The organism is Rhodococcus sp. OS5 (assembly GCF_056837585.1).
Window position 1 is genome coordinate 285,400 of sequence record NZ_CM166368.1, and the last position, 228,141, is coordinate 513,540.

The window sequence follows — 228,141 nt, forward strand, 5'->3', positions numbered from 1 at the left end:
GGATGAATTGTTCTGCGAGACAGTGGTGCTCGACCTGCGCGGCCGGTGCGAGGCGAATCAGCCGATCTCGGTGGACGCGCTGAAAGCTGCCCTGGCGGAAAACGGTGCGTCCGTTCCCCAGGGTGGTGCCGTGTTGCTCCGTACCGGACAAGAGAGCTTCACCTTGGCTGATCCAGGGTTCTTTCAGTATCCAGGGATGAGTCGCGAAGGCACGCTGTTTCTCGCCGAGCAAGGCGCGAAGGTGCTGGGCACCGACGCTGCCGGCTGGGACTTGAGCTTTGCAGTCATGGCGCAGAAATTTCGTGACACCGGGGACAACTCGGTTCTCTGGGACGGGCACCGGGCCGGACGCGAACGTGAAGTATTCATCGTTCAGCAACTGGCGAACCTCGCCGCGCTTCCGCCCTCGGGATTTCACGTGGCGTTTTTCCCGATCAAGCTTGCGCGAGCCAGCGCTGCCCCGGCTCGTGTGGTCGCGTTCGTCTGAGCAAAATTCCTGCCTCACCTAACGAACAATTCAGTGAAAGGTATTGACTCACAGTGAAACTTGCGACCGTCGAATACGAAAAGACTCAGCAGACGGCTCTGGTGACGGGCAGCGGCGAGCAACTGTTGTTACTCGAGCGAGCTCATCATGATGTGACGGGAAAACCGGCTCCAGAACTGGAAACCATGCAAACCATCATCGAAGGTGGTCCGGCGGCACGGGAGACCCTGGATCGGCTCGCAGACGAGACGCCGGCAAGTGCAATCGTCGACGCAGGTGATGTGCGCTGGATGTCGCCGCTTCCTCAGCCGGTCCAGATCCGAGACTTCGGCTGCTTCATGGATCACTTCCGCAACGCTCGCGCCCGAATTCAAGGGGTCGCACTCGAGGACGTCGAACTGCCGAAGATCCAGTTGGAGCGCCCGCTGTATTACATAGCGAACCGATTGGCGGTGACCGGACACAAATCTGACGTCGTGTGGCCCGAGTACTCGAGCCTGCGCGATTACGAACTCGAATTCGCCTGTGTGCTGGGGCGCGGTGGAACCGACATCTCACGCGCGGATGCCCCTGCGCATATCTTCGGTTACACCATCTTCAACGATTTCAGCGCCCGCGATACTCAGCTCGAGGAGATCTCCACCGGACTCGGTCTCAGTAAGAGCAAGGACTTTTCGAACGCGAATGTCCTCGGGCCCTGGATCGTGACGGCCGACGAAGTCGGTGACCCCTACCAACTCGAGATGACCGCGAGAATCAACGGAGACGAGGTGAGCCGAGGAACCAGCGCCGACATGGACCATCGTTTCGAGGACGTGATTTCGTTCGCTTCGACTTCCACGCGGCTGTACCCGGGTGAAGTCTTCTGTTCCGGCACCGTGCCGAGTGGATGCGGCTTGGAGCACGGGCGGTTCCTGGAACCGGGAGACGTAGTCGAACTCGAGGTCACCGGCCTCGGTGTATTGAGGAATCGAGTGGTGGCGTGAGCGGCGAAGTCATGGTTCTCGGTGTCGGCGCGACTCTCTTCGGGCGGCACGCGGATACCGCGGCCTCGGAATTGGCGGGGCGTGCGGCGATCGATGCCGTTGAAGACGCGGGCCTGACCCGCGGTGACGTCGGTGCGGTCTTCTACGCGACAGTCAGCCAGAAGGCGATCGACCGGCAGCACATGATCCCAGGCCAGATTGCCTTGAGGCCATACGGTTTCGGGGGAGTCCCGGTCGTCAATGTCGAAAATGCCTGCGCCGGCGGCGCGACTGCACTCTGGCTGGCGATCGCCCACGTTCGCGCCGGTCTGTCCGAGGTCGCGTTGGCGGTCGGGGTGGACAAGCTGGTGTGCTCGGATCCGGCTCGAAGTCTGGAGGTGTTCGACGGTGCACTCGACGTTGCGCATCGCGACGAGACGCTCGCGGGCCCTGCTTCGCTGTCCGCTCCGCTGCCGGATGCACTCGGATCGCAGGGTGAGCGGTCGGTGTTCATGGAGATCTACGCTTCTCTTGCCCGGGCGCACATGGAGAGATTCGGAACCACCGAGTTCGAGCTCGCGTCCGTAGCAGCCAAAAATCATGCGCATTCCGTGCACAATCCGCGGTCGCACTTTCGCAAACTCTTCAGCGTCGAAGAGGTGCTTGCCGCAAGGCGAGTCGCGTGGCCTCTGACAGTTCCGATGTGCTCGCCCGTCAGTGACGGTGCAGCGGCGGTCATTGTGACCAGTGCGGACTTTGCTCGAAGGCACGATTCCTCTCGGCGGGCGGCGCAGGTACTCGGTTGCAGCTTGGTGTCAGGCACGGATCGGACCGCAGATGACGTGGAGAGTCACATCGGTCGCCGTGCAGCAATGAGCGCATACGAGGAAGCCGGAGTCGGGCCAGGCGATGTGGATGTGGCAGAGGTCCACGACGCCACGGCCTTCGGTGAAGTGCAGCAGGTCGAGAATCTGGGGTTCTGCCCGATCGGTGAGGGCGGCGCGTGGTCGGCGTCCGGTGCGAGTTCGTTGGGTGGCGTGCGTCCGGTCAATCCGTCAGGTGGGCTCGAGTCCCGTGGTCATCCGGTCTCGGCAACGGGACTGGCGCAGGTCTTCGAACTTGTCACGCAGTTGCGTGGACAAGCAGGGCGGCGACAAGTTCCGGGTGCTCGAATCGCGGTCGCAGAGAACGGCGGAGGTCTCTACGGCATCGAGGAAGCCGTCGCCGCGGTCACGATCTTGGGAGGGCCACGATGAACGCGGACATCATGAACGATGAACCGATGGCGCCAGGCTTGCAGGTGCAAGCGGGATATGCGGATCTGATTCTGTCGGCGCTGCGACGCCGACCAGACCACATCGCGTTTCGATTCACGGATCGGAACGGTGATCGGGCCGAGCTGACATATTGGCAGACTGCGGAACAGATCGAGCGGATTGCAGGTGTCCTCAGTAGCTTCGCTCTGCCGGACGGAGCCGGGGTCGCCCTGCTTGCGGGGCCGTGTCCTGAAGCATTCACGGTCATGGCCGCGGCGTGTCTGGCGGGCGTGCGCTACACGGCACTCCATCCGCTCGCGACCGAAGAGAACGACAGGATGGTGCTGAAAGACAGTGGTACCGATCTCCTGTTGGTTGCCGACGGACAGTTCCAGGTACGCGCCGAAGCGGCACAGACTCGAGTGATGTCACTGTCAGCCCTCGAATCAGCGTGTGAATTGGGTACGGCGGGAATAGGTTCAGGCTTAGGCGGTCAGGGTCGAGCTTTGTATCTCTTCTACACCGGTGGAACCACCGGTGAGCCGAAAGGCGTCATGCTCAGGGACCGATCCTTGGTCGCCAATGCCTGGGCCTGCACCACGTGGGAGTGGCCGGCTGAAACCACCATGCTGCTCACTACGCCGATGTCTCATGCTGCCGGTCTGCTCGTCGCACCCGGTCTGCTGCGAGGTGCAAGCTTCGAGTTGCACAGGTCGTTCGACCCGGACAGAGTTGTCGACGCCATCGAAAATGGCGGAGTCACAGCTACATTCGTGGTTCCCACGATGCTCTATGCCTTACTCGACCATCCACGCCTGTCGGATGCGAATCTGTCTGGGCTGAACTGGATGCTTTACGGTGCTGCACCCATCGACCCCACCAGGCTCGAGCAGGCAGGGGCGGTGTTCGGGCCGATCCTGAGCCAGCATTACGGTCAGGCCGAAGCCCCGAATGCGTTGACGGTACTCGATACACGTGAGCACACGGACGATCCCGCAGTTTTGGGGAGTTGTGGGCGCGCGATGCCAGGTGTCGAAGTGGTGTTGCTTGACGAGCAGGGAAACGAGACGGCGACGGGCGTACCCGGCGAGCTTTGTGTGCGAGGTCCGCTCGTGATGGACGGCTATTGGAACAAACCTGAACAAACCGCTGCAGCGCTCGCGAATGGGTGGTTGCACACCGGCGACGTTGCTCGAATCGACGAAAGTGGGCTCATCTCGATCGTCGACCGCATCAAAGACACGATCATCAGTGGTGGATTCAACGTCTACCCGCGCGAAGTCGAGGACTCACTCGGACATCATCCCGCGGTGGCAGCATGTGCGGTATTCGGTGTCCCCGATTCTCAATGGGGAGAAGCTGTTACCGCCGCAGTCGTACTGAAGACGGGATGGTCGGTCACACCCGATCAACTCATAGCGCACGTGAGATCGCACAAGGGTCCGATCTGGGCGCCCAAGGAGATTTCGATTCTGGAAGCGCTGCCGCTCACTGCTTTGGGGAAGATCGACAAGAAGGCACTCCGTGGCGCGTCACCGACCTAGTGACGCGACAACTGCCCGTGCGAGGGCGTCGGCAGATCCAGGGGCGAATGGCAGAAAGAGTTCTGGCTCGATCAATTCCACTTCCATGAGCAGTGGTTGATCCACCGGGCCCACGACGTCCACACGTGCATAAAGCAATTCGCCGGGGCCGCATGGGGTCGCGGCCAGTGCTGCGTCGGCCACCGCGAGTTCGGCGGCGGACGGTTGGTGGAGGTGGTTGGTTCCGCCGTGAAATTCCTGCACGCGGAAGTCGTGGGCGGCCGGGATCTTCTGGACAGCGTGCGAGTAGCGTCCGCCGATGTGGATGATCGAGCGCTCACCGTCGACGACGTCCGAGACGAATGGCTGGACCAACGCGTCGTTGCCACTCTCGAGGATTGATCTGAGGTGAGCGTGGGCCTGCGCGGACCCGGCGGCAAACTTTCCCACTCCGACAGCGCCGGCGGAGACTGCCGGCTTGACGATGACGTCGGCACCCTCGAACGAAGGGAGGGTGAGTGTTTCGCTCTTTCCGGCAGCGATCACAGCGGTGGGGACGATAGGTACGCCGGCCGCGGCAAGTTCGGTGAGGTATCCCTTGTGTGCGTTCCACTTCACGATCGAGAGTGGATTGGCGATCGGAGCGGTCAGCTGATCGAGAACGGCAAGAAATTCGTCGAGGCGCTGGGTGTAGTCCCAGGTCGACCGGATCAGAACCAGGTCGGCGTCGATATCGAGGAGGGACGGGCTCGACCACGGCGCCATCGTCGACGCGATGCCGTAGGAGGTGAGAGCATCCATGACGAGTTTGCTTTCGACATCCGCCTCGCGGGCGGCGCCGTCACAGGTGAGCAGGAGAACCGTGGTCATGCCACGATGCTTTCACGGCTGGCGCCCTGTACGACTAGCGAGGTGGCCCCTCGTCGAGGACCAGCGAACCGGTCCCGGGTTGCCCGGTTGCGTCCACCCACGTCACCGCGACGGTGTCGCCGGGGCGGCGCGAGCTCATCGCCGCGTTGAGATCAGCGGACGACGCGATCCGGCTGCCACCGAACTCGGTGATGACCGCACCTTTGGTCAGCCCCACCCGCTCGGCCGGCGAATCGAAGCTCACGGCAACAACTTCGGCGCCGGCCGGCATGTCCGCGTGATCCTTCACCGCGACACCGAGTACGGGTGTCGGTCCCACACGCACGGTCTCGGAGGAGCGGCCACCGAGTACCTGCTCGACGATCGGTAGTGCGGTGTCGATCGGTATCGCGTAGGACTGAGGCGCCGGTGAGGTTTCGGTGCGGTCGGTGACGGCGTTGCCCGCGCTGCTGACGCCGATCAGCTCGCCAACGGCGTTGACCAGGGGGCCACCGGAATCGCCAGGCCGGATGTCCGCGTCGACCTCGATGAGGCCCTTCAACTGGTTTCGCGATCCGTCGGACACGTTGCGGGTGTTGACGGTGACACCGAGGTTGGTGATGACGCCGGGAGCAGGGACGGGTACTCCGCCGCCTTCCGCATTTCCGATTGCGGTGACGGAGTCCCCGCGAGCGGCTTCTGCTGATTTGCCGACCACAGCCACCGGCAGATCGTCAGCGCCCGCGAGTCGAAGGACGGCAAGATCGCTGACGCTGTCGTACCCGAGGATCTCGGCGTCGTAGATCAGCCCGTTGGACATGCTGACGGCAGTGACGTCCGAAGCTCCGCTGATGACGTGGTGATTCGTGAGCACCACTCCGTCAGGGGAGAGCACGATCCCGGTCCCAGCAGTGGTGGTGAATCCGGCCGGCGCCGTGATGGTGACGATGGTGGGGACCACCCGGGCCGAGAGCTCCTCCGGCGTGAGTGGAACAACCGGCGCGGGTGGGGTGGTCGTGATGACGGTGACCGGTGCGGACTCGATCGTTCCCGGAGTCAGGGGCGGTGCGACCAGCGCGATACCACCGAGGCCGGCTGCGAGAACGACGGCCGTCCACAGGCCGCGTCTGCTCGCACGTTTGGTCATCCAGCCGTCCGTCCCGCCGGTGTCATGCCATCGAGTCGTGAAAGGTGAAGATTACCGATTCGGCGAATCTTCGGCCACAAAACCGGGCAACATGCCGTCCGCGCGGAGCGTTGCCAGGGACGGCGCGGCAGCGTCCTTTGCGGAGAGCTCGTAGGTCAGAGGGTTGCCCTTACGGTCTGTTCTCGGCCATTCGATCGCGAGTTCCGGATCGAAGGGATCGAGGTCGCGGTCCAGGTGGGGCGAGTATTCGATGCTGCACAGGTACATCACTGTCGATCCGTCTTCGAGTGAAAGGATCGCGTGGCCGAGGCCTTCCTCCAGGAACACCGCTCGTCGATCGACGTCGTCGATCACCACTGCATCCCACTCGCCGAAGGTCGGTGATCCGACGCGCAGGTCTACGACAACGTCGAGGAAGGCACCTTTCACGCAGGTGATGTACTTCGCCTGTCCGGGCGGATTGTCGGTGAAGTGGATCCCGCGGAGGCTACCGGCTTCGGAGACCGAGCAGTTGGCCTGCGCGAGGTCGAGAGTGCGGCCCGTCGCGGCGGTGAAGGCGGAGCTTTTGAACCATTCGAGAAAGACACCGCGGTTGTCGCCGAACTGCTTCGGTGTAATTTCCCAAGCTCCGGCGATCTTCAGTGGACGGATTTCCACGTCACCATTCCTTGCCGTGCTCGAGCAGCTCGAGTAGGTAGTTGCCGTACCCGGATTTGCCCAATGCTTCTGCCTGAGTGCGTAATTGGTTGGAGCTGATGAATCCTTGACGCCACGCAACCTCTTCAGGGGAACCGATCTTGAGGCCTTGGCGGTGTTCGATGGTCCGCACGTAGTTCGCTGCCTCGAGCAGGGAATCGGGTGTGCCGGTGTCGAGCCACGCGGTTCCGCGGGGGAGGACATCGACAGAAAGTTTGCCAGCTTCGAGATAGTGCTGATTGATGTCGCTGATTTCGTATTCGCCACGCGCAGAGGGCTTCAGAGTGCGTGCGATGTCCACGACGTCGCTGTCGTAGAAATAGAGGCCGGGGACTGCGTAATTGGATTTCGGTGACGTCGGCTTTTCCTCGATGGACACGGCGCGACCCGAGTCGTCGAATTCGACGACGCCGTAGGCGGTCGGATTCGAGACCCAGTAAGCGAATACGGCTCCGCCGTCGATGTCGGAGAAACGCCTGAGTTGGGTTCCGAGGCCGGGGCCGTAGAAGATGTTGTCGCCGAGGACGAGCGCCACGGAGTCGGATCCGATGTGCTCTGCGCCGAGGGTGAATGCCGTTGCGAGGCCGTTCGGTTCGTGTTGCACTGCATAGGTGAGGTTGACGCCGAATTGTGAGCCGTCGCCGAGAACCCGGCGGAATTGTTCGGCGTCGTGTGGGGTCGTGATGATCAAGATGTCGCGAATGTCGGCGAGCATGAGAGTGGAGAGCGGGTAGTAGATCATCGGCTTGTCGTAGACAGGCAAGAGTTGCTTGCTCACTCCGAGGGTGATCGGGTGCAACCGCGACCCGGTGCCACCGGCCAGAATGATTCCGCGCATGCGTGCAGTGTCCTGCACTCCTGCCTGCCGACGCAAACGGACATGACACGCCCGGCCGCTAAAGTGGGGTTCGTCCGATGAGCCTGAGGAGATGACGTGCGACTACTGGTCACCGGGGGTGCCGGCTTCATCGGTGCCAATTTCGTTCATCAGACGGTGGCGACGCGTCCCGACGTGGAAGTCACGGTTCTCGACGCTCTGACCTACGCCGGAAATCGCCAGTCCCTGGCGTCCGTCGAGGACCGGATCACGTTTGTCCACGGCGACGTGGCCGACGAGTCGCTGGTCGACGATCTTGTCTCGCGCTCCGACGCAGTCGTGCACTTCGCGGCCGAAAGCCACAACGACAATTCCATCGCCGACCCCGAACCGTTTTTGCGCACCAACGTCATGGGAACCTTCTCGCTCCTGCAGGCTGTGCGTTCGCACGGGGTCCGTTATCACCACATTTCGACCGACGAGGTGTACGGCGACCTCGAACTGGATGATCCGGCGAAGTTCACGGAGACGACACCGTACAACCCGTCGAGCCCGTACTCCGCGTCCAAGGCGTCGAGTGATCTGTTCGTGCGCGCCTGGGTGCGCTCGTTCGGGATCGCGGCGACCATCTCGAACTGCTCCAACAATTACGGCCCGTACCAGCATGTGGAGAAGTTCATCCCACGCCAGATCACCAATCTGCTCGACGGAGTGCGTCCACGGTTGTACGGGGAAGGCCGCAACGTCCGCGACTGGATTCACGTCGAGGACCACAACCGCGCCGTCTGGGACATTCTGGACCGCGGAAAGTCCGGCGAGACTTATCTGATCGGCGCCGACGGTGAAACCGACAACCGGAGGGTGATTGCGGCTCTGCTCGAAATTTTCGGACGCAAGCCGGACGATTTCGACTTCGTCACCGACCGCCCTGGTCACGATCTGCGGTATGCGATCGATTCGACGCGACTACAGCAGGAACTTGGGTGGAAGCCGCAGTACCGCGATTTTCGAAGCGGACTGGAAGCCACCGTCGAGTGGTATCGCGACAACGAGCAGTGGTGGCGTCCGCAGAAGGCCGGCGTCGAGACGCAGTATTCAGCGGCCGAGAAAGTGATCTGACCGAACGTCAGGCTTTGGTGGGGTCCGGCACCCGCGAGCGCTCGTGCACGAGTGCATTGCGCAGGCCTCGTGATCCCGACAGTGCAGCCACGACGCCGGCAAAGACCTCACAGAGGGTGAACAGCAGCCTCGACGCCAGTGCGAGGCCGAGCGCGACGCCGGCATCCATGAACGGTGAAAGCGCTGCGACGATGACGGCTTCGCGGACACCGATTCCGGACGGGACGACGAACACGAGGACGCCCGCGCACATACCGAGGGCGAGAGCGCCGATGCACTGGACGAGCCCACGGATTTCGAAGCCCGCCGAACTGGACGCGAGCAACCACAACTGGATGCCGTAGAGCACCCAGCTTGCTGCGCACCAGCCCAATGCGAGCGCAATCTTGTGCATCGTGAGCGGCTTGTGCAGCGGCGTGCGGCGGAGCAGTTTCAGCGCAAGGTTCACCAGGCGTGTGAGCACCGGCGGGTAGGCGCAGACCAATGCGATCGGTACGAGGATGATCACGCCGACCGCTGCCGCCGTGCTGACCTCGAACAGGGCAGGTAGACCGAAGAGGCCGACGACCAGCGCCGAAGTTGTGCTCAACCCCACCGTGACCAGCACTGCGACAAAGCCTGCGGCACGGGACACACCGGCGCGCCTCACGAGTTCCGTTTGCAGAACGAAGGCCCAGACACTGCCGGGAAGGTACTTGCCGAGTTGGCCGACCAGATAAGCGCGAGCGGCGTCGAAGGCCGGAATCGGTTGTTCGAGGGCGCCGAGTGCGTGCTGCCAGGCCCGCACTGCGGCACCCATACCGAGGAAGATGAACACCGACGAGGCGGCAAGCGTCCACCAGTTCAGCTCGGTGATCGTGTTCTTGACCTCGGACCATTGGGACTTCACCGCGAAGATGATCGCGACGACGATCGCGAGGGTGACGAGGACCTTGAATCCGTTGACGAGAAGGCCGCGTACAGCGTTCGGCTCTGCGGCCGGTTCGACGTCTTCGACCGGTTGTTCAGATTCGGGAGAGGTACTCACGCGCCTGCATCCCGCCCGTTCGTCATTTCGCAGACGATACCAACCAGGATTTGTCTCGCTAAACCACGAGCGGTTTGTCGGCGCGTTCCCGCCACCAGGTGAAGGCCTCCGACAGCGAGTCCGGAATGGCCGGTGACGTGCCGAAGCTGCCGGCGGCGTAGAGGTCTTCGATTGCGGAAATGTCCGCGTCCGAGATACCCGATCGGCTCATTCCGATCCGGTTGACACCGTTCAACGACACCGGGTTGCCGAATGCCTTCGAGAAGGGTGGAACGTCCTTGACCACGACGGTTCCCATCCCGATCATGGATCCGGAGCCGATGATGCGGCGTTGGTGCGCGACAGTGTGCATGCCCAGGTTGACGCCGTCTCCGACGCTGACGTGCCCGGCAAGCGTCGTACCGGAGGACACGACGCAGCGGTCACCGATCTGCACGTCGTGCTCGATTCCCACTCTGTTCATCACGAAGCAGTCTTCGCCGATTTCGGTGCGGCGTTCGCTTCCCTGATGGACTGTGCTCAATTCGCGAATCGTCGTTCGAGCACCGATTCGAATTCCCAGACCGGCGCTGACGGACCAGGACGTCGGATGTAACGCGCCGAGGATCTCGGGGGGAGCTCCCAAGACCGCTCCCGAGCCGATCCAGCAGTCGTCGCCGATCTCGAGTGGGCCCGTGAGTACCGCGTTCGGTCCGATCGTGACTCCCGCCCCGATCAGTACGTCGGCGCCGATCACGGCGGTCGGATGGATGTGGCAGTCGGCTCGTTCAGACATGCAGGTTCCGGAATCCTCTCGAAGTATCGAATCGTGTTTCGATACGCTTCCTGGGTTGTCGGGGTATTTCGTTCCGACGACGGTCGGATGAATCTATCGGAGGTAACTCAGTGATCGCGATATCCAGTATCTCGTTCGGGGAAGAAGTCGAGCGCGAGGTGCTGGACACTCTGCGATCGGGAATCGTCGCGCAGGGACCCAAGGTGAAGCGGCTCGAGGACGAGTTCGCGGCGCTGGTCGGAACGCGACACGCGGTGGCGGTGAACAACGGCACGACCGCATTGATCGCGGCTCTTCAGGTCCAGGATCTTCAGCCAGGTGACGAGGTTCTGACCACGCCGTTCACGTTCGTGGCCACCCTCAATGCAATTCTCGAGGCAGGCGCGACCGCGAGGTTTGCCGATATCTCCGAGTCCGATTTCAACATCGACCCGGCAGTCGCTGCCGATCGAATCGGTGACCGCACGAAGGTTCTGATGCCGGTTCATCTGTACGGACAGTCGGCGGACATGGGCGCATTGATGCCGCTGGCATCGAAAAACGGTCTGACTGTCGTCGAGGACGCCGCTCAGGCCCACGGAGCGACGTACGACGGGCGAGGCGCCGGCAGTTTCGGTGTGGGTTGCTTCTCGTTCTATGCAACGAAGAACCTCACGACCGCCGAGGGCGGAATGATCACGACCGACGACGACGCGATCGCCGATCGACTTCGGGTCCTGCGCAACCAGGGCATGCGGGCGCGCTACCAGTACGAGATGGTCGGCCAGAACTACCGGATGACTGACCTCCAGGCGAGCTTGGCTCTGCCCCAGATGGCGACGTACATGCAGCAGGTCGAGGCGCGCCGCCGGAATGCGGAGGCCTTGCGTGTCGGCCTGAAGGACGTCGAAGGACTGATCCTGCCGAGCGAACTGTCCGGTCGTGGACATGTCTGGCATCAGTTCACCTTGCTGCTGGCCGAAGACGCACCGATCACTCGCGACCAGTTGAGTGAGCGTCTGGCCGCGAAGGACATCGGTAGCGGCATCTACTACCCGAAGGCCGTCTACGACTACGAGTGCTACCGCGAACATCCGCGCGTCGTCATCGACGAGACGCCGGTGGCCACTTCGGTTGCGTCCCGGTGCCTGAGCATCCCCGTCCACGCTGCGTTGTCCGCCGGCGACGTCGATCAGATCGTTGCCGCGGTACGCGGCGCCATGGAGGCCTGAAAAATGACTGCTAGCAAGCCACGTATCGCTCTTGTCGGATCCGGTCAGATGGGCTCGCTGCATGCGCGGGTCATCGCGCAGTCGGCGCTGTGCGAGTTGGATCTGCTGATCGAGCCGCGCGAGGAGCAGGGCAAAGCTGTTGCTGCGCGGTTCGATACGCGTTGGGCCGCCGATTTCGACTCCCTCGACGAGATCGATGCCGTCGTGATCGCTGCCGCTACGCCGGCGCACTACGAGTTGGCCGGGCGGGTTCTCGATCTGGGGAAGCCCGTCCTGGTGGAGAAGCCGTTGGCTGCGACGTACGAGCAGAGCGTCGACCTGGTCGATCGTTCGCGCGCGTCCGGTGTTCCCCTGATGTGTGGACTGCTCGAACGGTTCAATCCCGCTGTCCGCACCGCCCGTGAGTTCTCCGGCGATGTGTGGCAGGTGAACGGTATCCGCCACTCGCCGTTCGTTTCCCGCATTCCGACGGGTGTCGCGACGGACCTGCTGATTCACGATATCGACCTTGCCATCGGATTTGCCGGCTCGGAACCCAGTTTGGCAAAAGGGGAGTTCGGCTACTTCCACCCGACGTCCGTGCAGAACCGGTCGGAAGATTGCGCCGACGCCGTATTGCGCTTCGGATCAGGTGCTGTTGCAACGATTTCCGCGAGCCGGATCAGTCAGCGCAAGATTCGCCAGCTGTCGTTGCTCGAGGCCGATCGACTCATCGAGATCGATCTCCTGCGTCGCGACATCACGATCTACCGGCACATCGACGACAACATGCCCACCGATCGGGACGGCTACCAGCAGCAGACGGTCATCGAAATTCCGACGATCCGCTACAGCGAGGAACCGCTTGCCGCGCAGCTGACGCATTTCCTCGGATTGGTGCAGGGCACCGGTGACGCGGACGGTGAGCGAGCGTCGATTCTGCCCGCTCACCGCGCGGTTCACGAGGTGACGGAATCTGCGTTGGCTGCAGCGTTGTCGTCCTGACCGCTGCGTCGGCGTCGGAAGGCCCAGGCACCTTGAGACAGTGCCAGGAGTAATCCGACGCCGGCGACAGTCCAGCCGAAAGTGCTTCCGGGTGGACTGAATTCGATGGTGAGGGCGGATCCGGACGTGGCACTCGGCGGTAGATCGACCTGCAACAACCCGCCGGGGCTCGCCTTCGTCTCGACCGTCTGACCATCGACAGTCGCCGTCCAGCCCGGCCAGGCCAGTAGGGCGAATGTAACCGTGCCGGACCCGGTGTACTCGACGGTTTCCCTGGTGTCCGTAGCGGCGGCATCGCCACGTACGTCGAGACCAGGCGTCGCTGCGGATACGCGACCGTCGGGCCACTGATGCTCGGTGGTGCGATGGCCGACCGTGACCACCCGATCCGGCGATACGGTCCACTCGCCCTCGGGTAGGGCGTCGAGGGCGCGTTTTCCGCCGTACGGTCCGGAATTCTGAACGACGACCGTGTCGACTCGCATCGCGTCGAGCCAGGACACACCCGTTCCCGGCGATTCAGCGAGCAGTCGGTCGACGCCGTCCGGACACTGGACGCCGCCGTAGTAGTTCAAGCACAGTGCTTGAACGAAATCGTTGTAGCTGATTCCGGCGTAGCTGTTGACGGCATTGACTCCGGCAGGCTGCCAGGCGTTGCCGAACAGGAGGTCACCCCACTGCCCGGTTTCGTTGTCCGGCGGGATGTTGACGGGGTCGGCAATCGCGAAAGTGGTTCCCTGGTAACGGTCCTCGAACTTGGACTCCAGGAATGCCACCTGCCGGGGGAACTTCCACGGTGTCACGTTGTAGTTTCCGGTGAACCAGAAATTGGTCTGAGCACTGAGCACGACGACGATGCCGACAGCGAGTGCACCGGCGAGGTAGCGGGGCTTTCGGTAGGCCACGACCAACGCGAAGACGGTGAGAACCACGGTGATTATCAGTGATGCCGAGTGAATACCGATGTCTTCCGGGACATTCGACCAGGCAAGATAGAACTGAAGTGCCAACAATCCCGCGGTGATGATTGATCTTGTCCGGATTCGATCACGATGCAGTCCGGCAGAGAGGGCGACCGCCGTGACCACGATGGCGGGCAGTTGACCGTACTCGAGCAGTCGCGCGGGCCAACGGAAAAGCCACAGATTCGACGGTCCGAGAAGTAGTACGACGTAAATTCCGCCGAAGACGAACAGCGAGACGCTGTGGCGGCCCAACTTCTTCAGTGACTTCCACTGAATCCACGGTGCGAGCGGTATGAGGAACCAAGCCAGGTATACCAGCGGAATCGTCATGGCAGGCGAAGCGAAAGCGGTGACGTACGGCTGGTTCGACGGGCCGGAGAGGTTGAGCAGGTCACCGAGATCGGGTCGAAGCGAACCGTCGTTCGCGATTCCGGACTGAGTACGCACCGACACGCCGGTGGTGAAGAGCAACGGTAGATACACGATCAGCGACATCATGATGATCGCTGCCGCGTTGATCATCAGTGATTTGATGCTGCCTGCGCGTTTGATTGCGATGCATTCCGCTATGACAGCGAGGTAGACGACCGCGACACCGACAGCGCCGTACGGGTTTCCGGTGGTCATCGCAAGATAGCCGAAAACGATCGGTACCAGGGGGTTCACTCGGCCGAGGGCGCTGGCGCGGGTAGACCACCAGACGTGGGGGATCCAGGCGAAGGCGATCAGCCCGGACGCCCAACTGGAGGCGTCGAAATAGAGCGTGTATCCAGCGAACGGCATGGCAAATCCGGCGATGAAAGCCATCGACCGATTGGCGCCGTACTGGCGGGCCACCAGATAAACGCCTACCGCGAGAATCGCCATGAATTGCATCTTGACCAGGGTGATTCCGATTCCCAGGTTCGGAATGAGTGCAATGGCAACCGAATCCAGAAGGATCACGGGATTGTATGTCCCGTAAAGGGCTTCGGCTGTGACATTGCCGCCGGCCCACAATTCGGGAATGAGCGTCGGCCATGACCCGGACAGGATTCGCTGGCCGATCGTGTGCCAACCAGGCGTGAAAGCTGCTGCGCTGTCGTCCCAGTAGTAGAACCACCGATTGGAGATCAGTGGGATGGCGGCGACGATCGACACCAGAGCGGCGAGAAGAATTGGCGGCACCACGCGTTGTGCGAGCGGTAAGTCAGATTTCACGATGTGCTTTCGTCTTCGAGTCGATGGCTGTTGTTCGGAGCCTGGGTCGTGCTCTTTTTCTCGGAGCCTGGGCTGCGCCTTGTTTCTCGGAGCGTAGTATTCCGACGAGTTCGAACTGCAGTCGGGGAAGTAAGGAGATCGGGACGTGGCGACATCGCGAACGGAACCCGTTCGTGGGGAACCAGCTACGCCGGAACTCTCGGTGATCATCCCCGCATACAACTCAGGCGAGGTGCTGGAGTCGACGGTGCGTCAATTCGCCGAGTACTTCACCAGCCGCCCGGCCGAGAGCGCCGGTCAGGTCGAGATCATCGTCGTGGAGAACGGTTCGACGGACAACACTGCCGACGTGTGTGCTGCTCTGGCAGCTTCCTGGTCTTGGCCTGGAGTGACCTTCCTGCCGATGAGCAGCGACAAAGGGATGGGCGCAGCGCTTCGCGCCGGGACGCTTGCTTCGCGTGGACGACGCGTGTTGCTCACCGCGGACGACCTTCCGTTCGGTTTCGGTGACATCGAAGGCGCCGACCGCGTGATGGCGGATCTAGGGTCCGTCCCGCCGGTGGTCATCGGTTCAAAGGCTCATTCGGACTCAGAGGTGGAACGTGGCTTGCTGCGTTCGGTGATGACGGGTGGATTCGCGACGCTGCGACGGGTGGTGCTGGGTACCCGCACGGGCGATCCCCAGGGAACTTTCATCGTCGACGGTGTCTTGCTACGTCGAATCGCACCCTCGTTGACCGAGCGTGGCTTCCTTTTCACCACCGAATTGGACTACGCGCTCGAATTGGCTGGGGTGCGCCCGGTCGAGGTCCCGATCCGACTCAGCGACGATCATCTGGCGCACGCGAGCCGTATCTCGCCCAAGGACGTGGTCCAGATGGCGAAGGGTCTGTTGTCGCTTCGTCGGCGAAAGACCGAGCTGCGCTCCGCCGCTGCAGTGAGTAATCACGGGTAGACCTGGTGTGACTCGGTGCCCGGGGCGCCGAGGTGCGGATTCGCGATAACCTGCGGGGCGTGGATACCGTGAACACGACCGATGACCAGTCCGATTCCGGAGTCGAGTTGATCGAACGCAGCGCGACGTCGGATCGACTGCTGGCGCAGCGGACGTTGTTCACCGGAACTTCGCCCGTCGCCAGTGACGAACTGTATGCGGTGACCAAGGTCGGTATGTCGACGCGATCGCGGTTCGAGTTGCGGCTTCAGCCGGGCGCGGTCGCGCACACCAATACCTTCTTCGGTCGTTTTCCGGCCAGCTACTGGCAGCGCTGGACCAATGTCACCGAGGTCACCGTCACTGCACATGTCGTGGCCGATACCGCTTGCCGCATCCAGATCCAGGCCTCGGACATCGGTGGCCACCGTCGTATCGTGACGAACGTCGTCGTGACCGGCGACGAGCGAGTGTCCATGACCGCCCCGCTCGATACTTTCGTCGACGGCGGGGCACTGTGGCTGCAGTTCGAAGCGCAGGGTGGCGGCGCAGTGGTCGACGATGTGGAATGGACCGTCGTCTCGCCGGAGTCGATTCGCCCGGTAGCCGTGGCGATCTGCACGTTCAATCGTGCGGACGACTGTGCGCGCACGGTCGAGGCCCTCGCGTCCGACGAGCGTGTACTCGCGTTGCTCGACGCTCTGTACGTCGTCGATCAGGGAACGGATCCGGTAGAGAGCCGTGAGCTGTTCCAGGAAGTGTCGAAGAAGTTCGGTTCGCGGTTGCAATATCTGCGGCAGGCGAATCTGGGTGGTGCCGGCGGATTCACCCGGGGCCTGTACGAGGCTTCGGCGGCCGGGCCGCACGCCGACGTGATCTTGATGGACGACGACATTCTGTGCGAACCCGAATCGGTTCTTCGACTGAGTGCGTTCGCGAACATGACGACGGAGCCGGCGTTGATCGGTGCCCAGATGCTCTTCCTGTTCAACCCCGACTACCTGCTGGCTTCGGGTGAACGCGTGGATCTGGGCACGCTTCAGCGTGGTGTACCGACCGATGAGCACGGTGTTCGTAACCGGAGTGTGCTCGAGAAACTGCCGGAACGTCGCGTGGACGCCGAATACAACGGCTGGTGGTCTTGCCTGATTCCTGCTGAAGCCATCGAGCGGATCGGCTTGCCACTGCCGGTCTTCTTCCAGTGGGACGACGTCGAGTACAGCTTGCGGGCCGGGCGGGCCGGGATTCCCACCATCACGTTGCCGTCGGCTGCTGTGTGGCATGCGGACTTCTATTGGAAGGACGTCGACGGTTTCGCGCACTACTTCAGTACGCGCAACGGACTCATCACCGCTTCGCTCGACCCGGGGTTCGCGCCCAAAACGCTCGCGAAGCAACTCTCTCGCGACATTTCGCATTCGATCGTCGGGTTGCAGTACGGCCTTGCACACACGCAACTCCGGGCGATCGAGGGATTCCTCGAGGGGCCGGAAGGTTTGGCGGACGGTGGGCAGGAGGCGCTTGCCGCGATCAACCAGGAACGTAAGCGCTTCCCCGAGACGGTAACTCGCCCGGCGTCGGAGTTGCCGGGGAGGCTGCCGATCCGTCGCGTTGCGCCCAGCCCGAAACCCGGTTTGTGGACAGACCTCGTTTTGGCGAAACGCGCTGTGATGCAGGCGCGCAATCATCTGGAGCGGGGTCCGGTGGCGATCTCGTACGAAGATGCGCAGTGGTGGCACGTCGGACGTTTCGATCACGTCTTCGTCACCGATGCTTCGCAGGGAGGCGTGCGTGAACGCCGCTTCGACAGCGAGAAGGCCGCCGAGATGAGCGGTCGCCTCGCCGGCGTCATGAAGCGGTTCCTCGCCGAAGCGCCAAGTGTGGCTGAAGCATTCGCTCGTGAGTTCCCGCAGCTCACCAGCCGCGAGAACTGGGCTCGTCTGTACGAAAAGTGAGCCTCAACGCACTATCTTGGCGATGACCTGCTCGTTGTCGACGGTGTACCCGAGATATTCGAACGAGATGCCGGTGCGTGTGACGAACTCCGTCCACGCCCGGTACTCGTGCAGCTGCCACCCGGGATAGTTGAAGAACTCGTCGAAGACGACGATCGACCCGGGTACCAGTCGGTCGCCGAGCAGATCGAGCACGGTCTTGGTGGACGAGTAAAGGTCGGCGTCGAGGTGCAGGAACGCAACGGGGCCGGGTTCGTCGTTCAGGAACGAGGGCAAGGTGTCCTCGAAGAGGCCCGGAACAAGTTGCGCTCCAGGCACTTCGGGGATGGATTCCTGTGCGAACTCGCCGACCGGGAACCCGGTGCGCCAGGTCTCCGGAAGGCCGGAGAACACGTCGAAACCTGCGACGGTCCCCTCGCGTTCGGTGAAAGCCTCCGCGACGATCCTGAGTGTGGTTCCGCTGGCGACGCCGAATTCGAGTGCCATGCCGGGTATTTCGATCAAGCCCAATGCGTGGCGCAGCGTGTCGTGCGGGTGGCCGAATGTCTCCGCGACTCGAAGGTGTTCGAGGATGAACTCGGCAGTCGACGCTGTCGCTTCCAGATCCACGGCGTAGGCCAGATCCCGACGCTGGCGAAATTCCAGCTCGTCGATCCTGGACCGGAGGCCCGCGATGTCACCGCGGGCCTCGGCCAGTTCGTCACGTGAGAGTGCCAGCGCGTCGAGGATCTGTTGCGTGCGATCTGCGTTGCGCCGGTCGGCGGCCTCGACCACCTCGGATACCGCACGCTGAAGCTTGGTTCTGGCGCTGGAACGGAACTGCTCGAACATGGCAACCTCTCGTCGGGATCACCCCCATGCTGCCAGGCTTTGTTCGCTACCGGTCCCGACCGCGGTAGTGACTCTTGAGTTGTCGGGAGATCACCTTGATCTCCCGCGTCCTCTCTGCCTGCAGACGAGCATCGCTTCGCGCGGCGTTCCATGCATTCTCTCGCTGTAGTTTCCGGTAGCTCGCGAGCCTCCGCTCATCGATATCGCCACGCCCGAGTGCGCTCAGGACTGCGCATCCCGGCTCGGAGTTGTGTGCGCAATCGGAGAACCGGCACTCTGCAATCAGCTCCTCGATCTCGGGGAACGTCTTCTCGATCCCCTCCGCCGCGTTCCACATGCCGACCCCTCGCAGGCCGGGTGTGTCGATCAGTGTCCGGCCGCCGGAGAATGAGATCAACTCTCTGGTGACGGTGGTGTGGCGTCCCTTTCCGTCACCGGTCCGAACGCGACCGGTCTCGAGTCGATCGGCGTCTGTGGTGTCCGCGAGGAGGGCGTTCGCGAGCGTCGACTTACCGGCGCCTGATGGACCGAGTATCGCCACGGTGCCGTCCAGAACTGCATCGAGTACATCCATTCCTTCGTTGGTCTCGGCACTGACGGCCAGCACTGTTGCGCCGGGCGCAATGGCAGTGACCTCGGCGAGAGTGTCGGAGATATAGTGAGCTGCATCCGATTTGGTGAGTGCGACGACAGGGGTTGCACCACTTTCCCAGGCGAGTGCGAGTAGTCGCTCGATGCGCCCGAGATCGACGTCGCCGTCCGAAGCCGTGGCGATGACGACGGTGTCGACATTGGCCGCCAGAATCTGGCCTTCCGATTTTCCGGATGCCGAGGATCGAACGATGCTGCTTGATCGGGGGAGTATCGAAGTGACCGTGTGCATCTCGGGTTCGCGTGAGTCCCGTAACTCGGCCACGGCGACCCAGTCACCCGTACAGAGTGGATCGCTGCCGCTGAGTGCGCGAACTGTGCCTTCGGCGACGGCCACGTCACACCGCCCCCGGTCGACGCGAAGAACGCGCCCGGGTGCGGAGTCCGGTGGGGCCAGGGCAGTGAATGTGTTCGAGAGTGTTGCGTTCCAACCGTATTCGGTCAGGGGCGCGCTGTTTTCCGGCATGGTGAGTGTGTCCTCGAGTACGAAGAAGTGTGAATGTTGACGGTGCTGAAACTGCGGAACACGACAGTCATCAATACTCACTCCTCGAAAATCTCAGGACGCACCATGCGTCGGATCAGAATCGTCTCAGCCGCAGACGCGACTGTGCAACTGAATTAACTCGGGGCGGCCGACTTAACTCGGACGTTCGAACTTCTCTTCCCGGCCGAGCTTGCGCAATCGCATCCACTCGCGCAGTCCGGCCGGATCGCGGCGTGTGATCAGGAAGTACCAGCCGAACCGAACCCATTCCTGCGGAAGCAGTTTCCGCATTCCCGGTTGGGAGAGGATGTATCCACGGTTGCGGTACGTGAAGTAGCGCTTCGTGTCGTTGTCGGGGTACTGCGTGTGCATGCGTCCGCCGAGGATCGGCTTGAACTCGTCCGCGCCGTTGGGGTGGACATAAGCAGTTTGCAGGCAGGTACCGAACTTCAGGCCGGAGCGCACGAGGCGACGGTGTACCTCGACCTCGTCGCCGCGGACGAACAGGCGTAGATCCGGAACTCCGACGGCATCGATCGCGTCGGCGGTGAACAGTGCGCCGTTGAAGAGGGACGCGATGCCGGGCAGGAGATCCTCGTCGCCGAGCTCGGAACGCAACCGGCGCCACGACGTGCCGCGGCGAAGTGGGAAGGCAAGGCGGTCGGGGTCGTCGATGTCGCAGACGACGGGGGAGACCTCGGCCAGGTCGTTCCGAATTGCACAGTCGAGCAGTGTTTCCAGGACCTCAGGCCCCTCCGGGCGGCCGTCGTCGTCGGCGAGCCAGACGCGGTCGGCGCCGAGTGAAAGCGCGTAGAGAATGCCAAGAGCAAATCCTCCGGCACCGCCGAGGTTGTGCTGAGAACCGATGTAACTGGTCGGCAGTGGAGCGTTGTCGACGAGCTCTTTCACATCGGCTTCGTCGGCATTGTCGACGACGACCAGATGATCGAGCGGACGCGACTGGGTGCTGAGAACCTTCAAGGATTCGGCCAGCAGTTCACGACGTTTGTGAGTGACGACGACCCCGATGATTTTCTCGGGTGCGCTCACGGGGTGTTCTCCCGTTCCATTTCCTTGATCACGTGGCGCACATGTTCGGCGGCGTCGTCACCTTCGTAGGCGCGTACGACGTCTTCGATGTCGCCTTGCATGCGGATCTGGCCGTGGTCGATCCACATCGCACTGTTGCACAGCTGAGCGAGGAATTCGTTGGAGTGGCTGGCGAATACCAGGATGCCGGAGCGTTCCACCAGCTTCTGCAGCCGGATGCGGGCCTTCTTCATGAATTCCGCGTCGACGGCACCGATGCCCTCGTCGAGAAGCAAGATCTCGGGATCGATACTGGTCACGACGCCCATGGCAACGCGAACGCGCATACCGGTGGAGTAGGTACGCAGTGGCATGGAGAGGTATTCACCGAGTTCGGTGAATTCGGCGATCTCGTCCATCTTCGCGAGCATCTGCTTGCGGGTCTGACCAAGGAACAGGCCGCGGATGATGATGTTCTCGTACCCGGAGATTTCCGGGTCCATGCCGACACCGAGGTCGAAGACGGGTGCGACGCGTCCGCGAATGCTGGCGGATCCCCGGGTCGGTTCGTAGATTCCGGAGAGCAGGCGCAGCAGGGTGGATTTGCCGGCGCCGTTGTGGCCGACGAGCCCGATGCGGTCGCCTTCCTTGAGCGTCATCGTGATGTCGCGGAGCGCTTCGACGACGACGACATCGGAGTCGTTGCGGCCGATGGATCCTCCGGCCTTGCCGAGGAAGGCCTTCTTGAGCGAGCGGGATTTCGCGTCGAAGATCGGGAAGTCGACGCACGCGTTCTGCGTGTGGATGCTGACTGGCTGACTCATGTGTTTCCTCTAGACCCAGTAGGGCACGCGTGCCCGGTACTTGCGGAGTGCCAGAATCGCGACGGCCCAGCCGACGACGGTGAAGGCGATGACGATGTACCAGTGGTATGCCTGCTGGTCGGCCCCGATGAGTGGTGCTCGGATGATCTCGAGGTAGTGGTACAGCGGATTGAGTTCGGCGAGCCGGACCCGTTCCATGGCTTGCCCACCCTGGTCCTTGAGGGCCTGAGTTGTCCACATGATCGGCGTCAGCACGAACAGCAGCAGGGTGAGGCTGCCGAGGATGGGGGCGATGTCGCGGTACCGGGTGGAGAAGATACCGAAGACGATCGAGACCCACAGCGTGTTCGCGACGATCAGCACGAATGCCGGTATTGCCGCGAGCGCCGTCCAGCTCATGTTCTGCCAGATACTGAACGCGAACAGAAGAACTATGTAGATCGCGAAGTTGTGCGCGAAGAACAGCACCTGACGCCAAACCAGGCGATATACGTGCACACTCAACGCCGACGGCAACTGCTTGATCAGGCCCTCGTTGGCGATGAAGACCTCGGAACCTTCGAGAATGCTTGCACTGATCAGGTTCCACACGATCAGCCCGACCGTGACGTACGGCAGGAACTCCTTGAGCGGAATGTTCAGCAACGCGGAGTACAGAAGACCCATCGCGGCGGCCTGAACGCCGGTGGCGATCGTGATCCAGAACGGTCCGATCACCGACCGGCGGTAGCGCTGTTTGATGTCCTGCCAGCCGAGGCTGAGCCACAACTCACGCTGATTCAGACCGTCGCGAAGGTCTTTGAACGCACGACGGAACGTCTGGGAGTCGGACACGGGCGCAGGTGCGTCCGGCGTCTCGGATTCGATTGCGGATGCTGACACGGAGGTCGAGCCTACCGGCCTGGCGTCGGCGCCGGATTTCCCTCGGACCTAGTGGTGGTCCGAGTTACAGATACTGGCCGGTTCCCGGGCTCTGTTGGTCCGGATGCGCAGGCGAATGCGGAGCCCCGATGCTCATGCCGGGAGGCAGTGCACCCTGCCGCATTTGTTCGAGCTGAGCGCGCGCTGCCATCTGCTGCGCGAACAGTGCGGTTTGAATTCCGTGGAACAGTCCTTCGAGCCAGCCGACGAGTTGGGCCTGCGCGATTCGCAGTTCGGCGTCGGAGGGAATGGAGTCGTCGGTGAACGGGAGGCTCAATCGCTCGAGTTCTTCACGGAGTTCGGGTGCCAGGCCCTGTTCCAGTTCTCGGATGGACGAGGTGTGGATGTCCTTGAGGCGCTTGCGGCTGGCGTCGTCGAGCGGCGCGGCGCGCACTTCTTCCAACAGTTGTTTGATCATCGTGCCGATTCGCATGACCTTCGCCGGCTGCTCGACCATCTCGGCGACGGACTCGGCTTCGGATTCCGCGCCTTCGGTGGTGCCAGATGTGGAGGCCTCTGCCTCGGCCGCCGGCATCGCGACGGGTCGACCGTCGGGTCCGATAACGAGTACCTGCTCTTTGTCGGGGTTCGTCATGCTTCCATCTTGTCGTGTGTGGGCGACAAACGCCGCGTAACCCCCAAAAAGTTAGCTACCGAATAACTGTACTGACGGGTAATTGGGTGACTGCCTTCGACTAAGCGGGCGTCTGCACCTAGAGTGTCGAGCATGGCTTACGACGTTGCCCGCGTACGGGGGTTGATTCCCTCACTCGGTGACGGCTGGATCCACCTCGATCCGCAGGCCGGAATGCAGATCCCGGACGCCGTCTCGCGGACGGTCTCCACCGCGTTCCGTGCCTCTGCATCTTCTTCCTCCGGTCGCCACGTCTCGAACCGTCGTAGTGCTGCCATTCTCGAGAGTGCGCGCACCGCGGTCGCCGATCTGGTCGGCGGAGATCCTGCGGGAGTCGTTCTCGGATCAGACCGAGCAGTGTTGTTGGCTTGGCTCGCCGAGTCGCTCAGTTCGCGGTTGGGCCTCGGAACCGGTCTCGTGCTCTCGCGCCTCGACGAAGAGGCGAACGTCGCGCCCTGGCTTCGTGTGGCCAGTCGCTACGGCGCTCAGGTGCGATGGGCAGAGGTCGAAATCGAAACGTGTGAGCTCCCGAGTTGGCAGTTCAACGATCTCATCACCTCGACCACTCGATTGGTGGCCTTGACGGCCGCATCACCGGTCGTCGGTTCGGCTCCGAACGTCCGCGCCGCAGCTGATCGTCTGCACGAATTCGGCGGACTGATGGTGGTCGACGCCGTCGGTGCAGCGCCATATGCGCATGTGGACATGGCTGATCTCGGGGCGGACATCGTTGCCGTCAGCGCGCCGTCGTGGGGCGGTCCACAGGTGGGCGCACTCGTCTTCCGCGATCCCGGACTGCTCGACCGGATTCCGGCCGTGTCGCTCAACCCGTACGCGCGTGGCGCCGAGCGACTCGAGGTGGGCGGTCATCAGTTCGCGCTGCTGTCCGGTCTCACGTCGTCGATCGATTTCCTGGCGGGCTTGGACGAATCGGCAACGGGAACCAGGCGTGAGCGCCTCGAAACCTCGATCAGCTCGCTGCAGGACTACCAGGACGGTCTGTTCGATCACCTCATGCGTTCTCTCGCAGCCCTGCCCAACGTGATGGTGATCGGCGGCGCACCCACGCGGGTGCCGACGCTCAGCTTCACACTCGAGGGGATGGCGGCAGACAAGGTCGCGGCGCACCTGGCCGACAAGCGCATCGCGACGGTCAGCGGTACGCATGGTGGTTCCAGGCTGCTCGACGCCCTCGGTGTCAACGACGAAGGCGGCGCGGTCACCGTCGGCCTTGCGCCGTACACGACGCGGTACGAGATCAATCAGCTGGTCGCCGAACTCGGCGCCCTGGGCTGATCGACCCCGCTCGGCTCACTTCACGGTGAGGATGACCTTGCCTACGGTTTCCGGCGAATCCAGCAATTGATGGGCTAATGGCGCCTCGGTGATCGGAAGTTCGGTCGACACGATCGGTTGGACCGATCCGTCTGCGATCAGCGGCCACAGCTTCGCGCGGACGTCGGCGACGATGTCCGCTTTACCGCCCGGGCCGGTGAGCGGACGCCCGCGCAGGCCTGTGGACGTGATGTTTCCGCGCTTTCCCATCAGCTTGGCGATGTCGACTTCACCCTTGCGGCCACCCTGCATTCCGATGATCACGACGTGGCCGTCCATGGCGAGTGCGTCGACGTTGCGCCCGAGGTACGACGCTCCCATGTTGTCCAGAACCACGTCGGCGCCGTGGTTGTCGGTGGCTTCGGCGAGTGATGCTACGAAGTCGCTGTCGCGATAGTTGATGAGAATATCCGCGCCCAATTCGCGGCAGCGGTTCAATTTGTCCTCCGAACCCGCGGTAACTGCGACGCGGGCGCCGAGGGCTTTGCCGACCTGGATGGCGTGGGTGCCGATTCCGCCGCCACCGCCATGGACGAGGAGGACCTGTCCGCGTCGAAGACCTCCGCGCATCACGACGTTGGACCACACCGTGCACGCAACTTCCGGCAGGGACGCTGCGACCCGGAGATCGACGCCAGCGGGAACCGGGAGAAGTTGTGTTGCCGGGACCGCAACCTTCTCGGCGTAGCCGCCGCCGGCCAGCAATGCGCAGACTTCGTCGCCGACGGACCAACCGGTGACGTCTTCGCCGAGCTCGGTGATCACACCCGAGCATTCGAGGCCGAGAATGTCACTCGCGCCGGGCGGCGGCGGGTAGAAGCCTTGACGTTGGAGCAGGTCGGCGCGGTTGACCGCGGTTGCGGCGACCTCGACGAGTACGTGCCCGCGAGGTAGTTCAGGATCGGGCTGCTGCGCCCATTTCATGACCTCGGGACCGCCGGGCTGATCGATCGTTATGGCGTACATGGATACGACGCTAGCGAATCTCCCCGCTGACGGGTGTTTTGCCGCTACCGTCGCGGACGTGACTTACTTCGGGAACATGCAGAACGAGATCTATCTGACGGGACTGAGCGGCGCGAAGCCGGCTTTGCCGATGACTGCGGCGGGCTTGGAAGATGCCGCGCGCGAGCAACTCTCACCGGAGGCCTTCGGGTACATCGCCGGTAGCGCGTCGACCGAACGAACCGCGGAGTCGAATCTGCGTGCGTTCGACAAGCATGCGATCGTGCCGCGGATGTTGCGGGGGACTGCGGCGCCGGACGCACGCGATCTGAGCGTCGAGGTGTTGGGGACGCGGTTGGCTGCACCGATCCTGACGGCTCCGGTGGGCGTGCTCGGCTTGGTCCACGACGACGCCGAGGTTGCGGTCGGTTCGGTCACTGCCGAGTTGGGGATCGGATCGATTCTCTCGACGGCGGCATCCTCGACCATCGAAGACGTAGCGGCGGCCTCGGGCGATAACTGGTGGTACCAGCTGTACTGGCCGGCCGACGACGAGCTTGCCGAGTCGTTTGTCCGTCGAGCGGAGACGGCGGGCGCGAAGGCTATCGTCCTGACTGCCGACACTCCCGGTATGGGTTGGCGTCCAAGGGATCTCGAACTCGGTCACCTTCCGTTCCTGCAGGCGAAAGGTATTGCCAACTATCTGTCGGATCCGGTGTTCCGCGCCAAATTGGCGACGCCTCCCGAGGAGAGTGCAGAAGCCCTGCAGATCGCGGTTCTCACGTGGGTGTCGTTGTTCGGTAACCATGCGGTGCGGATCGCGGATATCGCGAAACTTCGCCAGTGGACGACACTTCCGATCGCAGTGAAGGGAATTGTCCATCCCGACGACGCACGTGAGGCCGTCGCGGCCGGCGCCAACGGCATCGTCGTGAGCAACCATGGTGGGCGTCAGGTCGACGGGTCGATTTCGGCACTCGATGCTCTCGGTCCCGTCGCTGATGCGGTGGGGGATGAGGTGGACATCCTGATGGACTCCGGAATTCGTTGTGGTGCAGACGTAATCAAGGCTCTGGCCTTGGGTGCCGATGCAGTGCTGTACGGGCGGCCGTGGGTGTACGGGTTGGGATTGGCCGGAGCGGACGGAGTGCGTCATGCGCTCCGGAGTCTCTTGGCCGACCTGGATCTCACCATGGGACTGGCGGGGCTGGCATCGGTCGCCGAAATCGATCGTTCGATCCTGATGTCCAATTCGTGACTTTAGGGTGAGTCTTACTGTGACGGGCGGACACAGGTCTAAACTTGGAACCTGTGACAGCTGAAGCGACAACCGAGGAGACATCGCAGGCGGCGCACGGTGAGACACCGTGGCTGACGCCGTGCGAGATGCGTGCATGGCGCGGCTACATGGACGGTAATCAGCGCCTCATGGAGGTTCTCAACCGCGAACTGCAGGATTCACACGACCTGTCGTTGGCCGATTACCGCATTTTGGTCATGCTCTCGGAGTCAGCTGACGGGTCGTTGCGGATGAGTGACCTGGCAGACGGCGTGCTGTCTTCGCGGAGCCGCCTGACGCACCAGATCAGGCGGATGGAATCTCAGGGCATCGTCGTGCGAGACACTTGCGTCGAAGATGGTCGCGGCGTGCTCGCTCGGATCACGGAAGAGGGTAGGCGTCGCCTCGCCGAGGCAGCGCCTACTCACGTGGCCGGAGTGCGGAACAATCTGGTCGATCTGCTGACTCCCCAGGAACTGGACGTGCTGGCAGACGTCTTCGAGAAGGTCGACAAAGCCATCGGCGAGCGCTGACTCCGGAGCCGTTTTCGCGGTCCGTGGGAACACCCGATAGGATCGCCCACGGAAGCGTGGCAGAGCGGCCGAATGCACTCGCCTTGAAAGCGAGCGTGGCGTTAAACCCACCGGGGGTTCAAATCCCTCCGCTTCCGCAGATGCCCCTCACTTGTTCATACAGGTGAGGGGCCTTTTCGTGTCCGATCGTGCCAAGATCGCCGTCGACGAGGTCCGCGTCGGCGTAGAGCGACGTCGCTGCAGTTCCTTCGAGAGCTGGATCCAGCCTTTGACAGCGGGATGATCGTTCTTGTCGGGGACTTCCCGCAATCTCGCAACCACCATCATGATGATCGCTGCCGCGTTGATCATCAGTGATTTGATGCTGCCTGCGCGTTTGATTGCGATGCATTCCGCTATGACAGCGAGGTAGACGACCGCGACACCGACAGCGCCGTACGGGTTTCCGGTGGTCATCGCAAGATAGCCGAAAACGATCGGTACCAGGGGGTTCACTCGGCCGAGGGCGCTGGCGCGGGTAGACCACCAGACGTGGGGGATCCAGGCGAAGGCGATCAGCCCGGACGCCCAACTGGAGGCGTCGAAATAGAGCGTGTATCCAGCGAACGGCATGGCAAATCCGGCGATGAAAGCCATCGACCGATTGGCGCCGTACTGGCGGGCCACCAGATAAACGCCTACCGCGAGAATCGCCATGAATTGCATCTTGACCAGGGTGATTCCGATTCCCAGGTTCGGAATGAGTGCAATGGCAACCGAATCCAGAAGGATCACGGGATTGTATGTCCCGTAAAGGGCTTCGGCTGTGACATTGCCGCCGGCCCACAATTCGGGAATGAGCGTCGGCCATGACCCGGACAGGATTCGCTGGCCGATCGTGTGCCAACCAGGCGTGAAAGCTGCTGCGCTGTCGTCCCAGTAGTAGAACCACCGATTGGAGATCAGTGGGATGGCGGCGACGATCGACACCAGAGCGGCGAGAAGAATTGGCGGCACCACGCGTTGTGCGAGCGGTAAGTCAGATTTCACGATGTGCTTTCGTCTTCGAGTCGATGGCTGTTGTTCGGAGCCTGGGTCGTGCTCTTTTTCTCGGAGCCTGGGCTGCGCCTTGTTTCTCGGAGCGTAGTATTCCGACGAGTTCGAACTGCAGTCGGGGAAGTAAGGAGATCGGGACGTGGCGACATCGCGAACGGAACCCGTTCGTGGGGAACCAGCTACGCCGGAACTCTCGGTGATCATCCCCGCATACAACTCAGGCGAGGTGCTGGAGTCGACGGTGCGTCAATTCGCCGAGTACTTCACCAGCCGCCCGGCCGAGAGCGCCGGTCAGGTCGAGATCATCGTCGTGGAGAACGGTTCGACGGACAACACTGCCGACGTGTGTGCTGCTCTGGCAGCTTCCTGGTCTTGGCCTGGAGTGACCTTCCTGCCGATGAGCAGCGACAAAGGGATGGGCGCAGCGCTTCGCGCCGGGACGCTTGCTTCGCGTGGACGACGCGTGTTGCTCACCGCGGACGACCTTCCGTTCGGTTTCGGTGACATCGAAGGCGCCGACCGCGTGATGGCGGATCTAGGGTCCGTCCCGCCGGTGGTCATCGGTTCAAAGGCTCATTCGGACTCAGAGGTGGAACGTGGCTTGCTGCGTTCGGTGATGACGGGTGGATTCGCGACGCTGCGACGGGTGGTGCTGGGTACCCGCACGGGCGATCCCCAGGGAACTTTCATCGTCGACGGTGTCTTGCTACGTCGAATCGCACCCTCGTTGACCGAGCGTGGCTTCCTTTTCACCACCGAATTGGACTACGCGCTCGAATTGGCTGGGGTGCGCCCGGTCGAGGTCCCGATCCGACTCAGCGACGATCATCTGGCGCACGCGAGCCGTATCTCGCCCAAGGACGTGGTCCAGATGGCGAAGGGTCTGTTGTCGCTTCGTCGGCGAAAGACCGAGCTGCGCTCCGCCGCTGCAGTGAGTAATCACGGGTAGACCTGGTGTGACTCGGTGCCCGGGGCGCCGAGGTGCGGATTCGCGATAACCTGCGGGGCGTGGATACCGTGAACACGACCGATGACCAGTCCGATTCCGGAGTCGAGTTGATCGAACGCAGCGCGACGTCGGATCGACTGCTGGCGCAGCGGACGTTGTTCACCGGAACTTCGCCCGTCGCCAGTGACGAACTGTATGCGGTGACCAAGGTCGGTATGTCGACGCGATCGCGGTTCGAGTTGCGGCTTCAGCCGGGCGCGGTCGCGCACACCAATACCTTCTTCGGTCGTTTTCCGGCCAGCTACTGGCAGCGCTGGACCAATGTCACCGAGGTCACCGTCACTGCACATGTCGTGGCCGATACCGCTTGCCGCATCCAGATCCAGGCCTCGGACATCGGTGGCCACCGTCGTATCGTGACGAACGTCGTCGTGACCGGCGACGAGCGAGTGTCCATGACCGCCCCGCTCGATACTTTCGTCGACGGCGGGGCACTGTGGCTGCAGTTCGAAGCGCAGGGTGGCGGCGCAGTGGTCGACGATGTGGAATGGACCGTCGTCTCGCCGGAGTCGATTCGCCCGGTAGCCGTGGCGATCTGCACGTTCAATCGTGCGGACGACTGTGCGCGCACGGTCGAGGCCCTCGCGTCCGACGAGCGTGTACTCGCGTTGCTCGACGCTCTGTACGTCGTCGATCAGGGAACGGATCCGGTAGAGAGCCGTGAGCTGTTCCAGGAAGTGTCGAAGAAGTTCGGTTCGCGGTTGCAATATCTGCGGCAGGCGAATCTGGGTGGTGCCGGCGGATTCACCCGGGGCCTGTACGAGGCTTCGGCGGCCGGGCCGCACGCCGACGTGATCTTGATGGACGACGACATTCTGTGCGAACCCGAATCGGTTCTTCGACTGAGTGCGTTCGCGAACATGACGACGGAGCCGGCGTTGATCGGTGCCCAGATGCTCTTCCTGTTCAACCCCGACTACCTGCTGGCTTCGGGTGAACGCGTGGATCTGGGCACGCTTCAGCGTGGTGTACCGACCGATGAGCACGGTGTTCGTAACCGGAGTGTGCTCGAGAAACTGCCGGAACGTCGCGTGGACGCCGAATACAACGGCTGGTGGTCTTGCCTGATTCCTGCTGAAGCCATCGAGCGGATCGGCTTGCCACTGCCGGTCTTCTTCCAGTGGGACGACGTCGAGTACAGCTTGCGGGCCGGGCGGGCCGGGATTCCCACCATCACGTTGCCGTCGGCTGCTGTGTGGCATGCGGACTTCTATTGGAAGGACGTCGACGGTTTCGCGCACTACTTCAGTACGCGCAACGGACTCATCACCGCTTCGCTCGACCCGGGGTTCGCGCCCAAAACGCTCGCGAAGCAACTCTCTCGCGACATTTCGCATTCGATCGTCGGGTTGCAGTACGGCCTTGCACACACGCAACTCCGGGCGATCGAGGGATTCCTCGAGGGGCCGGAAGGTTTGGCGGACGGTGGGCAGGAGGCGCTTGCCGCGATCAACCAGGAACGTAAGCGCTTCCCCGAGACGGTAACTCGCCCGGCGTCGGAGTTGCCGGGGAGGCTGCCGATCCGTCGCGTTGCGCCCAGCCCGAAACCCGGTTTGTGGACAGACCTCGTTTTGGCGAAACGCGCTGTGATGCAGGCGCGCAATCATCTGGAGCGGGGTCCGGTGGCGATCTCGTACGAAGATGCGCAGTGGTGGCACGTCGGACGTTTCGATCACGTCTTCGTCACCGATGCTTCGCAGGGAGGCGTGCGTGAACGCCGCTTCGACAGCGAGAAGGCCGCCGAGATGAGCGGTCGCCTCGCCGGCGTCATGAAGCGGTTCCTCGCCGAAGCGCCAAGTGTGGCTGAAGCATTCGCTCGTGAGTTCCCGCAGCTCACCAGCCGCGAGAACTGGGCTCGTCTGTACGAAAAGTGAGCCTCAACGCACTATCTTGGCGATGACCTGCTCGTTGTCGACGGTGTACCCGAGATATTCGAACGAGATGCCGGTGCGTGTGACGAACTCCGTCCACGCCCGGTACTCGTGCAGCTGCCACCCGGGATAGTTGAAGAACTCGTCGAAGACGACGATCGACCCGGGTACCAGTCGGTCGCCGAGCAGATCGAGCACGGTCTTGGTGGACGAGTAAAGGTCGGCGTCGAGGTGCAGGAACGCAACGGGGCCGGGTTCGTCGTTCAGGAACGAGGGCAAGGTGTCCTCGAAGAGGCCCGGAACAAGTTGCGCTCCAGGCACTTCGGGGATGGATTCCTGTGCGAACTCGCCGACCGGGAACCCGGTGCGCCAGGTCTCCGGAAGGCCGGAGAACACGTCGAAACCTGCGACGGTCCCCTCGCGTTCGGTGAAAGCCTCCGCGACGATCCTGAGTGTGGTTCCGCTGGCGACGCCGAATTCGAGTGCCATGCCGGGTATTTCGATCAAGCCCAATGCGTGGCGCAGCGTGTCGTGCGGGTGGCCGAATGTCTCCGCGACTCGAAGGTGTTCGAGGATGAACTCGGCAGTCGACGCTGTCGCTTCCAGATCCACGGCGTAGGCCAGATCCCGACGCTGGCGAAATTCCAGCTCGTCGATCCTGGACCGGAGGCCCGCGATGTCACCGCGGGCCTCGGCCAGTTCGTCACGTGAGAGTGCCAGCGCGTCGAGGATCTGTTGCGTGCGATCTGCGTTGCGCCGGTCGGCGGCCTCGACCACCTCGGATACCGCACGCTGAAGCTTGGTTCTGGCGCTGGAACGGAACTGCTCGAACATGGCAACCTCTCGTCGGGATCACCCCCATGCTGCCAGGCTTTGTTCGCTACCGGTCCCGACCGCGGTAGTGACTCTTGAGTTGTCGGGAGATCACCTTGATCTCCCGCGTCCTCTCTGCCTGCAGACGAGCATCGCTTCGCGCGGCGTTCCATGCATTCTCTCGCTGTAGTTTCCGGTAGCTCGCGAGCCTCCGCTCATCGATATCGCCACGCCCGAGTGCGCTCAGGACTGCGCATCCCGGCTCGGAGTTGTGTGCGCAATCGGAGAACCGGCACTCTGCAATCAGCTCCTCGATCTCGGGGAACGTCTTCTCGATCCCCTCCGCCGCGTTCCACATGCCGACCCCTCGCAGGCCGGGTGTGTCGATCAGTGTCCGGCCGCCGGAGAATGAGATCAACTCTCTGGTGACGGTGGTGTGGCGTCCCTTTCCGTCACCGGTCCGAACGCGACCGGTCTCGAGTCGATCGGCGTCTGTGGTGTCCGCGAGGAGGGCGTTCGCGAGCGTCGACTTACCGGCGCCTGATGGACCGAGTATCGCCACGGTGCCGTCCAGAACTGCATCGAGTACATCCATTCCTTCGTTGGTCTCGGCACTGACGGCCAGCACTGTTGCGCCGGGCGCAATGGCAGTGACCTCGGCGAGAGTGTCGGAGATATAGTGAGCTGCATCCGATTTGGTGAGTGCGACGACAGGGGTTGCACCACTTTCCCAGGCGAGTGCGAGTAGTCGCTCGATGCGCCCGAGATCGACGTCGCCGTCCGAAGCCGTGGCGATGACGACGGTGTCGACATTGGCCGCCAGAATCTGGCCTTCCGATTTTCCGGATGCCGAGGATCGAACGATGCTGCTTGATCGGGGGAGTATCGAAGTGACCGTGTGCATCTCGGGTTCGCGTGAGTCCCGTAACTCGGCCACGGCGACCCAGTCACCCGTACAGAGTGGATCGCTGCCGCTGAGTGCGCGAACTGTGCCTTCGGCGACGGCCACGTCACACCGCCCCCGGTCGACGCGAAGAACGCGCCCGGGTGCGGAGTCCGGTGGGGCCAGGGCAGTGAATGTGTTCGAGAGTGTTGCGTTCCAACCGTATTCGGTCAGGGGCGCGCTGTTTTCCGGCATGGTGAGTGTGTCCTCGAGTACGAAGAAGTGTGAATGTTGACGGTGCTGAAACTGCGGAACACGACAGTCATCAATACTCACTCCTCGAAAATCTCAGGACGCACCATGCGTCGGATCAGAATCGTCTCAGCCGCAGACGCGACTGTGCAACTGAATTAACTCGGGGCGGCCGACTTAACTCGGACGTTCGAACTTCTCTTCCCGGCCGAGCTTGCGCAATCGCATCCACTCGCGCAGTCCGGCCGGATCGCGGCGTGTGATCAGGAAGTACCAGCCGAACCGAACCCATTCCTGCGGAAGCAGTTTCCGCATTCCCGGTTGGGAGAGGATGTATCCACGGTTGCGGTACGTGAAGTAGCGCTTCGTGTCGTTGTCGGGGTACTGCGTGTGCATGCGTCCGCCGAGGATCGGCTTGAACTCGTCCGCGCCGTTGGGGTGGACATAAGCAGTTTGCAGGCAGGTACCGAACTTCAGGCCGGAGCGCACGAGGCGACGGTGTACCTCGACCTCGTCGCCGCGGACGAACAGGCGTAGATCCGGAACTCCGACGGCATCGATCGCGTCGGCGGTGAACAGTGCGCCGTTGAAGAGGGACGCGATGCCGGGCAGGAGATCCTCGTCGCCGAGCTCGGAACGCAACCGGCGCCACGACGTGCCGCGGCGAAGTGGGAAGGCAAGGCGGTCGGGGTCGTCGATGTCGCAGACGACGGGGGAGACCTCGGCCAGGTCGTTCCGAATTGCACAGTCGAGCAGTGTTTCCAGGACCTCAGGCCCCTCCGGGCGGCCGTCGTCGTCGGCGAGCCAGACGCGGTCGGCGCCGAGTGAAAGCGCGTAGAGAATGCCAAGAGCAAATCCTCCGGCACCGCCGAGGTTGTGCTGAGAACCGATGTAACTGGTCGGCAGTGGAGCGTTGTCGACGAGCTCTTTCACATCGGCTTCGTCGGCATTGTCGACGACGACCAGATGATCGAGCGGACGCGACTGGGTGCTGAGAACCTTCAAGGATTCGGCCAGCAGTTCACGACGTTTGTGAGTGACGACGACCCCGATGATTTTCTCGGGTGCGCTCACGGGGTGTTCTCCCGTTCCATTTCCTTGATCACGTGGCGCACATGTTCGGCGGCGTCGTCACCTTCGTAGGCGCGTACGACGTCTTCGATGTCGCCTTGCATGCGGATCTGGCCGTGGTCGATCCACATCGCACTGTTGCACAGCTGAGCGAGGAATTCGTTGGAGTGGCTGGCGAATACCAGGATGCCGGAGCGTTCCACCAGCTTCTGCAGCCGGATGCGGGCCTTCTTCATGAATTCCGCGTCGACGGCACCGATGCCCTCGTCGAGAAGCAAGATCTCGGGATCGATACTGGTCACGACGCCCATGGCAACGCGAACGCGCATACCGGTGGAGTAGGTACGCAGTGGCATGGAGAGGTATTCACCGAGTTCGGTGAATTCGGCGATCTCGTCCATCTTCGCGAGCATCTGCTTGCGGGTCTGACCAAGGAACAGGCCGCGGATGATGATGTTCTCGTACCCGGAGATTTCCGGGTCCATGCCGACACCGAGGTCGAAGACGGGTGCGACGCGTCCGCGAATGCTGGCGGATCCCCGGGTCGGTTCGTAGATTCCGGAGAGCAGGCGCAGCAGGGTGGATTTGCCGGCGCCGTTGTGGCCGACGAGCCCGATGCGGTCGCCTTCCTTGAGCGTCATCGTGATGTCGCGGAGCGCTTCGACGACGACGACATCGGAGTCGTTGCGGCCGATGGATCCTCCGGCCTTGCCGAGGAAGGCCTTCTTGAGCGAGCGGGATTTCGCGTCGAAGATCGGGAAGTCGACGCACGCGTTCTGCGTGTGGATGCTGACTGGCTGACTCATGTGTTTCCTCTAGACCCAGTAGGGCACGCGTGCCCGGTACTTGCGGAGTGCCAGAATCGCGACGGCCCAGCCGACGACGGTGAAGGCGATGACGATGTACCAGTGGTATGCCTGCTGGTCGGCCCCGATGAGTGGTGCTCGGATGATCTCGAGGTAGTGGTACAGCGGATTGAGTTCGGCGAGCCGGACCCGTTCCATGGCTTGCCCACCCTGGTCCTTGAGGGCCTGAGTTGTCCACATGATCGGCGTCAGCACGAACAGCAGCAGGGTGAGGCTGCCGAGGATGGGGGCGATGTCGCGGTACCGGGTGGAGAAGATACCGAAGACGATCGAGACCCACAGCGTGTTCGCGACGATCAGCACGAATGCCGGTATTGCCGCGAGCGCCGTCCAGCTCATGTTCTGCCAGATACTGAACGCGAACAGAAGAACTATGTAGATCGCGAAGTTGTGCGCGAAGAACAGCACCTGACGCCAAACCAGGCGATATACGTGCACACTCAACGCCGACGGCAACTGCTTGATCAGGCCCTCGTTGGCGATGAAGACCTCGGAACCTTCGAGAATGCTTGCACTGATCAGGTTCCACACGATCAGCCCGACCGTGACGTACGGCAGGAACTCCTTGAGCGGAATGTTCAGCAACGCGGAGTACAGAAGACCCATCGCGGCGGCCTGAACGCCGGTGGCGATCGTGATCCAGAACGGTCCGATCACCGACCGGCGGTAGCGCTGTTTGATGTCCTGCCAGCCGAGGCTGAGCCACAACTCACGCTGATTCAGACCGTCGCGAAGGTCTTTGAACGCACGACGGAACGTCTGGGAGTCGGACACGGGCGCAGGTGCGTCCGGCGTCTCGGATTCGATTGCGGATGCTGACACGGAGGTCGAGCCTACCGGCCTGGCGTCGGCGCCGGATTTCCCTCGGACCTAGTGGTGGTCCGAGTTACAGATACTGGCCGGTTCCCGGGCTCTGTTGGTCCGGATGCGCAGGCGAATGCGGAGCCCCGATGCTCATGCCGGGAGGCAGTGCACCCTGCCGCATTTGTTCGAGCTGAGCGCGCGCTGCCATCTGCTGCGCGAACAGTGCGGTTTGAATTCCGTGGAACAGTCCTTCGAGCCAGCCGACGAGTTGGGCCTGCGCGATTCGCAGTTCGGCGTCGGAGGGAATGGAGTCGTCGGTGAACGGGAGGCTCAATCGCTCGAGTTCTTCACGGAGTTCGGGTGCCAGGCCCTGTTCCAGTTCTCGGATGGACGAGGTGTGGATGTCCTTGAGGCGCTTGCGGCTGGCGTCGTCGAGCGGCGCGGCGCGCACTTCTTCCAACAGTTGTTTGATCATCGTGCCGATTCGCATGACCTTCGCCGGCTGCTCGACCATCTCGGCGACGGACTCGGCTTCGGATTCCGCGCCTTCGGTGGTGCCAGATGTGGAGGCCTCTGCCTCGGCCGCCGGCATCGCGACGGGTCGACCGTCGGGTCCGATAACGAGTACCTGCTCTTTGTCGGGGTTCGTCATGCTTCCATCTTGTCGTGTGTGGGCGACAAACGCCGCGTAACCCCCAAAAAGTTAGCTACCGAATAACTGTACTGACGGGTAATTGGGTGACTGCCTTCGACTAAGCGGGCGTCTGCACCTAGAGTGTCGAGCATGGCTTACGACGTTGCCCGCGTACGGGGGTTGATTCCCTCACTCGGTGACGGCTGGATCCACCTCGATCCGCAGGCCGGAATGCAGATCCCGGACGCCGTCTCGCGGACGGTCTCCACCGCGTTCCGTGCCTCTGCATCTTCTTCCTCCGGTCGCCACGTCTCGAACCGTCGTAGTGCTGCCATTCTCGAGAGTGCGCGCACCGCGGTCGCCGATCTGGTCGGCGGAGATCCTGCGGGAGTCGTTCTCGGATCAGACCGAGCAGTGTTGTTGGCTTGGCTCGCCGAGTCGCTCAGTTCGCGGTTGGGCCTCGGAACCGGTCTCGTGCTCTCGCGCCTCGACGAAGAGGCGAACGTCGCGCCCTGGCTTCGTGTGGCCAGTCGCTACGGCGCTCAGGTGCGATGGGCAGAGGTCGAAATCGAAACGTGTGAGCTCCCGAGTTGGCAGTTCAACGATCTCATCACCTCGACCACTCGATTGGTGGCCTTGACGGCCGCATCACCGGTCGTCGGTTCGGCTCCGAACGTCCGCGCCGCAGCTGATCGTCTGCACGAATTCGGCGGACTGATGGTGGTCGACGCCGTCGGTGCAGCGCCATATGCGCATGTGGACATGGCTGATCTCGGGGCGGACATCGTTGCCGTCAGCGCGCCGTCGTGGGGCGGTCCACAGGTGGGCGCACTCGTCTTCCGCGATCCCGGACTGCTCGACCGGATTCCGGCCGTGTCGCTCAACCCGTACGCGCGTGGCGCCGAGCGACTCGAGGTGGGCGGTCATCAGTTCGCGCTGCTGTCCGGTCTCACGTCGTCGATCGATTTCCTGGCGGGCTTGGACGAATCGGCAACGGGAACCAGGCGTGAGCGCCTCGAAACCTCGATCAGCTCGCTGCAGGACTACCAGGACGGTCTGTTCGATCACCTCATGCGTTCTCTCGCAGCCCTGCCCAACGTGATGGTGATCGGCGGCGCACCCACGCGGGTGCCGACGCTCAGCTTCACACTCGAGGGGATGGCGGCAGACAAGGTCGCGGCGCACCTGGCCGACAAGCGCATCGCGACGGTCAGCGGTACGCATGGTGGTTCCAGGCTGCTCGACGCCCTCGGTGTCAACGACGAAGGCGGCGCGGTCACCGTCGGCCTTGCGCCGTACACGACGCGGTACGAGATCAATCAGCTGGTCGCCGAACTCGGCGCCCTGGGCTGATCGACCCCGCTCGGCTCACTTCACGGTGAGGATGACCTTGCCTACGGTTTCCGGCGAATCCAGCAATTGATGGGCTAATGGCGCCTCGGTGATCGGAAGTTCGGTCGACACGATCGGTTGGACCGATCCGTCTGCGATCAGCGGCCACAGCTTCGCGCGGACGTCGGCGACGATGTCCGCTTTACCGCCCGGGCCGGTGAGCGGACGCCCGCGCAGGCCTGTGGACGTGATGTTTCCGCGCTTTCCCATCAGCTTGGCGATGTCGACTTCACCCTTGCGGCCACCCTGCATTCCGATGATCACGACGTGGCCGTCCATGGCGAGTGCGTCGACGTTGCGCCCGAGGTACGACGCTCCCATGTTGTCCAGAACCACGTCGGCGCCGTGGTTGTCGGTGGCTTCGGCGAGTGATGCTACGAAGTCGCTGTCGCGATAGTTGATGAGAATATCCGCGCCCAATTCGCGGCAGCGGTTCAATTTGTCCTCCGAACCCGCGGTAACTGCGACGCGGGCGCCGAGGGCTTTGCCGACCTGGATGGCGTGGGTGCCGATTCCGCCGCCACCGCCATGGACGAGGAGGACCTGTCCGCGTCGAAGACCTCCGCGCATCACGACGTTGGACCACACCGTGCACGCAACTTCCGGCAGGGACGCTGCGACCCGGAGATCGACGCCAGCGGGAACCGGGAGAAGTTGTGTTGCCGGGACCGCAACCTTCTCGGCGTAGCCGCCGCCGGCCAGCAATGCGCAGACTTCGTCGCCGACGGACCAACCGGTGACGTCTTCGCCGAGCTCGGTGATCACACCCGAGCATTCGAGGCCGAGAATGTCACTCGCGCCGGGCGGCGGCGGGTAGAAGCCTTGACGTTGGAGCAGGTCGGCGCGGTTGACCGCGGTTGCGGCGACCTCGACGAGTACGTGCCCGCGAGGTAGTTCAGGATCGGGCTGCTGCGCCCATTTCATGACCTCGGGACCGCCGGGCTGATCGATCGTTATGGCGTACATGGATACGACGCTAGCGAATCTCCCCGCTGACGGGTGTTTTGCCGCTACCGTCGCGGACGTGACTTACTTCGGGAACATGCAGAACGAGATCTATCTGACGGGACTGAGCGGCGCGAAGCCGGCTTTGCCGATGACTGCGGCGGGCTTGGAAGATGCCGCGCGCGAGCAACTCTCACCGGAGGCCTTCGGGTACATCGCCGGTAGCGCGTCGACCGAACGAACCGCGGAGTCGAATCTGCGTGCGTTCGACAAGCATGCGATCGTGCCGCGGATGTTGCGGGGGACTGCGGCGCCGGACGCACGCGATCTGAGCGTCGAGGTGTTGGGGACGCGGTTGGCTGCACCGATCCTGACGGCTCCGGTGGGCGTGCTCGGCTTGGTCCACGACGACGCCGAGGTTGCGGTCGGTTCGGTCACTGCCGAGTTGGGGATCGGATCGATTCTCTCGACGGCGGCATCCTCGACCATCGAAGACGTAGCGGCGGCCTCGGGCGATAACTGGTGGTACCAGCTGTACTGGCCGGCCGACGACGAGCTTGCCGAGTCGTTTGTCCGTCGAGCGGAGACGGCGGGCGCGAAGGCTATCGTCCTGACTGCCGACACTCCCGGTATGGGTTGGCGTCCAAGGGATCTCGAACTCGGTCACCTTCCGTTCCTGCAGGCGAAAGGTATTGCCAACTATCTGTCGGATCCGGTGTTCCGCGCCAAATTGGCGACGCCTCCCGAGGAGAGTGCAGAAGCCCTGCAGATCGCGGTTCTCACGTGGGTGTCGTTGTTCGGTAACCATGCGGTGCGGATCGCGGATATCGCGAAACTTCGCCAGTGGACGACACTTCCGATCGCAGTGAAGGGAATTGTCCATCCCGACGACGCACGTGAGGCCGTCGCGGCCGGCGCCAACGGCATCGTCGTGAGCAACCATGGTGGGCGTCAGGTCGACGGGTCGATTTCGGCACTCGATGCTCTCGGTCCCGTCGCTGATGCGGTGGGGGATGAGGTGGACATCCTGATGGACTCCGGAATTCGTTGTGGTGCAGACGTAATCAAGGCTCTGGCCTTGGGTGCCGATGCAGTGCTGTACGGGCGGCCGTGGGTGTACGGGTTGGGATTGGCCGGAGCGGACGGAGTGCGTCATGCGCTCCGGAGTCTCTTGGCCGACCTGGATCTCACCATGGGACTGGCGGGGCTGGCATCGGTCGCCGAAATCGATCGTTCGATCCTGATGTCCAATTCGTGACTTTAGGGTGAGTCTTACTGTGACGGGCGGACACAGGTCTAAACTTGGAACCTGTGACAGCTGAAGCGACAACCGAGGAGACATCGCAGGCGGCGCACGGTGAGACACCGTGGCTGACGCCGTGCGAGATGCGTGCATGGCGCGGCTACATGGACGGTAATCAGCGCCTCATGGAGGTTCTCAACCGCGAACTGCAGGATTCACACGACCTGTCGTTGGCCGATTACCGCATTTTGGTCATGCTCTCGGAGTCAGCTGACGGGTCGTTGCGGATGAGTGACCTGGCAGACGGCGTGCTGTCTTCGCGGAGCCGCCTGACGCACCAGATCAGGCGGATGGAATCTCAGGGCATCGTCGTGCGAGACACTTGCGTCGAAGATGGTCGCGGCGTGCTCGCTCGGATCACGGAAGAGGGTAGGCGTCGCCTCGCCGAGGCAGCGCCTACTCACGTGGCCGGAGTGCGGAACAATCTGGTCGATCTGCTGACTCCCCAGGAACTGGACGTGCTGGCAGACGTCTTCGAGAAGGTCGACAAAGCCATCGGCGAGCGCTGACTCCGGAGCCGTTTTCGCGGTCCGTGGGAACACCCGATAGGATCGCCCACGGAAGCGTGGCAGAGCGGCCGAATGCACTCGCCTTGAAAGCGAGCGTGGCGTTAAACCCACCGGGGGTTCAAATCCCTCCGCTTCCGCAGATGCCCCTCACTTGTTCATACAGGTGAGGGGCCTTTTCGTGTCCGATCGTGCCAAGATCGCCGTCGACGAGGTCCGCGTCGGCGTAGAGCGACGTCGCTGCAGTTCCTTCGAGAGCTGGATCCAGCCTTTGACAGCGGGATGATCGTTCTTGTCGGGGACTTCCCGCAATCTCGCAACCACTCCACCGCCCCAGTTCCGTCCGAAATGAATGACTAGCCATGCCCCCCCAAAAAAGGACTCAGGCGGCGTTACGCATTCATCGAATCTCTGATTCCGGTGCGTTCCACGCGTCGCAGGAGCTGAGTCCCTCCTGCATTCCTCGGTTGAACCACATTCTGTTGTTGGCCTGACTCGGGTGGGTGTCTTCGGGGTCTTCGCCGGGGATGTCGATGTCGTCTTCTTGTACTGACAGTTCGGCGAGGTAGGGCAGGATGTGATTGGCGCTGACGCCGGACAGGCATTCAGCTTGAGCTTCCAGGCGTTTGGTCATCAACATCACCTCGCGGTGATCGTTTTCCCGCGCGGCCAATGACGACAGCTGCGATTCGATCCCCATCGCCTCCTGAAGGTGATGTCCGTATTCGTGGGTGGCGACTCTGACGAGGTCGAGTTCGTTGAAACTGTCGTACGTCCAGATGCGGATGGTCTGGTTTCTGGGGCAGTAGAAACTGATCCCGTAGACGTCTGCGCCTTCTCCGCAGAGGATGGGTGCATCGTCGCCTTCGAGGCGCATGTCGACGTGAGGTGTCACGAGGTTGCCGCCTCTGAGTTCTCTGTCGACAGCGGGGCTCCACATCTCGTCCAGGCAGGCCATCACCCCTTCCGCATACCTCTTTTGACGGGTGATGTCGCCGCGCCAATCGACTGGCGTGCAGTCGATCTCCGGGAACTGCATATCCGTGTCGGTCAATCGTTGGCTGGTTTCGGCGACCGCTTCATATGACGGCAGCACCCGTTTCACCGCGGAGGCGGCGAGATTGACCCCGACCACCAGGACGACGACCAGCCCGACCGCGGTGGCGGTCACGATGATCGCTATCTCTTTTCGAGTCCAGCTCATTCGTTCGCCTCAGGGGTCGGTTGTGGATGCGTTATTACGCAGCGGCACAGGGAATTCCCGCACGCATCGGTGCCCGATTGCAGTCCTCGCAAAAGTCGTCCGGGATAACGTCGCCTGTTCAACACTCGGCGACGAACGTGGCCACGGGAAACGAAAAATACTCCGCCCCGCCACAGGAAGAGCGAAGCATCAATTCGACGGCGGAGGGTATTACCAGTTCTGAATGAAGAAGAACTGCTGTGAACCCCTCGCCGGGTTGAGTACGCCGAGAGAAATTTCTCCACCACGGGAGGCTGCTTCGTTGGCGAACTGGTCGAGACGTCCCCAGACGACGTTGGGGCCGCTCTCGAAGCGCGATCCTGGTGCGAGGCGCACGCCGATCTGGGTGGAGTTAGTGATGCTTTCGATCGCAGCGCCGGCATTGAGCTGGCCGAACAATGCCGTCTCACCCTGGTTCAGCTGCACGCCGATGCGCCCGTTGTCGGCGATCGGAGTAACAGCTGATGCTGCGCCCGCGCCGCTGAGTGCGATGGCTGCGATACCGGCAGGTATCAATGCGGCCGCGGTAATCATCCTGCGTAGGTGCGTCATTCGGCTTCTCCCTCGTCGGTGGCCCACTCGAGTTGGCGCCTCCACGGGCCGCTTTGTCTGATTCTTCCGGTAACAGTCAACGACATGTCGCAAACAATGAGCAATCCATTGGGTTGGTTTGAGATGCAGCTCACTACTGGAAATCCGTTGAAGAATAAACTGTTTCAGTGAAACTGCTGGTCAAGATCGTGAATGCCAGAGAGGCGCGCGGGCTGTCGTTACGTTTCCGTTACTGCTCGGTCTGGCTGCGAGAAGGACACGCACTCGGTCACCCAGAAACGCTGCGGCACAGGAATTGTCAGAGCAAGAACCCGCGCAGAGGGTCCTCCGCAGTTGAGCGCCACTGTCAAGCGGTCTTTCATTCTTCGAGGGCGCGCTGCTTCGGCAGTGGGCTCTCGACTGTCAGAACCGCACGGTGAATACCACGTGGCGATGCTCTCGGTCCGCGCGCTGGAAAAAGTCCGCCACTTCCTGAAGCCAGCCCCAGGCGTACCCGCGCTCGTCGGAGCCGTATTCCGGGTTGCGGTCGTCGAGCGGCATCGCGTCGTAGCGCACGCCGAACTCGGATTCGGTGATTTCCGCCAGGTACGAGGAGACTTCGGCGACCCGATCGGGTGCGAGGTAGGTGACGAGTTGGTCGTCGGTGTCGGTGTTGAGATCTTCGTCCCCCAAGATCACGCCGTAGGCCGGCCAGTTCTCGGACACGCGCTCGTACCCCGTGCTGGAGAGGGCGCACAGGATCGGATCCCACGCCTTGTCCGTGTCGCACGAGAACTCGGATCGGCCCGTCTCCTCGATGTCCTCGACCACAGCGCCGAGTTTGTCGTCGTCGCCGCGCGCGTCCAGAAGTTCCGCTGCCACGCTGTCTGACAGCGCGAAATGCACCCCAAGTTCCATGGCGTGATGCTAACGGCCGACCTTGCCGCCGTCCCGCCGTCACTACGGGACGAATCGCCTCAGGTAACGATCCTGCTCTAACTCCGACCGAAGTTACCCATGGTGGGCCGGCTGTCGTACATACTTCATCGGTGATTCCGACAAAACGGACCGGCCTTTCGGTTGTATCGCTGGTGATCCTCGTCGTCGCGGGGTTGCTGGTCGCAGCCCCTGCCAGCAGCGCCGCGCCGCCGCCTGACTGGAAATACACAATGGTGGCGTTCAGCAATGCCAGCGACCGTGACATGGATGTCTACGAGTCGGCTGACGGCACCGGCTTTCAACTCGTCCAGCAGTCGGCGTACAGGCCGCCATCTGGGCTCGTGCGTGATCCGAGCATCTTCCGGAACACGGACGGGTTGTACTACCTCACCTACACGACGGGTGGTGGGGCGAACATCGGGTTTGCACGCAGCAGCGACCGCATCAACTGGACGCCGCTGGGGAACTATCCGGTTCCGTTTTGCTGCGCCTTGATGCCTGGTACGGGAGATGGCACCGGTTCTGCGAGCCCCCCGGGCTTCTCGGGTTCGGCTGGTTTCAGCGACGGACCGTCGCTGTCACCATTCGTCACCAAGGCCTGGGCGCCTGAATGGTTTGTGGACGGCGATCGCGTCAACGTCATCCTGTCGATGTCGACCGGTGGAGGATTTGTGCCGTATCTGATGACGGCGTTGGAACCGTCGCTCCGGTTGTGGAGCCCGCCTGTTCCGCTCGCCGGGATCGGTGCGGACCACATCGACACCACCGTGGTCAAAGTTGGATCGACCTATCATGCGTTCACCAAGAACGAGACGAGGAAGGTCGTCGAGCATGCGGTCGCTCCTTCGGTGACGGGACCTTATTCGTTTGTCCCGCCCGGGAATTGGGGTTCGCTTGTCGAAGGTCCGGCCGTGGTTCAGTTGCCGAGCGGCGACTGGCGGATCTATCTCGACGCCTATACCGAAGGAAAGTATCTCTACTCCGACAGCACGGACGGGCTGAACACCTGGTCTCCTGTGCAAGAGGTTCCTGGGGTGTCCGGGACTGCACGGCATCTCGGCATCATGAGAGAACCGGCATAACTTTCGACCCCGAGTTGGTAAGGCTCTGATCAAGGACTCCGGTCTTGGTCAGAGCCTTTTCTCGTACTTGCGTACTACTTGTGTGCGTCGCCTGCGCTAATCAGTGATTGACAAGCTAACGATGCGATGCCAGTGGGTCCGACGAGTTCGCGCCGACCACGAAGTGAGTATCTCCGCGTGAGCTGTGCAGAGTTGCGCTCCCAGGCCCCGCTCGGGCGCCGTACTTCACGATTGATTGCCAAGTAATGCCTGTTAGTTTCATATTCAAGTACGCGCACTGGCTTGATGCCCGCACTTTCGGTCTCCAACTGCTCTGAGGCCCGCGAAATGCGGATTCAATTCGATTTGCCGCACTGTTTCTGAGGGATCTTCTCGTCCGTAACGGTGACCTTGCTCATAGTAGGACCTAGGTCCTTTTCGCTGCTGATAAGCCTGTCGATATATATCTGTTACCGAAAGTTCACCCTAAATCCAAGATGGGGGAGATGGCGCGCTGGCGGGCAAACAGGACGATTGGTACCGTCCGGTAACTAATTCAGTTAGTTGTCGGCTACCGCTCTGGTTGCTGTGTCACGTGGAGGAGCAGTTCATGTCGATCGAATCGCAAAACGGCGTATCCCACCGTCGATCGAGGGCCGCGGTAGGGCTCGCGGCGTGTGCGGTTGCCGCGCTGTCGTCGGGTGTGGTCTTCGCAGGGAGCGCATCGGCAACGCCGACGGCGTTGGCGGACAAATTCGCGAGCACGGTCACCGATGACGGCTGGTCGTTGGATCTTGCCGCCACGAAACTGTCGGCGAATCCGGTGCCGAATCTGGCGACGACGGCGTTCACTCGTGAGGGGTTCGTGTCGGCGAAGGTGACCGGCACGATCGGTGGTGCGGGCGATTCGGCGGTGAAGACCGGTTATGTCGAGCAGGGATTGCAGATCGGCTGCCAGATCGATGTCTCCTCCGGACTTGGCTTGGGGCTTGGCTTTTCGCTCGGCCCGTCTGTCGGTGTGAGTATTTCGGGTGTCCCGTCGGCGAACGTGGGTGTGAATGCGTCGGTGAATCCGAGTATTCAGTCGACGATTGCGCCGGGCACGATCACGACGATTCCGTTGGGGAAGAAGGATCTCGAGTCGTCGAAGGCGTCGATCACGGCAGAGAACGTGCACGTGAAGGTTGATGCGTGCATGGGGCCGGTGACGATCCGCTCGTACGCACAACTCTCGGTGTCGACGGCGACGTCCGACAACACGTTGTTCGTGTACTCCGATACCACCTGGCTCTAACCCACGCAGCCGTCGTCAGCGCTGCTGGCGACTATTCCCGATCCGCCCCGTCCAGGGGTGGTTACTCATCACGCCCACAAAGGAGAAATCATGAAGATTCGTACCTTGGCCACTGCCGGAACTCTCACCGCAGGTATCGCCCTGATCGGTGTTCTCTGCGCCGGCGTGGCATCTGCCGCAACTCCGATCGTCGAACCGGAACATGGCCGGATCGGTCTGTCGCTCTCGAATGCGGAAACCGCGGCATTGGCGGCGAGCCCGATTCCTGATGCGATTGCGAACATCGTTCCAGGTTCGCTGAGGGGGGTCTGGTTGGCGCCTGGTTCCGCGATAACTGTTACCGATGGCAAGGTCGACGCCCTCGAAGGAGCTGTGCTCGGTGAAGCAGCCGCGCGTGGTGGGCATGCCAATGTCTTTGTCTCCGACCCGAATCACCCCGCCAGTGAGGGGCACATAGTGCTGACGGAGCAGTACTGGAACTGATACCAGGCCGAACGTCGGCGACCCGTTGTCCCCGCTCTCCCTTCCCATTTGGAGTTCCAGTCATGACCGTCAACAACGCCGAACGCCGCAGTGTCCAACCGGAACCCGCTGCCGTCGATAGGAAAGACGTTGCAGACGTTGATGACTGGGATCCGGACAGTGAACTCAGTCCACTCTCCAAGGCTGTGATCGCTACGGCAGTTGGACTGGGGTTGCTGATCGCGGCATTCGCGGTGATCGGGAAGCTCGCCGGCTGGGCGAACGACTACGGGACGATCCTGGTTTACCTGGCGTTCTTCTTGTGGATGTCGATCTCCGGACGGTTGTTCTGTTGGGGCGCAGACAAACTCATCGCGCTACTCCGAACGAAGAAGAGTGACAATCGTGGTGCGCACCGGTGAAGTCCGGTAGACGATTTCGCCGGACTCTCGCGGGAGTGCTTGCCGCTGGGGCGCTGTTGACCGGAGCGGCCGGAGCGATCGGTGCGGGAATTGCACTCTCCGCCGCTCCGGCGAATGCGACGCCGGAAGAAGACTGCGCGGCGGTGCGGGCACGTGATCATCAGATCTACCTGAATCTCATTGCGTCGCTGCCACCTGGTGCACCCATCCCGCCAGAGATCATCAACCCGTGCCTGAGTGCGCCGTCCACGACGGCGACAGTTGCGCCGACGACCACGGTCGGGCTCCCCGGTGCGCAGGCTCCAGGCGGTGGCCCGGATGTCGGCGCGAATGCTCCGACGAACTTTCCCACCTACAACGGCACCCCCATCGTCCCTGTGCCGACGATCGAGGTTCCGCCCATTACTTCCGAGTCCCCGGCCTCGGAAACTGGTGTCGGTGCATTCCCCAATGCATCGGCATCAGCGGTTCCCTCACCCACACCCACCCCGGGTGAGGGAACCACCACCGATCGTGGTCCCGGACCGATCCCCGCGGATTCGGATTCGAATATCGCACCGGCCCAAACGGTTCCGGACCTGGCAGCGGATGTTTTCACCGCCGGGGAGGACTCGGGCCGTGACCGGTATCTCGAACTGGTCCTCGTCGGGGCCGCGGCGTTCACCGCTGCGGGTATGAGAGTGAGGGGGCGGCCGGGACCGTTCAGTGCGCGTGTGAGCGCGCGTCCGTGGGAGTCGGTTCTCTCCCAGGTAGTCGGTACGGTCGCGAAACCGTTCATGCCGTATTTCGTCGGCGGTCAGGACGTCGTGGTCATCCCCGACCCAGGTGGCGGACAACGCACCATCTTCCTCATTCACGACGAAACCTCCTCGCATGAAGCTCAAATGGTGGTCGACGTACCACCCGGCGGACACATGAGCATCAACGACGACGGGTCCGTCGGTGTCTACGACGCGAACGGAGACTTGCAGGGCACCGTTGCCGCTGCGTGGGCGTACGACGTCAACGGCGATCCGGTTCCCACCTACTACGAGATCCGTGACGGCAAGCTCTACCAAATCGTGGTCCCCACCCCGGGCGTCATCTACCCGGTCACTGCTGACGGCCCCTACGGCGGCAGCGACCCGGTCACCGGACGAGACGTCACCGCTACACCCCTTCAAGGCGGCGGTGAGGTCGTCAACCAGTCCGGCGGACCGGTCATGGTCAACGTCCCGACAGACTCCCCCTACAACGACGTCGGCGGGATCGACCCACTGGGCAATCTCGACATGGATCCGCCGACGCAGCCGGCACCGACAACGCCTCTGCCGTTCGATATCGGATCGCCGACCGACTCGGGCACCGATACGAGCGAGCCTCCGTGGAACCCACTCGACAACCTCGACATGGACGCCCCGACGCAGCCGGCACCGACAACACCACTGCCGTTCGATATCGGATCGCCGACCGACTCGGGCACCGATACACCCGGGGGTACAGCGAGCGAGCCTCCGTGGAACCCACTCGACAACCTCGACATGGAAACGCAGACGCAGCCAGATCCTCCAATGGAATTACCATTCGGGATCTTTGACTCTGATCCCAACAACGGTTTGATCGGCCCCGCGCAGAGGGCCGCGAACCAACGGGCGCTCGCCCATGGCGACGTACCTGCTGACTTCACTGGCAACGTCCCTCTGACCGCACAGCAACAACTTGACGACCTGCAATGGCAGGTGGATCAGATGCGAGACCGCGGCTATACAGATTCCGAGATCGCAACTGTCTTGAGTAAAGGCAGCACCGCGCTCGGTGGCCCCGCCTCGGGCTTGCAATCTGCGGGCGCCCTTGCGAACACCGGTGTGCATCATGCTGGTTCGCTCCCGAGCGCTGCGCAGGCCGCTCGGTCGGCGGCAGTGGGTACTGTTTTAAGCAGATTATCGGTGGCAGTTGAGGTTGCCTCGGGTGTCATCAAGTGGCGCGAAGGCGCGCCACGTGGCGAAACTGTGGGAAATTCCGGTGGCGCAATCGCATTGGGATGGGCAGGCGGCAAAGGTGGCGCCGCACTCGGCGGGTTTCTCGGCGGCCCGATAGGTGCCGCAGTCGGGGGCGGAATCGGTGCAATCGGAGGATCGCTACTCGGGGCATACTTGGGTACCCGGGCAGGCCGATCATTTGATTGAAGCCTTAGACAATGATCGATCGCTCCAAGAGAAGGGACTGAGACCGTGCATTACCTGCTGATCGCTGCCATTGCATTCTGCCTAGCCTCGGGGGTGCTGTCGGCGCTTGATGCCGCAGCAGGCAATCCGATGCGGGGCGCGATAACCTTGGCCGTTTCGTTGACGGCTGCGAGTGGGATGGTGTTCCTCGTGACTGACAATTCGACCACCCGGATCGGCGCTGTCGCGGGCACTGCGGCGGTCCTCGTTTTGCGTTTTCTCCCGAAGAGTTCCATATACCGACGACACACCGTTCCTCAAGCGGAACCGGCACCATGACCACCTTTTATGCGATTTGTGCGATTGCTGCAGGGGCTGTGGCGTTGATCGTATCTACGCCCTACGTGATGTACCGCAGTCATGCGAGAACGATTTACTGGAGTTCGTCGATCCTTACCATCGTTTTCGCTTGGCTCACCGCTCCACAGCGGTCGATTCTCGGACCTGTCCTCTTGTGCGGTTTCGCTGCTGTGTTCGTGGCGTGGTGGTGGACCCCCTTCCTCACGCGAAGGCATCCCACCGGATTCAACGATGTTTTCGGTGCTTGGCTGACACGGGCGCTCTACCGCGAGCAGAAGGATGCACCTCCGGTAAACAGGTACGACAAATTGCACTACAAAGACACTGACCGCCAAGCACGAGATACCGATTCTGACGGAAATCAGGTCAACACCTGAGCCGGCGCGTAGAGCGCTTTGTCCTTGATACCACCCTCGCGCGTACCCGAACAGCTTGTAGTGAGATGCCGTGGGAAACAGTACTTTCCACATGGCGGCGTACACCTGCCCGGTCTGCGTAAGCTGTACAGTAACCAGGATGATCGATGGCTCGAAGCTGCTCTTCGCGCAGCCCAATTCAGTAGCTGTCAGCGCCATCGCGAGCGGTAGTCCTCTTCCCCTAGTCCCTGCAGCTCATCCCATTTTTCGAGCATCCGCCTCGTCTGGATAGTTAATGATATCTAATATATTGAATGGAGTTCAGTAGTGGATCTGGTCAAGATTTCGCGGTGTGTCGACTCGCCCGTGCTTGCGGAGATTGACGACTTGACACCACTTGAACGTATGGCGCTTCCGAATTATTGGTTGGATGCACTAAATGGTGACGTTGCAGCTCGAATTTCTGGGATATTGGACCAATGGGACGTATTTGGGCGACCGATATTGGGCGACACTTACAGAAACATTAAAGATAATCTATCTGATGTGCGGTTGCTCAGGTCTGAAAATAGGTTCTTTCTTCTATATAAAATTAAAATGGCAGACGGGACCGATCTCTACTATTTGGGTACGCCACCGGTAGTGGATGGTGATGAACTTTCAGGGTATTGGAATAAATTCCCCTCCAGTCTAAAGAATTTCTATTCAAATTTGCACAACGGTTGGTACTATATTGCCGGTAAGACTGTCGGGCCACTGCCTCTTGAAGATATGTTTCGAATTGACAGCTTTGAATGGTCTATTCTGGACGGGCTGTCCCCTGAAGAGTACCCAGATCCGGCTCGTTGCATCGCGACATTCAGATCGGGCGGCGGCGGTTATCTTTGCTTGTACTTTGGTGAGGAATCGACAAGGGGTGTTGTGTGGTCATTGACGGAACCCCCTGAACTGGTCGATTACTCCACTTACCTTGATATCTGGACCAACGTCGGACTCGGTGCCTAGAGCCTGCGCCTTGGATAGCCAGACTGGAGACAGTCTAAGCAATTTGTGTGCGGTCTTGCCCCACGTGGCACGTGCCTCGGATCCAGTCTCCAAAGAGCAGATGATCAATTTGTCTGACCAAAAGGGATCTCGAGGTCATGATCGGTTTCGGGGGTACCTCACGCATCGACTCGTTTTCCTGCACCATTGCCGACGAATCGCTGATTGCGCTGGCGTTAAGGGTCGTACGGGGGCAGGCCGATATCTGGGCCTCTCGTGTCACCGTGCTCTACCACCGGACCGAATCATCGCCTCAGCGCAACGTACCCGGCGACGCGATCGTGGGCAGTTCGGGCTCGGTGGAGCATCGGCGACTACCGGCACCTTCAGAATCGGTCGAAAGGTGAGGTGGAGGTGGGATGGGAAACATACTTCCATTCAGGAGTTACGTTCGATCGCAGCAAACTCCCCCAATCTGCGGTGGTGGAGGAACTGCCCATTGGCACGTTGGTTCGGTTGGGGGACAAGCCAATGGAGGTCGCTGCCGCCGACATCGTGGCGGTGCGGGCGGCGTTGGGTTATCCGGTGTAGGCCACGCAACGGGTCCGGAGTTCACCATTGCATCAGACGGCGAGAAATGTGTTAACCGGATGGCCTGCTTCGCCTTTCGATAGTATTGCCAGATGGCATCCCGAATCGACTTGCTCGCGTGGCTCCTCGATTCGGATCCAGCGATTCGGTGGCAGGTGGAGCGCGACCTGGTGAACGAAGCGCCCACTGTGTGGGCGGCGACGCGCGCGTCGATCGCCACCGAAGGATTTGGTGCACGCCTGCTTTCATTGCAGGACCGAGACGGCCAATGGGCGGGTGGGGCGTTCTTCCCGGCTGAATTCGACTTTGCGGGACCCGAAGCAGCAGAACAAAGTTCGCAACCCTGGACGGCAACAACCTGGACGCTCAACTCATTGCGGGAGTGGGGCCTCGACGCCAGTGTTCTGCGGGAGCGTCGTACCGCAGAACTGCTCGCGGAGAACTGTCGCTGGGAGTACGAGGGCCGGCCGTACTGGGACGGTGAGGTCGATTGCTGCATCAACGCCTGGACGGTGGCAAACGGTGTGTGGCTCGACATGCGCGTTGATGAACTGGCTGATTGGTTTGTGCGGCATCAACTTCCGGATGGTGGTTGGAACTGCGAGTGGATCGAAGGTTCGACCCGATCGTCGTTCCATTCGACCCTCAATTCACTCAAAGGGCTTCTCGCGTACGAGATCGCGACCGGGGGAACAATTGAGACGCGCGCGGCTCGACGATCCGGTGAGGAATTCTTGCTGCAGCGCGGTCTGTTCCGGAGACTCTCGACCGGGGAACCGGTGGGGGACTGGATCGGCCGGTTCGCGTACCCGTTCCGGTGGCGTTACAACGTGCTCAACGCAGCCGACTACTTCCGCGAAGCGTCGTTGTCGGATGGAAATGAGCCTGATCCGCGAATGGCGGACGCGATCGAGATGATCCGGGCCGCTCGAGCCTCGGATGGGACGTGGCTCCAGGCCGGTCGCCAACCGGGGCGGGTGTGGTTCGAGGTCGACACAAAGGCGGGGGAGCCGTCGAAGTGGCTGACTTTGTCCGGCATCCGAGTGCTCGCCTGGTGGGATCAATCCTCCCCTCTAGGTTCTGCATAACAAAATAGTTACAGCGAAAATTATTTCACCTTTAAAGGTTATCGAAAGGTGATCTTCGACTTTCCGGTCGAAATATCCAGTACGGATGAAGAACATATTAACGACAGGATTGCCCTCAGTGCGGTGAAGGTTAATCATCTGAACAGGTGAGAAGATGTTCGGTGAAATTACCTACCCGATTGGATAGGCGGGTCACCGACGTTGGTAATCGCATAAGGTGCTCGCGATTGTCTTGGTTAGGGAGCTAAGTCCCGAGCTGGAAACGGCATTTCTGCTCCGAAAGTGGCGCTCACCTGCGGCTAAGTTCCCCATTTTGCAGGACTTAAACCACTTTCGGCGAGATTTAGTCTCGCAATTGTAGGTTGTGGAGCGTCCGCAATGTTTAGGCAAAGTCCCATCTTTTCCCAGAACAATGCTCTACTAAACGTGAAAACCGGATGTTCCCCCGATTTTGCTGAGAAGGTGCAACTATGGGGCGTAGCGTAACTGTCGCAGCGAACCGGAACATCGCGAATTGCTGCTCTAACCAATGACTTTGTTCAGGTCCGAATAATGCTCGGAGGTCGTCGATGTCGATGGAAATGGTGTTAGCCGAAGCAGTGATAGACAGTGGGGACACGGCGTGGGTGCTGATCTCCGCGGGTCTGGTTCTCTTCATGGTTCCCGGACTCGCCTTCTTCTACGCCGGTCTGGTGCGTGGTAGCAGTGCGCTCGTCATGTTGCAGCAGAACCTCGTCCCACTCGGACTCGTCTCGATTACCTGGGTCGTGTTCGGATACAGCTTCGCGTTCAGTGGAGACTGGGGTTCCGGCTTCCTCGGTGACCTCAAATTGTTCGGCTTGCAGGACATACACACTGCCGCCGCCCCGGGCTTCCACCTGATCGAAGGTGCAGTCGCGGTACCGACTCTGGCGTTCGTGGTCTATCAGATGATGTTCGCGATCATCACGCCTGCGCTGATCACCGGTGCGACCGCAAACCGGCTCAAGCCCTTGGGCTGGGCCGTTCTGCTCGTGCTGTGGTCGATCATCGTCTACCCCCCGATTGCGCACTGGCTCTTCAATCCCGAAGGCTGGTTGGCGCTCCGCGGAGCTCAGGACTGGGCCGGCGGAATTGTCGTCCACGCATCCGCCGGCGCCGCCGCCCTGGCAATCTTGCTGGTGGTCGGTAAACGTCCGGGATGGCCCAACGCCGAGGCAGTCCCGCACTCGGTGCCTCTGGCGTTGATCGGCGCAGGCATACTGTGGTTCGGCTGGTTCGGATTCAACGCAGGCGACGGATTGGCCGCCGATGGTGTTGCGGCACAAGCCTTGATGAACACTCACATCGCCGCAGCGGGCGGTATGGTCGTCTGGCTCGTCATCGAAAGGTACACCGAGGGCAAGGCCACGGCGATCGGCGGAATCACCGGCGCGGTAGCCGGTCTCGCGACCGTCACCCCTTGCGCCGGCTTCGTCAGCACCTTCTCCGCGTTGGCGATCGGCGCGCTTGCCGGACTGGTCTGCCACTTCGCGCTCGCGCTCAAGTCGATCTTCAAGTTCGACGACGCGCTCGACGTCATCGCGGTCCACTTCATCGGCGGCATCCTCGGTTCACTCCTTCTCGGTTTGTTCGGCGAAAAAGCCATCAATTCGATCGGCCGCGACGGACTCTTCTTCGGCGGCGGGGCAGGACTACTCGGCGAGCAGGCGCTGGCGTTGATCGTCGTCATCGCTTTCTCGTTCGTGGTGACCTGGCTGATCGCCACGGGCATCGAGAAGACCATCGGTCTCAAGCTGGCCCCGAAAGACCAGGTGGACATCGACCGTCGTCAGCAAGGCATGGACGCATACCGCTACAACGCCGCATTCGTGGACGCGGGTGGTGCGCCGCAGACCAGCGGGTTCGACTCGGGGGTCCTGGTCGAGGGGGCAAAACTCGTTCCGAACCTCGGCGCCCCGAAGCACGAACTCATCACCGCGGTATTGCAGACCATCGAGTCCGAGAAGCTACGGGAGGCGCTGCTGGCTGCCGGAGCGGAGTCGATAGTCGTATCGGAAGCGCATGTCTCCGCGAGTGACTCGGCCTCGCTCAAGTTCCGCGGACAACGCAACGACGTCGTGTTCACCGAGCGGTTGCGTGTCGAGGTGCTGGTCGCCTCGGAACATGCCCAGGCAGTTCTGGACGCGATCAACGAGTACTCGGGCGGCAGGAGGAGCGGTTTCGTCCAGCAAGCGGCCGAACCTCTCACCGAAGCGACGGAACAGGGGAGCTGACATGTATTCGACGACAGGGAGTTACCGCATGATCGACAAGGAGCGTTCAGAATGCATCTGACACCGCGAGAACTCGACAAGCTGACAATCCTCATGTTGGCGGATGTCGCACTGAGGCGAAAGGCAAAGGGGCTCAAGCTCAATCACCCGGAGTCCGTCGCAGTTATCACTGCAGCCGCCCTGGAGGGAGCTCGGGAGGGCAAGACTCTCGAGGAGGTCATGGCCGACGCATCGCACGCCTTGACGGTCGACGACGTGATGGACGGTGTGGCGGAGATGATTCCACGTGTGCAGGTCGAGGCGGTGTTCCTCGACGGTAGCCGGCTCGTCACCGTGCACTCTCCGATCCAGTAGCCCGACCGAGATGTCAGGAGCACTCCAAGATGGCAAGCAAATCGACGAAGAAGGATTCCGGCGGCGAGAAGAAAGTACCGGTCGGCGGATACGTGTTGCGGGACGAGCCGATCGAACTCAACGAGGGCCGTCCACGTTTGAAGTTGCGAGTCCGAAACACCGGTGACCGTCCCATCCAGGTGGGTTCGCACTACCACTTCATGGAAGTCAATCGCGCGTTGTCCTTCGATCGTGAACAGTCCTTCGGCTGGCGCCTCGACATTCCCGCGGGCACGGCGGTCAGGTTCGAGCCGGGCGACGAGAAGGAAGTGACGTTGGTGCCGTTCGGCGGCAAGCAACGAGTGCAAGGCTTCAACGGACTTGTCGACGGTTGGGCGCCGACCCACGCCGCCTACCGGCCGAGGCTCCCCGGAGCCGTCCAGCGTGCCGAAGAACTCGGCTTCCTGTCCGAACCTCAAACCGACTGATTCTCGTTCACGGCGGACGAAGGAGAGCAACACCCATGACAAGCATTTCGAGACAAGAGTATTCGGGTCTGTTCGGGGTCACCACGGGTGACCAGATCAGGCTGGGTAATACCGATCTGTACATCGAGGTCGAGGAAGATCTTCGAACGATCGGCGACGAGTCGATCTACGGCGGCGGCAAGACGCTGCGCGACGGCATGGGCCAGGATCCGGAGTCGTGCAGCATCGACGGTGCCCTCGACCTCGTGATCACCAACGTGGTCATCGTCGATGCAACCATCGGCGTCGTCAAGGCAGACGTGGGAATCAAGGACGGCAAGATCGTCGGCTGGGGTAAGGCGGGAAACTCCAGCACGATGGAAGGCGTCACCCCGGGGCTGACCACCGGTCCGGCGACCGACGCGATTTCCGGTGAGCAGATGATCCTCACTGCCGCCGGCATCGATCCGCACGTGCACCTCGTGTCACCACAGCAGGCGTACCACGCACTCAGTGGGGGAGTGACGACGCTGATCGGTGGTGGCATCGGCCCGACCGACGGAACGAACGGCACCACCATCACTTCCGGTATCTGGAACATGGAGATGATGCTCAAGGCCAACGAGGGTTTGCCGGTCAACGTCTGCATGTTGGGCAAGGGGAACTCGTCCGGGCATCAGTCGCTGGTCGAACAGATCAAGGCCGGTGCGGCCGGTCTGAAGGTCCACGAGGACTGGGGCGCGACACCGGCCACAATTCGTGAGTCTCTGCGGGTGGCAGACGAAATGGACGTTCAGGTCGCCATTCACACGGACACACTCAACGAGGCCGGATACGTCGAGGACACCATCGCGGCCTTCGAAGGCCGTACCATTCACACCTATCACAGCGAGGGCGCGGGTGGCGGTCACGCACCCGACATTCTGCGGGTGACGGGCGAGGACAACGTACTTCCGGCGTCGACCAATCCGACGTTGCCATACGGCATCAACACTCAGGCCGAACTCTTCGACATGATCATGGTCTGTCACAACCTCAATCCCAAAGTGCCCTCGGATGTTTCGTTTGCCGAGTCCCGCGTTCGCGCCGAGACGATCGGTGCCGAGAACGTACTGCAGGACATGGGCGTCATCTCGATGTTCTCGAGTGACTCACAGGCGATGGGCCGGGTTGGAGAAAACTGGCTACGCGCGATCCAAACAGCGGACTGCATGAAGCGGTCCCGCGGAAAGCTGCCCGAGGATTCACCGACGCACGACAACTTTCGCGTGTTGCGCTACGTCGCGAAGGTCACGATCAATCCAGCGTTGACGTTCGGTCTTTCGCATGTGGTCGGGTCGATCGGTGTCGGGAAGATGGCGGATCTTGTTCTCTGGGAGCCCGCATTCTTCGGCGCGAAGCCGAAGACGATCATCAAGAACGGGTTGATCAGCTGGCACGCCATGGGAGATCCGAATGCGTCGCTCCCGACACCACAACCGGTGATCTACCGGCCGATGTTCGGTGGATTCGGCAAGGCGTTGCCGCAGAGTTCGGTCTCGTTCGTCTCGCGAGCGGCGCTCGACGACGGCATCAAGGATCGACTCGGTCTCGAACGTCAGGTTGTCGCCGTCGAGGGCACGAGGACGGTCACCAAGCGTGATCTGGTTCGTAACTCGGCTACTCCGGAAATCAAGGTGGACCCGGAGACCTTCGCGGTGACTGCGGACGGTGTCCATGCGTACGTCGAACCCGCCGAATCCATTCGCTTGAACCAACTTTACTTCTTCAGTTAGGGGTCTCCAGTGTCGGGAACAATCACACACACGCACGGTGCCGATGCGACGCCACACACGCACGGCGAGATGACCGCGCCGAGCGGAAAGCCGACGCGAGTCGACGCGCTGCTCGGGAAGGAGACCGACGAGGAGTGGGCCGGTCGACTCGACAATGCGGTAGTCGACGTCTTGTCGCTCGATCAGTGGGAAGCGCAGAAGAGTCGGTTACGACGCACCACGATCGGTGGCCGTGAATTGGCCGTCTCGCTTGATCGTGGTATTCAGTTGCAGGACGGCGACATTCTGCTGTGGGACGAGCCGGCGAACACCGTGGTCGTGGCCAGGATCAACCTCAAGGACGTGTTGGAGATCGACCTGAGCGCGCTGGTCGACGTCACGCCCGAGAAGATGATTCAGACGTGCCTGGAGTTGGGACATGCCGTGGGTAACCAGCACTGGCCTGCGGTGGTGAAGGGAATGAAGGTCTACGTTCCGTTGACCGTCGACAAGGCGGTCATGGGCTCGGTGATGCGGACACATGCTTTCGAGGGCATCGAGTACACCTTCATCCCGGGCGCCGAGGTCATTCCCTACATCGCTCCACACGAGGCACGCCGTTTGTTCGGTGCGGCCGCGCGTGAGGGCGAGGGGCATACCCATGACCCTCTCGTCTGAGGGATCCGGGCTCAGCATCAACCGCGCGATGCGGATGATGCAGTTTTCCGATTCCATGTTCCCGGTCGGTTCCTTCTCGTTCTCCAACGGTTTGGAATCGGCCGTGGCGCAAGGAATTGTCACGGGTGGTCCGTCGCTGCGGGAGTTTGTGCTCTCGGCCGCCCATCAGGGCGCGACGTGCGACGGTATCGCCGTACTCGCAGCGCACCGGGGTGCGGCAGCCGGTGAATTCTCGGCGATCCTCGCCGCTGATCATGCAGTGATCGAACGCAAACTCAACGAAGAAGCACGCACGATGAGTACCCGCATGGGTAAGAAGTTGGCCGAACTCGGCGGGCGCTTGGCCGGTGAGACCCTGTTCAACAAGTGGTTGGCCGCGATCGCATCGGGGGAGACACCGGGTACCTACCCCGTCGGCCTCGGAATTGCTTTCGCGGAGATGGGTTCTCCGGAAGAGGACGCTTTCACGGTCAATCAGTACGGTGTCGCGATGACGTTGCTCGGCGCTGCCCTTCGTATCGTCCGAGTCGATCACCTCGCGACGCAAGAGATTCTGTTCGAGGTCAATCAGACTGCCGGCCATGAGTACGCCGCAGTGCGTGACTACGGACTCGACGACATGTCCAATTTCGCCCCGATGATCGACATTCTGGCTGCGGTTCACGTCAAGGCGCACGTCCGAATGTTCATGAACTAGAAGGAGAACGATGAAGAAGACAACGCGCATCGGAATCGGCGGACCCGTGGGTTCGGGTAAGACCGCACTCATCGAGGCGATCACGCCGGAGTTCATCAAGCGGGGCACCAGCGTTCTGATCATCACCAATGACGTGGTCACCACCGAAGATGCCAAGCATGTGCGCAAGGCTCTCAAAGGTGTTCTCGTGGAGGAACGTATCGTCGGCGTGGAGACGGGAGCCTGCCCACACACCGCCGTCCGCGAAGACCCGAGTATGAATCTCGCGGCGGTCGAGGACATGGAGAAAACGTTCCCGGACACCGACGTGGTGTTCATCGAAAGTGGTGGCGACAACCTCACACTGACGTTCAGTCCAGCTCTGGTCGACTACTTCATCTACGTCATCGACGTAGCCGCAGGCGACAAGATTCCGCGCAAGAACGGTCCGGGAATCTCGCAGTCCGACATCCTGGTCATCAACAAGACCGATCTCGCACCGTACGTCAACGCCGATCTCGGAGTCATGGATCGCGACTCCAAGGGGATGCGCGGCGACAAGCCGTTCGTCTTCACCAATTGCATGACCGGGGAAGGCATCAAGGAAGTGGTGGACCTCATCGTGCACGGAGTCCTCTTCGACGAAGAGGAAGTGGGAGCGAGCGCACCGTGAGCGCAACGTCCGTCCCGGGAGCATCGCGGTCGCTCCCGGGGCCGATCCCGACCATCCCGGAACTCGACCAGTACCAGGACCAGCCGAAGCAGGCCCCGGCCGGCAAGGTCGGGAAGACCGGCGTTCTCGAGATGCGATTTGTCGACCGTGGCGACAAGACGATTCTGCGGGACATGTACCGCAAGACACCGCTGCTCGTTCAGCAGGCGCTGTACTGGGACGAAGCGTTGCCGACCATGCCGTGCGTCTACATGATCTCGACGTCCGGCAGTGTGTTGCAAGGCGATCGACTGTTCCTGACCATCGAGATGGAACCGGGTTCCCTCGCGCACGTGACCACTCAGTCGGCCACCAAGGTTCACCGGATGGATGCCAATCACGCGTCGCAACTCCAGAAAGTGGTGCTCGCGGAGAATTCGTATCTCGAACTGATGCCCGGGGTGACGATCCCACACCGCAACGCGAGGTACTACGCGCGCACCGACATCACGGTGGATCCGACTGCAACGCTGTTGTTCTCGGAGATCGTGATGTCGGGTCGCAAGTACCACGACGGCGGAGAGATGTTCGTCTACGACCTGTACTCCACAATGATCAAGGCGGAGCGTCCGGACGGGAAGAACCTCTTCACCGAGAAATTGGTGATCGAACCGGCACGCTTCCCCGTGCGATACGGCGGAATCATGGGCGACCACGACGTGTTCGGCAATGTCATCCTGCTGACACCGAAGGAGCACGCCGACGCGATTCTCGAAGAGGTAGTTCCGGGCCGTGACGGCAAGGTCGTTTCCGGAGCGAGTCGGCTACCGAACGACGCCGGTCTCATCTTCAAAGTCCTCGGTCCGGAGAGCGAACCCGTCAAGGCGAAGGTTCGTGATTTCTGGGCTCTGGTGCGAAAGGCAGTTCTGGACACCACCATTCCGCCCGTCCCGCTGTGGGGATGACGCGGATCGTCGGAGAAGGATCGAGGGACGTGCGATGACCACCATCACCAAACCCTGGGACGACGTCGCGGACAAGAACGTCGTGCTCAGATTCATCGACACCAATCTCAAAGGCTCCGGGCAGGTGATGTTCCAGGGCAATGCGCTGACGGGCCTGCTGTTTCTGGTCGGTATCTTCTGGGGAGCGATAGCCGCGGACACGATCACCGTCGCAATTGGTGCCGTGGTGGGTCTGGTGGTATCCACCGTCACCGGCATGATGCTGCACTCCGACGACGATTCGATGCGTATCGGCCTGTACGGATACAACGGAGTTCTTGTGGGAGCTGCCTTTCCGACGTTCCTTGCCGGCGGTGTGATGCTGTGGATCTACCTCGTGGTGGGAGCTGCCGCGTCGACGATCGCGTTCCTGGCCGTTGCCAATGTCTTCAAGACGTGGGGCGTACCGGCGCTGACCTTTCCGTTCAACCTCGTCAACTGGTTCTTCCTTCTTGCGGCGTTCCAGTTCCTGCGGATCGAAACGTCAGACCTCAGCGCGGGTCAGTTTCCCCAGCACATCGGGGACGCGTCAGTTCATGCCGACATCACTTTCAGCTTCCTGTGGGACACGCTGTTCCGCAACGTCTCCCAGATCTTTCTGATCAACAACACCGTCACCGGCATTATCTTCGTGATCGCGCTGCTGGTCGCGTCGCGTTGGGCGGCGTTGTTCGCGCTCATCGGTTCCGCGATAGCGATGGGTTCGGTACTGGCGCTGGGCGCAAACACCGTCGACATCGGCAATGGTCTCTACGGGCTCAGTTCGGTGCTGACGGCAATTGCTCTCGGATCGGTGTTCTACAACCCGTCGTGGCGTGTGTTCGTCTACACCGTCTTCGGAGTACTGGTGACTGTTGTCATCCACGGCACGCTGGTGTCTGCCTTTGCTCCGATCAGCCTGCCGGCCGGAACGGGCCCGTTCGTCTTCGCGACGTGGCTGTTCCTGCTGCCGAAGAAGAAGTTCGTTCCCATCCAGCACGACACCATCGAGGGCGGAGCGGCCGAGGGCAAGGATTCGATCGCAAAGGCGAACGGATAGGGCTCGAACGCGCAGAAGTTCCTAGATCGTTCCGCTATGGCACCCTCGCGAACCGGTATCGCTCGAGTATTGTCTGGCCTCCGGTAGTCGGGCATGGTCGAAGCATGACCGTGCAGGTAGTTGTGATGGGTGTGGCCGGTGCGGGAAAGAGCACCGTGGCAGTGGGTCTCGCCACGTCTCTCGGAGCAGACTTCGTCGACGGTGACGATCTGCATCCCGAGTCCAATGTCGCCAAGATGCGTTCGGGGACACCGTTGACCGACGAAGATCGCGTGCCGTGGCTCGACGCGATCGCGGCCTGGTTGTCCGGGCGTGCCGATGCGGGACGAACAGGCGTCGTTGCCTGTTCGGCTCTGCGGAAGGACTATCGGGACCGGTTGCGCCCGGACGGTCTCGACGTGCAGTTCGTCCACCTGGCCGGTGATTTCGAGACTATCTCCGCACGTATGCGTTTCCGCGCCGGGCACTTCATGCCGGAGAGTCTGCTCATCTCCCAGTTCGAGGCTCTCGAACCGCTTACAGACGACGAGCGCGGCATCACGCTGAATGTCGTCTCCGAACCGAGCACACTGGTGGGCGAGGCAGTCGACTACATCCATACATCTCAGAGGAGCGTCACAGCGTGAGTAGCACCGCAAGCCCCGGCCCGTTCGACATTTCCGGGAAGGTCGCGCTGGTGACGGGTTCGAGCCGAGGCATCGGCTCGGCCCTCGCGACTGGTCTCGCCGAGGCGGGTGCGGTGGTGGTGCTCAACAGCCGAAATTCCGACGTGCTCGAAGCCGAGCGTCGACGCATCGCCGACGCGACCGGCGCAACGGTGCACGCATACGCGTTCGACGTCACCGATTCGGCCGCCGTCCGGGATGCGGCGACACGCATCGAGGCGGAGGTCGGCCCGGTCGAGATCGTTGTCAACAACACCGGCGTGCAGCACCGCGCCCCGCTTCTCGAGTTCGGCGACGACGACTTCCGGCGTGTCATGGACACCAACCTGACCAGTGCGTTCTACGTCGGACGTGAATTCGCCCGCGGCATGGTCGAGCGCGGACACGGGAAGATCGTCAACATCTGCTCGGTGCAGAGCGAGCTCGGCCGAGCGGGAATCGCACCGTACGCGGCCAGCAAGGGCGGGCTCAAGATGCTCACCCGCGGAATGTGCGCCGACTGGGCACCCTTCGGTTTGCAGATCAACGCGATCGCACCGGGATACTTCGACACCGAACTGACCTCTGCGCTGGTCAACGATCCGGAGTTCACCGCGTGGCTTGCCAAGCGGACACCCGCCGGACGTTGGGGCCGTACCGAGGAGCTGATCGGGTCGCTACTGTTCTTGGCCTCCCCGGCTTCGGATTTCGTCAACGGTCAGATCCTCTACGTCGACGGCGGAATGACGGCCGTCGTCTGATTGTCCGCTGTTAGATCGTCCGCTACTCGAACAGAAAGCACCCACATGACAGACGCCAGCGCCCCTCGCATCCACCTCGGTCCCGTCGAGGATCCTCACGTCGCCGACGGAATACGCCGAGCCGGTGGAGTTTTCGCTCCACTGGCAGACGCCGAGGGCGTCGTGTGGGTACACGGGCCGGAGACGTTCCCGTCGTCGCTACCCGATTCGGTTCGCTGGGTGCAGTTGCCGTTCGCCGGCATCGAGCCCTGGTTCGACGCCGGGGTGATCGACGACAAGCGGGTCTGGACGTCTGCTGCCGGAGCGTACGCGGGCAATGTTGCCGAACATACGATGATGCTTCTCCTCGCCGGAGTTCGTTCTCTCCCCGAACAATTGGCGGCGCAGTCGTGGCGCAAGGAAGAGTTCGACCCGCGGGTGGGCACTTTGCAGGGCTCGACAGTGGCGATCATCGGTTGCGGCGGAATCGGCCGTGCGTTGATCCCGTACCTCGCCGCGTCCAAAGTCAAGGTCATCGCGATCACCCGCTCCGGGACCCCTGTCGAGGGTGCTTCCGAAACGCTCTCGGCCGACCGCACCGGCGAAATCTGGTCCAAGGCAGATCACTTCGTGATCGCAGCACCGTCGACATCCGCGACGCGGCATCTGGTCGGCAAGGCCGAACTGGACCAGATGTCGGAGTCGAGCTGGATCGTGAACATCGCGCGTGGCACCCTCGTCGACACGGACGCATTGGTCGACGCACTGGAAGCCGGTTCGATCGGCGGGGCGGCACTGGACGTCACCGATCCCGAGCCGTTGCCGGACGGGCATCGGTTGTGGAAGCTGCCCAACGCGATCATCACTCCACACGTCGCCAACCCGGCTACGACGCTCACCCGCGTCCTGGCAGATCACGTTGCAGCCAACGTCGCCCGATTCGCCGCAGGTGAGGACCTCGCCGCCGTGATCGATCCGTCGGCGGGCTACTGACCGCTCGCGTTGGTTCCCTTCACGTAATCGGCAACGACGGTGCGCAGAACATCGCGCACCGCCTCGGCCGGTTTGGAGAGGGGCTGATTGGCCGGGGTGCCAAGGGAGACATGCACTTCGATGCCCGGCTCGATGCGTCGTAGCTCGAGCGCTTCGACGTCCATGACCCTGCGGGCCACCGACCACGGCAGAACCGTCGCGCCCAATCCGGTGCGTACGGCCTCGGACAGCGTCATCACCGATTCCACTTCGGCCACGACGTTCGGTTGCTGCTCTGCACGGTCGAAAGCCTGCTCCACCACCTTGCGGATGGTGTGCATCCGACCCGGAAGCAATAGTGGCAGTTCGGCGATCTCGGGCAGGGAGATGTCGGATCCCGATTCGCCTGCCAGTCCGGTACCGAACGGCGCAACCACCACCAGCTCCTCGGTGAGCAAGCGTTCGAACGTCACACCCTTGATCGGGCCGGCGTCGTACAACAACGCCAGATCCATGCGACCGGTCATCATCGCTTCGCTGAGCACGCCACCGAAGTTCTCGTTGATGTGCAACAAGATATTCGGGTGCTGCTCGCGCACACGGGCCAAGAGCGGCAAGGCGATTGCCGTCGCGGTGCTGTACGGGGCGAGGCCGACCGAGACGCCACCCGCCAGCGCCCGTCCGACCACGGACACCTCGGCCTGGGCACTCTCCACCTGACGCAGAATCACCTGAGCATGCCGATAGAGTGCGTGCCCCGCATCGGTCGGCTCGACACCCTGTTTGCTGCGGATCAGAAGTTGCTGACCGAACTGCGTTTCCAGCGACGTCATCTGTTGGCTCAGGGCGGGTTGTGCGATGTGCAGGATGTCGGCGGCTCGGGTGATGCTGCCGGCATCGACAATTCGTACGAACGAGTAGAGCCTTCTCGTGTCCATGCTGTGCAAACTACCAGCTCAACGGACATATCGAATTCCGATCACCCCAACGCGAAACGGTATTAACAACCCTTTGGCGTTCCTGAGTAGCGTCCCAGAAACACCGAAGTCGACACACAGAACTTCGACAGTCGGACCAACCACGGGCAACGGCGCCCGTACGAACAAGTAAACGAACCGGAAGGACCGAAATGGCAACCAGCATCGATCTTGTCGCCGATCTCGGCGAAGGTTTCGGCACGTGGACCATGGGCGCCGACGATGCTCTGCTCGACACGCTGACTTCGGCCAACATCGCTTGCGGATTCCATGCAGGCGATCCACGAACCATGGATGCGACCGTGCGGGGGTGCGTATCGCGCGGTATCGGCATCGGCGCGCATCCGAGTTTTCCGGACCTCGCCGGATTCGGACGTCGCGCGATGGATCTCAGTGAGAACGAGGTCCGAACCGACGTGCTGTTCCAACTCGGCGCCCTTCACGCCTTTGCGGTCGCGAGCGGAACGTCGTTGTCGCACATCGCTCCCCACGGCAAGCTCGGGAATCTTGTTGCCGTACGCCAGGATTACGCGCGCGCCGTCGTCGATGCGGTCGCGGCCTTCGATCCGTCGTTGATCGTGCTCGCCCAGGACGGGGCGTTGGCCGACGAGGCGACTGCCCGCGGATTGAGCGTCGGCATCGTCGGAATCGCGGATCGCGCATACAACTCCGACGGAACTCTCGTGCCCCGCAGCGAGCCGGGAGCGGTGATTCACGACGTCGACGTTCTGGTCGAGCGGACCGTTCGGATGGTGGTCGAGGAAGTCGTCGAAGCTGTGGACGGCACGTTGATCCCGGTTGTCGCCGATACGGTCCTCGTGCACGGTGACAACCCCGGTGCCGTCGCGAACGCGAAGGCGATTCGCGCCGCGCTCGAGGCCGCCGGTGTCACCATTGCGCCGCTGACCCGGGTCGTGGCGTCACGGCGGGCCCGTGATGTCGGGTGTTCCGCGTGAAGACCTACGTCGCCGACTGCGGTGACGCCGCCGTTCGCGTCAGTGTCAGCGGCGGGACCGCCGAGCAGAACTGGAACACCGTTCGATCGATCGCTGCACGTTTCGATCTCGGTGCCGACGGCATCGTCAGCGTCATCCCGACATACGACGCCCTGCTGGTCGAGTTCGACAACCTCCTCACCGACCACGACGCCGTCCGCGGCCTGGTTCGCGAAGCAACGACTATCCCCCGACCGCTGGAAGGTGAACCTAGGACGTTCGAGATCCCCGTCGTCTACGGGGGCGAACACGGCCCGGACCTGGGTGATACAGCGCGGTTTCTCGGCGTCACCGAAGCCGAAGTGGTGCGCCTTCACTCCGCAGCCCCGTTGGTCATGCGTTGCTACGGCTCACCCGGCGGCGCCCCGATGCTCGACGGCCCGGCGTTCGGCCTTCCCATCCCGCGCCGATCGAGCCCGCGACCGCACGTCGCGGCCGGTTCCGTTGCGGTGGCCGGACGTCAGGCAGTCGTTTCGGCCAGGCCTGCGCCCGGCGGTTGGGCAGTGATCGGCCGGACCCCGCTCATCTTGGTCGATCCGGCGTCGGAGCAGATTTCTGCCTACCGCCCGGGCGATCTGTTCGTCTTCCGTGCGATCGACGCCGATCGCTGGGACGACTTCGACGGACGCTCGCTCCTGCCCGTAGGGGGTGATCCCCATGGCTGAGACCGTCACCGTCCTGACTCCCGGAATCAGCTCCGTCCAGGATTTGGGGCGTGGATCGGCGTCACAGTTCGGTCAGGCGACGGGCGGCGCAGCCGACCAGATCAGCGCGGAGATCGCCAACGCGTTGGTGGGTAGTAGGCGCGAGGCCCCGCTACTGGAGTTGACGGCCCTCGACTTTTCAGCGTCGGCGTCCACGGATCTGCTGATCGCCGTCACGGGTGCACCCGCAACGGTGACGGTGGACGGACATCGGCAACCGCAGTGGGAACCGATCGTCTGGCGAGCCGGTCAGCGGCTTGCCGTCACCGGAATCCACGACGGATTGCGCGTCTACGTCGCCGTCCACGGAGAGCTGACGGCCGACTACCTCCTGGGCAGCTGCGCTCCCGACCAGGTCCTCGGATTCGGCCGTCACTTGACCGCGGGGGAGACGCTGGTCGTCGACACCGACTGCCCGCCGATCGACCACCCGGTCTTCCGGCTACCGCTGTTCCGGTTGTTGCCCGACCGACCGTCCTTCGGCAACGTGTGGACGCTCGACGTGACCGACGGCCCCGACATCGACGACTTCGGGGAGAGTGCAGCCGCGCTGTTCGGCACCGAATTCGTGGTGGGCGATCAGAGCAATCACATCGGGCTTCGGCTGGCATCTACCGATGAGCAGCCGCTCCCACAGCGCACCGGCACCGGCGAGGTCCTCTCGCGCGGCGTCCCCATCGGTGCCGTCGAAGTACCCGCTGGCAACGAACTTCTGGTCCTGCATCGAGGTAGAGGCGTCACCGCCGGTTATCCGGTGCTGGCAGTCGTCACCACCGTTTCACTCTCACAGCTGGGACAGGCCCGACCCGGGCACCGCGTCCGATTCCGGAACTGCAGCGTCGCAACGGCGGTTGCAGAGCACCGCGAACAGCAGCACCGCATCGCCTTGCTGAGGCGGCGTGTGGAGAACGTATTCACCACCCTCCGGATACCTCTTCACACCTCGGAAGCCCGAGTACCGAGCCACGTCGGCACCACACGCCCCGCGAGCGCTCCGCGCCGCGCGTCTATTTTGGAGACAGCATGACCAACACCATCGAAGCGGTAGACGGCCAGGTAGCCGACCCGCGCAAGGTCCGGAAAGTCGTCGCAGCGGGCTGCGTCGGCATCTTCGTCGAGCTCTACGACAACGGTGTCTTCGCGTTCATGGCGACAGCACTGGCCATCGTGTTCTTCGACGTATCAAAGTCGAGCGACGCGCTGATGCTGGTGTTCGCCGGCTACGCGGTCTCGTTCTTCGTTCGACCCCTCGGCGCGGTGGTCTGCGGCATCCTCGGCGACCGGATCGGTCGACAGAAGATGTTGGTGTTCGTCATCATGCTGATCAGCGTGGCGACCGCCGGTATCGGCTTGCTGCCCACCTACGCGGCCATCGGTATCGCGGCACCGGCACTGCTGATCTTTCTGCGGATCGTGCAGGGATTCTCCGTCGGTGGTGAAGCTGCCGGCGCCATGACGTTCCTCGCCGAACACGCCCCGGAAGGCAAGCGCGGCTTGATCACGAGCTACGCGCAGATCGCGTCGTTCCTCGCACTGCTGACCGGAACGATGATCGCGTTTGCCATGTCGCCGTGGCTCAACGCCGACGCGATCAACGGCGGCGGACTCGCATCGTGGGCGTGGCGCATCCCGTTCCTCATGGCCATTCCGATGGGAATCATCGGCTGGTACATCCGCCGCGCGATCTCCGATACCCCGAACTTCGAGCGGCTCAAGGAATCCGGCGGTTTGTCGCGCAATCCGCTCAAGGAAGCATTCTCCACTCCCGAACACCGTCGCGCCATGATCCTCGCCCTGTTCATCCCCTTGATGAATGGTTCCGGCTACTACGTTCTGTTCTCGTACATGCCCACGTTCCTCAAAGGCGATCAGATCGGATTCTCGACCGGGACAGCGCTTCTCGTCACCGCATCCAGCCTGGTCGCGATCTGCTTCGCGATTCCGTTCATGGGTGCTCTCTCCGACCGGATCGGTCGCAAGAAGGTCATCGCCGGTGCAGCTGCGGCAATGGCGATCGGAGCGATCCCCTGCTATGCCATGATCGTGACCGGCAACGTCGGCCTCGCCGTTCTCGGTGCCTGCCTCATGGCAGTGATCTTCGCCGGGCACACAGCCGTCATCCACATCCTGATCGTCGAACTGTTCCCCACGCGGGTTCGCTACTCCGCCTACGGTTTGGGTTACAACATCTCGTCCGCACTCTTCGGTGGTACCGCACCGTTGTTGATGACCTGGTTGATCCCCGAATTCGGTATCTACGTTCCCGCCTTCTACGCGGTCATCACTGCAATCGGCACGCTGATCGCGGTCAGCACCATCACCGATCGCGCCCACGTTCCGCTACGCGACACTCTGTGACTTCTCGCGTGAGTCACTCCTGATCCGGCCCGGTGGCCGCCTGCAGTCCGCGGCGGCCGCCGGGTCATACCAATTTCTTCCTGTAGGAGCACACAATGCCTTTCTCCGATTACCGCACAGCTCTCGTCACCGGCGCCAACACCGGAATGGGTGCCGCCGTCACCGAGATGTTCACCAAGCGCGGACTGACGGTCTACGGCGTCGCCCGCAATGCCGACAAGCTCGGTGAGGTTGCCGATCGCACCGGAATGATCCCTCTGCCCGTGGACATCACCGACACCGCCGCGCTCGCCGAAGCTGTCGGCGGACTGGAGATCGACATCCTCGTCAACAACGCGGGGGTGTCCGCAACCGGAAACATTCTCGACGCCGAAGAAGCATCGGTCGACGCGATGGTGGACGTGAATCTTCGTGCGGTGCTGCACCTGTGCCGCATTCTGCTGCCGGGAATGGTGGAGCGCGATCTAGGTCATGTCGTCAACATCAGCTCCATCGCCGGCCTGTACAACTTCTACGGCCACACTGCCTACCACGCGACCAAGGCTGCGGTGCACCAGATTTCGCGCCAGCTGCGAAACGACTGCATCGGCAAGCGGATTCGAGTGACCGAGATCTGCCCCGGCCGGGTCGAGACCGAGATCTTCGGTCGCAACCTCGGCGGCACGCCCGAAGCCATGAAGGAAGCGTGGGAGACCTTCTACGAAGGCTACGAATCCATCACTACCAAGGACATCGCGGATACCATCGAGTTCGCGATCGACGCCCCTGGTCACGTCAATCTTGGTCTCATCGAGGTGCTCCCCACCTTCCAGGTGCCCGGTGGCCTCGACTTCATCCGTCGCAACGACTGAGAGAGCGCATCATGAGTTTTGTACTACCGGAAACGACGCTCGGAGTGGTGGCCCATGCGGCAGGTGACCTGCGGGTCGAGCATGTTGCGTTGACTGCGCCGACCGCCGAGCAGGCAGTGATCGAGATCGCTTACGGCGGTGTGTGTGGATCAGATCTGCACTACTGGACGCACGGCGCGGCGGGGGAGTCGATTCTGAAGGCGCCGATGCTGCTCGGTCACGAGGTGGTCGGCACGGTCGTGACGGCCGCGGCGGACGGAACGGGGCCGGCAGTTGGAACTTCCGTGGCCGTACACCCCGCAACGCCCGGTGGGACCGCGCCTCGGTTCCCGAGCGATCGGCCCAACCTCTCGCCCTGCTGCACATACCTGGGAAGTGCAGCGCAGTACCCACACACCGAGGGCGCCTTCGTGAAATACGCAGTGCTCCCGACACGCATGCTCCGGGAACTGCCCGAGGGGTTGGACCTGCGGACTGCGTCGGTAGCCGAACCGGCAAGCGTTGCCTGGCACGCTGTTTCGCGAGCGGGAGACGTACGCGGGAAGAAGGCGCTGGTCGTCGGCTGCGGACCCATCGGCGCACTGGTCGTGGCTGTGCTCAAACGAGCAGGCGCGCAGTCGATCACCGCGGTCGACGTGCACGACGTTCCGCTGCAGATCGCGTCGACGCTCGGTGCGGATCGGGTTCTCGAGGCCACCGACGCCGAGGCAGTCGCCGCATCCGATGCCGACGTGGTCGTCGAGTGCACCGGCAATCATCGCGGGCTCGAATCCGCTATTCGCGGGGCGACGCGCGGTGGACGGGTGGTCATGCTCGGGCTTCTTCCGTCCGGACCTCAACCGGTACACATTTCGCTGGCGATCACGCGAGAGTTGGAGTTGGTGGGCTCATTCCGCTTCAACGACGAAATCGACGAGGTGCTGCTCGCCCTCGCCGACGGTTCGCTTGCTGTCGATGCTGTTCTCACACACGAATATCCGGTCGAGGAAGCTCTGGAAGCCTTCGCAGTCGCCAAGGATGCTTCGGTGTCGGGGAAGGTGCTGTTGCGGTTCTGAGTCCTTCGACCCTGTGCGCCTTTATTAACCGCGGGCGGTTAATAAAGGCGCACAGCAGGTTATTCGACCACCAGGCCCTTGGCTTCCAGCAGAGCAGTCAGATTGCTCACCTCGAGTGGGGTCTCTCCCCGCTTGTAACGCTCGATATACCCGGCTTCGGCTTCGTCACGGGCACGCGAGAGTTCGATTGCCTCGGCAACCTCCTCGCGGCGGACCACGACAACGCCGTCGCAGTCACCCTTGACGACGTCACCGGGATAAATGACCTGTTCTCCGAAGACCAGGGGATGGTTGATCGGGCCGAGAGATTCCTTGACGGTTCCCTCGATGTACACGTGCTTGGAGAAGACGGGGAATCCGAGTTCGCGGATCTCCCGGGTATCGCGCACTCCGCCGTCGGTGACCAGTGCGGTAATGCCGCGCGCAACACAGGCATTGGCGAGGACATCGCCGAACTGGCCGGCGGCTTGATCACCTGAAGAGACGATCAGGACGTCACCCGGCTGTGCGTAGCTGATCGCAACCTGCAGCATGAGGTTGTCACGGGGATGGCACTTGACTGTGAAGGCGGAGCCGCAGAACCTCATGTCGCGGTCGATCGGTTTGATCGCCGGATGCAGCGACCCCTTACGTCCCTGTGCCTCGTGAATCGTGGCCGCGGAGAACGTCCCCAGTTCGGCAATCAGGTCCTTGTCCGCGCGATCAATTTTCGTCTTGACGTGAATCATCTTGTACTCCAGAAAGTATGAAAGATCAGGAAAGGCGTTCGACTGCCGCGGCGATCTGTGCCGCGGCCTTTTCGAGGACGGCCTCGGAGGTGGCGAAGGAGATACGGAAGTACGGCGATGCGCCGTAAGCCGAACCCTGAATGGTGGCAACCGACGCCTCGTCGAGGAGATAGAGGACGAGATCCTGGTCGGACTCGATCACGGTGCCATCCGGGGTCTGCTTGCCGATCAAGCCGGCACAGTTGACGAACAGGTAGAACGCACCCTGCGGCACGACGGGCTCGAGCCCGGGGACAACACTGAGGAGGTGAGCCGAGAGGTCGCGTCGTCGTCGGTAACTTCGTACGGATTCGGTGAGGAAACTCTGGTCGCCGGTAAGGGCTTCCACGGCTGCGGCCTGGCTGATCGAGGACGGGCAGGAAGAACTCTGACCCTGCAGTTTGTTGACGGCGCCGATCAATCCGGAATTTCCGAGTCCGTATCCGAGTCGCCACCCGGTCATGGCATGAGACTTGGAGACTCCGTTGGTGACCAGTACCTGATCACGGAGGTGCGGAGCGACCTGCAGCAGACTCGGGATCGGAGCGTCGCCGAAGTTGATCTCGTCGTAGATCTCGTCGACCAACACACTGACATGGGGATTGGCCTCGATCACTTCGGCGAGGGCCTGCAGCTGCTCGCGGGTGTACACAGATCCGGTGGGGTTGCCCGGGGCATTGAGGATGACCCACTTGGTGTTCGAAGTGATTGCAGCGGATAGTGCTTCGGCTGTGAGAAGAAAGCTGTCGGACTCCTCGCACTGAACGATCACCGGAGTTCCGTCGTGAGCGAGGACCATATCCGGGTACGAAACCCAGTAAGGGGCGGGAACGATAACCTCGACGCCGGCTTCGACCGTCGCCATGAGAGCGAGGAAGATGACCTGTTTCGCGCCGCCGCCGACGGTGATCTGGTTGTCCGCGTACTGGATTCCGGTTCGCGAAGCCGCGCGTGCTGCGATTGCCTCGCGTAGAGCCGGGATGCCGTTGACTGCGGTGTACTTGGTCTGACCCGTGTTGATCGCAGTGATCGCCGCAGACTTGATGTTGTCGGGTGTGTCGAAATCGGGCTCCCCGACGGTCAGGTCGAGTATTTCACGGCCCTGGGCCTTCAGCTCGCGCACTCGTTGTGCGGCAGCCACACTCGGCGACTCCCTGATTCTGTCGACGCGCGCAGCCGGAACGAAAGTCGCCATGATGGTCTGCTCCTGGGTCCGGGGTGAGCGTGGATTCCCGTCGTCGACGAGCCACAGTTCTCACTCGGTGATCCGTTCGACCATAGGGTCCTACCAGGGAATCTGACCAAGACCGAACCGTTGTGGCCCGATAAGCAAACGTGATGGAGCGGTGACGGAATCAGACCGACAGAACGCGCAGATCCTCGAGACCGTCCACGACGGGAACTCGCCACGACGCAAGCTCTTCCGGTCCCTGCTCGTCCCACAGCTCGAACAGTTCCGAATCGGTCGATGCGATGGTGCGCTCCACCATTTCGATCAGCCAGGTGAGCCGTTCGCTGGTCAGGGCCGCGGTGAAGGAATCGAGATCGAGGTCTTCGGTGGCGGGGTCGCGCTTGTGATCGGCGCGCACGATCAGTACCAATTCGAGCAAGGCGACGGCGATTTGACCGCCGTCGACCTCGAGGTAGTCGTCTTCGAATGCCCACTTCACCGATTCGAAGGTGAAATCACCGTGCCCGATGGACGCGATCAAATCCCCTGCACCGTCGTTCTCGAACGGTCCCGATCCCCACGCGCCCACTGTCTACTCTTTTCCGATTGCCGTGTCAGCGCGCTTCGAGCGCGATCTTCGCTCCGAATCCTAGAAGAACTGTTCCGGTTATGCGCTCGAGTGCCTGTCGCACTCGGGGCTTCTCGAAGGTGCTACGCGCTCGCGAGAGAAGGACCACGTAGCCACTGAGCCACACGATGGTGATGGCTGCGTGGATGAGCACCAGCAATGCAAGCGACGGTCCCGTCGGCCACCCGGCCGGAACCAACTGCGGCAACAGTCCGGTGTAGAAGACGGCGATCTTGGGGTTGAGCAGGTTGGTGGTGAAGCCCGTCTTCCATGTCCCGGCCTTCTGCGATCGTGGAGCGTCGGCATTGTGTTGCATCCGCGACGTCCGGCTCTCCCACAGTGCTCGCACACCGAGATAGATCAGGTAAGCCGCGCCGGCGAGCTTGACGACGGTGTACGCCTCCGCCGACGCGGCGAGGATCGCCGAAAGCCCGAGGACGGTCAACAGACCCCACACCAGAAGGCCCGAGACGATGCCGGCAGCTACCCGGAAACCGGCGGATCTGCCCGCGCCGAGAGCAGCCTGAGTCACGACGGCCATGTCGGGCCCGGGGACCAGAGTCAGTAGGGCGAGCACAGCTGTGGCGGCGAGCAGAGCGGTCAGCATGCAACAAGTATGAAGTCGGGGTGGGGAGCATTGTCGGCCGGTGGTGTCGTGCCTGTGAACAAAGAGTGGCGCGGCGGTGTGAACTGCATGGACACGCCCGGAAACCGGCGTCTCGCGAGCCCTGTTCGACAAAGTTGTGCACACTGTGGGGAAACGAATCGTTGCAGGTAGGAGGAATAACTCTGTTGTAATTCATCCTTTTGTCCACAGGTTATGCACAACTGGGAAGTGGATGTGAATGAAGTTATCCACACCTGTGTGTGCATCGGTGGAGAACTGTCCAACTCCATTGGATACCCGCGAGTAATAAATCCCAACCAGTGGGTTGACCCCGGGACGTTCGTCCTGTCCAATCGAGGGTCAGCGGTAGTCGTGCGATGCTCAGGGGGCGCTTGACGGATGCGGAGATTTGGGTTTGTCGGGATTGTGTTGGTCGTGCTCGCGCTTGTCGTGGGCGGAGTGGCGTATGCCGAACCGGCACCTGAAAACCCACCAGGAGATTCGGCCGTTCAGGCCGGGGCTCACATCAATCGCATAGAGCAGTTGTCGCCCACACGCAGTGCCGTGTTCGTCGAGTCGCCGGCCATGCGACGCGAGGTACAAGTGCAGGTTCTGCATCCAGCGTCGAGCGCCGGTTCACGTCCGTCCTTCTACCTACTCGACGGAGTCAGTGCCGGTTCGGAATCCGGATACTCCGAGAGCACCTGGACCCAGAAGACCGACATCGAAACGTTTTTCGCCGACAAGAACGTCAACGTCGTTCTCCCCGTGGGTGGCACCGGCAGTTTCTACACCAACTGGAAGAACGACGATCCGAACCTCGGTGTGAACAAGTGGGAATCGTTTCTCGCAGAAGAACTTCCGACGTTGATAGATTCTGCGTTTTCCGGAAATGGGACGAACGTGGTCGGCGGGGTGTCCATGGGTGCGCTCGGCGCGGCCAACCTCATCACACATCACCCGAAGCTCTACACCGGATTGGCCTCGTACAGTGGCTGTCTCGACAACTCCGAATCGTCCTCGCAGGATTCCGTGCGGCTCACCGTGGCCAGCAAGGCGGGCGACGCCACCAACATGTGGGGTCCGGCGTCGGACCCCGACTGGCAAAAGCACGACCCGTCCACCAACGCGGAAACGCTGCGAGGGAAGACGATCTACGTGTCCTCCGGTACAGGTGCGCCCGGAGAATACGACAACGTCTTCACCCCGAGTGGACTGCAGACTGCCATCGAAGGCGGACCGCTCGAGGCGCTCGCTAATACGTGCACACAACTGTTCGAAGCGAGGTTGGGCGAGTTGTCGATTCCCGCAGTATTCGCGTATCGGAACGACGGCACCCATTCGTGGCCGTACTGGCAAGACGCGCTTCACGATTCCTGGCCGACGGTGAAGACGGCGCTGGGAATGTGAGCTGAGAACTACTCGGCCAGTGCCAGTTCGAGCAATTGGAGGGCGCCGTCACGGGTCTGCGCAGCCGCGATGAACCCGGCCTTGTGGCAGAAGACCGAACTGTCGACGCCCGTCTGGGCGGCAAGATCCGAGCCGTTCAGGCCGCGCCACGGCTCCGGCAACAGCTTTCGTGAACCGAACTTGGAGTCAGCAGGCTTGACCGTCTGAATCGACCAGCCGCCGTTGGTGTTCGGGAAGATGGTGAACAGCAGCTCCGGCTGGGCCGACGCGGCGCGGCCGTGGGGAACGAAGCGTTCCAGGACGACGAAGCGCGGATCCGTTGCTTTTTCGTAGGTCTCGGTGAACTCGCGCTCGGCGGCCGCGTCGCCGGCGTACTTGGCGCGCAGGCGAATCAAGACCTGGGTTGCGAGAACGACGGCCAGCTCGAACTGGGTGTCGAACTCCTCGTCGGTGGACGAGATCGGATTGAAAAGGTCCAGCACGGACGACAGATCAAAAGGCTTGGTGCCGTAGTCGTTGAGGGTGTAGATCTCTTGGCCGTTGTCGACGGCGTCGATGCCCTCGACCAGTCGGCTGTCGATACGGCGGAACACGGAGGCGTCGCCTTCACAGAACTGCAGGCCGTATTCCTGCCAGAGCAGACCGAAGGCGGAGTACAGGATGCCGTTGCTGCGCTCGCCGGCATCACGCTGGTGATGGTCGAAGCGCCCCTCGGCTGGGTTGTAGCGACCGCCGACGTCGAGCACGATGTCCGCGCTGTCGAGGACGGACTCGTCACGGCTGCGAACGACGGTGGCGTCGGGGTACAGCTGCTTGAGCAGCGATACGCCGAAGACGTCGTCTGCATGGAACTTGCCGTTATGGGTCGCGATGATCACCCGTCGAGACTAGGCAATCGAGCGCGGGGATGCCTAGTCAGCCGATGGTGCGGATGCGGTCGGTGGCAGGTGGCGAGACCGGCGACCCGGCTGCGAACAGGGCGGTCAAGGCGTCGAGGTCGTTGCCAGCACCGGTCATCTGGGTGGAGTTCTTCAGCGCGGTGAAGCCGTCCCCGCCCTCGGCGAGGAACTTGTTCACCACGACGCTGTAGACGGCGTCGGGCGCGATGTCCTGGCCGTTCAGGCGCATTTCCGAGATTCGCGCGCCTGGTGCCGCCCGCCGGTCCATGGCGTAGGTGAAGCCCGCGGACGGGGAGAGGATGCGCTCGGTAGCGGTGCCGTCGAGGTCGATCTGGAATTGCTGTTCGAGAGAGTCCTTCAACACCGCTCCTGTGACGGAGAGCACCTCGAGGCTGTTGCCGAAGGGTTGAACACCGTAGGCCTGGCGGTAGGTGACCTGGCCGGAAGTGCCGAAGTCCAAGTCCTCGCGCATGCCGCCGGGGTTCGTCAACGCTAGTTGGGCGCCTCGTGTCGATCCGGCGGCGAGTTGAGCGTCGGCGACCAGGTTGCCGAGTGTCGATTCGCCGCTGGGGACGCGGTCGCGTGTCAGATCGGCGGTAATGGTCCCCACCGGCCGCTGAGCGCTGTCCGACGCCTCCGACCAGGCCCGGTCGGCGAGAGCCTGAATATCGGGATCCGGCGAAATATCGTGTGTCACTATCTGATTGAACGCGGACGTCTGATCGCGAACGACCTCGCGTGTGTTGCGATCGATGGTGACGTCTGCGACGGACACGATCCGGCCGTGCGAAGCGCCCTGCATCACGACTCTGGGATTGCCTGCGGGATCAGGGAATTCGCAGTTGTACTGCTGGTGGCTGTCGGCGGTGAAGATGACGTCCACCTTCGGTGACGCACGAAGGGCGATGTCGCGGGCCGGCCCGGACTCGACGTTGCAGTCGTTGGGCCCACCTTCGACGGCCGGTTCGTCCCCACGGTGCAGGAGGACGGTGATGGCTTTGACGCCGAAGAAGTCGAGGACGTCGGCGGTGCGGTTGATCGCTTCGACCTCGTCGCCGAACTGCAGATCGGCGATCCCACCCGGTGTCACGATCTGCGATGTGTTGGCGGGGGAAATCGCGATGACTCCGAGCGGAATGCCGTCGACCATGTTCACGGTGAAGGGCAATGTGGCCGGGGTGCCGTTGGTGTACGTCATGTTCGCGGCCATCAGCGGGAAGTTGGCGCCGCCGAAGGACGGACTGAACGTGCACGCATCGACGGCGGAGCAACCGCCGGACTGCATGCGTCGGAACTCGGCGAGCCCTTTGTCCAGTTCGTGGTTGCCGATCGCGGAAGCGTCGATCTTCATCCGGTTCAGGAGTTCGACCGTCGGTTCGTCGTTGAACATCGCCGACTCGAGCGCCGACGATCCCCAGTTGTCACCGACCGAATACAGCAGCGAGTTGGTGGCTTGGCTGCGAAGTTGCGTCACGTAGGCCGCGAGATACGCCGCGCCACCTGCGGGAGTGAGCGAGCCGTCGGCCTGCCTGATCTCGCTGCGAACACCTTCCGGCGGGCGGAGACTGCCGTGCAGATCGTTGAACGCCAACAGACGTACCGACACCGTGTCCTGGGACTCTGCGTTGGCGACGCCACTCAGGGAGGTCGCGGTGGTGGCGAGAAGGGTCGTTGCGAGCACGGCACACGTTCGTGTCATGCGTCGCGTCATGCGTCGTGCTCCCTCACTCGGACCGGCCTCGAACCTCCCTGAGTGTGCCCGTCTGCCGAAACGAATTCCAGTCCTCGGCGTAACAGTTATGTATCGAGTGTCACGCGGTGACGCCGATGCCCGCGGCCTGCTTCGCGACGTCGGTGTCAGCGAAAGCGAGGAATGCGTCGTTCTCGTGTGGATCGCCGATGGTCATCCGGACGCCCTCGACGCCGTACTGGCGGATCAGAATGCCCGCTTCGGTACTCGCCTCGGCAAAAGCGGGAGAGAGTTCTCCGAGGGGGAGATAGACGAAGTTCGCCGACGACTCGGGGACGGTGTACCCGGCTTCGATCAGAGCGGTTCGAACTCGCGTCCGCTCGGCGATGACACCTTCGGTGCGGGCAAGCAGTTCGTCTGCTGCAGCCAGGGAAGCGATTGCTGCGGCCTGCGCGACAGCGCTCACGGTGAACGGGGTGTGCACCTTGCCGAGGGCCACGATGATCTCCGGATCCGCGACCGCGTAACCCACGCGGATTCCCGCGAGGCCGTACGCCTTCGAGAAGGTGCGCAGAACAACCACGTTGGGGCGACTGCGGAACAGCTCGATGCCGTCGGCGTCCGAGCGTGAGTACTCGAAGTACGCCTCGTCGAGTGCGACGACGACGTGCGCCGGCACAGCGTCGAGGAAGCTCTCGAGCTCTGCCTTCGACAGTGCATTGCCGGTCGGGTTGTTGGGGTTGCACACGAAGATCAACCGCGTGCGGTCGGTGATCGCGGCCAGCATCGCATCGAGGTCGTGGCCGAAGTCCTCGGTGAGCGGAACCTTGACCGAGACGGCGTGGCCGACCTGAGTGACCACGGGGTAGGCCTCGAACGAACGCCACGCGTAGATGACCTCGTCACCCTGATCGCACGTGATCTGCACGAGTTCCTGGCACAGCGTCACGGAGCCGCAACCAGCGGCGACGTTGGCCGGCTCGACTTTCAAGAAGCTGGCCAGCGCCTCGATGAGTGCAACCGCGGCATTGTCCGGGTAGCGGTTGGCATTGGCGACCGCGTCGGCGACGGCGTCACGCACACCGGGCAACGGCCCTACTGTCGTTTCGTTGCTCGCCAGCTTGATCGCACCCGGAAAATTGCGTCCGGGAACGTAGGCGGGGATGGAGGCGAGGTCAGGGCGAATGTGTGCGGTCACGAGTCGATTATGCGCGCACTGATTTGGTGCGTAGCGGCCGTCTGCGTGTCAGAGTTAGAAGATGTCGGAAATCTTCCGAGCCACCGCGTATCTGCGCGGAGCCGAAGGGGAGGTCGCCACGGCTGTTCCGCTGACTGTGGTGGAGCCGGACGGCCCGACGCGGGGCGGGATCGTCGTCCTGCATGAAGCCCGGAAGTTCAGCCCGGCTCTGCTGAATCTGATGTGCGCGCTTGCCGGCGAAGGGTGGGTGAGCGTCGCACCTCACCTGTTTCACCGCGAACCCGAACACATGCAGGGTGAGGTGTTCGGTGACAACCTCTTCGCCGACTTCGACGCGACCCTCGATTGGCTCGTCGGACGCGAAGTTCTCGCAGACACCATCGGGGTGCTCGGATTCGACGACGCCGGTACCGCCGCGATGCTCGTGGCCACCAGCCGTCCCGTCGGCGCCGCGGTGAGCGTCGCCGCCCGGGGAATCGTCGAAGCCTTGTCGGTGGATGCTCAGGCGCTTGTCGACGCGGCCACTTCCCTGCAGGCGCCGTGGCTGGCGCTGTACGGCGAGGACGATCCCAGCACGCCTCGCGAACACGTGACTCTGCTCCGGGAAGCGACCGCGAAGGCCGACGTCGCGACACTGGTGGTCAGCTACGCCGGACTGGCTCACCGGGCGGACGAGCCGCCACAGCTGTCCGAGGACGCTGACCTCGACGACCCTGATTCGGCCTCGATCATCGAAGCTCAGACCCGGATCTTCGACTGGTTCGACAGCCACCTGCGGTAAGTCCACAAAACAGCCCGCTGACCACACGTTTTGCCTTTGGTGGCGAAGGGTGTGTAATCTTTCGATCCGGCGGTCCGAAAGGATCGGAACCCCCAGGGAGGCGTGCCAGAGCGGCCGAATGGGACTCACTGCTAATGAGTTGTCCCTTTTACGAGGGACCGGAGGTTCAAATCCTCTCGCCTCCGCCAAGCCGGTGATTTTGACCGGCGGGTTAGAAATGATAGAAATTACGACGGTAAGACACGCAAGACCAGCAAGACAACAGAACATGCGCCCGTAGCTCAACGGATAGAGCACTTGACTACGGATCAAGAGGTTAGGGGTTCGAATCCCTTCGGGCGCACAAGAAAGAAGGTCACAGACTTCAGGTCTGTGACCTTCTTTTTGTTGTGGTGCATACGCAATTCTTGAATGTGTGTGAGGTCACCTCGGCGATTTCGGGCGGTGATCCTCGCGATCGTGGGAACCGACAACCGATCCCCGCGACCTATGCTTTCTGCGGAGCAGCCACGCGAACCGAGGAGAACCCGTTGGAGACCGTCGACAGTCGGACGCTCCCGGTCTACTCGGCCGGGGCGGTCGAGGTGCCCTTTGTCATCGCGGGCATGGACGAGCTTGTCTCCCGCGAGACCCGGTGGGAGGCGCACTCGCACCCGACCCACGAATTGTTGTGGAACGAGCGAGGAGCGTCGAGCGCCACGGTGGGATCGCGCACGTGGACGATCACCCCGACCGTCGGTCTGTGGATGCCCGCCGGCGTCCTGCACTCGGCGATCGCGCCCGCCGGAACCTGGTATCGGGCCGCTCAGCTCGACATCGCGTCGGTTCCTTCTCTGTCCGACGTGCCGGTGGCGATCGAGGTCACTCCGCTGCTGCGGAACCTCCTCGAGCGACTGGCAGACGATTCACTCGGAGCTCCTTCGCGCTCGCTCACGGAGCAGATGGTGATCGACGTGCTGGCACCGTCGCCGAACGAGTTGCTGGTGCTGGTGCCGGACTCGCCACTTCTGCAACCCATCGTCGATGCGATCGGTGACGATCCGAGTGACATGCGAACGCTGTCCGACTGGGCAAGGTTCCTCGGCGTCAGCCCGCGAACTATCACCCGGGTATTTCGGTCGGAGACCGGGATGAGTTTCGGGCAGTGGGTGTCAGCGGTGCGCGCCCAACGGGCGGTGACGCTTCTTGCGCACGGCTTGGATCTACAAGAGGTTGCCGAGCGAGTGGGATACCACTCGACCAGTGCGTTCGGTGCGGCATTCCGCCGCACTACAGGTGCTACACCAGGGATGTTCCGGGCTAGCTGATCGGCCATCGCACCTTGTCTCGATCGCTACACGGAGTGTCCCAAACACGCGATTGCGCCACAATGCCCTCCCGTATACGGTTTAGGCAAACCTCACCTAAGTGCCTTATCGAGCCGGGTTGAGGGCCGTACCCCTTCTCGAGAGAGTTCTGTTTCATGCGTTCAAAACGCTTCTTGGCGGTGGCCGCAGCAGCGGTCGCAGTCGCCCTCGGCATGACAGCTTGCAGTTCCGACTCCTCGGAGACCGCCGACGGCGGCAGCGCCGGAAGCGGATCCAGCTCCTTCCCCGTCACGATCGAGCACGCTTTCGGAACTACGACGATCGACGCCAAGCCGGAGCGAGTTGCCACCGTCGCCTGGGCCAATCATGAAGTGCCCCTTGCTCTCGGCGTGGTTCCCGTCGGAATGGCTGCGGCGACGTTCGGCGACGACAATGGCAACGGCATGCTGCCGTGGGTCGAGGAAAAGCTCGACGAACTCGGCGCGAAGCCGCCGGTGCTCTTCGACGAGACCGACGGCATCGACTTCGAAGCCGTCTCCGATACGAACCCTGACGTCATTCTTGCCGCGTACTCCGGGTTGACGCAGGAGGATTACGACACCCTCAGCGAGATTGCTCCGGTCGTGGCATACCCCGAGGGGCCGTGGGCGACGTCGTGGCGCGACGTCATCAAGTTCAACAGCATGGGCTTGGGTATGGAATCCGAAGGGCAGGAACTGATCTCCACCATCGAAAAGGAGATCGCCGACGAGGTTGCCTCGCATCCGCAGCTTGCCGGCAAGGCAACCATGTTCCTGACGCACGTCGACACCGCTGATCTGAGCCAGGTCAGCTTCTACACGGCGAACGACACGCGCGCCGCGTTCTTCGAGGACCTCGGACTTTCGACGCCGAAGAGCGTTGCCGACGCCTCGACGGGTGGTGAGTTCTCGAAGAAGGTCAGTGCGGAGCGTGTGGACGTCTTCGACGACGTCGAACTGATCGTCACCTACGGTGACCAGGCACTTGTCGACGCACTCAAGGCTGACCCGCTGCTCTCGCAGATGCCTGCCGTCGCCAACAACGCGATCGTGTTCCTCAATGGAACCGGGCCGATGGGAACGGCGGCCAACCCGACTCCACTCGCAATTTCGTGGGTACTCGGCGACTACGTCGATCTGCTCGCCGGGGCCGCTGGAAAGTCGGAGTGACTGTAACCTCGCAGGATTCGACGTCGGGCGCTCGCGATACGCGGCGCCCGACGTTCGGCAATTCGCTGTGGTTGATCGCCCTTCTCGTTGTCCTCGCGGTGCTCATGTGCGCTTCGATCGTCATCGGCTCTCGTGAGGTCGACTGGTCCGATATTGTTGCCGCACTAGGCGGTTCAACGGACAACATCGGTCAGGGTGCGATTGCCAAGCGCATTCCGCGGACGGTGCTCGCGATAATCGTGGGAGCTGCGCTCGGTCTTGCCGGCGCTGTGATGCAGGGGATTACCCGAAACCCTTTGGCGGATCCCGGAATCCTGGGCGTCAACATGGGCGCTTCGCTCGCCGTGGTGATCGGAATGGCGTGGTTCGGATTGTGGACCCAGACCAGCATGATCTGGGTGGCCGTACTCGGTGCAGCCGGGGCGGCATTGTTCGTCTACGTAGTCGGGTCACTCGGGCGAGGTGGAGCCACGCCACTCAAGTTGGCTCTTGCCGGGGCCGCAACATCGGCTGCGTTTGCTTCGTTCATCACTGCGATCATGCTGCCCCGAAACGATATTGCGGGCAACATTCGTTCGTGGCAGATCGGCGGCGTCGGTGGCGCGAGCTTCGAGGTAATCCGGCAGGGTCTGCCATTTCTCGTTGTCGGCTTCGCGATCTGCCTGCTGTCGGCCCGCAGTCTCAACTCTCTCGCGCTCGGTGACGAGGTCGCATCGGGCCTCGGTGAGCGTGTCGCGGTGGTTCGTGCAGTGGCAGCGCTCGGTGCAGTGCTGCTCTGCGGTGCGGCCACTGCCATCGCGGGACCGATCGGCTTCGTCGGTTTGGTCGTCCCGCACCTGTGCCGGTTGTTGATCGGTATCGACAACCGTTGGCTGCTACCGTTTTCTGCGCTGACAGGTGCCGCCCTTCTGGTCGCCGCCGACATTCTCGGACGAATTGTCGCGCGGCCGAGCGAAATCGACGTCGGCATCATCACCGCGCTCATCGGAGCGCCCTTCTTCATCTACATCGTCCGCCGTCAGAAAATACGTGAGCTGTGACCACTACATTCGTTACTCCCGAAGTCGAGGTCGACGCAGTCGGAGCAAGCCGTATCCGACGAGGTAGACGCCGCCGCATCGTGATTGCCGTGCTGATGGTCCTCGTCGTCGCCTCTTTCGCGGTCACTCTGATGGTGGGAAAAACCTTCTACCCGCCGTCAGATGTGCTTCGCGTCGTGCTGGGGGAGAACGTGCCTGGTGCCTCGTTCACCGTCGGTCGCCTCCGTCTGCCTCGCGCTGTCCTCGCTGTGGTCGCCGGAACCTGTTTCGGCTTGGGCGGCATCACGTTCCAGACGATGCTGCGCAATCCGCTCGCGAGCCCCGACATCATCGGAATCAGCTCCGGTGCAAGCGCTGCAGCAGCTTTCGCGATCATCTCGCTTTCACTGGGCGGTTCACAGGTATCGGTTTTTGCTATCGCTGTCGGTCTGGGCGTCGCAGTCTTGATCTACGTTCTGTCTTTCCGGGACGGTGTGGCGGGCACTCGGCTCATTCTGATCGGTATCGGCATCGCCGCGATGCTCGACAGCGTCACCGCCTACCTTCTCAGTACCGCCGCCGCGTGGGATCTGCAGGAGACGATGCGTTGGCTCACCGGCAGTCTCAACGGTGCCAACTGGGGTTCGACGGTTCCCGTACTCCTGGCGCTGGTCGTGCTCGGGCCGGTGCTGCTGAGCCAATCGCGCAACCTTTCGACCATCCAGCTCGGTGACGACGCAGCACAAGCGCTCGGCGTCAGAGTGGAACGAACGCGCATTCTGACGATCATTGCGGCCGTCGGACTCATCGCCTTTGCCACTGCCGCTGCTGGGCCCATCGCCTTCGTCGCATTTCTGTCAGGGCCCATCGCCGCCCGCATCGTCGGTCCGGGAACATCACTTTTGATTCCGTCGGCGCTGGTCGGAGCGCTGCTGGTGCTCGTTGCCGATTTCTGCGGACAGTACGCCTTCGGCACCCGCTACCCCGTTGGCGTGGTGACCGGCGCGCTGGGAGCGCCGTATCTCGTCTACCTCATCATTCGCTCCAACCGAACGGGAGGTTCGCTGTGACCGAATCCCATACTCTGACTGTCGAAAACCTCGAACTCGGTTACGGAGGACGGACCGTCGTCGAATCGCTCGACCTCGCGGTGCCGCCGGGAAAGATCACGACCATCGTGGGCGCCAACGCGTGCGGCAAATCGACGCTGCTGCGGTCGATGTCGCGGCTACTCAGTCCCCGAAGTGGTCATGTTCTCCTGGACGGCAAGGATGTTCATCGCCTACCCGCGAAGAAGCTCGCTCGCACGCTCGGTCTGCTGCCGCAGTCACCGATCGCACCGGAAGGGATAGTTGTCGCCGATCTCGTCGGCCGAGGCCGACATCCACATCAGCGGGTGCTGTCGAGGTGGAGTCGCGAGGATGACGCCGCCGTCGCCGAGGCGCTTGCGGCAACGGACACAACCGAATTGGCCGAACGATCGGTGGACGAGCTTTCCGGCGGTCAGCGCCAACGTGTGTGGATTGCGATGGCGCTCGCCCAACAAACCGATCTGCTTCTTCTCGACGAGCCGACTACCTTCTTGGACGTGAGCCACCAGGTTGAGGTCTTGGACCTGCTCACCGACCTGAACCGGACTTGGGGTACAACGATTGTCATGGTTCTGCACGATCTCAATCTCGCCGCCCGCTACGCCGACTTCCTCGTCGCCATGGCCGATCGCCGGGTCTACGCGGCGGGTGATCCTGCCGGGGTGCTCACCAGTGACAACGTCCGCACCGTTTTCGGTCTCGAGAGCCGAATCATCCCCGACCCCATCTCGGGTAAGCCGTTGGTGTTGCCGCTCGGGCGCCACCACGTCCTCGACGACGTGTTGACGTGACGGCGTCGAACGCCCCGGGCGGGCGGATCGAATCCGTGGAACAACTCAATGCGATTCTCGGACAGCCCCATCCGACGATCATGGAGAAGCAGACCGCTCACACGACTCCGTTGATCCGTGAATTCATCGAGCAGGCAAGGTTTTTTGTGCTTGCGACATCCGATGCGGCTGGAAATTGCGACTGCTCGCCGCGCGGCGACTTGGTCAGTCAGGTTCTGTTTCCTGACGAGAAGACGCTCGTGCTCCCGGATCGTCCGGGCAACCGGCGCGCCGACTCGTACCGGAACATGATCGAAAATCCTCACGTGGGGATCCTCTTTCTCGCGCCCGGGCACGACGAGATCGTGCGCGTCAACGGCACGGCGACTCTGTCCACCGATCCTGATCTGCTGGACTCGATGGCGATGAACGGCAAGCCTGCACAGCTTGCGGTGATCGTGCAGATCGACGAGGCGTATCTGCATTGCGCGAGAGCGATTCTGCGGGCGAAGCTGTGGGATCCGTCGACGTGGCCCGCATCCGATGGCGTACCGAGTCTGCGCGACATGATGGCCGAGCAGCACAGCCTGCTGGTCGAGGATCTGGAGCCGGCTCGGCAGGAGGCGTACCGCAAGTACCTGTACTGAGCGCAGATCCGTCACCTATGTCCGATAATGATCCGTGCCTTCAATTGCCTCCTCGCTGTTCTGGATTGCGCTGATCGCGGCCATTGCGCCGATAGTCGCGGGCCTGATCCCGCGTCGACTGGTTCCCGAAGTGGTGTTGCTACTGGTCGCGGGCGCAGTGGTCGGGCCGTTCGCCCTCAACATCGCAGCTGACAGCGAAGCGATCGGCATCCTGCGCGAACTCGGCCTCGGCATGCTGTTCCTGCTCGCCGGCTACGAGATCGACCGACAGGAACTCAGTGGGCGCGGCGGACGTCGAGCGCTCTACACGTGGCTGTTCTGCCTCGCGCTGGCGTTCACGGTGGTCGCGCTGCTTGGCATGAGGAACGTGATCTCCGCCGAAGCCGCTGTTGCCATCGCGATGACGTCGACCGCTCTGGGCACGCTGCTGCCGATCCTCAAGGACAACAAACTCCTCGACACACGCTTGGGTAAGACCGTCCTCAACCACGGGGCCGTCGGCGAGCTCGGGCCGGTCGTCGCGATGGCGGTGCTGCTGAGTGCCCGTGGTGCCGTACTGTCGCTGATCGTTCTTGCCGTCTTCGCCTTGATCGCTGTCATCGTTGCGGTGCTGCCCGGCAAGCTGATTCACGAAGGCTCGTGGACACATCGCCTGGTGCGGGCAGGGGCGGACACGACGGCGCAGACGACGGTCCGCCTCACCGTTCTGTTGTTGGTCAGCCTCGGAGTGCTGTCGGCCGTGTTCTCACTCGACGTCATTCTCGGTGCATTTGCGGCCGGCTTCATCCTGCGGCGATTGATGCCAGAGGGCGACGAGCGCCTCGAGATCAAGCTCGACGGGATCGCCTTCGGGTTCCTCATCCCGATTTTCTTCATCACTTCAGGCATGGCGATCGACGTCTCGGCGGTCGCCGCCAGTCCCGGCATACTGATTGCGTTTTTGATCCTGATCGTTGTAGTCCGCGGCGTGCCGGTGTTCTTCGTGACCAAGTTCGAGAAGGTCGAACCACCCTTCACCACGCGCGAAAGTGCGCAAGTCGCGTTGTACGGGGCTACCGGCCTGCCCATGATCGTGGCGGTCACGGGCGCGGCCGTCGACGCGCATCAGATGTCCTCGGACAACGCGTCGATTCTTGTCGCGGCCGGGGCGATCACGGTTCTGCTGTTGCCGATGATTGCCACTCTGTTGACGAAGAAAGAGAAAGTGTCCTGATTCAGAGATCCAACTGCTCGTCGAGCCAGTCGAACATCCGCTGATCAGTCAGACGCCTCGCCATGGGCTGGCAGTGGAAGTTCGTGCCTTCAGTTGGTGCATTGGGACGACGATCTTTTTCCAGAAGAAATTTTTCGAGAAGGAATAGGGAGAGCAGTCGGCTGTTATCGGATCGGCGGCGCAGGTAACGGGAGATGTCTGCATTGCGATGTTTCGAAATGTGTGGAAAAACAATGCCCTACCGGTTCGAACGCATCGACGTTTTGGACGCAGAATTCAGATCGTTGCCGCGTGGGGCCTATGCAGCATTGGGCTTATCGTGGGATGCAGCTCACCCACTGCGATACCCGAGTCTGCGGACAAAAGCTACCTGCGTGAGGTTTATGTCGCTGAGGTACCTTTCGCCAGCGAGGAAGTCGCGATCAATGTTGGGAAAGGTATGTGCGAGCTGATCGAACGAGCGGTCTCGGGTGGCCAGACAATTGCAGATGCGCTGACCATATTGCAGCAGCAGTCCGATCGCGCCGGGGTCTACAGTTCCGCCCAGAACACAGTAATAATCAAAGCCGCAGCGAAGTCGTACTGTCCTGAATACGGCGACACCAAGGTGCAGGTGGTTGAATCCACGCCTCGGGCGACGACCGCAACCATGACACCCGAAGACACCTTGAGCAGGATGATCAAACAGTTCGACCAAGATGCCTTGCCGTACGAAAGTGTTCAGTGGCTGCAGGAACGGGCCAACGAGGTGTGCGCGGACTGGGATGAGTTGGGTGGTGACCGCGGCTTCGAATATGCAGTTCTAGGTCAGACGTTGAATTTTCGTCCCGTTGACTTCGAAAAGGCCGCCTTAGCGGTCACCCACCTGACGCAGTACGGCTGCCCGCAGTGGTACAAGTACATTCGCTGAAGCTTTGATTCAGGCTCCCCGTTACCGCAGCTTTGTCCTACACGATGGACCTGATTCGCGGTTCGGTTTCGAAGTGGCTAATTTGCACAGTGTTTTGTGCTCAAAGTGGATGTCACGTCGGAATAGATTGCATTTGGCAGTGTTTCGAGTTATCCGATCCTTCTCCGGCCGACGCCTCCGAAAGAGTGGTTGACGAAGAATGAGAAAGTGTCCTGATTCAGAGATCCAACTGCTCGTCGAGCCAGTCGAACATCCGCTGATCAGTCAGACGCCTCGCCATGGGCTGGCAGTGGAAGTTCGCGCCCTCGGCAGCGGTAAAGGGAACCAGCGTCGTCGGTCCGCCGGATAGAGCGGCAAGCCGCTTGGATTGACCGGGCCAGAATTGCTCGCCTTCCGGATCGGTGATGAGCAGGGGAGTGGAGATCGAGCCGGCGACGTGTTCGAGGTGGTACTTCCGAACCTCGGCGAGAGTGTTGTAGTAGCCGTCGGCGAGGTACGGACGCGCTCGGAAACGCCAGATTCGGGCGCTGTCCTTCGAGAATTTCATCCCCATCGCCATGTCGCGGTCGAAGGCCTCCGACTTCCCCTCGTCGAGTAGCTTCTGCATGTTCTTGGGGATGTGGGCGAGCCACGACGCGGCCACGTCCACGACCCCCGGATCGGCGATCGCTGCCGCGATCCGATGCTCGAACGCCAACGACTGGGGCACCCAGTACCCGCCCTGACTGATCCCGTACATCGCCAGCTTCGACGCATCGACGTCCGGCCGGTCCACGAGATAGTCGACGACGGGCGTGATGACGGCTTCCCAGTCGTGACGGAACGGGATGTTGCGCTCGAAGAGCATCGACTGCTGACCGGGACCGTCGAACATCAACACGTTGTAGCCCCGCTCGAGCGCCCCGGCACCGCCGCTGCCCCACAGCCCGCTGATCGGGCCGTCGCTACCGTTCACCATGATCAAAGTCGGCCGTCGCACGTCGCCGGGCGGCCGGAAGAAGTACCCGGGAAGGTAGGTGTCCTCGTAAGGGATCCGGACGCGTTCGACGGGCTGGGCGGTGGTGTCGACGAAGCGGTCCCACGCCTGTCGGTGACGTTTGAAAGTGGGGACCAGAACCGAATCGTCGCTGAGACCGTCGACGGCGTTGATCGCCACACCGAAGTACGACGCCGCCCGCAGGTACGCGTTGGACGCGCTTCGCGAATGCCCGGCCTCGGCTGCCTCTACGGCCTGCCCGAATACCCGTGTACCGAGGTCGAGCCAGGCCTCGTACCAGCCTTCGAGGTCCTTCTCGCCGACGTGAGCGATGGCCGAGAGCACTTCGCCGGTGTCTGCCGCGCCGAAGGTGGCTTGCCCGAGAACGACTCGTAGCTCGAAGTCGAAGGATTCGTTGCGATAGAAACCAGCAGTGAACGCCTGGTGCGGATGGGCGAAGAACGACGACGCGAGAGACATGGGCACACCTTCGCTAGTTCGGGGCAGCCATTTTCAGTTGTAGTTCCAGGATCGCCCGAATCGCTTGCCGGAAAACCTGTCAGCGCGGCGACGCCGGGAGCCCGGTGGATGGCGGCCTCGACATCGCAAATGCCAGGGTGCACAACCACAACGACATTCCCAGCACCTGCGCACGTTGAGCGATACCCAGTCCGAGATTACCGCCGCCGGAGACTTCGATGCTGTTGGTCGTCAACATCCACACCGTCGCAAGGGAAGTCAGGATCAGAATGGTCAGACCCGTCGTCCGCAAAGAAGGGTGCTCGCGATACCTGAACGCTCCCACGGTGAATGCGATCATCGCGGTGAAGATCGCGAAGACCGCCACGCTGCTCGTCAACGCGTGAACATGGTGGAGCTGCGGAAGTAGACCGTCGGGTGCGCTCGACGGGCAACCCTCGCCCGAGCATTCGAGGGGGAACGACGCGTCGGCGATGGTCGCGATGCCGAACACCGCCAGCGCAATCCAGCCCGTGACGTAGAGCCTTCGCCGGGGCGTGATCAGCAGACCCAGCGCTCCGGAGATCAACATCAAGACTGCGGACAGGACATCGGCGTTACCGAAGACATCGCGGTATTTCTGGTTCTCGGCATCGAGTTCGCTGAGGAACGATGTCACCGGGTCGAGGCCGGTGTCCAGGAAGAATTCGAGAATCCACGACGAGTAGACGATTCCGCCCAGAGCCAGCGCAGCCACCAAACCCCACCGCGCAACGTTGCGTTCCTTCACGGAATCGAGCTTACGGACCGAGCAGGGCTTTCTGGACGCGTTCGGCCGCTACCAGCGGATCTTCGTGCTCCCAGATGCGGATGACGGTCCAACCCTGCTCTGCCAGACGTGCATCGGTGTCGCGGTCTCGAACCACGTTGGCGGCCAACTTGTCCGTCCACCACTGCGCGTTGTTCTTGGGAAACGTCGCATGCTGCGGGCAGCTGTGCCAGAAGCATCCGTCCACGAACACCGCGACTTTGCGGCGTGGAAATACCAGATCGGCCCGTCGGCGAACACCTTTGATCGGCGCCCGATCCACGAAGTACCGGAGTCCGCGCCGATGAAGCTCGCGTCGAAGTGCGATTTCGGGTTTGGTGTCGCGCCGACGCTGAGCGCTCATCCGAGCGCTGGTGGCAGGATCCGTCGCAGGCACCGTGGTTCTCTCAGCCGTCGGAATCGTCGCTGTCTTCGGGATCGGACCAGGTAGGCGCAAACCTGTTGCGACGCTCCACTTCACCGTGCACGACGGTCACGAAGTCGGTGAACGAGAGCGTCTGAGCTTCGGTGGGGCGTCCGTTGCGCGGCGGCGGCTCGTCGACGTCGAAGAACCGAACTGCGCCATCGGGTTCGTAGAGTCCGATGTAGACCTTCTCGAAGAGGTCGTAGCGGGTGTCCTCGGCGCCGAGATCCACCCAGGCCTTTCCCGGAACGCCGACCACCGCGCGCTTGCCTCGGCCCGAGCGCTTCGAGAGCGTCGTGACGTGGTGTGCAAAAGAGGATTTGCCGGTGTCGCTGGTCTTGGTCGGGTCGCCGTCGTCGCACGTGGCGTACGGCTCGAACATGACGGCCACCAACACGCTGTACGGCTGCCGCTGATGCAGAACCATTGCCTCGCCACGCAATTCGTGGTCGTTGCGGACGATGTTCTTGGTCCAGCGGCCCAGCTTGCCGCTGCGGGGACTGTAGTCCTGGAAGTTGTACGTCTTGATGGAGACGCAGAGGATCAGGCCGAGGGTGGGGTCGAGTGCCTTGACGTCCAAGCGCTTTCGTCCCTTGGCGACATCGACCGTTGCCTCCTGGCCTTCGCCGGATGCCGTCGGGGTGATGTTGGGATACAGCGGACGCAGAGCATCGGCCACCGTCTGTGCCAGTTGATTGGACAGTCGCTGCGCGTAGTTCTTCTTCTCGCCGCGATCGGCGTCGGCCGGGGGCTTGTCGCCCGCGAGTTGCAGTGCACTCCACAGTGGTTCGTGTTCCGGCTCGGAAAACAGCGTTTCAGGTTCGGGAAACAGTGAGTCCGTCATGCCGCGGCCTCGGGATATCCGCCCATCCGCTCGAGATGGCTTTCGACGTCCTCGATGAAACCGGGGATGAACCGAAGATTGCCCATGCGCGCGCGCTTGAGGAAGCCGGCGGTGGCCCGAGCCGACAGCAACCGCGTGTCTTCGAGGAAGCCGCTCAGATCCTCGTAGTCGTACTGGACCGGCCAGGTCGAGGTATGGACGCGGAAGGCCTGGCGGTGACGGCCCCAGGCCGCACTCGGCCAGGCGTCGCCCGGTTCGAGTGGCGTCTCGCCAGCGGCGTCGTATTCGATGGGATCGCTCAACCGGCCACCGACCCACGACGCCATCCGCACGCTCACGGCATTGCCGACGAGCTTCCAGCGATGGCTGTGGCGTAGGCCGGGAACCTCGACGGACGGCAGCGTCCAGTCGGGATCGAAACCCTGCAGTCGCTCGGCATCGACTAGACCGGGAGTGACGATCTCACCTGACGGCAACCGGACTGCCGGCTGACTGGGGATGCCGACGGACGAGCCGCCCTTGAGCGTCGGCACGGCATTGACGGCCCACCCGAGACCGCGAGTGCCTTCGGTCCAGTAGAAGCCGCAGGGGTAGTCCGCGGGATCGCCACCCAGGCGCTCGCCGGCGTCCTGGCCGAACAGGATTTCGCGGGGATCATCTGTGCGCGAGGCAAGCATGATGACTCGCTGGCGACGCTGGGGGAGTCCGAAGGCGCGGGCGTCGACCACCCGGTACGCCCAGGTGTATCCGAGGTCTTCGAGGGCGTCGGTGATGTGCCGCATGGCGGCGCCCTTGCCGAGCTGGAGCATGAACGGAACGTTCTCGATCAACAGCCAGCGCGGGCCCTTCTTACGCTTGACCAGACGGAACACCTCGTCCACCAGGCCTGAGCGTGCGCCGGTGATGCCTGCCGTTTTGCCGGCCTGAGAGAGGTCCTGGCAGGGGAAACCGGCGGCCACCAATTCGATGTCACTGGGCAGCGCGCGAAGTTTGGTGACGTCACCGTGCAACGGCACGTCGGCGAAACGCGAACGGAGAACTGCCTGCGCGCCCGGATCGATTTCACACAGCAGTTCGGTGTTCCACCCATGTTCCGAGAGCCCCAACTCGAGACCACCGATACCGGCAAACAAACCCACCATGCTCCGCGACGACGTCACAGCACCCTTCCTCACGAACCGACCTAGAAGCACGGTACTCGAGAACTCCGACACCGTTTGCCAACTATTCGGTCCGCGGCGTGCTCCTTACGGAAGAACCGTTGTGAAACGCCTTACATCGAGATCTTCGGGGCCGATCGAAGTCCCTAAAAGGTCCCTGATCGAAGCAATAACCCGAACCAGCGGTGCTCCGTGCCCGTTCGTCCATTACCGTGGTCGGGTGAGCATCCAACCTTCCGGTGACGCGTCCTGGCCCGCGGTATTAACCTGGCAGGCCCACAACGCTCCTCGTATGGAGTCTGTTCGTGTGCAGCTGAACGGAAATCGCATCAAGGCTTCCGGCCGGATCATCGGTGGAGCCTGCAGTGAGCACCCGGCATTCAGCGCGTCGTACGACCTGGTCACCGACGAGGCCGGCATCACCCGCCGGTTGTCCGTGCGGACCGCCCTGGCCGCCGGTGAGCGTCAGATGTCGATCAGCCGGGACGAAGAAGGCACCTGGATGGTCGAGAACGGCGCCAGTCACCAGCGCTCTGCGTTCGATGGCGCACTCGATGTCGACGTGATCCTCAGCCCGTTCTTCAACACGCTGCCCATCCGCCGCGTCGGCTTGCAGAACGACATCGAAGACGCCGAGGTCCCGGTCGTCTACGTCAATCTCCTCGACCTGCGCGTCGAGGGTGCGACCATCACCTACAGCTCCGGCGCCGACGGAATCAGTGTGCTGTCCCCGGTGTCCAGCTCGACGCTGTCCGTCGACACCGAAGGTTTTGTCCTCGACTACCCGGGTCTGGCAACTCGTATCTAGGTTGCGTAGTTCTAGGTTGCGGATCGCCGGATGACGCCGCCGCGTCGACCGGCGTCTCGCATCCGGTTGATCCAGTCGGGTTCTCCGGCCTGAACGTCTTCGATGTCCCACCGCTCGTGCGACTCGTAGGCGCCGCGCGCCGCGAACCCTGCGTCCACCAATCGTGCCGTCGAGCCGTTGTCGAGCAGATCGGTACGTGCACCCTGCAAAAGGTCGAGCGCCTCGTCCAGCGCGACCAGCAGGGCGTCGCGGTTGCCCTCGCACATCGCCCGCACCAGGCCAGGAGCGCTCCCGGCCACGCGAGTGCCGTCGCGAAATGATCCGGCAGCCAGCCCGAGAGCCAGTTCGCCTCCGGCAGCTCCGGTGATCGCAAGCGTTTCCGCGAGCAGGTGAGGCAGATGCGAGATTCGCGCGACTGCTCGATCGTGTTCCAGAGATTCGGCCGGCACGACGACCGAGCCGCAGTCGAGTGCAAGGTCGGCGACCTGCGACCACACATCTGCGTCGACGCCGCTGTCGGTGGCAACAACCCATACCGCGTCGACGAACAGATCGGCATCCCCGACCGCCCAACCCGAAGCTGACGTCCCCGCCATCGGATGACCGCCCACGAACTTGGCGCTCAAGCCCGCTCGTTCGACCGCGGCCTTCACTTCACCCTTGACGCTGACGACGTCCGTGATCGGATTGTCGGGCGCATGCGCGGCGATTGCCTCCAAGGTGGCGTCGACGGCAGGCATCGGCACGGCGATCACAATGATCGCGCCGCTTTCGTTTGCTCTCTGCAGCACTGAAACCAGATCGGTGTCGGCGTCGAAACCGTCGGCTCGGGCCGCGTCGGCGGACTCGCTGGAACGGTTGTAACCCCACGCCCGGCGGCCGGATCGGACGGCGGCGCGAAGTAGCGAACCGCCGATCAATCCGAGGCCGAGAACGCAGACTGGTGGGGCGGAATCGATCGCAGACACGAGTTCAGGTTGGCACATCGATGCTCGGACTTCACTCACTGGCACCAGGCGGGCTACCGTTGCGCCATGGGTGCACAGCGCGCGGGTAACAAGAGCGCCTCTTCGAACCAGTCGGAGGAGCTTGAAGGCTTCGGTGTCGCGGTGGTCCGTGAAGAGGGGCGTTGGACGGTCAAGGCACTGACGCCCGACGCGTTGACCTCGCTCTCGGCCGCCGAAACGCAGCTGCGTGAGCTGCGAAGTTCGGGTGCCGTCTTCGGTCTTCTCGACGTCGACGACGAGTTCTTCATCGTGTTGCGTCCGGCGCCGTCGGGCACGCAGTTGCTGATTTCCGACGCGACCGCCGCCATCGACTACGACATCGCAGCCGACGTCCTCGACGCCTTGCACATCGAGATCCCCGACATCGACCCGGACGACCTCGACGATGTCGAACCCTGGGAAGAGGGCGATCTGTCCGTGCTGGCCGATCTGGGCCTGCCGGAACCCGTGCTCGCCGTCATCGCGGCCGAGACCGATCTCTATCCGGACGAGCAGTTGGGGATGATCGCGCAGCGACTCGGGTTCGCATCCGAGTTCGGCGCAGCGCTCGACAAGCTCCCGCGCTAGATGACTCTCGCTGACGATCAGCGCATGATCCGTGCGGCCATCGTGGCCGCACGTTCCGCCTCCGACGCAGACGTCCCGGTCGGGGCAGTGGTGTTCGACGCAGACGGCGTCGAAGTTGCTCGGGCCTCCAATGCCAGGGAAGCGTCGTCCGATCCGACCGCGCACGCCGAAATCCTCGCGTTGCGTGCTGCCGCGAAAACCTACGGTGACGGCTGGCGCCTGGAAGGTGCGACGCTTGCCGTGACCCTCGAGCCATGCACGATGTGTGCGGGCGCTCTGGTCCTCGCCCGGGTTTCTCGGGTCGTTTTCGGGGCGTGGGAGCCGAAAACCGGAGCCGTCGGATCATTATGGGACGTAGTTCGAGATAAAAGATTGACCTATCGGCCGCAGGTGCGCGGCGGGGTCCTCGAGGACGAATGCGCTGGGCTTTTGGAAGATTTCTTCCGCGAGCAGCGGGCCTGAATTCGGTATTCCCCATCGAGAGTGATCGCACACTCGGGTAGCCGGATCCATCAATCGAGGGCATGGTGGAGGCAGATGCCGTCAGGGCATCGGCGGATCGTCGGAAGGCGATTCGTTCGCGTTCACAGAGGAGTACTCATGGGAATCGCAGACAAGGCTCAGAACAAGGCCGAAGACCTCGGGGGCAAGGCCAAGGAAGCTGCTGGCAGCGCTACCGGTGACCGGGACCTCGAAAACGAAGGCAAGGGCGACCAGGTGAAATCGGCCGTCAAGGATGCAGGCGAGAAGGTCAAGGACGCCGCGTCCAGCATCAAGGACAAGCTCACGTAATACCGCTCCACCTGGCGATTTCAGCCACGGGCACTCCATCCGGTAAAGTCACCAACGGTGGCGTGTCCGAGCGGCCTAAGGAGCACGCCTCGAAAGCGTGTGACGGGTAACCCCCGTCCGAGGGTTCAAATCCCTCCGCCACCGCCAAAGCTCCCCACCTGTTCACGCAGGTGGGGAGCTTTTTTGTGGATGGGTCCCGGATGCTGCCGACTGTCGGGGACGGACACGCTCCGACTGGACCATCGGACGACCGGCCAGGTCGAAGCCCGCGTCCATGCATGTCGAGGCTGAGAGGGTTCGACACACAGACCTGATCGGCCGCCGGGCGGATCCGTCGTCGTGAACCTATTCCGCAATCGAGAAACAATCGTTCGGATTGAGCAGAAATCCGTCATTCGGACGAGGACAGCGCTGGACTTCGGAGGAGACCGGAAGCCGCACTCAGTCTTATGGGGGAGGGGCCGTCCTCCGGTGGACATTCCCAGGTTGACGAAGTTCAGGAGCGGCGGGCGATCCACTCTGCAGCGGCGGCATCGATGTCCTGCTTCAGCTTCTCGAAGAACGAAGGTGGCGGGGTGGGGATCAAATCTGCTGCGGTAGTGAGGGATCGACTGAGGGCGATCCGACGCTCGCGTAACTCGTCGTCGGTCAGGAGCGTCAGGTCCGCCATCGCGAGCTCCCTCGATCGGTGTGATTCGTGTTTCGGGCAGACCGTGCGCATCGGGATCGATGCATGATTCGATGCGCACGGCCCAGGCATTCCAGGCTGGGGGCCGGAATGCACAGTCGACTTTACCAAATGATTACTAATGGCTGTAGATGTGGCTCGCCTTCGGTGGTCGTGGAGCACTTTCACAGGGTTCTCCCAGGTCGTAAGTCCTGACAACTGTTGAAGCTGCAACTATCGTCGAGCCCATGAAAAAGATCTGGTGGATCGGCGGAGCAGTAGCTGTGGTCGTACTCGCCCTGCTTGTGGGGCCGTGGGCGTACGGGAAATTCATCGCTGAAGACGATGCGCCGGCGGCCGTGGTATCCACTCAGGGCGCAGAAGCGGCGTCCGGATCGATCGACGGGCAGTGGACCGTCGTCGCCGGGCAGGGGGACAATCAGACGGCAGCGGGATACACCGTGCACGAGATTCTGAACGGATCGAGTGTGACCGTCGTCGGAACCACCGGCGAGGTGAGCGGAAACGCGGTTGTCGAGGGTGAAAAGCTCACTTCCGGCGAAGTAACGGTGCAGGTGGCAAGCATCAAGACCGACTCGGATCGGCGGGACGGCCAGTTCACGGGCAATGTGATGGATACCAGCACGTATCAGACGGCGACGTTCACGATCGACTCGCCGGTGGACTTGTCTGCTGTACCGACGGACGGAACAACGGCGACGGTCACGGTGTCAGGAACGCTGACGCTCAAGGGTCAGTCCAAGCCGGTGTCGGTCGACATGACCGTGCTGCATTCGGGTGATTCGCTGATCGCATCGGGCTCGATTCCGGTCACCTGGACCGATTTCGGAGTCGAGCCTCCGTCCCTCGGTTTCGTCACCGTCGACGGCAGCGGTTCGGTGGACTTCCTGGTCTCACTCGCCGCGAGCTGAATTACGTCCACCCGATTCGCACTGCTTCGGGGCGGGCAGGGAAGATTAAGGACATGACCTTCCTTTCTTTTTGTCCGTTCCGAAGGCAGTGTGCGATCTCTGCCCGGACGGAATGAACAGGTGATGCCCCGGTGGAGACCGTTCCGAACGGGCGAAGACCCCGATCCACGGTTCACGCTCGCCAATGAGCGGACATATCTGGCTTGGATCCGCACTGCAACGGCCTTCGTCGCGTCGGGCGTCGGACTCGAAGCGTTCGGCGGCGACATTCTCAATCCGACGGTTCGATCCGGCTTGGCCGCGTTGTTGCTCGTCGGCGGTGCTCTGATCGCCATCACTTCCTTTGTCCACTGGATCAGCGCCGAGCGTGCACTGCGAACTGAGCGCTCGTTGCCGGTGCCGCTCATGGCGCCGGTCGTCGGCATCGTGCTGGTGATCTGCGCGACCGTCCTGGTGGTCGAGGTCGTGAACTGATTGACCGCGCTGGAACCGTCGGAAGGTGTCAAGCCTCCGGACAAGGGCTTGCAGTCCGAGCGCACATCGCTCTCGTTCGTGCGTACGAGTCTGTCGATCCTCGGCTTGTCTGCCGCCTGTCTGAGATGGTTGCCGCCGTTCGGGTCGGTGGCCCTGATCGGCCCGTCCGTCGCTGCCGTGCTCGTCGTCGCGGTGACGGTCTACGAACGTCGGTCGCGGCCCAGGCGGTTGGCCCAGTTTTCGGCCGAAAAGGCAACGCCCGCTTTGGGTATGGGAGCAACTCTCGCGGTCGCTCTGCTCCTGCTCAGTGCGACGGGGCTGTGGATTCTGCTGAAGTGACCTCGGCTTTCGGCGCCCAGCCGGGCGGGCCGAACACGTAGCCGGCTCGCTGCCGCCACGATGTCGACGCCTTCCAATCGCGAGCAATGGCAGCATATTCGCGCGTTTGGAGCTTCCAGATGTTGTACGTTCCGACCGGCGTCGTGAGTCCGTAGGTGGGGCGGTGGGTTTCGGCTGCGAAGGTTCCGAACATCCGGTCCCAGATGATGAGGATTCCGGCGTAGTTGCGGTCGAGGTACTCGGCGTCGGAGCCGTGGTGGACGCGATGGTGTGACGGCGTGTTGAAGATGAATTCGATGGGCCGCCAGAGTTTTCCGACACGTTCGGTGTGGACGAAGAACTGGTAGACGAGGCTGACGGAGAAGCCGACGAACACCATCCACGGCGGGATCCCGAGGAACGGCAACGGCAACCACATGATGATCTCACCGCTGTTGTTCCACTTCTGTCGCAGTGCGGTGCTGAAATTGAAGTACTCGCTCGAATGGTGAGCCTGGTGTGTGGCCCAGATGACTCGAACTCGGTGTGCGATGCGGTGATACGCGTAATAGAGGACGTCGATTCCGAGCAGCAGGATCACCCAGGTGTACCAGGCAGTCGGCGAGAGGTGCCACGGAGCGAGATACACCCAGATTGCGGAATAGCCGATCAGCGCCAGCACTTTCCAGAAGGTGCTCGTTGCGATCGACACGAGTCCGAGTAGAACGCTGGTTCTGGCGTCGACGCTTCGGTAGCCGCCCTGTGCCGGCCGTGCGCGTCCGTCGGCGTCGTCGGGATGATCTTCGAGCGCACGGGCCGCGAACCATTCGATTGCGAGGAAGATGACAAACGCGGGGATTGCGAGCGTAACGGGATCATGGAGCGGTTCGAGCAGTGACTTCCATGATTCGAGAAGGGTTTCCCACACGCGATTTGTCCTGTTCTCTAGCTCTGATCGTTACATCATGCATCAAAATGTAACGTCAGGGAACCCTTTGCGGCGAAGAACTCGCAGGTTTGTTGCGACTATTCATAGAACGATGGTAGGAATTGCCGGTGCATATCACCGCGAAGGTGGACTACGCCGTGCGGACTCTGGTCGAGCTCGCGGCAGTTGGTCCTGACCCGGCCAAGGCCGAGTTTCTCGCCAAATCCCAGGTAATACCCCACAAGTTCCTGGAAGCGGTGCTCTCGGACCTGCGGCGCGGCGGCTTGGTCAACAGCCGTCGAGGCCCGGACGGGGGATACTGGCTCGCTCGGTCCGCGGACGAGATCACGATTGCCGACGTCATACGAGCTGTCGAGGGACCGCTGGCTTCGATTCGGGGTCAGCGACCGGAAGACGTCGACTACGGGGGACCGGCAACGCCCCTCAAGGAGGTGTGGATTGCAGTGCGAGTCAACCTCCGTGCTGTGCTCGAAAATGTCACACTCACCGATGTTGCAGGTGGAGAGTTGCCCGAGTTCATTCACGAACTGACGGCAGATCCCGAGGCGTGGAATCGGCGCTGATACAGCCCGGTTTCAGTGTGCCCGTCGACGCGGAACTGCCATAGGAGCAGTGTTCGCGGTGTTGCCTCCCGCGGATTTTGCGTCGTACATCAGATGATCGGCCGCAACGATTGCTCGGGAGAACTCGTTGTAGTCGAACTCTTCCTGATGTGGGATGAAAGGTAGCGTCGCTGCGCCGACGCTGACCGTGGCCAGGGGGTCGTCGGAGGCGTTCACCACGGCTTTGGGGAGCGTCGCGATTCGTTTGCGAAGTCCGTACGGAGTACCGATCATCACAACGGTGAACTCCTCGCCGCCGGTGCGCGCGGCGTAACCGAAACCGTTCACATGCGCCTGCAGGCGCGTTCCGGTCCGGATGATGACGGCGTCACCGACTTCGTGGCCGAACGTGTCGTTCACCGCCTTGAACTTGTCGATGTCGACGACGGCAACAGCAATGTCGGCACGATTTGCCGACGCGACCGACCAGATGCGCTCCGACATGTCCCACAGTCCTCGTCGGTTCAACAGGCCGGTAAGCGCATCCACTTTGGATCCCGTTGCGCGCGCGAGTAATTGCCGCCAGGTGAACTGAATCGTGGCCGGAATGAAGATCACGGCACACAGGACGACGTCCGTGCGTGCGATCACGCTGGTTGTCGAGTAGTCGCCGTTCGTCAGGCCGAGCACCGTCAGGGCGATGACAAATGTCGTGGCAAAGGCGAGATGGAAGGCCAACCAGCGGTAATCGAGAAAATAGGTGAAGTAGGCGCCGGTGGCGACAAAGAGTGCCGCGCCGAAGAGGGCGGCGTTATGGCTGGTGAAGGTGATGAGAATCGAGGCAGTTCCGAGATCTGCCCACAGTCCGTAGAGCTTGAGCATGCGTGAACCTCTGATTCGGCCGACAAACCAGAGAATCGTAGGGATCAGGTTGACGGTCGCAATGCCGACGAGCCAACTGCGCGCAAACGGTCCGTCCGGGCCCTCTCCGCTGAGGAGAAACAGGAACGCCACGATCGAGAAATTGAGTGAGCAGAACCCGATGGTGAGACGGACGAGACGTAGTACGGAGCCTCGTCCGGACTTCGATCCCCACAGCATCACCGTGGACGAAACCGGCCAGGTGTGCAGGAGCGGGTCCATCAGATTCCTTCGCCGAGCAAATTGCGGTTAATTCACCGCAAAGTATGTCAGGCCATGTTGATTCACGCGTCAACTTGGCAGGGGGCGTCAGGCGGTGGAGTTGCTCGCAACCCTCTCTGTCGCGCTGTTCAGGCATTTGCCGTGCGTGAGTGTGAGGTACGCCTCGAGTTTCCGTGCCGTGTGTTCGATCGCACAATATTGCAGACCTCTGCAAAGTTGCAGAGCTCTGCAAGTTCGGTACCGTGTTGGGGTGATCATCGAACAAGGCCTTCGTGACCGCAAGAAGGCAGCAACCCGTGCCGCACTCAGCGGCGCGGCAGCACGGCTTGCTCGTGCGCTGGGGATCGAATGCGTCACCGCTGACGCAATCGCCTCCGAGGCCGGAGTGTCGACGAGGACGTTCCACAACTACTTCTCCAGCAAGGAGGAGGCAGTGCTCGCCAGTTTCGAGGAATCGGTGACTTTGTGGATCGAGGCGCTTGCGTCACGGCCCGCGGACGAACCAATTCTCGACGTCCTCGAAGAACTTGTGGTCGAAATCGTGAACGACTCAGGTCCGAGTGGGAGTGAGAAGGCAAGTATCTGGCTGCTGTCGGATTCGAGTCCCGCGCTCTACCGGGATGCCGCAGACATGCATCAGCGGATCAACCGTGCAGTCGTTCAGGCATTGGCGGAACGCACCGGTACCGACGCCGAGAAGGACCTGTACCCGACGCTCCTCCTGGGAGCGGTGGGCGGAGCCGCTAAATCGGTGATCGACGTCTGGACTGGCGGAAAGTCGGAGGCTTCCAGTCCGGAAGAGTTGGTTCACGACGCTTTTCGGCAGATTCGTGCCGGGTTGCCCGCGCCGCCGCCTGCCCCTGAGATGTCGCGTCCCTGAGATGTCTCGTCTCTGAGCCCCACACGTAATACCTGTCCACGTACACGCACCGAAACAGCAAGGAGCCCGTCGTGGCCACCTATCTTTATCGGATCGGCAAGTTCGCCTACCGGCGAAAAGGCGCGGTCCTCAGCGTTTGGCTGATAATCCTGGTCCTGATGGGCGTCGGGGCAGCGACTCTGTCCGGCCCCACCAAGGATTCGTTCTCCATTCCGGGAACCCCGGCGCAGCAGGCGCAAGACCTGATGGCGGAGCGTTTTCCCGACGCGCCCAATCCTATGGATTCGCTGAGCGCGCGATACGTAGTGCAAGCTCCGGCAGGCACGACGCTGGCCGATCCGGCGAACGTCAAGGCCATGGACGACATGCTCGCGAGTATTCGTGGCATCGACAAGGTCGCCGACTCTGCCAAGGTGGACCCGGCGACTGCCACTCCGGAACAGGCCGCGAAGGCGTTGGTCAATCCGGTTACCGGCAACGACTCCATGGTTGCGATGTTCAAGGAAAAGGCTGCTGCGGCTGGAACTTCCGAGACACAGGCCGTGGACGACGCGCGTGCGTTGTCGCCGCTCAGTGCCGACGGCACAGTCGGGTACGTCGAGGTTCCGTTCAGCGGTGACTTCGCCGATCTCGATCAGGCGTTGCGTGATTCGATCAACTCCGCAGCCGATGTCGGTCGGGCCGAGGGACTCAACGTCCAGGTCAGTGGTTCTGCTGCTCAGGAAGCGGAGATGCCCGGTGGTGTCACCGAGCTGATCGGTATCGCCGTTGCCGCAGTCGTTCTGGCCATCACGTTCGGTTCGCTTGTGGCCGCGGGGCTTCCGCTCCTCACCGCGATCATCGGTATCGCTATCGGCAGCCTCGGAATCACGGTTGCCACCGGATTCATGGATCTCAGTTCGATGACTCCGACGTTGGCGATCATGATCGGTCTGGCCGTAGCGATCGACTACTCGCTGTTCATCATGTCCAGGTTCAGGCATGAGCTCACCCTTACCGACAACCGTGCCGAAGCAGCAGGTCGCGCCGTCGGAACCGCCGGTTCCGCAGTGGTATTCGCTGGTTTGACGGTCATCATCGCGCTGGTTGCATTGCGCGTCGTCGGCATCCCGTTCCTCTCCGATATGGGTGCGGCAGCGGCCTTTACCGTGCTGATCGCGGTTCTGATCGCCTTGACCTTGCTGCCTGCGATCCTGGGTATGTTCGGACGCAAGGCTTTTGCCGGCAAGATCCCCTTCCTCAGCAAGCGCGCAGAGGAGTCCGAAGACGAAGATTCGGGCAAGCCGAAGTTGGCTCTGCGCTTCATCAGTGCCGTCGTCCGTCGTCCGCTCGTGCCGCTGATCGGTGGAGTAGTGCTTCTGGGCGCATTGGCTCTGCCCGCAACGGGATTGAGCCTGGCACTGCCGTCGGAGGCCACCGGTGACCCGGCGACCAGTGCGCGTCAGGCATACGACCTGATCGACGAGGGCTTCGGTGACGGTCGCAACGGACCGCTTATCGCCGTTGTCGACGCGAAGGGGGCCAGCGTTCCCGCCGGGGAGGCCTTTGCGGAGGTCGTCTCGACCATCTCGGGCTTCGATGACGTCCAGAACGCACAGGTCGTCGGGGTCAACGAGGCCGGCGACACCGCGCAGGTACTGATCACTCCGAAGAGTGGTCCGACCGACCCCGCCACGATGGATCTGGTGTCCAGCCTTCGTGGAGCCGAAGGCGGACTCAACGATTCGATCGGCGTCAGCTACGGCATCACCGGTCAGACCGCACTCGAAGGCGACGTCTCGGACACGCTGAAGGATGCATTGGTGCCCTACCTGGCCGTCGTCGTCGGCCTTGCATTCATCTTGTTGCTCTTGGTGTTCCGTTCGATCCTGGTTCCGCTGACGGCGACGCTCGGCTTCCTGCTCAGCGTGCTCGCGACATTCGGTGCGACGGTGGCGATCTTCCAGCACGGTTGGTTGGGCATCATCTCGAACCCGCAACCACTCGTGAGTTTCATGCCGATCTTCCTGATCGGTGTGGTGTTCGGACTCGCGATGGACTACCAGGTGTTCCTCGTGACGCGTATGCGTGAGGAGTACGTCCACGGCGCGAGCGCGAAGGAGGCCGTGACCATCGGCTTCAACCATGGCGCCCGGGTCGTCAGTGCGGCCGCGGTCATCATGATCTCCGTGTTCGGTGCCTTCATCGCGGAACCGAACTCGTTCATCAAGTCGATCGGCTTCGCGCTTGCCGCGGCGGTGTTCTTCGACGCCTTCATCGTGCGCATGGTGATCATCCCGTCCGTCATGGCACTGCTCGGCGACAAGGCGTGGTGGTTGCCGAAGTGGCTGGACAAGATTCTGCCGAACGTCGACATCGAGGGTGAGAAGCTCAGCAAGGCCCTCCGTGAAGAAAAGGAAGCGGAGCTTCAGTCCGCATCTGCTTGATCTCTGCTGTGCGCCTTTATTAACCCCCCGCGGTTAATAAAGGCGCACAGCAGTTTTTGTGTATCGAAATATCCAGCGGCACGTGTCGGCCAGGATTGGTAACCTTCGCTCACTATGCTGATCAGGCTGCTGCGCACTTATCTGACGCCGTACCGGGGTGAACTCACGGGCGTTGTCGTCCTGCAGTTTATTTCGACTATGGCGGCCCTTTACCTTCCGAGTCTCAATGCCGACATCATCGACAACGGCGTGACGAAAGGCGACACCGGCTACATCCTCTCCACCGGCGGGATGATGCTGATGGTCACGCTCACGCAGATCCTGTGCTCGGTGGGGGCCGTCTTCTTCGGTGCGCGAGTCGCCATGGGCGTCGGACGCGATCTCCGAGCGTCGGTGCTGCATCAGGTCGGGACGTTCTCGGCCCGAGAGGTCGGGCACTTCGGTGCGCCTTCGCTGATCACCCGCAACACCAACGACGTCCAGCAAGTGCAGATGATGGTCGTGATGAGTTGCACCATCCTCGTCATGGCGCCGATCATGTGCGTCGGCGGCATCATCATGGCTCTGCGCCAGGACCTGAATCTGTCCTGGATCCTGGGGATCAGCGTCCCGCTTCTCGTAGTCTCGATGGGTTTCCTGATTGCCCGGATGGTCCCCGGATTCAGGGTCATGCAGGGCCGCCTCGACGCCGTCAACCGTGTTCTTCGCGAACAGATCACGGGCATCCGTGTCGTCCGAGCGTTTGTACGGGAACCGTACGAGGTAGAGCGTTTCGGCGATGCCAACCGTGAGCTGACGGAGACTGCACTCGGCGTCGGCCGCCTCATGGCACTGATGTTCCCGCTCGTGATGCTGATCAGCAATGTCACCAGCGTCGCGGTCATCTGGTTCGGTGGCCATCAGATCAACGAGGGCTCGATGCAGATCGGCTCGCTCACCGCGATGCTCAGCTACATCATGCAGATCCTGATGGCCGTCATGATGGCCACTTTCATGGCGGTGATGCTGCCGCGTGCGTCGGTGTGCGCCGAACGTATCTCCGAAGTACTCGACACGGATTCGTCGGTGATCCCGCCCGAGAATCCTGTCCGAGAACTGAAGGACCCGGGAGTCGTCGAACTTCGTGGAGCTCAGTTCCAGTTCCCCGGAGCCGAGGAGCCAGTGTTGCGCGACATCACCTTCCGCGCCGAACCAGGCAAGACGACGGCGATCATCGGCGGCACCGGATCGGGAAAGACCACTCTGCTCAACCTGATTCCGCGGTTGATCGACTCCACCTCCGGATCGGTATCGGTGGGCGGCGTCGACGTCCGCGACATCGACACGGAGCTGCTCTGTTCGGTGATCGGTCTGGTCCCGCAGAAGCCGTATCTGTTCTCCGGCACTGTCGCCACCAATCTCCGCTACGGAAACCCCGAAGCTACCGACGAATGGCTGTGGGAGTGCCTCGAGATCGCCCAAGCTGCCGACTTCGTCCGCGCCATGCCCGAAGGCCTGGACACACCGGTGGCACAAGGCGGTACGACGGTATCGGGCGGTCAGCGTCAGCGACTCGCCATCGCGAGAGCGTTGGTGCGTAAGCCGCAGATCTATCTGTTCGACGATTCCTTCTCGGCACTCGACCTCACTACTGATGCGAGGCTGCGTGCGGCGCTCCGGCCGGTCACGCAAGACGCCTGCATCGTCGTTGTCGCGCAGCGCATTTCCACCATCGTGGAAGCCGATCAGATCATCGTGCTCGACGACGGCGCCATCGTGGGGATCGGCACGCACGACGAACTCGTGGTCAGTTGTCCCACCTACGGCGAAATTGTCGCCTCTCAGCTAGCCGTACAGGACGCATCATGAGCAATCGGCCGACTTCCTCGCCTCCCATCGGCCCGCCCGGCGGCGGTGATCCCACAAAGAAGGCCATGAACTTCGGCCCTTCGCTCAAACGTCTCCTTGGACGCTTGAGCCCCGACAAGCCGATCGTCGTCCTGATCTTCGCTTTGGTGACGGCAAGCGTCGTACTTTCCTCGATCGCTCCGAAGATCCTGGGAAACGCCACCAACCTGATCTTCGACGGCATCGTCAGCAAGCAACTCCAGCCGGGGACGACAAAGGAACAGGCTGTCGAAGGATTGCGCGCTTCGGGGCAGGGTCAGCTCGCCGACATGGTGTCCGGCATGGCAGTTGTGCCTGGAACCGGAATCGATTTCGACGCAGTCGGCAAGGTCTTGATGATCGTGCTGCTGCTGTTCGTCTGCGCGTCGCTGTTCAGTTGGCTGCAGGCGTATCTGCTCAACATCGTGGTCCAGCGAACCGTTCGTCGTCTGCGTGAGGACGTCGAGCAGAAGATTCACCGACTTCCCTTGCGGTACTTCGATACCCATGCCCGCGGTGATGTTCTCTCACGCGTGACCAATGATATCGACAACGTCGCGCAGAGCTTGCAGCAGACGCTCAGCCAGTTGGTCATGTCGGTGATGACCGTCCTGGGCATTCTGGTGATGATGCTGTGGATCTCACCTCTGCTCGCCTTGATCGCGGTGGCAACTGTTCCGCTGTCGATCATGGTGACGGCGTTTATCGCGAAGCGTTCACAGAAGCACTTCGTGGCGCAGTGGAAGAGCACCGGCGGAATCAACGCGCAGGTCGAGGAAGCATTCAGCGGCCACGAGTTGGTCAAGGTGTTCGGTCGCCAGCAGGAGGTCGAGGAGCGCTTCCGCAAGCAGAACGAGGATCTGTACGAGTCCAGCTTCAAGGCGCAGTTCATCTCCGGTCTGGTCATGCCGGCCGTGATGTTCCTGGGCAACCTCAACTACGTCGCCATCGCAGTGGTGGGTGGCATGCGCGTCGCATCCGGAACGATGACGCTCGGCGATGTGCAAGCGTTCATCCAGTACTCGCGGCAGTTCACCCAGCCGCTCACGCAGATAGCGTCGATGACCAATCTGCTGCAGTCCGGCGTCGCTTCGGCCGAGCGGGTCTTCGCGCTGCTCGACCAAGACGAGCAGTCGGAGGACCCGAAGAGCGCGAAGTCGCCCACTGTCGACAAGGGTCGCGTCAAGTTCGAGAACGTCACCTTCAGTTACAAGCCGGAACAGCCGCTGATCGAGGACCTGTCCCTGACTGCCGAGCCGGGCCAGATGGTTGCGATCGTCGGACCCACCGGCGCAGGCAAGACCACCCTCGTCAACCTCATCCTGCGGTTCTACGAACTCAATTCGGGCCGAATCACTTTGGACGGCATCGACATCGCCGACATGACGCGAGACGATCTGCGCTCACGGATCGGCATGGTTCTGCAGGACGCATGGCTGTTCGGTGGAACCATCCGCGAGAACATCGCCTACGGCAAGCCTGGTGCCACCGACGAGGAGATTCGTCGCGCGGCCGAGATGAGCTACGTCGACAAGTTCGTGCACTCTCTGCCTGAGGGTTACGACACGGTCATCGACGAGGAAGGCAGCAACGTCAGTGCCGGCGAGAAGCAGCTCATCACCATCGCCCGCGCCTTCATCTCGCAGCCGTCCATCCTGATCCTCGACGAGGCGACCAGTTCGGTGGACACACGCACCGAACTGCTGGTCCAGAGCGCCACCGCGGTTCTGCGCAACGACCGCACCAGCTTTGTCATCGCGCACCGTCTTTCGACAATTCGTGATGCGAACCTGATCGTGGTGATGGAGGAAGGCCGGATCGTGGAGCAGGGGAGCCATGAGGCTCTGCTCGAATCCCGCGGCGCGTACTTCCGTCTGTACAACAGCCAATTCGTGGGCGCGGAGATCTGATGCCTCAGTAGACTGGAGCAGACTTGGTCCGCTGGGTGGACCACATTCTGTGTACTGGAGGCGCTCGGCGATGCATTCGTTGCTGGGGAAAGCGCGCCTGATACTCGATTCCTTCGATGCGGATTCGGGTGCGCTGTCGCTGACCGAACTTGCGAATCGGAGTGGTGTTGCGAAGGCGACGGTGCATCGAATAGCCGGTGAACTGGTGTCTCTTGGTTTACTGGAACGGGTCGGAACCAAGTACAGGTTGGGGTTACGGCTCTTCGAACTGGGGCAGTTGGTTCCTCGTCAACGTATTCTGCGCGAGGTGTCCTTGACGTATGTGCAGGATCTTCACGCGGCGACCCGGGAGACGGTTCACCTCGCGATTCGCGACGGCCTCGATGTTCTGTACATCGACAAGATCTCCGGTCATCACGGGGTGGACCTGCCGTCGCGGGTGGCTGGCCGGCTGCCGATGTATGCCACGGCAACCGGCAAAGCGATACTCGCGTACTCACCGGATTCCGTTTTTCGAGCGGTGACAGGCAACGGATTTGTCGAGTTCACCGATCGGACGGTGAACTCGGAAGACGGGTTACGTAGGCAACTCGACGCTGTTCGTTCGCAGCAGTTGGCGGTCGAGACCGAGGAGGTTCGCCTGGGAACATCGAGTATCGCTGCCCCGATCTTCGGTGGACTTGGTGAAGCAGTTGCCGCGATCGGTGTGTCGAGTCCGCGGTATCGAATGGACACCGAGCGTTTTGCCGAACCGTTGCGCGCGGCGGCCGAAGGGATCAGCCGGAAGGTATCGGTTCTCGAACGCTCGGCATAACCGTTTTATCGACGCACGCAGAGCAGCGCGATCACGCCGAGAACCGAAGCCCCGGTCATGGAGATGGCCACGGCAAGACTGGTGTTGCCGAGAAGGCCGACGACGGGCGCAACCACAGCGGCAGCGCCGAACTGCGCAAATCCGATCAGCGCGGCTGCTGAGCCTGCGGCTTCTCCGTGACGGGACAGTGCAACCGCCGGTGCGTTGGGCATGACAAAACCCGTTGCGCAGAGCATCAGCAGGATGGGGACGGCAAACCCGGCGAATCCCCACGAGTCGGTGGCGGCAACAACAACAAATGCAGCGCCGACGGCACTACTGCCCCACATTGCCCAGATCGTGATGGAATTCGGCGACCACCGGCCGAGAAGGCTGACGTTGAGCTGGGACGAACCGATCAGAACGACGGCGCCGCCGGCAAAGGCAAATCCGTATGCGGTGGCGCTCAGTCCGAACTGTTCCTGCATCACGTAGGACGACGCGGCGATGTACGACCACAAAACGCCGCGGCCGAGACCGCACACGAGCACCAACACCATGAAGTGGGCATCCTTGCCGAGCGCAATGTAGTTTCGCGCGATGGCGCCGATGCCCTTGCCCGACCGATTCTCGGGTGGAAGTGTTTCCGGCAGCGATACTGCCGCGAGTGCGATCATCGCGATGCCCAGGATGAAGAGAGCTAGAAAGACTCCGCGCCACTGTGTTACGGACATCAGTGCCCCGCCGATGGAGGGGGCCAGGATGGGCGCTACGCCCATGACCAACATCAGCCGCGAAAGTACAACTGCCGCATCGTGTCCGGTGAATAGATCACGAACGATTGCCATCGCGATCACGCCTGTCGCGGCGGCGCCGAAACCTTGAAGGGTTCGCAGCGCAGTGAGGACTTCGATGGACGGAGCAAAGAAGCAGGCCAACGACGCGCCGACGTGAATTACTGTGCCCACGAGCAGGGGACGTCGACGTCCGTAGATGTCGGACAGTGGGCCGATGAGCAACTGGCCGAAAGCCAGACCCAGAAGTGTGCCCGTCAGGGTCAGCTGAACCATCGTGTCCGACGTGCCGAATTCCTGCGTGATCTGTGGCAGCGCAGGAAGATACATGTCGACGGTGAACGGCCCGAGGGCGGTGAGAATTCCGAGAAGCAGTACCAATCGGATCCGTGCACCGCCCGTCGGGGCGATCACCGTTCGTTCAGTTGTGCTGTTGGTCAAGGAAACCCGAAACTACACTGTAGTAGTCGTATGGTCGTTCTTCCTGAAGATGATGCGACGCCTTGTCCATGATGTAGAGATGGCCATGGGGAATCATCCGCGCAAGCATGAGCGGGTAGTCCGGGGTGAGGAATGCGTCGTGCATGCCCCAGGCGAAGAGCGTCGGCGCCTGGATCTGGCCGAGTTCAGCTGTGAGATCCTGCCAATCGCCACGAGGTGAGTCCGCCGAGGCAGCCAGGGCCATTTCTTCGGGGTCGAGACTTTGCTCGTATCGCATCTGGAGGGTTTCGGCGGGCAACTTCGATCCGTCGAACCATTCGAGACTGGTGATCAAGGTGCGGAGTTTTTCGAGGGTGGGGCCGGTGCCGCCGTAGTAGACGTCGCGGGCGTTGCGGCCACGACGGCCATCCTCGGGGAGCGGCGCGAGTGGACCGTAGAAGACGGGCATGCTGCCCGTGATCACCAGGGAGCGAACGCGTTCCGGGTACTTTGCCGCAAGATTGAGCGCTATGGTGCCGCCCCACGAGTTGCAGACGAAGTCTGCGCGTTCGATTCCGAGTTCGTCGAGCAGGGCAACCACCTTGGCGGCGTGGAAGTCCCACATTGGGCCGGCGATGGTGCACTTGTCGGACCGACCGTATTGCAGTAGATCAACGAGAATCGCTCGTCGATCCGAGGCGAAGAGCGGTGCCACCGGCCCGAAGTCGGACCACGCAGTGCAGCCGGGGCCGCCTCCGTGCAGGAAAATCGTGGGGTCGCCCTCGCCGAGGTCGTAGTAATGGAATGTGACGCCATCTGCTTTGGCGTACAAGCTCTTCGGTTGATCAGCCATGGCTATACCTGACCTCGAGGTGAGCGGTATGGGAAGTATCGCGGTCCGGCAGGCGAACCCGGTTCGTGGCTGTGAGACTTCCGAATGCCTAGCGTGCTGGCATGAGAACAGAACTCGAGCACGCGCGTGATCGCGCGGAGGCGATGATCGGTACGCGGGAAACGCGAGAGTTGGGAACGGTGCGTCCGGCGGAGTCGGTTGCGTTTGCGGTTGCCACCGCCGAGACGGACCCCCGGTTTCTCGACCCGGAGCACCCGGCATTTGCCGTCCATCCGATGTATCTGCCTTCGCTTTTGCGAGGACCGCAAGGTGGCTCCGATCGAGAGTACCGAGCAGACGGCATGTTCCGTGACGAAGTGCCGGGCACAGACGGTATCGACGTGCGCTTGATGGCCGGCGGGCAGAGTGTGACTTTCTTGCGACCGGCCCCGCTGGGTGAGGCTGTCGTCGTAGGGCGAGTACTCGATACCGTGACGACCAAGGGCCGGGCTCCGGACGAGTTTCTGCTGCTCTCGGTCACCAAGACTTACCGGGGTGCGCAGTCCGGCGCATTCGCCGAGGTCGTCGAGAAGTTCATCGTCCGATGACCGAAACAGTAGTCGTGGGCACGCCGATCGAATCGGTGACCTTGGTCTGCGATCCGGTTCGGATCCTTCGATTCGGGGCGTCGACGCACAATTCGCACCGTATTCACTACGACGCCTCATATGCGCAGACGGAGGGGTTGTCCGCACCGGTGGTCATGGCCCAGTTGCAGGGCACGCTGTTCTTTCGTGCCGCGTCACACTTTGCCGGTGGATACGAAGGAGTTGTGTCCGTCTCCTGGCAGAATCGTGCGCCCGCGCCCGTCGGAACCACACTCGAGGTGTCGGGTGAAGTGTCCCAAATCGACAGTGACCAATTAACTTTGGCATTGCGGGAGCATTCGGACAATGGCGTGCTGTGTGCCGTCGGAACCGCTGTGGTGGTCCGGGTCTGCTGAGCGAACCGAATCCATTGGCGTAGACCGCAATCTCACCCAAGATCTGTTTCATTCAAACGTTCAGTGTCGAGAGGACTTCACATGACTGGTGTCGAGGCGTCGGAAGCCACGTTCGCGCTGCCCGAGCGGCCACGAGCGGCCGGTCGGCAGGATTGGACGGCATGGCCGGGTTACAACGCCGCCGGCAGCGGATACCGCGGTTACTGGTACCCGGTCACGTGGTCGAACCACATCACCAAAGACCCCAAGAGCTTCACCATCTGTGGTGAAAAGCTGGCGATCATCCGCGACGCAGGCAAGGCATATGCCCTGCACGATCGGTGCCCGCACCGCGGCGTTCCGTTGTCCGAGGGCGATCAGCAGTTCCCGGGAACTGTCAGCTGCCCGTACCACGGCTGGACGTACCGGCTCACTGACGGCAAGCTGGCCGCGGTCATCACCGACGGTCCGGATTCCAAGATCTGCGGCAAGCTGAACGTCCAGACCTATGCGATCGAGGAGCGACTCGGTCTGGTGTGGGTGTACATCCCGATCGCCAACGAGCCGGCGCCGTCCATCGACGACCAGTTGCCGCGTGAGCTGGTGGAGAACAAGGGTATCGTCGGTGGTCGGATTCAGCCCCGAGAAGGCAACTGGCGCTTCGCATGTGAGAACGGTTTCGACGAGGGACATGCGAAGTACCTGCACCGCACCGCATTGTGGCGTCTGTTCAAGCCGATGCCGACGTGGAACATCACGAGCATCGTTCCGGAGGGACGCTGGATCTACCGCGTGCAGGAAGAGGTGTACTGGGAGGCGGAATTCCCGGGCGTGGGAACCTGGACGAACAAGCGGTGGTGGAAGAAGAAGCCGGACGAGACCCAGATTTCGCAGATCGGAAACGTCGGCGCCGGTCTGGACGTCAATCCTGTGATCGCAGCTCAGAACTTCCCCGGTTTTGCTTCACTGTCCATGCCGGGTGTCCTGCGCATCGCGTACCCCAAGTTCATTCACTACGAGTTCTACGTCCCGGTGGACGAAGACAACCACAAGTACGTCGGCCTCATGGTCAACTTCGTCTCCGGCGCAGCAAAATTGGGCTTCTACGCCAAGTACCTCGGCGCGATCCGCTGGCTGTTCCACGGTCAGTTCTCGGGTCAGGATGCGTGGATGGTCGAGGTCACCGACGCACCGCCGGAGAAGCTGTACCGACCGGACGTGTCGCTGACGACGTGGCGAAATCTGGCAGAGGAAGAGTACGCCGAGAAGATCGCCGACGCGGTCAAGCACACCCCCAAGGCGCCGGTCAGGCCCACCCGAGAGCGCCGGACGCCAACGCCCCGCTCGGCCCCTGTCGCCGACGCTCAGATTCCCACCGGCACCAGCGAATAGGAGAGATACATGTTCAAGATTCTGACGGCTGTCGCTATCGGTGCCGCTGTTGCAGTGGCAGTTCCCAAGCTGTGGCAGCTGGCCGGCGAGCGCAGCAATACTCAGGTACATCAGGTCAATCCATGACCACTGCGAGGGCCGATGCTCTCGCAGGCCTAGGCGACGAGCGCCGGGAATGGGTCGAGCGAGCCTACGCCCATGTCGATCGTGCGCGATTGCGGGATCTCGCCACTTCGGTGGTCAACATTCCCAGTCCGACGGGTGACGAAGCACCGCTGGCCCGCCACATCACGGCGGTCCTGGCAGCGTCGGGCATCGAGGCCCACACAATGGATCTCGATGATCGGCAGGCGAACTCGTGGGGAAGGCTCCGCGGTGACGGGTCCGGACCGGACCTGTTGCTGTATGCGCCGATCGACACCGTCACGACCGGCGATCCGGCGGAAGACCTGCCGTGGGTGGGAAATGAGCTGCGAGCGGATCTGACGCCGCACGCCCAGTTCGACGAGAACTACGTGATCGGATTGGGTGCGTCGAACCCCAAAGGCCACGCCGTCTGCATTGTCGCGGCGGCCGAAGCAATTGCCGCAGCCGGTATTCCGCTCCGCGGTGACCTGGTGCTCGGATTCGGCGCCGGTGGTATGCCGACCAATGCCCGCCCCGGTGTCGGAAACCCCCGACGCAACACCGGCCAGGGCGTCGGCTGCTCGTTCCTCCTGGAACAGGGAGTGTGGGCGGACTGCGCGTTGATCGCCAAGCCCGGCTGGACGGTTTCCTGGGAAGAAGTGGGACTGGCCTGGTTCGAGATCACGGTGCACGGTCTGCACACCTACGTCGGCTCGCGCCACCGGTTGCCGTACCGCAACGCGATTACCGCAGCCGGCGAGGTGGTCGCCAAGTTGGAGGAATGGTTCCCGAAGTACTCGGCGGCGCATCAGGACGGTTTGGTTGCGCCTCAGGGGATCGTTGCCAACATCCGCGGCGGGTGGGAGCGAACAGCGTCGTTCACCCCCGAGCAGGTGCGCCTTACCGTTGATCTACGGCTCAGCCCGCGGACGACGCCCACCGCGGCCAAGCGCGAACTCAAAGCCGTCGTTGCGGAGATCGCACAATCGCTGGATCTGCAGATCGACATCGAACAGGTTCTTGCCATCCCCGGTGAGGGTTCCGACCCTCGAATGTGGTTGCGCCGCGCCGCAGTCCACGCGTGGGAAGCTGCCGAAGGAGAGCCGCATCAGGACTTCTTCGACGCGAGTGGAGCCACCGACGCAAACATCCTGCGCAGCCGCGGCATCCCGACGATTCGGGTGGGTATGCCCAAGGTGGTCGACGCACCGTTCGAGGTGGACTTCGCGATGGGGATGAACACTGTGGACCTGGCTGCGGCGGAGAGATTTACGAAGTATCTGATCCGAGTGGCCCTCGACACCGTCACCCGCTCGCTCGAGGAAGTAGGAATCGACTGATGGCGAAGATAGTTCTGGGTATCGGTGCCTCCCACAGCACCTTGATGAACACCCATTGGGAAGAGACGACGCACAAGGCGGAGGCCGAACGCTTCCGGGACGCGCTGTATCTGAGCCGGGAGAAGATCGCGGCGTCGAAACCCGATGTTGTCTTGATTCTCGGCTCCAACCACTTTCGCGGTTTCTGGCTGGATCTGATTCCGGCGTTCACTCTCGGCGTCGGAGAGTGCATTTCCAGTGGCGAGTCAGGAACACCCAAGGGGCCGCAACGGGTCGACGTGGAGTTCGCCAGGCACCTTGCAAACGAGCTGATCGAAGGTGGCCGGTTCGATCTTGCCTACTCGGCGCGATTGCAGATCGATCATGGTCAGTCTCACGCGATTCAGTACCTTCTCGACGGAATCGATGTTCCGATAGTTCCGTTGGTGGTCAACGTATTCGCGCCGCCCCTCCCGACGTTCAAGCGATGTGAGGAAGTGGCGAAGGCCCTGCGGGATGCCGTTGCGTCGTATCCGGCGGATACCCGGGTCGTGGTGATCGCGTCCGGTGGATTGTCTCATCGTCTGCCCTGGCCGGACTGGCGGGATCCGCACGGTGAGGACGAGGATTTCATGGTTCAAGCCTGGCTGGACGGCCGGGAGAACTGGTCCGACTACGACGTCCGGCGACGCCAGATCATCCGCGCAGCCGATGCCGCGATCACTCCGGAGTTCGATGACCGAATTCTTGATCTGTTTGCCAGCGGCAAGGCAAGTGAGCTTGCCGAGTTCACGACGCAGCAGATCGAAGACGAGGCGGGCAACGGTGCGCAGGAGTTGCGGACCTGGCTCATGATGGCCGCGATGCTCGACTACGTTCCGGGTGAACCCCTTGCCTACGAAGCGATTCCCGAGTGGCTCACCGGTATGGGTGTCACGATTCTCGATCCAGCTGGAACAGACAGCGCAACAACATAATCTGCACCTTCAGTAAAGGAAGTTTCTCTGATGACAATCTGGAACGAACTTGCCGGGCTCGATTTCGAGTTGACGACCGTCGACGCCGGCGGTGTGCCCACGCGCTCTCTGCAGGCAGGATCCGGTGACGAGGCCGTGATCTTCCTGCACGGCACCAGCGGACACCTCGAGGCATTTGCACGCAATATTGCACCGCACGCCGAGTCTTACCGGGTTCACGCGATCGACATGCTCGGCCATGGTTACACCGGCAAGCCTGACTACCCGTACGAGATTCCGCGCTACGTCGAGCATTTGGTGAACTACCTCGACGCGGTCGGACTGGACCGTGTGCACTTGGTGGGTGAAAGCCTCGGTGGTTGGGTCGCTGCCTACCTGGCCAGCGAGCAGCCCGAACGTGTTCTGTCGCTGCAGTTGCTGGCAGCAGGCGGAACAGTCGCGAACCCGGTAGTCATGGAGCGCATCAAGACGTCGACCGCGAAGGCCGTCCAGAGTGACGACATCGAATTGACCCGCGCACGTATGCAGTTGCTCATGCATGATCCCGCCGATGCAACCGAGGAATTGGTTCAGGCTCGTCACCGGATCTACCATCAGCCTGACTTTGTCGCCAACATCCACAACCTCCTTTCCCTGCAGGAGATGGAGGTTCGCCAGCGGAACCTGCTGCGCCCGGATCGAATGGCACTCATCAAGGCGCCGACTCTTGTGGTCTGGGGTCAGGAAAATCCGTTCGGTGATGTTCCGGAAGCGAAGAAGATGGCCGAGGATATTCCGGGCGCTCAGCTCGAACTCTACTCGGAGTGCGGTCACTGGCCGCAGCACGAGCAGGCAGCGAAGTACAACCCGCTGAGCCTCGAGTTCTTGGCAAAGGCATCAGCCAGCGCGAAGGCAGCTATCTGAGAAGTTCCTGCCAAATATGCTGCTGCGTAATGGAGCCGGTCTCTCGATTGGGAGGCCGGCTTCCGCGTTTTCGAAGGTACAGTCATCGTCTTACAGCGAAGGAGTTCTCGTGAAGAAAGTACTTCTGCTGACGGCCGACGCCGACAACGGACTCGGTACCGCAATCCGTGACGCCGTCAGGGGTGAGGCGGAGGTAGTTCGATTACCTGAGCGCACCACGGGGGCGCTCCGTGCGGAGTTGCCGACATGCGACGTCGTGGTGGGGGACTGGAGTGGTGATCTGCCACTGGGCAAGGAGGAAGCAGAGCTCGGCCGGAATGTGCTCCTCGTCCAACAGCCTGGTGCCGGAACCAATTTCATCGATGCCGAAGCCTGGCGCGCCGCCGGAGTTCCGGTGGCGAATACTCCCGGTGCAAACGCGAACTCGGTTGCGGAGTGGGCAGTGCTCGCGGCAGGTGTGTTGTGCCGCTCCATGTTCTGGGCGCACAACGAGGTTACCGATGGTCGATGGCCACAGGAATCCATCCTGACGCGCGATTGCCGCGATCTGGCGCAGCGCCGGGTCGGCGTCGTAGGTGTTGGTTCGATCGGCCGCCGGTGTGCAGAATTGTTTGCCGCCTTCGGTTGCGACGTCTATGTCACCGCGCGTTCGAGACCGCGTGACACTGTGGCTGCGACGTTTGTGTCACTCGACGAGTTACTGCCTCTCGCGGATGTCCTGGTGCTGGCCGTCCCGCTTACGGAATCAACTCGGGGACTGATCAATTCCCATCGAGTTGCGCAGTTGCCCACCGGAGCGATCGTGGTCAATGTGGCGCGCGGCGCTGTCGTCGACGACGCGGCATTGGCGCGTGCCTTGCGTTCCAGGCATGTCGGCGGCGCTGCCCTCGATGTGTTCGACGTTGAACCACTACCGATTTCGAGCCCGCTCCGTGGATTCGATTCGACCCTCCTGAGTCCGCACGTCGCCGGCGGCAGCGCCGGAGCGCGTGCGTCGATCTATTCGATGACGGCGCAGAATGTCGCCAGTGCGCTGCGCTCGCAGACAATTCGGTGGACATTGTGATTCGGTGGACATTGTGATCGAGGGCCGTGTTACCGAAGTATTTCGGTCCGCACGTTCCTCCAGGTGCAGTGTTTCGCCGAGGTAAGTTCCTGTCCCCGGTCCGCACGGTGGACCCGGTTGGTTCTCGGGTGTAGGTACACACAGCTAGGTTTGCTCTCCACGACCCGCAACTGCGGCACAGATCACAAACAAAGGTGTGAGTAGATGGCCTCGCTGTCAAAGTTTGGAAGGACTGCTCTTGTTTCGGCTGCGCTGCTGCTGACCGTTGCAACCGGCGCATGCAGCCGCCCGGCGACGCAAAGCACAGCTGATTCTGCCGGAAGTGGACCACTGCGTATCGCAGTCGGAATCGATGCTTCCTACGCTCCGTTCTTCGTAGCGGATCAGGAAGGCATGTTCGACGCTGCCGGTTTGGACGTCGAACTCGTCCAGTTCGGTCGTGGTGGCGAGGCCGTCGACGCACTCTCGACCGGGCAGGTCCAGATCGCCGGTAGCTCCGATACGACAACGATCGCCCAGTTGCGTCAGAATCCGTCGTTGCGCGCGATGTACTCGTACGAGGCGTCGGGTGACTACATCAAGGTCGTGCTGCGTAACGGTGTCGACTCACCGGCTGCGATCAAGAAGATGGGCATCGTCCCGGGTCTCAGCCAGATTTCGACGGACAAGTACCTCGCTGCCAATTCCATTGCCCCCGGTTCGGTCGAGATGATCTCGGCGACCCCGACGGACATGCCCGCACTGCTCAGTCGCGGCGACATCGACGGGTTTGTCCTGTGGGAGCCGTGGCCGGCCACCGCCCTGGATCAGGGAACCGGCCACGTGGTGGCAGTAACCGGAGACTACGGCTGGTTCTATCATCATTGGGCGATCACGACGGCTCCGTGGTTGTCGGCCAACGAAGAGACAGCGCGAACCGTCGCGAAGGTGCTCGACGAGGCAACGCGCAAGGTCGAGTCGGATCCGGGCGTGGCAGCGTCCGCGACCAAGGCGGCTGTGAACGTCAGCGAGGATCAGACTATTGCCGCGGTGGACGAGATCGACTTCGCCGTGGTGAATCTCGAAGCTGCGGATGTCGAGTCGGCTCAGTCGATCGTAGATTTCTACAAGTCGATCGGTGTTCTCAGCGACCAGCCGGATCTCGAATCGGCAATGCTTCTGGATTGGTACAAGGATGGTGCACAGTGAGTATCGCAACAAGTGGTTCAACGACCAGCTCGACGAATAGCGCGGGGACAGCCGGCCCCGGCAAGAAGAACACCGGTGTTGCCATCGACGTGGTCGACCTCGGAATCAGCTTCGGCGCGGCGGAGATCGTCGCCGGAATCGACATGCACGTGCAGCCAGGTGAATTCGTCTGTCTGCTCGGTCCGAGTGGCTGCGGCAAGTCGACGCTGCTGTCGTCCATGGCCGGCTTCGTGGAACCCAGCGCCGGCGAGATCGTGTGCGACGGAGATGTCGTCGCCGGCAGTAACCGCCACGCCGGCATGGTGTTTCAGAGCTCCGAAGCGTTGTTCGAATGGATGACCGTGAGCCAGAACGTGGCCTACGGCCCCAGGATGCGTGGAGCGAACCGCAGCGAGCAGGCGAGTATCGCGGCCGAGTACCTCGCGATGGTCGGCTTGCCCCACGCGGGTGCGAAGTTCCCCTCGCAGCTGTCCGGCGGTATGCGGCAACGTGTTCAGATCGCACGAGTTCTTGCCAACCAGCCGTCGTTGGTTCTCATGGACGAGCCGTTCGGTGCGTTGGACGCTCAGACTCGTCAGGTTCTGCAGACCGAACTCGACCGTATCTGGCGGCACACCCGCTGCACCGTGGTATTCGTGACTCACGATATCGACGAGGCACTGACGTTGGCTGACCGTGTGATCGTGATGTCGGCCGGCCCGCGGGCCCGGATCAAGAGCGTCTACGAGGTCAATGCGGCTCGTCCGCGAGACCGCAACGATCCCGAGGTGATCGAGCTCTACGAGAAGCTGCGGGACGACATTCGGGCAGAAGTGGTTGCGTCGCTGCGGAACCAAGGCATTGAGGAGGACGAGCTGTGACGGCTGTAGTGACCGGTGGTTCAGCCGGTGTGAGAACAGCGAAGGTGGCGGAGACAAAAAAGCGTTCGTCGGCGCGGCGATCCAAGATTGTCAAAGCGACGCTGATGTATGCAGCCTCAGCGGCAATCGGTTTGGGCATCTGGTCGTTCCTGGCGTGGTGGTACGGGCCGACCACCATTGCATCACCGGCCGAAGTATGGTCGGCGGCACAGGAACTGTGGGAGAGCGGCGTTCTGTGGTCGTCGATCACCGCATCGGGTCAGCGAATTCTCATCGGCTGGTTCCTGGGTGTCGTGATCGGTGCTCCCGTCGGAATTCTGATGGGCCGCATTTCCATCGTGCGACAGCTCCTCGATCCGTACATCGAGTTCTTCCGGTTCATTCCGCCTATTGCGTTTGTCACTCTCGCCGTCGTCTGGTTCGGCATCGGTGAGACGTCGAAGGTTGTTCTGATCTTCTACACCTCGGTATTCATCGTCACGGTCAGCACGATTGCCGCGACTGTAGCGATCAGCGAGAACAAACTGCAGGCAGCGGCAAATCTTGGTGCCAACAAACTTCAGATCATGAAGACGGTGGTCTTGCCGTCGTCGATCCCCGGCATCGTCACGGGCGCTCGCCTGGCGATGGGCAACAGCTTCCTCACCATCGTGTCGGCGGAGATCGTCGCCGCCGACCAGGGTATCGGTTCGATGATCTGGCAGGCTCGAAACTACGGCCGGATCGACTGGACGTTCGTCGGCATCATCGTCCTGGGCATCATGGGCTTCATCTTCGACCGGATTCTCCGCATTCTGTCCTCGCGGTACCTCGCCCGTTACGGCGTCAAATAGTCAGGAGCGCAGCATGAATCACCCGCTGAGCATTGCCGAGCAGGCCGGAATTCCGGGACCGCCCGAGTTTACCGATATCGAGAGTGAGCGGCGTCGTCGCAAGACCGCTGTCATCGGCGGGTATCGGATTTTGTCGAAATTCGGTTTGGACGAGGGAATCTCGGGACATATCACCGCCCGAGACCCAGAAGATCCGGAGACTTTCTGGACTGCGCCGTTCGGGCGGCACTTCTCCCAGGTTCAGCCGGAGGAATTGCTGCATGTGGCGTCGGACGGCGCGGTCATTTCCGGAGACGGACCGCTCAACCGAGCAGCGTTTGTCATCCACAGCAAGGTTCACGAGGCTCGTCCCGACGTCATCGGAGCTGTTCACGCTCACGGTTTGAACGGTAAGGCGTTCTCCTCGCTGCACACCCGCCTCACGCCGATCACTCAGGACGCGTGCGCCTTTCACGAGGATCACTCGATCTACGAGGAGTATCACGGGGTGGCGCTGGACGAAGAGGAGGGGATTCGCATCGCGGATGCCCTCGGATCGAACAAGGCCGTGATCCTCACCAACCACGGTCATCTGACCGTCGGAACTTCCGTGGAGAGCGCAGTGTGGTGGTATGTGTCGATGGAGCGGTCGATGCAGGCGGAGTTGACGGCGCGAGCCGCCGGTGATCCGGTTGTCCTGCACGAGAAGATCGCGGCGCAGACCTACGAAGCAGTCGGCACCGAGAAGGTGGGGTGGTTTGCGTACTCGACCATCATCCAGAAGATCGCAGCAGACGAACCCGAGGTATTCGCGCACTGAATTCTTCGCGCACTGAATTCCTGCGAGCATTGGGCCCGTCGACCGAGAGGTCGGCGGGCCCTTTTCGTGTTGTCCCGCAACTGTTACCGAGGTCTGTTGAGCGGACCGGTTTCATTTGCGTGAGTCCGTCGGCGCAATACCGTATCGAGTGTGAACAAAACGTCTTCCACGGCGACCGACAACGAGATCGGCGTCGATATTCTGATCATTGGTGCCGGCCCCGCCGGGCTGTACGGCGCGTACTACGCAGGCTTCCGCGGCCTCTCGGTTGCCGTGATCGATGCCCTTGCGGAACCGGGGGGACAGGTCAGTGCGATGTACCCGGAGAAGGCGATCCTCGACATCGCGGGATTCCCTTCGGTCAAGGGACGCAACCTCATCGAGGGTTTGATGGCGCAGGCTGCCCCGTTCGATCCGGTGTACCTTCTGGGCATGCAGGCTCGTGAGCTGTCGCATGACGACGACGGCCGGGTGCGGGTCACCACCAGCACGGGCCAGGTCGTGGTGGCCGGCGCGGTTGTCATCACCGGCGGCATCGGAACCTTCACCCCGCGTCCGTTGGCGAAGGGTTCGGAGTTCATGGATCGGGGGCTGAGTTACTTCGTCCCGGATTTGTCGGCGCACACCGGGAAAGACGTTGTCATCGTCGGTGGCGGCGACAGCGCGTTCGACTGGGCCGTTCACCTGGAACCGATTGCCAAGTCCGTCACCCTGGTTCACCGGCGAGATCGTTTCCGCGCGCACAAATCCACAGTCGCCAAGGTGCAGGAAAGCAGTGTCCAGGTTCTCGTCAACGCCGATGTCTCGGCGGTACGTGGAAACGGGTGGATCGGCGAGGTCGACATCACCCACAAACAAGACAAGAGCACGTCCACGCTGCCCGCTCAATCCGTCATCGCTGCATTGGGATTCACGGCCGACCTCGGTCCGATGATGGAGTGGGGAATCGAGATCGACAATCGCCACATCGCGGTGAACACACGGATGGAGACGAATGTTCCGCGTGTGTATGCCGCCGGGGACATCACGGACTATCCCGGCAAGGTCCGCTTGATCGCCGTCGGTTTCGGCGAGGCCGCGACTGCGGTGAACAACGCTGCGGCAGTGCTGGATCCGGAAGCAGAAATCTTCCCTGGACACTCCACCGAACAGGAGAGCTAGGCAATGGCATTTGTCATCGGTGAAGCATGCATCGACTACACGGACCGATCGTGCATGGAAGAATGCCCCGTGGATTGCATCTACGAGGGTGATCGCAAGCTCTACATCAACCCGAACGAATGCATCGATTGCGGCGCTTGCGAATTGGCCTGCCCGGTGGAGGCGATCACCGTCGACCGGAAAGCAGACCCGGATTTCAAGGAAGACAACAAGCGCTTCTTCCTCGAGGTCTTGCCTACCCGTAGCGAGCCCGTCGGAAATCCGGGTGGTTCGGCAAAGATCGACATCGTCGGCGTCGATACCCCGATGGTTGCGGCGTTCTGATGGCTGGCGGCCTGCAACTCGGATACGTTGATTCGTCTTTCGGGCAATTGCATTACGCGCAGCAAGGTTCGGGTGAGGCGATTCTCCTGCTTCATCAGGCGCCCCGGTCGTGGGACGAGTTCCGCGAGTTCATTCCACTCCTTGCCGACGACTTCCGCGTTGTCGCGATGGACATGCCGGGGTACGGCAACAGTGCTCCGGTGCCCGGCCCGCAGACCATCGAGACCTATGCGCGAGGCGCGTGGGAATTGCTCGACACCCTGGGCGTCGATCGAGTCACGGTCATCGGTCACCACACCGGTGCGGCAGTGGCGCTCGAGATGGCGGCATCACGCCCCGAGAGGGTGCACGCTGCCGTGCTCTCGTCGTGCCCGTGGACCGACCGCAACTACCGCGAGGGGCACTCGGGACCCGGTGGGATCGACTGCGTCGACCGGGCCGCAGACGGTAGCCATCTCACCAGGCTGTGGGAGATGCGTCGCCCCTACTACCCCGAACCAGGCACCGCACTGCTCGACAGGTTCATCCGAGACGCGCTTGCCTACCGGGTAGATCCGGCGGAGGGGCACAAAGCCTGCGCCCGCTACGTCATGGAGGCGAGAGTCGGTTCGGTGACTGCGCCGGTTTTGCTGATCGGCGCGCAGAAGGATCCCTTCTCGATGCCTAACATTGCGCCGTTGCGTGCACACCTGACGGGTGCGGCAGTGGTGGAAACGGAGATCGTCGAATCGGGGACCGTCGCACTCGTCGAGGAGCACGCTCCGCAGATTGCATCCGCCGTCCGCATGTTTCTGGAGAATTACGCAGGTAGGCGCCCCGTGTAAACTCTGCGGGACGGGTTCACTGAGCGGACCGTGTGGCGTGCGTCTCATCGTGTCGTCACCATAGTGTCAGTCTCGAAGCACCTGCACCTAACGAGGACCCCGACCGATCTCGGTCGTTGTGGCACTCGGTCTCGGCAGGCTGTCACAGATCGTTCAGGAGGACACTCATGGCCGCTCCACAACAATCCGTCGGGTTCGGATCCGTACTACCCATCGCGTCGGAAACGACCGCTGCATCGCAGCCTGCAGGTGAACTGTCCTCGGTCCTGGGCAAGGCTCGAATGATCTTGGACGCTTTCGACACCGACCACAGTGACCTGTCTCTGACGGAGCTCACCCGGCGCAGTGGGGTCGCGAAAGCGACGGTTCACCGGTTGGCCGGCGAGCTGGTCGAGTGGGGATTGCTCGAGCGCGCGGGTACCAAGTACCGGCTCGGCCTGCGATTGTTCGAGCTGGGCCAATTGGTGCCGCGTCAGCGGATTCTGCGCGACGCGGCGCTGCCGTACATGGAGGACCTACTACTGGCGACGCAGGAGACGGTTCACTTTGCGGTTCGTGACGGCATCGACGTCCTCTACATCGAGAAGATCATCGGACACCGCGGGCTCAATCAGCAGTCGCGGGTGGCCGGTCGGCTCCCGCTGTACTGCACCGCCACCGGCAAGATCATCCTTGCCTTCTCCCCGCAATCGGTCTTCGACGAGGTAGTCGAGCAGGGTTTCACCGCCTTGACCAGTCGAACGACGATGTCCGTCAGCGTGCTGCGCCAGCAAACCGAGCGGATGCGTAAGGAGCAACTCGCGGTGGAGGTCGAGGAGACACGGCTCGGGTACATGAGCGTCGCAGTGCCGGTGTTCAGCGGCCCGCGCACTCTGGCCGGCGCGTTGTCTGTGACAGCGCCGACGGCTCGCCTCAACGTCAGCCGCATCACCGGGGCCCTGCGCACTGCCGGCGCCGGAATCACCCGAAAACTTCATGCCATGAAGTGCACACATTCGCCGAGCGACCCGCTGGCTCTGCGCACGATCTGCAGTCCGGTGATGTGTTCGTTCAACGGTTGCGGCAAGTAGCGAGGCGCGGTCTATCGCCGGGCGCGGAACACGCTCTTCTCGCAGTCCCAGGTGTGTGGGCCGACGCCCCTCTCACGTAGCACTGCTTTCTGTACCTTGCCGGTTTCGGTGAGTGGCAACGTGTCCACGACGTCGATGTACCGGGGAAGTGCAAAGTACGGCAGCTGTTGCTGGGAGAACTCCAGAATCGAAATGGGATCGAAAGATACTCCGGGGCGCAGTATTACAGTTGCCATGACGTCGTCCTCGGCCAGATCCGACGGTACCGGGAAGACGGCAACCTGACCGACCGACGGATGCAACGCCAGAACGGTTTCCACTTCGGCCCCGGAAATATTTTCACCGCGGCGCCGAATCACGTCTTTGATGCGATCGACAAATCGGAACCAGCCGTCTGCTTCCCGAATCACCCTGTCACCGGTCTGTATCCAACTCTCCGTCGCCGGAATCTCCTCGCCCAGATAGCCCAGTGAACAGGCGCCGGGGATCGTGCTGCGGACCACCAGTTCGCCGGGCTCCCCGTCTGCGGCCGCAGTACCGTCGTTGACGACTGCGGCGTCGTAGCCACTCATCACCCGCCCCATGTACCCGGCCCGCCGATCTCCCGGAAGTGTGCCGATCACGAGATTGGTTTCGGTACTTCCGAATCCGTCCACGAGTTCTACACCGAATCTCTGGGCAAACGGTTCGATCAGATGAGCCGGCGTTGCGGGGGCAAGTGCCACGTGGACGCTGTGCTGTCGGTCTTGCGGCGATGGGTCCGCGTTCATCAACATGGCCACCATCGCACCCAGCAGGTAGTCGACAGTTGCGCCGATCTCGCGAACTTCGCGCCAATGATTGCGGACCGAAAAGCGTTGTCCCAGGAAAAAAGTAGACCCGGCCCAAAGGGACTGAACAAAGGCATTGAGAGCATTGGTGTGAAACAGCGGCAGGCAGTTGTACAGCACATCGTCCCCGGTGAGCCCGAGTGAGGCGCCGACGCCTTTGCCCCACTGCAGGAACTGCGCGTGCGGGCATCGAACGCCTCGGGGCAGACCGGTGGTGCCGGAGGTGAAGAGTATCGCGGCCAGGTCGAGCGGATCGAGGGTCTCGGGCTCACAGCCCGGATGCGAACCGGCAGTGGGGACGCACTGTTCACCCATGACCCACACGGTGCCGTCGAATCCGGCTACAGCGCCTGAGTATTCGGGTGAAACCAGGATCCGTTGTACACCAGCCTGTTCGAGTGCGCCGGCAACACTGTCGGCTCGGAGGGCCGTATTGAGTGGGACGACAACCGCACCGATCCACGCGCATCCGAGAACAAGGTCTGCCAGTTCGATCCTGTTGCCGGACAGTGCCGCCACGCGCTCCCCACGGCCGACACCGTGATTACGGAGATCCGCCCCCAACGACGCTGCACGATCCCGCAATTCGCGGTAGGTGACCGTGATCCCGTCGACGACGAGCGCCGGGTGCTCCGGACGCTCCAAAGCTCGCCTCCGGATCAAATCCGGAAGCGAGCGCGGAATGGCATGTGCGTCGTGGGGCATGGGTAATTGTATCCCTCAGGGTACGACGACGGCCCGGCCGGCAACCTTGCCCTCACCCATCAACTGCAGTGCCGTTGCGATGTCATCCAGCGGAAACTCCTGCACTGCAACGGAAATCTTGCCTTCGATGAGCAGCCGGATCATTTCAGGTGCCAGTTCGGCTTGCCGGGCAGTCTTGCGAATCATGTTGACGGGTAGGATCCGGACATCGCTGAGCAACCAGTTCGGCAAGTCCAGGGTGAGGCTCTTACCCAAGGTATATCCGATCAGGGCAGCCCGGCCACCGGGGACAACACCCGCCAGAAGGTGCGGCAAGCCGTCGCCGCCAAGCGTGTCGATCACGGCGTCGACGGAAGGCTCGGATCCCACCACTCCGGCAAGTTCGTCGCCTTGCCCGACGACGGGACGCACACCCTCCGGAAGCAAGGCAGCCTGATCTTCGCGCGGTACAACACCGATTACCTCGGACGCTCCGGCAAGCAGAGCGAACTGTGCTGCCATCGATCCGACAGCGCCGGATGCTCCGGCGACAACAACTCGTTCGCCGGGAGCGACGGCTGCAATGTCGTTGACGGCAACATAGCCGGTTGTGCTGGGCAGGAAGAAGGTTGCGGCGACGGCCGGCGACAGTGCGGGATCAAAGGGTGTGAACGCCTTGTCTGCCGCTACCAGATACTCAGCCCAGCAACCGTTCTTGAACAGTCCGACTCCGCCGCCTCGGACCAGAAGGCGGGTGCCAGGCTCATAGGTGTCGGATTCGATTACCGTCGCCGCTCCGTCTGTTCCACCGATATGTGGCAGGTTCGGCTTGACTCCGAAGTTTCCGCTCGCGACGGTGATGTCGAGATGGCCGAGCGCGGCAGCGTCGATGCGCACGAGCGTCTGACCGGATTCACGTGTGGGAATGTCGATGTCGTCGATGACCGGTGAAGTGCCGAACTGATGGAGTCGGGCCGCGCGCATTGTGTCTCCTAGTAGCGATCTGTGAATGGATGTACTGAATATGAGTGCGGTCAGGACAGGATCGACTGGTCGCGAAGTCCGGCGATCAGTTCGTCGCTGTATCCGAGCACCGACTCGAGGACGTCGTCGGTGTCCGCGCCCAGCACCGGCGCAGCGCGTCGGATCGAGCCGGGTTCGGAGTTCCGGCGAACGGGGATGCCTTCGTGGAGGAATGTTCCGGCGAGGGGATGTTCCTGTGCCGAATAGAAACTGCGTGCCCGAAGATGTGGATCGCTCTCGACCAGGTCGCGTCCGTCCTGGACGGTGCCGGCCGCGATACCCGCCGATTGCAAGCGTTCCATGACGGTTTCGGGTGACAGAGTCCTGGTCCAGTCGGCGATGGCGTCGTCGATACGTTCGTGATCGGCTTGGCGGCTTTCTGCACTCGCGAAGTCAGGATTGCCGATCCATTTCTCTGCTTCGATGATGCGGCACAATGCATTCCATTCCGTGGTATCGCGAACGGCAATCGAGCACCACCGGTCGCTGCCGAGGCACGGGTACACGCCGTGTGGTGCCAGTTCGTGATGGCTGTTGCCGATCGGATCGGGGGACTGTGACCGGGCGGCTCGGAGAACGCTGGTACCCATGTGTGCTGCCATGGCTTCGAGTTGTGACAGGTCTACGTGCTGTCCCCGGCCGGTCCGGTCGCGGTAGTCGAGGGCTGCCAGCATCGCGACGCCGGCTTGCAGTCCGGCGACGATGTCGCCATGGCCGTAGATGACTCCGACAACGTCATCGGCGTTCCAGCCGGTCAGTGCGGTCAAACCGGTACTTGCCGAAACGATGTCGGCATACGACACCCAGTCCTTGCGAGGACCGGTGTGACCCATCCCGGACATCGACACGTAGATGATGTCCGGGTTGAGCTCCCGGAGTTGTTCGTAGCCGAGCCCCATCTTGTCCATGACCGACGAGCTGAAATTCTCGACCACGACGTCGGAGTTCCTGATCAGGTCGCGCAGTACCGAAAGGCCCTCTGCGGATCGGGTATCGAGTGTGATGCTGCGCTTGTTGCGGTTGACGTCGTTGAAGTACCCGCTGGTGTTCGGATTGTCGTGCGGTCCTCGCGAGAGATGCATGAACGGTGCAAAGCGAGTCGGGTCCGGGCGTCCGATCGATTCGACCTTGATGACATCGGCACCGTGGTCGGCAAGGATTCTGGTGCCGTACGGGCCCGCCAACACCCACGTGAGATCCAGGACGCGGACACCTTCGAGGCTGGGCGTGCTGCCACCGCTGAACTCGTGGGTTTCGTTCACTGCCACAGGCGAGGTGGCCTTCAAGAGTTCCTGATGCTGGCCCAACCGGGCAGCCTCGAGCGTTCCGATGCGCCGGCCTTCGGGGAAAGCGAAGCCGAACCCGAGATCGCGGTAGGTACCGTGATCTCCGGTCACGTCGGTGAAGAAGTCCCGGTCGTTGAGTTGCGGGTTACGCAGCAGTTCTTCGGGCCGGTCGACCGCTGCCCACGGCAACTTGCGTGACTGCGCGCTGACCGCGAATTCTTCCTTCGGCCACTTCGCGATGAAGGCGGACAGAACGTCGAAAATGTGTTCCTGATGCGTCTTTCGGTAGACCGCGTCGGACCACTCCGGTTGATCGAGATCGTCCTGAGCATCGTTGTCGATCAGCCAGGCCAACATGCCGTCCCACATGCGGGGGCTACCGCCGAGGCCGCCACCGACATAACCGTCGGCGGCCTGGAACAGTCCGTGCGGAACGAGCGGATGTACCCGGCCCGGACGCGGTGGTACGCGGTCCTCGTGAATGTAGGCAAGAGTGCCCGCTTCCAGCGCGGCGGCAACACATTCCTGAGCGCTGATCTCCAGCAACGGGTTGTGGCCCTTGGATCGCGAACGCAGTCCGAGAAGCACGCCGATTGCGGCATTGATTCCGGCGAGCTGCTCAGCCTGGAGTTCGGGGAGCAGCAGTGGAGGGTGCTCGGGATCGCCGACCTGGGCCATCATCCCGCCGAGTGCCGCGACGGTCAGATTTGTTGCCTTCCAGTCACTTCGCGGTCCGGTTGTGCCGAAGGGTGTCACTCGTACGTGAACGAGAGATCCTCGGTTGTCGCGTAGAGCGCCGGTCGCGCTGCCGTCGAGCAGGACGTCGGCACTGCGCAGCAGTGCTTCGAAAGCGAGGCGATCGTTGCTGTCGTCGATATCGAGGACAACGGACTTCTTGCCCGCATGCCAATGCAAGTACGAATCACCCTGGGACTCGGTGCGACTGGGGTCACCGGTGGGTGGTTCTACCAGAATGACCTCGAAACCCAGCCCGACCAGGATGCGCCCGGCGAATCGCGCAAACGGACTGGAAATCTCTACGACCCGTACCGGGGGATGCACCACAACTACTCCGTTTCAATCGAAAGATATCGCCGAACCGACTGGAGTCGAACGTAGTTCTGCGGGCCGGTGGGCGACATGATTTCGGTCTGCCCACCGGACCCGTTCTCACTCTCCGCTCAGGCGGCGTTCTGCTCGAACCATCCCGAGAGGAGGACAGCGGACGGATCGATGTCCGCGGAGATCTTGCCCTGCTCGCGGAAGAATGCAACAAGTTCGTTTGCGCGCTCCACGTCGTCCTCGGTGAATCCGCGTCCACCGAAATCGATTTGGGTCACCCGGTCTGCGGCCTCGGCCGGGTCCATCTGGATAGACGCGGCAATTGCGGTTGCAGCCCGATCCGGATCCGAGTTCACGATTGCCGACGCTTCCGAGATCACCTTGAACACCTTGCCTGCGGTTTCTTCGTTCGCGGACAACCAGTTGTCCGAAGCGATGATCCATTGGGCGTACTTGGCGCCGAAGTCGCCGGTCGTGGCAACAACGCGCCCGCCGGTATTGACACTCTGCGTCACCCAGGGGTCGAAGGACAGGAAGCCGTCGATGTCACCGCGCGCCAGCAAAGCAGGCTGTTCGGGCGGGCTTGTGCTCACGAGTGTGACCGTCGTGGGGTCGATGCCGAGACTGGCCAGGTACTGGTTCGTGAAGTAGAGGCCGATGCCGGGGAAGACGCCCATGGTCTTGATCGACTTCGGCTCGACGCCATTCCTCAGTACAACCTGGAAGTATCGGTCGGATTCCTGAAATACGCCCAGCGCCCGCAGGCTCGGATTGGCGGCCATGACGGACAGTGCCGTCGAGTCGGCATTGCCGGAGAGTTCCGAAGTTCCGGCTACGACGTTCTGGGCGCCCGCCGCCCCGCCTTCCGTCTGGATGACCTGGACGTCGAGGCCGGCGGCCTCGAACATGCCCTCGTGGTCGGCCAGGAAAATCGGGGCGTACGACGGGTCTACACCCACCGCGATCCGTACCAGGCCACCACTTTCCGCGGAGTTGTCGGTAGCGGGCCGGGTGCATCCGCTGACCGCGATCGTCAGGGCGGCGAGAGAAGCGACTGCGCCCACCCATTTCTTCTGAAATTTGTTGAGCATGATGGCCTCTCGGTAAATGGGAGCTGTCAGCGTCCCGTGAAGGTGGGGGACCGCTTGTCGAGGAATGACTGAAGTCCCTCAGCAGCGTCGTCCGTCTTGATCAGGTCGAGCACTGCCTCGAATTCGAGATCCAGCGCTTGATCGAGCGGCAACGACATGCCCTCGTCGACAATGCGTTTGATCATTCCGATGGTGGCAGTGGGTTTCGTCGCGAGTTCGCGTGCGAGGTCAGCGCAATGCGCATCGAGGTCGGCGTCCGCAACGACGGTGTCGACCAGGCCGATATCGAGTGCATGCTCGGCGCTGAGGCGCTTGCCTTCGATCATGAGCACTTTGGCTCGGTGAGCCCCGATGAGGCGTGGAAGTCGCTGGCTGCCACCAGCACCCGGAAAAAGCCCAAGTCCGATCTCGGGGAAGCCGATGGTCGCCGACTGCGCCATGATGCGGAAGTCGCAGGCCAACGTCAGTTCTGCTCCGCCGCCGAGTGCGTGCCCGTTGATCTTCGCGACGACAGGTTTGGGAGCCGACTCGAGGATCCGCTGTACGTCGACCCACGGGCGCATCGCGCGCTGAGTTTCTTCCGTCAGCTCGCGCATCACGGTGATGTCCGCACCGGCGACGAAGAACCGTCCAGTGCCCGTCACGACAATGACGCGGACGGTCTGGTCCGACGCGAGTACCGGCAGTATCTCCAGAAGCTCGGCGATCATGCTGGGGTTGAATGCGTTGGCTGGAGGTTTGTCGATAGTCACGGTGGCAATCGAGTCTGTGACGTCGACGGTGACGAAGTTGTAGGTCTGGCCGGTCTGTCTCGTCAAGTGAGCTCCTGTCAGCGGGTTGGCGGGGTAAACCGGTCGAGCCGGGGGATGTGTAGTGGGAAGTATGGTGGGGACCCTCACGCGGCGGTACCGCTCGGGTTCGGTCAGTAGACCAATGCGGATGCTGATCGCGTAGGAACTTTCTTCGCTGTGATCACGGCGATATTTGCTCCTGTGACAGGATTGAGCCCGTGACTTCTGCAGTACCGACACCGCCCGCGCCCTCCGTCGACAAGCGTCCCGAGTCGATTTTCACGATAGGGACCAGGCTCGAGGACCGGCTCGGACGAACCGGAACCATCCACACACCGCACGGCGATATCGCGACGCCGTCGTTCGTGGCTGTCGGAACCAAGGCCACGGTCAAGGCCGTGCTGCCCGAGTCCATGAAGGAACTCGGTGCGCAGTCGTTGCTCGCCAATGCGTACCACCTGTACCTGCAGCCGGGCCCCGACATCGTCGACGAGGCCGGGGGGCTGGGCAAGTTCATGAACTGGGACGGCCCCACCTTCACCGACAGCGGCGGCTTCCAGGTGATGTCTCTTGGCGTCGGGTTCAAGAAGGTGCTCGCGATGGAGGCCGTCGGCGTGCAGTCCGACGACGTCATCGCAAAGGGCAAGGAGCGTCTGGCGACGGTCGACGACGAGGGCGTGACGTTCAAATCGCACCTCGACGGCAGCAAGCATCGCTTCACCCCCGAGGTGTCGATGCAGATTCAGCATCAGCTCGGCGCCGACATCATGTTCGCGTTCGACGAGCTCACCACGTTGCTCAACACCCGCGGCTATCAGGAGCGATCGGTCGAGCGCACGCAGGCGTGGGCGATCCGCTGTATCAATGAACACGAGAAGCTCACCGCCGAACGCGCTGACAAGCCCTATCAGGCTCTCTTCGGCGTGATCCAAGGCGCGCAGTACGAAGATCTGCGACGTCAAGCCTGCCGCGGACTCGAGTCGATCGAAGGCGAGAACGGATACGGCTTCGACGGCTACGGCATCGGCGGCGCCCTGGAGAAGCAGAACCTCGGAACGATCGTGCGTTGGTGTAACGAGGAACTACCCGAGAACAAGCCGCGTCATATGCTCGGCATCAGTGAACCGGACGACTTCTTCGTCGCAATCGAGAACGGCGCGGACACTTTCGACTGCGTCAACCCGTCGCGTGTTGCTCGCAATGCTGCGATTTACGTCCGCTCCGGCAGGTTCAACATCAACACCAGCCGATTCCGTCGTGACTTCACGCCTATCGACGACGAGTGCGACTGCTACACGTGCGCCAATTACACCCGCGCGTACATCCATCACCTCTTCAAGGCGAAGGAAATGCTCGCGTCGACGCTTTGCACCATCCACAACGAGCGATTCACCGTGAAGTTGGTCGACGATATCCGAGCCAGCATCGAAGGTGGGTATTTCCACGACTTCAAGGCAGACATGCTCGGAAAGTTCTACGCGGCGAAGACGCCTGCACCTCAGGCGTAGGTCGGTTCGCGCTTCTTCACGTATGCGATGACGCGGTAGGTGATCGGCATGACCAGAACCTCGACAAGCGTCTTCCACAGGAAGCCGACCAGCACGTAGTTGATGAAGTCTTCCCATGTGCTGATGCCGATGACACCGGCCGCGATGGAACAGAAGATGAGGGTATCGGCGAATTCGCCGACGACGGTCGAGCCGATCAGTCGCGCCCACAGATGCTTCTCCTGCATGCGCTTTTTCATCATGACCAGAACCAGTGAGTTCAGTAGCTGTCCGACGAGGTAGGCGGCCAAGCCTGCGACCAGTAGCCGGGGAATGACACCGACCACGGTTTCGAGGGCGGCCTGGTTCTCGTAGAACTCTGCCGACGGGAGTTGCACTGCAATCCAGAAGCACGCAGCGGCAAGAATCAGTGCGCCGAAGCCCAGGTAGATCGCGCGTCGGGTCGCTTTGAAGCCGTAGACCTCGCTGAGCACGTCACCGAGGACGTAGGCGAGCGGGAACAAGAAGAATCCACCATCGGTGATGATGGGCAGAATCTGCAAGGGACCGAGCGAGAAGTCGGAATCCGCAAAGAAGGCGACCCCCTTGGTCGCCGCCACGTTCGAGATCAGCAGCGTTGCGGTGAAGAGCGCGACGATCGTCGGGTAATAACCCCGGCTGACGTGCGCAAATTTGGTTTCGTGGGTCGATTCGTCTTGCTGATCCTGAGCTGTCACGTCCGTCATCCAAGCACCACAAGGCGCTCGGATGCGAGTTGGCGACCGTCCAGTTGCGCAGAACACACCGAAGGCCCTGCGGTTTCACGTGGAACCGCAGGGCCTTCGGTGATGCAAACGAACGGATCAGGCAGCTACATGGCCGCCGGTCAGCACGCGGTATGCGTAGGTGCTGGCGATCAACGCGACGGGCGCCGTCACCAGAAGACCGATTCCACACAGCAGCGCACCGACGATGTTGATACCGATCAGAGCGAGCGCCAGCAGGACCAACGTTCCGACGTTCGACGAGGTCAACGCGTAACTCGATTTGATGCCCGAAATCGCATCCTGATTCTTGTCCACGATGAAGGTCAGCGTGTAGTAGAGCAGGAACGCCGCGATGATGCCGGGAATGATGCAGAGAGCCAAACCGACGTAAGTTGCCACTGCTACCAGGAAACCGCCGAGAACAACTGCGCCGATGTTGGTGAATTGGAAGAAGGTGCCGAAAGCCGGCTTGATTCCATCCAATTCGCTCAACGCTCCACGAAGGAATGCGGCTTGGATGATGTAGCCGACGATAGCGGTGACCAATCCACCCACGATCGACAGCGCGCTGAATTCGGTATTGGTGTAGTCGAAACCGTTGAAAGCGCCCTGGATCAGTCCGGCGATCAAGAACGCGATGATCGAGATTCCGATCCAAACCAATGCGTTGTCTTTGAACTTGTTCCAGCCGTAGGTAATTGCCGCACCCACAGAAAGCTGCGGTCCACCGAATCCTGCGCCGTAGTCGTTGGCGGGCGGCGGTGGGAAGTTACCGCCTCCGGGAGGTGGCGGGTATCCACCGGGCGGTGGGTAGTTGCCTCCGGGAGGGGGATAGCTTCCACCCTGCGGAGGCGGCGGATATCCACCTGGCGGCGGGTAATTGCCACCTTGAGGAGGTGGGGGGTATCCACCAGGCGGCGGGTAGCTTCCGCCCTGCGGAGGCCCCGCCGGCGGGGGATAGCTCCCAGGAGGAGGCGTTCCCTGCTGGCCGTAGGGATCCTGGGGCGGGAATTGCTTTCCGTCCTCGGGATTCTGGTTGGGGTCGTGCCCACCGGTTGTCATATGCGCACCTAACCCTTGACTACCTGAGTTCCACCAGCGAGCTCGTCATGCTTGCCCTGCTTGGTGGGGCTGTTGTTGATCGTGACCGCGATGACGATGTAGGCGACCAACGCGAGGATTCCGCCGATGATCGGAATGATCGAGAGCAACGTGAAGGCGTTGCGAATCGCAGACTGCTGGACGGAGGGGCGAGGTGCGCCACCCGGACCGTGTACTGAAAGGCCCAGAATCATCTTTCCCAAAGTCCGACCCTGCGTTACTTCCATTGCGATGAAGTAAGCGAAGGTCAGAATTCCCGAGAACAGTCCCGAGACCAGAATCAAGCTGTCGGAGTCACTGACCAATAGAGCCAGAATCGCGGCGATGACGCCGACGATGATGCCGTCGATGATGCGGGCACCGAGTCGAATCCACAGATCGCCCGGCTGAGCACCCGATGGCAGCCGGTTTCCTCCGCCGTACGCACCTTGGTCGTTGAACTGCGGAGGCGGCGGGAAGTTTCCGCCCTGGGGCGGCGGCGGGTATCCACCGGGAGGCGGGTAGTTGCCACCCTGAGGGGGCGGGAAGTTTCCGCCCTGCGGGGGCGGGTAGCTTCCGCCTTGCGGGGGGCCTGCGGGAGGGGGGTAACTTCCGGGAGGAGGTGTTCCCTGCTGGCCATATGGATCCTGGGGTGGGAATTGCTTCCCGCCTTCTGGATTCTGGTTGGGGTCGTACCCACCGGTTGTCATGTGTTCCCCTCAGTCGTAAATATCGCGCTCGAGTGTGACAGTGGATATGACCCTACTGGGATCAAAGAGCGATGTGGATGACATCTGCTCACTTGGATTCGGAGGTCACCTGTGGTTTAGGCTGCGTTGTATGACGAGTTCCGGGGGCAACAACGACGATTCTTCGAGCGATTACCAGGCAAAACCTGGGTACGGAGAATTTCCGAGCCTGCCTCCTGAGGGGTACGGCGTGTCCCCGTCCGAAACGCAGTCTTCACCTGAAGTTCCCGGATATACCACTCCCAACGAGCAGTACCCGGGTTATCCACCGCCGTCGTACAACCCGCCCGGTAATAACCCCCAGCCGGGCGGAATCGGTGAACCGAACCCGTACCTGCCGCCGCAAAATTTCGGACCGCAGAATCAATATCAGCAGAATCAATATCAGCAACCCGGACAATACGGACAAGCTCAATACGGACAGGCTCAGTACGCTCAGCCGCCGAATGCGTACGGTCAACCGAATCAATTCGCGGGTGGGTACGCACCGCCGATGCAGCCAGTCGGCACCAATGGTCTCGCAATTGCATCGCTGGTTGTATCGCTTGCGGGTGGTTGCTTCTACAGTCTCGGCGGAATCGTCGGAATCATTCTGGGAATTGTCGCGCTCAATCAGATCAAGCAGACAGGTCAACAGGGGCGCGGGCTTGCGATAGCCGGAATTGCGGTCGGCGCGGCCTTCTTGGCAATTTTTGCCGTGATTCTCGTAGTCGCACTCATAGCCAGTGCATCGTCGTCGTACTGAAGTGTCGTCGTGCTGAAGTGGCGAGCGCTCACACGGGAGTGACGATGGACGACGCAGGAAGTGGCTTGCCGAAGTAATAGCCCTGGCCCATATCGCAGCCGGCCCGCAAGACGTTGGCTGCGTGTTCCGCGGTCTCGACGCCCTCGGCGATCGAATCAAGCCCGAGCTTCCGAGCGATGTCGGCGATGGACTCCATGACCATGAAGGCACGGTCTCCAGCACGACCCGCTGCGCTGACGGCCCAGGTCAAGGATTGGTCGATCTTGAGAATGTCGAGCGGCAATTCCGACAATGCGGAGAAAGACGCGAAGCCCGCCCCGAAATCATCCAGCGCGATTCGAATTCCCTCGTTGTGCAAGACGTGGAGTGTCTCGGCGGCATGCCGGCCTACGACGCCGAGTTCGGTGACTTCCACGATTATTCTGCTCAGTGGCGTTTGTGAACTGTCGAGCGCTCCGAGGATCTCGTGAGCGGCGTGCGGGGTAGCGAGTTGGCGAGGCGAAAAGTTGACCGCGACCATCATGTGCTCAGGCCACGACGCTGTTTGGGCACAAATCATTTCCAGAGCTTGTAGCCCGATGGGAATGATGAGCCCAGAGGATTCGGCGGAGCGCATGAAATCTTGAGGTTCGATCAACCCTCGCAGCGGATGGCGCCAACGCAAAAGAGCTTCATAGCTGATAATTGCTGACGAGTTCAGATTGACCTGGGGTTGATACAACACCTCGAATTGATGGTCGTCGAGTGCCTCGCGAAGCTCGCGGACCATGCGTATTCCTTTTCGTCCTGAGTCGCCCGTGCCGCACGTGCGTGTCAGCGTGGATGCTGCAAGTGGGTACTGTGGTCGGATTCCAGGTTCAGATCCCGGGCGTGGTTTTGCAGGAACAACTCGCCCGGAATTTCCTTCGCCAGTCTCGACCGTACTTCACTATTCGAGAATTGCCAACGAATAGCTATTGCGGACGGCTTTGTCATATCGGACAATCGTAGTTTTGTTCCGACGAGGCACCGATTGATACGTCACTTACTTCGCCGGGAAAATCCACGGGGTCCGGGGGATCTTGCGAGAGTCGAATCGATCCGCCAATTGGGGTGGTGTGACAACCTCGCCGGGTTCGGCGAGACCGATGCTCGACGCGATCATCGTCAGAACCTGCTCGGCACTGCGTCCGGCCTCGAGTTGATCTGCCAGAGTCACTGCGCCGTCGCGCTTCGCGAGTCGCTTGCCTTCACTGTTCAAGGCAAGAGGAACGTGGGCGTACGACGGTGGTTCGATGTCGAGCAGCTGGGCAAGGTATGCCTGACGTGGAGCCGAGGTCAGGAGGTCGTCGCCGCGAACCACCTGGTCGATGTCCTGTGCACCGTCGTCGACGACAACGGCAAGGTTGTAAGCGGGCACCCCGTCTCCGCGGAGCAGGACGACGTCGTCGACTGGTCCCGTCACCTCGCCGAACAGTTCGTCATGGACGGTGAACGAGTCGATGCCGGCCCGTAGCCTCAGCGCGGGAGATCGGCCACTTGCCGATTTCTCGGCGCGTTCGGCCTCCGAAAGGTTCCGACACGTGCCGGGGTAGGCGCCGTCTGGAGCATGGGGCGCTGACGGTGCCTGCAGGATCTCCTTGCGTGTGCAGAAGCAGGGATAGGTCAGGTCACGCTCGCGCAATTGGTCGATAGCCTTGTGGTACAAGGGAAGACGGTGTGACTGCAATACGACTGGGCTGTCCCACGTGAGGCCGAGCCTGCGCAGATCGTCGAGTTGTCGTTCCATCGCGCCGGGGCGGACACGGTCGAGATCCTCTACCCGAATGAGGAAGTCGCGCCCGCTGGTGCGGGCGAACAGCCAGGCCAGGAGGGCAGTCCGGAGGTTTCCCAGATGGAGATCGCCGGACGGACTCGGCGCGAAGCGTCCTGCTCCTTCCACGTCAGCTGGCGAGCCCGACGGAGGCGAGCGGGTTCTCGGCGTCGTGCAGGGTGAGGCGGATCTGGGTTTCCAAAGCGTGATCGAGGTACTGCGGCGGATACATGGCGGGGCTTCCGAGTGCGTCGAGTGCCAATCCATTGACGGTTGAAAGCAGAAGTGCCGCTCTGGTTTCCGCTTCCGGAGTTCCGATGCCGATCAGAACTGTCGAGATGCCGGTGCGGATTGTGAACAGGGTTGTCCGGCGAATTTCGGAGAGTGACTCACTGGTTGCGGCGCGCACGGCAAACGCGGCGAGCACATGCGCCTCACGCGTGCGTTGCTCGTCGAGGGGCAGGAGTTGCGAGAGCGCCTGGAACAGGGCGGTATGCGGGTCTGCGTCGGCGGACGATTCGGCCAGTCGCGTCAACAATCGATCGACGAGTGTTCGCAGTGCGAATGCGAACATCTCGTCCTTGGTCGAGAAATGATGTTGCACTGCGCCGATCGAGACACCCGCCCGTTTTGCGACCTCGCGAACGCTGGCATTTTCCAGTCCGGATTCCGCGGCGACATCGAACAATGCCGCCGCAAGCAGGTCTGGACTCGTGGAGGATTTTCGGCGTTCCGGCATACCGCGACATTACATGCGTATGGAAGTAATGCCCACGTCAGGGGTGCTTTTTCACGCCTTCCGGCCGAGGAAGGCAAGGAGTTTCGTCGCTTTGTCAGCGTTGTCCGGAACCTGTATTTCCGGGCCACACACACCGCTCATGCGGATCGACTCGCCCAGGCCCGCGGCGATCTCCGACACCCACTCCACGTCCGCGTCTCGCATCGTCGTATCGGTGCCGGTTGCGGCCGCGAGGTCCCAACCGTGGATGACCAGATCGAAACACAAGAACCCTTCGACCGTGGCCCCGAGGTTGGTCCTGCCGAAGTGCCCGTCGTATTCCAGGGTGGACTTTGCCGGATCGTCCAGAATTTCCTGCATCGAATCGCGGACGGCCGCCCAGGCTGCCGACGGGTCGTCGTCGACCGACGGGCCGGGTGCCAATTCCAGGCCGACTACCTTGACCATGTCTCGTTCGCTGTCGAGCACGTGTCTCACCACGTCGCGGGCGGTCCAGCCCTCGCAGGGGGAATCGTCGTCCCAGCGGTCGGCGGGTACGGCGTCGATCCGCGCCGTGAATCCGGCGGCCAGATCCCGATAACGCTGGGCGGGGGAGATCTCTGTTGAAGTCATGACAGCAATCCTTCTCCACCGCGGCGCGTCATGATTGATTATTTCGGACATTCACTCGATCTCCGGGGCCTCCGCCCAGATGTCCATCGGTACGACCCCGGCACTCTTGCCCTCGTCGTCGAGAAGTCGGCCCACCCTCTTCATCGATCGCAGCACCACTGACCTGTTCAGCACCACCAGGCCCGGTGCCTCTTGTGCGAGTTGTACTTCGGTAATGGGAGTTTCGCGAAGGGAGTGTGCGGCGATCGCGAGCAGTGTGTTGGCGCGTCCACCGGATATCCGCATGCACACCCGCGTTCCCGGCACTCGCTCCACCAGGGCACGAATCGTCGACCGGTCCGTGGGATCGACATATCCCCACACCCAGGTCACGAGGGGCCAGCCGGACAGTGGCAGAGACACGTCGCAGCGGAACACGATCTGGTTGCGCGACGTCAATTCGGCAAGTCGCCGCCTGACCGTACTTTCGCTGAGGCCGGTACCGACCGTGAGCTCGGCAATCGAGGATCGACCGTCCTCGCCCAGCTTCAATATCAATTGTCGGTCGACAGCGTCGAACGTCTTCCCGTGATGGCGCTGATCCGTCGGCGCGTATTTGTATCGCACAGGCCGGTCTGTCATCGTCGCCCGCTGCGCGGCATCGAGTACCTGCAATTTCCAATCGTCTCCGATCGCGAAGACCTCGGTGACGAGGTGTGCACGCGAACTGACGATCCCGGGTACCGACGCGAGCGACCGAAGCAGGAAGCGCGACAGGAAAGCCATGTCTCTGACCTCGACGAGAAGTGTCAAGTCGCCTGGGCCGCTTGTGTGTTCGACGCTCAGTACGTGCGGCCAGCGGGCAAGTCGTTCTGCAATCGTCAACGCGTTCGAAGTCGTGCAGTCGACTTCGACAAAAGCCAGACACGACTCCGGACGGCCATGGCCGGTTGCCCTGGCAGAGACCCAGGCGGTGCCGGAATCCTGTAACCGCTGCCAGCGGCGAGCCACGGTAACCGGATCCACTTTGAGCGCGTCGCCAACCGTGCGCCACGACGCTCGCGGGTCGAGTTGCAGGCAATTGATCAGGGCGAGGTCGACGTCGTCCAGTACGGCGGAATCCTGCGTTTCTTCGAGCATGGTGCAAGTATCGTGCATCTTCACTGTGTCTGGGATCACTTCATTCATGCTCGAAGGGCAGAACGCGGTGGCGAGTGCCCACCGCGTTCATGCTGTGAAAGGAGAAACCAGATGTCATCGACCACGTTGCCCGCTGTTCCGACAGAGAGAAGCCTCGAGTGGGTGCAACGCCTCATCGGAATCGATACGACGAGTGCCGTGAGCAATCGACCGTTGATCGATCTCATTGCGGCGGAACTACGTCGCCATGGGGTCGAGCCGGTACTTGTTGCCGATGACGAGGGAACGAAGCTCAACTTGTTGGCAACGTTCACTCCTCCTGACGGAAGTACTGCCGGCGGTGTGATGTTCTCCGGCCATACAGACGTAGTGCCGGTCGACGATCAAGACTGGAGTAGCGAGCCTTTCACGCCCGACGTTCGCGACGGAAGCCTGTACGGACGTGGCACGTGCGACATGAAGTCGTTCATCGGGATCGTCGTCGCTGCGATCCCCGACATCGTTGCTCGGCCGCTGGCGAAGCCGATTCACTTTGCATTCTCCTACGACGAGGAAGTCGGCTGCATCGGTGCGGCCGGGTTGGTCGAGGAGGTTGTTTCCCGGAACCTGCGCCCTGATGTGTGCGTCGTCGGAGAGCCGTCGGAGATGCGGGTCATTCGCGCACACAAGTCGATGAACGTCATACGTGTTGATCTGCATGGTGTTTCGGCGCACTCGTCGCTTACTCCGAAAGGAGTCAACGCGATCGAATACGGCGCGGAGTTGATTCGATTCGTCAGAAGCGCGGCCGACGAGCTCCGTGCGTCCGGCCCGTACGACGACGCATTCGACGTGGCCTGGACGACGTGTTCGGTCAATCTCGTATCCGGCGGGATCGCAGTGAACACTGTCCCCGAGGATTGCTCCATCACTTTCGAGTTCAGGAGCATCAGCTCAGCTGGCGCCGCAGATTTGCTCGAACGCTTTGCCGCCGAGACGAATCGGATCGAGAACCTGATGCGGGAAGAAAACCCGTCAGCCTCCGTGACGATGCACGTGTCGGCCTCGGTCCCTCCCCTGGAGACGGATGCGAATGCTTCGGCGGCCGCACTGGTCGAACAATGGGGTGGTCGGGCATCGGACGAAAAGGTCGCGTACGCCACCGAGGCCGGGATGTTCGCGACTATCGGTATCCCCACTGTCGTGTGTGGGCCGGGAAGCATCACTCAGGCGCATGCACCTGACGAGTACGTGACACTTGACCAATTGGCACAGTGCGAGCAGTTCGTTCGGAACGTCATCGCTCACGCCCGCGCCTGACCCACCCTGACCCCCCTAAGGAAAACCATGTCCACGGCAACTACGCCAACCTCCGGAACAGTCACCCCGGAACGCCTGGCCGCTGCACGCAAGGCGGTGATCAGCAGCTCACTCGGCGCTGCGCTCGAATGGTTCGACGTCATCGTCTACGCATCATTCGCAGTGGTCATCGCCCATAACTTCTTTCCCGGCGGCGACAACACGCTCGGTTTGATACTGACGTTCGCGACGTTTGCGATCTCGTACGTCATCCGGCCGCTTGGCGGGATGGTTCTCGGAAGCTATGCCGACCGTCGCGGGCGCAAGAACGCCTTGACGTTGACGATGATGCTGATGATGATCGGCACGCTCATCATGGCCGTGGCGCCGACGACCTCGATGATCGGACCGTGGGCCGGCGTCGTCATCCTTGTCTCACGTCTCATTCAAGGATTCTCCGCCGGCGGTGAATTCGGTACTGCTACAACCTTCCTCGTGGAGACTGCGCCACACAAGAAGGCGTTCTACTCTTCCTGGCAAGTTGCCAGCCAGGGTGCCTCGGTTTTCCTGGCATCGCTGTTCGGATACGTGCTCAACACTCACCTTTCGCATGAAGCGCTCTACTCGTGGGGCTGGCGCGTTCCGTTCTTCTTCGGCATCATCGTCGGGCCGGTCGGACTCTACATCCGTGCCAAGCTTGACGAAACGGACGATTTCAAGACGAGCGTTCCGGAAAGGGCTCCGCTGAAGACGACGCTGACCAGGCATCTCGGCCGGGTGCTGACCGGTGCCGCAGTAGTGGGCGTCGCGACTATCTCGATCTACCTCATCTTGTACATGCCGACGTTTGCCGTGAAGAACCTCGGAGTTTCCGCCTCTGCCGGCTATCTCGGCGGCATCGTCGCCGGACTGGTCACCTTGATCACCGTGCCGTTGATCGGGCATCTTGCAGACCGGGTCGGACCGGCGAGAGTTATGACCTGGGCCGCCGTTGCGGCAATCGTCTTGGCCTGGCCGTTCTTCAAATTGATGGTCGATCACCCGTCGACTCTGACCCTCGTCCTGGTTGTTTCGGTCCTGGGTGTCATCATGGCGTTTGCCTTCGGTCCCTTGCCCGCCCTGATGAGTTCGCTGTTCCCGGCAGAGATCCGGGCTACCGGAATGTCATTGTCGTACAACCTCGGAGTGACTTTGCTCGGCGGAATCGCGCCGTTGGTCTTGACCTGGTTGATCAGTACAACAGGCTCGCTCGACGCCCCCAGTTACTACTACATGACGGTCGCAGTTCTTTCCCTCGGTGGGCTGTGGTCGGCAAGGACGCTTTTCAGCCAGAAGTGACGGCGGGGGAGCGCGGTCGGGATTACGCGACCGCGTCTCCCTCCGCCAGCGCGACAACGGTATCCGACCCGTGCCAGTCGGGGGCTTGGGTGCGGAGTAGAGCCGCCGGGGTCAGCGACGAGATTCGGCGGCATTCACGGGTCAAGTGGGCCTGATCGCTGAATCCGCAGTGGGCGGCGGATTCAGCGAGTCCCAGCGCGGGTCGACTGCGAGCGAGCGCCATGAAGCGCTGGAGGCGCAGGATCGAGCGCAGCGTTGCCGGGCCGTATCCGAAGGCGTCGTTGCATCGACGTTGGAGTTGGCGCGAAGTCAGTGCCGCCGCGTCGGCGAGAGAGCTGACATTCCACGAATGTTCGGACAGTGCGGTGCGAACGTGGTTGATCACCGGATCGTGACGGAAACTCGAACTTACCCAACTCCGAACAGCGCTTTCGAGGATGGAGACCTGTTCGTGGTCTTCGGAATTTTCCAAGCGGTTCAACAGTATTCGTTCCGTGCGTGCGTCGGTTACATCGCTGAGATCGGCGCGAGAATCCCGAAGCTCGGACGCCGAGGTTCGCAACATCGGCGATGCCGATCCAGGGCGGAATCGAACACCCACGGAGCGTGTTCCGGGCGGAAGAGTGAATGACCATGCAGCGGTTTCGGGGCCACAGACGCGTATGCCGACGCCGCGTATCCACAGCACGTCCATGCAAGCATCGGGCACGAGGAGGTGTTCTCCTTCTGCGCACGCCGTCCAGCCACACACCAGGATGTCGGAGAGATCCGGGGCGACCGATTGTGGTGTGTACCAACCCATGACAAGAGCTTATCGAGCGGCACCGACACGAAAGCGACTTCAGTCGACCGGGCCGAAGCGGTATCCGAATCCCCTGATGGTTTTGATGTACTTCGGTTTCGCGGGATCGGATTCGAGTTTGGACCGCAGGCTGAGAATGGTTGCGTCGACCACACGCGTTCTTTCGTGGTCGGAACCCCACACGTTTCGGATCAGGTGATCACGTGAGTACACGCGCCCAGGCTCGGTCGACAGCTCCAGGAGTACCCGCCATTCGGTCCGACTGAGGACCAGCAGCTTTCCGCCCATCGTCGCCGTCATCGCACGTCGATCGAGGAGCAGGTCACCGTGACGTTGGTGTTTGCCGGGGGCGGGATGTGCGGTTTCACGAAGGATTGCGGTGACCCGAAGATCGAGCGCGTGAGAATCGATCGGGTTCAGCACAAAGTCCGAGACAGCGCGATGTGGTGCTTCGTCGATGTCCTCGTAGGTATCCACCAGCATCATGATCGGCATCGAACTGCGCAAGCGGATCTGCCGTGCGATCTCGTAGCCGTCGATGTCCGGCAGAAGGAGATCGATCACGGCGATATCGAAACTGTCGGTGTCCAGGTCATCGAGTAGTCGACGCCCGGTGCGGACGAGCTGTATCTGGTGCCCGAAATGTATTAATTCGGTACCAAGCGTCTGGGCAAGCTCCGAACGATCGGTAGCTGCAAGTATCAAGCTCACGTGAAATCCTCCCCCCGAAGGTGTTACTAGTCGTAACAGCTTGCATTGTGGCAGATCATCGACCGCGGGACCAGACATAGGGCGGCCGATCGGAAGTCGAGGGGACCGGGGGCGTTCGTCGCTAGACTTCTTTCATGGGCACTCTGTTCGCGTTGACGCTGCCAGGCTTGCTCGTGCTGCTGGTCCTGTTCGCTTTCGCCGAGACTCTCTGGAACCGGCTCACCGGCGGCCGGGCACTGCCGTGGACTCGGGGACGTACGACTCGTCCGGTCTCGGCCGCGGGCTTCGAAGAGGTTGCTGCCCTGTTTCAGGGGTCCAAGCATCATGAATTCGAACAGCGTCAGAGCGCATTGATGCATCGTGAGGACGGAACGGACGGTGACCCGCCGTGGGTGTCTGTCGATCCGGAAGCTAACAAGGTCGTTCTCCGTCGACGGAGTTGACAGTCGGGTTCAGGCCCAGTGGCTGGGGCGGGTCAGTGAATCGGGCAGCGTGGTAGCCGAATCGCCGATCGCCGCGTTGATCTGGAACTGCGTGAGAAAGATACTGCCGCGGAGTTTTGCGCCGCGAATGTCGGTGCCGCGCAAGTCTGCACCGATCAGATCGGCTCGATCGAGTTCGCAGTCGCGGAGGTCTGCACCGATCAGGTAACTCCCGCGAAAGTTGGCCCCACGTAGATCGGAACCACGAAATTTGGCGCCGATGAGGTCTGCGCCGCGGTGGTCGAGTTTTCGACCCTTCTTGGTTGAGATCGGTGAGCGCACAAGGTTACTCGTCTGCAAGAGCAGTGTGTTGACTGCCGCTCGGTGTGCTGAGACGTCGACGGTTTGAATCTGCGAAGGTGTGCCGTTGGTCAGGCTTTCCGTCTCTGCGAGTGCAGCGTCGAGTTCCTTTCGTATCGAGTGGGTTTGCTTCAGCGAGCGGGCTTCGGCGAGATACCAGAGCAGTTCGTGCAACTGGCGTATGACAGGGAAGGTTTCGAACATGTCTGACGCGGTCTCCGGGGCATCACGCCAGCTGACGCCGTCGTAGGTCTGCTGTGAAACCTTCTGTCCCGCACCGAAACAGTCGTAGACGGTGCAACCGGTGAAGCCCTTCTTTCGCAATCCGGTGTGAATGCCGCAACGGAAATCCTGCTGCAGGTTCTTGCAGGGGTCGCCGGCATTCTTGTTGGTCGCGAAGTCGGAGGACTTGGAAAAGGGGAGTGCGACGCAGCACAGACCGAAGCAACTGCTGCAATCTGCGAGCAGATTGGTCTGGCCGGCAATCACGCGTACTCCCGATGGTTGGGTTGGACGGAAAGTCTGTCCTCGGGTTTGTGAGTCTGTCAAACGAAATTGCGTGGTTCGGCAGCAAGAAGTCCAGCGGCTCCGAGGTCGTATCCCGCGCAATTGCGGGGTACCAATCCGGCAGACGTGATTCTGGACCACGCTCGTGAAGTAGGTCGAAAATCGGGTGGACGGCCCAGCTCGCTGCAACCAATCGTCGTGCGGTACCCGGCGGCAGAACCAGTGCGCCGACGAAGACCACAAATGTTGCGGCCACTGCACTCCATTCGCGAGTGGGAATGGAAACGTCGATCGTGCGCCCAATCGCCACCTAGCCCATCTGCGACCTGGCGAAAATCACGCCCCATCCAGATCGAGGAGCGATACCCCCCGTGCCGTGAGCCGGAAGCGCAGCGGTCTCTTCGTAACCGTCTCAATGATCCCGGCATCGTCCAGGCGCTGAAGTCGCGGGCGGGCGAACTGGCTGGATCGACCCACCACCTCGACCAGGGTGTTCAACTTGATGGCGCGGTTCGCCTCGAAGCAGTGGGCCTGACCCAGGGTGAACAGGACTGCGCCGATGTGGTTGCTATCAACCGGCGGCGTCGACTCGCGATCGAGTCCCAATTTCAGCGGAAATTCCTCATCCTCCACCAGAACGCGGATACGCGCCTCGAGTGTGTCGATCTTATGCCGCCTCTCGGAGAGGTCGAGCAGCAGTCGATGTTGCGCCTCGGCGATGATCTCCAGCATATCGATCAGGTAGGGCGTCAGATCTCCGCGGTTCAATGGATTCTCCGCGTCAGAGAATGCTTTGTAGTAACGATCCTTGTTGTCGGCGACGGTCGCCGACAATGCCAGGCTCGCATACGGAGCCAACACCTGTCGAAGGTCCAGCGCGAGAAGGTAGCGTCCGGTTCGGCCGTTGCCGTCGTAGAACGGGTGCGTGTACTCGAAGATGAAGTGCGCGACCACTGCCCTGATCAGTCGTGGAATCGAGTCGTCGCCCCCCTGTCTCAGCATGAGGGTCAGCGCGTCGTCGATCGCTGACTCGGGTACCACACCGGTGTGCACGACCTTGATTCCTGACGTGATCGATACTGGCCCTTGCCGGAACCGCTTCCCATCGGGGGCGTCCTCGTCGCGAATCTCGCCCCGAGTTACCGCGTCGTAGACGTCTCGGATGTCGTCGAGCGTCTGCGGACTCTCGGCCTGGTCGTTGCCGATATTGAGATAGAGCCGCACCATCTCGGCGAACCGCTTGTTCGCGAGGGGTTGCTCCGCCCACACCATCTCGATTGCCTCGCTGATCTCCTTCCGGGTTGAGCGGACCTGTTCGATCTCGTTCGTTGCCTGGATCTCGTCGATCACCATGCGATGCAGGTAGTGGGTGCGCGCGAGGGCCGGCAGCCCGTTCCACTCAGCCCGGATCTTCGGCTCGAAGCTCATGATCCGTTCGATCAGCGCTGCGACTTCGGGTGTCATCAGTGCGAACGTCGAGTGTTCGCCGATCAGTAGGTCCCAGTGGACGGCGGCGGGAGAATCGCGTCGCGCTCGCTCCTCAGCATCGGCACCAGCACGATCTCGTTGGTGAAAGATCGATTTCAACGTCCTGTACGCCATCTGGTCTCTCCCCGTATCCACGCTATATTGCCGCCTTGCTTTCCATGCCTATCTTATCCAGAATGGGATCTGGATAAATAAGACTTGCGGCGCGGGTGTCATTTCATGACCAACGCGGGCTGCAGGAGCAGATGTGGCCATAGCTTCCCGAATCGGGTTCGGGCCATCGGCGGGCCACTCGAAATCACGCAGCAGCATTCCGATTCGGCGCGCTGCGGGATCGAAACCACCACGAGTCGGCAGACCGTCTGAGCTCGCAGAACATCGAGCTGAACCGAGACCCTGTTGCTTTACTCGTTGCATGAGGACAGAAAAGAACCCCTGTGAACCGCTTCTCAGCAGTTCACAGGGGTTCCTTTGGCGGAGGATAGGGGATTTGAACCCCTGAGGGCGTTAACCCAACCCGCGTTCCAGGCGAGCGCCATAGGCCACTAGGCGAATCCTCCGTGGAGCAGCATACCCAATTGCGGGCGCGAAGCGTTAAACGGGTACCTGACCTGCGAAGAACCGGTGGAACTCGATGTTTGCATCTCGGCCCCGGTAGGTGGTGTGCAGCGGCCGGCGAAAGCCGTCTACACTGTTCATTGGATCCCGCGCGGCGCGCATCCTGTGAACTCCCCCAGGGCCGGAAGGCAGCAAGGGTCAACGGGCTCTGCCGGGTGCGCGGGGTCCTCTATTTTTTCACATACCCGACCCCGCCTCGTCGGTGAAAGGCCGCTCCGGATGCCTATCCAAACCCAGATCGGGTTGATGAGCCATGAAGAACTCACCTCCGAGCATGAGAGCCAGAGCGCGAAGTACACGCAGCTCCAGGCGCAGAAGCTCGCACTCGATCTGACCCGCGGTAAGCCTTCCCCGGAACAACTCGACCTTTCCGCAGAGCTGTTGACGCTGCCCGGCGACGGTGATTTCCGTGACGGAAGCGGCACCGACTGCCGTAACTACGGCGGACTCACCGGTCTGCCGGAACTGCGCGCCATCTTCGGTGAGCTGCTGGGTATCCCCGTTGCGAACCTTCTCGCCGGAAACAACGCGAGCCTCGAGATCATGCACGACAACGTCGTGTTCTCACTGCTCCACGGCACTCCGGATTCGGCCCGGCCGTGGGCACAGGAAGAGAAGATCAAGTTTCTCTGCCCCGCACCGGGCTACGACCGCCACTTCGCGATCACCGAGTCCCTCGGCATCGAGATGATCGCGGTGCCGATGAACCACGACGGCCCGGATGTCGTCAAGATCGCCGAACTTGTTGCGTCAGATCCGCAGATCAAGGGCATGTGGGCGGTTCCGGTTTACGCGAACCCCACCGGTGCCGTGTACTCCGAAGAAATTGTCCGTACGCTCGCGTCGATGCCGACGGCCGCGCCCGACTTCCGCCTGTACTGGGACAACGCGTACGCCGTACATCCGCTTGTCGGCGAGACTGCGCCTTCCTACGACATTCTCTCGATGGCAGCGGAGGCCGGACACCCCAACCGTCCGCTCGTGTTCGCGTCGACGTCCAAGATCACTTTCGCCGGCGCCGGTGTGAGCTTCTTCGGTAGCTCTGCGGAAAACCTTGCCTGGTACCAGAAGTTCCTGGGCAAGAAGAGCATCGGACCGGACAAGGTCAATCAGCTTCGCCACCTGCGTTTCTTCGGCAATGCCGACGGCGTTCGTGCGCACATGGAGAAGCATCGCGCGTTCCTCGCGCCCAAGTTCGAGCTCGTACTGCGGATCCTCGAGGATCGTCTCGGTGCATCGAAGGTCGCGTCTTGGACCGAGCCGAAGGGCGGATACTTCATCAGCCTCGACGTGGTCGACGGCACGGCCAAGCGGGTCATCGAACTGGCGAAGAACGCGGGTATCGCGCTCACCGCTGCCGGATCGGCTTTCCCGTACAGCACGGATCCGGATGACCGGAACATCCGGTTGGCCCCGAGCTTCCCGTCCAAGGCTGAACTCGAAGTTGCCATGGACGGCGTGGCTACGTGTGTCCTGCTCGCAGCCACCGAATCGCGTCTCTCCGAGATCTGAGTTCTCGAAGCGGCGTGCCCGGTCGGTACTTTTCGGTCTCGTCTTGTACCGTTCGGAGCATCAATTCCCGACATAGGGTGTAAATCCCGGAGGTTGTAGTGACGGGCGCGATCAACGCTTCGGATGGGCCTTCTTTCGAGGCGCACACCGCGAAATCAGAGGCGGTCATCGAAGCTGACATACCGCGACGCACGCTCCGTGTCGGTGTTCTCGGATTCTCTTTGCTCGGTGTTCTGGCAGTCGCGTCCGTGCTGATGGTTCTTTTCGCCGTGCCGATGAATACGCGGTACTGGGGGATCTTCGAAAATTTCCTCGATCTCGACGTCTACCGCCACGGCGGCAGCGTTGTGGTTCAGGGCCTTCCGTTGTACGACGGGCCAGTCCTGGACGGGATGATGTTCACGTACACCCCGTTTGCGGCTTTGCTGTTCACGGTGTGGGCGGTGCTCTCGTTCAAACAGGCGATTGTCGTGTGGACGGGTTTGAACATCGCTGCGTTGTTCGCAGTGATCGTGTTGTGCTGGAAGTATCTCGGTTATCGGCTCGACGTGAAGGCGTACGCCGTCAGTGCGTTGGCCACCACGATCTTTCTGTTCATGGAACCGATACGTACGACGCTCTGGCTCGGGCAGATCAACATCTTCCTGCTGCTCTTGATCGTGTGGGACCTCGGTCGGGACGAGAAGAGTCGGCTCCGAGGAATCGGGGCAGGCATCGCCGCCGGCGTGAAGCTCACTCCGGCCTTCTTCTGGGCGTACCTTTTCATCACTCGTCAATGGCGTGCGTTGGTGACGGCCGTCGTGACGTTCGCTGCGACCGTTGCGATCGGCTTCGTCGTGATCTACAACGATGCGTACAAGTACTGGACCGGCACTCTTGTCGACAGCGAACGCGTCGGACCGACGGATGCTCCGAGCAACCAGTCCGTGTCCGGTCTGATCGCTCAGCTCACTCACACTCCGACGCCGTCGCGGGTCCTGGTCCTAGTCTTCAGTGCGCTAGCGGTATGCCTCGGACTCGGTGCCGCGTGGATTGCTCACCGCCACGGCCAGAAATTGCTCGGCCTCACCATGACGGGGTTGACTGCGACCACTGTCTCGCCGTTCTCGTGGGGCCATCACTGGGTGTGGTTCGTTCCGCTGGTCGTCCTCGCCGCGCACTACGCGATGGTGTCGAAGAAGCGCTGGGCGTGGGTGGCGCCGTTCGTTTTCCTGCTCCCGGTCTTGAACTGGTCTCACACCTGGTGGGACCCGTCGGTCATTCCGGGTACGGATCGCTTCATCGGAATGGGCTTGTTCATGTTCGTGCCGCCCGAGTATCTGCGGATTCCGACCGTCGGCGTCTACCTCTGGGTCTTCACGCTTGCCGCGGTCTCGACGTTGGTTCTGTTCGGCTGGAAGAAGTGGAAGATTCCGGCCCCGGATGCGTCGGCGCCGGTCACAACTGCCGTCTGACGTGGCAGTATCGGACTCATGGCACTTCAACTGAACCTTGTCGGTGACCCCGAAGCTGATGCTCTCCTCGCCGAGGACCCGTTGGCGTTGTTGATCGGAATGCTTCTCGATCAACAGGTTCCGATGGAAACGGCCTTCCTCGGTCCGAAGAAGCTGGCGGATCGGCTCAGCGGTATCGACGTCAGGCGTATCGCCGACATGGACACCGACGAGTTCATCGCCGTCTGTGCCGAGCCTCCGGCTGTGCACCGATTCCCCAAGTCGATGGGTGAGCGTATCCAGCTCATGTGCCAGTTCATCGTCGAGAACTACGACGGCGACACCGCGGCGATCTGGACTTCGGGAAATCCCGACGGCAAGGAAGTGCTGAAGCGGCTCAAAGCCCTACCCGGTTACGGGGATCAGAAAGCCCGGATCTTCCTGGCGTTGCTCGGAAAACAGATCGGCGTCGAGCCGAAAGGTTGGCGCCAAGCGGCCGGCGACTACGGGCTCGAAGGTTCGAGGCGCTCGATTGCAGACGTGGTCGACGAACAGTCTTTGCTCGAGGTCCGCGAGTTCAAGAAGGCCGCAAAGGCAGCAGCGAAGGCCGACAAGAAGTAAGCCGCTTTCAGGACTTCCGGGACCCGCTGGCACGCACTACTTTCATCAGGTCGCCTGCGGGGCCCTCGAGCTGACGCGGCGGGCGCCACACTGCACGCAGGGATCGGTCGAGTTCCAAGCCTTCGACGGCTACGACCCGAAGTTCTCCCTGCTTCACCTGGTCCTCGACGGCCAGCGTGCTCAGTACCGCCGGGCCGACGCCACCGAGCACGCTGGTTCGAATCGCGGCCGAACTACCCAGTTCCAACAACGGTGCACCGCGCTCGTATTCGTGTAACGCCAGGTCGAGAGTCGTTCTGGTTCCCGATCCGGGCTCGCGCACCAGCAGCGGCGTCGCTGCCAGTTCGGCGACGGTCAGCGGCTTTCGTCGACGCGCCCATGGATGATCCGGATGAACGACCACGACCAGCGAGTCACGCGCGACGGTGACGCTGGACAGGCTCTTCGGAACGGTCGGTGACTCGACGAATCCGAGGTCGCACATTCCCACCTCGACAGCCTCGAGGACGCGGGTCGAGTTGTAGACCTGAAGGTGGACGGTGACACCAGGATGTAGTGACCGAAAGATACCGAGCCAGGCCGGAATCAGATGTTCGGCGACGGTCATGCTGGCACACACGGTCAATTCCGCGGATCGTTCGGTCCGCATCCCTTCGGCGACGTCGAGAAGCTGCCTCGAGTTGGCGAGGACGCGGCGCGCCCAGTGGACGATTACGGTCCCCTGCGGAGTCAAAGCCGCCCCCGTCGACCTTCGGTGTATGAGTGGCATCCCGAGCTGCCGCTCGAGTGCTTTGACGGCGCGGCTGGCATTCGGCTGCGCAATGTCTGCTGAACGGCTTGCCGCACTGAGACTTCCGTGATCATCGATGCCGATGAGTAGCTCGAGAGTGGTGAGGTCGGGCCACCGTCTGGTCATGCAAACAGGCTATACCGAACTTCACGTTCATATCGATTTGATATGCCGTGATGGTAGAAATCGCCCTACCGGAGCGATGGTGGCTCAAGGACGCTGGATGAGTGAACCGTGATGTGAAGTCCGTGGCCGAGAAACCCGCAGTCGCCCCTTCGTCAGAAGTACGACGGTGGTCCAGTGTGGCTGCATTGGTGCCCGGAGTTGCGTTGTGCGCCTTGGGGGCCACGGTCGCGCTGATAGCCGGTCGGTTCACCTCCGCCGTGAGTCCGTTGCTGATTGCGATCGTGGCGGGTGCGGTGTTGGCGAATACCGTCTCTTTGCCGGCGAAATTCCAACCTGGCCTGGCATTCTCGGCGAAACGGCTACTTCGGGTGGGTATCGCTCTGCTCGGGCTGCAATTGATGTTCTCCGACATCGTCGGTTTGGGCTGGGGAGTGATCGCCGTTGTGGTTGCGATTGTGTTCCTCGGTATCGCCGGGACCATGTATGCCGGAAAACTTCTCGGATTGGGTTGGTCGCAGAGAATTCTGATTGCCTGCGGCTTCTCGATCTGTGGCGCTGCCGCCGTGGCTGCTGCGGACGGTGTGGTGAATGCGCGAGAGGAAGAGTTGCTCACCGCTGTTGCGTTGGTGGTGATCTTCGGAACTCTGATGATTCCGACAATCCCACTGTTGGCCAACGCTTTCGGTATGAACGAGGTCGGTGCAGGCATGTGGGCCGGTGGGTCGATCCACGAAGTGGCGCAAGTGGTGGCTGCCGGCAGCGCTCTCGGCGCCACCGCGTTGGGTGTCGCGACCGTGGTGAAACTTGCGCGCGTGTTGATGTTGGCGCCGGTCATGGCGTTTCTGAGTATCCGGCAACGCAGGATGGTCGACAGCACTGCCGCCAAGCGTCCCCCGCTGATTCCGTTGTTCGTCGTGGCATTCATCTGCTGCATGGGCTTGCGCTCCACGGGCATCTTGCCGGATGAGCTTCTGGGGCTGGCGAAGACGGTGCAGACGGCGCTGTTGGCGGCCGCGATGTTCGCACTCGGGCTGGGGGTGCGGTTGAGCGTCATTCGTGGAGTTGGCGCCCGGCCATTCGTGCTGGCCGCGATTTCCACTGTGTGGGTGGCAACGATCGCCTACGTCGGAGTCGTGCTGGTCAGCTGATCGAGCGCTGAGTCCGCCACGCGCTCGGGCTCATCGAGAACTGAGTGCGAAACCAGCGCGAGAAACTACCCTGCGTCGAAAACCCGAGGTGCACAGCCACTTCGGTCAACGAATAGCGAGGGTTGGAGACAAATCGTTCCGCGAGGGAGCTTCGAACCGAATTGAGAACGGCCGTGAACGTATCTCCGGATTCGGCGAGATGACGGTGCAGTGTCCGCCGGTCGAATCCGAGACTGCGTGCCACCTGCTCGACAGAGCAGCGGCCGGTCGGAAGCAGAACTTCGATCAATTCCTTGGTGCGGCTGAGGGTATCGGAGGTTTCCGAGGCGGGAAGCGAGTCGAGGAACTGGCGAGCGTACGGCCGGAGTAACTCGTCGGAAAGTTGGTTAGCCGCATCCAGGTCGGCGGCGAAGAAAACGATACCGGTGAACTCGTGATCGAATTCCACCGTCTCGCCGAGGATTCGCCGATGCGTGCTCGTGTCTTTCGGGGCATTGTGCGTGAATCCCACGCTGACCGGTTGCCATCGAGAACCTAGGAAACTCCGCAGGATCTGCAGTGTCGCGCCGACTGCGAGTTCGACGCTCTGTCTGGTGTCGACCGGTTCGCCGACCTCGAGCGAGATTCGCAGGGTGGCGAGTCCGTTGACCTCGTTCAATCGAATGCGTAGTGACTCGTTGTACGTGTGCTCGTATCGCATCAACACGTCGAGTGCGCTCCTGACGTCTGGTTCTTCCCTGATGACCAAGCTGAGGGGACCGAGATTGGACAGTCGACGCAGGCCGGCGAGTAGAAGCCCGAAGTCTTCGTGTCCGGACTCCGCTGCCGATCGCTCCAGGAGCGATGCGATGGAGGCGGCCGGTACCCATTGGTCGGGGTTCGCCAGGCTTGCCGGGCTCAGGCCGACACTTCTCATGAGGGCCACAGCGTCCACGTCCACTGTTCGGCACAGGTCGACGTATCGGTTCAGTGACGCGTAGCGGGCGAGTGGCTTCATGGGGCCCCCTTTACTCGATGTCCCGAAATGTTGTGTTGTGTGTCTCGTCAAGTTAAGCATGTGAGCCGGATCTCACATAGTTTTGTTCACATCAGTTCGGCACGACCAGGAAGCCGAGCACCGACTTCTGGAAGTTGTTGCGTACGAATACAGCTCGACCGTAATCGAGTCGAGCCCGCCCACAGAATTGGAGAGCATTGATGGCAAACGCCATTCGGTTCCACGAGATCGGCACACCGTCCGTCATGCGTTGGGAAGAGATCGAGGTAGGACGACCAGGCGCCGGAGAGGTTCGGGTTCGTCATGAAGCGGTGGGGTTGAACTTCGCCGACACCTACTTTCGAAGTGGCCTCTATCCTGCGCAATTGCCTGCCGGGATGGGCGTCGAGGGCGCCGGTGTGGTCGAAGAGATCGGCGAGGGAGTAGTCGATTTTGCAGTGGGGGACCGTGTGACCTACACCGGCAGTCCGCTGGGTGCGTACGCCACCGAGCGGATCATGGCGTCGTCCGACCTGATCGCGCTACCCGACGGCATCGCCTTCGACACCGCGGCCGCCATGACCATGCGAGGACTGACTGCCGCCTACCTTCTGCGTCGCATCTACCCGTTGAAAGCGGGAGACACCGTGTTGCTACATGCTGCGGCGGGCGGGGTTGGACTGATCTTCACCCAGTGGGCAAAACTGTTGGGAATCAAAGTGATCGGAACGGTGTCGAGCGACGAGAAGGCGAGCGTTGCCCGAGCTCACGGTTGCGATGAAGTCGTCATCTACACCCGCGAGGACGTCGTCGCGCGTGTCAAGGAGATCACCGGGGGCGTCGGCGTGCCGGTTGTGTACGACAGCATCGGGCAGTCCACCTTCGACATCTCACTCGATTGCCTTGCCAGGCGCGGGCTGCTGGTGTGCTTCGGAACGGCGTCCGGACCGACTCCGCCGATTCAGGCAATGCAGTTGGCAGTCAAGGGATCTCTCTTCGTCACCCGTCCGGCACTTGCTGACTACATCGCGGATCCCGCAGAACGTGCCGAATTGGCGGGCGAACTGTTCTCACACGTCGAGTCCGGGCGAATCAAGATCGAGATCAACCAGCGATATCCCCTCGAAGATGCGGTGCGCGCGCACCACGACATGGAGTCCGGTCGCAGTATCGGTTCCTCCGTCTTCTCCGTCTGAACCGAAACAGCACTTCCCAGAGGAATTGTCATGACCAATACTGCAACGCTGACAGAAAACCTGCTCCCGTCGACCAGCACGATCCACGTCGAGAAATTGACCTGTTCGATCGGGGCAGAGTTGTCCGGGGTGGATCTCGGAGAGGTCGCGCGAGACGATGCACTCTTCGCCGAAATCAAGGCATTGTTACTCGAGCACAAGGTCCTGTTTTTTCGCGACCAGAACTTCTCCAAAGCCGAGCACGTAGAACTTGCCCAGCGATTCGGTGAACTGGAGGATCATCCAGCTCTGGGCAGTGATCCCGACCATCCGGGCCTGGTCCGCATCTACAAAGACCTGGACAGCCCGCCGGAGCACTTCGAGAATGCGTATCACTGCGACGCCACCTGGCGCGTCAACCCGCCCATGGGATGTGTATTGCGTTGTGTGGAAACACCTCCTGTCGGCGGCGACACGATTTGGGTGAACATGGCACTCGCCTACGAGAATCTGCCGGCGCGGGTCAAGGAGCAGATCAAGGACCTGCGTGCCAGGCACAGTATCGAGTCGACCTTCGGCGCTCGGATGCCGATCGAACAGCGCCACCAACTGAGGGAACGCTTTCCCGACGCCGAACATCCCGTGGTACGAACACATCCGGAGACCGGCGAGAAGATTCTTTTCGTCAACTCGTTTGCCACGCACCTCGTGAACTATCACACGCCCGAGAATGTCCGCTACGGAATCGATTACGCCCCCGGCGCCGGAAACCTGCTCACCTACCTGGCCAGTCAGGCCCAGATTCCCGAGTATCAGGTTCGGTGGCGCTGGACCGAGAACAGCGTCGCGATCTGGGACAACCGTTCGACACAGCATTACGCGGTGCAGGACTACTGGCCCGCAGTTCGAAAGATGGAGCGCGCCGGAATCATCGGCGACGCACCGTTCTGATCTCTCTTCCCAGCCCCGAAGATAATTCATTCACTCGATCGGAGTCACGCTATGCATTTCCACGACGATTCACTGTTCCCCGAAACCCAGGACAAGCTTGTCATCACCGTTGCTCCCTACGGACCGGAGTGGGAACCGGACGATTTTGCAGAAGACCTACCGCTGTCGATGGACGAGCACGTCCAGCAAGCCGTCGACTGCTTCAACGCCGGTGCCACCGTTCTCCACATCCACGTGCGTGAACTCGACGGCAAGGGTTCGAAGCGTCTGTCGAAGTTCAACGAACTTCTCGGTCGCTTGCGTGAGGCCGTTCCCGAGATGATCCTGCAGGTCGGCGGTTCGATTTCGTTCGCTCCGGAAGGGGAAGGTGCCGATGCGAAGTGGTTGTCCGACGACGTGCGTCACATGCTTGCGGAATTGGAGCCCGCTCCTGATCAGGTGACGATCGCGATCAACACCAGCCAGATGAACATCATGGAACTGATGACCGACGACGACATCGCGGGTACGTCGATGCAGCGTCCGGAATTGGCCGATACGTATCGGGAGATGACCGTGCCCGCCGGTCCGGAATGGGTGGCAGAGCACCTGCGCCGGCTGCAGGCCGCCGGAATCCAGCCGCATTTCCAGTTGTCGAGCATTCCGCAGCTCGAAACGGTGGAGCGGTTGATCCGACGCGGCATCTACACGGGTCCGGTCAACCTCACGTGGGTCGCAATCGGCGGCGGCTTCGACGGCCCAAACCCGTACAACATGATGAACTTCGTCCAGCGTGTTCCCGACGGTGCGTGCCTGACCCTGGAAACGCTGATGCGTAGCGTCCTGCCGGTGAACACGATGGCGATCGCGATGGGCTTGCACGCTCGTTGCGGCAACGAGGACACCATCTGGGGCCGCAAGGGCGAGAAGATGACATCGGTGCAGCAGATCGAGCAGTTGGTGCGCATTGCAGGCGAATTGGGCCGCGAGGTGGCTACCGCGAAGGAAGCTCGCGACATCTACCGGATCGGTGAGACGTATGTCGACACCGACGAGACGTTGACGAAGTTGGGTTATGCACCCAACCGCCGGATCGGCCAGCTGGGATTCACGCAGCACGCCTGAGTCCACCCCGTCTCGTACAACAGCTCCGGGGGTGCGAACCGTGACGGTTCGCACCCCGAAGCCCCCGATCTACCTCGAGTACTCCTAGGAGAGTCATGGGACTGCAAGCTCCCGCCACACCACGTGTGGACACCGCGCTCGGAATCGGCGGACGACGAAAGTTATACCCGTGGATCGTTTTTGCCCTGGCTTTCGGTCTACTTCTCTCGGACTACATGTCGCGGCAGGTACTCAGTGCGGTCTTCCCGATCCTGAAAGCCGACTGGGATCTGTCCGATTCGCACCTTGCCTCCCTGAGCAGCGTGGTGGCATTGATGGTCGGGCTGTTGACGTTCCCGTTGTCGCTGCTCGCGGACCGTTGGGGGCGCGTCAAGAGCTTGATCCTGATGGCCGTGTTGTGGAGTGTCGCGACGTTGCTGTGCGCTATCGCTCAGACCTACGAACAGATGCTGGGTGCTCGGTTCTTGGTCGGTGTCGGTGAAGCGGCGTACGGCAGCGTGGGTATCGCCGTGGTGCTCAGTGTGTTTGCGCCCCGTGTGCACGCAGCTCTTGCCGGTGCGTTCATGGCCGGTGGATCGTTCGGTTCGGTCATCGGTGTGGCAATCGGTGGGTTCATCGCAGTTCAGTTCAGTTGGCGGTGGTCTTTTGCCGCCATGGCGATCTTCGGTCTGATTCTGGTTGCGCTCTTCCGTGCCCTCGTCACCGAGAAGAAGCTCACGGCCTACGCCGTCGAGGCCGCGCCGGATGCCGCCGGGGAAGCGGTGAGACACGACGGTTTTCGTGCGCCGGTGTCCTCGCTGTTCACCAATCCCGCCGTGTTGTTCGCCTACATCGGTGGTGGTCTCCAGATGTTCACCGCCGCTGTACTTCTGGCGTGGTTGCCGAGCTTCTTCAATCGCTACTACGATTTGGCCCCGGACAAGGCCGGCGTCACAGCTTCCGTATTCGTCCTCCTGGTCGGAAGCGGGATGGTGGTCTGCGGTTTCATCACAGATCGATTCAGCCGCGACGATTCGGCGCGAAAATGGACCACCGCCATCGTTTACTGCGCCATCTCGTTGGTGACGCTGAGCATCGGGCTCCGGTTGGGCACGGGGACAGCACAACTCGTGTTGCTCGGTATCGGTGCATTCTTCTCCGCCGGTTCGTCGGGGCCGACGGCAGCTATGGTCGCGAACCTTACCCATCACTCGATTCGAGCGTCGGCCATGGGAACGCTCACCGTTGCCAACAACCTTCTCGGGCTGGCGCTCGGCCCCTTCGTGGTCGGCATCCTCGCCGATCACCTGGGTCTTCTCGGCGCTCTACAGCTTTCGCCCTTCGTCTATGTCGTCGCGGCCCTCGCGTTGGTAGCCGGCAAGCGTGCCTATACCGCCGGGATGAGGCGGCTGGCGACGTTGCAGAATCGGCCCGAGATCCCCGACGCCACTGAAGTAGCAGATGTTCGGAGTGCCTGATGGATGAATCACCCACGGTAGTAATAGTTCCCGGTCTGCGCGATCATGTCGAGGATCATTTGCAGACTCACCTCGCGCGCAGGCTCGACAACGTTCTGACGGTTCCTCCCCTCGAGACCGACAAGCTCAGTCGCGATGCGCGGGTTGCGGCATTGGACGAGGTGTTGACAAGTGTTTCCAGCCCGGTGGTCCTGGTCGCGCACAGCGCCGGAGTCATGACAGTTGCTCACTGGGCGAGGGCGCATCATCGAGAGGTTGCGGGCGCACTTCTGGTCACGCCGGCGGATCTCGAACTTCCGCTGCCCGAGTCTTATCCGTCTCTCGAAGATCTCGACCGACACGGGTGGCTACCGATACCGCGTCAGCGTCTGCCGTTTCCGAGCACGGTCGCGGCGAGTCGGAACGATCCGCTGGCCGGGTATCGCCGAGTTGTGGGTTTGGCTGAAGGATGGGGGAGTCGGTTACTGGATCTGGGCGAGGTCGGACACCTCAATCCGGCGTCCGGATACGGGTATTGGCCGCGGGCGGAATCGTTGGTGCGGGAACTGCTCGAGTCGGTGTCGCGCGCTGCCTCGTCTCATGCCACGGATTCCGAGGCGCAGGAGGAACACAGTCATGCTTGATCTTGCTGCTCTGCTGGAAGATTCGGCCCGGCGATACCCGGAACGGGATGCGCTGGTTCTCGGGGAAGCGAGGCTGACGTATGCGCAGTTCGACGCCTACGCGAATCGCATCGCCCATCTGCTCGTCTCGCGGGGTGTCGAGCCAGGTGACAAGGTGGCGTTGTCCTGCCCGAACGTTCTCGAGTTCCCGATCGTCTACTACGGCATTCTCAAGGCCGGCGGCGTCGTCGTTCCTCTGAACATTCTGCTCAAGGGGCGCGAAATCGCCTATCACCTGGCTGATTCGGAAGCAAAGCTGTACTTCTGTTTCGAGGGAAGTCCCGAATTGCCGATCGCTGAGTACGCCATCGCCGGGTTCGAGCAGAGCGAGACCTGTTCGGCCCTGATCGTGATCAGCGCCGAGTCGGGTGCACCGTCGTCGATCCTCGGAGTCGAGACTCTAGGCGAAGCACTGGCATCCGTGTCCGGCACGGAAACGCCTGCAGTCGCGGTTGTTCGTGAACCGACGGACACCGCGGTCATCCTCTACACCAGCGGCACGACCGGAAAGCCCAAGGGTGCCGAACTCACTCACTGCAACATGGTCTTGAATGCACTGTCGACCAACCGGTTGTTCGAGAGCGTTCCGTCCATGCATGAGCGTTATCTCCTGACTTTGCCGTTGTTCCACTCGTTCGGCCAGACAGTGACCATGAATGCGGGAATCTGCGTCGGTGCCACCTTGGTGTTGATGCCGCGCTTCGATGCGACCGCGGCACTCGAGATCATGGAACGCGAAACGATCTCGGTCTTCGCGGGCGTCCCGACCATGTATTGGGGACTGCTCGGCGTGCTGGACGAGGTAGTGAAATCCGGGGTGGATATCGAGACCGTTGCACAGAACATGCGGTGCGCGATCTCCGGTGGTGCAGCGCTTCCCGTCGAAATCTTGACACAGTTCAGGGAACGCTTCGGTGTTCAGATCCTCGAAGGGTACGGGTTGTCCGAGACCTCTCCGTTGGCCTTGTTCAGTGACCCGGAGAGCGACCCCCGGCCCGGTTCGATCGGCGTGCCGATCTGGGGCGTCGAAGCGCGGCTTGTCGACGACTCTTGGCACACGATCGCCGGCCCCGACGAAGTGGGTGAGTTGGCCATTCGCGGGCACAACGTCATGAAGGGCTATTTCAACCGACCAGAGGCGACGGCGGAAGCCATGCGCGACGGTTGGTTTCGCACCGGGGATTTGGCACGGGTCGATACCGACGGAAATTACTACATCGTCGATCGCGCGAAGGACATGATCGTGCGGGGCGGATTCAACGTCTACCCACGCGAAATCGAAGAGGTTCTGCTCACCCACCCAGCCGTCTCACTCGTCGCCGTCGTCGGGGTGCCGGACACGAGCCTCGGCGAAGAAGTTGTCGCGTTCGTGATCCGAGAGCCGAGTGAAGAGATCTCCGAATCGGATCTCGTGGAATGGACGCGGGAACAGATGGCCGCCTACAAATATCCGCGTCGCATCGAGTTCGTGCCGTCGCTGCCGATGACGGCAACCGGAAAGATTCTCAAACGTGAACTGAATCAAGCATTTTCGATGGTCTGAGGAGATCGATGACTGACGTTCGAGCAAGTGAAGCTTTTCCCGTGACCCAGGCCATGAAGGATTCGGGTGGCTGGAATCCGTTGTGGGACGGACTTTCGGAGCTGGATCCCGAGTGGACCGAGCTGTACATGAAGACAGCGATGCAGCCCTGGAACAGCGGGGTGCTGTCACCTCAGGTGATCCAGTTGCTGTGCATAGCCGTCGATGCGGCGAGCACACACATGTACGCGCCCGGCGTACGACGCCATATTCGCGCCGCGCTCGACATGGGAGTGACCCCGAAGGAGATTCTCGAGGTGCTGAAACTGACCACCGTCGTCGGGATTCATTCCTGCAATGTCGGCGTTCCGATCCTGATGGAGGAAATCGCGAACCGGTGAGGGCGGTCAGTCCCGCTCGCGGTTCTCCCGTTCCTCCCGCTGACGCTGGAGGAACGGGCTCGGGTTCTGTCCGCCGATCGGACCGTGGCCGAGGACTCCGTGCTCGTAGGCCGACTCCGCGTGCAGGGCAACGTCGATTCCGCGGGCCTCGTCTTCACGCGAAATGCGGAAGCCGAAGGTCTTGTCGATGAGCTTTCCGAGACCGTAGGTCACACCGAAGGCATAGAGCGCGACCACGACGACGCCGACGAACTGCTTGCCCAACTGCGCGAATCCACCGCCGAAGAACAAACCTTCCGGACCGCCTGTCATCACGGCCGTCGCGAGGAGTCCGATCAACAACGAGCCGACGATTCCGCCGACGAGGTGCACGCCGACGACGTCGAGGGAGTCGTCGTAGCCGAGCTTGTGCTTCCATCCCACGGCGTACGAGCAGACGATGCCGGCGATCAGACCGATGACGAGCGCACCGAACATGTTCACCGTTCCGCACGACGGGGTGATCGCGACCAGACCGGCGACGACGCCCGAAGCTGCGCCGAACGTGGTGGGGTGTCCGTCACGATTCTGCTCGACGAACAGCCAGCCGAGTAGTCCGGTGCAACCGGCGACGAGTGTGTTGAGGAAGATCTGCGAGGCCATACCGTCGGCCGCAAGGGCCGAGCCGGCGTTGAATCCGAACCAACCGAACCAGAGCAGGCCTACGCCGAGCAGGACGAACGGCAGATTGTGCGGACGCATCGACTCGGCCTTGAAACCCATCCGCTGGCCGAGGACCAGTGCCAATGCCAGACCCGACGCTCCGGACACGATTTCGACCACGAGGCCACCGGCGTAGTCGAGTGCGCCCATCTGGGCGAGCCATCCCTGCGGATTCCACACCCAGTGAGCGACGGGGACATAGACGAGCAAGGACCAGATGGGGACGAAGATCATCCAGGCGGAGAACTTCGCGCGGTCGGCGATCGCACCACTGATGAGCGCTGCAGTAAGGATTGCGAACGTCAATTGGAAGGTTGCGAACAACACTTCCGGGACATTCCCGTGCACCGTCGACGGGTCGATGCCCGCCATGCCGATGTGCTCGAGTCCGCCGATGATGCCACCGTGATCGTCGCCGAACACGAGGCTGTAGCCCACGAACAACCACGCAACCGTGACGAGTGCGATCGAGACGAAACTCATCATGATCATGTTGAGTACGCCCGTCGAGCGGACCATGCCGCCGTAGAACAGTGCGAGTCCTGGCGTCATCAGAAGTACGAGTGCAGTACTGACGAGCAACCAGGCAGTTGCTCCGGCATCGATGGTGGCGGGCACAGTTTTCTCCTCACGCACGCGGACCAGCCCGCGTGCACGGAACCCACGATGGGTGCGTGCGGTTTCCTCCGCACTGCGATTGTGTTGCGAACATGTTTCGGGAGAAGTCGGCGTTGCACCCGCACCGGACCACCTGTCGTGGGTCGCCGGTAGTCTTTGCGCGTGGCCCTGTACCGGAAGTATCGACCCGCGTCCTTCGCCGAGGTGGTGGGGCAGGAGCATGTCACCGCACCGCTCAGCACGGCCCTCGACACCGGACGCATCAACCATGCCTACCTGTTTTCCGGCCCGCGCGGCTGCGGAAAGACGTCGTCGGCGCGAATCCTGGCGCGTTCGCTGAACTGTGAGCAGGGACCGACGTCGACGCCGTGCGACGTGTGCGACTCGTGCGTTTCGCTGGGCCCGGGCGGCACAGGCAACCTGGATGTGACGGAACTCGACGCCGCAAGTCACGGTGGCGTCGACGACACCCGAGAACTCCGAGACAAGGCGTTCCACGCACCCGCCGCATCTCGCTACCGCGTCTTCATCATCGACGAGGCACACATGGTGACGGCGGCGGGTTTCAATGCGCTGCTCAAGATCGTCGAAGAGCCGCCGGAACACCTCATCTTCATCTTTGCGACGACGGAACCGGAAAAGGTTCTCCCGACCATCCGTTCGCGTACACACCATTACCCGTTCCGCCTGTTGGCGCCGTCGACCATGCGCGGACTCCTGGAAAAGATCTGCGCCCAGGAGGGCGTACCGGTCGAGCCTGCGGTGTATCCACTGGTCATCAAGGCCGGCGGCGGTTCCCCTCGTGACTCGTTGAGTGTCCTCGATCAGCTGCTCGCGGGCGCAGGAGAAGAAGGTGTCACGTATCCGCGCGCTCTCTCTCTTCTCGGAGTCACCGACGTCGCGCTCATCGACGAAGCAGTAGACGCCCTGTCTGCCAGTGACGGGGCCGCGTTGTTCGGCACTGTCGATCGCGTGATGGACGCCGGTCACGATCCACGCCGATTCGCGCTCGATCTTCTCGAGCGCCTGCGTGATCTCATCTTGATGCAGGCTGTTTCCGACGCCAGCGAACGAGGATTGGTCGACGCTCCGGAAGCGGAGCTGGTCACGATGCGTGAGCAGATTCAACGAGTCGGCCCGGCCACGCTCACCCGCTTCGCCGAAACTGTCCATGCCGGACTCAGCGAAATGCGTGGTGCGACGGCGCCGCGGCTGCTGCTCGAAGTGATGTGCGCGCGAATGCTGCTGCCGTCGGCCTCCGACACCGAGTCAGCTGTATTGCAGCGGCTGGAGCGCCTGGAACAAGGTATTCCGGCTGCCGGAGTCGCGGCTGCTCCTCGCGCGGCAGCAACGCCGGCACCCACCGTGCCGCCGCTCGAACCGGAGATTGCTTCCAAGTTCCAACGGCCCTCTCAACGCAAGGCCGAGCCTGAGGCACGGCCGGAACCAGCCGCGCCTGCTCCAGCTGCGGCGCCGCCGGTTGTGGAGGCTCCTGTCGTCGAACCTCCGGTAGCGGCAGTTCCCGTCGTCGAGACTCCCACTGTCGAGATCGTGGAACCGCCGGTTGCCGAGGCTCCGGTGGTTGAAGCTCCGGTTGCCGAAGCTCCAATAGTTGAAGCTCCTGTGGTTGAACCACCGGTTACTGCTTCTGTCGAGGCGGAAGAGCTGATCGGGCTTGCCGAGCCGGAACCCGACTACGAGCCCGAGCCCGAGTTCGACGAGCCGGCGGTTGCCGAAGCTGCGCCGGTCTCGGCAGGCCCCACAGTCGAGACTCTCCGTGAATCGTGGAACACCTTGCGCAACAAGGTCGGTGAACGAAACAAGGTTCTTCCGGCCATGCTGTCCGCTGCGACGGTTCACGACGTGCGTGGACATGTCGTTGTCATCGCTCACGGCTCACCGGTCCTGGGTGCTCGTGTGACGCAACCGCACAACGCGGCGGTCATTTGCGAGGTCCTTGCCGAAATGTTCGGTGGCACTTGGCAAGTCGAGTATCAAGAAGGTGCGCCTACAGCGCCTACAGTATCGAGCGCAACCAAGGCGACAGAAGCTCCGAGCCGCCCTGCCGCTGCGCCCCGCTTCTCACGGCCCAGTCAGGAGCGCGCAGCGCAGCAGCCCAAGGCCCCGCAGCCCCAGCGCGGAGATTCGGACGACATTCCGCCGCCCGAGGCCCCCGACTATCCGGAAGACCCTGGACCGGCGCCTGCTCCTGAGGTCGACTACGAGGCAACTCCTCCGCCTGCAACGCCGGAGGACGAGGACGAGATGTTTGCGGAGGCGGCTGAGCCCGCTGATCCGACTGCCAGACGTGATCCCGAGGATGTTGCAAAGGAACTCCTCAAGGACGTCCTCGGAGCTCGCCGCCTCGAAAGCTGAGTTGCCGAGTCGGTCCGTGTGCGTGAAACAGCTGTCGGAATCCAGCTGCACCACTGTGTGATCGAATTGTTATAAGTGCCGTTCCCTTTGTGTGCGCGCGTCTCGAAAGCGCACCGGCTCGGCCTCGCAAAGCTGAATTGTATGTGGCTGGTTTGCTGGCACATTCGTTCGCTCAGTTCCGGTGTAACGAAACGTCGATTCGGACGATGGTCGCCGAAGAATATCTGGAAGTTCTCGTTGTCTGATGGGCATTCGAGTGCTGCTGTTAAATTTCGGTGTGTCACGAATGTTCAGATTGATAGTTGTCGGATGTTTGTTTTGCGGGGATCGACCAATTTGGGACATTCGGCGAATTGGCCACATGTTCGGCATTGCGGTATTTCGGTGCATATTCAACTGAATATTTGCCGATCGCGAGTAAATGGCGGCCGTGAAACCGGGATCCGGTACGGATGTTCAAGCAGGAGCATGACCGGTTGCGAAGCAAATAAGTAACTCCGAGTTACAGCTAACTCTCGATTGCTGTCAAATTGCTGAAACACGTTCATTGCGACGAACGACCTTTGTTATTTGTTTATGCCTTGAGGTGAATCTGCGTTTTACACACCGATGAGGGCGTGGTTAGTCTTCGGTCGATTGAGTCTCCCGTGGATGCGCGCGAAAATAGGAAGTGTAAGATGACTGAAGATTCAACTAATCCTGCGATTGCGATAGTCGGGATGAGCATGTGGTCCCCCGGTGCACATGATCTGCAAGGATTTTGGGAGAACGTCCTCGCGCGTCGGATGCAATTCCGAAAGTTTCCGGAGTCACGGATGTCCCTCGACGACTACTGGAGCGCGAGCCCTGACGACGTCGACAAGACATACGCCGATCGCGGCGCGTTCATGGATGGTTTCGAATTCGACTGGGTCGGTCGCCGGATACCGGAGCGGACCTTCAAGTCGACAGATCTCACACACTGGTTGGCTCTGGAAACAGCACTCGGGGCTTTGACGGACGCGGGCTACAGCCGAGGATCGGTACCCACTGGACGCAGCGCCGCAATCGTCGGCAACTCCCTCACCGGTGAAGAATCCCGGATGTGGTCGATGCGTTTGCGTTGGCCTTACGTCAAGCGCGCACTCGCTGTCGCAGCCGAAGCGCGCCAGTTGGACAGTTCCGTCGCTGATGCTCTCGCCGAGACGATGGAAGATGTCTACAAGGGCCCATTGGTGGAGCCGAGTGAAGACACTCTCGCCGGCATGTTGTCGAATACGATTGCCGGCCGGATCTGCAATTATCTCGACTTCAACGGCGGCGGGTACGTCGTGGACGGTGCGTGCGCGTCCGGAATGCTCGCGGTGGCGACTGCAGCCGAAAAGCTGGCGTCCGGCGCGGCCGACTTCGTCTTGGCAGGGGGAGTCGACGTCAGCTTGGATCCTTTGGAACTGGTGGGATTCGCCCGTTTGGGTGCACTGACCCGTGGCGACATGAACGTGTACGACGCAAGCCGAAGCGGATTCATCCCGGGTGAAGGTTGCGGATTCGTGGCCTTGAAACGACTCGAGGACGCCAGGGCGGACGGCGACTACGTGTACGCGACGATTCGCGGCTGGGGCATCTCCACCGATGGCAAGGGTGGAATCACCAAGCCCCGCGCCGAAACTCAGGCCGAGATGATCCGTCGCGCATACTCGCGAGCGGGATTCGCGGCCAGCGAGGTTGCCTTCGTCGAAGGACACGGAACTGGTACTCCCGTCGGAGACCCCGTCGAACTGGCCGGCGTCCAGCAGGCCGCTCAGACGGACGGGCCCGTCGAGGCTCGTAGCATCGGCATGACGTCACTGAAGTCGTTGATCGGGCACACGAAGGCGGCGTCGGGCATCCTTGCGCTGATCAAGGCGACCATGGCCGTCAATCAACGAATCCTTCCGCCGCTCGCCGGTTGCACCGACCCGAACCCGGCGTTCGGAACCGAAGCGCCGGCACTCTTTCCGCTCGTCAACGGTGAGATCAGAGATCCGTCCGAGAAGATGCGTGCCGGTGCGCAAGCCATGGGTTTCGGCGGTATCAACTGCCACGTCGCGATCGAATCGGCTGATGCACCATCCAGCAAGCTGACACCCTCGCAAGACGTCCGCACGATGATGGCGTCGTATCAGGACACCGAGGTTTTCGTACTTTCTGCAGATTCTGCGATGGACTTGGCGACCCGAGCGCGGGATGTTGCAGATCTGGCGGTTCCGTTGAGTGTTGCCGAGCTGCTGGACTTTTCGGCGAAGCTCTCTCGAGTGATCTCGCCGACCGCGCCCTTCCGTGCTGCAGTGGTGGCCGGACGTCCCGCGCAGTTGGCCGAACGCATGCGTCAGCTTGCCGTGATCTGCGAGAACTCCGCTCCTGCATCCGGCCAGGTGAAGGTCGTGAGCAACGAGATCTCGATCTCGAACGCCGTCCACCACGACATCGGATTCCTGTTCCCGGGACAGGGATCCCAACAACTAGAGATGGCGCGCGTGCTGATCGAGCGCTTCGAGTGGGCACGCGAACTGGCGACCGAGGCGGACGGCTGGTTGGAGGGAGTTGGAGCGGAGGCGATCACGCCTCGAATTCTGCGGAACCCGGTCAAGAGCGCTGACGCTGCGGAATTGGCGAAGTGGAAGCGGGATCTCGCCCAGACGCAGTTCACCCAGCCTGCCGTCGCTTTGGCTTCGCTGCTCTGGTTCGAGTACCTCCGCCGATTGGGTGTCACACCCAGTGCTGTCGCCGGCCACAGTCTCGGCGAGTTGACCGCGCTCTACGCGGCAGGAGCTTACGACCAGAAGACGCTGATCACCTTGGCTGCGGCGAAGGGTGCGGCCATGGCTGTCAGTGGTGGTGGAAACGGCGCGATGGCGAGCCTGACCTGCGACCGATCGACGGCTGAGGCGATCATCGCGGAAACAAAGGGTTACGCGACCGTCGCGAATCTGAATACGCCTACACAGACCGTGGTTTCGGGCACCAAAGACGCGGTCGACGATGTGGTTGCCATCGCGAAGACGCGCGGAGTGTCGGCTCAGGCGCTTGCCGTGTCGAATGCTTTCCACTCCGAGATGATGAACGAGGCCGAGCGGGAGCTGAAGTCCACTGCGCCCGTTGACGAGCAAGTCGATTCGCTGACTTGCCCCGTGTATTCCTGCGTCGAAGGGAAACGCGTACAGACGCCACTGGCACTTCGCGAATTGGTCACCAAACAGGTTGTCTCACCGGTCGACTGGGTCAAGACGGTAAGTGGAATCTCGCAGGACGTGGACCTGCTCGTCGAGGTCGGTCCCGGCCGTGTGCTGACCGGGCTCACCAAGGCGATCAATGGGACCGACGGCGTGCGCTGCTTCCCCGTTGCGTCCAAGTCCGGACGCGACGAGGACTTCAATGTCGCACTGGCCGCGATGTACGTACACGGCGCTCAGGTCCGATGGAACGAACTTTTCGACGGCCGGTTCGTGCGCGAATTCGTTCCTGCCGATCAGAAGGTGTTCATCGAGAACCTGGCCGAGGCGAAGCTGACGGTTACCTCTGCTCCCGAACCGCTCGCACTTGGTACGTCCGGCGGGGATCCGGCTGCGGCGCTGGCCGATTACCTGAGCCGACGCGGGACCTTCCTCGTCGACGTGATTCGTGCTGATGTAGGCAGTGGAGCGACTTCTCCGTCTTCTCCATCTGCTCCGACTTCGCGGGCAGTCACCAACGGCCACGAATCCGTGGCAGCGAAAGCTCCTTCGCCGGTTTCGGCTCCGGTAGTCGAAGAGCCGGCTGACGCGGGCGCTGGGTCCGTGGAAAGTGAGCTGATCAGGATCCTCGCCGATACGACGGGATTCCCCGCCGAGTCGATCACGACGGATCTGCGTCTGCTCGATGATCTGAATCTCGACTCGATCAGTGCGGCAGAGGCTATTTCGAAGGTTGCGCATCAGTTCGAGGTTGTCGACCTCGACCCTGCCGAGTTGGCCAATGCCACGATCGGAGAAGCAGCATCGCTGATCCTTGCGGCATCACCGAATCTCGGTTCTGCCGTTCCAGCAGCGAGTTCGGTGCAGTCGGACGTGTCGCGAATACTGCTCGAGGTAATCGCGGAGGACACCGGATTTCCGGTGGAGTCTCTCGATGTGGATCTCCACCTGCTCGACGACCTGAACATGGACTCGATCAAGGCTGCCGATGCGATAGCAACTGTGGCAACGCGATTGGGTGTTCAGGGTGATCTGGATCCGGCCGAACTCGTCAACGTCAGCCTGGGTGAACTCATCGAAGTGCTCGATCGATCCGCGAAAGAGATGTCGGGGCAGCAGCAGTCGGTTGCGCGGGCGCTGCCGGTGAAGGCAAAGGGTCTATCAGCCGACAGCTTCACCTGGGTTCGCGATTACACCCTGGAAAAGGTTCGGAGCGAGACAGCGTTGCACGGAGTCCGAGACCTCACGGACACGACGTTTGTCGTCATCGGTGACGACGCCGGTTTGGTCGGAAGGTTGGAATCCGAACTGCGAGGGCGTGGTGCTCAGGTCGACATTCGCACATTCTCCGACGGCGCTCCTGCGAATGCACAGCACGTGGTTGCCGTAATGCCGCGTGTGACCGATGATTCCGTCACCGAAATCGGTTTGCGCCGTGGGATCGAACACATGTACAAGATGGTTCCGGCGCAGCAAAGTGGAGGCGCACGAACCACATTGGCAGTGATTCAGTTCACCGATGTCGAGTTGGGCAATCCGGCGCCGGTATCGAGTGCGGCGGCTTTTGCCGCTTCGGTGCATCACGAGCGCCCCGAACTGGATGTCCGCGTCATAGGATTCGACGGCTCGACTGCGGACGCGGTGGTGGCAACCACCGTCGTCTCCGAGTTGGATTCGGTTGCATCCTATGTGTTCGCGACTTACGACACCGAGATGGGACGCACGGCACTGCAACCGCGGGTTCTTGCCTCGAGCGACTACACCGTCCGCGAGAGCGGGTTGGGGAGTTCGGATGTAGTGGTCGTGACCGGTGGCGCGAAAGGCATCATGGCGCAATGCGCTCTGGCTCTCGGTCGAAAGACAGGCGCCGAACTAGTGCTGATCGGAAGCTCTCAGCGACAAGCGGGTGACGAAATCGCTTCCACTCTTGCGGACTTCACGTCTGCCGGATTGAGCGCTCACTACTATCGCTGCAACGTCACGGATGCTGCGGCGGTGGCCGGCGTCGTCGCCCAGATCGAGGTCGAGGTTGGGCCGATCACCGGGTTTGTCCACGGTGCGGGGGCGAATGTTCCGCGGCGGTTCGAGAGAGTCGACAGCGCTGCGGCTTTCAAGGAGGTTGCACCTAAGGTCCTGGGCGCAGCCAACTTCGTCGAAGCGCTCGCTGATCGCGACTTGAAGCTGTTCGTGGGCTTCTCCTCCATCATCGGATTCACAGGTATGCCCGGAAACAGCTGGTATGCATACGGAAACGAGCTTCTCGACGAAATGGTGATGCGGTATGCCGCCGGGCACCCGAAGACTCGGACGTTCTCGCTCGCGTACAGCGTGTGGGGGGAGACCGGCATGGGCGCCCGCATGGGCAGTGTCAACCACCTCGCGAAGATGGGTGTCATGCCGATTTCCACGGCTGCGGGAGTGGATCATTTCCTTCGTCTGGTCGACAGCGGACCCGAGGCGAGTCGTATCGTCGTGACCAGTCGACTCGGCGGTCTGGACACCTGGGCGCCGGCAGCACCGGCTCTGCCGGCGGTGTCGCGGTACATCGACCAAGTGGTGACCATCGAGCCGCAGGTAGAACTGGTTACCCGGACGACGTTGTCCACCTCAGCAGATCCTTTTGTCCTAGACCATGTCTGGAAAGGATCGGCGCTGCTTCCGACGGTGTTCGGACTCGAGGCGATGTCGCAGGCGGCGGCTTATGTCACCGGACGCGTGACTCTGGGCCGCGTCCGCATCGACGACATCAAGCTGGATCGACCGATCGTCGTCGACACGGTCGAGGGCACCAGAGTCGAGATCAAGGCAAGCGTCGTGGAGCAGGATCGTGATGCTGCAGGAACGCGGGTGCATGTCACGATCGGCACCGAACGGACCGGGTACGGACGGCCCCATTTCTCGGCCGACTTCATCTTCGGGCTGGACGAAACACTGCCGGAGTTCGAGAAGGAGTTGCCGCGACCGGTGCTCGACATCGATCCGTTGGACGATCTCTACTCGTGGTTGCTGTTCCAGGAGGGCGATTTCCGCCGACTCGAAGAGATCTCGAGCCTCGATTCCGAGCACATTCTCTTCAGCGCTATTTCGCGAGCCGACCGTAAGCAGCACCTCCTCGGTGATCCCTACTTCCTCGATTCCCTGCTCCAATCGGGTCAGATCATGGTTCCGCGGGAGATCTGCCTTCCGGTCAACATTGCGCGAATCGACATGTACGACGGACGATTCGAGGCTCGTTCGTTCACCGCGTACGCCTACGACAAGGTGCAGACAGAGACCCACATGCAAGCCGACGTGGCGGTGGTGAAGGACGGACGAGTGGTGATGCAGCTCGAGGGATATCGCTCCCAGATTCTCTCCCACGACGAAAGCCGTCCTACGGCTGAGGAAATCGCGGATCCGACTGCGCGCGACGCACAGATCATTCTCGACAAGCTCGCGCAACACAGCCGGGCGTTGGGAGTGAAGAGCCCGCGGGTTGTGGTCGCGCATACCCCGGGGATTCACGAGTTGACCAAGTCGGAACGCCACGAGCAGGAGAAACCGATCGCCGAGGCGGCCGTGAACATTCATCTCGATGAGGATGTGGTGATCAAATGAGTAATGCCTTTGCCATCGAATGGCAGGAAACCGGAAAGCCCGTCGTCGTCGGTGATATTCCGCCCTCTGTGGATGTCTCGCTCTCGCACGACGGCAGCAAGTCACTCGGTTCGGCCGGCGACTGGCCTCAGGGGTGTGACATCGAACCGATTCGCTCCCGAACCGCCGTGCAGTGGAAGGCGCTTCTGGGTTCGGCGCGGATTCCGCTGCTGGACGAGTTGATCGCAGGCGGCGAATCACTCGATCGTGCGGGAACCAGGCTGTGGGCGGCGGCCGAGGCGATCCGAAAGGCCACGGGGCAGATGTCGGTTTCTCTGGCGATGGGCGCCAGGGAGGACGACGCAGTGACCTTCCGCGGCGGCGCAGAGGGAAGCGTGGTGGTTCTGACTTTTCCAGCTCTGTTGACGGACAACGAGGAGCGGATTCTCGCGTTTGTGACTCATGAGGAGGATGCGGAGGAACCGGCGCAGGACCCGGCACCGCAGTTCGACTCCGGACCGTTGTCGGCGAAGTCTCTCGCGCAGTTCGATCCGATGGCCTACGGCTCCGACGTGCATGTGGTGGCCCGGAGCGGCTATCCGGCGGTGTCGATCCGGTTCCCCGTCGGGTTCCGGGACGCGTGCAACGTCGGTGGATCAGTGGGGTTCGCGAGCTTCGCGCTGTGGTTGGGCGCTTTGCGAGAGAGGGGAACCGGACCGATCTCGAAGCAGATCGTGGAGGACATGGCGACGGGTCGTTGGGGCATGGTGACCAACAACTCCGAGGTGTTCATCGATGCGAACCTGTACACCGACGACATTGTCGAGGGGACGATCTGGATCACCGAGCTCACCGGTCCGGATCGGGCAACCACCAATCTGCATGTCGAATGGTGCCGGGTCGACGGCGAGACGCGCACTCACATCGGGTGGAGTGCGATGCAGACGACGTGGGTGGAAATCCTCTCCCACGGTGTGGTGGCGGCACGGCCGATGCCGCAGTACTTCCACGATTTCATCGAGCCGATGACGATTCCGACGGGGACGAAGAACATCGCTGTTCCCACCGAACCGAAGAACGTCGATCGTGGTTCCGTGATCCGCTCGGCTCCGATGGTGCCGCGCAATCCGTACCTGCTCGAATCCGAGGTGTTCTCGACGACGTTGCAGGACGGAAACGTCGTGGGCAACATCTACTTCGGCAACTATTACATCTGGCAGTCGAGGGTTCGGGACAAGTTCCTGGTCCGTTCTCAGCGTGAGGCCATGGCGGCCAGAGGCGCTCTCGGGGAACTTCGTTGTGTGCACACCAGGGTTGAGCATCTGCGCGAGGTCATGCCGTTCGACGACGTCCTGGTCACGATGTCCTTGTCTGCCCTCTACGAGAGGGGGATCGACCTCGAGTTCGAGTACTTCAAGGTCAACGAGGACGGATCACGGGAGAAGCTCGCGATCGCTCGGCACAGAACTGTCTGGACGATGCCGGGCGCTCCGGGAGAACTGGAAATCTCTCCGCCGTCGAAACTTCCACAGTCGCTGATCGATTCGGTGCTGGAGGCGATCGACGGAAAGTAGACGGGGGATTTTCCGAGATCGAAGTGGAGAGACGGGTTGCGTTTTCCTTGTGGGAGAACGCAACCCGTTTCGATGGGGAGGGGAATGTATGGGTATCGGGGTTTCCAGAAGATCGGTTCTGAAAGGGTCGGTAGTCGGCACAGCGGCTGTTGCTTTGGGTGCAAAGGCAGGTGCTGCTCCGGCGGGGAGTGTGGATATCGAGTCTCCGTTGATTTTTCATTCGCCGGAGTTCGAGCCGTTCTGTGACGAACTACATTCGTTGTCAACGCTTTCCGGAAACGAGATCACACTGACAGCGCAAGTGGGGCAACATGCCTTTCATCGGGATTTTCCCCCGTCCCCAGCACTGTCGTACCGCAGCGGAGAGATCGGTGGCGGTTATCTGGGCCCTACCGTCGAGGCGCATTCCGGCGAGCCGATCATGTTGACGTTCGAGAACGATCTGACCGGACATCCGTTGGCAGCGGACATGGATATGACGCTGCACGGAATGCAGGCCGACTTTCGTGCGCGCCCGCCGACGTCGTTGCACTTGCACGGGGGAGTCACTTCACCTGAGAGCGACGGCCATCCGGAGCTGCTGGTGATGCCGGGACAGGCTGCGATGCATCACTTTTTGCACGGTCAGGAAGCCGCCCACCTCTGGTATCACGATCATGCGATGGGCATCACCCGGCTCAACGTCTACGCCGGTCTGATCGGCAACTATCTGATCAGGGATGAATTCGACACCGGCGAACTGGGAAATCCGTTGGGGTTGCCGGCCGAGGAATTCGAGATCCCGTTGATCCTGCAGGAGAAGATCTTCACGCCGACAGGCGCCCAGAACGGCCGATCCACCATCTTGATCCCGGAAGGATCGTGGGAAGGCGGCGCGGTGGGCGACGTCGGCTTGGTCAACGGCAAGGTGTGGCCGGAACTGTCCGTGGCTCGGGGCCTTTACCGCCTCCGCATCGTCAATGCGTCGTCGGCAAGTGTGTGGAATCTTCACTTCTCGAACATGATGACGTTCTGGGTCATCGGCAACGACGCCGGAATGCTCGACGCACCCGTCGCGGTCAATGCCTTCCGCTGCGCACCGGGGGAGCGGTACGACCTCCTCGTCGATTTCACCGGACTGTCGGAGGGATCGACGGTGGAGCTTCGCAACGACGAGGCGCCCCCGCTACCCGCCGCTGTCATCGGTGAAGTGACTATGCCGCTGTTCTGCCGGTTCCGCGGTGACGCCAGGCGCGGATTCACCGGTGGTGTTCCGTCGCAACTGCGCGGTGGGCGCCGGCAACGTGACGTTCTCGCCCCGTTGGAGCAGCCGACGGTAATTCGCACGGTGACGGTGAGCCAGCAACTGGAACTGCGGAATCCACCGGCTCAGATGACGCTGAACAACCTGACGTTCAGCACCACGGACGTCGAGAGGCCGCGGCAAGGCACCGTCGAGCAGTGGAACATCGTCAACACCACGCCGGACCCGCATCCGATACACCTGCACCTGGTGAATTTCCGGATTCTCGGCAGAACACCGATGCGGACGCTGGAGTACTTGATCCGACATCCGCAGCCGGTGATCGGCAACAAGTGGACTCCGTCGCCCGAAGGGTTCGAGGCGGGGCCGATGATCGCGCCGGCGCCGTGGGAAGCGGGAATGAAGGACACCGTCAGGGTGGACGGCGGCACCGTCACCCGGATCATCGTGCGATTCCCCACCGCGGATGAGCTGGGTTTCGATCCCGACGCGATGTTCGATCGTCTTCCGAGCGGTGGGATGACGGGCAGTGGGATGACGGGCGGTGGGATGACGGGCGGCGGGATGACGGGCGGCGGGCGCCACGATATGGCTGATTCTGGTCGACTCCAGGGATATGTGTGGCATTGCCATCTACTCGATCACGAAGATCACGACATGATGTTGCCGTATCGCATCGTGCCGTGAGTGCTTCCGGGGGCGCACCCGAAATGAACCGAAGCGGGCAGGCGTTCGCGCACCTGATCACCTCGGTCACCTAGCAGGATCGCTTCGGTCCTTCCCATGAATTTGGAACACGTTCTACAGTGAAAGGGCTGAGGTCTGTACCTCGGCCATGCGCCACCACCGAAGGTGGCGCGGACGATCTGCAGACCGGTTCGACGAATTACACGGAAGGAACACCTCACAGTGACCACAGAGGCATTCATTTATGAAGCCATCCGTACCCCGCGAGGCCGCGGCAAGAAGACCGGGTCGTTGCACTCGGTCAAGCCGATCTCGCTGGTCACGGGTCTGATCCAGGAACTGCGCGTGCGCTTTCCCGACCTCGACGAGGACCGGATCTCCGACCTCATCCTGGGCGTCGTCACCCCCGTTGGCGATCAGGGAATGGACATCGCCCGCGTTGCAGTCAACGATGCGGGACTGCCCGACACCGTCGGCGGCGTTCAGCTCAACCGTTTTTGCGCTTCCGGCCTCGAGGCCGTGAACATGGCTGCTCAGAAGGTTCGGTCCGGCTGGGACGAACTGGTGATCGCCGGTGGCGTCGAGTCGATGTCCCGCGTTCCGATGGGATCCGACGGTGGACCGTGGGCACTCGACCCCGCCACCAACTACGACAACTACTTCGTGCCGCAGGGCGTCGGCGCAGACCTCATCGCCACCATCGAGGGCTTCTCGCGTGACGACGTCGACGCATACGCCGTGCGCTCGCAGGACCTCGCCGCCAAGGCGTGGACCGGCGGATACTTCGCCAAGTCGGTAGTGCCGGTCAAGGACATCAACGGCATCACCATCCTCGACAACGACGAGCACATGCGTCCGGGCACCACGGCAGAGAACCTCGCCGGCTTGGCTCCCGCGTTCGGTGTGATCGGTGAAATCGGCGGATTCGACGCCGTGTCGCTGCAGAAGTACCACTGGGTCGAGAAGATCAACCACGTTCACCACGGCGGCAACAGCTCGGGGATCGTCGACGGCGCTGCCCTCGTGCTCGTCGGTAGCGAGCAGGCCGGCAAGGACATGGGTCTGACGCCGCGCGCTCGCGTCGTCGCCACCGCCACCAGCGGCGCCGACTCCACCATCATGCTCACCGGCCCGACGCCGGCGTCGAAGAAGGTTCTGGCAGCTGCCGGCCTGACGGTCGACGACATCGACCTCTTCGAGATCAACGAGGCATTCGCTTCCGTCGTCCTGAAGTTCCAGAAGGACCTGAACATCCCGGACGAGAAGCTCAACGTCAACGGTGGCGCGATCGCCATGGGTCACCCACTCGGTGCAACCGGCGCGATGATCACCGGAACGATGGTCGACGAGCTCGAGCGTCGTGGCGGCAAGCGCGCCCTCATCACCCTGTGCATCGGCGGCGGTATGGGCGTTGCCACCATCATCGAGCGCGTCTGACGCGGCGTCCGTCCTTCCAACGAGGCTTACCAGGAGTCAAGCAAAGTGACTGATCAGAACATCATCAACTGGGACCAGGACGCCGACGGCATCGTCGTGCTCACCATCAACGATCCCAACCAGGGCGCAAACACCATGAACGACGCGTACATCGCGTCGATGAAGGCCACCGTCGACCGTCTGGTCGCCGAGAAGGACTCCATCACCGGTGCCGTCATCACTTCCGGCAAGAAGACCTTCTTCGCCGGTGGCGACCTCAAGAACATGATCAAGGTCGGCCCCGAGCAGGCCGAGGAGATCTACAACCACAGCGTCGAGATCAAGGCAGACCTGCGTCGCCTCGAAACTCTCGGCAAGCCGGTCGTCGCCGCCATCAACGGCGCGGCACTCGGCGGCGGCCTCGAGATCGCTCTCGCGACCCACCACCGCATCGCGGCAGACGTCAAGGGAGTCAAGATCGGCCTGCCCGAGGTCACCCTCGGCCTGCTGCCCGGCGGCGGCGGCGTCGTGCGTACCGTGCGGATGCTCGGCCTGCAGAACGCGCTCATGGGCGTCCTGCTCCAGGGGCAGCAGCGTGGACCCGTTCAGGCCAAGGAAGTCGGCCTCATCGACGAGGTCGTCGGCTCGGTAGAGGAGCTGGTTCCGGCTGCGAAGGCATGGATCAAGGCCAACCCCGAAGGCGGCGTTCAGCCGTGGGATGTCAAGGGCTACAAGATCCCTGGCGGAACTCCGTCCACTCCGGCATTCGCTGCCAACCTTCCGGCGTTCCCCGCGAACCTGCGTAAGCAGCTCAAGGGCGCTCCGATGCCGGCTCCGCGCGCCATCATGGCCGCAGCCGTCGAGGGTTCGCAGGTCGACATCGACAACGCGCTGCTCATCGAGGCTCGCTACTTCACCTCGCTGGTGACCGGCCGCGTCGCGAAGAACATGATCCAGGCGTTCTTCTTCGACCTGCAGTCGATCAACGGCGGCGGTTCACGTCCGGCAGGCATCGAGAAGTCCACCATCAAGAAGGTCGGTGTCCTCGGCGCGGGCATGATGGGCGCGGGCATCGCGTACGTCTCCGCCAAGGCAGGCTTCGACGTCGTGCTCAAGGACGTCACCATCGAGGCTGCGAACAAGGGCAAGGCGTACTCCGAAGGCATTGAGGCCAAGGCGCTCTCGCGCGGCAAGACCACGCAGGAGAAGTCCGACGCACTCCTCGCCAAGATCACCCCGACGGCTGACCCGGCAGATTTCGCCGGCGTCGACTTCGTCATCGAAGCAGTTTTCGAGAGCCAGGAACTCAAGCACAAGGTGTTCCAGGAGATCGAGGACATCGTCGATCCCAAGGCACTGCTGGGCTCGAACACCTCGACGCTGCCCATCACGGGTCTCGCCACCGGCGTGAAGCGTCAGGAAGACTTCATCGGCATCCACTTCTTCTCGCCCGTCGACAAGATGCCGCTGGTGGAGATCATCCGCGGTGAGAAGACCTCCGACGAGACTCTGGCTCGCGTGTTCGACTACGTCCAGGCGATCCGCAAGACGCCGATCGTGGTCAACGACTCGCGTGGCTTCTTCACCTCGCGTGTCATCGGCACCTTCATCAACGAGGCCATCGGCATGCTCGCCGAGGGCGTCGAGCCTGCCACCATCGAGCAGGCCGGTATGCAGGCCGGTTACCCGGCTGCGCCGCTTCAGCTTTCGGATGAGCTCAACCTCACCCTCATGCAGAAGATCCGCAAGGAATCTGCCGACGCCGCCAAGGCCGAAGGCAAGGAACTGCCGGCAGATCCGGCCGGCGAGGTCATCAACACCCTCGTCGAGAAGTTCGATCGTAAGGGCAAGCTCGGTGGAGCCGGCTTCTACGATTACGCCGAGGGCAAGCGCACCGGCCTGTGGTCCGGACTCCGCGAGAACTTCAACTCCGGAACCTCCGACGCCCCGATCCAGGACCTCATCGACCGCATGCTGTTCATCGAGGCGATCGAGACGCAGAAGTGCTTCGACGAGAACGTCCTGATCACCACGGCGGACGCCAACATCGGCTCCATCATGGGCATCGGATTCCCGGCCTGGACCGGTGGCGTTCACCAGTTCATCGTCGGTTACGAGGGCGGCACGGCCGGCTTCGTCGCTCGTGCAAAGGAACTCGCTGCGCAGTACGGCCCGCGGTTCACCCCGCCGGCTTCGCTAGGGGCATAGCCCCCGTGCGCCTTTTTGGTAGTTACGGCTACCAAAAAGGCGCACAGGGGTTCATCCCCAGCTGGTGAGTTATCCACAGACGAACTCCGACAGCGAATTTCACGTCAGTCCTGTCGGAGTTCGGCCTGACGCTTGGTGCCATGACTACGTCTCATGGTGGAAGCGAGTTTCTCCGGATTCTCGATGCGCAATCCGGTCTGGTACGGCAACAGCAACTCTCGTCATTCGGATACAACCGAGGGATGCTGCGGAACTTTCTGGACCGCGGCGAATGGCAGCGCGTTCTACAAGGCGTGTATGCAGTGACCGCTGGCCCGCTCACCAGAGAAATGATCTTGAACGCCGCTTGGCTTTATGGTGGCGCGCAAGCGATTCTGAGCCACGACACTGCAGCTGAGGAATGGGGAATGCGTCGCATCGACGCAGACAAGCCAGTCCATGTCACCGTGCCCTACGGCAAGTCCGCTCGCTGTCAGTCCGCGACAATCCGCCGAGTTCCAGCGCGAACGTCGGGTGCACTTGTCAGAGTGGGTGGCGTGGTTCACCCCGGGGTAGTCGTCCACCGCTCCCGAGCCCACCGATACATCGGCGTGCCGTCAGTCATACCTCGAACGTCGCGGGCGGATACCGCGATTGATCTTGCGACCGCCGAATCCACAGCGCGAAGCGCCTACGTTTCACTCATCACCACAGTGACAAATGCGCGAATTCCGTTGAACGATGTGCGTCGTCGGATTGACGAACGAACACCACATCGATTCAAGGGTGCGCTTTCCGATGCGGTACGACTCCTGGCAGACGGGGTGCAGTCAACGCTCGAATACCACTATGCGGTCGACGTGGAGCAGGCGCACGGGTTGCCGTCGGCCAGACGCCAGTCACCGGTTCGCGTCGACGGTCGCACGTTGTACGAGGATTGCGACTACAGCGAATTCGGTGTGCCGCTGATCGTGCGTCTCGACGGTCGGTGGGCGCATTCCATGGCAGAAGTGGCATTTCGTGATCGCCGCCGTGACAATGCGGCAGAGCTGGCAGGTCGTCCGCGGTTGGTCTACGGATTCGACGAGGTGATGAAGACCCCGTGCCAGGTTGCACATGAAGTGGAGACGGTCTTGCGGCGCGGAGGCTGGGTGAGGACGCAGTCGGGTGCCTGCGGCACCTGTGCGCCTTTTTGGTAGTGCCGACTACCAAAAAGGCGCACAGGGGCTTTGCCCCTAGGCCTTCCACCACGGGCGAAGCGGCACATGCGCCTCACCCTTGGGGCCGAGCTTCACGGCCAGAACCTGGTGCAGCTGAACGACATTGCGCTCGAACCCGAGTCGTGAGCCGGCCATGTACAGGCCCCAGACGCGGGCGGTTCCTTCGCCGACCTCGGCGACGCACGCGTCCCAGTTGTCGACGAGATTCTGGCACCATCCGGCGAGCGTCAGTGCGTAATGCTCGCGAAGGTTCTCTTCGTGACGCACCTCGAGGCCGACGTTCTGGATTTCGGAGATGATGCGACCCGAACCGGTGAGCTCCCCGTCGGGGAAGACGTACCGGTCGATGAATCCGCCTGCCTTGGCGCTGCTTCGGTTGTCCGGACGGGTGATGCAGTGGTTGAGCAGACGCCCACCCTCACGCAGCTTGCCCTTGAGGAACTCGAAGTACGCCGGGTAGTTTCCGACGCCGATGTGCTCGGTCAGGCCGATGGAGGACACTGCGTCGAATCCGGTCTCGGCCACGTCGCGGTAGTCGGAGAAACGGACCTGGGCGAGATCGGCGAGGCCCTCGTCCTCGATGGCCTTCTGTGCCCAATCCGCTTGCTCGCGAGAGAGAGTCACGCCGATCACCTTGACGCCGCGCCTGGCCGCGTAGCGGACCATCGAGCCCCAGCCGCAGCCGATGTCGAGAAGTCGATCACCCTTCTGGAGTCCGAGCTTCTCGAACACCAGGCGGTATTTGTTCTCCTGGGCTTCTTCGAGCGTCTGTTCCGCATTGTCGTAAGCGGCACAGGTGTACGTCATGGACGGGCCGAGGACGTACTCGTAGAAGGTGTTGGAGACGTCGTAGTGGTGATGGATGACTTCGGCGTCACGAGTCTTGGAGTGACGCAGTCCTTCTGCGACGCGACGCCAGCGAGGGAGATGTTCCTGGGGCGGCGGGGCGATGGGCCGCAACAGATCCCAGCCCAGGGAGCGCGTGATGCTGGCGAGCGTCAGTGCGGACGGGCGCTTGAGGTGGAGTTCGTCACCCATGATGCGCAGGATCTCGTACGGATCACCGGGGTGGACACCCTCGGCTTCGAGATCGCCGGAGACGTACGCGCGGGCCATGCCGAGGTCACCGGGAGCTGTTGCGAGATAAGTGGTTCCGCGAGTCGACTTGAGGTGCAGTCCGTAGTCGGCATCTTCGGGGCCGGCGGTGCTGCCGTCGTACGCGGTGAATCGAAGCGGCAGCATGCCGTCGGAAAGCGTCTCGAGAATCTCGGCAATAGAGAGCTTGTCCTGGCTTTTGGAGTCTTTGAACGTGGTCATTTACGTTGCACCGCCTTAGAGAATAGATCCAATAAACGGGATTTCGGGTCGTAGCGTTCCTTGAGTCCGATGTACCGGTCGCCGCCGTAGTACAGCTCCTCGAAGTCTTCCTTCGAGTAGTAGGAGTCGGAGTAGAGCGATTTGTGTCCGTCGAAATCGCTGACCTTTTCTTCGATCAGTCGATTTGCTGCCCCCTCGCGCTCACCGGGAACGATCGGCACCGAAGACCAGAAGCCGATGTTGACGTAGGTGCGCTTGGGTTCGAGGGGGTAGAGGGGCCACGGCCGTGATGCAGAAGCGGCGGCAGGGCTTGGCTCGCGAAGACGCAACGGGCACAACCACAGTGGTTCGATCGGGATTTCCTCGAGGAACCACGAGACGAAGTCCGCGGTTCGTTCGATGGGTACCTCGACGTCCTGGACGACGCGTTCGCGCGGGGGCTTGCCCTTGCGCTTTTCGAGGCGATCTCCGATGTCGTACTTGTGGTCGAGGGCGATCAGCTTCCAGTAGAAGCTGCTGCGCAGGTACTGCTTGGGCCAGAAGCGCCGGATCTTCGGGTTCTGTGCGCCGAAAGCTCGTGAGCACCAGAACCAGTCGGTGTCCCAGCGCCACAGGTAGTCGCGAATGGTCAAGCGATCCGTCTTGGGCTGGGTGAGTGACGAATGCTGGATCGACCGGTAGAAGATGTCCTGGTCGGTGTAATCGCTGACCGGGCCTTCCTCGTCGGTTTGCACGCCGAGTGTGAGGTAGCTCTCGGAATCGGTGAAGACCACCCCGTCGAGATAGTCGACGGCGATCCCGTCGTACTCGCGTTCGGTGACGATGCGATCCATCGTTTCTTCGAGCTTCTTCAACGAATCGAAGCGCACGTGGCGCAAGGCGACGTACTTCTTGACGGGTTCGAGTGCGATCTTCAATCGCGTCGAATAGCCAAGGGTGCCGTAGGAATTGGGGAAACCGAAGAGCAGTTCGGCGTGTTCGCCGTCCGGTGTTGCGGTGATGATCTCGCCGCTTCCGGTCAGTACGTCGATTTCGAGTACCGACTCGTGCGGCAGGCCGTTGCGGAACGAGGTGGACTCGATGCCCAGGCCGGTCACCGCACCGCCCAGGGTGATGGTCTTGAGTTGAGGCACGACCAGGGGCGCCAGCCCGTAGGGCAGCGTCGCGTCGACGAGGTCCTCGTACGTGCACATGCCGGCGACGTCGGCTGTGCGCGCCTGCGCATCGACGGCGATGACACCTGCCAGACCGCTGACGTCGAGGCCGGGGGCCGACGTCTTGGCGCGAGCGCGGAACAGATTGGATGTCTTCTTTGCCAGGCGTACAGAAGCATCGGCGGGAATGGCGCGGTATGACGCGAGTAGGCGTTCGACGCCTTCTCTGTGCTGCTCGAACCCCATTTCACGCGCAGCATCGGAACCCGGGCCTTGCTTTGTCCGGATTCGATCTAACTTCTGAACTACCCCATTGAACGAGAGAGTCACACCCTGACGCTATCGGTAGTTGCGTGTGCAAGCTATCCGGAGGGGTATTAATGCCCGAATTTGATCGAGTTGTTGCAATCGAACTCGGTAAATGCTCCGAGTGGTGAACCAGCTCACACGGAATGGGTAGATGGTCGAGATACCCGGGCGCAGCAGGCAGTATGGAAAGGAATATCTGCGCAGTTCGAGGTGCGGATTCGGGTAGTCATTCGCGGTATCGAGCCGCGTTGGTCGAGCAAGGAGACGTAGGGCATATGGGTCAGGTCAATGCAATGAGTTCGACAGTCGTCACAGCAGCACCCGACAAGGTGCTCGCGGCGCTCTCGGACTACGAGACGGTTCGCCCGCGAATCCTGTCCGAGCAGTACCTCGACTACAAGGTCGTCGAAGGTGGCCAGGGTGACGGAACCGTCGCGCAGTGGACGCTCAAGGCGACGGAAAAGCGCTCGCGCAACGTCAAGGCGACAGTGACGGTCGACGGCAACGTCATCACCGAGAAGGACGCGAACTCCAGCCTCGTCACCACCTGGACCGTTGCCCCCAACGGCACCGGAACGACGGTGACGACGCTCACCCAGTGGCAGGGTGCCACCGGTATCGGCGGCTTCTTCGAGCGCACGTTCGCTCCGAAGGGTCTGCAGCGCATCCAGGCCCAGGTCCTGGACAACCTCAAGCGCGAACTCGTCTAACCGATCCTGCATCACCGAGATGGCGTCGTACCTTCACCGGTACGGCGCCTTCTTTCATGGGCCGGTAATGATCCGTCCGAATTCGGTGAGTGCGGGGTTTCCGCTTTCCCAGTAATCGCTGTGAACTCCGAACCCAGGCTCCCCGGGAGATCCGGTGAATACCTGCGCGCCGAATTCCGGATCCGACGGGTCGAACCCGTGGACTCCGAGGATCGTGGGGATCAATTGGACCGGATCCCAGAAGGCCGTCGTCGAATGAACATGGCGAGCCATCTCGGCCGAGTCGACGCCGTCCAGGCTCAGTTCGTTCACGCGCTCGGCATCGACGCCGGGGCTTGCGACAAAAACCAGTTCATCGACGTCGAGAGAAGCGCCACGGGTAGTCGCGGCACCGACGACGGTGCTGCCGTAGGAATGACCGATCACCACGTTGTGCGAAGGCGGGCCGTCATGCGAGGCTCGTAACCCGTCCTGGAAGCTGTCGAGCCTCGGCGCTGCGGAGTTGGCGTACCGATCCGAGGCTGCGTCGGGAATGCCTGGGGGAGCGTCGTATCCGGACCACAGGATCACTGATGTGGCTTCCGTTGGCGCCGCCCTGACCGCCGCGTCGTACATGGCCTTGGTTCGTTGCAGGTCTCCGCCGACGCCCGACAGCCCGGAGCCGGTTCCGGGAACCAGTGTTGCGACGTTGCCGGCGGCATCGGGATTACCGACTGCCACGACGGCATGCCCATCCGTGACCGAGAGAAGGAACGTGTCCGGTCGAAGTTCGCCGCGCACGGCCGTGTATCCGGCAGCTACCGTTCGATCCGGTAACTGCTCGAGCGCAGAGAGGTACCGCCGGTTGTAGTAGTCCCGGTCCAGAGCGGGAAGGCCGTCCCGGCTACCGATGGACGGATCCCACCTCGCCAACGCGTCTTTCTCGTTGGGCGTGAGCGATTCCCAGAGTCGGTGTAGCTCCGTTGGTGTCCCGGGGAGTGTCGACCTCCCATCGAGGATGTCGAGGACAGTGCGGTCGAGGCGATCAGGCTGATTGCCAAGGAGTGATCCGATCTCTCGGAATGCCGCACCCAGAGCAGTCGCGGCCCGGTTGTCTTCGTCGTCGAGTGCCGTCAATGCAGTGGAGATCTTCTGCTGAAAAACCTTTGCAGCCGTGTCGTTTTCGGAATCTTGCATGGCGTCGGCCAGATTCCACGGCTGCTTCGTCTCAGGTGCCGATACCGCTCCACTGTCTGACACCGTCAAGCCGTGTTCGAGAGTTGCCTCCTCGACCAGGTCCAGAACTGATTTTCGCGCCGCACCGATCGTATTGGCCGCTCCGCCATACAGATCCGCAACTACGCGAACCGCAACCGACAGCCGCGACGAGGAAAGCGAGATACCAGACCACTGCACTGCCGCCGCGCTCGACGCTTGTCCCTGCCAGAATTCGCGGACGGCGTCGATGCTGCGTCCGGCGTCATTGCCGAGGACTTCGATCTGCCGGTCGATGTCGATCAATTCCGAAGCGCTTGTGCGCAATTTCTCCGGTGACCATGTTCGAAGCTGAGAGACGGTGGGCTGCATCAGTAGGCTCCGCGCAGTTCGGACACCACTTCGCCCTCGGCAGCGTCGTACAGACGTGCTGCGGCAGCGGTTCCCGACGCCATGAGTCCCAATTGCGTAGCCAGGTACCGGTACGCGTCGGCGATGACGCCGGCATTCCCAGTCGACACAGCCGCGACAGCGGACGAGTTCAGGGCCGCCGCGGCTTCGAAAATCGGGCCGGCGGAATCGATCCCCGAGATCTGATCCGCGATTCGAGACAGATCAGCTGAAAGTTGCTGCAGAGCAGCGAAATCTACCTGAAGTATCGGCCCCATGGCAGAACCGTATCCAGGTGAGCGGGCTACTTCGGCGGTGCCGACATACCTGTGGACAAGTGGAATTTCTCCACAGAAGACAGGTCAGGGGGTTGTGAGGAAGGCCGTGACTCCGCTGGTGACGGCGGACGCATATTCCTGCTGACCGTCCGGGCTCGTCATGCGCGCTGCCTCGTCGGCATTTCGCATGTTGCCGAGTTCGACCAGAATCGACGGCCGCTGCGACAGATTGAGTCCCGTCAGATCGGCGCGTGGTGCCAGCCCGTCGTCACCGATGTAGGTCGACGGGGTGAGTCCGGCTGTGACGAGTGAGTCGCGCATGGTTTCGGCAAAGGTGACGGACGGGCCGGCCTGCACCGTGTTCAGCGGGGGCGCGGAGTAGCAGACGTGGAAGCCCTCGGCTCCGGCTGCTGCGCCGTCCGCGTGAATGCTCACCACTACGTCGGCGCCGGAGGAATTGGCAGCTTCGGCGCGTGCGTCGACGCAAGATCCGACGCTGATGTCGTCCGGTCGACTCAGGACCACTGTGGCGCCTTGGCCTTCGAGTTCGCTCTTGACCAGGCTCGCGACTTCCCAGTTGAAGGTGTGCTCGGGGAACCCGGCATCGGTGTTGGTGCCGGTGGTCTGGCAGTTCTTGGTGCCGCCGCGGCCCGTGGGGACCTGGGTGTTGATGCTGTCGTCGTTCGCCCCGCTGTGCCCGGGATCGAGGAAGACGACCTTGCCGGTGAGCGCAGCGGGGACGTCAGCGGCGACAGTGCTCAGCGGAGACACCTCGACCGAAGTCGTGGCCTCGGCAGTCTCGGTCGGAATCGTGCACGCAGCGCTCAGAAGCCCGGCCCCGACCATGGCGATCAGGGCAGTGGAGCGGAACACACGTGATGCCATGTTTGACCCTCTTGACGGTTTTACGGTGTCTGACTGGTTCCGGCGCACCCGCTCACGGTAGCGCGCACCGACTACGCTGGTGGGGATAACTCTGTAGAAAGGACCGCTCGTGCAACCAGGTGGAGCACCCGACATGTCTGCTCTGTTGGCTCAGGCTCAGCAGATGCAGCAGCAATTGATGGCGGCGCAGCAGGAAATGGCTCAGGCCGAAGTGACCGGTCAGGCCGGTGGCGGACTGGTTGTCGCCACGGTCAAGGGCACCGGCGAGGTTGTCGGTCTGCAGATCGATCCCAAGGTCGTCGACCCCGAAGATGTCGAGACGCTGCAGGATCTGGTGATCGGCGCGATCGAGGACGCTTCGCGTAAGGCACAGGAAGTCGCTGCTGAGAAGCTCGGCCCGTTGGCCGGCGGACTCGGCGGAGGCCTTCCCGGTCTCCCCGGCTTCTAGAAACGAGAACGCGTGTACGAAGGTCCGGTTCAGGATCTGATCGACGAACTCGGGAAGCTTCCCGGAGTCGGGCCGAAGAGCGCTCAACGCATCGCTTTTCACCTGCTCTCCGTGGAGCCTCCCGAGATCGACCGTTTGAAAAATGCATTGCAGCGCATCCGTGACGGCGTTCAGTTCTGCACGGTGTGCGGAACTGTCTCCGATCAGGAGAAGTGCCGCATATGCGCCGACGCACGTCGCGATCGCACGGTGATCTGCGTCGTGGAGGAACCGAAGGACGTTCAGGCCGTCGAGCGCACCCGTGAGTTCAAGGGTCGTTATCACGTGCTCGGCGGTGCGCTCAATCCGCTCTCGGGGATCGGGCCTGACCAGTTGCGTATCCGGGAGTTGTTGGCTCGCATCGCAAATCAGGAGGACGGCGTCGACGTGTCCGAGGTCATCATCGCCACCGACCCCAACACGGAGGGTGAGGCGACAGCTACCTATCTCGTTCGCATGATGCGAGACATTCCGGGGCTGACGGTGTCTCGGTTGGCTTCGGGTCTTCCGATGGGTGGCGATCTCGAATTCGCAGACGAGTTGACGCTGGGTCGGGCATTGTCCGGCCGTCGTGAATTGTCGCGGAACGCTTGATGAGCGGCACGGAGCAAGGTCAGCAGGTGCGTCGTACGTCCGAGCAGACGCGTGCGCAGATCATCGCGTCGGCCGGGAAAGCATTCGCGACTCGGCCGTACCGCGAAATCACGCTCAAGGACATCGCCGAAGACGCAGGCGTCAGCGCGCCTCTGATCATCAAGTACTTCGGTTCCAAAGAGCAGTTGTACGACGAGTTGGTCGACTTCCGGGCAGCGGCGGTCACGGTCTTCGATGCCCCGAACGACTCGCTCGGCGAGCGCATGGTCTCGCTGTTCACCAAGCCGTTGGAGTCGTACAAGCCGCTGTCCATGAGCTTGTTGTTCATGAGCGGCGTCAGTGAAGAGAGCAACCGCAAGCTGCGCGAGAACTATTCGACGCAGATGATCGACACCCTCGCCGGTCGCCTGTCCGGCCCCGACGCGAGATTGCGCGCGGAACTGGCGATGTCGATGGTGGTCGGAGTGGCGATCATGCGCCGACGGATGATGGCCGGCCATGCCACCGGCACCCAGGACGAGGTGGTTGCGCTGTACGCACCGCTGGTGCAAAAGCTGCTCGACGGGTGAGCGGCGTCACAATTCTTGCTAGGTAAATATCCGTTCACCTAATGTAGGTGAACGGATATTTACCTAGTGAGAACAGGCGGTGTGGGGTGACGACGCTCGACCGTCCGCCGGGCACGCCTGCAGTCACCACCTCCGATGCGGGACTCGCGCAGCCGCGCTCCCGCTTCCTGTTCCCCATCGTTGTCGCCGCCGCAGTGTTCCAGGCTGTTCTGCAGACGGTCATCGTTCCACTGCTGCCGGAGTTGCCGCACTTCACCGGCGCTGGACGCACGGCCGTGTCCTGGCTGGTGACCGTCACGCTGCTGGTCGGCGCTGTCGTCACTCCCATCTTCGGTCGACTCGCCGACATGTTCGGCAAGAAGAAGATGCTTCTGGTTGCTTTCTCGATGATGACTCTCGGCTCGATGTTGTGTGCGCTGTCGTCGGACATCGCTGTCCTCATCTTCGCGAGAGCGTTGCAGGGGGCCGGGTCGGCAGTCATCCCCATCGGAATCTCCATGCTCCGTGACGAATTGCCACGCAACAAGGTCAACGGCGCAGTGGCCATGATGAGTTCGACGCTCGGCGTCGGAACCGCTTTGGGCATACCGTTTTCCGCGATGATCGCGCAGTACTCGAACTGGCACGTCCTGTTCTGGGTAACCACCGCCATCGGGCTGTCCGTGACTCTTGCTGCGGTGCTGTTCATTCGAGAGTCCGAGCCGAATCCGTCGGGAAGATTCGACGGCGTCGGGGCGGTTGGTCTGAGCGCCGCGATGATTGCTCTGCTTGTGCCGATCACTCAGGGGTCGAGTTGGGGGTGGACCAGTGGAGCGGTGATCTCCATGCTGGCCGCGTCGGCGGTGCTGTTCACGCTCTGGGTAATTCAACAGCGGCGCAACGTCAATCCGCTGGTCGACGTCCGTGCTCTCGTGAAACGTGCGGTGTTGATCCCGCATCTGGCGGCTCTGCTGGTCGGGTTCGCGTTTTTCGGGAACACGCTGATCACGACACAACTGCTGCAGGGGATGAAGGGGCCGGGTGCCGGGTACGGCCTGTCGATCATCGCGGCAGCGCTCTGCCAGATTCCGGCGAGTATCGCGATGGTGCTGTTCTCACCGGTTGCGGTGCGTATCACCGACCGCTTCGGTTCACGGACCGCGATGTTGACCGGCGCCGTGTTCCTCGCCGGCGGGTACGGGATTCACGCCGTTGCCGGTAAGCCGCTGTGGGGAGTGGTTGCAGCACTGGGTATCACAGCGGTCGGGACTGCCATCGTGTACAGCACGCTCTCGCTGCTGATTCTGGTTGCCGTACCTCGTCAGCGACTGGCGGCTGCCAACGGGGTGAACTCACTTCTGCGGACGTCCGGAAGCACGATCTGCAGTGCGACGGTGGCAACCATTCTCGCTGCATTCGTGATCAGCGGTTCGGAACATTCCACGTCGTGGACCGGATTCTCCGTCGCCTACCTGGTGTGCGCGGGCTGCGCGGTGGTCGTGTTCGCGGTGTCGATCCTGTTGCCGCAGGGACGAACCCCGAAACATCTGGATTTGCCGGATCTGGTCAGGCGACCCTGAATCCCGAGAGGAAGAGCGTGATCATCAGATCCGCGAACTCGTCGGTGGTGTACTTCTGGCGATCCGGCCAATGCGTTGTCGACCACAAGGTGTCTCGTACCGATCGATAGAAAATTTCCGGTGCCACGTCTTTGCGGAAGATTCCCTGATCGACGCCTTCGGCAATCGCTTTCATCCAATGCTCGCGGACTTGGCGGGAAGGCCCGTCGACGGATTGCAGGAGATCGTTGTCGCGAAGATAAGCCCGATCGTTCTGGTAGATCGCCGTCGGGTGCGGGTGTAGTTCGATGACGACCAGCGTCTCGCGGATCAAGCCGCGCAGGACTTCCTCGGGGTCGTTTGCCGTCTTCTCCACCTGATCGAAGCGGAGCTGAATGTCGGTGATGAAGCCGCGCATGAGCTCGGCAACTATCGCATTCTTCGACTTGAAGTAGTGGTAGAGGCTGCCCGAGAACACACCGGCGGCGTCGCCGATCTCGCGAACGGTCGTGGTGGCGACACCCTTCCTGGCAAACAGCTCGGCTGAGCTCTCCAGGATCTTCTCCCGACGATCTGGTGATGCCACTGAAATCTCCACTGGTTGTCGGTCCTGCTCAGGGCAGGGTTTCGGGGGTGCCGGGCTGCCGGCGTCGAACGTAGCGCAATCCTGCCTGATAGCTCCGGCTCGAACCAATTCGTCGGTGAGATCGCGTGTTTCCACTTCCGGATTCCTATGCTAGCTTCAAAATCAAGCGCTTGCTCAACTTTCGTTCACGGAGGATTTCAGTGCAGAGCCTGCAGACGCAGTTTCCGAATTTCATCGGCGCAGAGGCCGAACCACCCCGCGTCGCCCGCTACGCCGTCAACGAGGCGATGATCCGCAACTGGGTCGAGGCGCACGACGACCGCAACTCGATCTACGTCGACGCCGAGGCCGCCCGCAGTACCGGTCGTCGAGACGTCGTCTGTCCGCCCGCCATGATCTCGACCTGGGTGATGGCGGGTTACCGACGTTATAGGCAGGTCCAGCAACTTCGTGCCGACGGAGTCTCCGAGGACTTCGCCTATTCACGACTGCTGGCGCTGTTGGACGAGGCCGGATACACCTCCGTTGTCGCGACCAACGTCGAGCAGGAGTATTTCGCGGAGCTGAGCCCCGGTGACCACGTCACCGCGCATTTCACCATCGAAGCGATCTCGCCGTTCAAACAGACGGCTCTCGGTCACGGGTGCTTCATCACTCTGTTCAAGAAGTACGTGGACCAGGACGGAAAGACGCTGGTCGAAGAGCGCTTTCGACTGCTCAGATTCAAACCAGATGCCCAGACAGATACCAAGCCCGAAGCCCAGGAGGTAATCGCATGAGCGAGACTGGCTCCCGCCACACCGCGGTGCCGAGACTCACCGTCACCGACGACAACGATTTCTTCTTCTCCGCGGCCAAAGAGGGTCGCCTCGAGATCCAACGGTGTGCGGATTGCAAGACTCTGCGCCACCCGCCAGCGCCCGCCTGCCCGGAATGCCGCTCGTTCAGTTGGGACACAGTCGAATCCACGCGGCGATGCACGTTGCACAGCTTCACGGTCATCCATCACCCGAAGGATCCTGCTTTCGAGTACCCACTCGCCGTCGGACTCGTCGATCTCGAAGAAGGCACGCGTCTGGTTGCCGACATCGCGGGGATCGATCACGAGGAACTCGACTTCGGCATGGAACTCGAAGTGACCTTCTCCGAGCACGCTCACGGCGAGATGCTGCCGCAACTGAGGCGACGGGGTTCGGTGCAATGACGAAACTGATTGACTGCGAAGTGGGTTCGGTCCTCCCGAGCCTCGAATTGCCGTTGGATCGAACGCTGATCGTCGCCACCGCGATCTCTTCTCAGGATTTCGAGGACGTGCATCACGATCCGGGCAAGGCCCAGGATCGCGGAACTCCCGACATCTTCATGAGCATCAACACCACCAACGGGCTCATCGACCGCTACATCACCGACTGGTCCGGCCCGGCATCACGGATCGTCAAAACATCACTACGGCTTGGTGTTCCGAACTTCCCCGGAGACACCATGACATTCACCGGCAAGGTCACCGCCACAGACGGCCGGGCGCTCACCGTGACGGTTCTCGGGAAAAACGCCCGCGGAACACACGTGACGGCCGACGTGACTCTCGAACCGGTGGAAAGGGTAATCGCATGACACGAGGATTTTCGAGGCAAGCAGCCATCGCCGGAATCGGCGCAACCGAGTTCTCCAAGAACTCCGGCCGCAGCGAATGGCAGTTGGCGTGCGAATCCGTGATCGCCGCACTCGACGACGCTCACATCGAGGCAGAAGAGGTGAACGGATTTGCGCTGTTCACCATGGAGAACAATCCCGAGATTGCGGTCGCACGCGCCCTCGGGATCCCGGAACTGACGTTCTTCAGTCGAATTCCACACGGCGGCGGCGGTGCCTGCGCACCGGTTCAACAAGCAGCGCTTGCCGTCTCCAGCGGAGTTGCCGACGTTGTGGTCGTCTACCGCGCCTTCAACGAAAGATCCGGTCACCGATTCGGCGCCGGGCCGCCACCTTTTGCGTACAACGCGTCGACGGACCAGGAGTATCGGAACTGGATCAACCCGTACGGGCTTCTGACCCCGGCGCAGCAGGAAGCCTTCCTCGCCAAGCTGTACATGCACAAGTACGGGGCAACAAGCGCCGACTTCGGCCAGGTCTCGGTCCTCTCACGCAAGCATGCGGCGAACAACCCCAAGGCCTGGTTCTACGAACGCCCGATCACTATCGAGGACCATCAGAACTCACGCATGATCGCTGACCCCATCCGCCTGCTCGACTGCTGCCAGGAAAGTGACGGCGGACAGGCGCTGGTCATCGTCAGTGCGGAGCGCGCCCGCGACCTGCCGCACAAACCTGCGGTCATCAGTGGCGCTGCGCAAGGTGTAGGTCCGCAACAGATTTCGATGAGCAGCTACTACCGCGACGACATCGACAGCATGCCGGAAGTCGAACTCGTGGCGCGCCAACTGTGGGACCAGGCCGGTATCGGGCCGGACGACATCGATGCCGCAATTCTCTACGACGCCTTCACTCCGATGGTTCTGCTTCAACTCGAGGAGTACGGATTCTGCGGTCGGGGCGAGGCAAAAGACTTCATCGCCGACGGCAATCTCGAGCTGGACGGTCGCCTGCCGATCAACACCCACGGCGGTCAACTCGGTGAGGGATACATCCACGGCGTCAACGGTATTGCCGAAGGTGTTCGCCTGATCCGCGGCACCTCCACCAATCAACCGACCAAAACTCTGGACAACGTGCTCGTGACCGGCGGCTCTCCCGTCCCGCACAGTGCGCTCGTCCTCTCGGCAGATCGCTGAATCTGCCGCCTATTCGAGAAAGCAGGAACAAGATGAGCGAGCGGATCACCTACGCCAGGGCCACCCACGGCGAGGAAGAAATACAGGCTGTTGTCGACGTCTTGCGCAGCGGGCATCAAGGATTGCGCATCGGCAAGAACGTCTTCGAGATGGAAGAACGTATCGCGGCCTTGGCCGGCAAGAAGTTCGGCGTCATGTGCAACTCGGGATCCTCGGGTTTGTACTTGGCAGTCGAGCTGCTCGGACTGCCTGCCGGCAGTGAGATCATCACGTCGCCGTTGACGTTCTCCACCGACATCGCACCGATCGTGCGTGCCGGTCTGGTGCCGGTGTTCGTGGACGTGGAACCCAACACGTTCAACGTCGACGTCACCAAGATCGAAGCCATGGTCACCGCGAAGACCGGTGCCATCCTGATGCCGAACCTGGCCGGCAACTGCCCAGACTGGGACGTCATCCGTGATATCGCTGATCGCCATGGACTCAAGGTGATCGAGGATTCGTGTGACGCGATCGGCGCCACGCTCCGCGGTACTCCCACCGGGTCTCGGGCGGACATCGTCGTCACCAGTTTCTCGATGGCACACATCATCACGTGCGCGGGAACCGGTGGAATGGTGTGCGTCGACGACGAAGCCAGCCGTGACAAGGCTTTGCTGCTTCGCCGCTGGGGCCGTCGTAGCGAGCCGAACCTGTTCGGCAGTACCAAGTCCGGCCGAGTCTTCCGTGAAGAACTCGACGGCGTCGACTACGACAACGACTTCATCTTCGAGCTCATGTCGTGGAACTTCGAGCCCTCCGAACTCGGCGCAGCTTACGGCGTCGTGCAGCTCGACAAGCTGGAACAGAACTACAAGACGCGTAAGGCAACATTTGCGGCCTTCTCGGCGGCATACGGCGCCCACCCTGAATTCTTCACGACGCCGGTAGAACTCGACGGTCTCGACACGGCGTGGCTGTGTTACCCGGTGATGATCAACGAGAACGCCCCCTTCACGCGCAGCGACCTGCAGGAAGCCATCGAGGCCGACGGCATCGACACCCGAACCGTGTGGAGCGGCAACGTCACTCGTCACCCCATGATGAACAACATCGAATTTCGCCAGCCGGCCGAAGGTTTGCCGGAAGCGGACGCAGTTTTTGCCCGCGGCATGACACTCGGCATGAGCCACGGTTTGCGTGACGACGAAGTTGCTCGGATTGCGGAGAGCATCAATCGCTTCGCCGCGAAGTTCAAATAGCATGACGAGGCGCTTTGACGGCCGCCGAGCGCTTGTCACCGGTTCCAGTCGCGGAATCGGTGCGGGCGTCGCGGAGCGACTGGCAGCGGAAGGTGCCGACGTCGCTCTCGTGGCTCGGACGCTCGGTGCACACGCAACCCTGCCGGGCAGTCTCGAAGAGACTGCGGCTCGAATTGCCAAGTACGGAACCAAAGTCGAGATAGTTGTCGCAGATCTGACGGACGAGCAGCAGCGCGACACCGTTGTGCCGCTGGCGATCGAGAAGCTTGGCGGGACTATAGACATCCTGGTGAACAACGCGGCAGCGGCGATCTATCAGCCGCTCTCGGATTACCCACTGCGGCGGCGACGGTTGATGTTCGAGGCAAATGTCCATGCACCGCTCGATCTGATGCAAGCCGTGGTGCCGGGGATGGTGGCAAACGGATACGGCTGGATCGTGAACGTGTCCAGTGGCACCGTCAAACCGTGGCATGGCCCGCCGTTCACGTGGGTCGAACCGGGAACTGCCATGACCGTGTACGGCGCGTCCAAAGCAGCGCTCAACAGGATGAGCAACGGCATGGGCGTGGAGCTTTACGGCCAGGGGGTTCGCGTCAACACGGTTCAACCGCGGGCAGCGGTGCTCAGTGAGGGCGCCAGGGTCCTGGTCGGTGAGACTATCCGGCCGGATCAGGTCGAATCTATGGAAGAAATGGTGGAAGCGGTCACAGCGCTGTGTGATTGCGACACCGAGTTCACCGCGCGCTCGAGCGTCAGCTTGGACCTGATCGACGAGTGGTCCCTGACCGTGCGTGGTCTGGACGGAACGGCATTACCGGAGAACCCGGCATTACGAACCGAGGAGTTGGCATGAAGCCCGTCATCGTGGACGCAGCACGAACGCCGTTCGGCAAGCGTGAGGGTTGGCTGTCCGGAGTCCACGCGGCGGAACTGTTGGGTTATGCGCAGAAAGGCGTGCTGGATCGGGTGGGCGTGGATCCTGGCGCGGTCGACCAGGTCATCGGCGGCTGTGTGACGCCTCTCGGTGAGCAGTTCGGAAACATCGTGCGTACGTCCTGGATGCATGCGGGCCTTCCGTTGAAAGCGGGCTGCACCACGATCGACGCGCAGTGCGGAACCGCGCAGCAATCGGTGCAGTTGATTGCCGGGCAGATTGCCATCGGTGCAGTCGACGTGGGTGTGGCGTGCGGTGTGGAACTGATGTCCCGCGCTCCGTTGACGTACAAGGTGGGTACCGGCGTCGGAACACCACGTCCGGAGTCGTGGTCACTCGATACCGTCGATCAGTACACCGCGGCCGATCGGATTGCTGTCAAGCGCGGTTTCGGCCGCGAGGATCTCGACTCCTTCGGGCTGCGCTCGCAGCAGCGAGCCGCAGCAGCATGGGAGGCAGGACGCTTCGACTCGCACATCATCGATGTGGTCGCTCCGGGCTCTGACGCTCCGGTCCATCGGGATCAGGGTCTGCGCGAATCGAGTCTCGAAGGACTCGCGAAACTGCGGACCGTTCAAGAGGGCGGATTGCACACCGCTGGAACGTCTTCGCAGGTCTCGGACGGTGCGAGTGCCGCTCTACTGATGTCCGAGGATCGAGCCAGGATGCTCGGCGTGCGGCCGCGGGCAAAGATATTGGCGCAGTGCGTCATCGGCGGAGACATCGAGTTCATGCTCGACGGTCCCGTGGACGCGGCAAACATCGTGCTCGGCCGCACCGGTCTGACGATCGACGACATCGACCTGTTCGAGGTCAACGAGGCATTTGCTTCGGTACCGATGTCGTTCGCGCAGGTTCACGGCGTCGATCCCGAATTGCTGAACGTCAACGGTGGTGCAATCGCGCTGGGCCACCCGGCCGGTGCAACCGGAATCAGACTGTTGGCCAATGCCATCGACGAACTGGAGCGCCGGGACAAGTCCATCGCGCTGATCGCGATCTGCGCGTCCGCCGCAACCACCTGCCTGATTCTCGAACGCATCTGACAAGAACCGAAGATTGAGGAACCTGCCATGGCACTGCCCCTGCTCGAAGATCACCGTGACCTGGCGGAAGCGGTAGCCGCATTCGCGAACCGCTTCGGTGGAATCGCCGATACGCGGAGCAACGTCAAGCGGTACGCCGCCGGTGATCGGCCGGACTCGTGGGATGGATTGGTCCGTCAGGGACTGCACGCAGTGCACCTGCCGGAGCAGTACGGCGGTGACGGGGCAGGGCTTGCCGAACTGGCGGTGGTAGTCGAGCAATTGGGTGATGCGCTTTACCCGGGACCGTACGTTCCGACGGTCATCGCCAGTGGGATCCTCGCAACAGCTGCCGGCCCGGCTGCGGAATCAATGCTGATCGAATTGGCCACCGGCGCAACCGGAGCAGTCTGCACCGGCGTGGGATTGCGCGCGGCTCGCAGCGATGCAGGGTGGGCCGTGAGCGGTTCTGCCGACCCGGCTCTAGGTCTACCCGGAGCCGATGTCGTTCTCGTGCAAGCGAACAGCGAAGACGGCGAGTTGTGGTTCCGGCTCGAGCAGTCGTCTTCCGCTGCGGTGGAGGTCGAAGACGGAGTGGATCTGACACGCTCGATCGGGACGCTGACGTTGACCGATCACAAGGTCGACGCTGGGCTGATCGTCGAGGGTCTCCAGGCGCACCGAGTCGAACTGATTGTCAACACGGTGTTGGCTGCGGAGGCGAGCGGTATAGCCGGGTGGGCGCTACGCACCGCGGTCGACTACGTGAAGTCCCGGCAGCAGTTCGGCCGTCCGGTCGGAAGCTTCCAGGCAGTTCAGCACAAGGCGGCCATGATGCTGGTCCGCTCCGAGATTGCCTGTGCCGCAGCGTGGGACGCCGCTCGGTCCGAAGAGCACGACGAGGATCAGCACAGACTTGTCTCGGCTCAAGCTGCGTTGGCCGCTTTGCCCGTCGGCATCGAGAACGCCCTCGAATGTGTCACGTTGCTCGGCGGAATCGGATTTACCTGGGAGCATGACGCGCATCTGTACTGGCGCCGGGCAATCAGTATCGCTGCGGTGGCGGGATCCGAGGTGAAGTGGGCACACACGTTGGGAGACCGGTCCGCCGATTCGGAACGGGATTTCTCCTTTGTCGACCCGGACATGCTGCCGGAACTACGAGAGCAGGTTCGCAGGGTTCTGGACGAGGTTGCGCTGCTGCCCGACGACGGAACCACCAGCGCCAGTTGGGCGCCGGCCAAGGGGAGTGCTCGACGCGCCCGATTTGCCGACGCCAAACTGGTAGCCCCACACTATCGGGCGCCGTACGGGCTGGGAGCAGGACCGAGAGAACAGGCCGTCATCGCACACGAATTCGCGATGCGAGGTTGGGCTCAACCGTCCACGGTGATCGGGGAATGGGTGCTGCCCACGATTCTCGAACACGGCAACGCCGAGCAGCAGGACAGGTTCGTCGAGCCTTCGCTGCGCGCCGACATCATCTGGTGCCAGCTGTTCAGTGAGCCGGGCGCGGGATCAGACCTGGCCGGTCTGAGCACGAAAGCGCGCAAGGTCGACGGTGGCTGGGTCCTGTCGGGTCAGAAAGTGTGGAACTCGGGCGCGCACGAGGCCGATTGGGGAGTATGCCTGGCGCGTTCCGACGCCGACGCTCCGAAACATCGTGGGCTGTCGTACTTCCTGGTCGACATGACCTCGAAAGGTATCGACGTACGTCCGCTGAAACAAGCCACCGGTAAGTCGGAGTTCAACGAGGTATTCCTCGACGACGTCTTCGTCCCGGACGACTGCCTGGTGGCGGAGCCGGGGCAAGGGTGGAAGCTTGCTGCGACAACGCTGTCCAACGAACGCCTGAGTATGGGCAGCACGCTGCACCACGGTTCGAGTCGGCTGTTCCGTCAGGTTATCGCCGACGCGAGCCACGACTGCCCTCGCGAAGACGCAGTGGAGGGCCTCGGCCGCAGTATCTCTCGTGAGTTGGCACTGTCCGCGATGAATCTACGCGGGGTGTCGGCGCGACTGGCGGGTCAGGAACCGGGCGCCGAGATCAGCGTGTCGAAGGTGTACAACGCCCTGGCGCAGCGTGAGGGCTCGCGGGATCTGTTGCGACTGCTCGGACCTCGTGCCGCCGTTGTCGACCCGTCGGCGAATTACGCGATAGACCACATCGGACTTCCCTCGATTCTGTTCGGCGGCGGAACCGTCGAAATTCAACTCAACGTCATCGCGCAGCGCGTACTCGGCCTGCCGCGTTCGTAGATCTTAGGAGTTTCACCATGTACTTGGATTTGTCGGAGGAGTCGAAGACTCTGCGCAAGGAATTGCGGGCGTACTTCGCGGAGATCATCAACGACGAAGACCGCCGTGCTCTCGTGGATCAGACCGAAGGCGGCCCCGTCTTCGATCGCATTCTGCGCCGAATGGGTAAAGACGGTTGGCTGGGCTTGGGGTGGCCGGAGGAATTCGGCGGCCGGGGTGAGAACCCCGAAGCTCTGTACGTGTTCTACGACGAGGTGATTCGCGCCAATGCGCCGCTGTCGCTGGTCACGCTGAACACCGTCGGACCCGCTCTGATCAAGCACGGGACGCAAGCTCAGAAGGACTTCTTCCTGCGTCCGATCCTGGCGGGCGAGTTGATCTTTGCCATCGGCTACACCGAACCCAATGCGGGCACCGATCTCGCGGCCCTCGAAACACGCGCCCGCATCGAGGGTGACGAGCTTGTCATCAACGGCAACAAGATCTTCACCAGCGCCGGTGTGTTTGCCGACTGGGTCTGGCTTGCCGTTCGCACCGATCCCGACGCGCCTACGCATCAGGGCATTTCCGTGGTCCTGGTGCCGACCAATTCGCCGGGGTTCTCGGTCACCGAAATTCACACCGTGGGCGGAATCAGCACTTCGGCAACCTATTACGAAGATGTTCGGGTGCCGATCACCAATGTCGTCGGTGAGCTCAATCAAGGGTGGAAGCTCATCACCAACCAGCTCAACCACGAACGTGTTGCCCTGGCGGCACGCGGTGGTATAGCCAACGAGCTCTTTGCCGAGGTGGTCGAATGGGCAAAGACCGAACCCGCCGGTGACGGCCACGTCTACGACATCGGCTGGGTACGTGAGAAATTGGCGGAAGTCTACGCGCTGCTCAGTGCTGCCGACCTGATGAACCTACGACTGGTGGCGGACGTCGCCGCCAACACCTTGGGCGGCGGGGATTCGGCCGCGGCCAAGATCTTCGGTACCGAAGCCGTCGTCAGTGCGTACGGCATGCTGCAGGAAGTGCTGGGCGCCAAGGGCTTACTGCGCCCCGGCACACCCGGAGCGGTACTGGAAGGGCGGGTCGAGAACCTGGGTCGACGCGCCCAGAACAACACCTTCGGCGGTGGTACCAACGAGGTGATGCGTGAAATTGTCGCCGCAAAATGTCTGGGCATGGCGCTTGCTGCGCGTCGCCGGCCCGCTGCACAGAACGAAAAGAGCTGAGATGGAATTCGAATTCGACGACAACTTGTCCGCCGTGCGGGATCTGAGTGAATCGATCTTCTCGGCGAAGTCCGGAGTGGACCGCCTGCGGGAAGTGGAGGGCGCCGGCGGTTTCGACGCCGAACTGTGGAAGCTCCTCGCCGATTCCGACGTTCTGGGAATTCCTCTGCCAGAGGAGGTCGGGGGAGCGGGACTCGGAATGCTAGGCCTGGCAGCGGTGCTCGAACAACAGGGCCGCCGGGTCGCCCAGGTGCCGCTCTGGTCGGTGATTTCGACGGCAGCGCTGCCGATTGCCGAGTTCGGCAGTACGGAGCAGAAAGCGTCGTGGATTCCGGGACTGCTCGACGGCTCGGTGATCGTCACCGGCGCCTTCGACACCGGTTACAACGCCGAGACGGCAGTTCGCGCCGAGCCGGCTCCTGACGGCTGGGTTCTGTCGGGCCACGTCGACTCCGTACCGGCCGCCGAGTTCGCTGCCGCACTGGTGGTTCCGGTGACGATGCCGGACGGCGGTGTCACCGTGATGATCGTGCCGACGGACCGGGACGCGCTGGTGCGTACACCGCTTGCGGTGACGAACCGCGAGAGCAACAGCGCTGTGCAGTTCGACGGGGTTGCGGTTACTGCAGCTGACGCACTTCCCGCAGACGGCGCGGTGGTTCGAGACTGGACGTTACGACGTGCACGGGTGGCTCTGGCGGCCCTGGCTACCGGCGTCTGCGAGGAAGCGCTGGCGATGACGGCGAAATACACCTCCGATCGAGTGCAATTCGGACGTCCACTCTCGACCAACCAGGCAGTTGCCGTCCGGGCCGCCGACGCGTATCTCGACACCGAGAGCACCAGATTGACCACCCACCGCGCTGCCTGGCTGATGGACAGCGGAGTCGAGAGTGAAGCGGAAGCAGCGGCGCTGGTCGCCAAATGGTGGGCGTCGCGTGGCGGTTTGCGCGTGGTGCACGCGACCCAGCACATGCACGGCGGAATCGGCGCGGATGTCGACTATCCGATTCACCGCTATTTCCTGTGGGGACGGCAGATCGCCTTCACTTTGGGGAGCGCGGGGGCGATAGGCGCCGAACTCGCCGATCAGTTGGAGATCCGAGCCCAGATCGGGGCGTCGGCGTGAATATCTGAGACGACAGGTTCCAGTCACGGGCAGCGCGTCGGCAATCATCGCGCTACTCTGCCCTTCGTGAATCGCACCAGTTCGTTCATCAGGCCGTTGGTTCCGCGGGACCCGCACGAGCCGCACCGGGTGGCGACGCCGCTCGAACTGCTCACCGACCTCTGCTTCGTCGTGGCGGTCGCTCAAGCGGCCACCGGCCTGCACCACGCGATCAGCGAAGGGCACGCGGCTTCGGGCGTCGGGCACTTCGCGATGGCGTTTTTCGCGATCTGGTGGACGTGGCTGAATTTCACGTGGTTCACCTCGGCGTACGACAACGACGACGGAATCGCCCGGCTGCTGACCATCTTCCAGATCCTCGGATCGCTGGTCCTTGCAGCCGGCATCGTCCGCTTCTTCAACGACGACGCCCTGCTGATCATCGTCGGCTACGTCATCATGCGAATAGCACTGGTCATCCAATGGCTCAGGGTCTCGCGGAACGACCCCGAGCATGCGCTCACGGCGCGTCGATACGCTCTCGGAATCGTGTTGGTCCAGATCGGTTGGATCGGTTTCTACTTCGTGCCGTCCGCCGTTTACGTCCCGACGTTCCTGGTGTTGGTTCTGTGCGAATTCGCGGTACCGATCTGGTCGGAGAAGCCGGGCATGACGCCGTGGCACCCGCATCACATCGCGGAGCGGTACTCGTTGTTCTTCATCATCGTTCTGGGCGAGACGATCCTTTCGACCACCATCGCGATTCAGGACGCGGTCGACGGTGAGCATCCGGCAGCGCAGGTCACCTACGTCGTGATCGGCGGCATTCTGATTGTCTTCAGCCTGTGGTGGTTGTACTTCCAACGCAATGCAGGCGAAGTGATCGGCGGTGACAACGTCTCACCCTTCGTCTGGGGGTTCGGTCACTACTTCATCTTCGCCGCCGCTGCCGCCATCGGTGCGGGGTTGGCCTCGCGCGTCGACTTCTGGACTCATCACGGTGACGGCAGCGCGTTGGTGACGGGTGCTGCCGTCACCGTTCCGGTCGCGGTCATCCTTGCCGCCTTGTGGTTCATCCACATTCGACTACACGACTCCTCGGTACGCACCCTCGTGCCGTTCTCGGTCGCGATAGTCGTCGTGCTCGGTGGTACCTACACCGCGGTGCCCGAACTGGTCGCGGGACTGGCCTGCGCCGCGCTGTTGGCCGTGGAACTGATTCTGGCCGAGGGCAAATCCGAAACCGTCTGAACCGGGTCAGCGAATCGCGAGTCGCTCCTTGCGGAGCTTGTCGACCTCGGGCAGATGCAGGGGTTCAAGCTCGTTCACACCCAAGGCGCGCATGAGCAGGAGGTCCGCGAGTTCGGGGTTGCGAGCCAAAGCGGGTCCGTGCATGTACGTCCCGATCACCGAACCCTGCACGACGCCTTCGAATCCGTCGCCGACGCCGTTTCCGACACCATGGGTGACACGTGCGAATCCAGAGGCTGAGCTACCCAGAGTTGTTCCGCCGCGGTGATTCTCGAAACCTGAGAGGGGCGCGGTGAGTCCGTCGATCAGCGGCTTCGTGATGACTTCGCCGATGGAACGCTTCTCCTGCGGCGAGGTCGTGACGTCGAGCATCGAGACACCGTCGACGCGTTCGCCGCTGGAGGTTTCGTACCAGTTGCCGAGCACCTGAATGGCAGCGCAGATCGCCAGAACCGGTGCGCCACGCTCGGCGGCACGTTGCAGGCCAGGGTATTTCGCGAGGTGACGCGTGGCGAGGCGCTGAGCAGAATCCTCGGCGCCACCCAACGTGTACACGTCGAGCGAATCGGGGACCGGATCGCTGAGGGTGATGTCCACGATTTCGGCGTCGTAGCCGCGCATCCGTAGACGCTGACGCAGGATCAGGGCATTGCCGCCGTCGCCGTAGGTGCCCATGACGTCGGGGAGTACCAGACCGATGCGAACTGTCGAGTCAGACATTGCGAGACTCCTTCGCGATGGCAGTGTTGAGGTCACGGAAGGCCGTGTAGTTCGCCAGTACCTCCACACGTCCGGGAGGGCAGGAAGCGATGGCGCGCAACGGGTCCGGGTCGAGAGTGTGCTCGACGCCCGCGTACGTGAGGCGAACTGCCAGATCTGTTCCGCGTTCACCGGCGGCCACTACCTTGACACCTTCGAAGTGCTCGAACTTCACGTCCCACAGCCAGGAGAGGTCCTCGCCGTCCGGCACCTGACCGTTCACCGCGATGACCAGACCGTCCACCGTGGGATCGATCATCGACAGCGCTTCCTGCCAGCCGGCGGGATTCTTCGCGAGCAGCATGTGAACGGAGTGCGGTCCGACCTCGACGGTGCTGTATCGACCTGCGACTTCTTGAACCGTCGATGCGGCGGCAACTGCCCCGACCGGATCTGCACCCAAAGCCGCTGCAGCCGCTACGGCCTGAGCTGCGTTGCCGCGGTTGGCTTTTCCGGGGAGGGTCAACGTCATCGGAATCTTCAGGCCGTCGGGGCCGTAGAGATTGTCGTCGTCGAGCCACCAGGTCGGCTCGGGCCGCGCGAAGTCGGAACCGGTACTGCGCCAGTGCTTTCCCTCCCACACGATGGGTTCGCCGGTGCGCGGGCAGCTGACGGAATCGCCGGCCCAACCGCCGCCGGCAGCAACCCACACGACGTTGGTGGCGTCGTATGCCACGGAGGTGACCAGTACGTCGTCGCAGTTGGCGACGATCACCGCATTCGGATGCGCGTTGACGCACGCGCGCAGTTTCCGTTCGATCATGTTGATCTCGCCGACCCGGTCGAGCTGATCGCGGCTGAGGTTGAGCAGCACGATCACTTCCGGGTTCACGGCGTCGGCTACGTGGGGGACATGCAGTTCGTCGACCTCGAGTGCCGCCAACGTCGCATCGGTACGGGCGGCCAGAGCGGCAACGATCCCGGCATCCATGTTGGCGCCGTCGGCCTGGGTCGCGACGTCACCGAGTGTGGCGAGCGCTGCAGCGGTCATACGCGTGGTCGTCGACTTGCCGTTGGTGCCGGTGACCACGACGGTGCGCTTGCCGCGTCCGAGCTGAGTCATGAGCGTCGGGTCGATCTTGAGGGCGATCAGCCCGCCGATCATCGAACCCTTGCCGCGACCGGCCTTCTGCGATGCCCAAGATGCTGCTGCGGCAGCTCGCATGGCGAGCTTTCCGCGCGCTGTGATCGATAGTCCAGTTCCCACGGCCCGAGTTTGGCACAGGGCGTCGTCAGACGCCGAGTCGCGCCGGTGGTGAGGCTGCAGGTGTGTCCGAGAAAACAGTGTTCGCGGGCTTACGTCTCATCTGTGCGGCGCTCGCTCCGGCGATCACGATGACCGCCCCGACCAGTGACAACGGGCTCGGATCCTCGTGCAGGAACAGCCAGGACACGCCGATTCCCACGACTGGCACCAGCAAGGAGAGCGGCGCCACCATGCCGGCGGGATAGCGGCCCATGAGCATCGTCCAGAGCCCGGATCCGGCGATGGTGCCGAGCAGAATGATGTAGGCCAGCCCGACCAGCGACGGCCAGGCGTCGGCGCTGAATGCGGTGCCGAGTGCGTGCCAGCCGACTGTGGGGCCCTCGACCACGGCTGACAGTGCGAGCATCGGCAACGGCGGGATGACACACATCCACAACATCAAGCGCATCGGTGCAGGCTCGCCGACGGTGTTTGCCGCAGCCAAGCGGCTGCCGAGATTGCCGAACGCCCAGGACAGGCCGCCGAGGAGTGTGAGGACGACGGGCAGCAGTGCCGCGTGGTGCGAGCGGTCCCAGCCGATCAAGGACATCCCGCCAACGGCGACGGCGATACCGGAGACTTGCCAGACGCTGAGCTTCTCGCGGAGCAGGAAAGCGCCGAGTAGGACGGTGAACGGTGCTGACGACTGCAGGACAAGTGATGCAAGGCCCGTCGGCATCCCCGAATGCATCGCCCAGAAGAGGAAGACGAACTGGCCGAATCCGAAACCGAATCCGTAGAGCAGCAGCCAGCGGAGCGGCACCTGTGGACGCGGCACGAAGATGACCACCGGAATCGCGATGATCAGAAACCGCAGCGCTGCGAAGAAGAACGGCGGGAAATGATCCAGGCCGACGCGAATGGCCAGGAAGTTCAGACCCCACAAGACGATCACGGTCAGGCCGAGGAGACGGTCGCGGGGAGTCATGCGTTAATCGTGAGCCTTACGAAGCATCAGAACAAGCGAATATAGATGCACTATCCATGTAGTTTTGCTACATGGATATTCGTCACCGTATGGATGCCACGCGCTTGCGAATCCTCCGCGAGCTCGCCGACCGAGGAACCGTCGGCGCTACTGCTCTCGCCCTCTCGATGACGCCGTCCGCCGTCTCGCAACAACTCAAGATCCTCGGACGAGAAGCGGGGGTCTCGCTCCTCGAACCGGACGGGCGCACGCTGCGCCTCACCGACGCGGGTCGAGCGCTGGTGCTTCGCGCCGACGACGTGGTGGCGGCGCTAGACCGGGCGGCGGACGAGATGGCGTCGTACCGAGGCTCGCCGCGGGGAAAGGTGCGAGTCGCGTTCTTTCCCTCCGGCGCGGCGCTCCTGCTGCCCGGTGTCCTGACGGCGCTGAAGAACTCGGACGTGGACATCGACGCCTACGACGTCGACAAACCGGCGTCCGCCGTCCCTGGGCTGTTGGCCGATCACGATGTGATCCTCACTCACCGTGACGAACGCGGAGCCGAGACGTCGTTTCCCCGGGTAAGCGTGCAACCGCTGATGCGTGAACCGATCGATCTGGTGCTGCGGCCTGATCATCCACTCGCCGAGCAGGATTCGGTCCGGCTGGAACAATTGGCCGACGAGAACTGGATAAGCGTGCGCGGCGGGTTTCCGGTCGACGACGTTCTGCTGTCGGTTGCGTCGGTAACCGGCGTCCAGCCTCGCGTCGCTCATCGGATAAACGATTTCCGCGTCATCGAAGAACTGGTGGCGGCGGGCCACGGCGTGGCTTTGATGCCGCGATACGCGATCACGCATCCCGGAGTTTCGAGGAAACCGGTGGCGGGAGTGCGCGCTGCACGAGTTTATGAATTGGCAACTCGGTTACACGCCAACCGCAGTCCGGCTATCGGAGTCGTGCTCGACGCCTTTCGTGACGTCGCGCGTGCTGTCGGTGAATGAAGGCTGTCGGTGAATGAAGGGCCGTTGGTGAATGAACGGCTGTCGGTGAATGAGCAGCTGTTGGTGAATGAACACAAAACGGGAGCGACACGATTAGTGTCGCTCCCGTTTCGGTAGTGCAATCCTCACGGTTTAGTGAGGGTCGCTTAGTGAGGGCCGGTATCAGGCGAGAGCCTTGGCCTTCAGTGCTGCGAATTCTTCTTCACTGATGGTGCCGGCGTCGAGAAGTGCCTTTGCATCTGCGATGGATTCGGCCGGGGACTTTCCGGCAACCTCACGGATGTAGCTGTCCTGTGCGTTCTTGACCTGCTGCGCAGCCTCGAGGGACCGCTGTGCCATTCCGTCACTGCGAACGATCAGGTAGACGAGCGAGGTGAGCAGCGGAATGAAGAACAGGAAGACGATCCAGATTGCCTTCACCCAGCCGGAGGTCTTGTGATCGCGGAACAGGTCGGTGATGATCGAGAAGAGCAGGATCAAGTACGCGATGAACGCGAAGCTGATGATGATCAGCCAGAGGAAGTCCCAAAAGGAATCCATTGTCGAGCTCCATTTCACAAGTCGGATTTGTCTGAGCTGACTATCTCACGCGCACGTGGCGTCTGCATCATCCTCGATGGGTGAATTCTTTTTGTTAACTTCGCTAACCGACTCTTTCGGGACCAATGTCATGCCGAATCGAAAACATCGACCGAAAATCTTCAGTGCTCTGAAAACGACCCTGGCCCCACCCGAAAATCGGGTGAGACCAGGGATTGTTCACGAGTCAGGAGCTGAGTGTCAGCTGGCGCGGTTCACTGCCGAGACCACAGCGCGCAGCGAGGCCGTCGTGATCGACGTGGCGATACCCACACCCCAGACGACGGTGCTCTGACCCTCCGGGCCCGTCACGGCGCACTCGACGTAGGCCGCGGCCTGGGCGTCGTCACCGGCGGACATCGCGTGCTCGGAGTAGTCGAGGACACGAACGTCGAAGTTGATGCTTCCCAGCGCGTCGACGAAGGCAGCGAGCGGGCCGTTGCCGGTTCCCGAGATCTCCTGCTCCTTGCCGTTCACCTTGACGATTGCGGTGATCGCATCGGTGCCGCCGTCCTCCTCGGACGCGGTGACCTTCTGCTTCATGCGCTCGAGCGGGGTGATGGGAGCGAGGTACTCCTCGTGGAAGACGTCCCACATTTCCTTCGGCGAGACCTCGCCGCCCTCGCCGTCGGTGATCTTCTGGACCGACTGCGAGAACTCGACCTGCAGACGACGCGGCAGCACCAGACCGTGATCGGCCTTCATGATGTATGCGACGCCGCCCTTGCCGGACTGCGAGTTCACACGGATGACGGCCTCGTAGCTGCGGCCGACGTCCTTCGGGTCGATCGGCAGGTAGGGGACCTGCCAGAGAATGTCGTCGACGTCGGAGTTCTGGCTGTCGGCGTCGACCTTCATGGCGTCGAGGCCCTTGTTGATCGCGTCCTGGTGGCTGCCGGAGAACGCGGTGTAGACCAGGTCGCCGCCGTACGGATGACGCTCGTGGACGGGCAGCTGGTTGCAGTACTCGACCGTGCGACGGATCTCGTCGATGTTCGAGAAATCGATCTGCGGGTCGACGCCGCGCGTGAACATGTTCAGAGCGAGAGTGACCAGGCAGACGTTGCCGGTGCGCTCACCGTTGCCGAACAGGCAGCCTTCGATGCGGTCCGCGCCGGCCTGGTAGCCCAGCTCGGCTGCAGCGACACCCGTGCCGCGGTCGTTGTGGGGGTGCAGCGACAGGATGACCGAATCGCGGCGGGCCAGGTTGCGGTGCATCCACTCGATGGAGTCGGCATACACGTTGGGTGTAGCCATCTCGACGGTGGCGGGCAGGTTCAGGATGACCGGGTTGGCCGGCGTCGCACCCAGGGTTTCGGTGACGGCGTCACATACTTCCTTGGCGTACTCGAGCTCGGTGCCGGTGTAGGACTCGGGCGAGTATTCCCAGCGCCAGTTCGTGTCCGGGTACTTCTTCGACTCGGCGAGGACCAGTTCGGCGGCGTCGGTGGCGATCTTCTTGATCGTGTCCTTGTCGGCGCGGAACACGACGCGGCGCTGCAGAATCGAGGTGGAGTTGTAGAAGTGCACGATCGCGTTCTCGGCACCTTCACAGGCCTCGAACGTGCGCTTGATCAGCTCGGGACGCGACTGCGTCAGCACCTGGATGGTGACGTCGGACGGGATGGCGCCGTCCTCGATGATCTCGCGAACGAAATCGAAGTCCGTCTGGCTCGCGGACGGGAAGCCGACCTCGATCTCCTTGTAGCCCATACGAACCAGGAGATCGAACATACGACGCTTGCGCGCCGGGCTCATCGGATCGATCAGCGCCTGGTTGCCGTCGCGCAGGTCAACGGCACACCACTGGGGTGCTCGGTCGATGATCTTGTCCGGCCAGGTGCGGTCGGGCAGCGTGACCGTCTCGACCTCTTCGGCGAACGGGCGGTAGCGGAACGTCGGCATCGACGAGTTCTTCTGCGTGTTCCACGCAGGCTGGTCGGACGGTGCCGGCTTCGTGGGCGGGGTGATGGTGCGAGTGCCGGTGGTGAATGCGTCAGCGGGGGACATGGGTGTGATCTCCAGGATTGTGGACCCGGCCTGTTGACCTGTTGGTCAAGACCATGAGTCCGGAAGGCTTGGTCGACCGGCGCACAAAAACCCCGCGGCGGGAGGCCAGTCTGGATCAGACCCCGTCGCGGCAACCAAGAAGGAGTGCGCGCTGCATGCACAGCACTCTACTCCTGGATTTCGCGAGAAATCGGTGGGGTTCGCCCTCATGTCCAATTTGTCGCCGAATTGTGCTGCCGTTTCGGCCCCGAAAATGGTGGACTGTCGTCCATGGATCCCCGAATCGCCGTGGCGAGGACGTACCTCGACGCGCTCCGCAGTCACGATGGCAGTTCCGTACCGCTGGCTCCGGACGCGGTACGCCACGAGGTCGGGCTCAAGACCGGATTTTCGGGGAATCATTTGCGGCGCAGCCTTTCCGGAGGTCCTCAGTATCGCGTGATCCGCGACATTCGTGAGGTGGAGTGGACGGTCGACGGGGACGACCTGACGGCTGACTACCTCCTCGACGCCGGGTTGTTCGGGCGGAACCTGATGACCGTTCGGGTTACCGAGACCTTCCGGATACCCGCTGACGATCACCGCATTCACCACATCACCGCGAAGATTCGACCGGCGCGCGCCAAGCACACGTGATGCGCTCGATCCGCTGGATCGTCTGTTCACTGCTGATCGTTCTCGCTGGTCTCGGTGCTGCCGGCTCGGTGCTCGCGCTGTTCGTCCACACCCAGGTGAACGACACCGACAGTTACGTCGAGACGGTTGCCCCGTTGGCTTCCGAACCTGCTGTCCAAGCGGCTGTCGTTGATCGGCTGACCGAGGAACTGACGCAGCGGTTGGACCGGTTTCCGCAGGTGGTGACGAGACAAGCCGAGAAACTTGTTCGGGAGGCGGCTCAGTCGTTGGTCTCCAGCGACCAGTTCGCGACGCTCTGGACCGCGGCCAACCGTCAGGCGCACGCGCAACTTCCTGCGATGGTGACCGGCAGAGCCACCGACGGCATCGTTCGGTCCGACGACAGCGGAACAGTCACCTTGTCCCTCGAGCCGATCATGACAGAACTGCGGACGAACCTCCGCGATCGCGGATTCACCGTCGTCGATCGTCTTCCGACGTTCGATCCGCAGTTCGAGATCCTGCAATCCGACGAGCTGGTGCGGGCCCAGGACCTCTCGAACACTCTCGACCGGGCAGCGGCCTGGCTGCCGTGGGTGTCGCTGGCCTGTGCGATCGCGGCCGTCGCAGTTGCGCCGAGGAGAATGCGCGCACTGTCCCTGGTCGGGCTGGCGACGGCGGTGGCGATGATCGCCCTGTTGGTGGCGCTGGCCGTCGTGCGGCGGGTCTATTTACAGAATTCAGACATACCGTCATCTGAGGCGGCAGTCGCGGTGTACGACGCGCTGGCAGTTTCGCTGGTCAGCAGTATCCGCGTGCTTCTCGCCTGCGGAGTTGCCGTCACGGTGGTCGGTTACGTTGCCGGTGGCTCGCGTTCTGCGACGTTGATGCGATCGCGGATCTCGCAACTGATCCCGCGCGGATCTGAGGCGAACAGCAGTACGCATCGGGAAGTCCCAGGACCACCTCGGTAAGCTCGACCTCTGGTATCTGTAAACAATTTCGACCTGGAGGTAGAAACGCGTGGCTCTCGTCGTCCAGAAGTACGGCGGATCCTCGGTGGCAACCGCCGAGCGCATCCGACGAGTCGCTGAACGGATCGTCGAGACCAAGAAGGCCGGCAATGATGTCGTCGTCGTGGTGTCAGCGATGGGCGATACCACCGATGAGCTGCTCGATCTGGCTCAGCAGGTGTGCCCTTCCCCGCCGGCCCGTGAAATGGACATGCTGCTGACCTCGGGTGAGCGCATCTCCAACTCCTTGGTAGCGATGGCAATTCACTCCCTCGGCGCCGAAGCTCGTTCGTTCTCGGGCTCACAAGCCGGAGTCATCACGACCGGCAGCCACGGAAACGCCAAGATCATCGACGTCACGCCGGGCCGTGTTCGCACTGCGCTGGACGAAGGCTCGATCGTTCTGGTCGCCGGATTCCAAGGCGTCAGCCAGGACAGCAAGGACATCACGACGCTCGGACGCGGTGGCTCGGACACCACTGCCGTGGCGTTGGCAGCTGCACTCAACGCCGACGTCTGCGAGATCTACACCGACGTCGACGGCGTTTTCTCCGCCGATCCGCGCATCGTCCCCGACGCTCACCGCCTCGAGACGGTTTCCTTCGAGGAAATGCTCGAACTCGCAGCGTGTGGTGCCAAGGTGCTCATGCTCCGGTGCGTCGAGTACGCCCGTCGTTACAACGTGCCTGTGCACGTCCGTTCGTCATACACCACCAAGCCCGGAACAATCGTGTCCGGATCGATGGAGGACATTCCTGTGGAAGAGGCCCTGATCACCGGAGTCGCGCACGATCGCGGCGAAGCCAAGATCACCGTTGTCGGATTGCCGGACACACCGGGACACGCTGCCAAGGTGTTCCGCGCAGTCTCCGATGCCGAGATCAACATCGACATGGTGCTGCAGAACATCTCCAAGGTGGAGACAAACAAGACGGACATCACCTTCACGCTTCCGACGGCCGACGGCCCCCGCGCCGTCGAGATCCTGACCAAGCGTCAGGAAGACATCGGCTTCACGCAGATCTTGTTCGACGACCACATCGGCAAGGTTTCCCTGGTCGGCGCCGGAATGCGGAGCCACCCGGGCGTCACCGCCACGTTCTGCGAGGCGCTGGCCAAGGCAGACATCAACATCGACCTCATCTCGACCTCTGAGATCCGCATCTCAGTGCTGGTCAAGGACACCGAATTGGACGACGCTGTACGTGTCATCCACGACGCTTTCGGGCTCGGTGGCGAAGAAGAAGCAGTAGTACACGCTGGAACGGGACGGTAATTTCTCATGACGACTATCGCTGTTGTCGGTGCGACCGGTCAGGTCGGCATCGTCATGCGCACTTTGCTCGAAGAGCGGAACTTCCCCGCGGACAAGGTGCGGTTCTTCGCATCTGCACGCTCCGCCGGTAAGAAGCTGCCCTTCCGCGGCGAAGAGATCATCGTCGAGGATGCGGCCGCCACATCGGATGAGGACCTGAAGGGCATCGACATCGCCCTGTTCTCAGCCGGTGCGACGCTCTCGCGCGCCCAGGCTCCTCGCTTCGCTGCTGCCGGCGCGACCGTTGTCGACAACTCTTCGGCATGGCGCAAGGATCCCGAGGTTCCCCTCGTGGTCAGCGAGGTCAACCCGCAGGACACGAAGAACCTGGTCAAGGGCATTATCGCGAACCCCAACTGCACCACCATGGCAGCGATGCCGGTGCTGAAGGTTCTGCACGACGAAGCCGGTCTGCAGCGTCTGATCGTCTCCAGCTACCAGGCCGTGTCCGGTAGCGGCATCGCCGGCGTCGAGGAACTCCTCGGCCAGGTGCGCGCCGTAGTCGGAGACGCGGAGAAGCTGGTTCACGACGGCAGTGCCGTCGACTTCCCGGCCCCGAACAACTACGTCGCCCCCATCGCGTTCAACGTCCTGCCTCTCGCAGGTTCGCTGGTCGACGACGGAAGCGGCGAGACCGACGAGGATCAGAAGCTCCGCAACGAGAGCCGCAAGATCCTCGGACTTCCCGATCTGTTGGTTTCGGGTACGTGCGTGCGCGTTCCCGTCGTGACCGGGCACTCGCTCGCGATCAACGCAGAGTTCGCCAACCCGCTCTCGGTTGCTCGCGCCAAGGAGATCCTCGCCGACGCTCCGGGCGTCGAGCTGGTCGAGGTTCCGACGCCGCTGGCCGCTGCCGGTGGCAACGCGTCGCTGGTCGGTCGTATCCGTCAGGATCCGGGTGTCCCGGAGGGACGCGGACTCGCGCTCTTCGTTTCGGGCGACAACCTGCGTAAGGGTGCCGCGCTCAACACGATTCAGATTGCCGAGCTGTTGGTCGGCTAGATCTTTCGTTCGGTACCGGCCCCGCACCTAGGTGTGGGGCCGGTGTCGTTTCGACAGGCGCTCTAGTCGAGTTCGGAAATGGCGACCAGGCCACCGAGGTACTCGGCATCCGAATACGCTTTGGCGAGTAGCGCTCCGAGCTCACCGAGAGCTCCGTTGTCGCTGCCGTACGCAACAAACATGCCCGCTTCGGGATCGGTGCCGAAGCGGCCCTCCAGATGCGGTGCATCGCGGCCTACCACTGCGTGGGCGACCGACGCCCAGTCGTAACCGGAGCCTTCGAAACCCTCTACCTGCTCGAATATCGATGCCACCTTGCCGAAATGCTGGTCGGTGAGCATCAGTGACCAGTTGCCCGGAGACGTTTCGAAAAGCTGTAGCGGTTCGATCGATGGTGATGTCATGCGTGTATTGAAGCAGATCCGACCGACAGGTTTCAGTCGGCCGCTAACGCCCGACCGATTGTGCGAGAGCCACGGCAAAACTGGAAAGTCGTTCTCGGGTATAGGTTTCGGGATCACTGACGGCCAGTCGTCCGAGCATTTCGGCGAACGACATCATGGTGTGTGCGAGGAGAACCGGATCAAGGCCTTCGAGCTTCGACTCGAGGGCAATCCCGGCGCGGGCCAGTTCTTCGGCGCGGGCGAAGACAGCTCCGCGAGAGAGCTTCAACAAGCCGTGATACTCGCTGGGGGCGTTCTCGACAGACGTCAGAATCAGGCGCCAGCGCGTCGGGTTCTCCAGTACGGCGTCGACGAAGGCGCCGACGGTCCCGGTGTACGACGCCGCTGGGCCGAGTTCGCTCAGATCTGTCGGCATGGTTTCGAGCACCTGAGCGATGGCTCGCTCGTGCTCGCGGCGCAGCAGTGCAGCGACGAGATCGGTCCTGGTATCGAAAATCGTGTAGAGGACGGGCTTGCCGACACCGGCTTCGGCAGCGACGGATTCCATGCTGAGGTTGTGCAGGCCAACGCGGCCGGTGACCTCGAATGCTGCGTCGAGGAGCTGCTCGCGACGTTGCTCCGGCGCCATGCGAGGGGCGTACTTGCGCCGCGGTGTATCCGTTGCGTCAGCTTGTGACCTGGTCATCGTGTGCATCACCTCCGCTCTCACCCTAATCTGCCTGCCACTTCTTCGTGAATAATACGCAACCGTTGTATTCATCGTCTGCAATTGTTACGGTGGCGTTGTATTCGAATGGTGCTCAGTGAGGCGCCTCTGCCGAGATCTCGAGGAGAACAACCGCTATGACAGCGTCGACCTCTTTAGTGCCGAATGATCTGCTGCTCCATCCCTCCACGTACGATCGGCCGGAGTTCGACGCGACCACGCGGAGACTGCTGGGCGCGACCGTCGACTGGTTCGAGGCGCGTGGAAAGAACCGACTCCTGGCCGACTATCACGACAAGATCTTCTACTCCGATTTCCTCGATTTCGCGGCGAAGGAAGGTCTGTTCGCCACATTTCTGACGCCCGCCCGCGACAGTGGTGGCGACTCTGACAAGCGCTGGGATACCAGTCGTATCGCCGCGCTGTCCGAGATCCTCGGCTTCTACGGACTCAACTACTGGTACCCGTGGCAGGTGACCATCCTCGGTCTCGGGCCGGTGTGGCAGAGCGACAACGAGACGGCAAGGGCGCGAGCAGCTTCCGCTTTGGCTTCCGGAGGCGTTGCGGCATTCGGACTGTCCGAGAAAGAGCATGGCGCGGACGTCTACTCCACGGACATGGTCTTGACGCCCAACGGCAGCGGCGGGTACCTGGCCAGCGGTTCGAAGTACTACATCGGAAATGGCAACTGCGCCAACACGGTCTCTGTCTTCGGCCGTGTCGACGGAGTGGAGGGCACTGATCAGTACGTCTTCTTTTACGCCGACTCGGACCATCCGGCATTCACCGTGGTGAAGAACATCGTTCCGGCCCAGATGTACGTAGCGGAGTTCTCACTCGTCGACTATCCCGTTGCGGCAGAGGATATCCTGCATACCGGCGAGGCAGCATTCAGTGCCGCACTCAACACCGTGAACATCGGAAAGTTCAACCTGTGCTTCGGCGGAATCGGTATGTCGACTCATACCTTGTACGAGACGATTACCCACGCGCACAATCGAATCCTGTTCGGCAATCCCGTCACGGCGTTCCCACACGTACGACGTGAATTCGTCGACGCGTACGCGCGCCTGCTGGCGATGAGGCTCTTCTCGGATCGTGCGGTGGACTACTTCCGCACCGCATCGCCCGAGGACCGCCGCTACCTCTTGTTCAATCCCGTCACCAAGATGAAGGTGACAACCGAGGCACAGAAGGTGATCGGACTGCTCTCCGACATCGCTGCGGCAAAGGGCTTCGAGAAGGACAGCTACCTCGCGGTGGCCAAGATGGATGTCGACGGGCTGCCCAAGCTCGAGGGGACCGTCGCCGTCAATCTCGCCCTGATCGCCAAGTTCATGCCGGCGTACCTCTTTGCCCCCGAGTCATTTCCGGCGATTCCGACGCGCAACGATGCAGCCGACGACGAGTTCCTGTTCCGTCAGGGCCCGGCACGGGGGTTGTCGAAGGTTCGATTCGACGACTGGCGAGCGGTGTACGCGAAGTTCGCGGATGTTCCCAACGTTGCACTGTTCATGGAGCAGGCAGAAGCGCTCGTGACCCTTTTGGCCGAAGCTGCACCGGATGCGGCGCAGCAGGTCGACTTGGACTTCGGCCTGGCGATCACCGAACTCTTCACCCTCGTCGTCTACGGCCAGTTGATCCTCGAACAAGCCGAGATCTTGGGATTGGACGAGGGGCAGCGGAGCGGTGGGGTGCTGGATCAGATCTTCGATGTCCTGGTCCGCGACTTCAGTGCTGCAGCGGTGGAGTTGTACGGAAAACCCAGCGCCAGTGAAGATCAGCAACGGTTGGCACTGGCATCTATTCGGCGCCCCACGTTCGCGGCGGAGCGATTCGAGTACGTCTGGCAGCAAGTAGTCGCCTTGTCTGGTGCCTACGAAATGAACGGTGCCGGCTCAACGAACGGGGAGGAATGAAATGTCTGAACTGACGATGAATCGACCGCGTGAGGATTACGGCTTCTTCGGCCCAGGATCACCCAGTTGGAAGATCTGGGCCGCGCCGACAGCGCTGATCGGGTTCCAGCGGTCGGTGGTGCTCGAGCACTTCGACCCCTTCTTGGCTGCCGCAGTGGCAGACATGAGCGGGATTTACAGCGATCCGGCCGGGCGACTCGACCGAACCTTGGCGTACTTCCTGACCGTCGCCACTGCCGACGGGCGGACAGCACTGGCGCTGTCCGACCACCTCATGACAGTTCATGCTCAGGCTACGGGCGTTGAACCGATCACCGGAACTCGTTACAGCGCAAACAATCCGGCGTCACAACTCTGGATCCACGTGACGGGTTGGCATTCGGTGCTCAAGTGCTACGAGATGTATGGGCCGGGCCCGCTTTCAGCTGTCGAAGAGCAGCGGTACTGGGAAGAATGCGTGATCGCTGCCGAACTACAGACATGCAAGACCTCCGACGTTCCACGCTCCCGAGACGAGGTACGTGAGTACTTCGCTGAAGTCAGGCCCAGATTGTGTACCTCCGAGCGTGCCAACCGGGCGATGCACTACTTGTTGAGAACACCGAGAGCGCAGGGGAAGACGAAGTTCGCGACATTCAGCCGATTGGTCGCGCCGGCCACTATCGCGACTTTGCCCGGCTGGATGCGAACGATGGGTGGGTTCGATCAGCCAGCGTTGTTGGACAGAGCAATTGCGCCCGCGGTGCGAACGGCAGTCCGGTTGGGTAGTTCACCGAAGAACATGACCACTGCTCTGAAAGTCATTGCGCCGATGACGGGCAAGGTGTTGGAGCGCCACCTGCGTGACGAGCAACCCCTGGACCCGAGAGTTGTCACGCCAGCGGAGATTCGGGAGCGATTCCCGCGAGCCGCCAAGGTTGCGCAGGCCGTCTGACGGGTTCGCCACGGCCTGTTGGCACCGCATCGGGGGGATCCCTTCGATGCGGTGCTCGGCCGTGTTCTGTTGTGCCTGAGGTTCGTTCTCAGGTTTTGAATGTGGTGTTCGCTGGGCGCGGTTGCTGCCCGGGGTCGATCGAGGGCGGCGGGATGAACCAGGGTTTGTTGTCGACTCCTATTCGGATTTCCCATTTCCCGACGAACCCGGATTTGCGGTGCATCAGCCGGTGATGTGAACGGCACAGCAGGACCAGGTTGTTCATCACCGTCGGGCCACCGTTTGCCCAGTGCCGGATATGGTGCGCATCAGTCCAGGCGGGCACGCATGTGCAGCCCGGGAAGGCGCAGCCTCTGTCGCGGGCAATCAACGCAGTCCGTTGTTCGGCGGTGACCAACCTCTTTCCTGGTTGCGCATCCAAGGGCGCGCCGTGATCGTCGAGCAGAACGGTCGACAGGAAACAATCACACCCGAGAAGCCTGGTCTGCGACACCGAGAGTGGCCCGAGCCAGGGCATGTGCCCGACATCAAGATCCGACAGAGACTCTTCACCATCAGCAGTGGAGGGTGTGGCGGCGCAGTCTCGATGCTCAGCGAGATCATGGGCATTGATGTGCACGTTCACGTGCGGACGTTGGCCACCGTCTTTGCCGGTTTTGGCGCAGTCGAGGTACCGGCGGATCAGTTCGGTGAACCCGTCCGCGGTCCGCTTCGCTGCCGACCGGGCGTCGGGGGTTCCGTCCGGTGCCGGGGTGGGCATCGTCAGATTCGACAACGCGGAGAGCAGCATTTCGCCGGTGAGGGCGTCGAAATCGCCGCGCACCACCACCCGACCGTTCAATGTCGAGGCGATCCGCAACTCGTTCCGGTCGACATCTTCGGCGGGCGGGATCTCATCGGATTCGAACAACCGCTCCAAGGTCGCGATCACGTTCCGCACCTTCGTCGTCGTCGCCTCCACACCCGACGCAGCAGCGAGCAACAAATCGATGCACTTCGGGAGCGCCTCCTCCGGCATCCCCTTCGGTGGTGATTCACAGAACGCCACGATCAACACGGCATGATCGAAGGAGCAATCCCCGCCATCGAACCGAGCCGCCACCGCCGGAAACGGCCGCAAAGCCGCACCCAACGCGGCGATCTTCTTCCCGTCCCGAACCTGCAGCATCGTGTTGGCCGCCAACCAGGACCCCACACCGCGGCTGGCAATCACCTGATCATCCGGGCGCAACGACAACTCGTCCACCACCGTCACACGAACGGCTTCCAGGCGCAGAATCTCCGCACTCGCCGACACCGCAGCAGCGCGCAACTCGGCAGCAGTCAACTGCCACAACCGTCCGCGTAACCCCACCGCAGAACCAGACACCACGTCCGACAACAAGACACTCATTGAACCCCCCCGATCCCCTCCCCAAATCATACTCGAACATGCGTTCGAGTCAAGAGTGTTTTCGAATCCTCGATTCGATACCGTCAAGGAGGATCTGTAGGCCCTGAGTAAATGACTCTTCGGTTTCTCGTTCGAGATAGAAGTCGCCGCCCGGTACCGGTGGGGCCTCCCGACCCAACTGCATCGTGTGGGGGAAGTCGTCCGCGAAATCCGGTGCAGCATCGGCCAGTGCAGCAGAAGACTCTGCCCACCAATGAGATTCGGAATCTCCGATGGTCGAGGCGCTCCGGATCTCAGCTAAGGTCCGCGCGGACCCCCGGATGAAATGGAAAAGCATGCTCACCGATCTGCGGATGGTCGGAGCATCGAGACTTGTGGAGTAGAGAATGGACAGGAGTGATTCGAGCCCTGCCTGCTCGTGCGGACCTAGGACGGGGCGCGCCAACGAGACATCCAATGTCCACGGATGGCGTGTATTTAGGGCGAAGAGTGCGGCGGCCCAGTCGGAGAGTGCCATGCGCCAGTCGCCGGTGTCTGCGATCGGCGGTAGCTCGGCATGCACCCGGTCGTACATCAGGTCCAGCAGTTCGTCCTTTCCCGGTATGTAGGTGTACAACGACATCGCAGTGCGGCCGAGGTGGTCGCCGATCATGCGCATCGACAACGGTGTCGTGGGGTTGGCGTCGGCGACTTCGATCGCGGCGTCAACGACTGTGTCAGTGGACAGCGCGGGCTTCGGTCCTCGGCGGCCGGAAGGCGCCTCGGGTTGACGCCACAGAAGTGAAATCGTGCGTGCGATATCGCGTCGGCCTGCCTGTTTGTTCATCCTGTCGCTTTCGTGGAGTCGCGCTATTCTTAATTACTTTACAGTGTAAAGATTTGGGAGTGGGCATGGTTGAGGCAAGACTTCACGACGGGACAACTATCGAGGTCGAGGTTCTCGGACATGGCCCCGCCGTGCTGATACCCGTGAATCCGATTTCGGCTACCGGCATCAAGGCGGACGAACTTCGTGCCTGGGGCGTTGACCCCTCGCTCGGTCGAACATTCATGGAAGGGTTGGCGTCGAACTTCACTGTGGTTGCCTTCGACTACGAAGGGCACCGGATGGCGTCGCCCGCTCCGGACACGCTCACTCCCGACAACATCGCGTCCGACATTCTGGCTGTGGCGAATTCGGCTGGGATCGACCAGTTCGCCTACTACGGATACTCCTGGCTGGCACTGTGCGGATTGCAGTTGGCGCTGCGCACCGATCGTCTGACCGCACTGGTCATGGGTGGTTTCCCGCCGGTGGATGGGCCGTACAAGGCGATGCTCCAGGTTACCGAAGCTACACACCGCATGGCGAGTGAACCGCCCCAGCGCACATCACAGCCCACAGCATCATCAGACGAATTCGATTGGAACTCCATCGACATTGCGTTGACCGGAGCGCAGACCCGGCAGTTCGTGACGCTGTACCGCGCACTTGGTGAATTCGACGATCGAACGATTCAAGGGCGCATCCTTTGTCCGCGAATGTGTTTCGTCGGTTCGCGAGACGTCATCGAATACGGTGACCGATGGGGTGGGGTACGGGTCGCGCCGGCCGATCTCGACCTCGACGCCGTTCGGTCGGCAGGGTGGGATATCGAGGTACTCGACGGTCTGGATCACACGCAGGCAATGCAACCGACTCATGTTCTACCCATTCTCAAACCCTGGTTGGAGAAGGTGGTCGGTGTTTGACCGTGCGGGCACACGGGTAACCCGCTCCGGATGCCGTCAGCGTGAGGGGGTCGTGAGTGGACGAGTCACACAAGATCCGTCGCCGATCGTTTGTTCAAGGGCTTGGCCTGCTGGCCGGTCTGAGCGCGTTGTCCGCTGGATCAGCGACGGCTCGACCACCTGATGTCGATCCACTGCGCCCGTTCCAACTTCCGTCACCCCGGCTGGAACCGTTTCGGGAGACCCTTCCTGTCCTGCCGGGCATTTCGGGTGGCAACCTGGAGCTTCGCGCGGCTTCGTCGATGCACCGTTTCCATCCGGACCTACCGTCGTCGCCGTCGCTGGGTTACGGCGGAATGGATTATCTCGGCCCCACCATCGAAGCTCACGTCGATCAGCTCGTCACAGTCCGATATGCCAACGACATTTCTGCGTATCCGCTTGCCGCGGATGTCGATCCGGGTCTGCACGGCGGCAGCAACCTCGACCGCACACAGGTCCCCACCTCGCTTCACCTGCACGGGGGAGTTACTGCACCACAGTTCGACGGACATCCGGAGTTGATCCAGCGTCCGGGCGAAGGTTTGGTCCACGAATACACGAATGGTCGTGCCGCCGGCAATCTCTGGTACCACGATCACGCCATGGGAATGACGCGCCTCAACGTCTACGCCGGATTGGTCGGGATGTATTTTCTCCGTGACGACGTTGACACGGGCGCCGCCGGGAATTCTCTCGGCTTGCCGTCCGGTGAGTTCGAGCTTCCGATGATTCTGCAGGACAAGGTCTTCACCTCCGACGGTCAACAGAGTGTCCGTTCCACGTGGCTCACTCCGCAGGGTTCCTGGGATCCGGCGACTCCCGGTGACGTGGGTGTAGTGAACGGCGTCGTGTGGCCGAAAGTGGAGGTGGCTCGCGGGCTGTACCGATTGCGACTGCTCAATGCCGCAACCTATTCGGTGTGGAATCTGCACTTCGCAAATCGTATGCGGTTCTGGGTGATCGGGTCCGAAGGCGGTTTACTGGCCGCCCCGGCGCCGACGGATCACGTTCGGTTGAGTCCGGGTGAGCGCGCTGATCTGCTTGTCGACTTCAGTATGCTCGAGCCGGGCACGACGGTGGAATTGCGCAACGACGAACCGGTACCCCTTGCGGTGGCGCAACGCGGCACGCAGGTGATGCCGGTCTTCTGTCGGTTCGACGTGGGCAGCGCAAAGGGATTCACCGGCTCGATCCCGCAGCAGCTGAATTCCGTTGCTGCCGAACCGGCGTCCCCGGATGTGGTGCGAAATCTCACGATCATGCAGCTGTCGCGTCCCTCGGATTACCCGTCGATCACCATGTCGCTCAACAATTTGAGGTTCACCGATTCGGATATCGAACTGCCACGTCAGGGAGCCGTCGAGCAATGGAATCTGATCAACATCACCACGGAACCACATCCGATTCATCTGCACTTGGTGGCGTTCCGCGTTGTGGGACGCCAAAGCCTCGACACTGCAGCACTGATGCAGCGGTATCCGGTGCCTGACTTGGGGGTCCGGTGGACGCCGTCGGCCGAGGAATTTGTGACCTCTTCGCTGCGGCCTCCCGAAGTGTGGGAAACGTGGGAGAAGGACACTGTCATCGTGGATGCCAACTCGATCACCCGCGTGATCGTGCGCTTTCCGACGGCCGACGAGTTGGGCTTCGATCCGGATGCAACTTTCGCGAGAGGTTCCATGGCAGACCACTCGGCACACGGACAAGCCGGTATGGGGGACCTGCAGGGGTACGTCTGGCACTGCCACATGCTCGATCACGAAGACCACGACATGATGTTGCGATATCGGGTGGTGACGTAGCCTTCAAGGGGAGAAAAGTTCCCAGAGGAGGCAGCTGTGTCGGAAGGTGCGCCCACCGGGCCCCTGGACGGATATCGGGTGATTGAACTCGGAACCTTGATCGCCGGGCCCTTCGCCGGGAAACTGCTCGGCGACATGGGCGCCGACGTGATCAAGATCGAATCGCCGGACCGCCCGGACCCGCTTCGTACCTGGGGTCAGGCCGAGCAGGACGGTCATCGATTCTTCTGGACGGTTCACGCCCGCAACAAGCGGTGTGTGACGTTGGACCTTCGCGTCGACGCGGGACGAGACCTGTTTCTGAATCTGATCGAACATGCCGATGTGGTGGTCGAGAACTTCCGGCCGGGCACCCTCGAGAAGTGGGGCCTGGGATTCGACGTTCTCAGTGCGCGCAATCCGAAGTTGGTGTTGGCCAGGGTATCCGGTTACGGGCAGAGCGGACCGCAAGCCAAGAGCGCCGGCTACGCCTCGGTTGCCGAAGCGGTCAGCGGATTTCGGCATCTGAACGGTTATCCAGGGCAGGCGCCTCCGCGTATTGCCCTTTCGCTCGGAGATTCTCTCGGCGGGATGTTCGCCGTTCAGGGAGTGCTGGCGGCGTTGCTCTCACGAGAGCGGACCGGCCGTGGTCAGGTGGTCGACGTTGCCCTCACGGAATCCTGTCTGGCGGTGCAGGAATCCACGATCCCGGATTACGATCGGGGCGGGATCATCCGGCAGCCCTCGGGAACGAGATTGGAGGGTATTGCGCCGTCCAACATCTATCAGACCTCTGAAGGAAACTGGGTGGTGATCGCAGCCAATCAGGATACGCTCTTCGTGCGTCTGTGCACCATCATGGGGCGACCGGAACTAGCGCATGACGACCGCTTCTCCAATCATGTTGCCCGTGGCAAACATCAGGACGAGCTCGACGAACTGATCAGCGCCTGGGTCGCGCTCCAAGATCCCACCAGCCTGGTGGAACGCCTCACCGAAGTGGGAGTTGTTGCCGGGCCGATCAATACGGTTGAAGATGTCGTCAAGGATCCGCAGCTGATCGAGCGGGGGATGCTCGTCGACCACTACGACGAGCGGATCGGTGAAAACGTCCTCGGCTTGGGCGTCGTGCCTACCTTCAGTGAGACACCCGGATCCGTGCGCAACGCGGGAGCGTCGGCGCCGGGTCACGACAACTCCTCGGTGTGGGGCGGGCTCCTCGGACTCTCGGACGACGAGCAGGCAGAACTGAAGATGAAGGGCGTGATCTGACATGTCGGTACCTGGCGTGGGTATTCCAGCAGTCAGTATTCGTGAAGTCGGACCACGGGACGGGTTGCAGATCGAAGACCCGGTGTCGCTGGCGGAGAAACTTCGTCTTGTCGACGCTCTGGCTGCGACGGGTGTTTCGCGTATCGAGGCGACGTCGTTCGTCTCACCGCGCGCTGTGCCGGCGTTGGCCGACGCGGAATTGTTGGCCGCAGAACTGCACCAGTGGCCCGGCATCGAGTTCTCGGCATTGGTCGCCGGAATCGGTGGAGCGAAACGGGCCGTCGCCGCAGGAATGAAAACCGTCGAATATGTTGTGTCGGCATCGAATGGCCACAGCGAGGCCAACACTCGGTCGACGACGGAGCAAGCGACCGAACGTATCGGAGAGGTCGTCAGGATCGTCCACGACGCCGGAGGACGGGTGGAGGTCATCGTGGCCACAGCCTGGGACTGTCCGTTCGACGGTCCAACCGACCCGGATCGTGTTCTGCGGATTGCGGAGCAGGCCAAGGAGCTCGGTGCTGATCAGTTCTCGATCGCAGATACCATCGGCACTGCCACGCCGGGACGTGTCGGACGATTGATCGACGCTGTGGGCGAAAGAGTAGGTGACTTCGGCTTGGGTGCGCACTTCCACAACACGCGTGGCGCTGGTCTTACTTGCGCGTTTGCGGCTGTGCAGCACGGTGTTCGAAACCTCGACGCGTCCACCGGAGGTCTCGGCGGTTGTCCGTTCGCTCCCGGTGCCAGTGGCAACATCGCGACGGAGGAACTGGTCTACATGCTCGAAGACATGGGCATTGCGACGGGTATCGACCTGGATGCGAGCATTCGTGCCGCTGCCGTTGCAGAGGAGATAGTGGGCCATACGGTTCCCAGTAATCTTCTCCGCGCCGGCGATCGGAAGCGGTAGGGACCTTTACTCTTCTCGGTTGGGTGATGCCAGCTGCAGTCTGACCAGCTGCTCGTGCGCCGCCGGCGGCCAACCGATGCGCTGCTTCTCCAGATACCAGGCACCGGCGGCAAATGCGATCGCGAGGACGATCCAGATCACGACGCTTCCGATCTGAGAGCCCAGGTCGCTCGACGAGGACACTTCGCCCGTGCTGTAGTCGTATTCCGTTGTCGTGGTGATTCCCTCTACTGCGAAGGTCCACAGAATCGGAAGGGCACACAGTGCGGCGAGGGCACGTGCGACATGCGTTGGACGCAGTTCGAAGATCATTCATTTCTCCTGGTGATCGACCCGGTGAATCTCACTCTCCTCGAAAGCTATTCGGGTTCGACGGCGCTGTCTGTAGTCGGATCGACGGACATGGACGAGGTGCCGAGCTCTCCCCGGTCCCCCTGCCGTAGCAGCTGCATTCCGTTGTGATCGAACTCGATTCGTCGAACGTCTTCAGTATCGACCAGCATCGTGGCCATAGCGGTACGCCGAGGTGGAAGGATCCGTATGGTCACTTTTCCTCGCGTGATCGCGGTGAGTTCCCGGACGATGCTCGAGTGGATTCGGTCGCGCACGTCGGGGTTCGCGCCATCCATTCCGTGGTCGTCGAGCAGGACCACTTCGACGCCGCGGTTTCGAGCGGCACGCACAGCATCGATGACATCTGTTTGTTGTAAGCCTGTCGCCCTCAGTGAATCTCGGAGTTGCGCCTCGAGGAGTTCGCATTCTTGCCGCTCGGTGGTTGTCAGTGGAACCCCGGAAGCGACCCGTTCGAGGAGCGGGCGTGCAAGGACATCGAGCCTGTCGAGTTGCGCGTCGCGTTCCTCGAGAATCGCAGCACTGGCGGATGCGGAGGCAATTCGTTGGGTGGACTGCTCACGAAGTTCGTAGATAACCCTGGCTTGAGGACGGATGGTGTATGCGAAGAATGTCGACATCAGAACAGGGCCCGCGTTGATGACCGTCAACGACACTCCGTACATGGCCCCCTGGCCGGTGGTGGAGGACCAGATGGCGGTCACCAACACCATGAGTCCAAGCCCGAGCCACGCGAGTGCTGTACGCCCACGAACGCACATGAAGGTGAAGACTGCCGTCGACATCCCGAACATCCAGAGTTGAGTCATGTCGTTGACGGGGACTGGAACCACTGACAACACCAGGCCGCTCGTGACGGCGCCGGTCAGAGACACCAGAACGCTCTGCCCCAGCGGCATCGGGTCGCCTCTGCTCAGAACGAGTGTGAAAGCCGCAGTCGAGCACACGATAATTGCCAAGATCATCGGCCAGACTGCGCGGACGTCGGACGACGTGTAGGCGACCGAGATCACGCAGGTGAGCGCGAAGCATGCAGCCATGAATCGAGCAGCACGGCTGTGCATGCCGAGAAGATCGCGGACATCTCGTCCGTCCGGTCTGGTCATGTCATCACCGCTACGGGCAAGCTCAACGTCAGAGTCACCGAAGTGCCGCGGCCGGGTGACGATCGAATGGTTGCCGATCCGCCGTCGAGTTGACGCATTCTGCCGCGGATGCTGACAGTGATTCCGAGGCGATGCGTCTCGACGGAGCTCGGATCGAAGCCGACGCCGTCGTCGGTGACGACTACTTCGAGGTGGGTGGCGGTTGCCGTGACCGTGACCGAACGCCGTGCACTGCTTCCTGCGTGTTTGACGCTGTTGCGCAGTGCCTCGGCCATCGCACCGGCCATCGCACGAATCGAGTCGGGTGCGTATCCGCTCGGATCAGACCCGTCGGAGAGGGCGGTCTCGAACGTGATGTTTTCGTCCACTTCCGAAGCGGCTGAACGCAACTGAGCGAGGATTCCGTCGAAGTCGAAACTCGTCTCGTGGTCGGTTCCGGAGCGCAGTTCGTCGAGTCTTGCCACCGTCGTTCGCGCCTGAGCGACGACCGAGGGATCGGCATCGTTTCTCGAAGCAGCGAGCAGAGTCGACATCACGGTGTCGTGGATGAGTGCGTCGAATCTCTCGCGTTCGACGGATTTGGCCTCGGCCGCGGCGGCGCCGGCGGCAGCGGCATGAGTGGTGGCGATGGTCGCATCCAGTACTCGTCCGGTTCGCAAGGCCATGACGGCCGCTGCTACGAAAACCGCGCAAAATGTCCAGGCGAAGGCGAGGTCGGGAACCAACAGGTGCGTCGTGGGACTCGTCCGGATTATGTGATTGGTCAACTGTGCGAGTGTTGCCACTACGAAAAGGTGCACGACGGCAGCGGCCGGTCGCCAAGCTGCAGCGGCAGCAAGGCTGGCGACGCCGGGGAAATTGGAAATCCACAAGGTGAAATCTGTGACGTGGTCACCATTCCACGCCGGCCACCACAGGAGGATGACTACGACGTAGAGAACCGCATTTGCGCTCGCAGTTCGTTTCACCCATCGGGTGTCGGCGTGGAACGTCGATGCTCCCAGCGCCAGCCCACTACCGAAAGTCGTGACCACCGCCAGTGGAGTCCACCACGACGCAGACATCGTGGTGGCTTCTGCAATCGCAGGGGCAAGCAATATCAAATAGCAGACATAGCCGGCGCCGATGAAGCGGCCGAAGAGCCTCAGAATTTCGTCAGAAGCACTGGCTGTTTTGTCGAAAGCAACTCTGTCGATCAGAGTTCGTCGATCGTCACTATCTGATCTTGTATCGCTCGCACGAGTAATTCGCATTTCGTCGGTGCGTTCCTTCCAACGTCGGCATACTTCTCGCGAATCCGCGACAGGTGGGTCCCCACCGTTCCCACGCTGATGTAGAGGTTTTGAGCAACGCGTGACTTCGAATCACTCAGTAGCCATTCCCTGAGAACCTCGATTTCGCGCTCCGAAAGGTGCGGTCCGACGGGATCCTGTGCCATGCAGTTTTCCACAGTGACTGTCATGAGTTTCGTCCTTACTTCTCTGTAGCGGAATGACAGACCCCCGACAGTGCCGTCTTCTTGTCAGATGAATGTAATTCGAAGAGGGAAATTTTTCCCAGACATCAATTCCTCTGCCCATATTTTCAGGGGCAGCGCTAAGAGAGTTATTGTTGCCGAACCTCATTGTTAGTCAAAGTCAGCTTTTTTCCGGAAGTAGGCCGTTCAGGAATTGGTAACACCCCGTCTTCGACCGCGCGTTTGTACAAATCCGTTTTTGTCGGTGCGGGTCGTCCGACAGCCGCATATTTCTGCCTGATGCGCTGGAGGTAGTCGTTAACCGTCTGCGGCGCCAAACCGGTGAGTCGCGCAACTCGATCCGCCTTCTCTCCGGATGCGTAAAGTTCGAGGACCTCGAGTTGTCGAGGGCTCAGACCCACTTCGTCGAGACCTGGATCCCCGTCGATTGCGGCAGCCCACTCTGTCGTCACCACCTGCCTTCCCGACGCGGCGGCGCGTATCGCATCAACCACGACGGCAGTCGGTTCGGACTTGCGTACAACACCCAGTACGCCGGCACGGGCGGCCGAGCGAACGAGGTACGGGTTTTCCGCCCCGGTGAAGATCAATGTCTCGAGCCCGGCGGCCCGCAGTTGCTCGACATTGCTCTTGGGCGATGAACCGTCGGCCAGCCGGAGGTCGAGGATTGCCAGATCCAAGGCGACGTTCTGAGCGAGCATCTCGGACACAGTGGTCGCGATGCACACCAATTCGAGGTCCGGCTCGTCCTCGAGCATCACGGACACGCCGATTGCTACCGACTCGTGGTCTTCCACCAACCCGACACGGCGGTGTGGAAATGCTGTTTGCTCTGGCATAGCGATTGTTTCCCTCCGCTCGATGCGAGGACGTTATCAGGCAGAGCTGACTGACCGGTATGTTACGTGTCAAGATTTGAAGTCAGCCTGGACTGTTTTACGTTTCGGCTCTACAGTTGTCTTGTGACCGAGACCACTTCCGATGCGAAAGTAAGCCGTACCCAGGCCGAACGTACAGCGGCGATGCGCGGGCGCCTCCTCGACGCCGCCGTCGAATCGTTGGTCGAGCTGGGCTACGCACGGACCAGCACGCAAGAGATCGCCCGCCGCGCAGGCGTCTCGCGGGGTACGCAACTGCATCATTTTCCGACCAAGGAATCGCTGGTCGTTGCGGCCGTCGAGTATCTGGTCGACAAGCGGCTGGAAGAAATCCTCACCGCTGAAGTGGATCGTGGTCGAGGCCTCGAGGTCCTGTCGGACGCGTTCTCCGGGCCGCTGTTCTATGCCGCCCTCGAATTGTGGGTCGCGGCGCGGACCGATCCCGTTCTGCATGCGGCGACGGTGCCCCTCGAACGCAAGGTGAGTGAGGCGCTCGAGTTCGGCAGCGCCGAGTTGTTCGGTGATCGGTTCGATTCCGAGTCGGTCGAACTCACCATCGAACTCGTTCGTGGGCTTGCCGTCTCAGCCCTGTTTCGTACATCCG

Annotated in this window: 216 protein-coding genes, 6 tRNA genes, 1 other RNA gene and 1 pseudogene (2 of these 224 cut by a window edge); 139 read left to right on the top strand and 85 right to left on the bottom strand. The window is 62.0% G+C overall.

What is annotated here, in order from left to right; translation table 11 throughout:
- The 4 genes in view from ACVZUB_RS01310 to ACVZUB_RS01325 are tightly spaced (at most 53 nt apart) and all read left to right on the top strand, a layout consistent with a single transcriptional unit that may run on beyond the window.
- Positions 1 to 487, top strand: partial view of a cyclase family protein gene (locus tag ACVZUB_RS01310; RefSeq protein WP_051649531.1) — the 3' portion only. 305 nt of this gene lie to the left of the window's left edge; the window shows 487 of its 792 coding nt (coding positions 306–792); its start codon lies beyond the left edge, outside the window; it ends in the stop codon at positions 485 to 487.
- Between the two features lie 53 nt (positions 488 to 540).
- On the top strand, positions 541 to 1,473 hold the full coding sequence (locus tag ACVZUB_RS01315) for a fumarylacetoacetate hydrolase family protein (protein ID WP_218695363.1): 933 nt from the start codon (positions 541 to 543) through the stop codon (positions 1,471 to 1,473).
- Positions 1,470 to 2,708 carry a thiolase family protein gene (locus tag ACVZUB_RS01320; RefSeq protein WP_482628087.1) on the top strand — a complete coding sequence of 413 codons (1,239 nt, stop codon included), beginning with the start codon at positions 1,470 to 1,472 and terminating at the stop codon, positions 2,706 to 2,708. Before ACVZUB_RS01315 ends, ACVZUB_RS01320 begins: the two co-directional genes overlap by 4 nt.
- Positions 2,705 to 4,252, top strand: a complete 1,548-nt coding sequence (locus ACVZUB_RS01325) for an AMP-binding protein (protein WP_058038043.1) — start codon at positions 2,705 to 2,707, stop codon at positions 4,250 to 4,252. Before ACVZUB_RS01320 ends, ACVZUB_RS01325 begins: the two co-directional genes overlap by 4 nt.
- On the opposite strand, the gene ACVZUB_RS01330 is transcribed toward ACVZUB_RS01325, so the two are convergent.
- From ACVZUB_RS01330 to rfbA, 4 genes are read right to left on the bottom strand one after another with little or no spacing between them, the layout of a single operon-like run.
- Complete coding sequence (locus ACVZUB_RS01330) at positions 4,241 to 5,101, bottom strand: ATP-grasp domain-containing protein (RefSeq protein ID WP_218695364.1); 861 nt, start codon at positions 5,099 to 5,101, stop codon at positions 4,241 to 4,243. The two genes, ACVZUB_RS01325 and ACVZUB_RS01330, sit on opposite strands and share 12 nt — an antisense overlap.
- Before the next feature lie 34 nt (positions 5,102 to 5,135).
- Complete coding sequence (locus tag ACVZUB_RS01335; RefSeq protein WP_218695365.1) at positions 5,136 to 6,227, bottom strand: S1C family serine protease; 1,092 nt, start codon at positions 6,225 to 6,227, stop codon at positions 5,136 to 5,138.
- 51 nt (positions 6,228 to 6,278) lie between these two features.
- Complete coding sequence (locus ACVZUB_RS01340; RefSeq protein WP_042921219.1) at positions 6,279 to 6,884, bottom strand: dTDP-4-dehydrorhamnose 3,5-epimerase family protein; 606 nt, start codon at positions 6,882 to 6,884, stop codon at positions 6,279 to 6,281.
- A 1-nt stretch (position 6,885) separates the two neighbouring features.
- On the bottom strand, positions 6,886 to 7,761 hold the full coding sequence (gene rfbA, locus ACVZUB_RS01345) for a glucose-1-phosphate thymidylyltransferase RfbA (protein WP_042447804.1): 876 nt from the start codon (positions 7,759 to 7,761) through the stop codon (positions 6,886 to 6,888).
- Positions 7,762 to 7,857: 96 nt separating this feature from the next.
- On the opposite strand from rfbA, the gene rfbB reads away from it, so the two are divergent.
- Positions 7,858 to 8,859, top strand: a complete 1,002-nt coding sequence (gene rfbB, locus ACVZUB_RS01350; protein WP_063315250.1) for a dTDP-glucose 4,6-dehydratase — start codon at positions 7,858 to 7,860, stop codon at positions 8,857 to 8,859.
- Positions 8,860 to 8,866: 7 nt separating this feature from the next.
- On the opposite strand, the gene ACVZUB_RS01355 is transcribed toward rfbB, so the two are convergent.
- Complete coding sequence (locus ACVZUB_RS01355; protein WP_482628088.1) at positions 8,867 to 9,886, bottom strand: lysylphosphatidylglycerol synthase transmembrane domain-containing protein; 1,020 nt, start codon at positions 9,884 to 9,886, stop codon at positions 8,867 to 8,869.
- Positions 9,887 to 9,944: 58 nt separating this feature from the next.
- A complete protein-coding gene (locus tag ACVZUB_RS01360) occupies positions 9,945 to 10,661 on the bottom strand; it encodes a DapH/DapD/GlmU-related protein (protein ID WP_482628089.1) in 717 nt (238 codons plus the stop codon).
- A 110-nt stretch (positions 10,662 to 10,771) separates the two neighbouring features.
- Here ACVZUB_RS01360 and ACVZUB_RS01365 point away from each other — a divergent pair, with 110 nt between their 5' ends.
- Positions 10,772 to 11,872 (top strand): DegT/DnrJ/EryC1/StrS family aminotransferase, encoded by a 1,101-nt coding sequence (locus tag ACVZUB_RS01365; RefSeq protein ID WP_042950324.1) that lies wholly within the window; start codon positions 10,772 to 10,774, stop codon positions 11,870 to 11,872.
- A gap of 3 nt (positions 11,873 to 11,875) precedes the next feature.
- Positions 11,876 to 12,856, top strand: a complete 981-nt coding sequence (locus ACVZUB_RS01370; RefSeq protein ID WP_063315249.1) for a Gfo/Idh/MocA family protein — start codon at positions 11,876 to 11,878, stop codon at positions 12,854 to 12,856.
- On the opposite strand, the gene ACVZUB_RS01375 is transcribed toward ACVZUB_RS01370, so the two are convergent.
- Positions 12,811 to 15,021, bottom strand: coding sequence for a hypothetical protein (locus tag ACVZUB_RS01375; protein ID WP_482628090.1), 2,211 nt, complete (start codon positions 15,019 to 15,021; stop codon positions 12,811 to 12,813). The genes ACVZUB_RS01370 and ACVZUB_RS01375 overlap by 46 nt on opposite strands.
- Positions 15,022 to 15,166: 145 nt before the next feature.
- On the opposite strand from ACVZUB_RS01375, the gene ACVZUB_RS01380 reads away from it, so the two are divergent.
- Both ACVZUB_RS01380 and ACVZUB_RS01385 read left to right on the top strand, forming a co-directional pair.
- Positions 15,167 to 15,976: a glycosyltransferase gene (locus tag ACVZUB_RS01380; RefSeq protein WP_054827093.1), complete on the top strand. Its 810-nt coding sequence runs from the start codon at positions 15,167 to 15,169 to the stop codon at positions 15,974 to 15,976.
- Between the two features lie 68 nt (positions 15,977 to 16,044).
- On the top strand, positions 16,045 to 17,910 hold the full coding sequence (locus ACVZUB_RS01385; RefSeq protein WP_082661403.1) for a glycosyltransferase: 1,866 nt from the start codon (positions 16,045 to 16,047) through the stop codon (positions 17,908 to 17,910).
- Positions 17,911 to 17,913: 3 nt separating this feature from the next.
- Here the strand turns inward: ACVZUB_RS01385 and ACVZUB_RS01390 are convergent, their stop codons facing one another.
- The 6 genes from ACVZUB_RS01390 to ACVZUB_RS01415 form a co-directional block, all read right to left on the bottom strand.
- Positions 17,914 to 18,741, bottom strand: coding sequence for a TylF/MycF/NovP-related O-methyltransferase (locus tag ACVZUB_RS01390; protein WP_209448254.1), 828 nt, complete (start codon positions 18,739 to 18,741; stop codon positions 17,914 to 17,916).
- Positions 18,742 to 18,787: 46 nt separating this feature from the next.
- On the bottom strand, positions 18,788 to 19,858 hold the full coding sequence (rsgA, locus tag ACVZUB_RS01395; protein ID WP_020968136.1) for a ribosome small subunit-dependent GTPase A: 1,071 nt from the start codon (positions 19,856 to 19,858) through the stop codon (positions 18,788 to 18,790).
- Positions 19,859 to 20,032: 174 nt separating this feature from the next.
- Entirely contained in the window at positions 20,033 to 20,929 is an 897-nt protein-coding gene (gene glfT1, locus ACVZUB_RS01400; protein WP_007731778.1) for a galactofuranosyltransferase GlfT1, read from the bottom strand.
- A complete protein-coding gene (wzt, locus tag ACVZUB_RS01405; protein WP_007731776.1) occupies positions 20,926 to 21,732 on the bottom strand; it encodes a galactan export ABC transporter ATP-binding subunit Wzt/RfbE in 807 nt (268 codons plus the stop codon). The genes glfT1 (ACVZUB_RS01400) and wzt (ACVZUB_RS01405) overlap by 4 nt, the downstream gene beginning before the upstream one ends.
- Positions 21,733 to 21,741: 9 nt before the next feature.
- The gene (wzm, locus tag ACVZUB_RS01410; RefSeq protein WP_064442976.1) at positions 21,742 to 22,614 is read right to left on the bottom strand and encodes a galactan export ABC transporter permease subunit Wzm/RfbD; all 873 of its coding nucleotides are present in this window, start codon (positions 22,612 to 22,614) and stop codon (positions 21,742 to 21,744) included.
- Between the two features lie 64 nt (positions 22,615 to 22,678).
- Entirely contained in the window at positions 22,679 to 23,248 is a 570-nt protein-coding gene (locus ACVZUB_RS01415) for a bacterial proteasome activator family protein (protein ID WP_003943894.1), read from the bottom strand.
- A 132-nt stretch (positions 23,249 to 23,380) separates the two neighbouring features.
- On the opposite strand from ACVZUB_RS01415, the gene ACVZUB_RS01420 reads away from it, so the two are divergent.
- Positions 23,381 to 24,583, top strand: a complete 1,203-nt coding sequence (locus ACVZUB_RS01420; protein ID WP_007731767.1) for a cysteine desulfurase-like protein — start codon at positions 23,381 to 23,383, stop codon at positions 24,581 to 24,583.
- Positions 24,584 to 24,598: 15 nt separating this feature from the next.
- Here the strand turns inward: ACVZUB_RS01420 and ACVZUB_RS01425 are convergent, their stop codons facing one another.
- Positions 24,599 to 25,588, bottom strand: coding sequence for an NAD(P)H-quinone oxidoreductase (locus ACVZUB_RS01425; RefSeq protein ID WP_007731765.1), 990 nt, complete (start codon positions 25,586 to 25,588; stop codon positions 24,599 to 24,601).
- Here ACVZUB_RS01425 and ACVZUB_RS01430 point away from each other — a divergent pair.
- The 3 genes from ACVZUB_RS01430 to ACVZUB_RS01440 all read left to right on the top strand — a co-directional run bounded on the left by ACVZUB_RS01430 (position 25,587) and on the right by ACVZUB_RS01440 (position 27,516).
- Complete coding sequence (locus ACVZUB_RS01430) at positions 25,587 to 26,825, top strand: lactate 2-monooxygenase (protein ID WP_054188648.1); 1,239 nt, start codon at positions 25,587 to 25,589, stop codon at positions 26,823 to 26,825. The genes ACVZUB_RS01425 and ACVZUB_RS01430 overlap by 2 nt on opposite strands.
- Before the next feature lie 128 nt (positions 26,826 to 26,953).
- The gene (locus ACVZUB_RS01435; RefSeq protein ID WP_020968140.1) at positions 26,954 to 27,379 is read left to right on the top strand and encodes a MarR family winged helix-turn-helix transcriptional regulator; all 426 of its coding nucleotides are present in this window, start codon (positions 26,954 to 26,956) and stop codon (positions 27,377 to 27,379) included.
- Positions 27,380 to 27,429: 50 nt separating this feature from the next.
- A tRNA-Ser gene (locus ACVZUB_RS01440) sits at positions 27,430 to 27,516 on the top strand.
- A 10-nt stretch (positions 27,517 to 27,526) separates the two neighbouring features.
- Here ACVZUB_RS01440 and ACVZUB_RS01445 read toward each other — a convergent pair.
- Positions 27,527 to 28,408, bottom strand: coding sequence for a hypothetical protein (locus ACVZUB_RS01445; RefSeq protein ID WP_482628091.1), 882 nt, complete (start codon positions 28,406 to 28,408; stop codon positions 27,527 to 27,529).
- Positions 28,409 to 28,553: 145 nt separating this feature from the next.
- Between ACVZUB_RS01445 and ACVZUB_RS01450 the strand changes: the two genes are divergently transcribed.
- Positions 28,554 to 29,363, top strand: coding sequence for a glycosyltransferase (locus ACVZUB_RS01450; protein WP_054827093.1), 810 nt, complete (start codon positions 28,554 to 28,556; stop codon positions 29,361 to 29,363).
- A 68-nt stretch (positions 29,364 to 29,431) separates the two neighbouring features.
- The gene (locus tag ACVZUB_RS01455; RefSeq protein WP_082661403.1) at positions 29,432 to 31,297 is read left to right on the top strand and encodes a glycosyltransferase; all 1,866 of its coding nucleotides are present in this window, start codon (positions 29,432 to 29,434) and stop codon (positions 31,295 to 31,297) included.
- A 3-nt stretch (positions 31,298 to 31,300) separates the two neighbouring features.
- On the opposite strand, the gene ACVZUB_RS01460 is transcribed toward ACVZUB_RS01455, so the two are convergent.
- The 6 genes from ACVZUB_RS01460 to ACVZUB_RS01485 form a co-directional block, all read right to left on the bottom strand.
- Entirely contained in the window at positions 31,301 to 32,128 is an 828-nt protein-coding gene (locus tag ACVZUB_RS01460; RefSeq protein ID WP_209448254.1) for a TylF/MycF/NovP-related O-methyltransferase, read from the bottom strand.
- 46 nt (positions 32,129 to 32,174) lie between these two features.
- Entirely contained in the window at positions 32,175 to 33,245 is a 1,071-nt protein-coding gene (rsgA, locus tag ACVZUB_RS01465; protein ID WP_020968136.1) for a ribosome small subunit-dependent GTPase A, read from the bottom strand.
- A gap of 174 nt (positions 33,246 to 33,419) precedes the next feature.
- Positions 33,420 to 34,316, bottom strand: a complete 897-nt coding sequence (glfT1, locus tag ACVZUB_RS01470; protein ID WP_007731778.1) for a galactofuranosyltransferase GlfT1 — start codon at positions 34,314 to 34,316, stop codon at positions 33,420 to 33,422.
- Positions 34,313 to 35,119, bottom strand: coding sequence for a galactan export ABC transporter ATP-binding subunit Wzt/RfbE (gene wzt / locus ACVZUB_RS01475; RefSeq protein ID WP_007731776.1), 807 nt, complete (start codon positions 35,117 to 35,119; stop codon positions 34,313 to 34,315). Before wzt (ACVZUB_RS01475) ends, glfT1 (ACVZUB_RS01470) begins: the two co-directional genes overlap by 4 nt.
- Positions 35,120 to 35,128: 9 nt before the next feature.
- Complete coding sequence (wzm, locus tag ACVZUB_RS01480; protein ID WP_064442976.1) at positions 35,129 to 36,001, bottom strand: galactan export ABC transporter permease subunit Wzm/RfbD; 873 nt, start codon at positions 35,999 to 36,001, stop codon at positions 35,129 to 35,131.
- 64 nt (positions 36,002 to 36,065) lie between these two features.
- Positions 36,066 to 36,635 carry a bacterial proteasome activator family protein gene (locus ACVZUB_RS01485; protein WP_003943894.1) on the bottom strand — a complete coding sequence of 190 codons (570 nt, stop codon included), beginning with the start codon at positions 36,633 to 36,635 and terminating at the stop codon, positions 36,066 to 36,068.
- 132 nt (positions 36,636 to 36,767) lie between these two features.
- On the opposite strand from ACVZUB_RS01485, the gene ACVZUB_RS01490 reads away from it, so the two are divergent.
- Positions 36,768 to 37,970 (top strand): cysteine desulfurase-like protein, encoded by a 1,203-nt coding sequence (locus ACVZUB_RS01490; RefSeq protein ID WP_007731767.1) that lies wholly within the window; start codon positions 36,768 to 36,770, stop codon positions 37,968 to 37,970.
- A 15-nt stretch (positions 37,971 to 37,985) separates the two neighbouring features.
- Here ACVZUB_RS01490 and ACVZUB_RS01495 read toward each other — a convergent pair whose 3' ends face one another.
- A complete protein-coding gene (locus ACVZUB_RS01495; RefSeq protein ID WP_007731765.1) occupies positions 37,986 to 38,975 on the bottom strand; it encodes an NAD(P)H-quinone oxidoreductase in 990 nt (329 codons plus the stop codon).
- Here ACVZUB_RS01495 and ACVZUB_RS01500 point away from each other — a divergent pair.
- The 3 genes from ACVZUB_RS01500 to ACVZUB_RS01510 all read left to right on the top strand — a co-directional run bounded on the left by ACVZUB_RS01500 (position 38,974) and on the right by ACVZUB_RS01510 (position 40,903).
- Positions 38,974 to 40,212: a lactate 2-monooxygenase gene (locus ACVZUB_RS01500; protein ID WP_054188648.1), complete on the top strand. Its 1,239-nt coding sequence runs from the start codon at positions 38,974 to 38,976 to the stop codon at positions 40,210 to 40,212. The two genes, ACVZUB_RS01495 and ACVZUB_RS01500, sit on opposite strands and share 2 nt — an antisense overlap.
- A 128-nt stretch (positions 40,213 to 40,340) precedes the next feature.
- Positions 40,341 to 40,766, top strand: a complete 426-nt coding sequence (locus tag ACVZUB_RS01505) for a MarR family winged helix-turn-helix transcriptional regulator (RefSeq protein ID WP_020968140.1) — start codon at positions 40,341 to 40,343, stop codon at positions 40,764 to 40,766.
- 50 nt (positions 40,767 to 40,816) lie between these two features.
- Positions 40,817 to 40,903 (top strand) — tRNA-Ser (locus ACVZUB_RS01510).
- A 260-nt stretch (positions 40,904 to 41,163) separates the two neighbouring features.
- Here the strand turns inward: ACVZUB_RS01510 and ACVZUB_RS01515 are convergent.
- The 3 genes from ACVZUB_RS01515 to ACVZUB_RS01525 form a co-directional block, all read right to left on the bottom strand.
- Positions 41,164 to 41,967 carry a neutral zinc metallopeptidase gene (locus ACVZUB_RS01515; protein ID WP_338927048.1) on the bottom strand — a complete coding sequence of 268 codons (804 nt, stop codon included), beginning with the start codon at positions 41,965 to 41,967 and terminating at the stop codon, positions 41,164 to 41,166.
- A gap of 210 nt (positions 41,968 to 42,177) precedes the next feature.
- Positions 42,178 to 42,558 carry a hypothetical protein gene (locus ACVZUB_RS01520; protein ID WP_020968146.1) on the bottom strand — a complete coding sequence of 127 codons (381 nt, stop codon included), beginning with the start codon at positions 42,556 to 42,558 and terminating at the stop codon, positions 42,178 to 42,180.
- Positions 42,559 to 42,960: 402 nt separating this feature from the next.
- A complete protein-coding gene (locus ACVZUB_RS01525; RefSeq protein WP_064113896.1) occupies positions 42,961 to 43,455 on the bottom strand; it encodes a DUF1877 family protein in 495 nt (164 codons plus the stop codon).
- A gap of 251 nt (positions 43,456 to 43,706) precedes the next feature.
- Here ACVZUB_RS01525 and ACVZUB_RS01530 point away from each other — a divergent pair, with 251 nt between their 5' ends.
- From ACVZUB_RS01530 to ACVZUB_RS01630, 21 genes and pseudogenes are all read left to right on the top strand, one after another.
- Positions 43,707 to 44,558 (top strand): glycoside hydrolase family 43 protein, encoded by an 852-nt coding sequence (locus ACVZUB_RS01530; protein WP_003943973.1) that lies wholly within the window; start codon positions 43,707 to 43,709, stop codon positions 44,556 to 44,558.
- Between the two features lie 589 nt (positions 44,559 to 45,147).
- On the top strand, positions 45,148 to 45,831 hold the full coding sequence (locus ACVZUB_RS01535) for an MspA family porin (protein ID WP_083058165.1): 684 nt from the start codon (positions 45,148 to 45,150) through the stop codon (positions 45,829 to 45,831).
- Positions 45,832 to 45,921: 90 nt separating this feature from the next.
- Positions 45,922 to 46,314 carry a hypothetical protein gene (locus ACVZUB_RS01540; RefSeq protein WP_482628092.1) on the top strand — a complete coding sequence of 131 codons (393 nt, stop codon included), beginning with the start codon at positions 45,922 to 45,924 and terminating at the stop codon, positions 46,312 to 46,314.
- A gap of 62 nt (positions 46,315 to 46,376) precedes the next feature.
- A complete protein-coding gene (locus ACVZUB_RS01545; protein ID WP_312639403.1) occupies positions 46,377 to 46,715 on the top strand; it encodes a hypothetical protein in 339 nt (112 codons plus the stop codon).
- Positions 46,712 to 48,880, top strand: a complete 2,169-nt coding sequence (locus tag ACVZUB_RS01550; RefSeq protein WP_482628093.1) for a hypothetical protein — start codon at positions 46,712 to 46,714, stop codon at positions 48,878 to 48,880. Before ACVZUB_RS01545 ends, ACVZUB_RS01550 begins: the two co-directional genes overlap by 4 nt.
- 314 nt (positions 48,881 to 49,194) lie before the next feature.
- Positions 49,195 to 49,596, top strand: a complete 402-nt coding sequence (locus tag ACVZUB_RS01555) for a hypothetical protein (protein ID WP_007731740.1) — start codon at positions 49,195 to 49,197, stop codon at positions 49,594 to 49,596.
- 306 nt (positions 49,597 to 49,902) lie between these two features.
- Complete coding sequence (locus tag ACVZUB_RS01560; RefSeq protein WP_054781775.1) at positions 49,903 to 50,580, top strand: SMI1/KNR4 family protein; 678 nt, start codon at positions 49,903 to 49,905, stop codon at positions 50,578 to 50,580.
- A 330-nt stretch (positions 50,581 to 50,910) separates the two neighbouring features.
- Positions 50,911 to 51,150 (top strand): annotated as a pseudogene (locus tag ACVZUB_RS01565) (Imm52 family immunity protein); the annotation flags it as partial.
- A 92-nt stretch (positions 51,151 to 51,242) separates the two neighbouring features.
- Positions 51,243 to 52,238 (top strand): prenyltransferase/squalene oxidase repeat-containing protein, encoded by a 996-nt coding sequence (locus ACVZUB_RS01570; RefSeq protein ID WP_209448258.1) that lies wholly within the window; start codon positions 51,243 to 51,245, stop codon positions 52,236 to 52,238.
- A 575-nt stretch (positions 52,239 to 52,813) separates the two neighbouring features.
- Complete coding sequence (gene amt, locus ACVZUB_RS01575) at positions 52,814 to 54,493, top strand: ammonium transporter (RefSeq protein WP_228117877.1); 1,680 nt, start codon at positions 52,814 to 52,816, stop codon at positions 54,491 to 54,493.
- 51 nt (positions 54,494 to 54,544) lie between these two features.
- Entirely contained in the window at positions 54,545 to 54,847 is a 303-nt protein-coding gene (locus ACVZUB_RS01580) for an urease subunit gamma (protein ID WP_007731718.1), read from the top strand.
- Positions 54,848 to 54,876: 29 nt separating this feature from the next.
- Positions 54,877 to 55,314, top strand: a complete 438-nt coding sequence (locus tag ACVZUB_RS01585) for an urease subunit beta (protein WP_003943812.1) — start codon at positions 54,877 to 54,879, stop codon at positions 55,312 to 55,314.
- Positions 55,315 to 55,349: 35 nt separating this feature from the next.
- Positions 55,350 to 57,068, top strand: coding sequence for an urease subunit alpha (locus ACVZUB_RS01590; protein ID WP_003943847.1), 1,719 nt, complete (start codon positions 55,350 to 55,352; stop codon positions 57,066 to 57,068).
- Between the two features lie 9 nt (positions 57,069 to 57,077).
- Positions 57,078 to 57,725, top strand: a complete 648-nt coding sequence (locus ACVZUB_RS01595) for an urease accessory protein UreE (protein WP_007731715.1) — start codon at positions 57,078 to 57,080, stop codon at positions 57,723 to 57,725.
- On the top strand, positions 57,709 to 58,422 hold the full coding sequence (locus ACVZUB_RS01600) for an urease accessory protein UreF (RefSeq protein ID WP_482628094.1): 714 nt from the start codon (positions 57,709 to 57,711) through the stop codon (positions 58,420 to 58,422). Before ACVZUB_RS01595 ends, ACVZUB_RS01600 begins: the two co-directional genes overlap by 17 nt.
- A 10-nt stretch (positions 58,423 to 58,432) precedes the next feature.
- A complete protein-coding gene (gene ureG, locus ACVZUB_RS01605) occupies positions 58,433 to 59,074 on the top strand; it encodes an urease accessory protein UreG (RefSeq protein WP_482628095.1) in 642 nt (213 codons plus the stop codon).
- Positions 59,071 to 60,018 carry an urease accessory protein UreD gene (locus tag ACVZUB_RS01610; RefSeq protein ID WP_007731712.1) on the top strand — a complete coding sequence of 316 codons (948 nt, stop codon included), beginning with the start codon at positions 59,071 to 59,073 and terminating at the stop codon, positions 60,016 to 60,018. Before ureG ends, ACVZUB_RS01610 begins: the two co-directional genes overlap by 4 nt.
- Before the next feature lie 34 nt (positions 60,019 to 60,052).
- Positions 60,053 to 61,096: an urea transporter gene (gene yut, locus ACVZUB_RS01615; RefSeq protein ID WP_065455080.1), complete on the top strand. Its 1,044-nt coding sequence runs from the start codon at positions 60,053 to 60,055 to the stop codon at positions 61,094 to 61,096.
- Between the two features lie 104 nt (positions 61,097 to 61,200).
- Complete coding sequence (locus ACVZUB_RS01620) at positions 61,201 to 61,722, top strand: gluconokinase (RefSeq protein WP_333831244.1); 522 nt, start codon at positions 61,201 to 61,203, stop codon at positions 61,720 to 61,722.
- A complete protein-coding gene (locus ACVZUB_RS01625) occupies positions 61,719 to 62,501 on the top strand; it encodes an SDR family oxidoreductase (RefSeq protein WP_007731708.1) in 783 nt (260 codons plus the stop codon). Before ACVZUB_RS01620 ends, ACVZUB_RS01625 begins: the two co-directional genes overlap by 4 nt.
- Before the next feature lie 45 nt (positions 62,502 to 62,546).
- A complete protein-coding gene (locus tag ACVZUB_RS01630; RefSeq protein ID WP_482628096.1) occupies positions 62,547 to 63,473 on the top strand; it encodes a D-isomer specific 2-hydroxyacid dehydrogenase family protein in 927 nt (308 codons plus the stop codon).
- On the opposite strand, the gene nac is transcribed toward ACVZUB_RS01630, so the two are convergent.
- The gene (nac, locus tag ACVZUB_RS01635) at positions 63,467 to 64,390 is read right to left on the bottom strand and encodes a nitrogen assimilation transcriptional regulator NAC (protein ID WP_030535780.1); all 924 of its coding nucleotides are present in this window, start codon (positions 64,388 to 64,390) and stop codon (positions 63,467 to 63,469) included. The genes ACVZUB_RS01630 and nac overlap by 7 nt on opposite strands.
- 191 nt (positions 64,391 to 64,581) lie before the next feature.
- On the opposite strand from nac, the gene ACVZUB_RS01640 reads away from it, so the two are divergent.
- From ACVZUB_RS01640 to ACVZUB_RS01665, 6 genes are all read left to right on the top strand, one after another.
- Positions 64,582 to 65,385: a LamB/YcsF family protein gene (locus ACVZUB_RS01640; RefSeq protein WP_007731705.1), complete on the top strand. Its 804-nt coding sequence runs from the start codon at positions 64,582 to 64,584 to the stop codon at positions 65,383 to 65,385.
- Positions 65,382 to 66,089 carry a 5-oxoprolinase subunit B family protein gene (locus ACVZUB_RS01645; RefSeq protein WP_172403470.1) on the top strand — a complete coding sequence of 236 codons (708 nt, stop codon included), beginning with the start codon at positions 65,382 to 65,384 and terminating at the stop codon, positions 66,087 to 66,089. The genes ACVZUB_RS01640 and ACVZUB_RS01645 overlap by 4 nt, the downstream gene beginning before the upstream one ends.
- The gene (locus ACVZUB_RS01650) at positions 66,082 to 67,155 is read left to right on the top strand and encodes a 5-oxoprolinase subunit C family protein (RefSeq protein WP_007731701.1); all 1,074 of its coding nucleotides are present in this window, start codon (positions 66,082 to 66,084) and stop codon (positions 67,153 to 67,155) included. The genes ACVZUB_RS01645 and ACVZUB_RS01650 overlap by 8 nt, the downstream gene beginning before the upstream one ends.
- Positions 67,152 to 68,486 carry an MFS transporter gene (locus ACVZUB_RS01655; RefSeq protein WP_047271513.1) on the top strand — a complete coding sequence of 445 codons (1,335 nt, stop codon included), beginning with the start codon at positions 67,152 to 67,154 and terminating at the stop codon, positions 68,484 to 68,486. The genes ACVZUB_RS01650 and ACVZUB_RS01655 overlap by 4 nt, the downstream gene beginning before the upstream one ends.
- A gap of 95 nt (positions 68,487 to 68,581) precedes the next feature.
- Positions 68,582 to 69,337 carry an SDR family oxidoreductase gene (locus ACVZUB_RS01660; RefSeq protein WP_007731698.1) on the top strand — a complete coding sequence of 252 codons (756 nt, stop codon included), beginning with the start codon at positions 68,582 to 68,584 and terminating at the stop codon, positions 69,335 to 69,337.
- 11 nt (positions 69,338 to 69,348) lie between these two features.
- Entirely contained in the window at positions 69,349 to 70,392 is a 1,044-nt protein-coding gene (locus tag ACVZUB_RS01665; RefSeq protein ID WP_054827404.1) for an L-idonate 5-dehydrogenase, read from the top strand.
- Positions 70,393 to 70,451: 59 nt separating this feature from the next.
- On the opposite strand, the gene ACVZUB_RS01670 is transcribed toward ACVZUB_RS01665, so the two are convergent.
- From ACVZUB_RS01670 to ACVZUB_RS01685, 4 genes are all read right to left on the bottom strand, one after another.
- A complete protein-coding gene (locus ACVZUB_RS01670) occupies positions 70,452 to 71,120 on the bottom strand; it encodes a 4-carboxy-4-hydroxy-2-oxoadipate aldolase/oxaloacetate decarboxylase (RefSeq protein ID WP_058038194.1) in 669 nt (222 codons plus the stop codon).
- Positions 71,121 to 71,145: 25 nt separating this feature from the next.
- Positions 71,146 to 72,354 (bottom strand): aspartate transaminase, encoded by a 1,209-nt coding sequence (locus ACVZUB_RS01675; RefSeq protein WP_064442982.1) that lies wholly within the window; start codon positions 72,352 to 72,354, stop codon positions 71,146 to 71,148.
- A gap of 160 nt (positions 72,355 to 72,514) precedes the next feature.
- Positions 72,515 to 72,919 (bottom strand): DUF4259 domain-containing protein, encoded by a 405-nt coding sequence (locus tag ACVZUB_RS01680; RefSeq protein WP_482628097.1) that lies wholly within the window; start codon positions 72,917 to 72,919, stop codon positions 72,515 to 72,517.
- Positions 72,920 to 72,944: 25 nt separating this feature from the next.
- Positions 72,945 to 73,565, bottom strand: a complete 621-nt coding sequence (locus ACVZUB_RS01685; RefSeq protein ID WP_007731691.1) for a LysE family translocator — start codon at positions 73,563 to 73,565, stop codon at positions 72,945 to 72,947.
- 399 nt (positions 73,566 to 73,964) lie between these two features.
- Here ACVZUB_RS01685 and ACVZUB_RS01690 point away from each other — a divergent pair, with 399 nt between their 5' ends.
- Complete coding sequence (locus ACVZUB_RS01690; protein ID WP_387386996.1) at positions 73,965 to 74,975, top strand: alpha/beta hydrolase; 1,011 nt, start codon at positions 73,965 to 73,967, stop codon at positions 74,973 to 74,975.
- An 8-nt stretch (positions 74,976 to 74,983) separates the two neighbouring features.
- Here ACVZUB_RS01690 and ACVZUB_RS01695 read toward each other — a convergent pair whose 3' ends face one another.
- From ACVZUB_RS01695 to hisC, 3 genes are all read right to left on the bottom strand, one after another.
- Positions 74,984 to 75,853 (bottom strand): MYG1 family protein, encoded by an 870-nt coding sequence (locus ACVZUB_RS01695; RefSeq protein WP_003943978.1) that lies wholly within the window; start codon positions 75,851 to 75,853, stop codon positions 74,984 to 74,986.
- 37 nt (positions 75,854 to 75,890) lie between these two features.
- Entirely contained in the window at positions 75,891 to 77,585 is a 1,695-nt protein-coding gene (locus tag ACVZUB_RS01700; protein WP_054825485.1) for a bifunctional metallophosphatase/5'-nucleotidase, read from the bottom strand.
- Between the two features lie 100 nt (positions 77,586 to 77,685).
- Positions 77,686 to 78,762 carry a histidinol-phosphate transaminase gene (gene hisC, locus ACVZUB_RS01705; protein ID WP_064073569.1) on the bottom strand — a complete coding sequence of 359 codons (1,077 nt, stop codon included), beginning with the start codon at positions 78,760 to 78,762 and terminating at the stop codon, positions 77,686 to 77,688.
- A 61-nt stretch (positions 78,763 to 78,823) separates the two neighbouring features.
- Here hisC and ACVZUB_RS01710 point away from each other — a divergent pair, with 61 nt between their 5' ends.
- From ACVZUB_RS01710 to ACVZUB_RS01760, 11 genes are all read left to right on the top strand, one after another.
- The gene (locus ACVZUB_RS01710) at positions 78,824 to 79,543 is read left to right on the top strand and encodes a dienelactone hydrolase family protein (protein WP_003943860.1); all 720 of its coding nucleotides are present in this window, start codon (positions 78,824 to 78,826) and stop codon (positions 79,541 to 79,543) included.
- 96 nt (positions 79,544 to 79,639) lie between these two features.
- Positions 79,640 to 79,731: transfer RNA gene (locus tag ACVZUB_RS01715), tRNA-Ser, on the top strand.
- A gap of 82 nt (positions 79,732 to 79,813) precedes the next feature.
- Positions 79,814 to 79,886, top strand: a tRNA-Arg gene (locus ACVZUB_RS01720).
- A gap of 46 nt (positions 79,887 to 79,932) precedes the next feature.
- Complete coding sequence (locus tag ACVZUB_RS01725) at positions 79,933 to 80,850, top strand: helix-turn-helix domain-containing protein (protein ID WP_482628098.1); 918 nt, start codon at positions 79,933 to 79,935, stop codon at positions 80,848 to 80,850.
- Positions 80,851 to 81,005: 155 nt separating this feature from the next.
- Positions 81,006 to 82,040 (top strand): iron-siderophore ABC transporter substrate-binding protein, encoded by a 1,035-nt coding sequence (locus ACVZUB_RS01730; RefSeq protein WP_064442985.1) that lies wholly within the window; start codon positions 81,006 to 81,008, stop codon positions 82,038 to 82,040.
- On the top strand, positions 82,037 to 83,080 hold the full coding sequence (locus ACVZUB_RS01735) for a FecCD family ABC transporter permease (RefSeq protein WP_482628099.1): 1,044 nt from the start codon (positions 82,037 to 82,039) through the stop codon (positions 83,078 to 83,080). Before ACVZUB_RS01730 ends, ACVZUB_RS01735 begins: the two co-directional genes overlap by 4 nt.
- Positions 83,077 to 84,129, top strand: a complete 1,053-nt coding sequence (locus tag ACVZUB_RS01740) for a FecCD family ABC transporter permease (protein WP_482628100.1) — start codon at positions 83,077 to 83,079, stop codon at positions 84,127 to 84,129. Before ACVZUB_RS01735 ends, ACVZUB_RS01740 begins: the two co-directional genes overlap by 4 nt.
- Positions 84,126 to 84,941, top strand: a complete 816-nt coding sequence (locus ACVZUB_RS01745; RefSeq protein WP_482628101.1) for an ABC transporter ATP-binding protein — start codon at positions 84,126 to 84,128, stop codon at positions 84,939 to 84,941. Before ACVZUB_RS01740 ends, ACVZUB_RS01745 begins: the two co-directional genes overlap by 4 nt.
- Entirely contained in the window at positions 84,938 to 85,567 is a 630-nt protein-coding gene (locus ACVZUB_RS01750; RefSeq protein ID WP_482628102.1) for a pyridoxamine 5'-phosphate oxidase family protein, read from the top strand. Before ACVZUB_RS01745 ends, ACVZUB_RS01750 begins: the two co-directional genes overlap by 4 nt.
- 34 nt (positions 85,568 to 85,601) lie before the next feature.
- Positions 85,602 to 86,780 carry a cation:proton antiporter gene (locus ACVZUB_RS01755; RefSeq protein ID WP_047271529.1) on the top strand — a complete coding sequence of 393 codons (1,179 nt, stop codon included), beginning with the start codon at positions 85,602 to 85,604 and terminating at the stop codon, positions 86,778 to 86,780.
- Positions 86,781 to 86,988: 208 nt separating this feature from the next.
- The gene (locus ACVZUB_RS01760) at positions 86,989 to 87,690 is read left to right on the top strand and encodes a DUF732 domain-containing protein (RefSeq protein WP_482628103.1); all 702 of its coding nucleotides are present in this window, start codon (positions 86,989 to 86,991) and stop codon (positions 87,688 to 87,690) included.
- A 217-nt stretch (positions 87,691 to 87,907) separates the two neighbouring features.
- Here ACVZUB_RS01760 and ACVZUB_RS01765 read toward each other — a convergent pair whose 3' ends face one another.
- The 5 genes from ACVZUB_RS01765 to ACVZUB_RS01785 form a co-directional block, all read right to left on the bottom strand.
- The gene (locus tag ACVZUB_RS01765; RefSeq protein ID WP_482628104.1) at positions 87,908 to 89,146 is read right to left on the bottom strand and encodes an alpha/beta hydrolase family protein; all 1,239 of its coding nucleotides are present in this window, start codon (positions 89,144 to 89,146) and stop codon (positions 87,908 to 87,910) included.
- A 79-nt stretch (positions 89,147 to 89,225) separates the two neighbouring features.
- Positions 89,226 to 89,915 (bottom strand): DUF998 domain-containing protein, encoded by a 690-nt coding sequence (locus ACVZUB_RS01770; RefSeq protein WP_482628105.1) that lies wholly within the window; start codon positions 89,913 to 89,915, stop codon positions 89,226 to 89,228.
- 10 nt (positions 89,916 to 89,925) lie between these two features.
- Positions 89,926 to 90,330 carry a very short patch repair endonuclease gene (locus ACVZUB_RS01775; protein WP_030535751.1) on the bottom strand — a complete coding sequence of 135 codons (405 nt, stop codon included), beginning with the start codon at positions 90,328 to 90,330 and terminating at the stop codon, positions 89,926 to 89,928.
- Positions 90,331 to 90,340: 10 nt separating this feature from the next.
- Positions 90,341 to 91,201, bottom strand: coding sequence for a hypothetical protein (locus tag ACVZUB_RS01780; RefSeq protein ID WP_054831521.1), 861 nt, complete (start codon positions 91,199 to 91,201; stop codon positions 90,341 to 90,343).
- Positions 91,198 to 92,343 carry a DNA cytosine methyltransferase gene (locus tag ACVZUB_RS01785; protein ID WP_234551208.1) on the bottom strand — a complete coding sequence of 382 codons (1,146 nt, stop codon included), beginning with the start codon at positions 92,341 to 92,343 and terminating at the stop codon, positions 91,198 to 91,200. Before ACVZUB_RS01785 ends, ACVZUB_RS01780 begins: the two co-directional genes overlap by 4 nt.
- Before the next feature lie 238 nt (positions 92,344 to 92,581).
- On the opposite strand from ACVZUB_RS01785, the gene ACVZUB_RS01790 reads away from it, so the two are divergent.
- On the top strand, positions 92,582 to 93,169 hold the full coding sequence (locus ACVZUB_RS01790; protein WP_073512852.1) for a putative glycolipid-binding domain-containing protein: 588 nt from the start codon (positions 92,582 to 92,584) through the stop codon (positions 93,167 to 93,169).
- 11 nt (positions 93,170 to 93,180) lie between these two features.
- On the opposite strand, the gene ACVZUB_RS01795 is transcribed toward ACVZUB_RS01790, so the two are convergent.
- Complete coding sequence (locus tag ACVZUB_RS01795; protein ID WP_007731661.1) at positions 93,181 to 94,155, bottom strand: prephenate dehydrogenase; 975 nt, start codon at positions 94,153 to 94,155, stop codon at positions 93,181 to 93,183.
- A gap of 48 nt (positions 94,156 to 94,203) precedes the next feature.
- Between ACVZUB_RS01795 and ACVZUB_RS01800 the strand changes: the two genes are divergently transcribed.
- The 4 genes from ACVZUB_RS01800 to ACVZUB_RS01815 all read left to right on the top strand — a co-directional run bounded on the left by ACVZUB_RS01800 (position 94,204) and on the right by ACVZUB_RS01815 (position 95,682).
- Entirely contained in the window at positions 94,204 to 94,743 is a 540-nt protein-coding gene (locus ACVZUB_RS01800) for a tRNA adenosine deaminase-associated protein (protein WP_003943823.1), read from the top strand.
- Positions 94,744 to 95,205: a nucleoside deaminase gene (locus ACVZUB_RS01805; protein WP_003943976.1), complete on the top strand. Its 462-nt coding sequence runs from the start codon at positions 94,744 to 94,746 to the stop codon at positions 95,203 to 95,205. It begins immediately after the preceding gene.
- Between the two features lie 138 nt (positions 95,206 to 95,343).
- Complete coding sequence (locus ACVZUB_RS01810) at positions 95,344 to 95,535, top strand: CsbD family protein (RefSeq protein ID WP_003943869.1); 192 nt, start codon at positions 95,344 to 95,346, stop codon at positions 95,533 to 95,535.
- Positions 95,536 to 95,591: 56 nt separating this feature from the next.
- Positions 95,592 to 95,682: transfer RNA gene (locus ACVZUB_RS01815), tRNA-Ser, on the top strand.
- Between the two features lie 349 nt (positions 95,683 to 96,031).
- Here ACVZUB_RS01815 and ACVZUB_RS01820 read toward each other — a convergent pair.
- Complete coding sequence (locus ACVZUB_RS01820) at positions 96,032 to 96,205, bottom strand: hypothetical protein (RefSeq protein ID WP_003943953.1); 174 nt, start codon at positions 96,203 to 96,205, stop codon at positions 96,032 to 96,034.
- A 245-nt stretch (positions 96,206 to 96,450) separates the two neighbouring features.
- On the opposite strand from ACVZUB_RS01820, the gene ACVZUB_RS01825 reads away from it, so the two are divergent.
- From ACVZUB_RS01825 to ACVZUB_RS01835, 3 genes are all read left to right on the top strand, one after another.
- Entirely contained in the window at positions 96,451 to 97,134 is a 684-nt protein-coding gene (locus ACVZUB_RS01825; RefSeq protein WP_482628106.1) for a YceI family protein, read from the top strand.
- A 123-nt stretch (positions 97,135 to 97,257) separates the two neighbouring features.
- The gene (locus ACVZUB_RS01830) at positions 97,258 to 97,608 is read left to right on the top strand and encodes a YidH family protein (protein WP_003943804.1); all 351 of its coding nucleotides are present in this window, start codon (positions 97,258 to 97,260) and stop codon (positions 97,606 to 97,608) included.
- A complete protein-coding gene (locus tag ACVZUB_RS01835) occupies positions 97,609 to 97,947 on the top strand; it encodes a DUF202 domain-containing protein (protein ID WP_003943794.1) in 339 nt (112 codons plus the stop codon).
- On the opposite strand, the gene ACVZUB_RS01840 is transcribed toward ACVZUB_RS01835, so the two are convergent.
- On the bottom strand, positions 97,913 to 98,854 hold the full coding sequence (locus ACVZUB_RS01840) for a sterol desaturase family protein (RefSeq protein ID WP_003943902.1): 942 nt from the start codon (positions 98,852 to 98,854) through the stop codon (positions 97,913 to 97,915). The genes ACVZUB_RS01835 and ACVZUB_RS01840 overlap by 35 nt on opposite strands.
- A gap of 128 nt (positions 98,855 to 98,982) precedes the next feature.
- On the opposite strand from ACVZUB_RS01840, the gene ACVZUB_RS01845 reads away from it, so the two are divergent.
- On the top strand, positions 98,983 to 99,438 hold the full coding sequence (locus tag ACVZUB_RS01845; RefSeq protein WP_003943908.1) for an RrF2 family transcriptional regulator: 456 nt from the start codon (positions 98,983 to 98,985) through the stop codon (positions 99,436 to 99,438).
- A 12-nt stretch (positions 99,439 to 99,450) separates the two neighbouring features.
- Here ACVZUB_RS01845 and ACVZUB_RS01850 read toward each other — a convergent pair whose 3' ends face one another.
- Positions 99,451 to 100,560: a GGDEF domain-containing protein gene (locus tag ACVZUB_RS01850; RefSeq protein ID WP_003943790.1), complete on the bottom strand. Its 1,110-nt coding sequence runs from the start codon at positions 100,558 to 100,560 to the stop codon at positions 99,451 to 99,453.
- 250 nt (positions 100,561 to 100,810) lie between these two features.
- On the opposite strand from ACVZUB_RS01850, the gene ACVZUB_RS01855 reads away from it, so the two are divergent.
- From ACVZUB_RS01855 to ACVZUB_RS01875, 5 genes are all read left to right on the top strand, one after another.
- Entirely contained in the window at positions 100,811 to 101,440 is a 630-nt protein-coding gene (locus tag ACVZUB_RS01855) for a TetR/AcrR family transcriptional regulator (RefSeq protein WP_003943912.1), read from the top strand.
- 71 nt (positions 101,441 to 101,511) lie between these two features.
- Positions 101,512 to 103,866 carry an MMPL family transporter gene (locus ACVZUB_RS01860; RefSeq protein ID WP_003943813.1) on the top strand — a complete coding sequence of 785 codons (2,355 nt, stop codon included), beginning with the start codon at positions 101,512 to 101,514 and terminating at the stop codon, positions 103,864 to 103,866.
- Between the two features lie 114 nt (positions 103,867 to 103,980).
- Positions 103,981 to 105,714: an ABC transporter ATP-binding protein gene (locus ACVZUB_RS01865; protein ID WP_003943950.1), complete on the top strand. Its 1,734-nt coding sequence runs from the start codon at positions 103,981 to 103,983 to the stop codon at positions 105,712 to 105,714.
- Positions 105,711 to 107,642 carry an ABC transporter ATP-binding protein gene (locus tag ACVZUB_RS01870; RefSeq protein WP_007731644.1) on the top strand — a complete coding sequence of 644 codons (1,932 nt, stop codon included), beginning with the start codon at positions 105,711 to 105,713 and terminating at the stop codon, positions 107,640 to 107,642. Before ACVZUB_RS01865 ends, ACVZUB_RS01870 begins: the two co-directional genes overlap by 4 nt.
- Before the next feature lie 70 nt (positions 107,643 to 107,712).
- Positions 107,713 to 108,456 (top strand): IclR family transcriptional regulator, encoded by a 744-nt coding sequence (locus ACVZUB_RS01875; protein ID WP_007731643.1) that lies wholly within the window; start codon positions 107,713 to 107,715, stop codon positions 108,454 to 108,456.
- 5 nt (positions 108,457 to 108,461) lie between these two features.
- Here the strand turns inward: ACVZUB_RS01875 and ACVZUB_RS01880 are convergent, their stop codons facing one another.
- A complete protein-coding gene (locus ACVZUB_RS01880; protein ID WP_218679746.1) occupies positions 108,462 to 109,643 on the bottom strand; it encodes a multidrug effflux MFS transporter in 1,182 nt (393 codons plus the stop codon).
- Positions 109,644 to 109,650: 7 nt separating this feature from the next.
- Positions 109,651 to 110,502 (bottom strand): alpha/beta fold hydrolase, encoded by an 852-nt coding sequence (locus ACVZUB_RS01885; protein ID WP_007731641.1) that lies wholly within the window; start codon positions 110,500 to 110,502, stop codon positions 109,651 to 109,653.
- 101 nt (positions 110,503 to 110,603) lie between these two features.
- Between ACVZUB_RS01885 and ACVZUB_RS01890 the strand changes: the two genes are divergently transcribed.
- From ACVZUB_RS01890 to ACVZUB_RS01960, 15 genes are all read left to right on the top strand, one after another.
- Positions 110,604 to 111,089, top strand: a complete 486-nt coding sequence (locus ACVZUB_RS01890; RefSeq protein ID WP_007731639.1) for an FAS1-like dehydratase domain-containing protein — start codon at positions 110,604 to 110,606, stop codon at positions 111,087 to 111,089.
- On the top strand, positions 111,086 to 111,484 hold the full coding sequence (locus ACVZUB_RS01895) for a hotdog family protein (protein ID WP_021332874.1): 399 nt from the start codon (positions 111,086 to 111,088) through the stop codon (positions 111,482 to 111,484). The genes ACVZUB_RS01890 and ACVZUB_RS01895 overlap by 4 nt, the downstream gene beginning before the upstream one ends.
- Positions 111,485 to 111,565: 81 nt before the next feature.
- Positions 111,566 to 112,855, top strand: a complete 1,290-nt coding sequence (locus ACVZUB_RS01900; protein ID WP_482628107.1) for an aromatic ring-hydroxylating oxygenase subunit alpha — start codon at positions 111,566 to 111,568, stop codon at positions 112,853 to 112,855.
- A gap of 122 nt (positions 112,856 to 112,977) precedes the next feature.
- The gene (locus tag ACVZUB_RS01905) at positions 112,978 to 114,321 is read left to right on the top strand and encodes a M20 family metallopeptidase (RefSeq protein ID WP_050655585.1); all 1,344 of its coding nucleotides are present in this window, start codon (positions 112,978 to 112,980) and stop codon (positions 114,319 to 114,321) included.
- Positions 114,321 to 115,277, top strand: a complete 957-nt coding sequence (locus ACVZUB_RS01910; RefSeq protein ID WP_322942830.1) for a DODA-type extradiol aromatic ring-opening family dioxygenase — start codon at positions 114,321 to 114,323, stop codon at positions 115,275 to 115,277. The genes ACVZUB_RS01905 and ACVZUB_RS01910 overlap by 1 nt, the downstream gene beginning before the upstream one ends.
- A gap of 30 nt (positions 115,278 to 115,307) precedes the next feature.
- Positions 115,308 to 116,180 (top strand): alpha/beta fold hydrolase, encoded by an 873-nt coding sequence (locus ACVZUB_RS01915; RefSeq protein ID WP_019746500.1) that lies wholly within the window; start codon positions 115,308 to 115,310, stop codon positions 116,178 to 116,180.
- A gap of 109 nt (positions 116,181 to 116,289) precedes the next feature.
- The gene (locus ACVZUB_RS01920; RefSeq protein ID WP_019746501.1) at positions 116,290 to 117,246 is read left to right on the top strand and encodes an NAD(P)-dependent oxidoreductase; all 957 of its coding nucleotides are present in this window, start codon (positions 116,290 to 116,292) and stop codon (positions 117,244 to 117,246) included.
- Positions 117,247 to 117,450: 204 nt separating this feature from the next.
- Positions 117,451 to 118,434, top strand: a complete 984-nt coding sequence (locus ACVZUB_RS01925; protein ID WP_007731624.1) for an ABC transporter substrate-binding protein — start codon at positions 117,451 to 117,453, stop codon at positions 118,432 to 118,434.
- Positions 118,431 to 119,294, top strand: coding sequence for an ABC transporter ATP-binding protein (locus tag ACVZUB_RS01930; RefSeq protein WP_007731623.1), 864 nt, complete (start codon positions 118,431 to 118,433; stop codon positions 119,292 to 119,294). Before ACVZUB_RS01925 ends, ACVZUB_RS01930 begins: the two co-directional genes overlap by 4 nt.
- The gene (locus tag ACVZUB_RS01935; protein ID WP_019746502.1) at positions 119,291 to 120,127 is read left to right on the top strand and encodes an ABC transporter permease; all 837 of its coding nucleotides are present in this window, start codon (positions 119,291 to 119,293) and stop codon (positions 120,125 to 120,127) included. Before ACVZUB_RS01930 ends, ACVZUB_RS01935 begins: the two co-directional genes overlap by 4 nt.
- A gap of 13 nt (positions 120,128 to 120,140) precedes the next feature.
- Positions 120,141 to 120,926 (top strand): class II aldolase/adducin family protein, encoded by a 786-nt coding sequence (locus ACVZUB_RS01940; protein WP_054188628.1) that lies wholly within the window; start codon positions 120,141 to 120,143, stop codon positions 120,924 to 120,926.
- Between the two features lie 150 nt (positions 120,927 to 121,076).
- Positions 121,077 to 122,087 (top strand): NAD(P)/FAD-dependent oxidoreductase, encoded by a 1,011-nt coding sequence (locus tag ACVZUB_RS01945; RefSeq protein WP_054827401.1) that lies wholly within the window; start codon positions 121,077 to 121,079, stop codon positions 122,085 to 122,087.
- Between the two features lie 3 nt (positions 122,088 to 122,090).
- Positions 122,091 to 122,411 carry a DUF362 domain-containing protein gene (locus ACVZUB_RS01950; RefSeq protein ID WP_007731605.1) on the top strand — a complete coding sequence of 107 codons (321 nt, stop codon included), beginning with the start codon at positions 122,091 to 122,093 and terminating at the stop codon, positions 122,409 to 122,411.
- On the top strand, positions 122,411 to 123,235 hold the full coding sequence (locus ACVZUB_RS01955) for an alpha/beta fold hydrolase (RefSeq protein WP_007731603.1): 825 nt from the start codon (positions 122,411 to 122,413) through the stop codon (positions 123,233 to 123,235). The genes ACVZUB_RS01950 and ACVZUB_RS01955 overlap by 1 nt, the downstream gene beginning before the upstream one ends.
- A 167-nt stretch (positions 123,236 to 123,402) precedes the next feature.
- Positions 123,403 to 124,305: an IclR family transcriptional regulator gene (locus ACVZUB_RS01960; protein WP_007731601.1), complete on the top strand. Its 903-nt coding sequence runs from the start codon at positions 123,403 to 123,405 to the stop codon at positions 124,303 to 124,305.
- An 11-nt stretch (positions 124,306 to 124,316) separates the two neighbouring features.
- On the opposite strand, the gene ACVZUB_RS01965 is transcribed toward ACVZUB_RS01960, so the two are convergent.
- The 5 genes from ACVZUB_RS01965 to ACVZUB_RS01985 all read right to left on the bottom strand — a co-directional run bounded on the left by ACVZUB_RS01965 (position 124,317) and on the right by ACVZUB_RS01985 (position 131,099).
- Positions 124,317 to 125,840, bottom strand: coding sequence for an AMP-binding protein (locus tag ACVZUB_RS01965; protein ID WP_054827402.1), 1,524 nt, complete (start codon positions 125,838 to 125,840; stop codon positions 124,317 to 124,319).
- Between the two features lie 15 nt (positions 125,841 to 125,855).
- Positions 125,856 to 126,803: a quinone oxidoreductase family protein gene (locus ACVZUB_RS01970; RefSeq protein ID WP_322942831.1), complete on the bottom strand. Its 948-nt coding sequence runs from the start codon at positions 126,801 to 126,803 to the stop codon at positions 125,856 to 125,858.
- 50 nt (positions 126,804 to 126,853) lie between these two features.
- On the bottom strand, positions 126,854 to 129,190 hold the full coding sequence (locus tag ACVZUB_RS01975) for a CaiB/BaiF CoA-transferase family protein (protein ID WP_230359430.1): 2,337 nt from the start codon (positions 129,188 to 129,190) through the stop codon (positions 126,854 to 126,856).
- A gap of 119 nt (positions 129,191 to 129,309) precedes the next feature.
- A complete protein-coding gene (locus ACVZUB_RS01980) occupies positions 129,310 to 130,281 on the bottom strand; it encodes an ABC transporter substrate-binding protein (RefSeq protein ID WP_007731596.1) in 972 nt (323 codons plus the stop codon).
- 26 nt (positions 130,282 to 130,307) lie between these two features.
- Positions 130,308 to 131,099, bottom strand: a complete 792-nt coding sequence (locus ACVZUB_RS01985) for an enoyl-CoA hydratase/isomerase family protein (RefSeq protein WP_020723626.1) — start codon at positions 131,097 to 131,099, stop codon at positions 130,308 to 130,310.
- 191 nt (positions 131,100 to 131,290) lie between these two features.
- Between ACVZUB_RS01985 and tgt the strand changes: the two genes are divergently transcribed.
- Positions 131,291 to 132,580, top strand: a complete 1,290-nt coding sequence (gene tgt / locus ACVZUB_RS01990) for a tRNA guanosine(34) transglycosylase Tgt (RefSeq protein WP_007731594.1) — start codon at positions 131,291 to 131,293, stop codon at positions 132,578 to 132,580.
- On the opposite strand, the gene ACVZUB_RS01995 is transcribed toward tgt, so the two are convergent.
- The 3 genes from ACVZUB_RS01995 to ACVZUB_RS02005 all read right to left on the bottom strand — a co-directional run bounded on the left by ACVZUB_RS01995 (position 132,571) and on the right by ACVZUB_RS02005 (position 135,116).
- Positions 132,571 to 133,305: a queuosine precursor transporter gene (locus tag ACVZUB_RS01995; protein WP_030535741.1), complete on the bottom strand. Its 735-nt coding sequence runs from the start codon at positions 133,303 to 133,305 to the stop codon at positions 132,571 to 132,573. The two genes, tgt and ACVZUB_RS01995, sit on opposite strands and share 10 nt — an antisense overlap.
- Positions 133,306 to 133,422: 117 nt before the next feature.
- Positions 133,423 to 134,388, bottom strand: a complete 966-nt coding sequence (locus ACVZUB_RS02000; RefSeq protein WP_223304518.1) for a DUF2189 domain-containing protein — start codon at positions 134,386 to 134,388, stop codon at positions 133,423 to 133,425.
- Positions 134,389 to 134,396: 8 nt separating this feature from the next.
- Positions 134,397 to 135,116 (bottom strand): RDD family protein, encoded by a 720-nt coding sequence (locus tag ACVZUB_RS02005; protein ID WP_047271549.1) that lies wholly within the window; start codon positions 135,114 to 135,116, stop codon positions 134,397 to 134,399.
- 130 nt (positions 135,117 to 135,246) lie between these two features.
- On the opposite strand from ACVZUB_RS02005, the gene ACVZUB_RS02010 reads away from it, so the two are divergent.
- Positions 135,247 to 135,900 (top strand): DUF4190 domain-containing protein, encoded by a 654-nt coding sequence (locus ACVZUB_RS02010; RefSeq protein WP_007731588.1) that lies wholly within the window; start codon positions 135,247 to 135,249, stop codon positions 135,898 to 135,900.
- A 28-nt stretch (positions 135,901 to 135,928) separates the two neighbouring features.
- On the opposite strand, the gene ACVZUB_RS02015 is transcribed toward ACVZUB_RS02010, so the two are convergent.
- The 5 genes from ACVZUB_RS02015 to ACVZUB_RS02035 all read right to left on the bottom strand — a co-directional run bounded on the left by ACVZUB_RS02015 (position 135,929) and on the right by ACVZUB_RS02035 (position 140,162).
- Positions 135,929 to 136,669 (bottom strand): EAL domain-containing protein, encoded by a 741-nt coding sequence (locus ACVZUB_RS02015; RefSeq protein ID WP_063315222.1) that lies wholly within the window; start codon positions 136,667 to 136,669, stop codon positions 135,929 to 135,931.
- A gap of 255 nt (positions 136,670 to 136,924) precedes the next feature.
- Complete coding sequence (gene gluQRS / locus ACVZUB_RS02020) at positions 136,925 to 137,821, bottom strand: tRNA glutamyl-Q(34) synthetase GluQRS (RefSeq protein ID WP_285182340.1); 897 nt, start codon at positions 137,819 to 137,821, stop codon at positions 136,925 to 136,927.
- Between the two features lies 1 nt (position 137,822).
- On the bottom strand, positions 137,823 to 138,431 hold the full coding sequence (locus ACVZUB_RS02025) for a TetR/AcrR family transcriptional regulator (protein ID WP_019746515.1): 609 nt from the start codon (positions 138,429 to 138,431) through the stop codon (positions 137,823 to 137,825).
- Positions 138,432 to 138,482: 51 nt separating this feature from the next.
- The gene (locus ACVZUB_RS02030) at positions 138,483 to 139,043 is read right to left on the bottom strand and encodes a TIGR03086 family metal-binding protein (RefSeq protein WP_007731584.1); all 561 of its coding nucleotides are present in this window, start codon (positions 139,041 to 139,043) and stop codon (positions 138,483 to 138,485) included.
- A 51-nt stretch (positions 139,044 to 139,094) separates the two neighbouring features.
- Entirely contained in the window at positions 139,095 to 140,162 is a 1,068-nt protein-coding gene (locus tag ACVZUB_RS02035; protein ID WP_475844700.1) for an AsnC family transcriptional regulator, read from the bottom strand.
- A gap of 111 nt (positions 140,163 to 140,273) precedes the next feature.
- Here ACVZUB_RS02035 and argE point away from each other — a divergent pair, with 111 nt between their 5' ends.
- Together argE and ACVZUB_RS02045 are read left to right on the top strand one after the other, a co-directional pair.
- Positions 140,274 to 141,461, top strand: a complete 1,188-nt coding sequence (argE, locus tag ACVZUB_RS02040; protein ID WP_260646316.1) for an acetylornithine deacetylase — start codon at positions 140,274 to 140,276, stop codon at positions 141,459 to 141,461.
- 27 nt (positions 141,462 to 141,488) lie between these two features.
- Positions 141,489 to 142,778 (top strand): MFS transporter, encoded by a 1,290-nt coding sequence (locus ACVZUB_RS02045; RefSeq protein ID WP_482628108.1) that lies wholly within the window; start codon positions 141,489 to 141,491, stop codon positions 142,776 to 142,778.
- A 22-nt stretch (positions 142,779 to 142,800) separates the two neighbouring features.
- On the opposite strand, the gene ACVZUB_RS02050 is transcribed toward ACVZUB_RS02045, so the two are convergent.
- Both ACVZUB_RS02050 and ACVZUB_RS02055 read right to left on the bottom strand, forming a co-directional pair.
- On the bottom strand, positions 142,801 to 143,580 hold the full coding sequence (locus ACVZUB_RS02050) for a helix-turn-helix domain-containing protein (RefSeq protein WP_003943809.1): 780 nt from the start codon (positions 143,578 to 143,580) through the stop codon (positions 142,801 to 142,803).
- Positions 143,581 to 143,619: 39 nt separating this feature from the next.
- Positions 143,620 to 144,291: a response regulator transcription factor gene (locus ACVZUB_RS02055; protein ID WP_007731581.1), complete on the bottom strand. Its 672-nt coding sequence runs from the start codon at positions 144,289 to 144,291 to the stop codon at positions 143,620 to 143,622.
- A 134-nt stretch (positions 144,292 to 144,425) separates the two neighbouring features.
- On the opposite strand from ACVZUB_RS02055, the gene ACVZUB_RS02060 reads away from it, so the two are divergent.
- A complete protein-coding gene (locus ACVZUB_RS02060) occupies positions 144,426 to 144,734 on the top strand; it encodes a DUF6191 domain-containing protein (protein WP_007731580.1) in 309 nt (102 codons plus the stop codon).
- Between the two features lie 9 nt (positions 144,735 to 144,743).
- Here ACVZUB_RS02060 and ACVZUB_RS02065 read toward each other — a convergent pair whose 3' ends face one another.
- From ACVZUB_RS02065 to ACVZUB_RS02075, 3 genes are all read right to left on the bottom strand, one after another.
- A complete protein-coding gene (locus ACVZUB_RS02065) occupies positions 144,744 to 145,562 on the bottom strand; it encodes a pentapeptide repeat-containing protein (protein ID WP_042447733.1) in 819 nt (272 codons plus the stop codon).
- 354 nt (positions 145,563 to 145,916) lie between these two features.
- Positions 145,917 to 147,008 carry a Fic family protein gene (locus ACVZUB_RS02070; protein ID WP_238588010.1) on the bottom strand — a complete coding sequence of 364 codons (1,092 nt, stop codon included), beginning with the start codon at positions 147,006 to 147,008 and terminating at the stop codon, positions 145,917 to 145,919.
- Positions 147,009 to 147,540: 532 nt separating this feature from the next.
- Positions 147,541 to 147,628, bottom strand: a tRNA-Ser gene (locus ACVZUB_RS02075).
- A 136-nt stretch (positions 147,629 to 147,764) separates the two neighbouring features.
- On the opposite strand from ACVZUB_RS02075, the gene ffs reads away from it, so the two are divergent.
- The 4 genes from ffs (at position 147,765) to ACVZUB_RS02095 (ending at position 151,252) form a co-directional block, all read left to right on the top strand.
- Positions 147,765 to 147,864: signal recognition particle sRNA small type (gene ffs / locus ACVZUB_RS02080), an RNA gene on the top strand.
- 41 nt (positions 147,865 to 147,905) lie between these two features.
- Positions 147,906 to 149,198 carry an aspartate aminotransferase type Ic gene (locus ACVZUB_RS02085; protein ID WP_003943985.1) on the top strand — a complete coding sequence of 431 codons (1,293 nt, stop codon included), beginning with the start codon at positions 147,906 to 147,908 and terminating at the stop codon, positions 149,196 to 149,198.
- A gap of 98 nt (positions 149,199 to 149,296) precedes the next feature.
- Positions 149,297 to 150,652, top strand: a complete 1,356-nt coding sequence (locus ACVZUB_RS02090; RefSeq protein WP_165638736.1) for a glycosyltransferase 87 family protein — start codon at positions 149,297 to 149,299, stop codon at positions 150,650 to 150,652.
- 18 nt (positions 150,653 to 150,670) lie between these two features.
- Positions 150,671 to 151,252: an HhH-GPD-type base excision DNA repair protein gene (locus tag ACVZUB_RS02095; protein ID WP_003943868.1), complete on the top strand. Its 582-nt coding sequence runs from the start codon at positions 150,671 to 150,673 to the stop codon at positions 151,250 to 151,252.
- Between the two features lie 7 nt (positions 151,253 to 151,259).
- Here the strand turns inward: ACVZUB_RS02095 and ACVZUB_RS02100 are convergent, their stop codons facing one another.
- Positions 151,260 to 152,168 (bottom strand): LysR substrate-binding domain-containing protein, encoded by a 909-nt coding sequence (locus tag ACVZUB_RS02100; RefSeq protein WP_165638737.1) that lies wholly within the window; start codon positions 152,166 to 152,168, stop codon positions 151,260 to 151,262.
- 101 nt (positions 152,169 to 152,269) lie between these two features.
- Between ACVZUB_RS02100 and ACVZUB_RS02105 the strand changes: the two genes are divergently transcribed.
- Positions 152,270 to 153,316, top strand: coding sequence for a YeiH family protein (locus ACVZUB_RS02105; protein ID WP_081557240.1), 1,047 nt, complete (start codon positions 152,270 to 152,272; stop codon positions 153,314 to 153,316).
- On the opposite strand, the gene ACVZUB_RS02110 is transcribed toward ACVZUB_RS02105, so the two are convergent.
- The gene (locus ACVZUB_RS02110) at positions 153,309 to 154,313 is read right to left on the bottom strand and encodes an AraC family transcriptional regulator (protein ID WP_007731570.1); all 1,005 of its coding nucleotides are present in this window, start codon (positions 154,311 to 154,313) and stop codon (positions 153,309 to 153,311) included. The two genes, ACVZUB_RS02105 and ACVZUB_RS02110, sit on opposite strands and share 8 nt — an antisense overlap.
- Positions 154,314 to 154,513: 200 nt before the next feature.
- Here ACVZUB_RS02110 and ACVZUB_RS02115 point away from each other — a divergent pair, with 200 nt between their 5' ends.
- The 7 genes from ACVZUB_RS02115 to ACVZUB_RS02145 all read left to right on the top strand — a co-directional run bounded on the left by ACVZUB_RS02115 (position 154,514) and on the right by ACVZUB_RS02145 (position 161,564).
- Positions 154,514 to 155,488 carry a quinone oxidoreductase family protein gene (locus tag ACVZUB_RS02115; RefSeq protein ID WP_054780790.1) on the top strand — a complete coding sequence of 325 codons (975 nt, stop codon included), beginning with the start codon at positions 154,514 to 154,516 and terminating at the stop codon, positions 155,486 to 155,488.
- Between the two features lie 30 nt (positions 155,489 to 155,518).
- On the top strand, positions 155,519 to 156,418 hold the full coding sequence (locus tag ACVZUB_RS02120; RefSeq protein WP_054780791.1) for a TauD/TfdA dioxygenase family protein: 900 nt from the start codon (positions 155,519 to 155,521) through the stop codon (positions 156,416 to 156,418).
- A 51-nt stretch (positions 156,419 to 156,469) separates the two neighbouring features.
- Positions 156,470 to 157,522, top strand: a complete 1,053-nt coding sequence (locus tag ACVZUB_RS02125; RefSeq protein ID WP_099696779.1) for a beta-keto acid cleavage family enzyme — start codon at positions 156,470 to 156,472, stop codon at positions 157,520 to 157,522.
- A gap of 95 nt (positions 157,523 to 157,617) precedes the next feature.
- Positions 157,618 to 158,979 carry an MFS transporter gene (locus tag ACVZUB_RS02130; protein ID WP_075831895.1) on the top strand — a complete coding sequence of 454 codons (1,362 nt, stop codon included), beginning with the start codon at positions 157,618 to 157,620 and terminating at the stop codon, positions 158,977 to 158,979.
- Entirely contained in the window at positions 158,979 to 159,602 is a 624-nt protein-coding gene (locus ACVZUB_RS02135) for an RBBP9/YdeN family alpha/beta hydrolase (protein WP_482628109.1), read from the top strand. The genes ACVZUB_RS02130 and ACVZUB_RS02135 overlap by 1 nt, the downstream gene beginning before the upstream one ends.
- Positions 159,595 to 161,184, top strand: a complete 1,590-nt coding sequence (locus ACVZUB_RS02140; protein ID WP_482628110.1) for a long-chain-fatty-acid--CoA ligase — start codon at positions 159,595 to 159,597, stop codon at positions 161,182 to 161,184. The genes ACVZUB_RS02135 and ACVZUB_RS02140 overlap by 8 nt, the downstream gene beginning before the upstream one ends.
- Before the next feature lie 8 nt (positions 161,185 to 161,192).
- Positions 161,193 to 161,564, top strand: coding sequence for a carboxymuconolactone decarboxylase family protein (locus ACVZUB_RS02145; protein ID WP_020905896.1), 372 nt, complete (start codon positions 161,193 to 161,195; stop codon positions 161,562 to 161,564).
- A gap of 6 nt (positions 161,565 to 161,570) precedes the next feature.
- Here ACVZUB_RS02145 and ACVZUB_RS02150 read toward each other — a convergent pair whose 3' ends face one another.
- Positions 161,571 to 162,884: an ammonium transporter gene (locus tag ACVZUB_RS02150; RefSeq protein WP_003943791.1), complete on the bottom strand. Its 1,314-nt coding sequence runs from the start codon at positions 162,882 to 162,884 to the stop codon at positions 161,571 to 161,573.
- 162 nt (positions 162,885 to 163,046) lie between these two features.
- Here ACVZUB_RS02150 and ACVZUB_RS02155 point away from each other — a divergent pair, with 162 nt between their 5' ends.
- The 7 genes from ACVZUB_RS02155 (at position 163,047) to ACVZUB_RS02185 (ending at position 180,333) form a co-directional block, all read left to right on the top strand.
- Positions 163,047 to 165,260 carry a DNA polymerase III subunit gamma and tau gene (locus tag ACVZUB_RS02155; RefSeq protein WP_030535724.1) on the top strand — a complete coding sequence of 738 codons (2,214 nt, stop codon included), beginning with the start codon at positions 163,047 to 163,049 and terminating at the stop codon, positions 165,258 to 165,260.
- Positions 165,261 to 165,937: 677 nt separating this feature from the next.
- Complete coding sequence (locus tag ACVZUB_RS02160) at positions 165,938 to 172,048, top strand: SDR family NAD(P)-dependent oxidoreductase (protein ID WP_341513968.1); 6,111 nt, start codon at positions 165,938 to 165,940, stop codon at positions 172,046 to 172,048.
- Positions 172,045 to 173,601, top strand: a complete 1,557-nt coding sequence (locus ACVZUB_RS02165) for a hypothetical protein (RefSeq protein WP_064687942.1) — start codon at positions 172,045 to 172,047, stop codon at positions 173,599 to 173,601. The genes ACVZUB_RS02160 and ACVZUB_RS02165 overlap by 4 nt, the downstream gene beginning before the upstream one ends.
- 88 nt (positions 173,602 to 173,689) lie before the next feature.
- Positions 173,690 to 175,531, top strand: a complete 1,842-nt coding sequence (locus tag ACVZUB_RS02170; RefSeq protein ID WP_482628111.1) for a multicopper oxidase family protein — start codon at positions 173,690 to 173,692, stop codon at positions 175,529 to 175,531.
- Positions 175,532 to 175,753: 222 nt separating this feature from the next.
- Positions 175,754 to 176,968, top strand: a complete 1,215-nt coding sequence (locus ACVZUB_RS02175) for an acetyl-CoA C-acetyltransferase (protein ID WP_007731553.1) — start codon at positions 175,754 to 175,756, stop codon at positions 176,966 to 176,968.
- Between the two features lie 45 nt (positions 176,969 to 177,013).
- Positions 177,014 to 179,155 (top strand): 3-hydroxyacyl-CoA dehydrogenase NAD-binding domain-containing protein, encoded by a 2,142-nt coding sequence (locus ACVZUB_RS02180; RefSeq protein WP_030535720.1) that lies wholly within the window; start codon positions 177,014 to 177,016, stop codon positions 179,153 to 179,155.
- Between the two features lie 140 nt (positions 179,156 to 179,295).
- Positions 179,296 to 180,333: a type IV toxin-antitoxin system AbiEi family antitoxin domain-containing protein gene (locus ACVZUB_RS02185; RefSeq protein WP_058038223.1), complete on the top strand. Its 1,038-nt coding sequence runs from the start codon at positions 179,296 to 179,298 to the stop codon at positions 180,331 to 180,333.
- Positions 180,334 to 180,369: 36 nt separating this feature from the next.
- Here ACVZUB_RS02185 and ACVZUB_RS02190 read toward each other — a convergent pair whose 3' ends face one another.
- A complete protein-coding gene (locus ACVZUB_RS02190) occupies positions 180,370 to 181,671 on the bottom strand; it encodes a class I SAM-dependent methyltransferase (protein WP_003943932.1) in 1,302 nt (433 codons plus the stop codon).
- The gene (locus tag ACVZUB_RS02195) at positions 181,668 to 183,071 is read right to left on the bottom strand and encodes an FAD-binding protein (RefSeq protein ID WP_482628112.1); all 1,404 of its coding nucleotides are present in this window, start codon (positions 183,069 to 183,071) and stop codon (positions 181,668 to 181,670) included. The genes ACVZUB_RS02190 and ACVZUB_RS02195 overlap by 4 nt, the downstream gene beginning before the upstream one ends.
- A 338-nt stretch (positions 183,072 to 183,409) precedes the next feature.
- On the opposite strand from ACVZUB_RS02195, the gene ACVZUB_RS02200 reads away from it, so the two are divergent.
- Complete coding sequence (locus ACVZUB_RS02200; protein WP_003943959.1) at positions 183,410 to 183,844, top strand: SRPBCC family protein; 435 nt, start codon at positions 183,410 to 183,412, stop codon at positions 183,842 to 183,844.
- Positions 183,845 to 183,898: 54 nt separating this feature from the next.
- Here ACVZUB_RS02200 and ACVZUB_RS02205 read toward each other — a convergent pair whose 3' ends face one another.
- The 3 genes from ACVZUB_RS02205 to ACVZUB_RS02215 all read right to left on the bottom strand — a co-directional run bounded on the left by ACVZUB_RS02205 (position 183,899) and on the right by ACVZUB_RS02215 (position 186,591).
- Positions 183,899 to 185,410, bottom strand: a complete 1,512-nt coding sequence (locus tag ACVZUB_RS02205) for an alpha/beta hydrolase (protein WP_047271577.1) — start codon at positions 185,408 to 185,410, stop codon at positions 183,899 to 183,901.
- On the bottom strand, positions 185,410 to 185,706 hold the full coding sequence (locus tag ACVZUB_RS02210; protein ID WP_020905903.1) for a hypothetical protein: 297 nt from the start codon (positions 185,704 to 185,706) through the stop codon (positions 185,410 to 185,412). The genes ACVZUB_RS02205 and ACVZUB_RS02210 overlap by 1 nt, the downstream gene beginning before the upstream one ends.
- Positions 185,707 to 185,790: 84 nt before the next feature.
- Entirely contained in the window at positions 185,791 to 186,591 is an 801-nt protein-coding gene (locus ACVZUB_RS02215) for an Rv3717 family N-acetylmuramoyl-L-alanine amidase (RefSeq protein ID WP_047271578.1), read from the bottom strand.
- Positions 186,592 to 186,700: 109 nt separating this feature from the next.
- On the opposite strand from ACVZUB_RS02215, the gene ACVZUB_RS02220 reads away from it, so the two are divergent.
- The 4 genes from ACVZUB_RS02220 (at position 186,701) to ACVZUB_RS02235 (ending at position 189,800) form a co-directional block, all read left to right on the top strand.
- Complete coding sequence (locus tag ACVZUB_RS02220; protein WP_003943929.1) at positions 186,701 to 187,039, top strand: YbaB/EbfC family nucleoid-associated protein; 339 nt, start codon at positions 186,701 to 186,703, stop codon at positions 187,037 to 187,039.
- Positions 187,040 to 187,051: 12 nt separating this feature from the next.
- Positions 187,052 to 187,672, top strand: coding sequence for a recombination mediator RecR (gene recR, locus ACVZUB_RS02225; protein WP_003943917.1), 621 nt, complete (start codon positions 187,052 to 187,054; stop codon positions 187,670 to 187,672).
- Positions 187,672 to 188,241 (top strand): TetR/AcrR family transcriptional regulator, encoded by a 570-nt coding sequence (locus ACVZUB_RS02230; protein ID WP_042447770.1) that lies wholly within the window; start codon positions 187,672 to 187,674, stop codon positions 188,239 to 188,241. The genes recR and ACVZUB_RS02230 overlap by 1 nt, the downstream gene beginning before the upstream one ends.
- Before the next feature lie 86 nt (positions 188,242 to 188,327).
- Complete coding sequence (locus ACVZUB_RS02235) at positions 188,328 to 189,800, top strand: MFS transporter (RefSeq protein WP_007731537.1); 1,473 nt, start codon at positions 188,328 to 188,330, stop codon at positions 189,798 to 189,800.
- Here ACVZUB_RS02235 and ACVZUB_RS02240 read toward each other — a convergent pair.
- Complete coding sequence (locus tag ACVZUB_RS02240; protein WP_172827063.1) at positions 189,787 to 190,500, bottom strand: TetR/AcrR family transcriptional regulator; 714 nt, start codon at positions 190,498 to 190,500, stop codon at positions 189,787 to 189,789. The genes ACVZUB_RS02235 and ACVZUB_RS02240 overlap by 14 nt on opposite strands.
- A gap of 65 nt (positions 190,501 to 190,565) precedes the next feature.
- On the opposite strand from ACVZUB_RS02240, the gene ACVZUB_RS02245 reads away from it, so the two are divergent.
- The 11 genes from ACVZUB_RS02245 (at position 190,566) to ACVZUB_RS02295 (ending at position 202,201) form a co-directional block, all read left to right on the top strand.
- Complete coding sequence (locus ACVZUB_RS02245; RefSeq protein WP_054188606.1) at positions 190,566 to 191,144, top strand: FAS1-like dehydratase domain-containing protein; 579 nt, start codon at positions 190,566 to 190,568, stop codon at positions 191,142 to 191,144.
- Positions 191,141 to 191,569, top strand: coding sequence for a Zn-ribbon domain-containing OB-fold protein (locus ACVZUB_RS02250; protein ID WP_054188605.1), 429 nt, complete (start codon positions 191,141 to 191,143; stop codon positions 191,567 to 191,569). Before ACVZUB_RS02245 ends, ACVZUB_RS02250 begins: the two co-directional genes overlap by 4 nt.
- Complete coding sequence (locus ACVZUB_RS02255; protein ID WP_030535712.1) at positions 191,566 to 191,979, top strand: hotdog family protein; 414 nt, start codon at positions 191,566 to 191,568, stop codon at positions 191,977 to 191,979. The genes ACVZUB_RS02250 and ACVZUB_RS02255 overlap by 4 nt, the downstream gene beginning before the upstream one ends.
- The gene (locus tag ACVZUB_RS02260; protein ID WP_075831913.1) at positions 191,976 to 193,157 is read left to right on the top strand and encodes a lipid-transfer protein; all 1,182 of its coding nucleotides are present in this window, start codon (positions 191,976 to 191,978) and stop codon (positions 193,155 to 193,157) included. The genes ACVZUB_RS02255 and ACVZUB_RS02260 overlap by 4 nt, the downstream gene beginning before the upstream one ends.
- Before the next feature lie 32 nt (positions 193,158 to 193,189).
- Positions 193,190 to 194,398, top strand: coding sequence for a DegT/DnrJ/EryC1/StrS family aminotransferase (locus ACVZUB_RS02265; protein WP_075831915.1), 1,209 nt, complete (start codon positions 193,190 to 193,192; stop codon positions 194,396 to 194,398).
- A 1-nt stretch (position 194,399) separates the two neighbouring features.
- On the top strand, positions 194,400 to 195,254 hold the full coding sequence (locus ACVZUB_RS02270; RefSeq protein WP_075831917.1) for an SDR family NAD(P)-dependent oxidoreductase: 855 nt from the start codon (positions 194,400 to 194,402) through the stop codon (positions 195,252 to 195,254).
- On the top strand, positions 195,251 to 196,381 hold the full coding sequence (locus ACVZUB_RS02275; protein ID WP_075831919.1) for a steroid 3-ketoacyl-CoA thiolase: 1,131 nt from the start codon (positions 195,251 to 195,253) through the stop codon (positions 196,379 to 196,381). The genes ACVZUB_RS02270 and ACVZUB_RS02275 overlap by 4 nt, the downstream gene beginning before the upstream one ends.
- A 27-nt stretch (positions 196,382 to 196,408) precedes the next feature.
- Positions 196,409 to 198,619 (top strand): acyl-CoA dehydrogenase family protein, encoded by a 2,211-nt coding sequence (locus ACVZUB_RS02280; protein WP_482628113.1) that lies wholly within the window; start codon positions 196,409 to 196,411, stop codon positions 198,617 to 198,619.
- Positions 198,620 to 198,636: 17 nt separating this feature from the next.
- A complete protein-coding gene (locus tag ACVZUB_RS02285) occupies positions 198,637 to 199,842 on the top strand; it encodes an acyl-CoA dehydrogenase family protein (protein WP_058038230.1) in 1,206 nt (401 codons plus the stop codon).
- Between the two features lies 1 nt (position 199,843).
- The gene (locus ACVZUB_RS02290; RefSeq protein WP_058038231.1) at positions 199,844 to 200,971 is read left to right on the top strand and encodes an acyl-CoA dehydrogenase family protein; all 1,128 of its coding nucleotides are present in this window, start codon (positions 199,844 to 199,846) and stop codon (positions 200,969 to 200,971) included.
- 66 nt (positions 200,972 to 201,037) lie between these two features.
- Positions 201,038 to 202,201 (top strand): low temperature requirement protein A, encoded by a 1,164-nt coding sequence (locus ACVZUB_RS02295; RefSeq protein WP_482628114.1) that lies wholly within the window; start codon positions 201,038 to 201,040, stop codon positions 202,199 to 202,201.
- Positions 202,202 to 202,207: 6 nt separating this feature from the next.
- On the opposite strand, the gene ACVZUB_RS02300 is transcribed toward ACVZUB_RS02295, so the two are convergent.
- From ACVZUB_RS02300 to ACVZUB_RS02310, 3 genes are read right to left on the bottom strand one after another with little or no spacing between them, the layout of a single operon-like run.
- On the bottom strand, positions 202,208 to 202,921 hold the full coding sequence (locus ACVZUB_RS02300) for a type 1 glutamine amidotransferase (RefSeq protein ID WP_007731510.1): 714 nt from the start codon (positions 202,919 to 202,921) through the stop codon (positions 202,208 to 202,210).
- Positions 202,914 to 204,167, bottom strand: a complete 1,254-nt coding sequence (locus ACVZUB_RS02305; protein WP_003943457.1) for a Mur ligase family protein — start codon at positions 204,165 to 204,167, stop codon at positions 202,914 to 202,916. The genes ACVZUB_RS02300 and ACVZUB_RS02305 overlap by 8 nt, the downstream gene beginning before the upstream one ends.
- Before the next feature lie 25 nt (positions 204,168 to 204,192).
- Positions 204,193 to 205,134 carry an EamA family transporter gene (locus ACVZUB_RS02310; RefSeq protein ID WP_482628115.1) on the bottom strand — a complete coding sequence of 314 codons (942 nt, stop codon included), beginning with the start codon at positions 205,132 to 205,134 and terminating at the stop codon, positions 204,193 to 204,195.
- An 89-nt stretch (positions 205,135 to 205,223) separates the two neighbouring features.
- On the opposite strand from ACVZUB_RS02310, the gene ACVZUB_RS02315 reads away from it, so the two are divergent.
- Positions 205,224 to 206,117 carry a LysR family transcriptional regulator gene (locus ACVZUB_RS02315; protein ID WP_003943476.1) on the top strand — a complete coding sequence of 298 codons (894 nt, stop codon included), beginning with the start codon at positions 205,224 to 205,226 and terminating at the stop codon, positions 206,115 to 206,117.
- A gap of 162 nt (positions 206,118 to 206,279) precedes the next feature.
- Here the strand turns inward: ACVZUB_RS02315 and ACVZUB_RS02320 are convergent, their stop codons facing one another.
- On the bottom strand, positions 206,280 to 206,657 hold the full coding sequence (locus ACVZUB_RS02320) for a PLDc N-terminal domain-containing protein (protein WP_003943489.1): 378 nt from the start codon (positions 206,655 to 206,657) through the stop codon (positions 206,280 to 206,282).
- 240 nt (positions 206,658 to 206,897) lie between these two features.
- Positions 206,898 to 208,706, bottom strand: a complete 1,809-nt coding sequence (leuA, locus tag ACVZUB_RS02325; RefSeq protein ID WP_003943488.1) for a 2-isopropylmalate synthase — start codon at positions 208,704 to 208,706, stop codon at positions 206,898 to 206,900.
- Positions 208,707 to 208,976: 270 nt separating this feature from the next.
- On the opposite strand from leuA, the gene ACVZUB_RS02330 reads away from it, so the two are divergent.
- From ACVZUB_RS02330 to ACVZUB_RS02345, 4 genes are read left to right on the top strand one after another with little or no spacing between them, the layout of a single operon-like run.
- Positions 208,977 to 209,342: a DUF8021 domain-containing protein gene (locus ACVZUB_RS02330; RefSeq protein WP_042922809.1), complete on the top strand. Its 366-nt coding sequence runs from the start codon at positions 208,977 to 208,979 to the stop codon at positions 209,340 to 209,342.
- Positions 209,342 to 210,295 (top strand): hypothetical protein, encoded by a 954-nt coding sequence (locus ACVZUB_RS02335; protein ID WP_482628116.1) that lies wholly within the window; start codon positions 209,342 to 209,344, stop codon positions 210,293 to 210,295. Before ACVZUB_RS02330 ends, ACVZUB_RS02335 begins: the two co-directional genes overlap by 1 nt.
- Before the next feature lie 49 nt (positions 210,296 to 210,344).
- On the top strand, positions 210,345 to 211,610 hold the full coding sequence (locus ACVZUB_RS02340) for an aspartate kinase (RefSeq protein ID WP_003943494.1): 1,266 nt from the start codon (positions 210,345 to 210,347) through the stop codon (positions 211,608 to 211,610).
- A gap of 6 nt (positions 211,611 to 211,616) precedes the next feature.
- The gene (locus ACVZUB_RS02345) at positions 211,617 to 212,651 is read left to right on the top strand and encodes an aspartate-semialdehyde dehydrogenase (RefSeq protein ID WP_042447794.1); all 1,035 of its coding nucleotides are present in this window, start codon (positions 211,617 to 211,619) and stop codon (positions 212,649 to 212,651) included.
- A gap of 62 nt (positions 212,652 to 212,713) precedes the next feature.
- Here the strand turns inward: ACVZUB_RS02345 and ACVZUB_RS02350 are convergent, their stop codons facing one another.
- Both ACVZUB_RS02350 and ACVZUB_RS02355 read right to left on the bottom strand, forming a co-directional pair.
- Positions 212,714 to 213,055, bottom strand: coding sequence for an Imm51 family immunity protein (locus ACVZUB_RS02350; protein ID WP_003943507.1), 342 nt, complete (start codon positions 213,053 to 213,055; stop codon positions 212,714 to 212,716).
- Between the two features lie 43 nt (positions 213,056 to 213,098).
- Positions 213,099 to 213,749: a TetR/AcrR family transcriptional regulator gene (locus tag ACVZUB_RS02355; protein ID WP_007731498.1), complete on the bottom strand. Its 651-nt coding sequence runs from the start codon at positions 213,747 to 213,749 to the stop codon at positions 213,099 to 213,101.
- Between the two features lie 149 nt (positions 213,750 to 213,898).
- Here ACVZUB_RS02355 and ACVZUB_RS02360 point away from each other — a divergent pair, with 149 nt between their 5' ends.
- Entirely contained in the window at positions 213,899 to 215,680 is a 1,782-nt protein-coding gene (locus ACVZUB_RS02360) for an acyl-CoA dehydrogenase family protein (RefSeq protein ID WP_063315199.1), read from the top strand.
- Position 215,681: 1 nt separating this feature from the next.
- Positions 215,682 to 216,614, top strand: coding sequence for an oxygenase MpaB family protein (locus ACVZUB_RS02365; RefSeq protein WP_081557256.1), 933 nt, complete (start codon positions 215,682 to 215,684; stop codon positions 216,612 to 216,614).
- An 88-nt stretch (positions 216,615 to 216,702) separates the two neighbouring features.
- Here ACVZUB_RS02365 and ACVZUB_RS02370 read toward each other — a convergent pair whose 3' ends face one another.
- Both ACVZUB_RS02370 and ACVZUB_RS02375 read right to left on the bottom strand, forming a co-directional pair.
- The gene (locus ACVZUB_RS02370; protein ID WP_482628117.1) at positions 216,703 to 218,007 is read right to left on the bottom strand and encodes an HNH endonuclease signature motif containing protein; all 1,305 of its coding nucleotides are present in this window, start codon (positions 218,005 to 218,007) and stop codon (positions 216,703 to 216,705) included.
- A gap of 49 nt (positions 218,008 to 218,056) precedes the next feature.
- Positions 218,057 to 218,833, bottom strand: coding sequence for a TetR/AcrR family transcriptional regulator (locus ACVZUB_RS02375; RefSeq protein ID WP_058038238.1), 777 nt, complete (start codon positions 218,831 to 218,833; stop codon positions 218,057 to 218,059).
- Positions 218,834 to 218,898: 65 nt separating this feature from the next.
- Between ACVZUB_RS02375 and ACVZUB_RS02380 the strand changes: the two genes are divergently transcribed.
- From ACVZUB_RS02380 to ACVZUB_RS02395, 4 genes are read left to right on the top strand one after another with little or no spacing between them, the layout of a single operon-like run.
- Positions 218,899 to 219,738 carry an alpha/beta fold hydrolase gene (locus ACVZUB_RS02380; RefSeq protein WP_058038239.1) on the top strand — a complete coding sequence of 280 codons (840 nt, stop codon included), beginning with the start codon at positions 218,899 to 218,901 and terminating at the stop codon, positions 219,736 to 219,738.
- A gap of 56 nt (positions 219,739 to 219,794) precedes the next feature.
- On the top strand, positions 219,795 to 221,561 hold the full coding sequence (locus tag ACVZUB_RS02385) for a multicopper oxidase family protein (protein ID WP_482628118.1): 1,767 nt from the start codon (positions 219,795 to 219,797) through the stop codon (positions 221,559 to 221,561).
- A 36-nt stretch (positions 221,562 to 221,597) separates the two neighbouring features.
- On the top strand, positions 221,598 to 222,812 hold the full coding sequence (locus ACVZUB_RS02390) for a CaiB/BaiF CoA transferase family protein (protein WP_007732303.1): 1,215 nt from the start codon (positions 221,598 to 221,600) through the stop codon (positions 222,810 to 222,812).
- Positions 222,813 to 222,828: 16 nt separating this feature from the next.
- Entirely contained in the window at positions 222,829 to 223,725 is an 897-nt protein-coding gene (locus tag ACVZUB_RS02395; protein ID WP_482628119.1) for a hydroxymethylglutaryl-CoA lyase, read from the top strand.
- Between the two features lie 6 nt (positions 223,726 to 223,731).
- Here ACVZUB_RS02395 and ACVZUB_RS02400 read toward each other — a convergent pair whose 3' ends face one another.
- The 5 genes from ACVZUB_RS02400 to ACVZUB_RS02420 form a co-directional block, all read right to left on the bottom strand.
- On the bottom strand, positions 223,732 to 224,037 hold the full coding sequence (locus ACVZUB_RS02400) for a hypothetical protein (RefSeq protein WP_083059317.1): 306 nt from the start codon (positions 224,035 to 224,037) through the stop codon (positions 223,732 to 223,734).
- 47 nt (positions 224,038 to 224,084) lie between these two features.
- A complete protein-coding gene (locus ACVZUB_RS02405) occupies positions 224,085 to 225,182 on the bottom strand; it encodes a hypothetical protein (protein ID WP_065455112.1) in 1,098 nt (365 codons plus the stop codon).
- On the bottom strand, positions 225,179 to 226,246 hold the full coding sequence (locus ACVZUB_RS02410) for a sensor histidine kinase (RefSeq protein WP_058038242.1): 1,068 nt from the start codon (positions 226,244 to 226,246) through the stop codon (positions 225,179 to 225,181). Before ACVZUB_RS02410 ends, ACVZUB_RS02405 begins: the two co-directional genes overlap by 4 nt.
- Before the next feature lie 131 nt (positions 226,247 to 226,377).
- Complete coding sequence (locus ACVZUB_RS02415) at positions 226,378 to 226,644, bottom strand: response regulator transcription factor (RefSeq protein WP_370333094.1); 267 nt, start codon at positions 226,642 to 226,644, stop codon at positions 226,378 to 226,380.
- A 143-nt stretch (positions 226,645 to 226,787) separates the two neighbouring features.
- Positions 226,788 to 227,498 (bottom strand): response regulator transcription factor, encoded by a 711-nt coding sequence (locus tag ACVZUB_RS02420; RefSeq protein WP_007732315.1) that lies wholly within the window; start codon positions 227,496 to 227,498, stop codon positions 226,788 to 226,790.
- Positions 227,499 to 227,681: 183 nt separating this feature from the next.
- On the opposite strand from ACVZUB_RS02420, the gene ACVZUB_RS02425 reads away from it, so the two are divergent.
- Positions 227,682 to 228,141 carry the 5' portion of a TetR/AcrR family transcriptional regulator gene (locus ACVZUB_RS02425; protein ID WP_202427151.1) on the top strand. 65 nt of this gene lie beyond the right edge of the window, so only the first 460 of its 525 coding nucleotides appear in the window; its start codon is at positions 227,682 to 227,684; the stop codon falls past the right edge of the window.

What these genes read in the sequence shown, in the direction of transcription:
- ACVZUB_RS01530 (WP_003943973.1), top strand. Translation starts at nt 43,707, where the DNA reads ATGGTGGCGTTCAGCAATGCCAGCGACCGTGACATGGATGTCTACGAG.
- ACVZUB_RS01520 (WP_020968146.1), bottom strand. Translation starts at nt 42,558, where the DNA reads ATGACGCACCTACGCAGGATGATTACCGCGGCCGCATTGATACCTGCC.
- ACVZUB_RS02250 (WP_054188605.1), top strand. Translation starts at nt 191,141, where the DNA reads ATGAGCGAGACTGGCTCCCGCCACACCGCGGTGCCGAGACTCACCGTC.
- ACVZUB_RS02045 (WP_482628108.1), top strand. Translation starts at nt 141,489, where the DNA reads ATGTCCACGGCAACTACGCCAACCTCCGGAACAGTCACCCCGGAACGC.
- ureG (WP_482628095.1), top strand. Translation starts at nt 58,433, where the DNA reads ATGAAGAAGACAACGCGCATCGGAATCGGCGGACCCGTGGGTTCGGGT.
- ACVZUB_RS01370 (WP_063315249.1), top strand. Translation starts at nt 11,876, where the DNA reads ATGACTGCTAGCAAGCCACGTATCGCTCTTGTCGGATCCGGTCAGATG.
- ACVZUB_RS01875 (WP_007731643.1), top strand. Translation starts at nt 107,713, where the DNA reads ATGCATTCGTTGCTGGGGAAAGCGCGCCTGATACTCGATTCCTTCGAT.
- argE (WP_260646316.1), top strand. Translation starts at nt 140,274, where the DNA reads ATGTCATCGACCACGTTGCCCGCTGTTCCGACAGAGAGAAGCCTCGAG.
- ACVZUB_RS01925 (WP_007731624.1), top strand. Translation starts at nt 117,451, where the DNA reads ATGGCCTCGCTGTCAAAGTTTGGAAGGACTGCTCTTGTTTCGGCTGCG.
- ACVZUB_RS02195 (WP_482628112.1), bottom strand. Translation starts at nt 183,071, where the DNA reads ATGGGGTTCGAGCAGCACAGAGAAGGCGTCGAACGCCTACTCGCGTCA.
- ACVZUB_RS01710 (WP_003943860.1), top strand. Translation starts at nt 78,824, where the DNA reads ATGTCGGAAATCTTCCGAGCCACCGCGTATCTGCGCGGAGCCGAAGGG.
- ACVZUB_RS02130 (WP_075831895.1), top strand. Translation starts at nt 157,618, where the DNA reads ATGGGACTGCAAGCTCCCGCCACACCACGTGTGGACACCGCGCTCGGA.
- ACVZUB_RS01980 (WP_007731596.1), bottom strand. Translation starts at nt 130,281, where the DNA reads ATGCTCAACAAATTTCAGAAGAAATGGGTGGGCGCAGTCGCTTCTCTC.
- ACVZUB_RS01335 (WP_218695365.1), bottom strand. Translation starts at nt 6,227, where the DNA reads ATGACCAAACGTGCGAGCAGACGCGGCCTGTGGACGGCCGTCGTTCTC.
- ACVZUB_RS01900 (WP_482628107.1), top strand. Translation starts at nt 111,566, where the DNA reads ATGACTGGTGTCGAGGCGTCGGAAGCCACGTTCGCGCTGCCCGAGCGG.
- ACVZUB_RS02015 (WP_063315222.1), bottom strand. Translation starts at nt 136,669, where the DNA reads ATGGTCCGCGAGCTTCGCGAGGCACTCGACGACCATCAATTCGAGGTG.
- ACVZUB_RS01360 (WP_482628089.1), bottom strand. Translation starts at nt 10,661, where the DNA reads ATGTCTGAACGAGCCGACTGCCACATCCATCCGACCGCCGTGATCGGC.
- ACVZUB_RS01800 (WP_003943823.1), top strand. Translation starts at nt 94,204, where the DNA reads ATGGGTGCACAGCGCGCGGGTAACAAGAGCGCCTCTTCGAACCAGTCG.
- ACVZUB_RS02280 (WP_482628113.1), top strand. Translation starts at nt 196,409, where the DNA reads ATGGCACTGCCCCTGCTCGAAGATCACCGTGACCTGGCGGAAGCGGTA.
- ACVZUB_RS02030 (WP_007731584.1), bottom strand. Translation starts at nt 139,043, where the DNA reads ATGACTTCAACAGAGATCTCCCCCGCCCAGCGTTATCGGGATCTGGCC.
- ACVZUB_RS01390 (WP_209448254.1), bottom strand. Translation starts at nt 18,741, where the DNA reads ATGTTCGAGCAGTTCCGTTCCAGCGCCAGAACCAAGCTTCAGCGTGCG.
- ACVZUB_RS02275 (WP_075831919.1), top strand. Translation starts at nt 195,251, where the DNA reads ATGAAGCCCGTCATCGTGGACGCAGCACGAACGCCGTTCGGCAAGCGT.
- ACVZUB_RS01915 (WP_019746500.1), top strand. Translation starts at nt 115,308, where the DNA reads ATGACAATCTGGAACGAACTTGCCGGGCTCGATTTCGAGTTGACGACC.
- ACVZUB_RS02060 (WP_007731580.1), top strand. Translation starts at nt 144,426, where the DNA reads ATGGGCACTCTGTTCGCGTTGACGCTGCCAGGCTTGCTCGTGCTGCTG.
- ACVZUB_RS01600 (WP_482628094.1), top strand. Translation starts at nt 57,709, where the DNA reads ATGACCCTCTCGTCTGAGGGATCCGGGCTCAGCATCAACCGCGCGATG.
- ACVZUB_RS01655 (WP_047271513.1), top strand. Translation starts at nt 67,152, where the DNA reads ATGACCAACACCATCGAAGCGGTAGACGGCCAGGTAGCCGACCCGCGC.
- ACVZUB_RS02210 (WP_020905903.1), bottom strand. Translation starts at nt 185,706, where the DNA reads ATGGGGCCGATACTTCAGGTAGATTTCGCTGCTCTGCAGCAACTTTCA.
- ACVZUB_RS01650 (WP_007731701.1), top strand. Translation starts at nt 66,082, where the DNA reads ATGGCTGAGACCGTCACCGTCCTGACTCCCGGAATCAGCTCCGTCCAG.
- ACVZUB_RS02350 (WP_003943507.1), bottom strand. Translation starts at nt 213,055, where the DNA reads ATGACATCACCATCGATCGAACCGCTACAGCTTTTCGAAACGTCTCCG.
- ACVZUB_RS02355 (WP_007731498.1), bottom strand. Translation starts at nt 213,749, where the DNA reads ATGCACACGATGACCAGGTCACAAGCTGACGCAACGGATACACCGCGG.
- ACVZUB_RS01765 (WP_482628104.1), bottom strand. Translation starts at nt 89,146, where the DNA reads ATGTCTCTCGCGTCGTCGTTCTTCGCCCATCCGCACCAGGCGTTCACT.
- ACVZUB_RS01820 (WP_003943953.1), bottom strand. Translation starts at nt 96,205, where the DNA reads ATGGCGGACCTGACGCTCCTGACCGACGACGAGTTACGCGAGCGTCGG.
- ACVZUB_RS01640 (WP_007731705.1), top strand. Translation starts at nt 64,582, where the DNA reads ATGGCAACCAGCATCGATCTTGTCGCCGATCTCGGCGAAGGTTTCGGC.
- ACVZUB_RS02200 (WP_003943959.1), top strand. Translation starts at nt 183,410, where the DNA reads ATGGGTCAGGTCAATGCAATGAGTTCGACAGTCGTCACAGCAGCACCC.
- ACVZUB_RS01540 (WP_482628092.1), top strand. Translation starts at nt 45,922, where the DNA reads ATGAAGATTCGTACCTTGGCCACTGCCGGAACTCTCACCGCAGGTATC.
- ACVZUB_RS01890 (WP_007731639.1), top strand. Translation starts at nt 110,604, where the DNA reads ATGAGAACAGAACTCGAGCACGCGCGTGATCGCGCGGAGGCGATGATC.
- ACVZUB_RS02285 (WP_058038230.1), top strand. Translation starts at nt 198,637, where the DNA reads ATGTACTTGGATTTGTCGGAGGAGTCGAAGACTCTGCGCAAGGAATTG.
- ACVZUB_RS01435 (WP_020968140.1), top strand. Translation starts at nt 26,954, where the DNA reads ATGCGTGCATGGCGCGGCTACATGGACGGTAATCAGCGCCTCATGGAG.
- ACVZUB_RS02300 (WP_007731510.1), bottom strand. Translation starts at nt 202,921, where the DNA reads ATGTCTGACTCGACAGTTCGCATCGGTCTGGTACTCCCCGACGTCATG.
- ACVZUB_RS02125 (WP_099696779.1), top strand. Translation starts at nt 156,470, where the DNA reads ATGCATTTCCACGACGATTCACTGTTCCCCGAAACCCAGGACAAGCTT.
- ACVZUB_RS01730 (WP_064442985.1), top strand. Translation starts at nt 81,006, where the DNA reads ATGCGTTCAAAACGCTTCTTGGCGGTGGCCGCAGCAGCGGTCGCAGTC.
- ACVZUB_RS01515 (WP_338927048.1), bottom strand. Translation starts at nt 41,967, where the DNA reads ATGAGCTGGACTCGAAAAGAGATAGCGATCATCGTGACCGCCACCGCG.
- ACVZUB_RS01810 (WP_003943869.1), top strand. Translation starts at nt 95,344, where the DNA reads ATGGGAATCGCAGACAAGGCTCAGAACAAGGCCGAAGACCTCGGGGGC.
- ACVZUB_RS01690 (WP_387386996.1), top strand. Translation starts at nt 73,965, where the DNA reads ATGCGGAGATTTGGGTTTGTCGGGATTGTGTTGGTCGTGCTCGCGCTT.
- leuA (WP_003943488.1), bottom strand. Translation starts at nt 208,706, where the DNA reads ATGTCCCCCGCTGACGCATTCACCACCGGCACTCGCACCATCACCCCG.
- ACVZUB_RS01785 (WP_234551208.1), bottom strand. Translation starts at nt 92,343, where the DNA reads ATGGTGGGTTTGTTTGCCGGTATCGGTGGTCTCGAGTTGGGGCTCTCG.
- ACVZUB_RS01675 (WP_064442982.1), bottom strand. Translation starts at nt 72,354, where the DNA reads ATGGCGACTTTCGTTCCGGCTGCGCGCGTCGACAGAATCAGGGAGTCG.
- ACVZUB_RS01505 (WP_020968140.1), top strand. Translation starts at nt 40,341, where the DNA reads ATGCGTGCATGGCGCGGCTACATGGACGGTAATCAGCGCCTCATGGAG.
- ACVZUB_RS01590 (WP_003943847.1), top strand. Translation starts at nt 55,350, where the DNA reads ATGACAAGCATTTCGAGACAAGAGTATTCGGGTCTGTTCGGGGTCACC.
- ACVZUB_RS01430 (WP_054188648.1), top strand. Translation starts at nt 25,587, where the DNA reads ATGGATACGACGCTAGCGAATCTCCCCGCTGACGGGTGTTTTGCCGCT.
- ACVZUB_RS01885 (WP_007731641.1), bottom strand. Translation starts at nt 110,502, where the DNA reads ATGGCTGATCAACCGAAGAGCTTGTACGCCAAAGCAGATGGCGTCACA.
- ACVZUB_RS02370 (WP_482628117.1), bottom strand. Translation starts at nt 218,007, where the DNA reads ATGAGTGTCTTGTTGTCGGACGTGGTGTCTGGTTCTGCGGTGGGGTTA.
- ACVZUB_RS02415 (WP_370333094.1), bottom strand. Translation starts at nt 226,644, where the DNA reads ATGACAGTCACTGTGGAAAACTGCATGGCACAGGATCCCGTCGGACCG.
- ACVZUB_RS01895 (WP_021332874.1), top strand. Translation starts at nt 111,086, where the DNA reads ATGACCGAAACAGTAGTCGTGGGCACGCCGATCGAATCGGTGACCTTG.
- ACVZUB_RS02170 (WP_482628111.1), top strand. Translation starts at nt 173,690, where the DNA reads ATGGGTATCGGGGTTTCCAGAAGATCGGTTCTGAAAGGGTCGGTAGTC.
- rsgA (WP_020968136.1), bottom strand. Translation starts at nt 19,858, where the DNA reads ATGCCGGAAAACAGCGCGCCCCTGACCGAATACGGTTGGAACGCAACA.
- ACVZUB_RS01760 (WP_482628103.1), top strand. Translation starts at nt 86,989, where the DNA reads ATGTTTCGAAATGTGTGGAAAAACAATGCCCTACCGGTTCGAACGCAT.
- ACVZUB_RS01570 (WP_209448258.1), top strand. Translation starts at nt 51,243, where the DNA reads ATGGCATCCCGAATCGACTTGCTCGCGTGGCTCCTCGATTCGGATCCA.
- ACVZUB_RS01700 (WP_054825485.1), bottom strand. Translation starts at nt 77,585, where the DNA reads ATGACGCGACGCATGACACGAACGTGTGCCGTGCTCGCAACGACCCTT.
- ACVZUB_RS02160 (WP_341513968.1), top strand. Translation starts at nt 165,938, where the DNA reads ATGACTGAAGATTCAACTAATCCTGCGATTGCGATAGTCGGGATGAGC.
- ACVZUB_RS02110 (WP_007731570.1), bottom strand. Translation starts at nt 154,313, where the DNA reads ATGAAGCCACTCGCCCGCTACGCGTCACTGAACCGATACGTCGACCTG.
- ACVZUB_RS02005 (WP_047271549.1), bottom strand. Translation starts at nt 135,116, where the DNA reads ATGACAACCGGTGGGTACGACCCCAACCAGAATCCAGAAGGCGGGAAG.
- ACVZUB_RS01865 (WP_003943950.1), top strand. Translation starts at nt 103,981, where the DNA reads ATGCTGATCAGGCTGCTGCGCACTTATCTGACGCCGTACCGGGGTGAA.
- ACVZUB_RS02070 (WP_238588010.1), bottom strand. Translation starts at nt 147,008, where the DNA reads ATGAGCTTCGAGCCGAAGATCCGGGCTGAGTGGAACGGGCTGCCGGCC.
- ACVZUB_RS01500 (WP_054188648.1), top strand. Translation starts at nt 38,974, where the DNA reads ATGGATACGACGCTAGCGAATCTCCCCGCTGACGGGTGTTTTGCCGCT.
- ACVZUB_RS02190 (WP_003943932.1), bottom strand. Translation starts at nt 181,671, where the DNA reads ATGACCACGTTCAAAGACTCCAAAAGCCAGGACAAGCTCTCTATTGCC.
- nac (WP_030535780.1), bottom strand. Translation starts at nt 64,390, where the DNA reads ATGGACACGAGAAGGCTCTACTCGTTCGTACGAATTGTCGATGCCGGC.
- ACVZUB_RS01910 (WP_322942830.1), top strand. Translation starts at nt 114,321, where the DNA reads ATGGCGAAGATAGTTCTGGGTATCGGTGCCTCCCACAGCACCTTGATG.
- ACVZUB_RS02215 (WP_047271578.1), bottom strand. Translation starts at nt 186,591, where the DNA reads ATGGCATCACGTGTGTTCCGCTCCACTGCCCTGATCGCCATGGTCGGG.
- ACVZUB_RS01420 (WP_007731767.1), top strand. Translation starts at nt 23,381, where the DNA reads ATGGCTTACGACGTTGCCCGCGTACGGGGGTTGATTCCCTCACTCGGT.
- ACVZUB_RS01960 (WP_007731601.1), top strand. Translation starts at nt 123,403, where the DNA reads ATGGCCGCTCCACAACAATCCGTCGGGTTCGGATCCGTACTACCCATC.
- ACVZUB_RS02010 (WP_007731588.1), top strand. Translation starts at nt 135,247, where the DNA reads ATGACGAGTTCCGGGGGCAACAACGACGATTCTTCGAGCGATTACCAG.
- ACVZUB_RS02330 (WP_042922809.1), top strand. Translation starts at nt 208,977, where the DNA reads ATGGATCCCCGAATCGCCGTGGCGAGGACGTACCTCGACGCGCTCCGC.
- ACVZUB_RS01685 (WP_007731691.1), bottom strand. Translation starts at nt 73,565, where the DNA reads ATGCTGACCGCTCTGCTCGCCGCCACAGCTGTGCTCGCCCTACTGACT.
- ACVZUB_RS02025 (WP_019746515.1), bottom strand. Translation starts at nt 138,431, where the DNA reads ATGCCGGAACGCCGAAAATCCTCCACGAGTCCAGACCTGCTTGCGGCG.
- ACVZUB_RS01955 (WP_007731603.1), top strand. Translation starts at nt 122,411, where the DNA reads ATGGCTGGCGGCCTGCAACTCGGATACGTTGATTCGTCTTTCGGGCAA.
- wzt (WP_007731776.1), bottom strand. Translation starts at nt 35,119, where the DNA reads ATGAGTCAGCCAGTCAGCATCCACACGCAGAACGCGTGCGTCGACTTC.
- ACVZUB_RS01580 (WP_007731718.1), top strand. Translation starts at nt 54,545, where the DNA reads ATGCATCTGACACCGCGAGAACTCGACAAGCTGACAATCCTCATGTTG.
- ACVZUB_RS02400 (WP_083059317.1), bottom strand. Translation starts at nt 224,037, where the DNA reads ATGATCTTCGAACTGCGTCCAACGCATGTCGCACGTGCCCTCGCCGCA.
- rsgA (WP_020968136.1), bottom strand. Translation starts at nt 33,245, where the DNA reads ATGCCGGAAAACAGCGCGCCCCTGACCGAATACGGTTGGAACGCAACA.
- ACVZUB_RS01795 (WP_007731661.1), bottom strand. Translation starts at nt 94,155, where the DNA reads ATGTGCCAACCTGAACTCGTGTCTGCGATCGATTCCGCCCCACCAGTC.
- ACVZUB_RS02095 (WP_003943868.1), top strand. Translation starts at nt 150,671, where the DNA reads ATGGCACTTCAACTGAACCTTGTCGGTGACCCCGAAGCTGATGCTCTC.
- ACVZUB_RS01825 (WP_482628106.1), top strand. Translation starts at nt 96,451, where the DNA reads ATGAAAAAGATCTGGTGGATCGGCGGAGCAGTAGCTGTGGTCGTACTC.
- ACVZUB_RS02310 (WP_482628115.1), bottom strand. Translation starts at nt 205,134, where the DNA reads ATGACTCCCCGCGACCGTCTCCTCGGCCTGACCGTGATCGTCTTGTGG.
- ACVZUB_RS02360 (WP_063315199.1), top strand. Translation starts at nt 213,899, where the DNA reads ATGACAGCGTCGACCTCTTTAGTGCCGAATGATCTGCTGCTCCATCCC.
- ACVZUB_RS02145 (WP_020905896.1), top strand. Translation starts at nt 161,193, where the DNA reads ATGACTGACGTTCGAGCAAGTGAAGCTTTTCCCGTGACCCAGGCCATG.
- wzt (WP_007731776.1), bottom strand. Translation starts at nt 21,732, where the DNA reads ATGAGTCAGCCAGTCAGCATCCACACGCAGAACGCGTGCGTCGACTTC.
- ACVZUB_RS01630 (WP_482628096.1), top strand. Translation starts at nt 62,547, where the DNA reads ATGACAGACGCCAGCGCCCCTCGCATCCACCTCGGTCCCGTCGAGGAT.
- ACVZUB_RS01830 (WP_003943804.1), top strand. Translation starts at nt 97,258, where the DNA reads ATGCCCCGGTGGAGACCGTTCCGAACGGGCGAAGACCCCGATCCACGG.
- ACVZUB_RS01850 (WP_003943790.1), bottom strand. Translation starts at nt 100,560, where the DNA reads ATGGACCCGCTCCTGCACACCTGGCCGGTTTCGTCCACGGTGATGCTG.
- ACVZUB_RS01415 (WP_003943894.1), bottom strand. Translation starts at nt 23,248, where the DNA reads ATGACGAACCCCGACAAAGAGCAGGTACTCGTTATCGGACCCGACGGT.
- ACVZUB_RS02230 (WP_042447770.1), top strand. Translation starts at nt 187,672, where the DNA reads ATGAGCGGCACGGAGCAAGGTCAGCAGGTGCGTCGTACGTCCGAGCAG.
- ACVZUB_RS01490 (WP_007731767.1), top strand. Translation starts at nt 36,768, where the DNA reads ATGGCTTACGACGTTGCCCGCGTACGGGGGTTGATTCCCTCACTCGGT.
- ACVZUB_RS02050 (WP_003943809.1), bottom strand. Translation starts at nt 143,580, where the DNA reads ATGGGTTGGTACACACCACAATCGGTCGCCCCGGATCTCTCCGACATC.
- amt (WP_228117877.1), top strand. Translation starts at nt 52,814, where the DNA reads ATGGAAATGGTGTTAGCCGAAGCAGTGATAGACAGTGGGGACACGGCG.
- ACVZUB_RS01995 (WP_030535741.1), bottom strand. Translation starts at nt 133,305, where the DNA reads ATGACGGACGTGACAGCTCAGGATCAGCAAGACGAATCGACCCACGAA.
- ACVZUB_RS02320 (WP_003943489.1), bottom strand. Translation starts at nt 206,657, where the DNA reads ATGGATTCCTTTTGGGACTTCCTCTGGCTGATCATCATCAGCTTCGCG.
- ACVZUB_RS01665 (WP_054827404.1), top strand. Translation starts at nt 69,349, where the DNA reads ATGAGTTTTGTACTACCGGAAACGACGCTCGGAGTGGTGGCCCATGCG.
- ACVZUB_RS02375 (WP_058038238.1), bottom strand. Translation starts at nt 218,833, where the DNA reads ATGAACAAACAGGCAGGCCGACGCGATATCGCACGCACGATTTCACTT.
- yut (WP_065455080.1), top strand. Translation starts at nt 60,053, where the DNA reads ATGACCACCATCACCAAACCCTGGGACGACGTCGCGGACAAGAACGTC.
- ACVZUB_RS02255 (WP_030535712.1), top strand. Translation starts at nt 191,566, where the DNA reads ATGACGAAACTGATTGACTGCGAAGTGGGTTCGGTCCTCCCGAGCCTC.
- ACVZUB_RS02205 (WP_047271577.1), bottom strand. Translation starts at nt 185,410, where the DNA reads ATGCAGCCCACCGTCTCTCAGCTTCGAACATGGTCACCGGAGAAATTG.
- ACVZUB_RS02290 (WP_058038231.1), top strand. Translation starts at nt 199,844, where the DNA reads ATGGAATTCGAATTCGACGACAACTTGTCCGCCGTGCGGGATCTGAGT.
- ACVZUB_RS02120 (WP_054780791.1), top strand. Translation starts at nt 155,519, where the DNA reads ATGACCAATACTGCAACGCTGACAGAAAACCTGCTCCCGTCGACCAGC.
- ACVZUB_RS02335 (WP_482628116.1), top strand. Translation starts at nt 209,342, where the DNA reads ATGCGCTCGATCCGCTGGATCGTCTGTTCACTGCTGATCGTTCTCGCT.
- ACVZUB_RS01495 (WP_007731765.1), bottom strand. Translation starts at nt 38,975, where the DNA reads ATGTACGCCATAACGATCGATCAGCCCGGCGGTCCCGAGGTCATGAAA.
- ACVZUB_RS01545 (WP_312639403.1), top strand. Translation starts at nt 46,377, where the DNA reads ATGACCGTCAACAACGCCGAACGCCGCAGTGTCCAACCGGAACCCGCT.
- ACVZUB_RS02270 (WP_075831917.1), top strand. Translation starts at nt 194,400, where the DNA reads ATGACGAGGCGCTTTGACGGCCGCCGAGCGCTTGTCACCGGTTCCAGT.
- ACVZUB_RS02260 (WP_075831913.1), top strand. Translation starts at nt 191,976, where the DNA reads ATGACACGAGGATTTTCGAGGCAAGCAGCCATCGCCGGAATCGGCGCA.
- ACVZUB_RS01585 (WP_003943812.1), top strand. Translation starts at nt 54,877, where the DNA reads ATGGCAAGCAAATCGACGAAGAAGGATTCCGGCGGCGAGAAGAAAGTA.
- ACVZUB_RS01970 (WP_322942831.1), bottom strand. Translation starts at nt 126,803, where the DNA reads ATGCGCGCGGCCCGACTCCATCAGTTCGGCACTTCACCGGTCATCGAC.
- ACVZUB_RS01460 (WP_209448254.1), bottom strand. Translation starts at nt 32,128, where the DNA reads ATGTTCGAGCAGTTCCGTTCCAGCGCCAGAACCAAGCTTCAGCGTGCG.
- ACVZUB_RS02420 (WP_007732315.1), bottom strand. Translation starts at nt 227,498, where the DNA reads ATGCCAGAGCAAACAGCATTTCCACACCGCCGTGTCGGGTTGGTGGAA.
- ACVZUB_RS01660 (WP_007731698.1), top strand. Translation starts at nt 68,582, where the DNA reads ATGCCTTTCTCCGATTACCGCACAGCTCTCGTCACCGGCGCCAACACC.
- ACVZUB_RS01780 (WP_054831521.1), bottom strand. Translation starts at nt 91,201, where the DNA reads ATGACGGACTCACTGTTTCCCGAACCTGAAACGCTGTTTTCCGAGCCG.
- ACVZUB_RS02315 (WP_003943476.1), top strand. Translation starts at nt 205,224, where the DNA reads ATGGATGCCACGCGCTTGCGAATCCTCCGCGAGCTCGCCGACCGAGGA.
- ACVZUB_RS01905 (WP_050655585.1), top strand. Translation starts at nt 112,978, where the DNA reads ATGACCACTGCGAGGGCCGATGCTCTCGCAGGCCTAGGCGACGAGCGC.
- ACVZUB_RS01670 (WP_058038194.1), bottom strand. Translation starts at nt 71,120, where the DNA reads ATGATTCACGTCAAGACGAAAATTGATCGCGCGGACAAGGACCTGATT.
- ACVZUB_RS02085 (WP_003943985.1), top strand. Translation starts at nt 147,906, where the DNA reads ATGCCTATCCAAACCCAGATCGGGTTGATGAGCCATGAAGAACTCACC.
- ACVZUB_RS02365 (WP_081557256.1), top strand. Translation starts at nt 215,682, where the DNA reads ATGTCTGAACTGACGATGAATCGACCGCGTGAGGATTACGGCTTCTTC.
- ACVZUB_RS02380 (WP_058038239.1), top strand. Translation starts at nt 218,899, where the DNA reads ATGGTTGAGGCAAGACTTCACGACGGGACAACTATCGAGGTCGAGGTT.
- ACVZUB_RS02410 (WP_058038242.1), bottom strand. Translation starts at nt 226,246, where the DNA reads ATGTCTGCGTCGTGGTGGACTCCACTGGCGGTGGTCACGACTTTCGGT.
- ACVZUB_RS01965 (WP_054827402.1), bottom strand. Translation starts at nt 125,840, where the DNA reads ATGCCCCACGACGCACATGCCATTCCGCGCTCGCTTCCGGATTTGATC.
- ACVZUB_RS02100 (WP_165638737.1), bottom strand. Translation starts at nt 152,168, where the DNA reads ATGACCAGACGGTGGCCCGACCTCACCACTCTCGAGCTACTCATCGGC.
- ACVZUB_RS02265 (WP_075831915.1), top strand. Translation starts at nt 193,190, where the DNA reads ATGAGCGAGCGGATCACCTACGCCAGGGCCACCCACGGCGAGGAAGAA.
- rfbA (WP_042447804.1), bottom strand. Translation starts at nt 7,761, where the DNA reads ATGCGCGGAATCATTCTGGCCGGTGGCACCGGGTCGCGGTTGCACCCG.
- ACVZUB_RS01620 (WP_333831244.1), top strand. Translation starts at nt 61,201, where the DNA reads ATGACCGTGCAGGTAGTTGTGATGGGTGTGGCCGGTGCGGGAAAGAGC.
- ACVZUB_RS01325 (WP_058038043.1), top strand. Translation starts at nt 2,705, where the DNA reads ATGAACGCGGACATCATGAACGATGAACCGATGGCGCCAGGCTTGCAG.
- ACVZUB_RS01950 (WP_007731605.1), top strand. Translation starts at nt 122,091, where the DNA reads ATGGCATTTGTCATCGGTGAAGCATGCATCGACTACACGGACCGATCG.
- ACVZUB_RS02185 (WP_058038223.1), top strand. Translation starts at nt 179,296, where the DNA reads ATGACTACGTCTCATGGTGGAAGCGAGTTTCTCCGGATTCTCGATGCG.
- ACVZUB_RS02115 (WP_054780790.1), top strand. Translation starts at nt 154,514, where the DNA reads ATGGCAAACGCCATTCGGTTCCACGAGATCGGCACACCGTCCGTCATG.
- ACVZUB_RS02000 (WP_223304518.1), bottom strand. Translation starts at nt 134,388, where the DNA reads ATGACAACCGGTGGGCACGACCCCAACCAGAATCCCGAGGACGGAAAG.
- ACVZUB_RS01535 (WP_083058165.1), top strand. Translation starts at nt 45,148, where the DNA reads ATGTCGATCGAATCGCAAAACGGCGTATCCCACCGTCGATCGAGGGCC.
- ACVZUB_RS01870 (WP_007731644.1), top strand. Translation starts at nt 105,711, where the DNA reads ATGAGCAATCGGCCGACTTCCTCGCCTCCCATCGGCCCGCCCGGCGGC.
- ACVZUB_RS02035 (WP_475844700.1), bottom strand. Translation starts at nt 140,162, where the DNA reads ATGCTCGAAGAAACGCAGGATTCCGCCGTACTGGACGACGTCGACCTC.
- ACVZUB_RS01485 (WP_003943894.1), bottom strand. Translation starts at nt 36,635, where the DNA reads ATGACGAACCCCGACAAAGAGCAGGTACTCGTTATCGGACCCGACGGT.
- ACVZUB_RS01425 (WP_007731765.1), bottom strand. Translation starts at nt 25,588, where the DNA reads ATGTACGCCATAACGATCGATCAGCCCGGCGGTCCCGAGGTCATGAAA.
- ACVZUB_RS02165 (WP_064687942.1), top strand. Translation starts at nt 172,045, where the DNA reads ATGAGTAATGCCTTTGCCATCGAATGGCAGGAAACCGGAAAGCCCGTC.
- ACVZUB_RS02405 (WP_065455112.1), bottom strand. Translation starts at nt 225,182, where the DNA reads ATGACCAGACCGGACGGACGAGATGTCCGCGATCTTCTCGGCATGCAC.
- ACVZUB_RS02135 (WP_482628109.1), top strand. Translation starts at nt 158,979, where the DNA reads ATGGATGAATCACCCACGGTAGTAATAGTTCCCGGTCTGCGCGATCAT.
- ACVZUB_RS01555 (WP_007731740.1), top strand. Translation starts at nt 49,195, where the DNA reads ATGACCACCTTTTATGCGATTTGTGCGATTGCTGCAGGGGCTGTGGCG.
- ACVZUB_RS02345 (WP_042447794.1), top strand. Translation starts at nt 211,617, where the DNA reads ATGACGACTATCGCTGTTGTCGGTGCGACCGGTCAGGTCGGCATCGTC.
- ACVZUB_RS01330 (WP_218695364.1), bottom strand. Translation starts at nt 5,101, where the DNA reads ATGACCACGGTTCTCCTGCTCACCTGTGACGGCGCCGCCCGCGAGGCG.
- ACVZUB_RS01525 (WP_064113896.1), bottom strand. Translation starts at nt 43,455, where the DNA reads ATGGAACTTGGGGTGCATTTCGCGCTGTCAGACAGCGTGGCAGCGGAA.
- ACVZUB_RS01940 (WP_054188628.1), top strand. Translation starts at nt 120,141, where the DNA reads ATGAATCACCCGCTGAGCATTGCCGAGCAGGCCGGAATTCCGGGACCG.
- ACVZUB_RS02140 (WP_482628110.1), top strand. Translation starts at nt 159,595, where the DNA reads ATGCTTGATCTTGCTGCTCTGCTGGAAGATTCGGCCCGGCGATACCCG.
- ACVZUB_RS01805 (WP_003943976.1), top strand. Translation starts at nt 94,744, where the DNA reads ATGACTCTCGCTGACGATCAGCGCATGATCCGTGCGGCCATCGTGGCC.